Raw genomic sequence first — 230,686 nt, 5'->3', positions numbered from 1 at the left:
TTTTGGCGCTTGATTAATACCCTCGTCACACGCCCTGTTCGATGGCTCAATGAAGCATTAATTCATGTTACCTTGAAAAACATGTATCTGGCGACCGCATCCGGTCACTTGCTCGATATGTTTGCATGGGGTGTCAATTTAGCCAGAAAACCGGCTACCGAGGCTAAAGGGCTGATCCGTTTTTATCGTTCGGCAGAGGCAGGCGCTGTCACTGTGGCAGCGGGTACCCTCATTCAGACTGAACGCATTAACGGCACCATTTACCGGGTGAAAACAGTAGAAACAAAAACCATTGATACCGCCAGCGTGTTAGTGCCGGTTATCGCAGAAAGTGCGGGCGGGGCTTATAACCTTGCCCCTGGCTATTTCCGTATTTTGCCCGTCGCCATTACGGGCATTGATCGCGTTCAAAATGAAGACAATTGGCTATTAATACCGGGTGCCAATGCAGAGAATGACCAGGAATTACGTGATCGTTGCCGAAACCAATATAACCTGGTCGGTAATTATCACACCGATGCGGTTTATCGCGGCATGATTGCAAACGTTGTCGGCTTAAGTATTGAACGCATTTTCTTCTTGCATGATGCACCAAGAGGTGCAGGGACGGCCAATGCGTATTTGTTGTTAGACAGTGGGGTGACCAGTCTGCCGTTTATCGACAAAGTGAATGACTATATCAATGCGCAAGGTCATCACGGACACGGTGATGATATGCAGTGTTTCGCTATGCCAGAAACTCAGCACACATTGAAAATAACGCTGTTTGTGCAAAACCTAGAGAACTTCACCGCGGAAGCATTACAAAAGCTAAAGCACGACACCGGCAATTTAGTGCGGTGCGCATTTAGAGAAAACACCCAATACGCGGTTAAAAAGACCTGGCCCTATTCGCGTTTTTCGTTTTCAAACTTAGGTCGAGAGTTACACAAACACTTTAAGGTCATTGATTCTATTGAATTTAGCCTTACCGATATCGTGAGTACACTGAATGTACCACGCTTAACGTCACTGACGGTTGAGGTACGTAATGACCGAGTTTAACGAAAAACTCAAACGGCTAGAGCTGCCTTCGTGGATGAACAACGGTGAACCCGCCGCATTATTGCGCGCGACAAAGCGCTTTTGGCAATGGATTTACGATCGGATCACCTGGCCATTAACGCAATTAGATCCGGAAACCTGCACCGAGCCATTATTAAACTTGCTGGCTTATCAACGCGATATCCATCGATTTAACGGTGAACCGTTGAATTTATACCGAAAGCGGGTGAAGTATGCGTTTATTAATGCCAGGGATGCGGGAAGCGTGGCAGGGTTTATTGCTATATTTCAGCGCCTTGGCGTCGGTTATGTCGAAATAAACGAGCGTCAGCCCGATATTGATTGGGATGTGATTATCTTACGGGTCAGTGATGTGCAAATCGCCAATCATCCCGATTTGCTGTTAAACATCATTCGCCAATATGGGCGGACTTGTCGCCGCTATCGGTTTGAAGTGATGGCTGCGCATAAATTGAGGATGCCAGTCAGCTTTGTTGAAGCGGATTATGTGTGTTATCACGCGCCATTACCTCATCATTCAGCGTCAAGTCAAACCGTTGGCGCCTCATTAATGTAAAGGAACACCTTCATGGCCTCAGTCATTACGACGGCGTTTGAACATTGGAAAGCGGAAGAAGCGGCAAGTGGAAAACCGGTCTTGCTTGATGAATTTGTGTTTGCAAACATCCCAAACCTCGATCCCAATAACCCCATTGATCGAAACGAAACGTTACCGCCTATCCATCAGATTGTGCACCGTCAGGTCGTCAATAAAGCGGGTTTAGCGAGTGAAAATGCGGTCGCTTATAGCGTCACATTAGGGGCTGAGATCGGTGATTTTGATTTTAACTGGATTGGGTTACTGAATAAAACGTCTGGCACCGTCGCCATGATCACCCATGCGCCGCCACAGAAAAAATTAAAAACCCAAAACGGCCAGCAGGGCAATGTCTTGATCCGCTCGTTTTTGTTGGAATTCAAGGGCGCAGCCGAAGAAACCCAAATCAAAACACGGGCGGAGACATGGCAAATTGACTTTACCGCCCGTTTAGCGGGTATTGATGAAATGCAGCGTTTAATTAACATCGATAGCTACGGTGAAGCCGCTTTCTTTGATGAAGGCTTTGAAGTCATCCGAAACAGTGAACAATTTATCGTTAAAGAAGGTCTTGGCTATGTAGGTGGTTTACGGGGACAACTGGAAAAAAAATCGGTTTTAAATGAATTACGAAACACAAAAATTTATGCCGACTTTAGCTATCAAGGCAATATTGTCAGCCAGTGGCGTACCGTCATTAACATTACCGCTGCCCCCACCCTGAATAATTATGTGGATAATAGCGGCTTTGCCCATCATGTGTTTGCGATAGCCAGTATTGATGCCAACGGAAACGTGAAAGATTTACGGCCCAAAGGGGCACTGAGTCATCAATCGATGATAGCGTTTGAAACGCAATTCAAATTGGATTTAACCAAAAAGGTCGATAAGGTGAACATTTCAGGTGTCAAGGGCAATAATAATGACAAAGTGCCCAGCTTGAATTTATTCACAACAGAAGTGGACAAACTGCAATCTAAAGGCGACTACGCCACCAAAACAGAACTGCTACAAGGTCTTAATACCAAACTTAACAGTGCCGTTATTAAACAAGCGACGGGTCACTCAACAACCGATGTCATCAGCCAAAAAGTTTGTGACGAGCTCTTTGCCAAGAAAAATTCTTGGGAAAAATTCACCGCAGGTCAAATAGATATAAGGAGTAACGGTAATTATACCAGCTTGACCCTTATCAAAGGCGATGGTCAGAAACTTGGCTTTGAAACTGCCCCGGGCGATGCCTATTTCGTGTATAGAGATGCTAAAAACAACAATAAAGCTGTTGTCACTATTCCATCAAAGAAAGATGGAACTCTAGCATTAACTTCTGATGTTGAAGCAATCAACAATTATCCGGTCGGCGCGCCCATTCCCTGGCCACAAGCGACGCCCCCTAACGGTTATTTTGTCTGTGATGGCAATTACTTCGATAAAGCCAAGTATCCCCAATTAGCGTTAGCTTATCCTTCGGGGAAATTGCCCCTTTTGTACGGTGAATTTATTCGCGGGCTGGATTTAGGCAGAAAAGTTGACCCAGGCAGAACAGTATTAAGTAATCAAGGTGATGCTATTCGAAATATCACCGGACGCATTGGGTATGCCAGACACGGTGGGACAGAACCGCCAGTAGTTAATGGTGAAGGGGTATTTCGAAGAGACAGCAACCATAATGTGAACATTGCCAATGGACGCGGTGACGATTGGGGCAGCGTCATGTCTTTTAATGCTTCGCGGGTCGTTCCTACCGCAAACGAAAACCGACCGCGAAATGTCGCATTTTTATATATCGTAAGGGCTGCATAATGAAATACAGTGTAGACATAAAAACCACCGAAATTGGTGAAAACGGTTTTGCGAAAAACCGAGGCTGGATAAAAACGTTTATTTGCATGAAGGACGCACCCCATGAATATATCGGTGCGACAATGGAATTTTTGCATGATGGTCTCAGCGTGGGAGAATGTTCTTATACGGATGCGCCAGAAATACCGAATAGTGACGAAATCGCCATTATTCGGAGTCTTGATGGCAAACAGTGGCTATATGTTCCTGACCACCGAGGCAAAACGGTATTTGATACCACCACTCAATATGCCTATACCGTTGATTATCTCGGCGAAATAAAAACCGGCTTCACCTTGTTAGTGCCTAAGACGCAGTTTGATAAATGGGATGGCAAAAAATGGGTCACGGATAATCAGGCAGTGAAAGCCGCCCAAATCAATACAGCGAATGAGAAAAAGTTACAATTGATTAATGAAGCGGAACAAATCATCAATCCATTAGAGCGAAAAGTCAGGCTGGGGATGGGTAATGATATCGATGCGTCAACATTGCGCGAGTGGGAAATTTATAGTGTTAAACTCAATGATATCGACACCTCAATCGCACCGGATATTGATTGGCCAGAGAAACCGCAATGACAGAGCATCGTTGTTATTGGCGTAAACAAATCCTGAAAATGTCGCCGACCCTGTCGGAATTAACCTGCTCGATGGTGTCCGCTCACCCGTTTGTGTATGGATTAGGGCAAAAAACGGCAACAGGCAGTTATTTAAGCCCGCCCAATGCGATTCTACACCTGGCTAAGAAATTAAGGGGGGCTGAGGAAATCAACGTTGTTGTGATGATGGTCTGCGCTAAAACCCAAACTGAATTTATGGGGCTGTTGCAGGCGTTTTCGACCGTTTTCCCTTTGCCCGTTTTTTCACAGGTTGAACGCATGGCCAAAACCGCCCAATCACTGCAAATTACTAAAATGCAGTTACCGGCTTTACCTTTTGGCGGTTTACCAAAACCGCAAACATTATCAACATCCAGTAGCCGCGCCACAATAAACGCGCAATTGATAGCGCAGTCTAAAAATAACGCAGGGAGCACAAGCGGTATTGATACCATAAAATCGGCGTTGACCCGATTTAAAATCAACCGCGAAAGTGTTTTAAACGCGATTGATGGCAAAATCACCGAGCTACTTGGCCAATCGATGGTAATCTGGCGTTTTATCGGCACAGGGACGGGGGATTATTTAGCAGAACAACTGCAAAAAGACATCCCTGAACCGGATGCCATTTTTACATTAGCAACGCTATTCGCAGGGAGTGAACTGGCACCATTAAAGGAAATGCTACATGACCTCATCACACGACCCGAAACCGACAACCATTACTCTGGCGCTTGATGGCGAAGCCATCCCGTTAAAGAACATCAAAGTTAATCCGTCGGTACAATTTCAGGATAAAGACCAATCCGGTCAAACATCCAGTACGGCAGTGGCCGAGCAAGGTATCAAACCGAAAGAGCTGCGCGTTACGGGCGTGATTAACTTTACTGACCCGAAAGTGCTCACAAGGCTATTTGCTTTAGCGGAAGCCAAAGAAGAGGGTAAACTTAAACGCTACAGGGTGGCTAACCATACCGCCAAAGCGATTAATTTTCGTATCGCCACCTTTACCGGAAATATTGACGCATCGGAAATCGACGGGCAAATGGCCTGGCAAATCACCTTTACATTAAGAGAGCATTTATCGGTTTCTGAGAAAAAAGACGCTATCGCGGCAGGAAAAGTACAGGCCAAAAAGCAAACAGGCAACCCCAAAGCCCCTACCACCCCGTCAAAAGAAGAAAAAGATGAACTGAACTGGTTTGAACGAACGGTGTTAAAACCCATTGATGATTGGGGGAATCCATGAAACCGATTAGTCGTTGCTATTTATCGCATGATGAAGTGCACCTTGTTGATGCCAAAATCATGCTGGAGTTATCCGCTTGCGGACGGGGTTTTTTGACGGTAGAAACTAACACCGATTACACCGGTAAATTAGTACGATTTGACACCGGTTACACCAATTCGCTCTATCGCTATTTCATGGGCTATGTCGAACGCACTCAACCCACCGATAACGGTTTTCAAAAACTGTTCGTCCGTGAATTGGTGGGGCTATTTGATAAAATGTGGCCGTGTTCATTTCAGCACCCCACATTAAAAACAATTATCGATTATTTACAGGAAAATAGCGGACTGACGTTCATTCTACCCGAGGCAAAATATAGTCATACGCCAATCCCCCACTTCACACATAATGGGACTGGCTTTCAGTTACTCACTCATCTTGGGGCAGTGTTTAGCATTGATGATTATGTCTGGTATCAAATGCCCGACGGTAAAGTCTTTGTCGGCAGTTGGGCGGACTCCATGTTTAAAAATGACAATCATGAAGTCCCAGCGCCATTTTCAAAAAAACAGTCCGCAGGAAATAGCGCGACATTTCCATTAATCCCTGCTTTACGGGCTGGAACCGTGGTAAACGGTAAACGTGTTAACAAAATTCAGCTTGAAAATGAAGATATTACCCTGTACTGGACGACAATCAATCCGCTGACAGGTAAAGCAGAAGACAAAAGCCCAATACACAACCAGATTGATAAAGCGTACCCTGAATTATCAGCGGGTCTACATTTACCCCAATTCGCCCGAATTGAGTCACCGAGTGAATCCGTCAGCGCAGGGGATATATCCGACCCGTTCAGACCTAAATATGCGGTTGATGTGCAACTGCTCGATAGTGATGGTAACGGATCCGCCGCACCAACATACAAAGCCGTACCGTTACCTTTGCCCATGGCAGGTAGTGAAAGTGGTCTGTTCCAGTTCCCCCCCGAAGGAACCATAGTCGAAATTGCGTTTGAAGGGGGTAGGCCGGATAAGCCCTTTATTCGTCAAACCCTCAGCCAACATAATACCCTGCCGGATATACAACCTGGGGAGCAATTACAGCAGCAACGCCAAGAAGTTTTTCAGCGCGTGACGGTCGATGGTAGCTGGCATCGTGAAACAGACCAAAGCATTAATGAATGCTCTATGTTACGCACCATCAACGCGGATAAAGAACAGCGGACATTAGTTTCAAGGGAAACGACGGTACAAGCGACGGATACCTTGACCGTATTCGGTATGAGAAAACTATTAGCGGGTGCAATCCAACATTTGTCTGAGGGTGATTACGCAATAGCAACATCAAAAAACTATGTCGCCAGCATTGAAAAAGATATGACGGTTAATGTTGGACAAAACTCAACAATAGAAATTGGTCAAAAGCTCATAGAGAAAGTCGGACAGATTAAGCAAAGTATTGCCGGTGCACAACAACACATTATCGCGCCTGTGGTTTGGATAGGTAGTCAACAAATCAACGTTGCCCAATTGATGTTAGAGACATTAGCAGTCGTTAAAGAGCTTGCCGAGCTAACAGCCGCACACACTCATAACAACACGGGCGCACCCCTTAACGCATCATCAATCAAAAGCGCTGGCAGTAAGTCAGACAATTTAAAAGAGAAGTACTCGCCCGTTATTAGTCAGTAACGTTATCGTTCAGCTTTTGCCCACCCAGTGTGGGCTTTTTTATACTATCACCGATCATGCAAAACTGATCCACTCTACCAATTTAAGCGACACCACCCTCATAAAATGCCATAAAGGGAATGATGCATATTACCATGCATGGAGATCACCGAATAACATCCATCGAGATCAGTTAATAACATCGATGGAGATCAATTTTACTCCAGCAATATGGGTCACATTTACTTTGGTACTGACACCCCACGAAATAAAAGTTACTACCACGTAAAATCCGCTACACCGCACCCGCCTGCACAATTTGGATCTAAAAATTATTTCAGTTTTTAAGTGGGACAAAACCTATCGCCTGAACCCACCACGCCTAGAGTCTTTGATAAAACTTCAAACTGAAATGTGTGAAAAGATTTTCAGTAAATTACAGTTTTTAGATTACGAGTTGGATCGCATTAGAAAATCAATGCACTGAAATATAAAGAAAATTTCTATTTTACGTGGGTTTGATTGGATCGCAGAATTAGCTGTATAATTTTACAAAACCAGTAGTCAAGCTGATTGAGATAAAATAAAAAACTGAAATGAATTACAAAAATATTTGGAAAAATTAGAGTGACATATTTTTAAAAAAATATAATTAACTGTGACATGTCACTAAATAATTAGCGGTCAGTAAAAAACTCAGGGGACAAAAAGGGGGCAATGGCATCTAGAAACAAAAAAGCCACTTGCTAAAAAATGGCTTAATGTATTGATTTAACAGGTAAAATTTGGTGGCCCCTGCTGGATTTGAACCAGCGACCAAGCGATTATGAGTCGCCTGCTCTAACCACTGAGCCAAGGGGCCTAAGTGGGATGCATTATACGAGCTGTTTTTGCGCCGGTCTAGTCTTTATAAATCATATGCTTGTTTTATAAACAAAATCAACCAATTTAATGGTTTTCCGTGAGTAATTTGTTAATTAATTATTTCAGTTTAAATCGAAGGATAATAACTGAACAATAATAATTTATTGATAAATTTATATTCAAAAGTTAACAGCAAGTTATGAATAAAATATAAACTAACATATTATAATATTAGGAAATCTACAAAAACCTACTTATGAAATTTAACTATGGATAATAGATTATTATAATTAATATTAGATAATATCAAGAAAACAAACATGAATAATATAAAATTTCCGCTTCTTACTTTGATAACAAATAACCATCTTAATAAAGAACATAACTTAATTTATTTAACTAAATTAATATAAATTATTTTTTAAAATCATCATGTTGAATTTAAAGAAAACATTAGAAAAATTATATAGTATAAATTCAATATATCTGGTTATATATCAATACTAATAACATATTCAGTAATATTAAATATATTTATTGTGTTAACACTGTTAATCAAAATACGCCAATCGCGTTTATTTTAAATTCGACACTATTAGGGAAATAGAAAATATGGCATATATAAATATGGATACCAATCGTTGTTCAATGTTTGCTAATTACGCAATAAATAGCAATAGCATAGAAGGAAAAGTATTAGCGACATCTCCAAAAGGATTACTTGAACATATCATAAACTTTTTTACTTTAGGCGGCGTAGAAAGAAAATTATCTAAGCAATATGATAATTTAATGCAAACAATGACCAACGCGCTGGAAAAAAAAATTGCTAATTCAAATTGCTATCATATTCCTGAAGAAATCAAATTCAATTTTAACGGTTGTATGGTAACCACTAAACCCTCAGAATATCATTCAGATAAGCTATCTGTTTGCGTTGAAGGACCAACAGGAGAACATTTTACTTCAGAAATCGATAAGCATGCATTTAAAACGACCGCTACCGTAATGTTATTAAATAACCGGATTGATCCAAATATATACATCAAGAAAGGAAGGATTTATTTATTAAATACCGATCTATCCGCCAGAATTTTAGACGGAATTAATTTAGCGGGTGCTTATTTGTCGAATGTAAATTTCAATGGAACAGACTTATCCGCAGCTAATTTGCAAAACACAGATATTATCAATACAACATTTGATCATGCAAAATTAATAGAAGCAAATTTAAACGGCGCAAAAATTGAAAAAACAACATTCAATTATGCAAAATTAGATTCAGTATCGTTAGAAAGAGCCTCGATAGCTGGCGCTAATTTTGATCACGCAACACTTAATTGCGCAAAGCTGACTGACACAAAAATTATTAACTTACAACTATCTGACGGCGAAATTAAAACGAATACATTCAATCATGCAACATTAAATTCAGCATTGTTAGAAAGAGTCACCCTATTTGGCGCTAATTTTGATCATGCAACGCTTACTAACGCTAATCTAATCGATGCAACAATTCAAAACACAACATTTAATTATGCAAAATTAGATTCAGCATTGTTAGTAAGAGCCACCATAGCGGGTGCTAATTTTGATCACGCAACACTTATTAAAGCAAATTTAACTGAAGCTAAATTAGCTAAATTAAAAATGCCCAACGAAGAAATTAAAGTGACGACATTAAAGTTTGCCCGTTTAGATTCTGCATTGTTAAATAAGGCGAATCTATCCTCTATTCAGATGCAAGGAGCAACACTTATTAAAGCCGATTTACGTCAAGCAAATATTTTCAAATCTGACTGTGACAGTGTCAATTTCAGTAACGCTTTATTAAGCAAAGCAAACATAAAAGGGTCTTTTTTTCAAAAATCAATATTTACTAAAGCTGATTTAAGTCACACAAAAATAATTACCTCTGATTTATCTGATGCAAAACTGCAAAATACAAAATTAAATAACGCTGATTTTTCCAGTTCCTATTTCATATTATCAGATTTGACGGATGCCGATTTAAGCGGAGCAAAATTATTTTCAACAAATATGCAAGGCGTAAAATTGACAAATGCAAACCTTCACCAGGCAAATCTGAAATATGCAAATTTAAAAAATGCAGATCTAAGTAAAACCATTCTAATTGAAGCAAAGCTTAATAATGCCGAGCTAGTAGGCGCAGTCCTGGAAAAAGCAAACCTATCAGAAGCAGTACTTGACAATGCCAATTTAAGTTTTGCTAATTTATATCAAGCTAGCTTAAAAAATGCTCAATTAGCAAATACATGTTTAACTGGTGCTATCTTACAAGAGACAAATATCACTGATGCTAATTTAACAGAAGCAGATTTGACAGCGGGTATGTATTTACAAGGAATAGTTATTCCTAAAGAAAAATTATCTGAAGCAAGGCTAGCAGCGGCTATTTCATTACAAAAAATAAATATTGACGAACTCAAGATCACTAAAGAGAACATCACAGCAAACTTATCCCAAAAAACAGATGCGATTGAAGTATATTTAGCCGCAGCTATCTTATTACACAAAAGAGATAACCTTGATTTAAAAAACATAACGCTTACTAATGCCAATCTGATAAGAGCAAAATCAGCAGCCACTACTTTATTACAAAAAACAAATCCTACCGATATAAATTCAGCAGTAAGCTTATTACAACAAACAAATATCACTAAAACCGATTTAGCAAAAGCGATCTCATTACAAAAAACAAATCTCATAGATGCAATTTTAATAAACTCCAACTTACAAAAGGCAGATATTACCGATGCGGATTTAACCAACGCTAACTGTCAAAAAGCCAAATTCATTAATGCAACTTTAATAAACGCTATCTTAAAAAATGCCGATCTAACTGATGCAGATTTAACCAAGGCTAACTGTCAAAAAGCCAAGTTCAGTAAAGCAAATTTAACAAGAACAGATTTTACTGAGTCGAACCTACAGGATGTAAAGTTCTCTAAACATCATATAAAAAGAGAATTTCTGCAAGAAATAAATGTAGCAGTAGACAAGCTTGAAGCAAAAACAAACAAATTAAAAAACAAAATGAATAAAGTATTCCATTTAAACTAGGTAAATCATATGGTTATAAAACTCAATATATTGGCAATTATTAAATAAAATTTTGCTAGCTTATTGATTGTCACTGACGGTTTGTATGCAAACAGCAAAACTTATTATTCCGCTAGTGCGATTGCTTAAAAACAAAAAGCCCACACAAGCTGGGCTAAATAATCAACAGAGAGGATTTTATTGATCATAGATAGACTTTGCTGTTGTTAATTGTTTATTTAACTAAAAATAAATATTCCTCAATATCCTTTATTTAAATGTTAAAAATATTCAGCATTAACATTTAATTAAAAAATTTATCTTTTTAATCAAAATAACACATTGAGTTTTACATATACTTAATAAATAATTAAATTTTATATAAATTATTTTGCTATTTTATCTTTTACAAAAATTAATTAAATGACTAAATAACTTGATATGACAAACAAAAATATTGCTCTTTCTGTAAACCAAAATAAACACCAACAAATAATTAACGTTAATTAACAAAAAATAATAATATCCATCAAGATTGAGACATTAATCGTTAAAATTTAATTTTTTTATTTTAATCTACTATTAAGATCACATTTTTATATCAATTAACTTACTTTCATTTTTTTATTTTGCCAACCTAGGCTTATATTTTTTCATTAAATAAATTAAAAAGCATTTTATTCGTGAACAATCTCATAAAAATACAAATTACCATTAGATAAATATATCTGTTTTTATCTAAAGTTATATGCAGATTGAAACGATTCATCTTGTGTAAAATAAAACCTAAAAATAGCTTTGTTTTTTATTGTATAAAAACTGCAATCTTTCACTCATTTATGTGAATAGGAGAAAACATGTTTGATGTGTCTAAAAAAGATATTCATTTAGCACAATTTGCCGACCATAAACAGCAGGCCATCGCACAAGTTGCTCAAGCATTAATCAATGCTGGGTACGTTACGCCAGATTACCTTACCGGTATGCAAAAAAGGGAAAATCAAGCTTCAACTTATTTAGGCAATGGCATTGCCATTCCTCATGGCACGGTAGAAACGCGCCATAATGTATTACAGACAGGCGTTCAAGTATTTCAGTTTCCCCAAGGTGTAGATTGGGATGATGGCCAAAAAGCTTATATTGTCATCGGCATTGCCGCTAAATCCGAGGAACATTTAAGCTTATTACGACAACTGACACATATTCTAAGCGATGAGAATATTGCCAAGGAAATGGCAACCACCAAATCAATAGATTCAATATATAATATATTGCTAGCTAAAGAGTCGCTTGATGACTTTATTTTCAAAGCTTCTATGATTACGTTAGATGTTGATACCAACCATATTATGACACTCCAGGCACTAAATATTAATCACTTACAGGATGCAAATGCCATTAATAATGATTTCATCGTCGATGTGATTACAAATCCACCGCTCTATTTAGGTCAAGGGATCTGGCTTAGTGATAGTAAGAAAGGTAACCTAAAAACAGCCATGGCAATTGCGCGTCCTAAACAGCCTTTATCTTATCAAGATCATCAACTTTGCCTACTTATCACACTATCATGCAAAGATAATCGGGCTAATAATACCTTAAATCACTTAGCTAATTTATTGATCGATAAAAAAACAGCAAAATTGCTTCAAGCACCCGATCCGGTACAGATGGTTACTTTACTAACGACTAGCACAAACGAAGAAAAAGGGACGTTATCAGCAGAATTTACTTTAAATAATAAACATGGTTTACATGCACGCCCAAGTTCACAATTAGTTAATACAATAAAAAAATTTAACAGCAAAGTCACTATTACTAATTTGGATGGCAACGGAATTCCTGCCAATGGCCATAATATAATGAGTGTCATTGGATTAGTTGCTCGTCAAAATGATCGTATCCAATTTAAGATCAGTGGCCCTGACGCACAAGCAACCTTACATGCCATTGAGCAAGTGATTAACGCTAATATGGATGAAAAAATTGCATGAAAGGTAAAGTTGCAACCATTACATTAAATCCGGCATATGATTTAGTCGGCATGTTAGACAGTATTGAAAAAGGTGCTGTCAACTTAGTTAAAACCCATGGATTGTATCCGGCAGGTAAAGGCATTAATGTTGCTAATACATTAAAAAATCTAAATGTTAATGTCACTGTCGGTGGTTTTTTAGGTAAAGAAAATCTAAACGGTTTTCTTCACGACTTCAAAGAGCGCGGGATCACAAATCGTTTTCATGCCATCGAAGGTAGAACTCGAATTAACGTCAAATTGACTGAAAAAAATAGGGTGGTTAGTGATTTTAATTTTTCCGGCTTTGAAGTAAATAAACAGGATTGGCAACATTTTGCCAGAGATTCCCTTAGCTGGTTAAGTCAATTTGATATGGTATGTGTTAGTGGTAGTTTACCCAAGGGTATCGATTTAGATGATTTTACTAACTGGATGAAACGGCTACGTAATCAATGTATGTGCGTCATATTTGATAGTAGCCGAGATGCATTGATTGCCGGTTTAAAAGCCAACCCTTGGTTGGTGAAACCAAATCGACATGAATTAGAAAGCTGGATTGGCCACCCTTTACCTACCTATCAAGAAATCGCCAAAGCGGCTCAGCAATTACGTTCTCAAGGCATTGCTCACGTTGTCATTTCCTTAGGCGAAGAAGGTGCCATGTGGGTCAACGCATCCGGTGTTTGGTTAGCAACTCCACCAAAATGTCAGGTTGTAAGTACTGTTGGTGCCGGAGATGCCATGGTCGGAGGTTTAATCTATGGCTTATTGATGCGGCAAACCAGTGAACATACATTGCGCTTAGCAACAGCAATCAGTGCCATAACAGTCAGCCAAGGTAATGTTAGGAGCATGGATCGGCAACAACTGACAAAAATGATGAACCAAGTTGCTCTGATCCCATATCAAATATAAGGAATCTCTTGATGAAAACAATTGCTATTATTCATTCACCCCAAATGCCACCAAGAACCTATCTTGCTAAGCAAATATTATGTCAACAGATACAGCATCAATCTTTAAAATTAACGGATAATATTGCGGCAGCTGAATTGATTATTGTTATTGGTGAAAATATAGCAGATGAACACCAATTGACCGGTAAAAAAGTTTTCTTTACCGATGAAACACAGATAATACCTGCGCCAGAAAAAACTCTCTCTATGGCCGAAAATAAAGCGATTATTGTGGACAACGCTAATTTTATTAAGCCGAAGATCGCCAAAAAACAGCGTGTTTTAGCCGTGACCGCTTGTCCTACTGGTGTGGCACATACTTTTATGGCAGCAGAAGCTTTAGAAATTGAAGCTAAAAAACGAAGCTGGCAAATCAAAGTAGAAACGCGTGGTTCGGTGGGAACAGGCAATGAAATTACCTTAGAAGAGATCAATGATGCCGATTTTATTATTGCTGCCACTGATATAGAAGTTGATTTAGCGAAATTTGCCGGTAAACGGATTTACCACACCTCAACAAGCGCCGCCTTAAAAAGAACCGCGCAAGAGATGGATAATGCATTAGCTAAAGCTGAATATTATCAACCTAACAAAATAAAAAATAGCTCAGACAACTTAACTAAGAAAACAACAACTCAGGGCCTCTATCGTCATCTACTTACTGGTGTTTCTTACATGTTACCGATGGTAGTAGCCGGCGGCCTTTGTATCGCCCTCTCTTTTATGTTTGGTTTAGATGCAGCCGAGCAACCAGGCACATTAGCTGCAGCATTAATGCAAATTGGTAAACACTCTGCTTTAGCGCTCATGGTACCCATTTTATCTGGTTATATAGCTTACTCAATTGCTGACAGAACCGGCTTAACACCTGGATTAGTTGGTGGCATGCTAGCGGTTAGCACCAATGCCGGTTTTCTTGGTGGTATTATTGCTGGTTTTATGGCTGGCTATGTCGCCAAATTGCTCAATCAATACTTTCCATTACCTAAAAGTATGGAGTCCCTAAAACCTATCTTAATAGTGCCATTATGCGCCACATTAATTACTGGCTTAGTTATGATCTATATTATCGGTAATCCTGTTTCCTGGATAATGACCTCCCTTACAGAATGGCTAACCAATATTGGCACAACTAATGCCGTTATCTTAGGTATTATTTTAGGTGCAATGATGTGTACAGATATGGGAGGACCCGTTAACAAAGCCTCTTATGCGTTTGGTGTTGCTTTATTAAGTGCCCAAACTTATGGTCCTATGGCAGCCATTATGGCAGCGGGCATGGTACCCCCTTTAGCCATGGGACTTGCGACATTGTTTGCTCGTAACAAGTTTTCAACTAATGAACGTGAAGGCGGTAAAGCAGCGTTCATATTAGGTCTATGTTTTATTTCTGAAGGCGCCATTCCCTTTGCTGCCCGTGATCCGATGCGGGTATTACCCATCTGTATGCTTGGCGGAGCCATTACTGGTGCATTATCGATGTATTTTCATGTCACACTAATGGCACCTCATGGTGGACTATTTGTTATGTTGATTCCTGGAGCGGTACAACCGATTATTGCTTATCTGCTAGCGATTATGTGTGGAACTTTAATTAGTGCAATATTATATGCCTATTTAAAAAGAGCCGAAGTAGAAACTTCATTGAATAAAAAAATACTTAACTAATTATTTTGTCATTAACAAAAATGTATTGTTAATGACAAAAATAATCAGTAATCGATTTACAAACCTAAGCAGAGAGTATGGTAAAATCGAACTGATACACTAAGATTTGATGCCAATTAAAATTCACGCTTGCTTAAATAACTGTTCTGCTTGCTAGCTAAATAAAGATATTATTTATTTAATATATCGTTAACTAAAGCAATTGACCATTTCCCCAGCCATTAACTAACATATGCCTATCTTGGGCAAAATTTTTATTTACTCATAAACTACTGAATTTAAATTTAGTAAAGTTAATCCTGTTATAACAACAATTGAATAACTTTAATTTACGCTAATATAGATAGATTATATTATTATAATATTTTTTATTTTGTCAGAAATAACTCACTAAAGAGAAAATAACACAATGAAAACAGAAGAATTTATGACATATCTAAATGCATTTTGGTCAGAGATTAATTTACATCCAATATGGTTATTTACCATATTATTTAGCATCGCAATTAGCAAATCTACGGTTGTTTTATCTTCTTTTCTACCACCTGCATCCGTTATGTTATTAACGGGTATTACTGCCAGTTTGCCAAAACTAAATATTAGTTTAGTTTGGTTGGCGATTACTTTAGGTGCAACCATTGGTTCAATAATTTCCTACTATTTGGGTAATCAAATAACCCGTAGAAAATTATTTAGTCGTTTTTTTAGTCGTTATCAATCAACTATTGATAATGCCCATAACAAATTACAAAACCAAGGGATAACTGTGTTATTTACCTCTCGTTTTATTGCGGTATTAAGATACATGATCCCATTAGTTGCCGGCATGTTATTAATGAACCGAACTAAGGTCTATAGCGTCTGCTTATTATCAGCTGCTATTTGGGCAGCTGTATTTATTTTAATTGTTAAAGGCGCATTTTCAATTATCGCACCAGAAGCATTTATGTAATATAAATGGCGTTATTTAAAATAGTAAAAACAAAAAGTTAAGAACTTTTAAAATATTTCGATTAAAACCATCTAATTTTTATCTATTCATATTTCAAACAAGCATTTCTTTTACTTTATAATAAAATAAAGACAATATTTTCTTATTTTTGACTGTTAAAATTTGACTTTCTTAAATCTTAACTAAACAACTTCAAGAAAAAATTGTAATCAAAATAAGTAAATTTATAATCGCTGGCGTTCAACACTGTTGACGTGAAATACAATAAACGATCTCGTTATGGCGAGGCTACCTAACAAACAAAAGTTACTGCCGTACTTGCATGGAGACAGGCTTGTATTGGTAAAACAGGTATGATCGAATCAAGGTCTTACAAAAGTAACTTTCCGCTTGGAATACGTTGTTAGAAGCTAAAACCTAAACGTTGGGATCTACTTCCCACGTTAGTTCGCCCCGGTGAGAGATTTTAACACCTATAGGGGACTTTTATATGGCTTTACCTATCCAACAAAATACATTTAAACCTCGCTATCATGTTGACCAGGCAAACCCAACTGCCGCTTCATATATGACACAGAATTATATGACTTTACCAGAACATATTTCTGTTGCTGAAGCAAAAAAAGTTTTTCTGGAAAAACTTGAAGAAAATAGTATCACTAATCAAATTTTCATTACGACGAATGAAATATTAATCGGTATTTTATCAGTAAAATCGCTATTAAAGCACTCTACTGATAGTGATAGCATCAACCAACTGATGAAACCCAATTTTTTCTTTGTTGCCCCAGATGTTAAACGCACTGAATTAGCAAAATCATTGCATGACTGTGGTTTTGATCTGGTGCCAGTATTAGATAAAGGGGTATTAGTTGGTGCCCTTAGCGAACGAGAAATTGATCGTATATTGGAAGATGATGCAACCGAAGATGCTCAACTACAAGGTGGTAGTTTACCGTTAGATAAACCTTATCTTCAAACGAGTCCTTTTGCCCTGTGGAAAAAACGCAGTGTATGGTTACTTTTACTGTTTATTGCGGAAGCCTATACCAGCACGGTCATTAAATCATTTGAAGAGCAATTAGAGGCGGTCATTGCTTTAGCCTTCTTTATTCCACTTTTAGTGGGAACAGGCGGTAACAGTGGTACTCAGATTACGTCAACGATTGTGCGCTCAATGGCGATTGGAGAACTTTCCATCAGTCATTTATGGCTGATCTTGCGTAAAGAGATGTCAACTGCAGTGTTAATCGCCATCACTTTAGGGGCAGCGGGGATATTACGTGCCAGCTTTATGAATATTGGTTGGGATATTTGTATCGTTGTCAGTCTGTCACTGATCTGTATTACTCTATGGTCAGCCATTGTCTCCTCGGTCATTCCTCTACTACTTAAAAGGTATGGCATTGATCCGGCGGTAGTTTCAGCGCCATTTATCACAACGCTAGTTGATGGTACGGGTCTGATTATTTATTTCGAAATTGCCAAAGTTATTCTTAATATATAACAAACCACAGGCTCGGTCAGTTACCGAGCCTTTACGATTATTAAAGTCTGCCGATTAAAATTACCCTAAAAAATAAAGTCCAGTTATTCGCTAGCTTATTCCCGCATTGTGATTGCTTTTTTAAGCTATCGCTTTCTATTCATCAATATGCCACTAATTTAAAACGCTCATGCTGTAACGTAGATGCATTTTAATTTACTAGATTTGTATGATTTTAATCAAATACGATTTAAAAACCAACAAACCGGATAAAACTAAATTAAAGCTCAACAAAAAATAGAAAAGTTTGCTAGTTAGCAGCAACTCCGTTTGAATATCGATCCTGAAATTTTCCTGCATGCTTGAAATAAAATTTTCTATTAAGGGAAATATTTATGAAAAAAATTAACAGACAAACGCTGTCTTTCTTTACTTTTGGCTTAGCATTACTCACTATGATGGGTATTTTAGGGGTTGATACTTATTTGCCCTCGATTCCTGATATCGCAAAAGAATTTAATAAAAGTCTCTCATCAACCCAGCTTTCAATTATGGTTTATACCTTGGCAATCGGCTTAGGGCAATTAATCTTTGGTCCGCTTTCCGATGCCATCGGTCGCCGCAAAATTATGCTAACAGGTGCAACTATCTATGCAGCAGCAACATTCATGTTAACACAAACTGAAAGTTTACCAGCTTTCCTTGTTATTCGTGTTATTCAAGGATTAAGCATTTCAATCACCCTAGTCACCTCAGTCAGCGCGGTACGTGACGTTTCGCGAGGAACTATTGCCGCTTTACTCTATAGCATCATCATTACGATTGAAGGCTTTGTCCCGATTGCGTCACCATTAATTGGCGGTTTTATCAATGATTTATGGGGATGGCGCAGTATATTCGGTTTAATTTTTATCTACGTCTTGATTACCATTGTCTATGTCTTTTTTTCTTTTCCTGAAACGTTAACCGTAAAAAAACGGACAACTTTTTCTTGGCGCAAAACCAGCAATATATATCAACATATTGCCTGCCAACCTAAATTCTATTTCCCCTGTTTATCACTTGGTTTATCTTTTTCATTAATTTATTGTTATGTAACCGCGGCGCCATTTATTTTTATGATCAAATTTGGTGCTAGCGCCTCAATATTCGGTATCTACTCGGCTATTATCGGGCTTTTTTTATTGGCAGGCGCATTTTTATCCAGCAAATTGCTACGGAAATTTAGTGCCACAAAAATTTTATCCATTTGGCTAAGATCACTGCAAATATTAATAATTTTATTTATTCCTATATTTATCTACCAAAATAATACCATCACTTTCTTTGCATTCTTTGCCATCATTATGTTTACTGGTGGATTATTCGAATCTCTATATACCTATCTAACAATGAGTAGCCAAAAAAATAACCTGGGAGCAACCTCAGCGTTAATGGGTTCAGCTTCCTTAGTCATTCCTTCTATCATCGGTGGGATAGGTAGTTTCTTTATTGAAATGAATTTATATCTATGGATGGTTTATATTTTAATTTTAGTTACTAGCATGGCGTTAATGCTAACTAAATTTCAAAAATTATAAATTCGTTGATCAGTTGAGATAAACTCAACTGATCAATTCTGCATTCAACAATCAATGACAATATAAAGAAATAACCAGATCATATTTAACCAATCATACACTTACACTATCTGAGCCGATTGACGTATTTAAAATAGGCATTATAAAAATAATAGCCATCCTTAGCCAACATTCACCTTGCTCTCTTCATCAACCCGTCTGTTATTTATTAGATCCTATAAATAAATAGCAAAAGTTTTTTTATGAAAGTATTTAATCGTTATTTCCTATATTTTCATGTTTTAATTACATAAAGGATCGTGATAATGCCACCTATCGATTCAACGCCTTCACTATCTCCCAGGCTTTTGTCTATATTCGATCCTACTTGGCACCAAAAAACAGAGAACAAAAAGAGCGCCAGTGAAAAACAGGTGACGAGCAGCGAAACAACGCTAACCAATCCGATACAACAGAGCCCAGAAACAGCGCAAACTCCATTGTCAAATAGCGCCGCCAGAGATAACGATGGTATGGTAGCGGTTATTAATCAATCGTTTTATCAGCCTAAACCTATATTATCGCTCAACACTCATGATTTTAATAAACTCGTCTATGATGAACAGAATCAACGCTTACGTTCCTTATTAATTAAAGAGGGCTATCCACTCGACCAACATGATAACGCAACACAAACCCTTTCACTGGTAAACCCTGTCATTGATTATCTGACCCGCTATCAAGATGATAAAGAGAAGATAACTGCTCTTGTCAGGTTATTGTTACAGCCGTTAGGTGAATATGGTGCTAAGCAAGGAGAAAAAATCTCTTCTGCTCGGCAACAAGCCATCATTGCCAATTGGTTACAATACGCCCTATTCGGTATGTCAACGGAAGCCTGGCTGCTAAAACAGATCAGTGATATCCAATTACGGGAACATTCCCTTTTCCATCATGCTAATCTGCAACGTCGGTTATTCAATCAACTAAATAATCATCACACACCTAATAAATTGTCATCACAAGCCCGTATTTATTATCAACAACAGGTTATCAATCGCATTATACCAACCTTTATGCTGCAAACTGACGACGAGCAGCAACAAAAATTACTGTCCAAAATGATGATAAATCATCCAGAATGGGGCTATCTGCATGCCGGTTTAACATTACTCAATGAAAGCGGCGCTGAAATTAATACCATGAGCCTGGAAGACATTAGCAATAACGGTATGCTGCTGGCCGCACTTTTACAGGAACAACTTCTCCCGGCTAAGTATAATCAATACTTCAAATTACCCGCTCTAATCCATGACCAGTTAAATCGCGAAAATAGCGCGCTAGCGATACCGTTAGCCAAGGCATCCATTTATGACAGTTATTTTGATTATTTAAAGCAATCTGACCAAAATAACCCTTTTATCAAACTGCTTACTTTGTTACCGAATTGGCAATCGCGGCCAGAGCTTGCCCGCCAACAATTAAAAGAACATGATATTGATGAAGGTTGGTTAAATGACTATTTGTATAAAAATCGAGAGGTTGAATACAAAAACAGGCAAGGTGAGAAGCCATTATTACCCAATATTGATAAGGTGTTTGAATATCAAAACCAACAAATTGCTGAGCTTACCGCACAGATAGAAAAGCTCCTGCTCCCCCAGACCTTTAATTCTCTTAGCGAAGAAGAACAAATTTTTATGCAACAAGCTGACATTCAATTGGTGGCGGTTGAATTTAATGCCATTGATAGTTTGCGAGGTGTCCCGTTACTACCAGCGGCAAGACAAGGAATAAAGGATTCAGGTGGATTTGTGACTCGCGTGCCGGAATCGATTGATATGCTGAAGTGTACCTTTAACGGCAAAGAACGGGTGTATGCATTGACCACAGACCATGGCATAGGTAGTTATAAATTACATCGGGTTGACGACAATAAAGATGCTATTCTGGATCTGTTTTATCATGATAATCAAGTTCGCTATGATGATGACTATAAATTAAAAACCTCTTCCATTTTGACCCTAAAAACCGCTTCTGAAGAACCAAACATGCTGATCGACAAGCTTGTTAAGCGACGTGCGGAAAAATTATGCGAAAAACTGCATCAGGAAGGTTATAAAGAAACTACCCGGCAAAAAGTGGATGCTTTTTTCTTAAGCCTTATTCCGTTTTATTCGATGATCACAGAGGCGCAAAAGGGTAATAAAGAGAAGGCGCTACAAGCGGGTGCATTTGATCTACTCAGTTTTTTTCCGTTTTTTGGCAAAGGTGTGCAAGTAAGTAATCGGTTCAGTGTCGCACTGGGAGAAGCTGTTATTAATGGGGTAAGAACGGGACTAAAACAGGTGACTTTTCGGCAAGCATTACGTGAAAGTGGTAAACAGTTTGTCAAATTTGGTATTCCACACATCACAAATCGTTTACCTGCTAAAACTTACCTGGACTTAGGCGTGACTTTTTTACATGGTGTAGATCCAGGTTTTGAATTATTAACCTCAGGAGGAATAAAAGGGATTAATGCCTTAAAAAATGCCGCACAGCAGCTTCAACAGAAAGTTCACGGATTAACCCCATTAATTAAAGCACTGAAAAAAAAAGCGCAAGACTGGCCGGTTGAGTTGGCTAGCCCGTACAAAGTGGAGACAGCTTATCGTCCGGATTTGGGAAAAGAAGTTCAGGTAGTGCAGATCGGTAAACAGCGAGGTAAAGACATTTGGGTACAAATCAATCTGCAAACGAATACCCTTTATGGCCGCAAATATCTGCGCAATTCGGCCGGTGAGCTGGAATTAGCGCCAGTGTCAATACGTGAGCGGCTTTATCAATTAAAAACCCAAGGCATGGGTGGCAAAAGGGCTAATGAAGCCGCTAAAAACTGGTTATCTGAATCTAATACTTCTAGTTTCTATCAATCACAACAGCAAAAGCTGCAAGCATTAAGCAGACAACTGGCCAAAAGGCGGCCTGACATCAACCTTAATTTATCCGGTGAAGATTTAAGTTATCTGAATCTTACTCAAGTTTTTGGTGGCTACCATAACCTTGCTCAGGCTAATTTACAAGGTACCAATCTAAGTAATGCTAACCTGACAGATATCATCATGGTGGAGGCGAATCTAGCAAAAGCAATCATGAACCAGACTCAATTATTTAATGCAAATCTATTGATGGCTAACTTAAATGAAGCACTATTGATAGGCGCTAACTTAGCCAAGGCTAATTTATGCGACACCAATTTAGTCGATTCTGCCATGAATAACGCCAGGTTGGAAGGCGCTTATTTAAACAACAGTAACTTGACAAATAGTAATTTGACGGGTGCTAATTTAACGCAAGCATCGATATCAGGTGCAAATTTGACTAACGCCAATCTGAGCATGGTTGACTTAAGTGATGCAACTTTGGCGCATGCTAACCTGCAAGGTACAAATTTCACCAAAGCCAAGTTAATAAAAGCCTATTTGAATGATCTTACCCTGCGTGAGGCTATTTTCGATCAAGCCGATCTAACCGGAGCTAACCTAAAGGACACTGATGTTAGCAATGCCGATCTGAGTAACACTATCCTAAAAGAGCTAACAATCTATAACACTAATTTTGCGGGTGCTTCTTTAAATGATAGTTTCACTCTTCGCCTTCCTAATGAATGGGATGAGGATCAACTAGATCGGGTACTTAATCATTTTAATAACCAAAGCAGTCTGCTAATCAGTCTTAATAGCATTGATGACAGGTATCAGGAATTAAAAAATAAGTTGGCTTTACAGCTAATTCATTCTCTTGACCAGCCTGACATTAATCTCAACCATGTAACTTTACCGCTATTAGACATTCTTGGAAAACCATCTTTTACAACCAATAAAGAAATTAGCAATTTTGTCAATAAACTGATGGATAACTACCTGGCAAATCCCTCAACCCAATTAATTAATACGCTGAAAACACACCCGGCTCTCATCAATATTTTTCTCAATCATTTTAGCCATCACCCAGATCTGATGGCGTCAGCAAAATTTAATAGTAGTTTTATTCAAACGATCTTGGCCGCAAAAACTCAAACAGGTATTGATAATGTCACTACCACCATGGCTAACAAGCTTTATGAAAAATATTTACAACTACCAGAAATAAAGCAACAACTAGAATATGAACAAATTGAGGGAATATTTGGCGATTTTGCCGGTAAGGTAGATTGGTCAGATAGTAACGCACAAAACTATCTATTACTTTCTCCGACCAAGGCAGGTAGAACATTAGTGGTTGCTGAACATAATCTGTCAAAAATGCTAGATCCTGATCTGGAAACCAAGTGGAATAACATTTTTGTTTTTCAGCATGGCGAAAATTTAAGTTCTCAGCAATTCAGTCTAGATGAATGCTTCAACCAAGATTTCCCTCTATTTTCTAGTCATTTTACTTATAGTCAACACCAAGCAACCTTCAATAAGCTGCTTGAGACATTAAATTTAGACCAACAACTTAATGCGCTATTTTTTCAGGCACAAAAATCCAATACTTTTGCCACAAAGTTAATTGATGAGACTTCACAACAGAGATTAAAGGAGATATTTGCTCATGTGCTTGATCTTGAACACAGCTATAGCTTAAAAAATGACAATTATAACCAAATCATAAAACTATATGATTTGACAACCAGTAGCGAGCGCAATAAAGCTGAACACCTACTCTCTTTATCCGCCGTTTTTACCCGCTATTCATCCAGTGCTATTTTTGGTACCGAATTGGATTCGCCACTCATGCTCAGATATTATGCTTACGCTTTAATGGAAAAAGCCCACAAACTTGATCCCACTCTGATTACAGAAAATACCTTTAATGATTGGAAAGATCGATTACTTGGCTGCAACAATGCCTTTACTTGTACGGCCGCCTTATATAACCAGATGATTGATTACGCGACCGAACACTGCCATGATGTTTTGAAAAAAATTCAACCATCCGCTTGGCGCTAAATCATAAAAAACTTGATAATAGCCTAAAAAGAGCATTGCTAACGGTAACAAAAAAGATTAAATATTATGAAAAATTTAAATTTTTTATACGATCCGTTAATAATCATCTATAGTTAGGATCATATCAATGAAAGATAGATGTAAATAATATTGTCATCTAATCTAATAGGAGGTTATATGAAAAAATGCCTATCGCTGATTGTGTCATACTTATTGATGATAATCGCTTTCCTGTTAATATCATCAATCTCATTCTACTGCATGTTTTTATTCGACTGGCATGATAAAGCCACGGGTTATTTATACCTTATTGGCGCGGTAGTCGTATCGTTAATTCTGCTGTATTTGTCTGATAAAATTAAATGCATTACCCTTGCATGTCATCATAAGCATGAGCACATATAGCTTGTTGACACGCACTGTTTTTTCTATCTCTTTTATCTAGGCTAAATATTTTCAATATTATTGCATTAGAAAAAGAGGCAAGAAAAAACAGCAAAACTATTTTTCCAGTTCCAGGCAGTGAAATGCCGTTCCAGTTCGAGCGATTAATAACTCTCCCCAAGCAACGGGTTGTTCATCATGCAATAATCGAACCCGTGTTTCTAACGTCACCTTACCGGTCAAATTTTCAGCGGCGATCAGGGTATAAAGTTGTGCTAGTGGCAAATCAATGGTGGCCACCTGAGCTAAATAGGGTATTTGGTTAAACGTCACCGCTGATCGAATCTCTTTTATCCATAGTTGATTAACATCGGTTAATGTAACGATAGCTAATGGTTCATGCCACCATAATAATGCTTCGTTTTGCCGAATATCCACATCCCCCGCTAACCAATAACCATACTTGTGACGAATATTTTCGCAATCAGCAATAAAGCCGGCTAACAATTTAACCGTCACTTGCACAGATGGAGCGTCAAATGGTGACCAATTGGCGAAAGCCGCCTGCCATTTTTCCAACCCAATATTAACGACAACAAATTGACATTCGTCTACTGTAATCACAGGATAAATGCCCTTAGGCAAACGGTAATCAATCGGCTGTTGGCTCAATCTTGCATTAACTGTTTCACCAAGTAATGCAAACCAGGCGGCGCTAATACAAGGAAATAAATCTTCAGTAACCAGGCTTGGATCAGCGCTACCACTATAAGTTTGTAGCGCCTGCTGCCAATTAGGATTATCACACCAAATACCGACCGAATCCTCGGATAGCCACGACCACCACTGGCCATCTCCTTCAACATACGCAAGCTGAATGCGACAATTATCGTTTGCTAAACCGGTGCTTAACCATTGGTAAAGCATTCGCTGTTCATTGTGCGCCATCTTCTATCTCCAAAGATGCTAAAATATTTTTTTATTATATATCAATAAATTATATTTATTTTGTCACTATAATTCACTGTTCATTCACTATGAATTATACTTCAATCCATCCATTATTTCTATCATCCTGATATTTTGCTGTCATTTTCGCTGATTTATGGCCTAGTAATTTTTGAGCAAAATCACTGCCATTTTTCTCTGTATACAATCTTGCAGATAAACTTCTTATTTCATGAAATGATGGAGGTGTACCTTCCCATGTTAAATTTGTTTTGTCCCTTAATTTTGCAAATCCTTTTGATATTTTTTCTATTGAAACTTTCTTGCCAGCATCATTAATAATATATTCTGAATCGTTTTCGTTAATTTTTATTATGGCTGATAGCTTAATACCTATTATTTCAACGGTTAAAGGAATAGCTATTTTACTTCCTGTTTTTTGTTGAATAATCCATAACTTGTCATCATGAAGATCTTCGTACTTCATTTTTGATATATCAGACACTCTCTGACCTGTAACTAAAGCTAGCTTCATTGCTATTGTTAACCAATGTGCTTCATCATCTATTGATTCTAGAATTAAATTAAAATCATCTAAAGATAACCTTGTTCTTTGTACTTTAACTTTTGGTGACTTTGTAGGTAAAACAGGATTATTATTTATAATTCCTAAGCAATATGCTTCATTGAATATATCTTTTAATGTTATTCTGAAAATGCTTGCTGAGGAAGTTTTCCCGTCAATTATGTATGTATGAATAAAATCGGTGATCACTTTAGTAGAAATATTTTCTATTGGTGCGTCAAGAATTCCTTTTCTTATCGCTAATACTTTACTTTTATAATCTTTTAATGTTTTTTCTCTTAATCCCCTTGTTTTCAATATTTCTTCATATCTCTCTAAAAACTCATGGAAATAGACACTTCCTTGTCCATCTATCCTTTCTGTCAGTGGCTTAACTTTCTCTGCATTGAGCAATAACTGATTTGCACTAATAGCCTCGTTAATTGCATAGGCTTTGTTTCTACCCAAACCGTATTCCTTCCGTGTACGTGGGTCTCTATAGGAATAATACCCGTTTCTTTTGTATAGGTTAGGGGGCAAATCCCGATTTTTTATTTTTCTGATTCTGGTCATGACCTATCCTTTGCAGCAACATACTTTTATGACTAACCTGGTTAACGCCGTTAACTTTGATTGCATACTCTTCAACTAAATATTCCCTGCCATCTTTGATGGGTGGAGGCTGGATTAACCCATTTCTAACCCATCCCCTGACAGTGTCCATTCTTCTTGGCCTATCCCTCCTTGCATTCCATTCCGCTAAAGTAATCATGTTTATTTATCCTCATTCAAAAACTCACACTATTCTCAGGCGCTTCATTGCCCCATAGATCCCAGCCCTGCACTTTGTCACGAGCAAAAAGTTCGATACGTTTCACCTCACCGTAAAGTTTCTCTAATCGGTAATGGACTTCTATTGGTTTTTGGCTATGTTCACCGAGACAGGCGTAGATAACTTGTTTGATGGAAGCGTCCTTGCGTTCTAGTCCTTTTCCCTTGATGGCAATTAAACAATCTTCTGAATTACTGCGGGTGTAGTTACCGCCATTCATGCGTGTTTCAGCATTGAGTAATGTCAGAAAGTCATCAGCATCAGATAGCTCAGCTTTTGATAGCTTTGGAGATCCGCTCTTTGGCTAACTTATTGAGCTTGACCCAGGTAAATCCTTCATGGTTTTGACTTTAAATCCCCATGCTTCCGCCAACCGGATAGCTTCCAGCGCAAAGTTACCCGTATACCACATGCAGAGTACGGAGTTATCATTAACGATGGTTTCTATAGGTAGTCGAGTAAGGGAGTAAAGTCAGTGGTGTTGTAGTGATTGTGTGCTGCGCCGTTTGATGCTTTGTTTTGGTATTGCCAGGGTGGATCTGCGAGTATCAGGTCATACTTCACGTCATCTCCTAAACATACCCGCTTTTACTTTTATGCAAGTCGTCTATTTTTTCTAACACAGTGATTTTATTACCGCCATTTCCGGTTAATGTTCCGTTTTCTCCATCGGTATCAAATTGATATATCAATCCTTTGTTTGTTAATTTTTTCTCCTTCAATCTAATTATTTTCATCCTTTCACCATGATAAATAACCTGCATCCCTACTTTGACATGGTGTAACGTTGTTCGGTATTCATGGATGTTATTCATACAGTTACTCCCATTACCAATCAAATGATTACCATTCTGATCAAAATTTGATCAACTTCAGTTAATTATGATATATTCATGCCGTTGTGTGTTCGTAACCACAACATTTCCCTAATATTTCCCTAATATTGCCAGCCTTGCGCTGGTCTTTTTTTGAGTGATTCAGAAATACCAAATAGTGGTCAATCTCTAGTGAATACGTTGGCTATTAGCAAATAACGATTTCAGATTGATACCGTATACCTGTAGCCATGATTCAGCTGGCCATGACTTAACCTGACCATAACGAATATCAGGCACTTCGGTTGCTTCCACCTGGTTCTCACGGCACCATCTGCGAAGTGGGGCAAATTTGTATTCTTTCCCTGTGGCATTCTTTACAGCTGTGATGGTGGCATGTTTAACACTTTCTCCTAGTCGTTCTGTCAGTTCCCGATTTTTACGGGTAGCAACGCTGAGTTTACCCATTGCAGAAGCTTCACGAGTGCGGCTGATTTGTGATTTTGTTCTAATAGCTTCATCACGCTCACTGCTTATTTTTTCCACTTGCTCGGTATAGCTAATCAGCACTTTTCGTAATTGTGCAGGATTATCTAACCAGTCTGTTGTTGGGGTGACAGGAGCTAATTTTCCTGTTTTGTAATCCAGGAAGGTTTGATTAACCATCAATCTGAATCTTGGCGAAATCCTGCCAGCATACTCAATGGCTAACAGCTCATGAGCAAAGTGCCTGGATTTATGCCGCCTTTTGAACTTTGATTGCTTCTTGACCTAAGGCGGAATTCTGCCTTAGCTCTTCAATTAACTCTTTGGCTTGTTTTGTCTCAAGCCATGTTTTAGGGCGTTTAGCATCTTTGCCGCCACTGGCTTTATGTAACGCATTCAGGTTGAAACGACCATCTGAGTCTGTCGTGATTTCTACGCCAGCAATGATAGGGTGTCACCGATCATGCAAAACTGATCCACTAACGATCATCTAAAACTGATCCACTTGGTATTATTCGCACATTTTTGTACGGATAATTTATGTTAACCAAGGAGATATTTGTGGATATTCATGTTCGCTTTGCACAAGGACAAAGCCTTCGAAAAATTGCCAGTGAGTTGGGTATATCCCGTAACACCGTAAAACATCATTTACAACAACAGACAATGCCAACTTATGCTAAAAGAAGTCAACAACCGACTAAATTATCCCCCTTTAAACCTTATTTGCTTCAGCGAATTGAACTGGCTAAACCTGATTGGATCCCTGCAACAGTCTTATTTGATGAGGTAGTTGAAAACGGCTATCAAGGTGGTATTGCTCAATTACGCCGATTTGTTTGTCAATTTAAACCAAGCATTGTTCCCGAAGTAGTCGTCCGTTTTGAAACACAGCCAGGTCAACAAATGCAAATCGACTTCACCAGCATCCGGCGAGGTAAAAAATCGCTGAAAGCGTTTGTTGCAACGCTAGGCTATTCGCGTGCGAGTTATGTAAAGTTCTTTGATAATGAACGAGCAGAATCGTGGCAGCAAGGTTTAAGAGAAGCTTTCGACTACTTTGGTGGTGTACCACAGGAAGTATTGTGTGATAACGCAAAATCCCTCATCATCGAACGGGATGCTTATGCAGAAGGTGATCATAAATTACATGTCGAAATGCTTCAAATGTCGAAAGATTACGGGTTTAAATTGAAGGCTTGCAAGCCCTACAGGGCAAAAACGAAAGGGAAAGTAGAGCGCTTTAACCACTATTTAAAAAACAGCTTTATCGTGCCATTAAACACCGACCTTCGTGCTCATAATCTTGAACTGGATATTGAAATAGCTAATGCAAAAGTGGGTCCATGGTTACAACGCGTTGCCCATCAGCGAATTCATGGAACAACGTTAGAGAAGCCAGCAGATAGATTAGCTAAGGAAGTTAAGTCTCTTCTACCCTTACCAGCAAGGGTTTGCCAATCTATCCCACAGACTAATACGCTTAATATCCCTATCGTACCGCCCCTTGAATCTGTCAGTTTGCAACACTCAATCAGCGTATACGAAGCATTACTGGGAGGTGAACATGTTATTGCATGAACAAATTGAACACCTGTGTGAGTCATTGAAATTAAATTCTATTCCGACTCATTGGTCATCACTTGCCGAAAAATGCATTGCCCAAGACAAAAGCTACGGAGAGTTTTTACTGTCCCTGTTAAAATGTGAGCAACAACAACGAGATGAACGAACTCGTAATCTTTTGAGTCGGATGGCAGGATTCCCAGCACATAAAGAACTTAATACGTTCGATTTTGTAGTGGTCTAATAAAACTGTAGAGATTTATAGCTTATAATTAAGCAAAATCTTATAGGTATAAATATGACCCGAAAAGTAAAAGTAACCTTTAGCGGAAAGCAAAAACTGGAATATGCAAAACTCATGGTTGAAGGTGGATATAGCAATATCCAAGTTGAAAAAATATCCGGTGCGGGTAAATCTGCCGTATCACGATGGAAGCAACAATATCTTGCCGAGTTAAATGGGAATACGCCTGTAAAATCAAAAGCGTTAACACCCGAGCAACAGCGCATACAAGAATTAGAAGTTCAACTTAAGCGTGCTCAGAGGGATAATGACATATTAAAAAAAGCCGCGGCTTACTTCATCCTCGACAATCAAAACTCAAAATCGTGAAGCAACTGAAAATCATGTACCCCAATTTTACGGTCACTGAGTTATGCCATCTTTTTGAAGTAAGCAGCAGTAGTTTTTATTATGAAACGAAAATACCGACAGTTGAAAATGAAAGACTGTGTGGCGAAATCAAACGTATTTTTTATACATCGGGTCAAATTTATGGCAAAAGACGTATTCAAGCCGAGTTAAAGGGTTTAGGGCACCAAATTGGCACTTATAAAATATCGAACATCATGAAATTAAATCAATTAGTTGCAATTAGACCAACGAAAAAGCACTACTATCACTCATCGGGTAACGAACATCGATATGCCCCTAATTTGCTTAAACGACAATTTTCCCCTGAACAGCATAATCACTATTATGTCGGGGATATCACGTATATTAGACATCACTATGGGTGGAGCTATTTAGCCTGTGTGTTGGATTTAGCCACCAAAGAAATTATTGGTTATGCCTTATCAACAAAACCGGATTCGAAATTAGTGAAAGAAGCCTTAGATAACGCAATTGAACGGCAATTACCGGATACGACAAGTTTGATGTTCCATTCAGATCAAGGTTGCCAATATTCATCGGAGGAGTTTAGGGCGCACCTCTTTGAACGGAAAATAACTCAAAGCATGAGTCGGCGAGGTAATTGCCTCGATAATGCCGTGATGGAAAGATTTTTTAGGAGTTTAAAGACAGAAAGACTTAACCGTTTATCGTTTATGAATCATCAATCTGTTGTCTGTGAAGTTGAAAATTATATTCAGTTTTACAATTATTATCGACGCCATTCAACGATTGGTTATTTAACGCCACATCAAAAATATCATGAACTAAAAAATGCCGCTTAGATCTTCTACAGAATTTGTTGACCATTACACTTTACCACGGCAGCTGAACTGATGTTGCAACTCTCAACTGCCAAACGACAAAATAAGCTCAAACAATATCTATCACGTTCGGTGATGGCCCCGAAGTTGTTGATTATCGATGAGATTGGATACCTGCCGTTTGGGCGAGAAGAAGCAAACCTGTTTTTCAATGTGATTGCCAAGCGTTATGAGCATGGCAGTGTCATATTGACGAGTAACCTATCATTTGGGCAATGGCCAAGTGCTTTTGCTGATGACGCAACATTAACTGCCGCTATGCTTGATCGTTTACTTCATCATTCGCATGTACTGCAATTAAGCGGTGAAAGCTACCGATTGAAAGATAAGCGGCGCTCAGGAGCAATAACTGAGTAAAACAGTGGATCAATTTTGATTGATCGGATTTAGATAAAAAGTGGATCAGTTTTCGGTGATCGTTGACAATAGGGTAATGTTCATTTGTTAAATTTCGCATATAGTTATCCTTCAATATTAAAATTGATGAATGGGTATTAATTAAGTGGAATAGATTAGGGTGGGTAATGGACTTCTTGTTCTGTAACTATTTCTTCAATGTGTCGAGGAATACCCCCAAATAAACCATAAGAGCTGGCACTAGCATGATGCCAATAACCAGTAGCTCTTGTCCGCCTAATTGAATATTGCCTAATTCGCCACGTTTAAACCTGATTTGTGGGTCAATGACGGTATCGGCGTGCGCAATGTGACCAACTATCAGTTCGAAAGCAAAGGCGGCGCTGATAAACAATAATGTCGTGATTAATAGTTTGATGATGTTAAGTTTCATGGTTGAACCTTTTAAAATTGGCTTATTTCTTAACGCAAATCGCTTTGGCGTTGATATCCTTGAACGTTTCAAACTCACGCTCAAACTGTTTAGCGGCAAATTGACACATGTTCTCAGTGTCAAATTCCTGAGTATGAACACTTGCAAAGTTACTTGATGCGTAAGGGCTGGCGTACATGGCCAAGATTAAAATCCACATGGTAGGAACTCCTTGTCTAAAAAGGATTAAACTCATTATTTACTGGCGTATGGGTTGGTCTACGCTCGTCTCTATCTTTTAGAGTACGCAACAGGTTTTTAACTGCTTGAGCGGGTTTGTTTTCAACTTTTTCTAAAAGCGTTTGTCCAGTGTTTGCTACAAATGGCATACGGATATCAAAGCTGTAACTTTCATCGCCATTTTTCTTCGTTCTTAGAACTTTTTGCAAAACAAGTCCTACTTTTTTGCCATGGAATTCTGGCGCAACCAGGTTATTGTTGTGGACAACCGAGGTTACTCGCTGAATTCCAATACATCCCATCATGGCATTGACCATATTTTGACCGAAAGGGTTTACCGTGCCGTCATTTTTCTTACAACAAATACTTAGATAGTTAACTTTTCTGCCATCCTCCGATTCACCAGAGAATTCAATAAACTCAGCGCCTTTATCACTTTTGCTTAATTTTGCCTCTGCAATTGTGATCACATACGCGCCTGATTCATTAATGAACCCCCCTTGATAAGCAGCAAGGGCAGATTCTTCTGTATAAGTAAAAATAATGTTGTGATTCATACTTTATTTTCCTCTTGTTGTGATGTAATGCCATAATAGTTGCAGATGACTTTATCTATTTTATTTAAGTCATTTTCAATGAGTTGAGAATCAAACATTCCCATAGGGCTTTTGCAGCAATCACTGCCATTTGATTGAGTTGAAAAAGAGTAAGAGCCGTTTGATACATGTGTTCGTAAAACGATAGTAAAATATCCTTCGGGTACAAGCGTTGAATCAACTAATTTACCGACCGTTTTCATCCGAACGCTGCCGAAGTCATCGGTTTGAGTGTGAGACAGGATGTAAACCCGCCGATGCTCAGAACCCTCACCAGCAGCTCTAAACACATCCCAGGCATTCTTACCAATAGAAGTGAATTTGTCGTATCCTCGTTCATTACATTTAGCCATGAGTTCATTAACCATCACAGCCTGATAGTCATCAATAACAATAATTTCATGTGGAGCTTTTTTAAGAACGGCTACGATATTATCGGTTTGGTCAGTGCGATATATATTGCCATCAGGATTGTCGCTATTTCTTAATTTCCATTGTTTTGTGGGAAATGGCAGGCGTTTATTTATGCATTGAACGATTAACGTTTTACTTGCATCAAGATTTCTTAAACTAGTGCTTTTACCTGTTCCTGATTCACCTAGGATTAAAGTTGCTGTTCCCATTTTAATCACCCCTTATTTTTCCGCCTAATGGTCCATCTCTTAGTTCCTGACCAATAAAAGGATTGTATTCTTTATTTTTAGTATCTATCGTTTGGTGAGTATTTATCGATAACTGACTTATTAATTTTTCTAGCGCTTTTGCTTCTTTATCGTACATTTCCATTGCTTGACGTTTTTCTTTCATCGATGGCGATAAAGGTTCTTTTCCTTGCCTGATTGCGTCCATCTGTTGTATTGCATAGGCAATCGCGTCTTCTTTTGATAGGCATCTCCTTTTATCCGTTAGCCTCGGCATTTTCATGTAAAATCTCCTCGAAAATCCTGCCAGCTAACAGGGACGTTTAGGTGTCCAAGTACTTCACGTTGATGTTCATATTTGTTATGCTCCTTAAGCTCATTGCTTTTTCTTTGCACCTTGAGCAACTGAGTTAATTCAAATAAAGTCATGAGTTATTCCTATCTTGCTAACAGTAAAACGAGGCTTGCCAACGCGATGATTAGCACGGTGGGGATAATTTTTATGGTGTCTTTTCTGGCGAAGCTGTCACTATTTAAGACGTAGCGAAGCTCCTGCTGCTTAAGCTGGTTCATGTTTTTGGCTCTTAATTGATATTCAGATGTGATTAATTTGTAGAATACGGGCTTTATTCGTCCGATTTCTTTGATTGATATTTAAGTAGTGCCTGTGTTGCTCTGCGGTGTCGACGATGTGCGTTATAGAGTTCACGCTTTTTCTTCATTAACGCCCTATAGTGGGGCTTTGTATGCTCGATGACGCCTTCGTATTCTGGTTTTTCTGGGCTAAGTGAACCACAATGCGCTCTAGGGTCACCATTTTTGAGTAAATATTGGCGTATGGCAGAATGATAAATATCTTTCAGCGTCACGATGGCTTTTTCGCAAGCAAAAATATCTTTGGATGCCGCAATGATACGAGCAATAATAACGTCCTGATTCATCGTCATCTTAGGCCACCTGACTATATTTGTCGTGGGTGAATTCACCATTCCAGTCTTTCTTCATCGGTAGCTTACCTTTAAAGTATTGGTTATATAGCCATGTAGCCCCCTTTTTTAGCAGAACGATTTTGTAACACTGACGTTGCCCGTAATCGTTTGTCATGATGAAGGGGGATTCGGTTAGATACGTGTCTCTCGCATAGGAATGCACACGCCAGACATGAGCCTTGCTGATATCCTTTTCTGCATCGTAGAGAAAATGACGCGATTCGAGAAATAAATTAACCTGGTTAATGTTTACGCCATTAAGCTGCTTGCAAAACTGAACGGGTGTCATCCCAACCTGGAATAGATTTTTTAAGCAATCAATTTCTGTTTTTTGCTCTTTGTTAACTAATGACAAATGTTGAACTTTCTCTGCCATTTCAGCAGCAAGCCGTAGTGCATCAGGAAGCGTTTGTGGAATAACATGTGTAGCCGTTTTTGCCTGTCTCTCACATTCAATAAAATACTGTCTGGCCTGTTTGCCTTTTTCGTTGCGCTCAACCATTGATAACTCTTTCGCCATATCGAGGGAAATGTAGTAGTCGATTATAGTAGCGTTGTTGGCTTCCATTTTTTTGTGGAAGCGAATAAAGTCTTTATTTTCAACAAATCCATAATCTGAAATTCGCTTTTTTATCCATGTGGAAAAGTCTTGCTTACTTTCCAAAAACGCATGTAAATCACGGGCATTAACCGTTTGGATTAATGCGTCATTGATGTTTTTTGTTTCGATGTTGATTAAAATTGACATAAGGATATTCCTCAAAGTTAATTGATGAAAGATTTTGCAGATTGACCCCTAAACCCGTTATACTTACCAAAAAGGAGGATTTCCTATGGGTCAGGTTGCATTTGATACACTACAAGCATCGGAAGAGCTTCAAACGGCTGGACTTACTAGTCAGCAAGCTAAGGCTATTTCACTTGTTGTACGTAGATCGCATGAGGTTGCTGATGTAGCGACTAAACGCGATTTAGAAGACGTACGTAAAGATATGGTTGCTCGCTTTGAAAAAACCGAAGCTCAAATTGCTGATGTTCGTAAAGACTTATCTGCTGAGATTGCTGATGTTCGTAAAGACTTATCGGCTGAGATGAATTTGCGTTTCGAGAAAACTGATGGTCAAATAGCGTTGATTCGTAAAGATGTTGAAACTATTGCTACTGGACTACTTTTAAAACTTGGTGGTGTAATCGTTGTGACTATTAGTGCTGCAACGGCAATACTCAAATTCTTCTAATTCTTCAGTTGCAGGTTCAAATCCTGCACAGCCCGCCAATTTCACGGTATATCTTCATCAGTCTGTGATTCTCTTTCTTAAGACGATCATTTTCATTTGTTAAGCACTGTATGATTGTCTTAAAAGTGCGTACTTCTCTGTCATCATCATCACGAATATCAATACTGCTTAAGTATATTGAATCGCTCAAATCACGACTGCCATTAGTTACGCCAACCAGATTACCCATATTGGGATGTTTTGCTGTTACAATGCGTGGATTGTCCAGTCTCATTATGTATACTCCTTGTTAACATTTGCTGAAAAGTTAGGACGTGTGCCCAAGTGCCTCTTGGTGTCCGATTACAGTCATAACGGACGGGTTAACGCAATCAAACTATATTTAGCTATATAAATAGATAATTTATAGTGTGTTGACTGTCCCACGAGCGCAGAGCCGCATTCACACATCCTGAAATTGATTAATTGCCTGAATGGGAAAAAAGATTTTTTCTCCATTGTAGTTTAGTTCCATTAATTTAAGTTCGTACTTATTCTCAAGCATTAGCGGTAACTCCAAAATGTGATTTAGGTTTATTATTAAACCGTCTGGAAGTATACAAAGCTGCTATAGGCAAACAGCAGTTATTAAATGCGTCATAAACTTTAGTAGGACGAATTGATATTGCTTTTTCTACACGATTAATCACTTTTCTTTTTAGTGAAAGGACAGGGCGTTTAGTGTTTGTTGGTGTTTGTTGCTGAGAGGGTTTGCTTGGATTTAAGGCTGCTTTCAATGCCATATTAAGTGCTTTGTTATAGAGATAGGCTGCTTGTTTAGCTCTTCTCCGCTCCTGTCTCCGACGGCGAGCATTATCATAACCATGAAAGTTACACATATTACCTCCTGACAATGGGTTTTGGTGGTGTGTGCCGGAGGTATCCGGATTATATTTACAGTCATATTGGTAGTACCCTGGTGTTGGTTTTAACTTAATGACTGTATTTTGGTTATTTCACACACCCCAAAACCGACTGTTTGGGTGTTTTGTGGTTACGCTTTTTCAGCGAAAGAGTGTTAAAGAGCGGTACTGCTTAACTGTCGTCACTTGCCTTCATGTTCATACGCCTCAGGCTGGCTACTTAGCAACGTCTGGCAAAGTTTCAGATAACTCGTGGTATTGTCTGTCGTCTGCCTGTTGCAGTGAGTTGATGGGGTAATAATACAAGTGTTTCTTTATTAAAGCAAGTAAGTCTTGTTTAAAGGCAAGTTTAAGGTTGATTTTTGAGTTTAATTAACTGTTTTAAAATGGAATTTTATATGAAAAGAAATATTAAATGTGCCTTCAATGTGAAGGCTATGTGATGTGGAAAGTGATTGAGCTACTTTTACATAAACATTATAGATGCATTAAAAACTCTGCCTATAACCTTAACTGTATCTAGGTCAGCGATCTCATCTGGGTATTCAATGGAGTTAAAACTTCGTATAATTACTTTTTTTCCTGGTTGCCTTAATAAAATTTTTATTCTAAATAAGTCGTCTTGCTCAATAAAATAAATACCACCATCTACTATTGAATTATCGCAGCAATTAACAAATACTGTTGCTCCATTAGGTATTACTGGCTCCATGCTATTGCCGTGAACAGTAAATGCGTAAACACTTTTGGAAGGTATTCCATATCTGCGCAATGTTGATCGAGAATAACGGAGTTTAAAACCATTGTAATCCTTATTTTCGTTACATCCGCTACCTGCGGCTAACTCAATACTTTTATAAAAAGGGATTTCGACTTCATCATCTTCTAAAGGCGTTGATTCGTCCCATTCTGATATTTCCCGAAAATTCATTTTATTTTTTAAACGGCCATCTTTGTTTTTTTTCTCTCCAAACAAAAGCCAATTTACATTAATATCAAGTACATCAGCTATTTTCATTAATCTATTTTTTTTAGGTTCTGTGCTCGTTTCCCACTGTTGAACGGATTGAGGGGTAACACTGAGCTTTTCAGCCAGTTCAGCTTGAGTCATTTTTTTTGCAAGTCTTGCTTGCTTTATTCTTTCATGCATAGTTTTCATAGTCTAATTATACAAGCGTTACTTTTATTATTTCCAGCAAGTAAAACTTGCTTTTAAAAAGTAAATCTTGTATTTTACTTGTTGTTACGTAAGTACAAGGGTATAAATATGGAAGCATTGAAAGCGACCATTGAGAAAGCAGGTGGAGTTCCTGCATTGGCAAAATTGCTGAATATTAGCGATCAGGCCATTAGACAATGGACATATAAAGGATACATACCGCCTTCAAGGTACGCACAAATAAACAAATTGCTAGACATTCCTCTTGAAGATTTAGTGAAAAATAAAGAGGAATAAAAAAAACGCTCTTTAACAACCTGGCCTCCCTGAAATTGGGAGATTTATAAATTCCCAGCCCATCGGGAGGGATAACTATTATCTGAAACTTATGGAATTAAGTGTAGGATAAGATTGCTGCAAAGACTATCAAATCGTTATGCAATTCTTAATTTTGTGGCTCTTGTTTGTGATACAGCAAAGATTGATGTGTGAGGAAGTAAAGCAGCATTTTTATGCTTCACTGGTTTACTCTGACCATAACACTTACGGCGTGCATCACGAATAATAGCTAACTGATAGTCACTGGCTGTAGGATGAAATTCCTTAATGTGTTCGTAAGATTTATTCGGATTGAAACGTTTAGAACATACAGGGCATATAGCAGATGTTTTCTTCATAATATTTTTCCTTAACAAATTAGATGAATAAATAGTCCTGTTTGTGATGGAAAATGGGTTCTGCCACTTCGGTACATTGTCTCTAGAGAGATACGCCGTCCGCCCGTGCGTTAAAGTGCGCCGTTAACTTTTTTCAATCTCTGGCTGTTTGCCTTTGATACGAGAATAATTTGCGTAAAAAGCAAATGCGTAAAGCGCATTTTTAATCTCGACAAAAATTTTAATTCCATAAATTTTTATTTTATTGATTTTTAAGTTTTTTATTGAGATGTTGATGCGATAAAAGAATAAATAAGCCTATAACAATAGGCTATTAAGGGAAGAGATAGTAATCTAAGGAGCTCTGATACCGCGTTTTTTTAACATTTCATTAAAAATGAGTTCATAGTGAGTTTTTCTGTCTCTCATTTCTTTGATAAAGCGTTTAGCTTCTTCTTCAGGAAGGCTATCATACAGTTCAAGTAACTCTATTTGATCCGATTTGAGGTTACTATATTTTTGTTTGTTATTGCGTGAAGCATTATTGGTTTCACTACTATCTAGAAATAGATCAGCTACTTGCACCCCTAATGCTGAAGCAATTTTTAAAAGAGTATTTTCGCTATATCCTTGCTTGTTTCTTTCGAGACGAGAAATATTGCCTACATCGCTATTAATAGCTGTAGCCAATTGAAGAATGGTCATGCCTTTCTTTTTTCTAAGTTCTCTAATTCTAGTACCTACATTCATATTATAATTAAATATTCTTTTTGCGTTTTACACAAAGCGTTTTGCACATATTTGAAAGTTGAATTATTATGCGCATAACGCATCTAAAGGAGATCTTTATGCAGACACCATTACGAAAAATTAGAATTGAAAATGAATTAACAATTGTTCAAGTTGCAAACACTATAAACTGTGATGCAGGAAACTTGAGCCGATTAGAAAGAGGTACTCAATCTGCGTCTTTAGAATTAGCTGAGAAACTCGCGCGATTCTATAAAGGAAAAATTAGCGAAATACAAATTCTTTACCCACAAAGATTTATAAAAAATTAAATTCATTACCATAATCACCGAACGATGCGGTATACCATCGGGCGACCGGATAGCACTCTGCTAAATGGCTGAAGCGGCAAAACCCACTTAATCACTCACAATCTCACTCTATCTATTATTTTTTCACAAACCTCATAGAAATATTGAGGTAGGGAATTTTATTACTTAAGGATTATAACCATGGAATATTCAAATACTATCAAAATCACCTGCAAACCTGAGCATTTAGAGTCTTACTTCTACCAGAAGATGGCATCAGAAGGGGGGAATAACGGGTTTGCTAAATCACTCGGGATCCACCCCTCAACAGCGAGTCGGGATAAAACCAGAATATTTAAACTAGCCTGTCAGGTCGTCTCAGAATACGGCTTGCCTCGGCATGTGGTGAGTGTTTCTGGTTCACAGTCTCAAGAGGTTGTTATTACGAATATCTCAGGTGAAGAAATACGCAAGCTGATAGACATGCTGGAGCATTTGAGATTGCCAAAAAAAGAAGCTTCAGAGTTAAAAAACAATGAAGCTTTTGAGAATTGTAATGAGCTTTGTGTTTGATGAAGAAAGTTTAGTATTTCAAGGAGAAGGGAAACGGCAGTTTTCCCTTTTTTCTTTCAATTTCAGCGAGGTCATTATGCCAAAAAATCGCCGATTTTACCAGTCAAATATCCATAAAAACATTATTAGAGAGAGAGTCAATCGCTCTTTCACAGAGTTAGCCGCCAAGAAGCTAAAAGCTGCATTAGAAGATGCAAAGTTAAGGCTTAAACATCGTCAAAAATCCATTAGAGGTAATCAGTATGAGTAGAATAGCAACAAATTGGGTATGGAAAATTAATTTGAAAGCTTCTCAGAAGTTGTTATTACTTGCTCTTGCTGACAGAGCTGATGAACATCATTGTTGCTATCCCAGTATTCAAAGATTATCAAATGATACTGGATTAGATAGAAAAACTATTTGCCGACAAATAAACAAAATGATAGCTGAAGGGTTAATAATCGATACTGGAGAGCGAAAAGGAGTAACAAAACAAGTTAAAGTTTTACGATTAAATATAGAATTAGAACATACCCAAAAACGGAACAGTACCGAAATTGGTAACGATCCCAAAAACGGTACTTTGAAGGATCCCAAAAACGGTACTCAGAATCTATCAGTAGAACCTAACATAGAATCTAAAGATCTTAACACCCAAAACCCGATTGAAAAAAATACGATAAAAATATCTCGTTATGCGTTTGAAGGTGAAGTGATTCGACTCAACCAAAAAGATTTTGAACAATGGGCGTCGATATTTTCAGATATTGATTTATTGCAGGAATTGAAACGGTTTGATTTTGAATTCAGCAAAGAAAAACCTAAAAACTGGTTTTCAGCACTGAGCGCAAAACTGAATTATCAAAACGAGACGGCACGCAAACGGAAGCAACAAAGACAACCTGTAACCAATCAATCAACAATGACCATTGCTAAAAACGGCTTAGTATTTTTCTAGCCAAATCATCATGAAATCAATCATCAAATCAATACTCATCCGTGGGTACAACTACGGCTGGCTGAGCGCGGGCATTGTGCAATACGGGTTTGACAAATTCAATCTGAGGGAAGCATGATTAGCATTACGGAATTATCTGAGCGGTTGTGGCTTGATGTTGTCAGAGTGGCTAAATATCTCTTACCTGAAGGCAAAAAAGAGGGTCAGGAGTGGGTGGCTGGCTCTGTGCATGGTGAGCAGGGTAAAAGTTTGAAGGTTAATCTCTCTGGCAAAAAGGTTTGGTCAGATTTTGCTGAAGGGACAGGGGGTGATTTACTCGATTTGTGGGTTCAGGTCAGGGGCTGTAGTTTGCATCAGGCGATGGCCGAAGCAAAGCAGTTTCTAGGGATAGCGGATGAATCGGGTACATTTGAAGCAAAAAGGAAAAAACAGTTTAAACGTCCACAACCCGCATCACTGAAAAAAACCGTCCGTGAACCACAAGACTGTTACGAATATCTTCAATCACGAGGCATAGACCGCAAAACGGCGAAAGAATTTCAGGTCAGTGATGGGATTGTCTGGTCACCTGAAGATAACAGGGAATTACCCGCTATCGCGTTCCCTTACAAGCGAGATGGCGAGCTGATGCAGGTTAAACGTATTAGCACAGCAAGACCTGATGGGAAGAAAGTTATTTCAGTTGAAGCGGATTGTGAACCGTGTTTGTTCGGCTGGCAAGCGCTACCCAAAGCAACCCGTGCAGTCATATTGTGCGAGGGTGAAATTGACTGCATGAGTTATCACCAGTATGGCTTGAGTGCATTGTCGGTTCCTTTTGGTGGTGGCGGCGGAGCCAAACAACAGTGGATTGAATATGAATTTCACAACCTTGACCGCTTTACTGAAATCTGGTTGTCGATGGACAATGACGAAGTGGGACAACAGGCAGCCCTGGAAATTGCCCGTCGATTAGGAGAATATCGGTGTCGTTTAGTTAAACTGCCCCACAAGGACATCAACGAATGTTTACAGGCTGGTATGACGCAGCAGGAAATTGTACACTACCTTGAAACAGCAGCTTATTTTGACCCTGAAGAACTCTGTACAGCGCGAGATTTCTATCAGAGCACGCTTGATGCATTTTACGGCAAAGAGGAATATTTGTTCAAGACACCTTGGGAGTCATTAAATCGGCATTTCAGTTATCGTGAATCTGAGTTAACGCTACTTAATGGAGTCAATGGGCACGGTAAGAGTGAAATTTTAGGGCATGTTCTGTGTGAAGCAATGCGTCAGGGAATGAGAGCCTGTGTTGCTTCGTTTGAGTTAAAACCCGCAACGTTTTTAAAGCGTCTGACCCGTCAGGCGACATGTGCTAAATTACCCTCACAATTAGAAATTGAGTCCGCTTTTAAGTTTTATGATGATAGGCTCTGGTTATTTGGCTTAACAGGGACAGCGAAATCATCACGATTACTCGAAATATTTAAATATGCTAACCGCCGATATGGTATCAACCTGTTTATCATTGACAGCCTGATGAAGTGTGGGCTTGCCGATGATGATTACAACGGGCAAAAAGCCTTCATGGATGCACTATGTGATTTTAAAAACAAAACCTCATGCCACGTTATTTTAGTGACACACAGCCGTAAATCGGAAAGTGAGGAGAAACCCACAGGGAAAATGGACGTAAAAGGCTCAGGTTCAATCACCGACCTTGCCGATAACCTTTTCATTATTTGGCGAAATAAACGCAGAGAGCGAGCGCTACAGAAGCTAGAGGCCAGTCAACTATTAACTGAAAAAGAGCAGGAATATCTAAAAGAGCCCGCTTCCATATTGTGTTTAGAAAAACAGCGCAATGGTGAGGGGTGGGAAGGAAAAATCTCATTGTATCTGGATAAACAGGCGCATCAATTTTTAGCAGAAGAAAATACAAGCCCTTATAATTACATCGCCAACATGCCAAACAGTGACTATGACCAGGTTTGGATGAACAACAATGTATCTAGAGATTAAACTCAGATTTAACATCTTCAAATAATCAGGACACCCCCAATGAAATACCAAATCGAAGCAACCCTTGTTAAGGATGGCGGCGAACCTGTGCATTGGCAGCGCTTTAGCGACAAAGCACTATCAGAAAAAGATTGCCTGAAAATGTTATCCCAGCCGTCCATGTTCAAAATGCAATTTAGAGAGCTGGATTACTACTGGACTGTTGGCAGTGGCAAGGCTGGAAAATGTGACAAATTGCCAAAAGTGGTCATAGAAAATTTCACCTGTACTCCGCTAAATCCCACCAAATAAAAATCAAATAGGCAAAAATATGAACATGCAAAACATGGTGAATAACCGTGAAGTGCTTCTTTGTGCCCAAAGTGAGGACTTCGATATATTTAACCGCCGAAAAGCGGTTGTTTCAGGTAACTGGTCAGCCATTAACAACGGTGTCACCGATCATGCAAAACTGATCCACTAACGATCATCTAAAACTGATCCACTTGGTATTATTCGCACATTTTTGTACGGATAATTTATGTTAACCAAGGAGATATTTGTGGATATTCATGTTCGCTTTGCACAAGGACAAAGCCTTCGAAAAATTGCCAGTGAGTTGGGTATATCCCGTAACACCGTAAAACATCATTTACAACAACAGACAATGCCAACTTATGCTAAAAGAAGTCAACAACCGACTAAATTATCCCCCTTTAAACCTTATTTGCTTCAGCGAATTGAACTGGCTAAACCTGATTGGATCCCTGCAACAGTCTTATTTGATGAGGTAGTTGAAAACGGCTATCAAGGTGGTATTGCTCAATTACGCCGATTTGTTTGTCAATTTAAACCAAGCATTGTTCCCGAAGTAGTCGTCCGTTTTGAAACACAGCCAGGTCAACAAATGCAAATCGACTTCACCAGCATCCGGCGAGGTAAAAAATCGCTGAAAGCGTTTGTTGCAACGCTAGGCTATTCGCGTGCGAGTTATGTAAAGTTCTTTGATAATGAACGAGCAGAATCGTGGCAGCAAGGTTTAAGAGAAGCTTTCGACTACTTTGGTGGTGTACCACAGGAAGTATTGTGTGATAACGCAAAATCCCTCATCATCGAACGGGATGCTTATGCAGAAGGTGATCATAAATTACATGTCGAAATGCTTCAAATGTCGAAAGATTACGGGTTTAAATTGAAGGCTTGCAAGCCCTACAGGGCAAAAACGAAAGGGAAAGTAGAGCGCTTTAACCACTATTTAAAAAACAGCTTTATCGTGCCATTAAACACTGTAATGGTCAACAAATTCTGTAGAAGATCTAAGCGGCATTTTTTAGTTCATGATATTTTTGATGTGGCGTTAAATAACCAATCGTTGAATGGCGTCGATAATAATTGTAAAACTGAATATAATTTTCAACTTCACAGACAACAGATTGATGATTCATAAACGATAAACGGTTAAGTCTTTCTGTCTTTAAACTCCTAAAAAATCTTTCCATCACGGCATTATCGAGGCAATTACCTCGCCGACTCATGCTTTGAGTTATTTTCCGTTCAAAGAGGTGCGCCCTAAACTCCTCCGATGAATATTGGCAACCTTGATCTGAATGGAACATCAAACTTGTCGTATCCGGTAATTGCCGTTCAATTGCGTTATCTAAGGCTTCTTTCACTAATTTCGAATCCGGTTTTGTTGATAAGGCATAACCAATAATTTCTTTGGTGGCTAAATCCAACACACAGGCTAAATAGCTCCACCCATAGTGATGTCTAATATACGTGATATCCCCGACATAATAGTGATTATGCTGTTCAGGGGAAAATTGTCGTTTAAGCAAATTAGGGGCATATCGATGTTCGTTACCCGATGAGTGATAGTAGTGCTTTTTCGTTGGTCTAATTGCAACTAATTGATTTAATTTCATGATGTTCGATATTTTATAAGTGCCAATTTGGTGCCCTAAACCCTTTAACTCGGCTTGAATACGTCTTTTGCCATAAATTTGACCCGATGTATAAAAAATACGTTTGATTTCGCCACACAGTCTTTCATTTTCAACTGTCGGTATTTTCGTTTCATAATAAAAACTACTGCTGCTTACTTCAAAAAGATGGCATAACTCAGTGACCGTAAAATTGGGGTACATGATTTTCAGTTGCTTCACGATTTTGAGTTTTGATTGTCGAGGATGAAGTAAGCCGCGGCTTTTTTTAATATGTCATTATCCCTCTGAGCACGCTTAAGTTGAACTTCTAATTCTTGTATGCGCTGTTGCTCGGGTGTTAACGCTTTTGATTTTACAGGCGTATTCCCATTTAACTCGGCAAGATATTGTTGCTTCCATCGTGATACGGCAGATTTACCCGCACCGGATATTTTTTCAACTTGGATATTGCTATATCCACCTTCAACCATGAGTTTTGCATATTCCAGTTTTTGCTTTCCGCTAAAGGTTACTTTTACTTTTCGGGTCATATTTATACCTATAAGATTTTGCTTAATTATAAGCTATAAATCTCTACAGTTTTATTAGACCACTACATTATCCCTCTGAGCACGCTTAAGTTGAACTTCTAATTCTTGTATGCGCTGTTGCTCGGGTGTTAACGCTTTTGATTTTACAGGCGTATTCCCATTTAACTCGGCAAGATATTGTTGCTTCCATCGTGATACGGCAGATTTACCCGCACCGGATATTTTTTCAACTTGGATATTGCTATATCCACCTTCAACCATGAGTTTTGCATATTCCAGTTTTTGCTTTCCGCTAAAGGTTACTTTTACTTTTCGGGTCATATTTATACCTATAAGATTTTGCTTAATTATAAGCTATAAATCTCTACAGTTTTATTAGACCACTACACTTTCGAATGGGCGAAGAAATAGCCCACACATTTTAAACCACCATAACTATTCAACGCAGGGCATTGAAACCATGCCCCTATTTCTATTTTTGCCGGAGGGGAGATGAGAACGGTTAAGTCACTGGAATTAACAAAAGCACAATATGACTGGGTTAATGGTTGGCTTGAGTTATGGGGGGCTTGGGTAAGCTCAGGAGAGCTTGATAAATGGCAATTCAATATTATCTGGCGATTCATGCAAAAGGCGAAAGGGGAAGTGATACCTTCGAGGCCAATGTGTAACGATGATGAAGGATTGCTCATTTCTCAAGTGGTTGATGCTGTTATGCGTATTGATGAGAAAGCCTACCAAATTCTATTAAGTTATTACGTTTACGGAAAGTCAAAATTAAGCATAGCCACCTATTATCACAATATAGCGAAACCCAGAAGGATGATGACCAGAGCGGGGGGCAGGTGGAAAAAGCCATCACGCATAACATGCAGAAGGGAGATTAATGACATTCTCAATGCCAGCGTGTATTTAATACACAATCGGCTAATAACAGTCATGAAAAATCAAAAAATTGTTGATAAAATGATTAATTCTACCTAATTATGGCTTGACTTTAATGAGCAAATGAGCAACAATTTCAAGGTAAGCTGATACAGTTGTATAAAAAAATCATAAAGTCTCGCTTTTGCGGGGTTTTTCGTTTCTGCCACCATAATACTGACAAATTTAAAACACAAAAATAACACCCATTGAGGTGTTTTTTTTGTTTTTAGAGAGAAGTTATTAGCAACATCACGGAACGGGATAATTTATAACAATAATAACAAAGAGAAATTTTATGACTAAAACATTAAACCTTGAATTACACCCTTCTAGCGTTAAACCGGGTACTGAAGAATACCCCCGTCAATATATCATCGTTAATCGTTTTGATTATTACAATGTTGTGGTAGGCGCTTTTGACTCAGACGGCAAGTTTCTCTATTTCCAGGGTTGGGATAACGGCGATTATACCACTTTTAGACCAGGTGATTACGCTTACTGGGCGGTGTTACCTGCAAAAAAACCTGAATAAGCATTAAAAATAAGCCACCGCAATACTCACAAAAACAATCATCAAAACGGGTAAGGCGGTTGGCTTCCAGTTTAGTTGGTAAAAATAAGGTTAAAATATGGAAAATTTAGTTACTAAAACGGTGATAGGAACAGACGATAGAATACCTGTCAATGAATTAATGGAACTTGATCCAGAAAAATATAAAAAATCGTTGGCTGTCGCCTTGATCCAATTTCCTGGAGGGCGAGCGGGTACAGCGTGGAGAGTGAGTTCTAAAAACTTGATGCTCACAAATTTTCATGTTGTAGAAGGTCAAGAATTGAATCAGGCTAAGATAAATTTTTATTATGCAAAAAATAACGAAGACAATGAAAAAGTTTCAATCAAAGGGGAAAAGTTATTAATTCATGACCGTAAGCTCGATTTTGCTTTATTTACGCTTGACTCTAAAGCGTTCAAAACAGGCAAAATAGATAAATTTGGACATTTGGATATTGATCCAGTAGGGGCAAAAATAGGTCAAGAAATATATATACCCCAGTTTCCTAATAATTATAAAAATTATCCTTGCTGTCCAAAAGTGGTTTCAATTTATACAATGATTGACGATAATAAAATTCCAGCAACTATAGAAGCATTTAAGAAAGGTAAGCCGATTGTATATTATACCGCAGATACAGGTCCTGGCTCATCGGGATCCCCAATTATATCTGCTTCTACGAATAAAGTAGTCGCTATTAATAGTTCGCATTTAAATGATCGAAATCGTGGAATAAATATTAAACCCATTTGGAAAAAAATAAAAAGAATGATGGATTAAAATACATAGAACAATTTCCTCGATCATAAAACTGACAAATCAAGCATCAAAACAAGATACAAGGCGATAAGCCTCCCGTTAATTCAATACAACTAAAGCAATGGAACCCTCAATGGTAGGGTATATGCGTATGTCTGAAAAATACTCAACACCGGCTGCCTATCTGTGGGGCATCATGACCACCATCGGTGGAGTCATAACAACGATTTTTGATTTTTTAACCCTTGACCAGTGGGTTGCGGTGATGGGTATCGGCTGCACGATAGGGACATTTTTAATCAACGTGTACTACCGCAAAAAGGAGTACAAACTCAAAGAGCGTCAGTATGAAGATACCGAAAAAAATATTGATGGCAACAGGCGGTAGTGCATTGTTTTTAGCATCAAGCATGATAACCCATTTCGAAGGATTGAGACTTAAGCCCTATTTCGACGGAGGTGGTGTGCTTTCTGTTTGCTATGGTCATACAGGCAAGGATATTGCGCGTAATCGGACGTACACCAAAGAAGATTGCGACAATTGGCTTAATGACGATTTGAAAGTGGTTAAGCGTTATGTTGACCCGCTGGTTAAGGTCAATATCAATACATTGACTCAAGCAGCCCTTTACTCATTTGCTTATAACGTGGGCGTAGGAAATTTTGGGAAATCCACATTACTTAAAAAACTCAACGCCAATGACCAAACAGGCGCTTGTAATGAGATGAAACGATGGGTTCATGTTGATGGTAGAAAGTGGAAAGGGTTAATGACCCGTCGAGAAATAGAGAGCGTAATATGTTATGGCGACCTCACGCATTTGTCGTAGTGATTATTGTTGCATTAAACTTAGTAGTTTTTTGCATAAGTTCCCGTTATCAAACCGTCAAGCAAAACTACCAAACGCTAAAACAGCAATATCAGGCTCAACTCGAAGCCGTGAAATTGCAGCAGCAGAAGATAGATTCCTTGCAAAAAATTGATAGTCAACATACCGAGGAACTGAGTAATGCCAAAGCTGAAATTACCAAGCTGCATGATGCTGTTCGCGCTGGCACTAAGCGGTTGCGCGTCAACGCCGTGGGTCGTGCATCCAAAACCGCTATCCCCCAGAGCCGACATGATGAAGCCAGCCCACAACTTGGTGAGGCAGCTCGACAGGATTATTTCCGTCTCAGAGCGATGATAGTTGAGAACGAAAAGCAGACGGAGTATTTACAGCAGTACATTAAAACGCAGTGTCAATAAAACCATTTAACTCATTGTTTTTATTACAAGAGGTCAAATTGACCACCTAGGTCATTTCAGGACTAAGCCCACTTTTATTTACAACCACCGCAGGACAATTTTGTCCCGCGATTAATACTTGAACAAATTTTTTAAATTATTAGGGACTCCTTAGCGACAAGGAGTCCTCTTATTTCAACGCGCACTCACCGCGCATCCAAATAAACCCGAGACAATTCACAAAATAGACCTCAGAGAACGTCAGTCAATCATGATGCGTTCGGGGTCTGTTCGTTCTGTGTGAGCTGAGGTCTCTTTTTTGAAAGGTTAGCATCATGAAATATCCAAAAGTAAATATTTATGGCATTCCTGTTAGAGTTGATGAAGAAGGACGTTTTAGTCTCAATGATTTGCATGCGGCAGCAGTAATAAAAGGTGAAGCTACAGAGTCTCAAAAGCCAAGCAAATTTATGAGAAGTTCTCAGATTAAAAATTTTGTTCAAGTATTAATCGCGGGACAAAATTGTCCTGCGGTGGTTGTAAATAATGGTGGATGTTCCCATGGTGTATGGGGGCTAGAACTTGTTGCTATTAGGTATGCCGCATGGATAAAACCGGAATTTGAAATACAAGTTTATAATACATTTCGTCACATGGTGATGAATGGATTTGATGCGATGTATAGACTTAATCAACTTGATTTAACAATTAATTCAGAAAGCAAAGAGATTAGTCAATGCGCGAGTAAAATGGGAAGGTGGGGAGCTGGAGGAAGAAAAAGGTTATTAATGACAGCAAGAGAAAAAATGATTGAAGAAGTTCAGCCATTTTTACCAGGAGTAGAGTAATGAAGCATTCACTACTAACTCATGAATTCTTTTGCTGGCGAGTAGCCGAGGCTTATATGTATTACCTGATGGCAACGAATCGTCGCCCTGTCTACCGCTATGAGACGGGGGATATCGAAGTCAGTCGTCATTTTTTAATGCCTTTGCTTGATGGTTATCTTGGGGACAGAAAAACGACGGAATGGAGAGCTAAGTTTTATGTGAAATTGATGACACCATTCAGCGAAAAAGCAGATCCACGAGCAATAATTTGCGCTGGCAAAATTCCACAGTTAAACCGCCGTGGTATAAAGTATATGAACGCACTGCTTCATGAATTTGGCGATATGCTCTCGGATATTGGTGTTAAAGATAATAGTGGAATGCTTATTCTTCCACGAGAAAGAGAATGTACAAACCTATAATTTATCTCATTTGAATAACGTAGAGCGTTATCATGACCCCTGAACAATTCATCGAAACCAATGTCAAGGCCGAGTTAATGAAGCTCGGTTTTTCTAACTCTGTCGCCAGCTTAGCCACAAGTGAAGCTATCCGCTATTACCGCAAACAGCCAGCTAGTAAACGAGGCAAGATGCTAGAAGATTGTCTCAATCAGGCTAAACGATGGGCGAGATTGACAAAAACAAGATAATTATCAACTGAGGTAGATGTTATGACTCTCACAAACAAGCAGGAAGCCTTTTGTCGAGAGTACCTGATTGATTTGAATGCGACTCAGGCAGCAATTAGAGCCGGGTACAGTGAAAAAACAGCAAAAGATATCGCATGTCAAAACTTAGCAAAACTCAACATTCAAAAACGCATACAAACCCTCATGGAAGAACGTAAGAATCGCATTGAGGTTAATGCTGACTACGTGCTTAAGCGACTGGTTGAGATCGACCAAATGGATGTACTCGATATTCTGACCGATTCTGGCGATTTAAGACCGATCAAAGATTGGCCTAAAGTCTGGCGGACAACATTAAGCGGTTTAGATATTGCAGCCATACGAGTTGATGGCGCAGAAGCATTGCTCAAAAAAATAAAGTGGCCAGATAAAGTTAAAAACCTTGAGTTACTTGGCAAGCATGTCTCAGTACAGGCTTTTAGAGAACAAGTAAAAAATGAGCATGATGTGGTCGGAATGTTATCTAATCTTATGGACGAACTTTCACAAAAATAACTATGAAGCCACAACATTTAGCTTTATTGCGCGATAAGCTTTGGCGACTAAATCATCTTTATTGGATAACGGATAAAACCGGAAAACCAATTCGATTTGACATGACCCCTGAGCAGTTATTCTATTTTGAAGGAATGCATACCAGAAACATCATTCTAAAGGCGCGTCAGCTAGGGTTTACGACTGAAGTGTGTATTATTCAGCTTGATGCGGCGTTATTTGAATCTGCCAGGTGTGCATTAATTGCGCATACTCTTAATGATGCTAGGCGATTATTCAGAGAAAAAACCAAATACGCTTATGAGCGACTACCGGCTGAAATAAAAGCGGCTAACCCAGCCAGTAATGATTCAGCGGGTGAACTGGTATTCCATAAAGGGGGTTCACTTTACATTAGTACTTCATTTCGCGGTGGTACATTGCGTTATCTGCATGTTTCTGAATTTGGCAAGATTTGTGCAAAATATCCCGATAAGGCACGTGAAATTGTAACTGGTGCTTTTGAAGCGGTATCCAGTGATTGCTTTATCACTATAGAAAGCACGGGCGAGGGAAGATCTGGTTACTTTTATGATCATTGTCAGTCTGCTGAAAAAGCACAACTTCAAGTAAAAAAACTTTCACAGCTCGATTGGAAATTCTTTTTCTTCCCATGGTGGGAAAACAATAATTATGCAATTGATCCGGTGGAGCCCATTCCAAAGCGGCTAATTGATTATTTCACTGAGCTGTCCGGCAAACATGGCATTCGGTTAACTGTAGTGGTCTAATAAAACTGTAGAGATTTATAGCTTATAATTAAGCAAAATCTTATAGGTATAAATATGACCCGAAAAGTAAAAGTAACCTTTAGCGGAAAGCAAAAACTGGAATATGCAAAACTCATGGTTGAAGGTGGATATAGCAATATCCAAGTTGAAAAAATATCCGGTGCGGGTAAATCTGCCGTATCACGATGGAAGCAACAATATCTTGCCGAGTTAAATGGGAATACGCCTGTAAAATCAAAAGCGTTAACACCCGAGCAACAGCGCATACAAGAATTAGAAGTTCAACTTAAGCGTGCTCAGAGGGATAATGACATATTAAAAAAAGCCGCGGCTTACTTCATCCTCGACAATCAAAACTCAAAATCGTGAAGCAACTGAAAATCATGTACCCCAATTTTACGGTCACTGAGTTATGCCATCTTTTTGAAGTAAGCAGCAGTAGTTTTTATTATGAAACGAAAATACCGACAGTTGAAAATGAAAGACTGTGTGGCGAAATCAAACGTATTTTTTATACATCGGGTCAAATTTATGGCAAAAGACGTATTCAAGCCGAGTTAAAGGGTTTAGGGCACCAAATTGGCACTTATAAAATATCGAACATCATGAAATTAAATCAATTAGTTGCAATTAGACCAACGAAAAAGCACTACTATCACTCATCGGGTAACGAACATCGATATGCCCCTAATTTGCTTAAACGACAATTTTCCCCTGAACAGCATAATCACTATTATGTCGGGGATATCACGTATATTAGACATCACTATGGGTGGAGCTATTTAGCCTGTGTGTTGGATTTAGCCACCAAAGAAATTATTGGTTATGCCTTATCAACAAAACCGGATTCGAAATTAGTGAAAGAAGCCTTAGATAACGCAATTGAACGGCAATTACCGGATACGACAAGTTTGATGTTCCATTCAGATCAAGGTTGCCAATATTCATCGGAGGAGTTTAGGGCGCACCTCTTTGAACGGAAAATAACTCAAAGCATGAGTCGGCGAGGTAATTGCCTCGATAATGCCGTGATGGAAAGATTTTTTAGGAGTTTAAAGACAGAAAGACTTAACCGTTTATCGTTTATGAATCATCAATCTGTTGTCTGTGAAGTTGAAAATTATATTCAGTTTTACAATTATTATCGACGCCATTCAACGATTGGTTATTTAACGCCACATCAAAAATATCATGAACTAAAAAATGCCGCTTAGATCTTCTACAGAATTTGTTGACCATTACACTAGATGTTAGGGTAGAGATGCCGGTTGATTCAATCTGGAATCAGCAACAAGCTCAAAAAGAATAGCCCCATCATAGGGGCATCCTATTATTAGCAGCGTTGGAGGAAATGGGGCAATTCCGCTTTATGGCAGTTTGAAAGGACACCATTTAGCTATAACTGGTTATTATTTGTCAGCTAAGGTAGAAAATTAACGATAATATGTAAAAAGGAAGAAGTATGCAAAATAATCAAGATCAAGTTAATCAAAATGAGATTTTTCGGAAGATGGATGATTATGCAGAATACGTTGTCACTAATGGTGCTAGAGCTGAACTTAGTTCTCGCCAAATTGAAGAAATGATAATAGACGTAAGGAGGACTATAAATGATCGAGCTAGTTTCTTAGTAGACCGACATACTGCAATTGCTATTGAAGATACAATTCATGAAGCGTTATTATTTTCTCAGACATTTCGACAAGCAGTTGTTTTTAGTTTAAGAGAGGAAAGAAATAATCTAAATTTTTCGCATAATAGTGTTTTGCCTAATCTTTATTATATGAATTTATATGAACTTAGAGATAGACATAGAAGATTTCAGGATATTAGACCTGAAGAGATTACCCGCTCAACTGTTGATACTGTTCCTATAATAGGAATTAGCTCAAACAGCAATCTAACAGATAATATTTATCAGGACATTATAACTATTTCTGTTGCACCAAATTATTTGTCTGAACACTATCCAATTTGGCAATACACACTTATTCACGAAATAATTCACGCAATCACAAATGCCGGTGATCCGCCAGAAGGTGAGGAAAGAATAGGCCCAACGGATATACTAGCTTATCGTATTGCCTCAGAAATGGATTTACGTATACAACGATTTAATAATTATTACTCATTAGAGAGAATACGAGCAATATATGAACATGATTTTGCGTGTTTGTGTGAAACTATATATCGACATCATGAGCATCCAACTGAAGTAATAAATAGATTATTCGCTATCAATTTTTTTGTCGAGAATCGGCCTGAAGATTTAAACAATCATCCACCTCAATATTTTCGGTATTTATTACCTGATCATCTATTTTGTGATGATAATGATGTTCAACTAGGATCAGCTTTTTTTATGGGTGCTAGTGCTAGTCATTGCAAGAATAATCTTTTTGCAGCTAAATATGAAAATATTATCTTTAGCGAAAATCTTCCTTTAACACAATTTCATTTAGAAAAATATAATCTAGTGATTGCAGCTATGGCTGTAAATCGAGCAGAACAAGGAAGCGGGTTTTATAAGGAAGAATGTGAGTCATGGAAAGAATGGTATAAAAGTAAAGAATGGAGAAAGTATTTATTTGGAAAAGGGATTTTCGAACACGGAAAATATGAAGCTAAAGGATCTTTTATATACGGTCCCTATGGATTACTATTTGATGATGGTTCTTTTGCTGTAGGAGTGAAGGGTAAAGATATCGAAGAATATGGATACAATGATAACTGGACGACTTTATCTGGAAAAAACTGGTATCCATTAGAATATGCTGGCCAAATATATTTTGATAAAAATGGTAGACCAATCGCTATTGTGATGACCAATCCACCGATAGGATTGTTAGGTGACGGATGGTCATTTATCTATAATAAAGGAAAATGGGAATATGAATCGAAAGATGATTGGGATGAGCGTCGCTTTGCTGGACGCACTGAGTCACTTGACCCATATGCGCCGAGATTTTTGATTAAAAACATATAAACAATATCTAATGATATTAAGAGCCCCATTCATGGGGCATCCTATTAGCAGCGTTGGAGGAAATGGGTGAGTTCCGCTTTATGCCAGTTTGATAGTGCACCATTTAGCATTAGCTGGTTATCCTGTGTAGTCTGAGATAACAAAGTTTCTATCTCATCGATAACTTTGTCAGCATTTTCACGTTTGCGGATAATGCGTTTAATCGCTGTTTTTTCTGCATCAGCTATCACATCTTGAAGCTCTTCCGTGACATGCCAGATACGCTCACATTCAGAAGCGATAGAAGGGACTAGCCGAACTTCCATCGGATAAGGTGAGGGAATGCCTGTTACTTCTCTTAGTGCATACCAGATAGCATTATTCCATGCTTGTTTGAAACGAAAGTTTTGTGTCATAAGTGCAATGATACGGGCGAGATTTTGGGTATCTTTGCTGCTGAACTTTTCGTGAGCTTCTGTTTGGGGTTGGTATTTTGGTGCAGAATGTAGCTCTGCTTCCATGCGATTAAATTCAGCAATGTAGGCTTCTTTAAATGCAGCCGCTTTCTTGCCTGTAAATCCCATAACCAAGAATACGAAGCCGTCTTTGGTCATTTCGTAGTAAACGACTTCACGAGTTGCACCCTTAGCAAGTTGTACGTTTTTTATCATTCGCGAAAAGTTGCGAGTGATAAATTCTTCTGAGCATTCAAGCGATTCTACTTTTTGTACAACATGATGATGTTGTTTGCCAAAGTAATGAGCTACATCGTCAGTTGTAGTGATCGCTTTACCATTATGAATAGTAACTTTAGGGGTGATAGTGGATAATTGAAGTGTCATAAGACCTCCATTGATAATCTGAATTTACCACCACCTAGAGGTTTCGAATCTCGTTGGGTGGTGAACTGAACAGGGTTCGAAACTACCGCGATTATCAGACGGCCAGCTTTTCAGCTGCCCCATCCAGCCCACCATTGAAATGTAGCTAGATTACGACATTAAAAAACACGCTCGCGGCGTGTACATGTCGCGATAATCACAGCGGGGTTTCGAATCCCGACATCTGATTTTGCAGATGCAAGTAAACTATAGCGCATGATTTCTTCTTTCGTCAATGGGTATTTTATATTCGTAGTTAAACGCATGATTAAGGTTATTTGGGAGTTAAAAAAGAGGGTAAATTTAAACTGAGATTTCACTCAAAATTAGGTGAAATTGTAACTCACTAAAAGCAGTAAGTAATTGATTTATAGTGGGTGAAATCGCTTGTTTTTGCGTGTAAATACGTATATTAAATGAGCTGTATTTTTATAAGTAATTGATATACAAGCATTTTATTTTTATTTACCATCTTCTATCTCCAAAGAGAGTAAAAAACCCCGTTGTGCTAATGTTGTAGTTAAATTTTGCTTTACCCGAGCTAATACGCGATATTGAACAGAGTTAGCCGGTTTCAACTGTAAATGTACCGCCCCCTGTTTTTGCCAGCGCGCAATGATCACCATGCCCATCATCGGGCCATTTAATAATCGATAAGTTAAACGATTACCCTCACGTAATAGATATACATTATTTAATGTTGCTGAGCTATTGCGATAAGCCAGTGTCTCTGATACCGAAGACCAATCTGACACTGACGTAGTGTTATCAGGCTGTTGAGCTAGCAAAAAACGTTCAAAACGCTGTATTAATTCGGGATCAGCCTCCCGGCGGCGTTGAATATTAGGCACCCTACTCGCGGTGATAACATTACGCTCAATCATATTAGTCATTCATCACCTCTTTCAGTTTTTCTTGGTTTTTAATCATCAGCAGACGTTGTTTAGCCAGTTGCGCCTTTTGGCACTCTAATTCAACGATCGTCTCACGTAGTTGAGCGATACGCTCTTTTAGGGCTCGCTCTGCCAGATAAACTTCCCGCATAGATTGCTTAAACAATGCCAGTTGGTCACGGGAAATGGTTTCATTTGGCAATGAAGGCGTGGCTAAATCGTGCCACAGTTTCATCCGTTGCTGTTCCAACTCGGCAAGGGTTGCTTGTAGCGCTTGCTGCTCACGCTCAATTTGTTGCCATTGAGATTGCAAACTTATTTCTCGCTGCTGTCGTATTTGCAATAATCTTTTAATAACAACGCGCTCAATGGCAGAGAATTGATTTTTCATAGACCTTAAACCAATTGGTTAAGATTTTCTATCGTCTGGTAAAATGAAACCCATTCATCGCTATCCTGACGAAGAAATTGATTAATTGGGTGATTCTTTTCAATTGCTTCATCAGTATCTTTATCTTGCCCTGATTGATATTCACCAACACGAATTAATAGCTGAACATCTTGAAAAAGTGCTCGCAATTGGCGTAAGCGACGTGCATGTAAGCTATGGGTTTTACTAACAATGTTATCCATAACTCGACTCACACTGGCGTTCACATCGATGGCGGGAAAATGTCCTGCGGCAGCTAATTGGCGTGATAAAACTATGTGCCCATCTAAGATAGAACGAACCTCATCAGCGACAGGCTCATTCATATTATCACCTTCTACTAACACGGTATAAATAGCACTAATACTACCCACCTTAGCTGGGCCTGCCCGCTCTAATAAAGCAGCCATATGAACAAACACACTAGGCGGAAAGCCATTGGCAACCGGAGGTTCCCCTGCGGCTAAACCAATTTCCCGTGCTGCGCGCGCAAAACGAGTCAACGAATCCACCAGCAACAATACCTGTTTGCCTTGATCACGAAAATATTCAGCAATGGTGGTTGCCGTCAAAGAAGCTTTCATTCGCTCTAACGGCGGGCGATCCGAGGTGGCGACGACTAATATGGTTTTTTTTCTTGCGGTAGCAGGTAAATGATTATCGAGAAATTCACGCACTTCACGTCCACGTTCACCAACCAAAGCCAATACTACCACATCGGCTTCACAGCCCCGAGCTAACATACCGAGTAGCGTACTTTTGCCACCACCGGCGGCGGCAAAAATACCGATCCTTTGACCAACACCCAGCGTCAAAATACCATCTATCGCTTTGATACCCGTTGGCAAAACTTCGCTAATTAACTGACGTGTTAATGGATCTGGCGCCGCGTTATGATTACTACGCCATTCACCCGCGATCGGCATTTTTTCTAACGGCCGCCCTAAACCATCCACAATGCCACCTAATAAATGCTCGCCTACCCGCACGCGATGACCATGGCCCAAACGTTCTACACATGCGCCGGAGACTAATCCAATGGTAGAGTCAAACGGTGACAACCAAGCTTCTTGTGCTTTGATGGTAACAACCTCGGCCGCTAATCGATTATCAATCAGGCATAATTCACCTTGCTTAGCGCCTGGCAGTGTCACTTTAACTAAATTAGTCGAGACTTCCTGTACTTTACCAAGACATCGATAAGGAAGAATATCCGTCAACGGTTGAAATAGAGGAGTGGTCATCGCTTGAATGATTTTTGCTTTATCCAGTGAGTGCATCCAGTTTCTCCCCCATAATATCAACCTGAGCCAAGACTTTAATATTGGCATCTTCACCAATTTCTTGGAATGAAAGTACGGCGGTTGTTGCCAATGCAGGCTCGATAATTTTGCGTAAATAACGACGTACATCCAATGAAGTTAATACCACACAAGCGACCTGAGTGGGTAATTTTTGTTTTATGGCCGCAATAATCTGCTGCTCTTGGGCCGGCTCAAGGGCACAATAAGATCCTATCGCTGATTGACGGATAGATTCGCGAATACTATTTTCAATCCCATCACCCACTAACAACATAGGGATCCAGCCCTCTTCGCTAGTAAAGCGCCGGCGAATATGACGGCGAAGTGAAACGCGAACATACTCGGTCAACATTACGGTATCTTTTTCTTTTGAACCCCATTCAACCAGTGTTTCAAAAATGGTTCTTAAATCACGAATAGAAATTTGTTCTTCAACTAAACGTTGCAAAATATCAGTCACTTTACTAATTGGCAGTAAGCGCTGCAATTCTTTCACTAATTCGGCATAACGCATCTCCATCGCATCCATGAGATAACGCGTTTCCTGTACGCCTAAAAACTCTTTACCAAAGTGATAAATTACCTTTTCCACCAAATAGGTAACAATCTCTTCCCCCTTATAACCGGTGTTTGGTGACAATGAGGGAAGATCGCCTGCCAACCAATAAATGGTTTGATGATTAAAAATCAGTTGCTCTTGACGTACTTGAGGTAAATCTATTGGTTGCGTTAATAAAATTGCCGCTGGATCTATCTCTGTCTTAAAGACAGGTTCTTGATATAACAGTATTTGTAATGTGTTTGTCTCTTTTGTATCGACCTGTAACTGTATTTCAGGTAAAGGCAAGCCTAATTTTTCAAATAATTGCCAACGTAAATTTTGCAATTTGTCAGCTATCGTCTCAGTCATTATTTGTTGGCCAACAATAACTAACAGCGGTATTGTGCCTGGCGTCATCTCGCGCGATGCCTGCTCTGTTCCATTCTCTACAGAGGGATAAATCTGACCTGTGCCTTTTTTTACTTTTGCATTGCGCTTCATCCAATAAGAACAACCAAATAGCATTAAGGCTAATGAACCGAATACAAACCAAGGAAAACCAGGGATGATAGCGAAAACCAACAAAATACTAGCGGTCAATTGCAATGACATAGGTTGACTAAGTATCTGTTGTACTAAATCACCAGCCAGATTATTTTTTTTCTCGCCGGGTACCCGAGTAACAATTAATCCTGCGGTTATGGAAATAAGTAATGACGGGATCTGCGCAATTAAACCATCACCGACCGACAAAATGGCATAAGTATTCAGTGCTTCTGTCGCCGACATATTATGTTGGATTACCCCAATGGCAATCCCACCACAAATATTGGCTAAAATAACAATTACGCTAGCAATGGCATCACCTTTGACAAATTTCATCGCACCATCCATGGCACCATAAAGTTGGCTTTCCTTTTGTACCAATGCTCTTTGTCGTTTGGCTTCAGTTGCATCAATAATGCCTGCCCGCATATCACCATCAATACTCATCTGTCTGCCAGGCATGCCATCGAGAGAAAATCGGGCACTCACTTCGGCTACGCGTTCAGAGCCTTTAGTAATAACAATGAACTGTACAATAGTGATAATGGCAAAAATAATGATGCCAACGCCAAGATTACCGCCAACGACAAAATTACCAAAGGTGTACACGATCTCACCGGCATCATGTTGTAATAAGATTAGGCGGCTAGTACTGATAGTTAATGCTAAACGATACAGTGTGGTAATCAACAACATGGATGGAAAGGCAGAGAAGTCAAGCGGATCACGTATATAGATAGCCATCATAAATAAAATGATCGATAAGCCTAAGTTGATCGCGATTAATACGTCAATTAAAGTCGTTGGCAGCGGTAAAATCATCATGAATACTGACAACATTAACATGGCGCTAAGGATAATATCTTGACGTCCTGCAATTTGAGATAACCAACGAGTTATTGACATTATCAGGCAGCTCCTTTAGGTAACTGAGAAAGAAATTGACGCTGTCTTTGACACAAACGAAATAAAAAAAGACCATCACTCTCTTTTGGGCACCATGCACTCACATAAGCTCGGTGGCGAATAATAAATACTCGCTGCGGGATCCCCCAAAATCCCTCCGGTTGATTAATTTTTAATGCTTGTAGGAGATCAAAATCCCCCTCTTTTAACAACCAGCTGGTCATAAGAATACGCTCTTCAATAATTTCAATACGCAGACCAAAAGGTGGCCAGTGGCACTCAATTGCCGTTGAAATTTCGACTATCCGGTGATTGAACAAAGAAAAAAAATGTTCAAGATTACGAGCCAGTTGCAATTTCATCATCTTCCCTCTTTACTATTTACTATTTACTATTTACTATTTACTATTTACTATTTACTATTTACTATTTATTAAGCATGCTAGAGGAAGCTCTGGCTTCGTATCCGGTAAATACCTGAAATGACCTCACGGCAGGCAAAATGAATTTTGCGCCAACCCGGTTAAAATTAACGAAAAAATATTTATGGGCGCAATACAACGATTAATCCGCCAAAATTAGCTTAATTAAATCAATAAATTATGCTAATCTATAACGATTTCAGGCTGCAAGTTCATTTTTAGATAGCATTGACAAAATCAGGCGACAGCATGTTCAGTTTGGACAAGTGCCTTATCAATATCACCTAAACAGGCTGTTAACTCCTGACCATCGTTCTCTCGCCAATCGTTTAATTGTTGTGCCACCTTATTCACTAATTCAGCGCGCTCTTTTTGCTGTTTGATGTCTATTTTCTGCTGTTCTGTACGTCCCCAATTTTCTAGTTGTTGCATAAAAGATTGTGTCTGATCCTGCTTTGCCACCTGCTTAAGGGAAATATGTTTTTTAATATCGGCTACCTGAATATCTAAATGTTCAGCAACGGTTTTCCACTCATATTGTTTGTTAATAAATTGCTGTAACGCGTCTTGGATACGCTGTTCGGTCATTTTATCTTGCGCATATTCATATGCCTGACGAAAACCCAGGAAATCGCTATTTTTTAGTAAACTTAATCCACTATAGCCAAAGTAACCACCTACGGTCGCGGCTAACAATGCACCGATGCCTAATACGGCTAACCCTACTCCGCCTGTTCCTACAGTGAATATCAATGCAGCCGCCGCCACGGTGGCTGAAATAGCTGCTGTACCGGCAATTGCCGCGACACTAAATAATTTTGCTTTAACATCCATTTTCTGCCAAACATTAGTAGTATCTTGCCACCAACGGCGCAGAGTTCCGACTTTATTGGTTTCAAAACAATCGCGACCTAAGGTACCAATATCTTGCAGTAACTGGCGTTTTATCACATAACCGACTACCGAAGCCGCCCGTTGCTGAAAACTACCCTGTTCACGAATACCGAGCATCAGGGCGTTAACCATCACTTCGGTATTACGATGGTCGGATACCGTTGAGGCTATTTTCTGTTCCAGCCAAGTTTGGACAAAACCGCATATCATGCCGGTTGACCAACCAGCACCTAAAAGTGCTGCCACTGAGCTTATTAAACCACTATGAACGCCGCCTTTTATACCGGCGGCAAGATAAGGTAGTAAATGGGTAAAATGCAATAGTGCGATCATTTCCGGTGACATTGAGTATGATGGCTGTAAGGGAAGTAGCTCTCTGGTCCCCAGCAAAATATCTTTAACTTGATTTTCTACTGTCGCAGTTTGCCAAATCGAACTAACCGCAGTAGCAAGTTCAGCACCAAACCAACCACTATTGCCAGTAATAATTTGATAAGCATGGGTAATATTCTTGGCTAGCGCTTGTGACTCCATCGGATGTGCCATTACCCAATGATGCAAATCCCTAAAAGCCGCCAAAATTTCCTGTTTCTTGTCAGTATCCAGTTTCTTGTCAGTATCCAGCGATTTGATAAATAGGGATGGGCTAATTATTTGATATAGCGCTTGATAAGCTTCCCTTAAAGTTTGCATACCATTTTTAGCTAGTTGGTGCTGTAAAATTAAGGTTTTCAAATCAGGTCTAAATTCACCTAACCATCCTCCCCATTCACCAGTAATATTTTGCACCACCCAATGTTGCCATGCCTGCACATTATAGTAATCGCCCTGCTCTGGATAGCCCTCCATCTTATTTGCCTGTCGATCAAAACGAACTAGTAACAGCAAAGCAGCTTGATACTCATCATCTAGCTGGACCATATCTTGTTCAATTTTTTGTAATTGACTGTCATTTAAGGAGGATCCCTGTGCTGATAGTTCTGCAGTTCGACATTCTTTTTTCTTACTAAGATCATACATAGCTAAGTTAAGCTGCTGTAACAGAGGTAAAAATGCCAAATAACCTTGTTTATTGAGCTCCCTTACTTGCTGCAGAGTAATATCTTGCAATTTTTGCAATTGATCAACATATTGGTCATGTTGCTCATATTGCTGTTTTACACTTTGCCAAAATCTTACCGCATCCTGTAATAAACTTAAATGCTGCTTCTGCTCGCTAATTTGTTTCAGCTCTTCTGCAAAACGGCTGCGTACTTTGCCTATATTTAAGCTATCAGTCAGAGATTGTAATTCGTTATGATAAGCCGTTAATGCCGAGATCTTTTTAGTTAAAAAAGGCAAATACCGCTCAGGCGATGCCATTAACCGAGATGTTAACACTCGTTGTTCCACATCATAATGGAAATTGATGGCAGAATGGCTACTTTGCCTATCATACAATTCTTCAAAGCGATAGACCTTATCTTGTGCAGTGAGCACTTTTCTCGCCAAAACAACCCATTTTTCTTCGGTTGCTAATTGCTGAATATCCGCTTCACATCCCGGCTCTAACTCTAAATTATCGATATTTACCGCGCCATCAGCAATAACCGTTCTATCTTGCATGCTACAACGCTCACCACTAATGGCAATTAGCATTGCTGCTACATACTGTTCATGTAAGTAGCTCTCTTCTCCGGCCCTATTTAACCAATTGCTCAAAAGTGCTGCTTGGCTACGAACCTTACTCTGTTTGTCTTCAAATCCCAGGCGTTCTTTAAGAACCGATTTATTTTCTTTTACCTGGGTTAAACTTCTGGTTAGTATCTGAATTAATTGTTGATAAATACCTGAGTGAATTTTATCTTTTTCTTCTTTAAAAGGGATCGCAACCTCGCCAGCTAATGCAGGCCGTTCGCTAGCTAAAATAGCCACTAAGGTGGTCAGTTCAGAGGGTGAAGGTAATGGTAATTCAGCGTTCGCCCAAAATTCAGTTAATTGTGCTTGCCAGTCATTTATTGAGGATACCTGATCAAACATTTCAATCAGCTGATGACTGAGTAACAAAACCGATTCAGAGGCTACATTTCTAAGTTCTTCAGGCAAACTAACAAAACGGGCATTAATGATCTGTCGCTCTATAACCGTCTGCTGCCAGAATTCAGGTAACATTGCCAACTGTCCGGCCACTGCCGCAATGTGCTCTTTCTGTACTAAAACTTGCTCCAAAAATGAAGTCAGATGAACTTGTTGAGAGGAGGGAACGGTAAGGCAACATTGTTCAATGTCATCCAGTGCTTGCTGATAAAAATCAAGATAGCTTTTTAATTGGCTATAAAGATCGGAAAATTCATCACCCTGATAACGTAGATCAGTTAGAGCCAACAAACGTGCAGAGGCACTTTGATATTCATTTTTTTCAACGAGTTTATGATAGTCAGCAATAGCTTGTTGCACTTTTTGAATATTTTTATCTTCCCAATAAAACCAATTACCAAATCTAGGTATACTAGTCGGAATAGGTAACTGGGCTGGTCCACCTTGATTGACAAGTTCTTTTATCGCATTACTAAACTGAATCAGTGAAAAAATTTTATTATTAATATTTTCAGCTTGATGACTAGAGGCTGAATGTGCTTGACTCATTGCTAACAACATAGATTGTGGAATAAATTCTATTTTATGGGCAGCCAGTGGTGTTTTGGGTGATAAATCTAGCTTAGGTAGTGTTTGTTCAGTGGTAGCCAAACCATATCTTTCTGCTAATGAACGTAAGAACACGGTTAGTTTCTGTTGAACTGTTATATTAAGGCGTGCAACATAGGTCCGAATGGCATTTTCATTTTTCAGAAAAGGTAGTTTAGCTAATGTACTTAACACATGGTCATTAAAACTCATTTGAGCATGAACCAAACTTGAACTAGCTTGATCCTGTTGACCCGATATCAAACAAGGATTAGCCCACAAATTTTTTGAAAATCTATCCAATTCAATCGTCATATAACAACCTATATTGTTAGCTCCGGGCACTGACTAAACTCATGGTAAAGCGCTTCATAGCAAATTGTCGCGCGTTCAAACCAGACTAATAGTTCTTCACCACTGGCGGGAACCGGCCAATTCACCGCATATAATAAGGTTTGTTGCACTGAATCATAACCTACCGCACCATCATTATTTTCAACCAGTTGCATATTGTGGTGCATACAATTAATGAAGAGTAAATGTGCCTTTTGCGCATCAATCTGCCCCAAAAAACCATAAAATTGCCAATAAGTTCCTTTAGCATGGATAGACATCATCAATTGATTATCAAGTAATAAAGTGCACTGCTCACTCTCATCCCATACCAAAGGTAGGCCTAATAATTGACCAAAACGAGCAAGTACACTATCTTCTTTACGCATTTCTCCCCTCCTTTAAACAGCATACTTATCATTCCACTGTTCAAGCAGTTGCAACATGACTTCTAGAATATGCTCTTTTTGTTCTGGATCGCGATAACAAGCTTCACTCATGACCACCATAATTTCCCGCCATTTACGTAGAAAAATTAAATGTTGCAAGGTTGTTAATGGTAATTTTATTACCAATTGTGCTAATGCCTCAGGATAAATCCAACTTTGCTCTAATAATTCAATGCTAATTTCTGCAACAGTATCATTTGCTAAATTGAGTGTGCGCGACAAAGAAGCACAGTGTTCATTAAAAGCTAAAAACAGCCATAAGCGACGTAAATCGTCAATCGTAGTAACTAATTTAGTCATATCTAACTGTTCATGACTGACTAGCGGCTCTGATATTGCACGGATTAATAATTGAATAGTCCGTCGTCTATCTTTATGTTCTTGTAATAATTTAAACCAATGACTCAGCCCTTTTTCTCCACGGGCAGCATGCTGATAGAGTTGACGGTAAGCTTGCAAACGTGAAGTATCTATCGTCATACCTTGACTAGCCGCAATTAACGCTAGCTCAATATCTTCTTCCGCTAACAATGACATTAAAAACTGTTTAATTTTCGAACGTTCAGATAAGGCTAAGCTTGTCATACCCTGTAATATTGCTAACAAAAAAATTAGCTGTCCTTTATTTAGGGCCAACTGAGGAATTTGCTGTAAAATTTTATCGCCATCTTTAAAGGAGAGAAGTTGCTTAGCAATCTGCTCTATAGACCCGCGTTGCTTTTCGCCTAATTGCTGTAACAGTTTTTCGACGCCATTAAATAATGCACTTTGCTTTTTATTGGCATCGGCTATTTTTTTCATTATTTGGCTTAGCCCTAAGCTTAAACCTTCTAACGTTTCTTCCAGCGCTTCAGCACGGACTTCCGCTAATGCAATGCTGGCTTGCGTAGCCGTACTCTCCGCAGGTATAAAACTTGCTGTCTGCTTGCTATCTTGTAGAGATTGAAAATCGAGGTAATCAGCTTGATCAATTCGCATCACAAGTTCCTCTCAAGTGCGTTTTTTTCGTTGTAGGAACACAGGTTTCTAACAACCTTTCAAGGTGTTCATATAAATCAAAGCGTAATATCATACAACTTGAACTTAATTCTGCTTGCCAAGGTGCAAAATCAGCACGGATCCTAATTTGTATTTGCTCAGCAAATATTTTACACAACGCATCTGCTTGTTCTGGTGAAACACTTAGTACTAAACTTTGTTTAGTCGTTGCTTCACCTATCTGCTCTGTAAGCTGGTTAACAAGATTTTCACTAATATTTTGTTTTTGGCACCAGGCTTTAAGAACTAATTTTACTTGTTGACCGATCCGTTCCTGTAAAACGATAACTAGGTGTTTTTCCAATTCTGCCTGTTCAACCAGCCAAGTGATACTTTCGGCCACTATTTCTTGCCGTAATTGGGTGCGCCACGCTTTTTCTTGCTGCTTAACGGTTATTTCTGCTTTAGCAACAATCTGTTGTGCTTCCTGCAAAAGCACATCACACTCTTGCCGCACTTTAGCTGCATATTGCTTAATACGTTGTTTGGCTTTCTGCTCCCGTCTACATTCAGCTAAACCTTGCTGAATTTCATCAGGCGTAATTTCTAATGTTTGCTTTAAGAGTTCACACTCTTTAACTAACACTAAAAATCCATTCATAAGAAACGCTCCAAACGAAATAACCAGCGAACAGCCTGTTCAATCTGTTGTTGCGAACAGGGCATTTGCTCCTCTAATGGAGCAAAATACCAGGCTAAAAGCAGCGCAAAATCATGTCCTTGCCAATAATGAGAGAAAACATTTAAGGCATAAAGGTGCGCCTGCTCAAGGAACTCCTCAACTAACCAGGGTACTGCAACCCTGTGGCACTCTGTTGGCCATAAAGCGATTAATTGCTTTATCTGTTCCTGACTTAATAAGGTCGCTAAACGTGACCTATAAGCACTATCCCACAAATAGTCAGGAGAAGGATTACAAACTAATCCAACAACGGTGAATAAAAATGGCTTTTTGATTAATAACAACAACCAGGTCTGCATATTCTCCGGTATTTGACGGTATAAAGCAGGCTGAAAACCTAATCGATTAAGTATCAATTTATCTATGCGTCGTTTTAATTCATTACTTATTGGGTAGCGAGACTGCCATTCATTAAGTCCAAGCGATTGCCACCATTTAGCATGCATGATCTCGCCTGGATGGGATAATAAATAATTAAATCTCACTGCCAATTCAGTCATTAAGATTTATCCTTACGTCGTCCAAATATTACTGCTGCAAACACGACAATAAATATTCCGGTAAAAGTTAATAAGATTAACGTTTTATTGGCTACAATGTAATTTTGTAAATATTGCCATTGCTGATTAGTTTGCATTTTCTGTGGTTGATAACGGAATTCAGCCGGTTGCAAAAACAAACTAATTTTATCGGATTGCAAACCGGATATCGCATTCTTAATTAAATTGCGAATTTGTGCTTCAACCCCATTCATATTGACTTCTGGTGAATATTTAATGTAAACCGCTACCGACTTTTCGGCCGTAGTATTATCAATATTACTCTCACTATTGTCCGCCTGAGCAATTGAGACTCGTGCACTAATAACACCATCCATACTTGATAGGGTACGCTCTAGCTGTTGTTCTTTAAGATAACGCATTTTTGCTTCTTCTTGAGCAGGAGAAGATACTAATTGACCTGCTGGAAAAAGATCCTCAATACCGACATATTGCGTTTTGGGATAACCATTTTGCCTAAGTATTTCCACCGCATCGATGAACTTATCTTTTTCGATTTGCAATGTCACTTTGCCGGTTTTGCCATCAATTTCAGAATTAACATCAATGTGATTTAACATCAATAACGCAACCATTTGATTAGCTTCATCTTGAGGCAAATTTCGGTATAATTCGACCTTACAGCCGGTCAGGAACAACACCAATAATAAACATAAATACTTTAAGTATTTCATTGCATTGTCACTAATTTATTGATCGATTGAGCAAGACTTCCTGCCGTTTTAGCTGCCATGTCCACTTCAAGAACGGCTTTCACTATCATTGCTTGTCCTTGAACGGCTTGGGTCGGTGACAGCGCTTGAGCCGTCGGCTCGACGGTTGATGGAAGAACTGTCCCTAATGCCGCCGTTTGTCCTTGACCGTGTTGCATTAATTGATTGAATTTTTCAACTAACTGGGTATCAGGATTAACCGCTTCTGCCGTCTGGCTCTTCATCAAATTGATGGGGGCTACTGCTTTAATGTCCATTTTCATCTCCCGCTAATAAAGTAGAAATTTGCGATTGATTGACCATGTCAGCAGGCGAGGAAAATAAACAACGCAATCCTTCAGCTTGATTACTTTTCATACCTGTTAATGAACGTAGCGCGGCACTGTTTTCACCTAAAGCAAAGTAGACTAAACTGCTACATAGCGCACGCGTATCTTCGTCAGCAATCAATTCAGGAAACGCGGCTAACATGGCATAAGCCTGTTTTATTAATCCATGGTTGGCAGCAGCAAGCGCAATCTCTACCAATAATTGTTTATCTTCTTTTTTCATATTTTGGCAATAATCCCTTGTATCATGTCTTTAACCACTTTGATCAAAGCGCTTTCGTAACCGATAAAATTGGAATATTGCTGTACCGCAAACTGCATCTGTAACATCTGAGCAGGATTACTCGGATCAGCGTTGGCAATTTTACTTTTAATATCACCAGCAGCATTAGCAGATAATTGCGATAATTGGTTGATGATAGCATTGAAATCCATAATTTTACCCTAACGTCAAATTAAGCATTGTTTGCCAGACTTTAGCCATTTCGTTTTTGAAATATCAATAAAAATGGCAGTAGATACTTATTAACCAACGATATAAACAATGCTATTTCACTTGATCAAAACACTTAACGATATATCAGTACTTAAACTTTTGTTAAAACCAAAAGACCTAGACAGCCCTATCCCTGATTAATATTTCGAGTGTGTTATTGTTATTTAATGATTTATTTCTGTATTATTGCTTTCTTTCCTATTACATAGTTTGGTGGTTAATAATCATTTTTTATATCCGGTATTCACCTGAAATAAGAAAAAACAAACGAGTTATTATGTAGAATTAAATTTAATAGCGGGAATATTAATAAATAGATATAACTAAACTGAATATAATAGCTAAATTAGATCTAACGAATGAGATTTATCATTAGATGATAAAAAATAAATTGGTATTTAAATATAGACAGCAAAGATTAATATATTTATTAAACTAAAAAACAAGGATATCTTTGGAAAAAATTAACGGGTTGCAACGGAACCAGTTAATTTTTATGGTTAATAGATTATCTGTTTAATGAGCAATATGTAATCTAAATATTATAATATAATAATTCTTAACTATTATTCTCTAAACAATAATAACATCTACCCGCAGTTTATTTTACAGAAAGAACTTTTTTCTTTAACCAATCAACTTCATTCTCCAATTGACGCTTTTTTTGCTCTAGATTGGCCAACTCTGACTGATATTGTTGCTCTCTGTGTTCTCTGTGTTGCAGTGCAAGTCCATCGTGCATGTCCTTCAATTTGCTTATCTTTTGCTGCTGTTGTGCATGTTGTTCCTGTAACAGATTTTTTCTCTCAACCGCGTTCCCCAAAGCCACAGATGCTGTCCTTGAGGTAAATGCATCAACACTGTTACTCACCATTTTAGTGGCTGAAAAAGTGCTACTCAATGCACCCAATGTTGCTGTTGTGGTGGTACTGCCTGAACATAATGTACCGACAACTAAGCCTGAGCGTAAAAAAGCAGAGGTATACTTAGCCCAGTTTTCAGCGCTGTCATCTGTCATACCTGCTCTATTAAACAGCCGATAGACACCATTAGCTATAGCATCCGATCCTAACTTCAATCCTTCACCACCCTTAGCTGTACTATGCCAATTAGCGTAAGCACACCCAGCATCAGCGACCGCCAGACCAAATGTAATACTTGAACCAACGAGTAAAGGCATTGCTGCGCCGGCAGTAACTAGGGTAGCTGCTATCGAAAGCCCTAAGCCAACGCCTGCGATCGCCACATTTAATAGTTCTTTAAAAAATGAACGCTTGGCAATTTCAACACCTTGCTGCTTAGCTTCATCATAGTATTGTTTAGACTGGTTAATTTGCTGTTCAATTACCGGTTTTAAATCCAGGGGTTTACTTGCCTCAGCCTCTCCTTTTGCTACCGGCAGATCTAACCACTGAGTCACATTATTTGCTTGGGTAAGAGGTACCTGGTTAATATTGAACTGCCGCGTACTAGCCGATGATTTGATGGGTGATTGAGCAAGATCCAGGTAAGCTAGTGCTGCTCCACCAGGAGCAATAGTATTATCATATGGCATAAAAACCTCCTATTAGTTATGAAAGTCACTATAGAATTTCATCTAATAATGCCTGTGCAAGTCTACGTATATCAGGTTGTACTGGTGCAATAAAACTCTGCTCGATTGATGTCTGTAATGCATCAATAGCTTCGCTCGTTTGCTCGATTGCCAGATAGCATTGAGCGATACGAAAAGTCACTCCGGCATCTCTCGCATCAAGTAAACTGGCATAGCCATAAAACACTAATGCATACTGATATTGTTCTAGTGCGTGTAATGTAGAAGCCAATCCGATAAGATATTTTCGTTCGCAAGGCTGATACATTACCAAATAAGTAAAAGCAGTTAATGCCGGCGATAATTGCAGTTGCTGATAGGCATCTACCGCTTGTTGGTAAGTCGCATTTAATATCTCACTTGAGATGTTTTGTTGCAGTTGTGTTTGCGGTTGTGTCAATGCCTGTTCAATAATGGCAATTAATTGCGCTAGCGAAACCTCCTGATTGATATTTGCTATAATCATCTTGGGCCATAGCCTCACTTAATTAAAACCGCTCAACAGCCTATTTTGAGCGGTGGTTTTTTCCTTAACCGTTTAACTATGCTATTTATTAGTTAAAATTTACTTATTTACTACTGCTGAGCTAATACGCGTGTATAAGTCAACTAAATCTTTGACGATGGAGCGCATTTGTTCGGATAGTTGACAAGCCTTATCCCATGAGTCTTTAATGTTTTTTGCGTAGCTCTGTGCATTGGTCGCCTGGAAATCACCTTCGACTTTTTCCAATTCGGCTTTTTTTGTCTTTTCAGCAGAGCTCAACTGGCCAATCCCTTCCAAACTTTTACCACTAGCTTGTCCCAAATGAGTGGCGATTTCATCAAATTGTTTAGATAAAGGAGCGCTTAGTAAGCCAACCACACCAGATAAAATTTGACATGCACCAGTTGATATTGCCGCACTACAAGCATCTTCGATCCCTTGGCGTTTTTTATCGAGTGATGCAGTTTGTATATTCCAGCCTAATTCTTGTTGCTTTTGATTAAACTCCTGCAAAATATTGCGCAGTTTCTTTAATACTTCAGCTAACTTAATAATCAATTCATTGATCTGAGCAATAGCATCCATATTACTAACGTCATAAAGCCCACTATTCCCCAAATCATCATATTTATTGACTGAAGCTGAATTGGTGGACATTAATTGAATATCACTCATAACTGCCTCCTACTAAAATTATCTGCACAGTGGGTAACTACCCATTTCTTCGCGCGTTTTACACTATTGTGCTTACTCACGCTGCTTGCTAGGATGCTTTTATGTTGTTGTTTTATTGATCATTAAATTTCACTATCAGCGATACTAGCCCAATATCAACAGCGATTATATATTTATGATCAACGTCAATTAGCCGCTGGATTTCGCTTTTTCATCATCAATTTTTGGCCAATAATGGCTAAATCTGAATTAGAATAGCATTATCAAGTCATGCCAATTATCAAAATCCAGCTGTTTAATTGCTAACTTATAGTTAGTAATTGCTAATTGAAATAACCACAGCATAAAAGTTTGCCAGGACTAAACTGTTGCACTGTCAACGATCACCGAAAACTGATCCACTTTTTATCTAAATCCGATCAATCAAAATTGATCCACTGTTTTACTCAGTTATTGCTCCTGAGCGCCGCTTATCTTTCAATCGGTAGCTTTCACCGCTTAATTGCAGTACATGCGAATGATGAAGTAAACGATCAAGCATAGCGGCAGTTAATGTTGCGTCATCAGCAAAAGCACTTGGCCATTGCCCAAATGATAGGTTACTCGTCAATATGACACTGCCATGCTCATAACGCTTGGCAATCACATTGAAAAACAGGTTTGCTTCTTCTCGCCCAAACGGCAGGTATCCAATCTCATCGATAATCAACAACTTCGGGGCCATCACCGAACGTGATAGATATTGTTTGAGCTTATTTTGTCGTTTGGCAGTTGAGAGTTGCAACATCAGTTCAGCTGCCGTGGTAAAGCGGGTTTTCTTCTTGGCCTGTACTGCTTTTAATCCTAACCCATAGCTAAATGCGTTTTGCCTACACCGCTTGGGCCAAGCAACACGACATTTTCATTACGTTCAATAAACGTTAATGCGCTTAATTCCTGTATGTGTTGTTTGTGGATCCCCGTTGCACACTTAAAATCGAACGTATTAAGTTCTTTATGTGCTGGGAATCCTGCCATCCGACTCAAAAGATTACGAGTTCGTTCATCTCGTTGTTGTTGCTCACATTTTAACAGGGACAGTAAAACTCTCCGTAGCTTTTGTCTTGGGCAATGCATTTTCGGCAAGTGATGACCAATGAGTCGGAATAGAATTTAATTTCAATGACTCACACAGGTGTTCAATTTGTTCATGCAATAACATGTTCACCTCCCAGTACGCTTCGTATACGCTGATTGAGTGTTGCAAACTGACAGATTCAAGGGCGGTACGATAGGGATATTAAGCGTATTAGTCTGTGGATAGATTGGCAAACCCTTGCTGGTAAGGGTAGAAGAGACTTAACTTCCTTAGCTAATCTATCTGCTGGCTTCTCTAACGTTGTTCCATGAATTCGCTGATGGGCAACGCGTTGTAAATCCATGGACCCACTTTTGCATTAGCTATTTCAATATCCAGTTCAAGATTATGAGCACGAAGGTCGGTGTTTAATGGCACGATAAAGCTGTTTTTAAATAGTGGTTAAAGCGCTCTACTTTCCCTTTCGTTTTGCCCTGTAGGCTTGCAAGCCTTCAATTTAAACCCGTAATCTTCGACATTTGAAGCATTTCGACATGTAATTTATGATCACCTTCTGCATAAGCATCCCGTTCGATGATGAGGGATTTTGCGTTATCACACAATACTTCCTGTGGTACACCACCAAAGTAGTCGAAAGCTTCTCTTAAACCTTGCTGCCACGATTCTGCTCGTTCATTATCAAAGAACTTTACATAACTCGCACGCGAATAGCCTATAGCGTTGCAACAAACGCTTTCAGCGATTTTTTACCTCGCCGGATGCTGGTGAAGTCGATTTGCATTTGTTGACCTGGCTGTGTTTCAAAACGGACGACTACTTCGGGAACAATGCTTGGTTTAAATTGACAAACAAATCGGCGTAATTGAGCAATACCACCTTGATAGCCGTTTTCAACTACCTCATCAAATAAGACTGTTGCAGGATCCAATCAGGTTTAGCCAGTTCAATTCGCTGAAGCAAATAAGGTTTAAAGGGGATAATTTAGTCGGTTGTTGACTTCTTTTAGCATAAGTTGGCATTGTCTGTTGTTGTAAATGATGTTTTACGGTGTTACGGGATATACCCAACTCACTGGCAATTTTTCGAAGGCTTTGTCCTTGTGCAAAGCGAACATGAATATCCACAAATATCTCCTTGGTTAACATAAATTATCCGTACAAAAATGTGCGAATAATACCAAGTGGATCAGTTTTAGATGATCGTTAGTGGATCAGTTTTGCATGATCGGTGACATTGAAGAAAAAAATGGTTGTTTATCATTTGATTTTTATCTTTTTATTTTTTCCTATTTATTATTCCTATGCGAATCCGGCGATTTTACTTGCTCGTACGGCTATTGGTGCGGGTTTAGCCAGAATAATAGCGACGAGAGCTTCTGCTATTGCTGCTAATGATGCCGTGTATTTATCCTTAGTGAGTAATACAAGCCGTTCTATTTCAAGTTCACTGTTGAAACGTATTTCATCAAAGATAAGTGATAAATCAATTTATAAGTCCGTTGGAGGGGCGTTGAGCTGGGCTGGCGTGGGTTATAGCATTGGGACTATAAATGAAAATGCTTTTGTTTCTGATGAAATTAAAGTCGCTACGAGTGGTAAGAAAAGAGATGATGGTCGGTATGATGTTTTTATAAATGGAAAAAACTATATTTCAGATTTTGAGCCATCTCCAGATAATCCCTTTTTTATAACAATAAATACAACAGAAAATGGTGATGTCATTATTTCGGATTCATTAAATAACTCTTATCCATTTTATACTTATTTTAATAAGAAAATCATACAGGGTTATGATTGGGCAAGTGTTGCTTTGTCTTATTTTTATCAATATAAAAATTCAAATCAAAAAAAAGTTTGTGGATTAGCTGGAGTCGCTTGTAGTGTTGATTCGCCTAGCGTAAAGCGTATTAATAAAGATATGGGTTTTGTGACATTAGAATACGTGGGTGTCTATACTGAATCTCGGGGTTTTTATAAAAAAGGCGAGGTGGGAAAATTTGAGACTAATGTTCATGTTCATACTAATAGTGGTTTCAAAGGTATTCCAAAAGAACCTGAAAAACAGCCTAATCAAGTTAAAGAATCTTTTTTAAAAAAATTAAACGAGGTTTCGATAGATATTGATGAATTAACAAAATTTTATAATGATATATTTATGGAAGCTTCTTTATCTACGGATTATCAAGGCGTTCCCTATAGCTCAAGTAATGCAATTTCTAAGGAAGAAGTCACTTCCAGTAATCCTGAATTATCTAATCTTAAAAAAAGTGAATGGTTTAAACCTGCACAACTTAATTCTCATTCACCTATTCAGGTGATGCCATCATATTCCAATAATAATGAATCAGGTGATTTATCCGGCAATAATGTGGATTTTAAAGAGAATGATATTAAATATCCTGACTTAAAAATGCCAACGGCGGAACAGATATTACAGCCTTATAAGTCGTTTTTTCCCTTCTTGCAAAATTTTAGTTTACCGTCCCGTAATGTTCAGTGTCCGGTCTGGAGTGTTCCATTTTATGGCAAAGATTACAAAATTGACTCACATTGTCCGTTGATTGAACAAAACAGGGGAGTTATTGGAACCATATTTGCGTTGGTTTGGGCATTTATCGCATTGCGGAAATTATTAAGTGCATAGGTGATATATGGGACGATTATTTATTACGTTATTCAGTGGTGCATTTGAGTTTGTTTTTAAAGGAATTGTGCCTAAGTTTTTTTTGTTTTTTGCGTTGTTTTATATTACGACAGAGTTTATTCCTATTGTTATAGACGTGTTTTTGCTTAAATCGACAAATTTAGCGGAGCTTTTTGCTGCTTTGCCTGATGCGATTTGGTATTTCCTAAATTTATTACAGTTTCCATTTGGCGTGCCATTGGTGATATCAGCAATGGTGACGCGCTTTATTATCCGTAGATTGCCGATAATCGGGTAAGGGGATTCGTATGCCAATTACTGCTTATGTCGGCGTTCCTCGCTCCGGCAAGTCTTACGAGGTGGTGAAATCGGTTATTGTTCCTGCGATTGCGTCCGGTCGTCGTGTTGTTTCTAATATTTACGGGCTGAATGAGCAAAAAATAAAAGATTATTGCCTGAAACAAAATAAAAAATTGATGCATGAAAAATTAGGCTTATTGGTTCACGTTGAGAATGGTCAGTGTCTTGATGAAGATTTTTTACCGTCGATGGAAAATCAGTCTACCTTTTGTCAGGCTGGCGATTTGGTGGTGATTGATGAAGTTTGGCGGGTATGGGGCAGCGATAAAGATATTCCTAAAAATCATCGTTCGTTTATTGCTGAACATGGTCATTTTATCAATAAAAAGACGGGTATTATGTCTGATTTGGTGGTGATTAATCAGACGGTAACGGATATTCCCCGTTTTATTAAAGCCCGTATTGAAACAACCTATCGGATGCAAAAGCATGTTTCTCTGGGATTAAGTAATCGCTATCGGGTTGATGTGTTTCAAGGCGTTAAAATCACCAAATCGAATCGGATGAATTATTATCAGGAAAAATACGATAAGGCGATTTTTGAGCTTTATAAATCGGTTGAGGGAAATAATCCTAATACCTTAAAGACGGATAAACGGCAGTCTATTTTTTCATCAACAAAAGTGTTGATGTTAATGGTGCTTGTGCCTTTGGCTATTCTGGTTTCTCTTTATTTCGTTTATCAGTACTTCAATCAGTATTTAAATCCTGAAAAGCCGAAACATGCGCAATCTGTTAATTCTGTTTCTCAAAGTTCTAATCCAGTAGCTAGTTTTTCCATCCGTTCGTCTAAAGTGGTTTTATCGTCAAAATGGCGTATTACAGGGGAACTGCTCAGAGAAGGGAAAGCGTATGTCATTCTAGCGGATAAACAAGGGCAGTTACGTCTTGAGCCACGGAGTCAGTTTCAGTTTAACGGACGTCTTTTACAGGGAGAAATTGATGGGCAGTTAGTGAATTATTATTCAGGAGGTGGACAGTGAATAAAGCATTATGGGGGGGGGTATTTTTCTTTATTTTTTCTGTTGACGCAAAGAATGTTGATTTTAAGCTTGAAGCGGTTCCATTACCTAAAGCGATTTCGCTGATTTATGATGAAGTTTTGCAAAAGCCTTATATGCTTGACCCTAATTTAGCGAATGATTTGAGTTTAATGAGTTTTCATGCTACGGAAAAGCAGGATTTTAATCAGTTTATTATTCGTTATTTTGAGAATATGAATATTCGTGTTTATGAAAAACAAGGGGTGGTTTATCTGGTTAAGGTTAAGCCACCTGAACCTAAAGTAATCAAACAGAGTTTTGTTTATAATCCGATACACCGTGATGTTGACTATCTTCAGGGTTTTTTAAAGTCCGAAGGGGAGATTGCGGCTAATGGTGATAAATTGGTTTTTTACGGTACGAAAGAGGAGATTGTACGCGTTCAGCGTGTGTTGAGTTCTGTCGATACACCTTCACGTGAACTGGTTGTGACTGGTTATGTGTTTGAGGTTCAGGATATTGAAAAAGAAGGCAGTGGAATTAATTTATTAGCTAAATTATTGTCAGGAAAACTGGGCATTAATATTGGCATAAAACAAAATTATGAGAATTTTATTACGATTAATACGGGCAATCTGGATGCGATGATTGAATTATTTCGCACTGATAGCCGTTTTCATGTGGTGAGTAGTCCAACATTACGGGTTAAATCCGGTTCAAAAGGAAATTTTAGTGTAGGCTCTGATGTCCCTGTTTTATCCAGTGTGACTTATCAGGATGGTCGTCCTGTTCAGTCTGTTGAATACCGTTCAAGTGGGGTGATATTCGATATTCAGCCAACGATAAAAAGTCAGGCAATTGATTTAAAAATTCAGCAGCAATTATCTAACTTTGTGAAAACGGATACAGGCGTTAATCAATCTCCTACGTTGATTAAACGGGATATTGTCACTGATGTCACTGTAAAAAGTGGTGATGTGATTGTGCTTGGGGGTTTAGCAGAGAATAAGCTGGAAGAAGGGGGAACGGGTTTTAGTTTTTTGCCTAAAGGTTTTTTATCGGGTAAGTCTACGTCAAGGACTAAAACAGATATTGTCGTTTTATTACAGGTGAAAGTGATTTAAGTTTTCCGTTCATAAAAATCGTCCCCCGCAGCTGAGCGAGGAGGCAGATTTTTATGAACGGAGAACGAAGGTTGTCACGGGTAATAATCGTTATAATCTGTTCAGTTTTAAAATGTTGTTTGTTAAGCGTTACGCTGTTTTTTAGCGCTGTATAGCCAGACGTCCATCTGACTATACAGCTATCACATAAACCTAATAGGAGGTCTATATGACTGTGTTCGATCCTACTCAATATCCAGAGTTACGCAATCTTTTTCCTGAATTAACGCCAGTGCAGTTTGAAACGGCATTGTTATTTGCTTTTGGCATTCCACAAAAAGAAATCTCAGTGTTGCGTTCAGTGGCGTATAAAGTGGTGAGACAGACGATAACAGAATCCAGAATGAAATTTGAGCCAGCGTCATTGACGGGATTATTAACGGTATTTCATGTTCGTTTAGTGTTATTTGCTTTGTATGATTGCCAGCAACGCATTCGTAAGACATAAAAAAGGCTGTCAATCTAGGTGCGTTAAACGCACCTAGGGTATTTTATTCGATGAGATAATATCGATTCGGTATTAGGTCATAACTTCTAAAATCAATCATGAAATACCGCCACTTCTGATTTTGAGTCGCATCACACTAACATCAGGGAAACCCGCTACTTTATGGCGGGCTTTTTTTATGTTTTAAAATGTCCGTCAGGACATGGAAGGCGGCAGATTGAAATCACAAAGATAACTGAATGGAAAACCGCCGAAGCCAGGGGGGACTAATCGAGTAGCAGGAAACCCTGCGCTTGCGCCTCCTGCCAAGCCTGTTTTTTTGCAATGTCAATTGTTAGTATTAGTGTTTGAGTGAAGATACTGAGTAAAAACAATGATGAAATACTTATTGGTGTTGACCTTGAGTTCATTAGTTCTGGTTGGGTGTAAAAATGGTTTTTCAAAATACACACTAGAAGAAAAAAAAGCGATTATAAAAAAGCATGATAGAGAATGGCGAAAGCGACAAATTTGCGAGCGTAGATATAGAGAGAAACCTTCATTATTACTAGATTGTGTCAGTGATATAGATGATCCCGATTTTGAACATATGTATTAAGGTTCGCACAATATTTAGATATTATGTTAATTAATGGTTGATACTATGCAAAGATTAACGGTTTTTCTATGATTTGATTCATAAACTGGCAAAAATAAATAGTTATTTAGTACGGAGTGATCTTTTTTCTTCTAACGTTTTATTTTTTTAGCGGAAACTAATGAGATGCTGTAATTCTTATCAGAGTCAGGTAGCATATATTTATTTACCGCTTTTTATCAAAATTGATTAGTCACGTTTATTAGGGATACCAGTGTCTACTGCGGAAATTATCAATATTACATCCCCGGCTCGGCAAGTGTTGCAGCAGATTTTTGGTTATCAGCAATTTCGGCCAGGCCAAGAACAAATTATTAATACTATACTTACCAAGCAAGATTGTTTGGTCGTCATGCCAACCGGGGGAGGAAAATCTCTCTGTTATCAAATACCCGCTTTAATTTTGCCCGGCTTAACAATAGTAGTTTCCCCCCTAATTTCATTAATGAAAGATCAAGTTGATCAGCTTTCTCAGTATGGTATCGAAGCCAGTTATCTTAATTCAAGCCAAACTGGGCAACAGCAAAAGCAGGTCATTGAGTATTGTCGACAAGGCAAAATAAAATTACTTTATATTGCTCCAGAACGATTGGTTATGGATAATTTTCTTGATCGATTGCCAAAATTAAATCCGGTTTTATTGGCTGTCGATGAAGCCCATTGTATTTCACAGTGGGGACATGATTTTCGTCCTGAATATCGAGCATTAGGGCAATTGCGGCGTCGCTTTTCGCAGTTACCGGTTATTGCCTTAACCGCCACTGCGGATCAAACAACGCGTAATGATATTATTCACGGTCTTGAACTGTGTGAACCACTTGTCCATATTAGCAGCTTCGATCGACCTAATATTCGTTATACTTTAGTAGAAAAATATAAGCCTCTTGATCAACTTTGGTTTTTTATTAAAGGACAAAAAGGTAACAGTGGTATTGTTTATTGCAATAGTCGCAGTAAAGCGGAAGAGACAGCTGAGCGATTGCATAAACGCGGTTTAAGTGCGGCGGCTTATCATGCTGGTCTTGATAATACACAACGCGCCAAAGTACAAGATGCTTTTCAAAAAGATGACTTGCAAGTGGTGGTAGCAACGGTGGCATTTGGTATGGGAATTAATAAATCTAATGTCCGTTTTGTCGTCCATTTTGATATTGCCCGTAATATAGAATCTTATTATCAAGAAACGGGGAGAGCTGGGCGTGATGGCTTAGCTGCAGAGGCAATCTTATTTTATGATCCTGCTGATTTATCCTGGTTGCGTCGTTGTTTAGCGGAAAAGCCTGCCGGACAATTGCAAGAAATTGAACGTCATAAATTGAATGCGATGAGCGCTTTTGCCGAGGCGCAAACCTGTCGCCGGCTAGTATTGTTAAATTATTTTGGTGAAAATCGGCAGCAGCCTTGTGGTAACTGCGATATTTGTTTAGATCCACCGAAACGGTATGATGGCCTAATTGATGCTCAGAAAGTACTTTCTTGTATTTATCGAACAGGGCAGCGTTTTGGTATCGGCTATATTGTTGACATTTTGCGCGGTGCGAATCATCAACGTATTCGTGAATTTGGCCATGATAAGTTGCCAGTTTATGGCTTAGGTAAAGAACAGAGTCATGAGCATTGGGTGAGTGTGTGTCGGCAACTTATTCATATGGGGTTAGTGAGCCAAAATATTGCCCATTTTTCAGCATTACAATTAACAGAAGCGGCTCGACCGATATTGCGTGGCCAGGTGCCATTACAGCTGGCTGTTGCTAGAGTCTTATCGAAAAAAAGCCGTAATCAGCAAAATAAAAACTACCAAAGTCATTATGATAAAAAATTATTTGCTAAATTACGTCAATTGCGAAAAGTTATTGCGAATGAAGAAAATATTCCACCTTTTGTTGTTTTTAACGATGCCACTTTAATAGAGATGGCGGAGCGATATCCTGTCCAGCCGAATGAATTACTATTGATTAATGGTGTAGGCCAAAGAAAATTAGCGCGATTTGGAGAAGCATTCATGACATTGATTCGTGATCATCTGGCTGGTTTTGAATGAATTGAGGAGCAATTATGACGCCTGACATGCTAAAAGCGAGTTGGCTGACGCGTGAATCTCAGTTTTTAGCTTTTGCTAATGGTCCGCTTTTAGATTTTTGGAAAATGCGTGATGAAGCAGAATTTATTGGCGTCGATAATATTCCTATTCGTTATGTAAAAATTTGCTCCGCTCAGCATGATAAAGCGATTGTCATTTTGCCCGGACGCAGTGAAAGTTATGTAAAATATCCTGAAGTTGCTTATGATTTTTATCATCTTGGTTATGATATTTTTATCATAGATCATCGTGGACAAGGTCGATCGGGAAGAATGTTGGCCGATCCTCAAAAGGGACATGTCGAAAAATTTACTGATTATATTGATGATTTTGAATCTTTTATCACCCTTGAGATTAAGCCGCGATACTATTCACGTCGTTATGCACTCTCCCATTCAATGGGAGGGGCTATTCTCGGTGGCTATCTGTTAAGTGATAGTCTGATTTTTAATGCCGCAGTTTTATGTGCTCCGATGCTGGGCATTAATTTACCGGTCTCACGTTGGTTGGCAAATTTTATCATTCAGTGTGCTGAGGCGAGCGCTAATACCCGTGATGATTATGCAGTATCAACCGGTAAATGGCAGCCATTACCCTATATTATTAACATATTGACTCATAGTTATGAACGTTATCGGCGTTATTTACGTTATTATGCTGATTATCCTGAATTACGTATTGGAGGTCCAACTTATCATTGGATCGGAGAAAGTCTGCAGTTTTGTACTAGTTTAATTGAAAAAGCGGGAGAAATTGAGGTTCCGCTTATGCTATTACAAGCGAGTGAAGATAAGGTTGTTAGTAATCGGGATATTCAGAAATTTTGTCTCGCTCGACAAAAAATGCAGATGGGAAGAGGGGAAAAGCTACCTTTAATTATAGAAGGGGCAGACCACGAAATATTATTTGAAAATGATGTGTTACGTGCTATGGCACTTAATGCAATTTGTGATTTTTTTGATCAACATTGATTAACCAAGGAAAAACAATGACGTATTCTGTTGTTGCTTCAGATTTAGATGGTACTTTACTATCTCCTGACCACACTTTACCGCTATATACAAAAGAAACGTTAAAATTATTAGCAGAAAAAAATATTCATTTCATTTTTGCTACGGGTCGCCACTATATTGATGTTGATCAGATCCGTAATGGGTTAGGTATTAATGCTTATATGATCACATCTAATGGTGCTAGGGTACATAATACTAATGGCGAGCTTATCTTAAAGCATAATCTTGATCCTAATATTGTTCATGAGCTCTGTCTAATGGAGTTTGATAATCCAAATATTCTGACAAACTATTATTCTAGCAATAATTGGTTAATTAATCGGGAGAGCCCAGAACAAAAAGCATTTTTTAAAGAGTCTGTTTTTCACTATCAACTTTTTGAGCGTGATAATTTTTCTACGACCGATGTGAGCAAAGTCTATTTTACTTGTGAAGATCATCAGCAATTATTGCTATTACAGGAACAAATAAGCAATCGTTGGGGCAATCGTATCAACGTTAGTTTTTCATTACCAAGTTGTTTAGAAGTTATGAATGGTAGTGTTTCCAAAGGAAATGCATTAAAACAGGTAGCCAATTTATTAGGCTATACTTTGCAGGATTGTATCGCTTTTGGTGATGGAATGAATGATTATGAAATGTTAACGATGGCGGGAAAAGGCTGCATAATGAAAAACTCACATCAATTATTGCGAGATAATTTACCCGATATGGAAATAATTGGTTCTAATGAAGAAGAAGCGGTTTCTTATTATTTGCGTCGACTTTATAGTGGTATTTAAATATTTGCTGCAGATAAAAACCATCTAAATTGAGGTTACGAAAATTCACTTTAGAAAACAACAAAATAATTTATTATTAATTTGCTAAAGTGATTTTGTTTTTTAATTATATCAACAAGTCAATTAATAATGAATTTTTAAAATTTATTATGACTTATATTTATATTATGGAAAATAAATTGCTTAAATCTATTTTTGATTTTTATAGTGCGAAATAAAGGGATACTAAGATTAACTATTATCTTAGTATAATTTTTGAAGCGTTAGTTATAAAAAGGAGCTGGCGATATGAGAAAATTAATTCTGGTATTTACGCTAGGAATATTGAGTTATGGTTCTTTGGTCTCTGCTGATATAACAAATACAAAATCTAATGTAATAACGCAATTACAGCAATTAGCTGAACAAGGTAATGATAAAGCTCAGTATGAATTGGGGGAAAAATATTTTCGTGGACAAGGAATTTCTCAAGATTTCAAACAGTCCGTTGTTTGGTATTTGAAATCGGCTGAATTAGGTAATGCAGATGCGCAGTTTAGGCTCGCTACCATGTATGTTAATGGTTTTGGTGTTAGGCGTAATTATGATCAGGCAATAGAATGGTACCAGAGGGCAGCAATCCAACAACATGTTCGTGCGCAAAGCAATATGGCTACTATGTATGCTCATGGATTAGGTGTGAAACGAAATTTACCGGAAGCAGCATATTGGTTTGAGCAAGCATCAAAAGGGGGTTATGCATTGGCACAATTTAATTTGGGATTAATGTATAGTATTGGCAACGGTGTGATAAAAGATTACAAAAAAGCCGTCTATTGGTTCAAGCACGCCGCAAAACAGGGATATGCTAAAGCTCAGGATCGTTTAGGTGTTATGTATGCAGAGGGACATGGTGTTAATAAAGATAATAAAAAGGCCTATGCATGGTTAGCTACCGCCGCTTGTAATGGTAATAAAGAAAGTCAAAAATTTCATGATAAGATCGGAAAATTGTTTTCTGTTAAAGAAATGAAGGCAGCAGAGGCATTAGCTGAACGTTATATTAAAAAGTATCCCACCCCAATTGATTAAAAATTAATTACTAGATTAAATCCATTATATATTAAAAATAATATTATATTTATTTTAAAAATAAATATGATATATTTTGTTTAAATTTTATGCGAGTTATCCCTATTATTTAATGGCGAAAGTTCATTGCACTTTATAATTCTCCTGCTTTTCTTGCTAGGTTGCGCCCGGATCTATTTTTTGTTGCACTTTTTAATAGGTTATTACTGGCTATATCAATTCGAGCTTGAAAGGGAGGAAACGGTAGCGTGATCCCATGCTGCGCAAAACCGATTAATATATTTTGATGAACTTCATGTCGGGCTGGCATCCTATGCCCCATTTCTGCCGCGTAGATACGTAATTCAAAGATTTGAATGCCTTGTTGTAAATCAACCAGATATACCTCAGGTGCCGGGTTAGTTAAAATCATCGGTGTTTTCTCAGCAGCATTCAGTAAGATCCGACTGATCTCGGCACTATCTATATCAGCGGGTGCTGGAATGGTTAAAACAATACGCGTGATGGTATCGGATAACGACCAGTTAATGAATTGTTCGGTAATAAATGCCTTATTAGGAACAATAATTTCTTTGCGATCCCAATCTGTCAAGGTTGTTGCCCTAGTATTGATTTTGGTAATGCTACCTGTTAAGTCACGGATAGTGACGGTATCGCCAATACGAATTGGTTTCTCAAATAAGATCATTAAACCTGAGATGATATTGGTAAAGATTTCTTGGAGACCAAAACCTAGTCCAACACCCATGGCAGCAATTAACCATTGTAGTTTTGACCACTCAATCCCAAGCATCGAAAATGCAACTAAGCTACCTATAAGCGCAATAGTATATTTAGTCAAAGTAGTGATTGCATAACCTGTTCCGGGAGTTAAATCAAGGTGTTGTAACAGGGCGAGTTCCAATAATGCCGGCAAATTTCTAATTAGTTGTGCAGTAATTATAATAATAAGAATAGTAATAAAGAGAGAGCTGAGGGTAATAGGTTGAATGGTATCTACACCATTTATCGTGGTAGTTACATTCCAAAGCCGGACATTTTCCAGAAAAGAGAATGCTGAATGTAGCTCAGACCAAATTAAAATCAGTGAGACTAACGCTATCATGGTAAGAATAGAACGCACTAGACCTAAAGACTGGGCACTGATTGTATCTAAGTCAATTGTACTTTCTTCGATATCGACTAAGGCTTCGCCGCTACTATTAATATTACTATTATTGTCACCTTCATCTTTTGCCCGTTGAGCGAGAATGTCAGCGCGCCGTTGTTTTGCTCTTTCAAAAGCAATTTTACGCCGTTGGATAGACATCCAGCGGCGGATAATGTGATAAATAATCAGTAAAAAAAACCAGATTGCAACAGAGGTTTCTAGCCTGGCTAAAAGCTCTTCGGATGTTGAAAGATAACCCAAGAGTGCTGCAACAGCAGAAAAAATTGGCGCTATGATAAGTAATAACCACAATAAATTGCTAATTGCATTCTCGCCTGAGCCGTGGCGATCTAAATAAAGGGGTACGCCAACCCTTTTGAGGTTATGTGTAATTAGACTTAGCGCAATACACAATAATAAGAAGCAAAGTCTACCTAAGCTTGGAGCAAATTCACGGTCATTGTAATATTCAAACGTAATCAAGGCCATCATCAACGGCACTATGACAAAAACTGATAGTTGATAATAACGCATTGCTCTTTTTACGTTTTCTTCTGACCAACCAAAATGAGAAATAAACAATCCATTTGGCAGTGCAAAAGTGGCACTAATCATAAAAACCCATAAAACCGGTGTTGTCGCTCTCACACCTGAGCCAATAGCTGTGGCCATTGGGAATTGCCAGGCGCTTTGTAGGCCGTAACCAATCGCTGACCATAAAATAGGTAAAGGAAGTGCAATCAGAATAGACCAAAATACGGTTCGTAAGGTTAGCGCAAAGCGATCCTGGGTTACTTTACCGATCCGTGTACTGGCACGAAGAAGAAAATTATTGTAATGCTGATGGGTACTAATGCTAAAGATGACGATAGCAACAGCAGCGAGCAGGTATAACAAGCTATCCTGGCTGGCGAAGATAACGCTAATTGCTCCACTAAGTTGAGATAGCGTATCTAACGATAGTAAGCGAGTCAGATCTTTTACTATTGTAATTGGATAGTTGAGATTTATAGGATCGGTATCCGCGATCCAGAACATATAACGATGGGTCGCATCTTTGATATCTGTTAATGCATCTGTTAACTGGGTTGCTGCAACGTTTAGCTTGGTTAATTCCAATATTTCACTGTCATAACCAGAAATTATTGAGCTTAATAATTCTTTCCGAGTTTGGACGAGTGACTCATAAATTTGCGTTTGTTCTGCCGTGAAATTTTTTGTTTCGGCTTGCTTTTCCTCAGCCTCTTTATTGTTGGGGTTGAGATTTTCCAACATATCTTGGTACTTAAGGCGATCAATACGCTTGTTGACAATTTCTCTGTCAATTTGCTGATTTTTTGGAATTTCTGGCAAATGGTATAACTGTGCGCGTAATGCTTCACCCAAAGTCGTTGAACCACTTAACCATTGGGCTTGCTCGCGAATTGTGCCAAGTGCTTGACGAACGGTTAGTATATCACTGGAAGTCTGGCGTTGCCTTTGTTCAATATCATTTATTCTGTATGCTTGTTCATTAAGCCGTTGTGATAATTTACGGTTTAGTTGCAATTGCTCTGTTAAAAATTTAGGCAGTTCCCCGCCTTGAGCAGCAAGCATTTCAGTGTGTTTAAGTGCCAATTGTGCTTTCTGTTGGCGCTGAAAGTTTAGATGATTTCGTAGTTGTTGAAGCTCTTGATCAATTTGCTGATAACGTTTTTTAAAAAGCTCAATGCGTAAGCGTGCAATTTCTTGGCGATTATTGGCTGAAAGCTGGGCTATTTCTAGTTCATTGGTTTTTGACTTTCTTGCCGTGACTTCTGTTTGCGCTAAATTATATTGTGCTTCGGCTAAAGGAGAAACCGGAACAGGCAGGGATTCCAGTCTTACTATAGCGTCAGAAAGCAGGCGGCGAGCATCTAATAATTGTTGAGGTAATGTTACAAGAGAGTCGCTAATTTCACGATTTCTATCCTGTTCTCGCTGAATTTGTCTGCCTTGCTCAAGTAATTGACTACTAGCCTGAACAATACGTTGCTCTAGTTCCAGAATAGTTATATTGGTTGGTATAGTAACTGTTTTATTACTCTCAATAAGAAATTGTTGTTGTAATTCCTTTATGATTTTGGGGAAATCATCAATCGCTTCTTGATAAGCGCGGGTTTTTTTTTCTGATTCTTGCGCCTCAGATAACCAATTAAGCGCAACTTGTAATGCCTGAATAATTTCTGCATTTTTGGCGTTTTTATTTGCTTCAAGTTGTTTAATCTCTTTTTTAATCTGTATTTCATCAAGATTAATCGCTGCAAATACAGGTATCGTGATGAATAAGAGACTAAATAGTATGCAGACTATCAGGCGCACAATAGGATTCCTCAGATAAATTATTCAGTTCCATCTATTAAATTATGTGGACTAGTATGTTCCCCAGTATTTGCATAAATTGATTCTGCTAATAATTCACCTACTCGCGTGACGGTTCCTGGCTCTAATGCAGAATTAAGCTTAATATGGTTAAATTCAAACAAATTGATAACGGTTGAACCCAGTTTGAATTTTCCCATTTCTTCGCCTTTTTTCAGATAAACGGCTCCTGTTTTATCTTTTTCTGGATAAGTCCAGCGTTTGATAATCCCTTCACGTTCATTATTGACGCAGCCACACCAGCAGGTATCTATGCTGCCGACAATTGTTGCACCTATTAGAATTTGTGCCATTTTGCCAATCGACGTGTCAAAAATACAGATTAGACGTTCATTACGAGCAAAAAGATTGGGAACGTTTGTTGCAGTCAGTTGGTTAACGGAAAAGAGATCACCAGGAACATAAATCATTTCAGTTAGTAAACCGTCACAAGGCATATGGACCCGATGATAATCACGTGGAGATAAGTAAGTAGTTACAAACGCCCCATTACGAAATTTATCAGCCAGTATATAATTACCGGCTAATAATGCCGCTAAACTATAAGAATGGCCTTTAGCTTGTAAGATCTGCTCATCTACAATTAATCCTAATTGGCTTATGACCCCATCGGCAGGTAGAGCAAGTTGGTTGCTGCCGACAACAATAGGACGAATATTTTCTTTTAATGGGCGAGTAAAAAATTCATTAAAGGTAGAATAAGCTGAAAATTCGCTTTCTTTTGCTTCCGTCATATCAACTTTATAAAATTTGGCAAAAAGCTTAATCATTAACTGAGTAAATCCAGCCGCTTTTTGATCTGCAAGCCAACCAGCTAAATGTGTTAGCCCTTGTTTTGGTAGTAGATATTGTAGCTTGATCTTTATTTTTTCCAGCACATTAACCTCTAGTCTGATTCTAATGTTATTGGGTTGTAATCAAAAAAAGATAGTCATTGTACCTATGCTTTTCATGAATTCCAGAGTTATATTTATAACTATTTATTATCTATAAAAGGTCTACGTGGTTTTATTTGTTCCATGCTTGCTAAAATACGATGATAATTTTCAAAACGTGATTTTGCTATTTTTCCAGCGGTTACTGCTTGTAGTAAAGCACATCCAGGATCATCTAAATGCTTACAATCACGAAATTTACAGTATCCCAAGTATTGCCTAAATTCGACAAAGCCTTTAGTTATTTGTTCCTTTGTCAGATGCCATAAGCCAAATTCACGGATACCTGGTGAATCAATAAGATCGCCTCCTTTGGCGAAATGGTAAAGGCGCGCAGTTGTGGTTGTATGTTGACCTAATCCTGAATTATCAGATACTTGGTTGGTTAAAATTTTTTCTTCATTATTAGGTAGTAAGTTATTTATCAAACTAGACTTACCAACACCTGATTGTCCAACAAAAATAGATATTTTTCCTATAAGGGTCTTAATAAGCGTATCAATTCCTTCATTAGTACGGCTAGACACCTCCAAAACTTCATAACCAATATTATGATAAAGTTTTATTACTTTACTTATCTCTTTCCTGTTCTCTATATTGAGTAGGTCAATTTTATTTAAAATAATAATTGGTGCAACATTAAGTGTTTCGCAGGCAACTAAATAACGATCAATAATATTTAATGATAATTGAGGTAAGATTGCTGAAACAATGATCGCTTGGTCGATATTAGCCGCGATCGGTCTGAGTCCGTCATAGTAATCGGGGCGAGTTAAGAGAGAGGTCCGTTCATAGACTGCTTCAATGACACCGTTAACTTTTATATTAGATTGCTGATATAGCGCAGGACGCCAAATAACCCGATCACCTGTGACTAATGAATGGATTGTTCGACGAATATTGCAGCGTTGAATGTCACCTTCATTTGTCTCGATATCTGCATGCTGACCAAAACGGCTAATAACTAATCCTTCCTGAGGAATGCCAAGCTGATTATCATCAATATCTTGCTGAGATTGTTTTTTTAGCTTAGTTTGATGGTTTACATCTATTCGGCGTTGTTGGCCTTTAGTAAATTTCTTTTTAGCCACCTGACCTCACTAGTTTTATTGGTTTATTAATTGAGTTCATTATCAAGCGTTATCGTAGTTGTGCTTTTAAGAAGCTATCATACACTAAGTATTGCATGCTATCAGTTTAGAATGGAACCTAGGATATAACATGGTAAATCGTGAGAACAATTTAATTTGGATAGATTTGGAAATGACGGGATTAGATCCGCAACAGGATCGCATTATTGAGATTGCAACCATCGTCACGGATTCCAATCTGACAATTTTATCCGAAGGGCCAGTGATCGCCATTCATCAATCGGAGCAACAGTTATCACTTATGGATGAGTGGAATATTAAAACTCATACTGAAAGTGGACTGATTGATAGAGTTAAATCTAGTCAATATGATGAAAAAAAAGCAGAGTTAGCCACAATAGCATTTTTAGAAAAGTGGGTGCCTATTGGCGTTTCACCTATTTGTGGTAATAGTGTTGCTCAAGACCGTCGTTTTTTATTCAAATATATGCCTGAGTTGGAAAAATACTTTCATTATCGTTATTTAGATGTTAGTACCTTAAAAGAGCTGGCTCGGCGTTGGAAGCCTGATATATTACCCGGTTTTACAAAAAAAAATACCCATAAGGCTTTAGAAGATATAAGGGAATCTATTGCAGAATTAGATTATTATCGCCAACACTTTATCAACCTTTAAGTCGTGTTATTATCATGCTGATTATGAGCTATTTGCTGCTTTAATCAGCATTTAGACTGAAAATAGATTTTTTATGGCAAAAGTACTTGTCTGTTTGGCAATTTTTCGTATAATTCGCAACCCATAGTGATTGGTAATATTGTTGTTATAAATATGCGGGAATAGCTCAGTTGGTAGAGCACGACCTTGCCAAGGTCGGGGTCGCGAGTTCGAGTCTCGTTTCCCGCTCCAAGTTCTCTTTTTATCATAATTAACATAAAAATCTGTGATATAATTTGTTGTTTTTTTTACTTGTTTTTCATTCTTTCAGCTTGTTAGCCACTCAGAATTTAGTGACTATTTATATCTATTTTGTTGGTGAATTTTTATTTTTCTGTTTGGATTGTATTTAATGATAAGAATAAAATTTTTTATTGCACTCTGATAAAAACCGTCTATTTTTAAATAGGAGATTAGCTACTGAAAGAAGTCACAGTCTTGCTTCATAGTCAACAATTATATAGCTAGTCGAGAAAAATTTATTTGAAAAATCGGGCACATAGGACTTGCAAATCGTATCTGCTAGGCATAGAATTCCACTCCCCCAATTTTGAAGTAGGTGTTACGGCATATACTTTATCAGTGAAGTGAACCATGTGGTGTCATTCTTGGCAGGGAAATTGTTTTAGTACTTAAAATGTATTTTAGGTGAATTGATGTTGTTATCTACATTAATCTTAGAAATTTTATGGCTAAAGTTGCTACATTTTCTCAGTTAAAATGTTTTAATAACTGATTCATTTACAATTGAATTTTGGTTATAGCACATCGTGTGTCTTTTGCTTTGTTGCACAGAGTTATCCACAGAAAAATACATTTTTTTATCGCTATCACTATTGATACTTTTCTTCATGAATTTCATTTAACCTATTGAAAACATTTTAAAAAATATTTATATTTTTTGATGATTGATTATATAATAATTTTTTTATGATCAATGCATTTTTATTTTATACACAAGTAAAATTGAAGTATCTAACTCTTGAAAATATTGATGTTAGTCAATAGATATTGTTCGCAAGACGCTATTATTATTTGGGTAAGGTTTTATTTATAATAGAAGTATTATTTTATTGATATATTTCAAGGTGTAACTAGGTAGCGCAATATAATATTTTTTAGTTAGCGGGCATTTATCTATGTTTCGATATAATATAGCGCCTCTTTAGTCATGTAAAAAAGCTTCTCTTAACCAAATAATTTTAATTGTTTAAGACAAAATTATTTCATGGTTTTATTTGATGAAGTCTGTTTTATGATTATTTGCAATATTTTAGATGATAAACGATAATTATTTGATATTAAAGAAAAATTTAATGGCTTTGTTTTTATATAAATTTGTTCAGATCAAATGATACAATATTGATAAAAGTAACTAACTAAAAAAAATTAATTAGTTAAATCATAAGCATATGATGTAAGTTTTATTGGCAAAAATAACATTAAATATCGCTATAATATTCGGTAAGTAATAGTATTTTGTGATATATTTTATGAGTTAAACTATTAAATAAAAAATTACAAAAAATGGCAATATTTTTATGAAAGAACTTATATTATTGCTTGCTAATGAAAAAGCAACAATAGCTTTAGGGCATCGTTTAGCTCATCTTTGTAAGCAACGTTTTATTCTTTATTTATATGGCGATTTGGGCGCAGGGAAAACGACTTTTAGTCGCGGTTTTTTGCAAGGATTAGGTTACCAAGGACATGTAAAAAGTCCAACTTACACGTTAGTTGAATCGTATTTATTAGTTCCTAATCCCGTTTACCATTTTGATTTATATCGTTTAACTGATCCTGAAGAGCTTGAATTTATGGGTATCCGTGATTATTTTGATTGGCAGGCCATATGTTTAGTGGAATGGCCAAAGAAAGGTGAAGGAATATTACCATCCGCTGATCTCGAACTCTATCTATCATATGACAATAATGGAAGACAAGCACGTTTTGTCGCGTTATCAACATATGGGGAAATGTTATTAGAAAAATTGTCGTAATAGGAATACTAATCATGATGACGACTTCGATGATTAATATAATAAAAAGATGGCAAATTCATGTATTTCTTTTATTAATGACAATGATATTACTTAACAACTTATTGTTGTCTAGTGCACAGGCTGCTACTTTATTCAATATTCACGTCAATGATAATTTATCCGAAGCAAAAGTCATTTTACGCTTTGCTGGAGGTAATCCAGAGTACCACTTTTTTCCACTCCATGAACCTGAGCGTTTAGTTATCGATTTTCGTCAATCTGATCCGGTAGCTGGATTACCAATGAAGTTTATAAATAATAATTTAGTTCAAGGGGTTCGTACTAGTCAGCCACCGAATAGTCAGTATCAACGTATTGTTATAGAACTGGCAAATGCAGTGACAGCAAGTGCGGTGGTTAAACAAATAAATCAGCATTATCAAATAGTTTTTACATTAAAGAATAGTCGTGCTGGCGCGTCACAGTCTCAGATATTTCAGCCAGCAAATGAAGTAACCAATAAATCGCTAGCAATTAATTCAAAAACAGAGAAAAAGTTAGTCAATTACTCTCCGACCCCCGTAATATATAAAAATTTACCTAAAGGAACCCGGCAAGTTGTCGTGGCAATTGATGCTGGGCATGGTGGTAAAGATCCAGGTGCAATTGGGCAAAATGGTCATCGAGAAAAAAATATAACAATGAGTATCGCGCGTAAATTAGAAAACTATTTAAAGACAGATCCGATGTTTAAGCCCGTGATGACTCGCAATGGCGATTATTTTATTTCTGTAGCGGGTCGTTCAGAAGTGGCGCGACAAAAAGCAGCTGATATGCTCGTTTCAATTCATGCTGATGCAGCACCTAATAATCGTGCTCGAGGTGCTTCTGTTTGGGTTCTTTCCAATCGAAGAGCGAATAGTGAATTGGGTAATTGGCTTGAACAACATGAGAAGCAATCTGAATTATTAGGTGGTGCAGGTGATGCGTTAGCTAATGGCTCAGATCCATATCTTAGCCAAGCTGTTTTAGACTTGCAATTTGGCAATTCCCAGCGTGTAGGTTATGCTGTTGCGGTAAAAGTACTGAGAGAATTAAATAAAATTGGTAATATCCATAAATATGATCCGGAACATGCTAGTCTTGGTGTACTCCGTTCTCCTGACATTCCCTCTATTCTTGTGGAAACCGGTTTTATTAGTAATATTTCTGAAGAACGTCTTTTAGTTTCCGATGATTATCAGGAACGTTTGGCGATAGCTATTCATCAAGGTTTACGCAATTATTTTACCCAGCACCCCCTACAAGCAGCGCCAAAATGATGGAATACGACAGAGGTCATTATGTCAGCAATACAAATTCTTTCTCCTCAGTTAGCTAATCAAATTGCTGCAGGTGAAGTTGTTGAACGTCCATCATCGGTTGTGAAAGAGTTAGTCGAAAATAGTCTTGATGCTGGCGCCAGTCGTATTGATATAGAAATTGAGCGTGGTGGTGCAAAGCTTATCCGTATCCATGATAATGGTAGTGGTATTGCCAAAGAAGATTTAACCTTAGCGTTAGAGCGACACGCTACCAGCAAAATAGCTACGCTAGAAGATCTCGCCGCTATTAAGAGTATGGGATTTAGAGGAGAAGCGCTAGCTAGTATTAGTTCAGTTTCTCGTTTAATACTAACTTCACGCGTCGAGACACAAACAGAAGCCTGGCAAGCTTATGCTGAAGGGCGTGAGATGAATGTTACGCTAAAACCTGCTGCTCACCCAATAGGAACAACAGTTGAAGTTCTTGATCTGTTTTATAATACTCCAGCTCGACGTAAATTTTTACGTACAGAGAAGACCGAATTTAGCCATATTGATGAGGTGGTACGTAGAATCGCTTTAGCGCGTTTCGATGTTGCAATCAACTTGCATCATAATGGTAAATTAGTTCGCCAGTATCGTGCGACAAAGAGTGAAGAGCAATATGAACGACGTCTGGCTGCAATTTGTGGCAGCACTTTTATACAAAATGCGCTGAAATTAGGTTGGCAACATGGTGATTTAGCAATTAAAGGTTGGATAACTAATCCCGATTTAGGTAAGACTGTTGAAATTCAATACTGTTATGTTAATGGCCGCATGATGCGTGATCGATTAATTAATCATGCCATTCGCCAGGCCTATGCTGATCGTCAGCCAGATGAGCAGCAAGCTGCTTATGTTCTTTATTTAACGATTGATCCTAGTCAGGTTGATGTTAATGTTCATCCAGCTAAACAGGAAGTCCGTTTTCACCAAGCAAGATTGGTGCATGATTTTATCTATCAGGGTGTGAACACGCTACTAAGCCAACAACAAAAACAATTTAATCAAGTGACTATTGATTTAAAACAAGAAAGTCATCCTGTTTTAGGATTGCAAAATAGGTTAGCTGCGGGTGAAAATTTTTTTGCCTCAGATAATCCAAAACAGGATTTAGTTGTTGAAGAGCAAAAAGCGCAAGTAATAACAGAATTAAGGGCGTGTAACCAAATTTCGCCATCTGAAACGACATCATTTTCTTGCTACAATAATGGAAAAATAACCCAAAAAACTTATAACAAAAAACAGGGTGAGCTTTATCAGCAATTGATGCAAAATGAAGCATGTGAACAAGAAAAAATCCCACTTTTTCCAGAGCGGAAACCCATAAAAACTGAAAAATTAGCAGTAAAATCGGTATTTGTTGAAAAAAATGATAAAAATTATACATTTGGTAAAATACTAACAATTTACTCTAAAAATTTCGCATTTATTGAATCATCATTTGGAATAGGTTTGTTATCATTAGCGGAAGCTGAGCGATATTTGAAACGAAGTCAATTAATTCCTACTGATAAAGGATTAAAATCTCAGCCGTTACTTATACCAATAAAACTCGCATTAACAGAAAAGGAAATTGAAACTTTTTATCGAGTAAAGGTATTATTAAGTACATTAGGTTTTGATATCAATATTTCTCATAATAAAGCAACAATTAGTGCTGTATCTTGTCCCTTGAGATCGCAAAATTTGGCTGAATTATTTCCAAAACTGTTGAAATATCTTGCTCAAAATACTTCTTGTCAGGTGAAGGAATTAGTTGTTTGGTTAGCAGATTATTTAGTGAATGAAAAACAAGTGTGGACGGTTGCACAAGGGGTACAGTTACTAGCGGATCTTGAGCGGGCTCACCCTGAATTAGTTAAAGAACCACCGAAAACATTACTACAACTAATTGATTTTGAATCGGTGATAACGGCTTTAACTCATGAGTAAAAAAATTTTTCAACCTAAACCGCAAGCGATTTTTATAATGGGGCCTACGGCGTCGGGAAAGACAGCATTGGCAATGGCATTGTGTCAAAAATTACCCGTTGAAATAATTAGTGTAGATTCTGCATTAATTTATCGAGATATGAATATAGGAACAGCGAAACCAACACTGGAAGAGCAACAAATTGCGCCACACCGATTGATTGACATTTTGGATCCGTCACAGTCTTATTCTGTGGCAGACTTTCGTCGTGATGCTTTAGCAGAAATGGAAAAAATAGTCGCTTCAGGTCGTATTCCCTTACTCGTTGGAGGGACTATGCTATATTTTAAAGCGTTACTAGATGGGTTGTCACCCTTACCTTCAGCCGATGTTACAATTCGGGCAGAAATTGAATTGCAAGCGAAGCAATCGGGTTGGGGGGCAATTCATAAACGTTTACAAGAGGTTGATCCTATATCGGCAGCTAGAATCCATCCTAATGATCCGCAACGATTGTCTCGTGCCTTGGAGGTTTTTTTAGTTTCTGGAAAGAGCCTGACAGAATTGACTGAAATTGTAGAAGCAGAATTACCATATAATGTGTTACAGTTTGCGATTTCACCGCAAGATCGTAAAATTCTTCATCAACGTATCGAGATGCGTTTTCTACAAATGTTGAATGCGGGTTTTGAGGATGAAGTTAGCGCTCTTTATGCTAGGGGGGATCTCCATCAAGATCTACCTGCTATTCGTTCTGTTGGTTATCGTCAGATGTGGTCATATTTGTCTGGTGAAATCAACTATGATGAAATGGTTTATCGTGGTATATGTGCAACACGTCAATTGGCTAAACGTCAAATTACATGGTTAAAAGGATGGAAAAACGTGCATAGACTCGATAGCGATGATATTAAGGGAGCACTTAACACAATATTGCATCTTATTAGTGCATAGGTTTGCTATTTATGTACAATTGGTGGTAAAGGCACAATTTTTTGAGTAGTTAATTTTTTCGAACCATAAAGGTTCTTAGTTAAAAACAACAAAATAAGGAAAATAGAGAATGGCTAAGGGGCAATCTTTGCAAGATCCGTTCCTAAACGCGTTACGTCGTGAAAGGGTTCCGGTTTCCATTTATTTGGTCAATGGCATCAAATTACAAGGTCAAATCGAATCATTTGATCAATTTGTTATTTTACTGAAAAACACAGTAAGCCAAATGGTATATAAGCATGCTATTTCTACTGTAGTACCTTCTCGTCCTGTATCTCACCATAGTAATCAAGGGGGTAATACAGGCCTAGGTAATTACAATACAGGCAATGTGGCAGTTCCACAGGATAGTGATGCGACTGAATAATACAGTTAATTATTTGAACAAAAAAATACAGATAAAGGGAACTTTATCTGTATTTTGCCTGTTTGATATTTTTTAAGTCTAAGGAGTTGTGCTTTTGTTTGATAGACATGAAGGTGGGGAATTAGCTGTTCTTGTGCATGTTTTTTTCGCAAATGAAAAAGATACTGAAAACCTCATTGAATTTGAATCATTAGTCATCTCTGCGGGCATTAAGCCAGTACAGATAATCACAGGTAATCGCAAATCACCCCAGGCTAAATATTTTGTTGGCGAGGGTAAAGCGGAAGAAATCGCGGCAGCCGTTAAAGTTAGTAATGCCGATGTGGTTCTTTTTGACCATACTTTAAGCCCTGCACAGGAAAGAAATCTTGAGCGATTATGTCAGTGTCGAGTTATTGATCGTACGGGTTTAATTTTAGATATATTTGCACAGCGCGCTCGAACCCATGAAGGTAAACTACAAGTTGAATTAGCTCAGTTAAGGCATATTTCTACCCGTTTGGTACGTGGTTGGACTCATCTTGAGCGACAAAAAGGCGGGATCGGCCTGCGTGGACCTGGTGAAACTCAACTTGAAACGGATCGTCGATTGATCCGAGGTAAAATTCGGCAAATCCTTTCTCGATTGGCAAAGGTTGAAAAGCAGAGAGAGCAGGGTAGACAAGCTAGAACTAAAGCGGGTATTCCCACCATATCATTGGTAGGTTACACTAATGCAGGCAAGTCTAGTCTGTTTAATCAAATGACAAAGTCTGAAGTATATGCTGCAGATCAATTATTTGCGACGTTAGATCCTACATTACGGCGTATTGATATAGATGATGTTGGAGCGATAGTATTGGCCGATACTGTCGGTTTTATTCGTCATCTTCCTCATGATCTTGTTGCGGCATTTAAAGCAACATTGCAGGAAACACGTGAAGCCAGTTTATTATTACATGTTGTCGATGCTGTGGATAACCGTATGGAAGAAAATATCCAAGCAGTTGAAAGTGTATTAGAAGAAATTGAGGCTAATGAAATTCCAGCACTGTTAGTCATGAATAAAATTGACATGTTGAATGGATTTATCCCCCGTATTGATCGAGATGAGAATAATGTCCCTATTCGGGTCTGGCTTTCAGCCCAAACCGGCGAAGGAATTCCATTATTATTACAGGCGCTAACAGAACGTCTTTCTGGTGAAATTGCACATTATGAATTGCGTTTACCGCCAGAAGCGGGTCGTTTACGCAGTCGGTTTTATCAACTTCAGGCAATCGAGTATGAAGAAATGGATATAGATGGCAGTATCATGCTTGCAGTGAAGCTGCCTATTGTTGACTGGCAAAGACTTTGTAAGCAAGAACAACCTTTGCTTGAGTACATTGTTAAGTCAACACATTGAATGTGGTCAATAAATTGAATAAATTAAGAGTAAATATTTTACTCTTAGCCCAGAAAAACCAATCATAACGAATGGAGCTATAACATGGCGTGGAATCAGCCCGGTAATAACGGACAGGACCGCGACCCGTGGGGAAGCAGCAATAGCGGCAACTCCAGTGGTAATAAAGGTAATCGGAAAAAAGGGACAACTGATCTTGATGATCTGTTCCGCAAGTTAAGTCGCAAACTTGGTGGTTTAGGTGGGAATAATAAAGATAGAAATGGTTCGAGTAATCCAAATGGCATCAATATAAACGGTCGTTTTATCGCAATTATTATGGCAGCAATTGTTATTATTTGGGCTGCAAGTGGTTTTTATACGATAAAAGAGAGTGATCGTGGCGTGGTATTTCGTTTTGGTAAATATAGCCATACTGTTGAACCAGGTTTAAATTGGAAGCCGAATTTTATTGAAAAAGTCATTCCGGTTAATGTGGAAACCATACGTGAACAAGCGACTAGTGGTATGATGTTAACTTCGGATGAAAATGTTATTCAAGTAGAAATGAATGTCCAGTATCGAGTAACAGATCCTGCTCAATATTTATTTAATGTTACTAACCCCGATAACAGTTTACGTCAGGCAATAGATAGCGCAGTACGTGGAATTATTGGTCAATCAGCAATGGAACAGGTGCTGACGACGAAACGTGCTTTTATCCGTGATGAAACACAAAAAGAGTTAGAAAATACGATAAGACCTTATAATATGGGTATAACGATATTAGATGTTAACTTCCAAGCTGCTCGTCCACCGGAAGCGGTTAAAGCGGCATTTGATGATGTTATTGCAGCACGAGAAGAAGAGCAGAAGACTATTCGTGAAGCGCAAGCTTATCGTAATGAAGTCCTACCATTAGCAAAAGGGAATGCGCAGAAATTGATTGAAGAAGCGACCGCTTATAAGTCAAGTGTGGTTTTCAAGGCTGAAGGTGAAGTAGCCAGTTTTGCCAAAATGTTGCCGGAATATAGAGCGGCTCCTCAAATTACTCGAGAACGTTTATATATTGAGACGATGGAGCGGGTACTAGGTAATACGCGTAAGGTCATTGTTAACGACAAGAGCAATAGTATGTTAGTGTTGCCGTTAGAACAAATTCTACGCAATGGAAGCAAAAATAATGCCGCAGATGTACAAAAAATAACGCCACCAAAAGTTATTCAGCAATCGGATATTTCTACTGAATCGCCTTACTCGTATAGCTATGGTACGCGGGATAATGCTCGGGGCAGTAATTCAGCTCGTGTAGGGAGACAATAATCATGCGTAAATCAGTGATTGTTATTATTGTTGCTGCATTAGTTGTGTTGTATATATCAATTTTCACAGTTCAACAGACAGAGAGAGGCATCATTCTACGCTTTGGTAAGGTTGTACGTGATGGTGACAATAAACCTATTATTTATGAGCCAGGTTTGAATCTCAAAATACCATTTATTGAAACGGTAAAAATGTTGGATGCTCGTATTCAGACATTGGATGTTCAGGCAGATCGCTATCTGACTAGAGAAAATAAAGATTTAATGGTTGATTCTTATTTAAAATGGCGAATTACTGATTTTAGTCGTTACTATGTTGCGACCGGTGGCGGTAATCCTTATCAAGCTGAAACCTTACTAAAACGTAAATTTAGTGATCGCCTGCGTTCAGAATTTGGCCGTTTAAATGTGAAAGATATTATTACCGATTCTCGCGGACGCTTAACCGTCGATGTACGTGATGCACTTAATAAAGGTTCAGATACTGAAGCGACAAAAGAGGCTGATCAGGCTATTGCCTCGGCAGCAGCCCGTTTTGATAAAGAGATAAAAGGTAATTTGCCAGTTGTGAATCCAAACAGCATGGCGGCATTAGGGATTGAAGTTGTCGATGTGCGTATCAAACGTATTGAATTGCCAAGTGAAGTTTCGGAAGCGATATATCAGCGTATGCGTGCTGAACGAGAGGCTGTAGCGCGTCAGCATCGTTCACAAGGTCAAGAAGAAGCAGTGAAGATCCGTGCTGCAGCAGATAAAACTGTGACTGAAACATTGGCAGAAGCGGAGCGCACTGCGTTGAGATTACGTGGTGAAGGCGATGCGATGGCGACTAAGCTATTTGCTGATGCATTTAATCAATATCCTGATTTCTATGCTTTTATCCGTAGTTTGCGGGCATACGAGAAGAGTTTTAGTAAAAATGGTGATGATGTGATGGTATTAAGCCCAGATACAGATTTTTTCCGTTATATGCGAGCACCAACTAAACAAAGAGCGGTACAGTGATTATTTAAAAGATAAGCAAAATGATTGCTAAATGACTCTGGATAAGCCCGCATTAGGCGGGCTTTAATCTGTTAAGATTGTGATGAAAAGAGGTATTGGTGTTATAAAAATTGCTGGCAGCTAATGTTTGAAATGGTAGAATTCTTTTTTAAGCAATCGAGTGAATTTTGAAATGGGTAAAAACGTTGTCGTATTAGGTACTCAGTGGGGTGACGAAGGTAAAGGCAAAATCGTCGATTTACTAACTGAACGCGCTAAGTATGTTGTTCGTTATCAAGGTGGCCATAATGCTGGTCATACTCTTGTGGTAAATGGTGAAAAAACTGTACTCCATCTTATCCCATCGGGTATTCTGCGTGAAAATGTCATAAGCGTCATTGGCAATGGTGTCGTGTTAGCACCTGATGCATTAATGGATGAAATGAAAAAATTGGAAGCGCGCGGCGTGCCAGTGCGTGAACGTCTCAAAATTTCAGCAGCTTGTCCATTAATCTTGCCCTACCATGTTGCTTTAGATAACGCGCGTGAAAAAGCGCGCGGCGCGAAAGCGATAGGCACGACCGGCCGGGGCATTGGACCGGCTTATGAAGATAAAGTTGCTCGCCGTGGAATACGCGTTGGTGATCTGTTTAATAAAAAAACGTTTCCAGTCAAACTTAAAGAAATTGTTGATTACCATAATTTTCAATTAGTGAATTATTATAAAGCGCCTGCAATTGATTACCAAAAAACATTAGATGATATTATGGTTATTGCCGATATTTTGACGGCGATGACCGTTGATGTTGCTGATTTGTTGTATAAAGCGCATCAAAAAGGCGAATTAGTGATGTATGAAGGGGCACAGGGAACATTGCTGGATATTGATCATGGAACCTATCCCTATGTGACTTCATCAAACACAACGGCGGGTGGTGTTGCTACTGGCTCTGGCTTAGGTCCATGCTATATTGATTATGTTTTAGGAATATTGAAAGCTTATTCTACCCGTGTTGGTGGAGGGCCTTTCCCAACCGAGTTATCCGATGAAACGGGCGAATATCTGCGTGAAAAAGGGCAGGAATTTGGTGCAACAACCGGTCGTTGCCGCCGTACTGGCTGGTTAGATATTGTTGCTATTAACCGAGCTGTTCAAATCAATTCACTTTCTGGTTTCTGTTTAACTAAATTAGATGTATTAGATGGTTTGGATGAAGTCAAACTTTGTATTGCTTATCGCAAACCAGATGGGACTGAATTGACAATAACACCATTAGCGGCAGAGGAATGGGAAGGTTTAGAGCCGATATATGAAACGTTACCAGGCTGGAGTGAAAGTACTTTTGGGGTAAAAGAACATAATCAATTACCTAAAGCAGCAATTGATTATATTAAACGGATTGAGGAATTAACTGGCATCCCGATAGATATTATTTCGACCGGGCCTGATCGGGCTGAAACAATGATATTACAAGATCCTTTTGATGCATAATTTTACCCCTAAATAATATCGCTTAATGAGTGACGCCTGAACATTCAGGCGTTATTTTTATATCGATTAATTCATGTTACCGAATTTACTGAGCAATTTTGCTCAATAGAGTGAAAATTTACATAATAGATATAACCAAATGAATTAATGTCAAAAAAGTGTCCTTCCATTTTTGTTTTATAACCAGAGGTTGATGTGCAGTTAACAAGTTTTACAGATTATGGCTTAAGAGCATTGATTTATATGGCGTCATTACCTAAGGATAAAATGACTAATATTACTGAAGTCACTAATGTTTACGGTGTCTCACGTAACCATATGGTAAAAATTATTAATCAATTAAGCCGAGTTGGACTTGTTGCTGCGGTGAGAGGGAAAAATGGGGGTATTTATTTAGGCAAGCCAGCTGATCAGATCCGGATCGGTGAGGTTGTTCGTCTGTTAGAGCCCCTGGCATTAGTCAATTGCGGTAGCGATTACTGCCATATTACCTCTGCTTGTCGATTAAAACAGATATTAAATCAAGCGATTGATCATTTTTTAAATGAATTAGATAAATATACACTGGCTGATCTAATAAAAAATAACGAGCCACTGTATAAGTTACTGTTAAAATAAACAATAGACCTAATATATTTGTAGGTATATTAATCGATATAGTTGCGGAGGTGGGTGATGGCAAAAGATCCATATAAAGACCGAGAGGCTGAGAAATATCATTCACCAATTGCAAGTCGTGAATATATCTTAGAGGTATTAGCAAAATTTACTACACCTGTGAGTCGACAGGAAATCGCCCGAATATTAAAGTTAACCAAAGAAGAAGAGTTAGAGGCCTTGCGTCGCCGTTTACGTGCTATGGAACGTGATGGACAATTGGTATTTACTCGTCGTCAATGTTATGCCTTACCTGAGCGCCTTGATTTACTCAAAGGTTCTGTTATTGGTCATCGTGATGGTTTTGGTTTTTTACGCGTAGAAGGGCAGAAAGAAGATTTTTACCTTTCTTTGGAAGAAATGAGAAAAGCGCTGCATGGTGATGTTGTGCTTGCTCAACCATTGGGCAAAGATCGGCGTGGACGTACAGAAGTTCGCATTGTTCGAGTGCTTGTTCCACGCAATAATCATATTGTAGGACGTTATTTTTTAGAATCAGGCATGGGATATGTAGTTCCTGATGATAGTCGACTATCTTTTGACATTTTGATCCCTAGAGAACAGGTTAACGGTGCCAGGATGGGAAATGTGGTTGTCGTTGAGATGATAACCCGGCCAGCACGCCATATTCAAGCAGTAGGCAATATTGTTGAAGTATTAGGCGAAAGCATGGGTACTAACATGGCGGTAGAGATTGCATTAAGAACCTATGAAATCCCTTATCATTGGCCGCCACAAGTTGAAAAACAAGTTGCTGATTTATCCGAACAGATCCCTGCGTCAGCAAAAAAAGGGCGAGTAGATTTATGTCATCTACCTTTAGTCACGATTGATGGTGAAGATGCCCGGGATTTTGATGATGCAGTTTATTGTATGCCGAAAGAAGACGGTGGTTGGTGCTTGTGGGTCGCAATTGCAGATGTTAGTTATTATGTACGACCACAAACGGCTTTGGATAGTGAAGCGGTTAGTCGGGGAAACTCAGTCTATTTTCCATCACGGGTGATCCCCATGTTGCCTGAAATTCTTTCTAATGGATTATGTTCATTAAACCCTGAAGTCGAAAGACTATGCATGGTATGTGAGATGCAGTTATCGGCGGGGGGGCAAATTACTTCATCTAAATTCTATGAAGCCGTAATGCGTTCTCATGCCAGATTGACTTATACCAAAGTCTGGAAAATTTTACAGGGTGATGAACAATTACGTCAACATTATCAAGAGCTAGTGCCACATCTAGAACAACTTCATCGATTATATCAAGCGTTAGATAGCGCGCGCGTGAAACGAGGGGCTATCTCCTTTGAATCTGAAGAAGCAAAATTTATTTTTAATGCAGAAAAACGCATTGAGCGGATAGAGCCGGTTGAACGTAATGATGCGCATAAATTAATTGAAGAATGTATGATTTTAGCCAATATCGCTGCTGCACGTTTTGTTGAGCGGAATAAAGAACCTAGCTTGTATCGTGTCCATGATAGGCCTAAACAAGAGAGTATTGTAAACTTACGAACGGTATTTAGTGAATTGGGCTTAACATTACCAGGAGGAATGAAACCACAGCCGGCTGATTATGCTAAAATCATGGACGAAGTCGCTGAACGTCCGGATCATGAATTGCTGCAAACAATGATTTTGCGTTCAATGAAACAGGCTATTTATGATCCTGAAAATAGAGGACATTTTGGCTTAGCATTGAAATCTTATGCCCATTTCACTTCACCAATTCGTCGTTATCCTGATTTAGCCCTACATCGTTCGATTAAATATCTTTTATCTACACAACATGGAAACAATCAACATCGCTCGACGCCAACCGGTGGTTGGCATGCTGATACCCATGAAATGTTGCAATTAGGTGAACATTGTTCAATGACAGAACGGCGTGCTGATGAAGCAACGAGAGATGTTGCTGATTGGTTGAAATGTGATTTTATGCAAGATCACGTTGGCAATGTGTTTACTGGCATTATTACCAGTGTCACCGGTTTTGGTTTTTTTGTCCGTTTAAAAGATCTTTTTATTGATGGTTTGGTGCATATCTCTTCACTGAATAATGATTACTATCGCTACGATAATGTAGGACAACGACTTATTGGTGAGTCTTCGGGCATGGTTTATCGCCTTGGTGATGAAGTTGAAATTAGCGTTGAAGCGGTACATATGGATGAACGCAAGATCGATTTCGCGTTGATATCAACTTTACGCAAGGCAAAAAATCCAGGTAAGACAACAAAAGAAAAAGCCAAAAAGCAATTTAAAAAAGCAATTTCAACTAATGGCCAGCTAGATCACAGCCAAGACAAAAATTTTGAATCTAATAGTGCATTTGTTAAACCTAATAAGAAAGGCAGCAAGAACGCTAAAAAAGCAGATAAGAAAGGGAAAAAGGTTTCTGATAAGAGCACAAAAATTGCTGCAAAATTGAAAGCAAAAAAGGTGCGTAAAAAAGCACAAAAAAAATCTTAGTTATTTTTATTAATGATTTTTTTTATTGGCCATGGTTGACTATCTTTAAGCGTTATTTAAGTAATTGATAAATTTATGAGTGAAATTATTTATGGTATTCATGCAGTGCGTGCACTGTTGGAACGCGATCCTTTGCGTTTAAAACAAGTTTATATACTCAAAGGGCGTGAAGATAAACGTTTATTGCCGATTATTCATCAGCTTGAAAAATTGGGGATTATCATCCAGTTAGCTAATCGTCAATGGATGGATAGGCAGACAGAAAACGCTGTTCATCAAGGTATTATTGCCGAGGTAAAGCCTGGGCGACAATATCAAGAGAGTGATTTAGATATTATTATTTCTCAGGTGCCATCACCCTTTTTGCTTATATTAGATGGTATTACCGATCCACATAACTTAGGTGCTTGTTTACGTAGTGCAGAAGCCGCCGGTATTGATGCGGTTATTGTGCCAAAGGATAAATCTGCTCAGCTTAATGCTACCGCTAAGAAAGTTGCCTGTGGCGCAGCAGAGAGTGTGCCATTAATTCGGGTTACCAATCTTGCGCGGACGTTACGTCAATTGCAGCAGCATATCTGGATTGTTGGTACCGCAGGTGAAGCCAATCATACGTTATATGAGAGTAAATTAACCGGGGCTATTGCATTGGTGATGGGCGCAGAAGGTGAAGGTATGCGTCGATTAACAAGGGAACATTGCGATGAACTGATTAGTATTCCAATGGCAGGAGTGGTTTCGTCTCTAAATGTTTCTGTTGCGACGGGTGTTTGTTTGTTTGAAGCAGTACGTCAACGGCGTAGTCAGTGAGAAAAACGCCAGATCATTGATAATCTTGGCAGATTACCGGCCTCAATTCAATATGCGACAAGTGATGATTTAATCTAATACTTGAGTTTTAACTAAAGGATAGGTATAGTTACGCGTCAATTTTTCAGCCGCAATTAAATAAGTTCCTTGCCTCCATGGGATGCGGTTGACCCTGACAGGAGGCTGATTAATCCGTAAGGAGCAAAACTCATGCGTCATTACGAAATCGTTTTTATGGTTCACCCGGACCAGAGCGAGCAAGTTGCAGGTATGATTGAGCGTTATAGTGGTTCTATTACCGAAGCGCAAGGTCAAATCCATCGCTTGGAAGACTGGGGTCGTCGTCAATTGGCTTATCCAATCAATAAATTGCACAAAGCACACTATGTTCTGATGAATGTTGAAGCGCCGCAAGAAGTGATTGATGAGTTAGAAACAAACTTCCGCTTCAATGATGCCGTTGTCCGCAGCATGATTATGCGTGTTAAGCATGCGGTTACTGAAGCTTCTCCAATGGTTAAAGCCAAAGACGATCGTCGCAGTCGTGATTTGGTTGATGAAGACCTGGAAGGAATTGAGGGAGCTGAGGATTCTGAAGAGTAATTTTGGTTGTGAATACTAATCGATTGGTGTTGTCAGGCAAAATCTGTAATGCACCGATAAGAAAAGTCAGTCCAGCTGGAGTTCCTCACTGTCAGTTTGTGCTCGAACATCGTTCACAGCAGCAGGAGGCCGGTTTTGATCGGCAAGTATGGTGTAGAATAACCATTATCGCCAGCGGACAAAAATTACAACAGTTTACTCACAGTATAACGGTCGGTAGTCGGATCACTGTTATAGGTTTCATTAGCAGCCATCAGGGCGCTAATGGCTTGAATAAACTAGTGCTTCATGCCGAGCAGATTGAATTGATAGATTCTGGAGACTAGCCAAATGGCACGTTATTTCCGTCGTCGTAAGTTCTGCCGTTTCACAGCGGAAGGCGTTCAAGAGATTGATTATAAAGATATCGCAACGCTAAAAAACTATATCACTGAAAGTGGTAAAATTGTACCAAGTCGTATTACTGGTACTCGTGCAAAATACCAGCGTCAGCTCGCTCGTGCGATCAAGCGCGCGCGTTACCTGTCTCTGTTGCCATATACTGATCGTCATCAGTAATTGGTATAGTCCATTAACGACTTAAAGAGGATAAGGTAATGGAAATTATTCTACTGGATAAAGTAGCAAACCTGGGTAGCCTGGGTGATCAAGTTGATGTTAAAGCGGGTTATGCGCGTAACTTTTTAGTTCCACAGGGAAAAGCTGTTCCTGCAACTAAAAAGAATGTTGAATTTTTTGAAGCACGCCGTGCCGAATTAGAAGCTAAATTAGCCGACGTTCTGGCTGTCGCGAAAGGGCGCGCTGAGAAAATTAATTCATTAGCAACAGTAACCATCGCTTCTAAAGCTGGTGATGAAGGTAAACTGTTTGGTTCGATCGGGACTCGTGATATTGCTCAGGCAGTCACAGCTGCCGGTGTCGAGGTTGCGAAAAGCGAAGTTCGCTTACCAAATGGTGTATTGCGTACTGTTGGTGAACACGAAGTTCATTTCCAAGTGCATAGTGATGTATTTGCAAAACTGAATGTGAATATTATTGCTGAATAATTGCTTTTTGAATTATTAGGCACAAATAAAAACACCAGCCAATGCTGGTGTTTTTATTTCTATTTTTGCGGGCTAAATCATCGTCGCTATCAATCAATTGTATAAAGTTAACAACTTTACTTTAGTATATCTACTACAGTTAAGGGAATTTCTGGTTGGTAGTCGATAATTTTAATGCATGAAATTGCCACTATTCATCAATTACCATTTATAAATATTATTTTAGGAATAAAGTCTATTTTTCAAATTAAAGTCCGACATGTCGGTTTTTAGTATTATAAAATTAATGAATTGATATAAAATTATAATATTATTTTTGACTAAATTTATTTTATACGGTTATTTACCGGTTTATTTGTGACTGTTATTCTTTATTATTTAATAAATAGGTGCTGTTATGACAGATCAGGCATTTGATTCAATTGAAACTCAGGCAAGTTATGGCATTGGTCTTCAAGTTGGTCAACAGCTTTTAGAATCAGGCCTGGAAGGCATTCAGCCAGAAGCTTTACTTGCTGGCTTATGTGATGCATTACATAGTAAAACGCCAGTTGTCCCTATTCAAGCTTTGCACAGAGCATTACGTGAGATCCATGAACGTGCGGATGCGCAGCGGCGTAAATTCCAGCAAGCGTCGGCAGTGGAAGGACAACAGTTTCTGGATAACAACCAGCAACGTGAAGAAGTCAATACGACAGAATCAGGATTACAATTTAGTATATTAAAACAAGGTGAAGGACCGATCCCGGCTAAAGCAGATCGGGTTCGTGTTCATTATACTGGTCGATTAATCGATGGTACGATTTTTGATTGTTCAAGGGAACGAGAACAACCAGCTGAATTTCCTGTGAATGGTGTTATTCCTGGCTGGATTGAAGCGTTCACATTGATGCCTACCGGATCAAAGTGGGAACTTTATATTCCGCATAATTTGGCTTATGGTGAACGTGGTGCTGGCGCCGCTATTCCGCCTTTTAGCACGCTAATTTTTGAAGTGGAATTACTCGAGATTATATAATTAAGTTTTACTTTTCAGCGAATTAGTTGATTTATGAATAAGCTAATTCAATAAATAATTTATGCCGTTTTCCGAGATATATTATGCTTGAGCAAATATGTGATTTGGCAAAAGAAGCGGGTAGAGCAATTATGACTATCTATGAAAGTGGCCAACAGCTTTCTGTTAAGCACAAAAAAGATAGCTCACCGGTGACTGAAGCCGATCTGATTGCTCACCAAATTATTAAAACTGGATTGGCAAGTATAACACCGCACATTCCACTACTCTCTGAAGAAGCACCGCCGGCTTGGCAAGAGCGTTGTCATTGGGAGTGCTACTGGTTAGTGGATCCACTTGACGGAACTAAAGAGTTTATTCAAAGGAATGGCGAATTTACCGTTAACATTGCTTTAATCAAATCGGGTTCCCCTGTTATGGGAATTATTTATGCGCCAGCAAAAAATGCGCTTTTTGCTAGTGAGCATGGGATGGCATGGAAAATAGTGGATGGTGTAAAACAATCACTTCATGTTGCTAATGGTTATCCCCCGCTAATTGTCATTAGCCGCTCTTATCAGGATAAAGAATTGGCCGATTATTTAGCGCAATTGGGACAGCATGAAGTCATGGTGATCGGCTCTTCATTAAAATTCTGCCTCATCGCTGAAGGTAAAGCACAGCTTTATCCGCGATTTGGGCCCACTCATATCTGGGATACTGCCGCAGGCCATGCTATCGCCTAGGCGGCAGGTGCTAAAGTGACAGATTGGTATGGTAGAACCCTAGACTATTCCCCTAGAGAGTCATTTATTAATCCGGGATTTAGAGTATCAATATTCTGATGGTTTAATTAATTATTTTTTAATTGTGTTTCAATCAGTTTGATAACTTTGTTTGTCTCTTCAGATGTTAGTGCGCCATCTTTAGCAAATAATACATTACCATTTTTATTTAATACGATGATGGTCGAGCTCTTGGGTTTTAGCTGCCAAGTTTTTTTAACTACACCATTATTATCAACAATGATTTGAGAAAACGGGAATTCTCGTTTGCTGTCTTCAATACTACTGCGGACAAAAAAACCGGTTCCCAGGATAGTATCATCAGTATTTATTATTGTCGTTGTCTGATATTTTTGCTGATCAAATTTCTGTTGTTTAATTGCCTCTATTAATGGCTCATTGAGCTCTTTAGCGGAAAGACGCCCGGCAATATGTAGGATTGTCCTTACTTTGCCAGCAAGTCCTTTGCTGCTCCAATCTTGATAAATCAGCTTACCATTTTCGTTCAACAGCAGTTCACCTCGATCGGTAACAGTTACAGCAGGTACTGGCTTATTGATTTCAAATGTAGCAGTTAAAGCAGAGATAGGGAGAGTTAATAAAATTACTATTGCTATGATCTTTTTTAACATAGTGCTCCTCGTTAATTTTTTCTAAACTGGTTATTGATGATTGTCATTGTTTATTAGCATAGTCAATCTTAAATATAATGTCTTTACTACAGAGAGCAGCTCTAGCACATACAGCCAAAGTTGTTAAGACATCAAATGAAAAATATTGTAATAATTATTCAAAACTATATAACCAGTTATCATGTTATGTAAAATCGTTAAATCTTATTGGAAAAGGAGAACTAAAGCTTGTAACGAGAGTCTATGACTATAAAATGTGTCATGAATCACATTTTTGTGACTTCAAGATCAACAAAGGGGAGGAAAAAGTTGAATGAAGATTTTTCACCGTTATAACCCACTGAAGATTGCGCGTTACGTTAAGATATTATTTCGTGGTCGATTGTATATTAAAGATATGGGAGTATTTGAATTTGACAAAGGAAAGATATTACCCCCTAGAATTAAAGATAAGCGGCATTTCAACATAATGAATGAAATCAATAAAGAAGTGCTTATCCTCCAGACAGAAATAGGTTAACTCGTCTGATAAGTGGTGCGCCACATCCTCGGTGGCGCAAATAAAATATTAATTAATCATGACATAACGGTTTTAATACCTAAGTTTTGCTTCAGACCAGATTAGCAAAAAATATTTTACCATTCCTCATTCTACTCGCTTCATGTTAGATTGGATGTATACCAACCGCATTTTATTTTGTGGCTGGCGTTTGATAATTTGGTTTTGGCTATGCAAACAGCAATGTTTCGATTGCGATAAAGATTGTAATTTTGAAGAAAATTAAATTTATATGTACATTTTTGTTAAAAGATTGAAGTAGTATAGATAACTTATCAGCTTATCAACACTAGTTGATGGGACATATCAATCTCAAAGCAGAGAAAGGTTTTCTCCTATGCAAAAAACTGTGTTAGCACTACTTATTAGTCTGTCTGCTCTGACAGCTTCCTCTTTTGCTGTTGCCAAAGGCGTTACTTACGGCGAACAAAAAATCACGCTAACTGATTCCATTTCTCCGGGTAATGATTTTTATCAGTATGTTAATCAGGATTGGATAAACCATGCAAAAATCCCAGCTGGAATGTCACGCATTAATTCCTTTGTTGAGTTATATCTCAAAACAGAAAAACAGCTGCAAGCACTGATAAATAAACTTGAAGTTCAACCGGAAAGTGAGCTTAATCATAATCAACGCAATATCCGTAATCTTTATCGCAGCTATTTGAATGAAACGGCGGTTGAAAAAGCAGGTTTAATGCCGGTACAAAACGCGCTTAATAATATAAAGCAGGCAAAAACTCATGCTGATATTACTAATCTAATGGCAAAACCAGGTTATATGCCATTTATTTCCTATTGGGTTGGATGCAAAAGCACCTGATATTTATGTTCTTTATCTAGGACAAGGGGGTTTAGGCTTATAATAGAAACTACTATCTGGATAAGACTAAACAGATGGAGACTATCCGTCAGGATTATGTCGCTTATATTGCCACTATTTTACAATTAGCTGGAGAAAAAGAAACGCAATTAAAGGCTAAGCAAATTTTTGCGTTAGAAAAATCGTTGGCAAAAGTTCATTGGACACCAGAATCTGCACGTGACACGTTGAAAAATTATCATCCAATGTCGCTTAGCCAATTGAACAAGTTTACGCCAGATTATCAATGGCAAGGTTTTATTCAACAATGGAAACTTTCTGATGAACAACTTGCCAAAGTTATCGTAGAAAATGACAGTGCAGTTCAGCAACTGGCAAAAATATTGGCTAATACCCCGGTATCTACCTTACAAGACTACTTACTTTTCCATTATCTGAGTAGTAAAGCCAATTACTTGAATGAAGCTTTTTCTGATGCTCGATTTAATTTTTATTCAAGCTAATTAAATGGTATTAAACAACAGCGTTCACGTAAAGAACGGGCATTAGAAATTGTTAATAAACTACAAGGGGAGCCATTGGGGCAACTTTATGTTGCAACTTATTTTGATCCTGAGGCTAAAAATAAGATCCAAAATTTGGTGAGCTATGTCAAAGGGACTTTTAAAACTCGTTTGCAAAATAATGACTGGATGGATAAACAAACCCGCCAGGAAGCACTAAATAAGCTTAACCAATTTACAGTTAAAATTGGTTACCCTGAAAAATGGCATGATTTTAGTACCCTGCACTTGCAACCAGATACATTATTCGACAATTATCTGCAAGTACAAAACTGGCTCTATCAAGATAATATGAGCAGGATCGGTGAAAAAGTCAGGAAGTGGGAATGGGGGATGACGCCACAAACAATTAATGCTTACTATAATCCCGTTCAGAATGAAATTGTTTTCCCGGCTGCTATTTTGCAAGCGCCATTTTTTGACCAAAATGTTGATCCTGCTTATAACTATGGTGCCATTGGAGCGGTGATCGGGCATGAAATGGGACATGGCTTTGACGATCAAGGTCGCCTTTATGACGGAACTGGGCAATTAAGAAACTGGTGGTCAGCGGCTTCACAGCGGCATTTTAAAGAAAAAACCGCCAAACTTATTAAGCAGTATAATGGGTTTAAAATTGATGGTTTAACGGTTAACGGTAAACTCACTCTAGGTGAAAATATTGGTGATCTCGGTGGGTTAAATATTGCCCTCAATGCTTATAAGCAATTTTCTAAAGAACATTATCCAAATGGTGAACCGCCGATTATTGATGGAATGACGGGGTTACAACGCTTCTTTATTGCCTGGGCGAGAACGTGGCGGGAGTTAGCGAATAAAGAGTCCGAGCGTAATAAAATTATGACTGATCCCCATAGTCCGAATCCCTATCGTGCCAATGGCGTGGTACGTAATATGGATGATTGGTATGCAGCCTTTAAGGTAGAAAAAGAGCATAAGCTTTATCTGGCACCTAAAGAGAGAATCCGTATCTGGTAGACTTTAATATCAGGCTCTAAAGCATAGAGCCTGATAAACTTGCTGCTTTTGGGTAATAACATTATTAAGCACTTCATTTGTATAATCGCAAACATAAATGATATGCGATATTCAACTATAAGGTGAATTAATAATGGATAAATCAATCACCGTTGCCTGTGTACAGGCAGCTCCGGTATTTATGGATTTGGAAGGAACTATCGATAAAACTATCGATTTAATAAAAGAAGCGGCATGTAAAGGGGCGGAATTGATCGCTTTTCCGGAAAATTGGCTACCGGGTTATCCCTGGTTTCTTTGGTTGGACTCACCTGCCGCATTAACCCCACTAGTTTATCAATATTATCAAAATTCTTTAGTATTAGGCAGTGAACAAGCAAAGCATATCGCTTCGGTTGCTAGAGAGAATAATATTTGGCTGCTATTGGGTCTGAGTGAAAGAGATCATGGTACGCTTTATATGGCTCAATGGCTTATCAGTAATACGGGAGAAACGATCGGTGTGCGGCGAAAACTTAAACCAACCCATGTTGAGCGCACTCTATTTGGTGAAAGTGATGGTTCATCGCTAAAAACATTTACCACTCAGTTAGGCGTGATTGGGGCATTGTGTTGTTGGGAACACATTCAACCGTTAACGCGATATGTTATGTATGCTCAGCATGAGCAAATTCATATTGCGGCTTGGCCTAGTTTTAGCCTTTATCGCGATGCAACCGCAGCTTTGAGTCCGGAAGTTAATCTCGCGCTTTCACGATCCTATGCAGCAGAAGGGCAATGTTTTGTTATTGCGCCGTGTGCCATTGTGTCAGAGCAGATGATTGAACAGTTATGTACTGATGAGACTAAGCGGAATTTGTTAAAAGCAGGTGGGGGTCATGCGCGTATATTTGGTCCAGATGGCCGTGAGTTAACAACCCCTCTGGCAGAAAATGAGGAAGGACTACTCTTGGCCACGCTCGAACCTGCCGCAATTACCTATGCCAAAGCAATCGCTGATCCGGTCGGCCATTATTCACGTCCAGACGTGACTTGCTTACTATTTAACCCTACGGCTAACCTTCCATTAGCAACTAAAACGGCTTCTTTTATTGCCCTAACAGATACAAAACAGATTGTATCGCCAGGTAGTGAAGAAGTTCAGGCTAATTAAAATATTCAGACTTTTATTTGAATAGATGTAATGATTAACCCTAATATATCCACTTGACCGCATTTAGCTGTTCTAGCAATAATATAATTACCAAATTTTGGGGTTACTTGGTAATTATTTTTCAGCCTATCCTCTATTTATATCCCTTTCTTAAATTTTTATGAAAAGAAAATTTTTTGCATTTCGTTTTTTCGAAAGAAAGTTGCTATTTTTAATAAGGTATTTGGTGCATAAATTTTGGCTTAACGGTTTAAAAATAAATAACCAATAGTGCTATTAGTTAAAAATGTTTTAGCCATGCTATTAGCGACCGTAATTGCGCCAAAATAGAGAGTGAAAGATTGCATTATTTATCATTAATATCTTGTATATCTTGTTTAATTTAACCAAAATGAGTGAGTTTTTATCGTTATTTTCCATTAGGAGTTGGCGTGCCAAGATATTCTTTGCTTTGTTTTCTTTGTATGTCGATGGTAGTCCCTGTTGCCAATGGTGCCAATCTTCGTTTAAAAGTTGAGGGTTTGACAGGAGAACTTGAAAAAAACGTTCGTATTCAGCTCTCAAGTATCACTCAGGATGAAATTGCCACTGATGGCCGTTTTCGCGTGAGGGTTGATAAAGCAATTCGTTTAGGATTAAGGCCGTTAGGTTATTATGAACCCACTATTGAATTTTCTTATCAAGAATTTCAACCACCGTCTCGACCTGTTTTAACAGCGAAAGTTGATCCTGGAAAACCTGTTCATGTTGCAGATGTTAAGATAACTCTAAAGGGTGAGGCTAAATATGATAAAGACTATGCGGTAATGATAGCCCGCAATACACCCCCCAAAGGAATTATTCTTAATCATGGCGATTATGAAGATTTGAAACAGGGCTTTAGTCGTTTGGCAGTCCGTAAAGGTTATTTTGATGCAGAAATGGAAAAAAGTCAGTTAGGTGTCTCATTAGCTCATCGAGCTTCTTACTGGATATTTGATTTCAATAGTGGTGAGCGTTATCGTTTCGGCGCTATCAAATATGAAGGCGCACAAATTCGCGAAGATTATTTAAATAATATTGTTCCTTTTAAACAAGGAGACTATTACGCTTCTGAGCAATTAGCTGAATTCAATCAACGGTTAGTCAATACGGGTTGGTTCAATTCCGCCATTGTTACACCTGATATTAATAAAGCACGAGAGAAAGGCACGCATATTCTGCCAATGGATGCAGTATTAACGCCCCGTGCGCGTAATCATGTTGAATTAGGTGGGGGTTATTCCACCGATGTAGGTCCTCGAGTCAAAGCGACTTGGAATAAACCTTGGATTAATTCCAGAGGACAGAGCTTTACTTCCAGCCTTAGTCTTTCGCAACCTGAACAAATTATTGATGCAAGCTATAAAATTCCACTCAAAAAGAGTCCCTTAGAACAATATTATGCCGTTCAGGCCGGCTTCAAACGTACTGACCTAAATGATACTCAGTCTGATACGACAACCCTAAATTTATTAAGGAATTGGGATTATTATCAAGGTTGGCAATATGGTGTTAATTTGCGCTGGAGTCTCAGCCATTTTACTCAGGCAAATGTAACCAATACGACTATGCTGTTGTATCCTGGCGTCAGTCTCAGCCGCATGCGACAACGAGGTGGCGCTATGCCCTATTGGGGGGATAGCCAGCGATATACTATTGATATTTCTAATACTATCTGGGGTTCAGATATCGATTTTATTGTATTACAAGCGCAAAATGTGTGGATAAGAACACCCTGGAAAGGGCATCGTTTCGTTGTAAGAGGCCATCTGGGGTGGATAGAAGCTAATCGATTTGACAAAGTCCCTCCCGATCTGCGTTTTTTTGCTGGTGGTGATCGCAGTATTAGAGGTTATGGCTATCAAAAAATTTCCCCCACCAATAGCCAAGGAAAATTGACCGGTGCTGCCAAATTAGCCGTCGGCTCACTGGAATATCAATATAATGTGACGGGCAACTGGTGGGGTGCCATATTTGTTGATGGTGGTGAGGCGGTCAATGATTTTAATAAGAATGATTTTAAAGTCGGTGCTGGTGTTGGTATTCGCTGGGTTTCACCTGTTGGGCCAATTAAACTGGATATTGCCGCGCCGGTCGGTGATCCTGATCATAGCAAAGTACAATTTTATATTGGGTTAGGTGCTGAGCTATGAAATGGATAAAACGTATTAGTCTAGCTCTATTGTTTTTGTTATTAATATTATTAACGATGATTGGTTGGATAGTTACCACGCAATCAGGCTTACATTTTGTCCTTAACACCGCGGTACGTTGGTTGCCAGGATTAGAAATTGCGACCATTTCTGGTGGCTGGAATGATTTGAATTTGCAAGGAGTTCGTTATCAAACCAAGGGTATTAATGTTGATGTTGATAAATTTAATCTTTCACTCCAAGTTAACTGTTTAAAACGCTTTCAATTGTGCGTTAATAATATTTCAACTGAAGGCGTCAATGTTAAGATTGATAGCAAAGCCTTTCCATCTGCCAAAGAGCAAGCCAGCTCAAAACCTTTAACTAAATTGTCGACGCCTTATCCTATTTTTTTAAATCAGTTAATCCTAAAAAATATCAGCATCCAGCTTGATAACACCCAGGTTTCACTGGCTGAATTAACCATGGCAGCGGATTGGCAAGCTAATCTATTGACAATTAAACCAACGACAATTAATGGATTAGTAATTAATTTGCCAAAAACCTCAGCGGCAGAAAATAAAGCGACAGAAAAAATAGTGACAAAAACCCCTAATGAGGTAGCAGATAAAACACCGGCTGAAACATTAAAAGCCCTGTTTGCTAAGCCCTTATTGGCTAAATTACCTGAAGTCGTGTTGCCTATTGATATTAATATTGAGCAGATTCAAGGAATAAACTGGCATTTAACTGGTGATACTAAAGTAGTGATTGATAATTTAACATTAATGGCTAACGTACAAAATCAGCAGATAGCTATTAAGCAATTTGCTGTTGTGGCGCCTGAAGGCAAGATTACTCTCACCGGTGATGCTAATTTGGCTCAGCAGTGGCCGGTCAATATAACCGCTCAAGCTGTATCTTATCTGGATGATCTTAAAGGCCAACAAGTTGATTTGAAACTAAAAGGGGCTTTATTACAACAGCTTAAATTAATGTTAAGTTTAACGGGCCCCATCAAGGCTAATTTGATCGCAGAAGTAGCCTTATCACAGGCAGGATTGCCAATTCAATTAACCTTAGAAAGTCAGCAACTTAATTGGCCACTGCAAGGCGCGCCAGAATATCGTTTAAAAGATCTGCGTTTACGTATGAATGGTAAGGTGATGGGTTATGATCTGTCATTGCGCACCAATATTGATGGACGGAATGTGCCTCCGACCTTATTAACGCTTGATGCTAAAGGGAATGAAGAACAGTTTCGGTTAACGAGTTTGCGATTGAATGCATTGCAGGGAAAAACAGAATTAATCGGTATTATTGATTGGCGTAAAGCAATAAGTTGGAATGGATTATTAACTATATCTGATATTAATACCGCAAAACAGTGGCCACAATGGCCAGCTAAATTACAGGGTAAAATCGTCACGACAGGTAGTGTTCATGGGGGTAGCTGGCAATTAACAGTCCCTGAAATTAGCTTGGATGGTAATGTAAAAGGTAATTTATTACGCACCCGCGGACAGATAAGCGGCAATGCCGCAGGTCAATGGAACATTCCGGTGTTCAATGTTTTACTCGGCCGCAATAAATTCGCTATTAATGGACATGTTAATGACAAATGGCAACTGGATGGAATAGTTGATGCACCTGGTCTCGATGGTGTATTACCTGGTTTAGCGGGTGTCATAAAGGGACAATTAAAATTACGAGGTGATTTAATGTCACCACAATTAATGGTTGATCTCGCAGCCCGCAAGGTTAAATGGCAAAATGATTTAGCTATCGATAAAGCAATTATTCAAGGTGATATCCGTTCTGATAAACAGATCCATGGTCAGTTAACCGTTGCTATTCATCAGTTGAAACAGGCCGATTTAGTTGTGCACAATTTCAACCTAGATGCTAAAGGTAATGAACAACAGCATAGCGTTAAAATGAATATCGATGGAAAACCGATTTCAGGTCATTTAATACTGAAAGGCCGTTTTGATCGACAGAAAGGATTATGGCAAGGCGTGTTAGATAATACATTATTTAACACACCGATCGGTGAATGGCAATTAAGTCGGCCAGTAGTGATTGAGTATGCTAATCAACAACAGGAAGTCACGCTGTCCCCGCATTGCTGGTTAAATGCTAAAGGGCGTTTGTGTCTGTCTAAAACGGCTAAAATTGGTAAATCAGGTAATGCAGATATTCTACTACAGCAGTTTGATTTAGCGCTGCTTAAACCCTTTTTGCCCACTGAAACTCAGCTCACCGGCAGTTTTGATGGGGATGCCAAAGTGAGTTGGTATGCGGATGGTCGTTCGCCCCAGGCAAAAGTAAATTTGCTTGGTAATAGTGTGAAAATTAAGCAATTAATTGAAGGATCATTGTTACCAGTTGAATTTCAAACGCTAACATTAAATGCAGACATCAGTAATGGTAAGGCGGCATTACAGTGGTTAATACAAATTAACAATAATGGTAAATTTTCAGGCAATATACGGATTGACGATCCGGAACAAAGTCGTAAATTATCAGGTAGGGTTAATATTGAAAATATTACATTAGCATTAATTCGTCCAGTGCTAAGTAAAGGTGAAAGTTTAGATGGCAATTTGAATGCCAATTTAAGTTTAGCTGGCAATATGAAGCAGCCACTATTAAATGGTGATTTGGCACTTTCTAATGTGGCAGCAAAAGGACACTGGTTTCCATTTGATATCAATCAGGCTTTCCTCAAACTGAATTTTATGGGAACTCATTCTCAATTAACAGGACGTATTAATACACCAGAAGGTTATTTAAAGTTAACCGGAGAGGCGGATTGGCCTAATATTAAAGCTTGGCAAGCGAGAGTTTCTGCCACCGGTAACAAACTGCGAATAACCTTACCGCCAATGGTTCGTATTGATGTGGAGCCGGATATTGTTTTTGAAGCTACACCTAATTTATTAAGTCTCAATGGTAATGTAAATATTCCCTGGGCACGTATTACGGTACAAGAATTGCCGGAATCAGCAGTTGGCGTTTCATCAGATGAAGTGATGTTAGACGCAAATTTACAGCCAATAGAGAAAAAAGGTATATCAATACCAATCTTAACCAATCTACAGATTAAAATTGGCAATGATGTTCGTTTGGATGCATTTGGTTTAAAAGCTCGATTAACAGGAATATTAAAAGTTATCCAAGATAAACAAGGATTGGGTTTAAATGGCCAGATTAATATTCCTGAAGGGCGATTTCATGCATATGGGCAAGATCTTATTGTACGTAAAGGACAAATTTTATTTTCTGGCCCCGTTGATCAGCCATTCTTAAATGTAGAAGCGATCCGCAATCCAGAGAGTACCCATGATAATGTGATTGCGGGTGTAAGAGTTACAGGCTTGGCTGATAAGCCAAAAGCAACAATTTTCTCTGAGCCAGTTAAATCGCAGGAAGAAGCGCTGTCTTATTTGCTTAGAGGTGAAGGGTTAGATAGTAGTGGTGCAGATAGTACCCATATGGCTGCTTTGCTGATTAGTATGGGAGTTTCCAAAAGTGGAAAATTATTGGGAAGTATTGGTGAAACATTTGGTGTTTCCGACTTAGCATTAGATACTCAGGGAGTTGGTGACAAATCTCAAGTTGTAGTGAGCGGTAAGATAACTAATGATTTGCAAGTTAAATATGGTGTAGGAATATTTAATTCTCTTGCTACATTAACGCTACGCTATCGTTTGATGCCAAAATTGTATCTAGAAGCTGTGTCTGGTGTTGATCAGGCACTAGATTTGCTTTATCAGTTTGAGTTTTAATTATGCGTATAATTGTTTATGGTAGTTTAAGACGTAAACAGGGAAATCATCATTGGATGACCTATGCTCAGCTATTAGGAGAGTATAGGTTGGAAGGTTATGAGATTTATGACTTAGGTTATTACCCTGCAGTAATACGTGGTGAAGGGACGATAGAATGTGAAGTTTATCGTATTACACCATCGATTTTGACTGAGCTTGATGAATTAAAAAGGAATTCCCAAGATTATGAAAGAGAGTTGATATCTACACCTTATGGTAATGCATGGATTTATCTTTATAAACTTCCGGTAGATGGTTTACGGCGAATTGAAAGTGGTGATTGGCTAAAACGTGATGGAAAAAGCAAATAAATTTTTCTAACCAAATCCCCATTTATTGATAATAAAGGGGATCTGGTTAAATCGCTATGATGGTTATTTTTTAGCTGCGCGTTCAAAAGAAGAAAGAATTTCGGCTTTTGCCGCATCAACATTTTCCCACCCTTCCACTTTTACCCATTTGCCTTGTTCTAAATCTTTATAGTGTTCAAAGAAATGTTTAATTTGCGCGCGTAATAATTCAGGTAAATCGTTAATATCTTTAATATGATCATATTCTTTAGTTAATTTAGAATGAGGCACAGCAACTAATTTTGCATCTTCACCGGATTCATCGGTCATTTTTAATACACCGATTGGGCGACAACGGATTACTGCTCCTGGTTGTAGCGGATATGGTGTCGGAACTAAAACATCAACCGGATCGCCATCTAGTGAGAGAGTATGATTGATATAACCATAATTACAGGGATAAAACATAGCAGTCGACATAAAACGATCGACAAAGATGGTGCCAGAATTTTTATCTACTTCATATTTTATCGGATCAGCATTCGCTGGAATTTCTATAATGACATAGATATCTTCAGGCAGTTCTTTCCCCGCCGGTACGTTATTTAGGCTCATAAAAAATGTCCTTTATTTAAAACTAAAATTGAGTAGCGGCTATTATAGCCGTAAACGAAAGAAAAACTCACTATCAGATAGGATCTTATTATAAAAATAATCTTAACAATAAAGGCCGGATCGATTGCCTTTATTGGTTGATAGGGCGTTATTCATTAACTGAAAACTCAAACATAAAGCTTTCGGCTTTCTCTACCATAGATTTTGTTCCAACGAAGAAAGGTACACGTTGATGCAGTTGTTCTGGAACAATATCTAAAATCCGATTAGTACCATCGCTTGCTTTACCTCCCGCCTGTTCGGCTAAAAAAGCGATTGGATTACATTCATATAGCAAACGTAATTTACCTTTAGGATGGCTTGCGGTACTTGGATAAATATAAATACCACCTTTTAGTAAATTTCGATGAAAATCTGCCACCAGAGAGCCAATATAACGGGTGGTATAAGGGCGAAACGTAGCGGGATCTTGTTCCTGGCAATATTTTATATATTTTTTTACCCCTAATGGAAATTTACTATAATTTCCTTCATTGATTGAATACATATTACCTTGGGTCGGAAACATTACTTTTTCGTGAGATAGACAGAAGACGCCCAGAGAAGGATCATAGGTAAAGGCATGCACGCCATAACCGGTTGTATATACCAGCATGGTTGAAGAGCCATACACAACGTAGCCGGCAGCGACTTGTTGATGGCCTGGTTGTAAAAAATCTACTTTAGTAACCGGTTGCCCAATCGGTGTAATACGGCGATAAATAGAGAAAATAGTTCCAACGGAAACATTTACATCGATATTTGATGAACCGTCTAAAGGATCCATTAACACAACATACTTGGCATTTTCTGCTCGATCACCATCAAAAATAACAATTTCGTCTTCTTCTTCTTCTTCAGAGGCGATACCAGCAACCTCTCCTCTTGCTTTCAAAGCAGCTTTTAATTTTTCATTCGCGTATAGGTCAAGTTTCATTTGAACTTCGCCTTGAACATTAGAGGCACCACTTGCGCCTAAAATATCCACCAAACCGGCTTTGTTAATATCGCGGTGAATGATTTTTGCACCTAATTTAATTGCTGACAATAATGCAGTAAGTTCACCAGTAGCATGAGGAAAATCATGTTGTTTTTCAACGATAAATTCGTCTAATGTTTTCATGACCAAGGTCCTGAGTCAAATTTTATAGAAGTTTTTTAAGGAATTGTGTTCCTTGTGTGCGTGCAGTTTAGCCAAATTAGGCCAAGATTAATAGTTGGATTATTTTTGTTAATTAAGATAGCAATTCATTTCATATTATCGCGCTAATCAGCGCGATAACTTTGACGTTTATAACTCTTGTTCAAATAAATTTAAGATGGCTTCATAAAGTCGTTTGGTGGTAAATCCCAGAGTTGGGGTAGAAAAAATAGTATCATCGCCAGCGATGCTACCTAAAATTCCTTCTGAAGTTCCTAAAGAATCCAATAAACGAGCAATGAGTTGCGCAGCGCCAGGACTAGTACGAATAACCACAATTGATTCATTGTAATTAACATCTAATACCAAATTTTTTAGCGGGCTAGTTGTTGTAGGAACTACCAGTTCAGCGGGTAGGCAATAAACCATTTCCATTTTAGCATTACGGTTACGCACCGCGCCAAACTTAGTCAGCATTCTAGAAATTTTTGATTGGTTTATATTTTCAAAGCCTTGCTCTTGAAGTGCTATAACAATCTCACTTTGTGAACTAAATTTTTCTTCTTTGAGCAGAGCTTTAAAAGCTTTCACGAGATCTTCTTGTTTAGAAGAAGCATACATAAATCACCTTTTTCAAGACGTTAAGTAGAGCGATATTATGTATAAAGGTGAATTTTTATGCAACAAGCAGTCTAGTTATAGTGCTATGAAAATAATAAAAATAGCAATAATAAAAATTATTTGTTAGTTATTTGTCTACTTTGTGGAAATTGACGATAAATCTTTGTTTAAAAAATAATGTTAATTGTAAAAAAACCTTGTGTCTATACCTTATGCTGCTACCTAAGCAATATTAAAAAAGTGTTCCTTATCGCATTAGTTGATAAAGATTTTATTTAAAATAAAAGAAAAAATTTACAAGACTCATCTATTAACAACAATTAGTCGTAATTAATAGACTGCCATATGAATAACGTATGTAATAGATTGAAAGTTTTAAGCCATTTCGAAGTGTCATCATATAAAGGAGTATCAGCATGAAATTAGCTATTCTTGGGGCAGCAGGTGGTATCGGTCAAGCACTTGCACTTCTTCTTAAAAACCAGCTTCCATCAGGCTCAGAGCTTTCACTTTATGATATTGCTCCTGTGACTCCTGGTGTTGCTAAAGACTTAAGCCATATTCCAACAGATGTAAAGGTCATTGGCTTTGCTGGTGAAGATCCGACACCTGCACTTGACGGTGCCGATGTAGTATTAATTTCGGCAGGTGTTGCCAGGAAACCGGGAATGGATCGCTCAGATTTGTTTAATATCAATGCCGGTATCGTGCGTAATCTGATAGAAAAAGTGGCTCATAGCTGTCCTAAGGCGTTAATTGGTATTATTACTAATCCGGTTAATACCACCGTTCCGATAGCTGCAGAAGTATTAAAAAAAGCTGGCGTGTATGATAGAAATCGACTATTTGGGGTAACAACCTTAGATATTATCCGTTCTAACACTTTTGTTGCTGAATTAAAAGGTAAAAAACCGCAAGAAATTGAAGTGACGGTTATTGGAGGCCATTCAGGCGTAACGATTCTACCGTTACTCTCTCAAATTCCAACGGTTAACTTTACTGAACAGGAAGCCGAGGAGCTAACTAAACGTATTCAAAATGCGGGTACTGAAGTTGTTGAAGCAAAAGCGGGTGGCGGATCAGCGACACTTTCCATGGGACAAGCAGCAGCACGGTTTGGTTTATCATTAATTCAAGCATTAAATGGTAAAGAAAATATAATTGAGTGCGCTTATGTAGAAAGTGATGGTGAATATGCGCGATTTTTTGCTCAGCCAATACGTTTAGGTAAAAATGGTATTGAAGAAAGATTACCTATTAATATTATGAATACACATGAAAAAAATAAATTGGAAAATATGTTAGAGACACTCAATAAAGATATTAAATTAGGCGAAGATTTTATTAATAAATAATATTATTAACTTCATTAAATAATAAACCGCAGATATGAGTCTGCGGTTTTTTTATAATTTATTCGTTATTTTTATTAGTAGGCTGACGAATATTTCGTTCTAATAATTCTCCTGTATTGAAATCGTAATAACGGCTAGGCCATATTTCAGAGGGATGAAGGTTTAAAAAGTTTGCAATTATCCATTCTCCTTTTGGCCAGGGCCGAGATAAAGCATTGGCTAGGGTAGAAGAGCTTAAACCTGCCTGTCTTGATATAGCTGCTAATGTTGTTCCGCGTTTTCTTAGCGCTGCAATAATATCCGCAGGATGCCAATCAGATTTCTGTGAAATCATTTTTAATCCTTTTTCTATTAAATATATTGCTGTGTTAGTGGTATAAATAACAGATAGTTCTCACATGTATTTCGAACTAGAACTTGTTATTAGAAATAAAATAACATTTTTTTTCTTTAATAGTTTCTTATTTTTTTCTTAAAAATCTCTTTTTTGAACTTGATTGCAAAAAATAGAGAAATTTTACAGATATTTTAGGAAATATAGTGAGGTTTTCTTCAATTTATTAGGAGTGTAAATAATTAATTCTAGTTATATTAATTCAGTATAATAGAATGACAAAAATAAAAATCTTTAATTCATATTAATTCCTTAGAATTAATAGTTATAAAATAATTTGTCCGATATTAATAGAAAAAAAATTAGTTAATAATGATAGTAAAAAGGAGAACAATATTTGCAAAACATAAAAAAAGAAATACCCCTGCGATTTTATTCAATGATTTTTCTATGTTTAAGAAATTTGGAGGGTTTTAAAAAGAAAAAAATAATCAAGAAAGCCACCATTTTTAACGATTAGATTTGCAGAATTAGGTTATGTATTAATACCAAAAGTGATGCGAGAAAATTATGAAAAAAGAATGGTATACCGCGAAAGAACTCGCTGGATTGGTTGGTTTGCCTTCATCACCACAAGGTATCAACCTAATGGCTCGCAGGGAAGGTTGGGAGCAACGTCGAAAACGTGGAGTCCAAGGCAAAGCTGTTGAATATCATGTTAGTAGTCTGCCTGAAGATGTATTTAATGTATTATCACTAAATGATAACTCTATTGATTATCGAGGCAAAGGGAAACGACAAGATGCTTTTTTAATTTGGGTTGAAGCTTATAAACAATTAACAAAAAAAGAGCGTGAAAAAATTATTAAATTTATTTTACGGGAAGGATTGGAAAAGTTAATTGGTTATATCAATTGTTGTGAAGTGATATTAGTGGAAGAAGATCACTCTGGAACAGGATGAGCTGTTCCAGAGAAGTTTTATTACGAGAGGCGTTGAACGGAAATGCAAGCCAAGCTGATCAGAGCATCTTTATAAGATGTATCAGGTAAGATATCGAGAGCTTTAATCGCTTTATCGGCTTCCTCTCTAGCTCGGTCGCGGGTATATTCAAGAGAGCCACAGCGTTTCATGGTAATTAATATAGCACTAAGTAAATGGCGCCCATTACCTTTTTCTATTGAGTTACGAATAAGTGCGGATTCTTCTGCGGTGCCTTTTTTCATTGCATGAAGTAGAGGTAGTGTTAACTTTCCCTCATCTAAATCATCGCCGATATTTTTGCCAATAGTAGTACTATCCGCGTCATAATCCAAAAGATCATCAATCAGTTGGAAGGCAGTACCAAGATAACGACCATAATCTCGCAAGGCTTGCTGCTGGGTTTCATTAGCGCCTGATACGATCGCTGATGCATGTGTCGCTGCTTCAAATAGGCGTGCAGTTTTACTATATATTATTTGCATATAGGTACTTTCGGTGATGTCTGGATTATTACAATTGATTAATTGTGAAACTTCACCTTCTGCGATGACATTTGTTGCATCAGACATCAGTTTTAAAATAGGCATAGAATCAAGCTCTGTCATCATTTGAAATGAGCGGGTGTAAATGAAGTCTCCTACTAATACACTGGCAGCATTACCGAAAACAGCATTTGCAGTTTTTTTACCGCGCCTCAGGGTCGACTCATCAACAACATCATCATGTAGTAACGTTGCGGTATGAATAAATTCAATCAATGCTGCTACATTAATATGCTTTTTTCCTTCATAACCTAGTGCTCTTCCAACCAGAATAGCAATCATGGGCCGAATTTTTTTTCCGCCACCACTAATAATATAGTGACCTAGTTGATTAATGAGGTGGACATCTGAATTCAATTGATTCAAGATTGCTTTATTAACCGCTTCCATATCTTTTGCAGTTAGATTGATAATTGATTCTAAATTCATTTTATAAATTCTTTTATCAATTTGATTTTACCTAAACATAATATTTAGTCGTGTGGTCTTGTGCTGTTAATCTGTCACAGATTGTACTGTAAAATTAATTACAAATGAACGGCTACGGAATAAATACACTTTATAAAGTAGATTTTTTATTATTAGATTGAATTCTAGGCTTGTCTTCTGATGCTTTTTTGCGTAGAATTCGCGCCCTATTGTGAATATTTATAAAATGCACTCTGAAATCAAATATGCTAAGGGAGTGTGTTAAGCGGAGTTTATATGTACGCGGTTTTCCAAAGTGGTGGTAAACAACACCGAGTCAGCGAAGGCCAAACAGTTCGCCTGGAAAAGCTAGACATTGCGACAGGTGAAACTGTTGAGTTCGATCAAGTATTGATGATCGCCGACGGTGATGATATTAAAATCGGTGCTCCTGTCGTTGAAGGCATCAAAGTTAAAGCTGAAGTTATTGCGCATGGTCGCGGTGAGAAAATTAAAATTGTTAAATTTCGTCGCCGTAAACATAGCCGTAAACAACAGGGCCACCGTCAGTGGTTTACTGATGTTAAGATCACTGGTATTGCTTAAGAATTAGGAGAGCAGATTAATGGCACATAAAAAGGCTGGCGGCTCAACGCGTAATGGTCGCGATTCCGAAGCAAAACGCCTAGGTGTAAAACGTTTTGGTGGTGAGTCTGTGTTAGCAGGTAGCATTATTGTTCGTCAGCGTGGTACTAAATTCCATGCTGGTAGTAATGTTGGTTGTGGTCGCGATCATACCCTATTTGCATTGGCTGACGGAAAAGTTAAATTTGAAATTAAAGGACCAAAAAATCGTAAATATGTCAGTATCGAAGCTGAATAAGTTTTTTTGATCTTTAAATAGAGTTTAAAAAAGCCCTGCAAATTTGCAGGGCTTTTTATATTACCTTATGTGATACCATCTCTGGGTAAAACTACCATCTAGCGTATAATGTCTAGTATGCGGAGAAAAGATAATGAAATTTGTTGATGAAGCCAAAATATTAGTTATAGCTGGCGATGGTGGCAATGGCTGCGTTAGCTTCCGCCGTGAAAAATATATCCCTAAGGGCGGGCCTGATGGTGGAGATGGAGGAGATGGTGGAGATGTTTATCTGTTGGCTGATGAAAATCTTAATACGTTAATTGATTATCGGTTTGAAACCATCTTCCGAGCTGAACGGGGTCAGAATGGCCAAAGTCGTGATTGTACAGGTAAACGTGGTCAAGATAACACCATTAAAGTCCCGATTGGCACGCGGATACGTGATTTTTCAACCAGTGAAATCGTGGGTGATATGACTCGTCACGGGCAGCGTTTAATGGTTGCGAAAGGTGGATTTCATGGTTTAGGGAATACTCGATTTAAATCATCAGTCAACCGTGCTCCCCGTCAAAAAACCATGGGAACGAAAGGCGAAACAAGAGAATTGCTACTTGAATTGATGTTACTTGCTGATGTAGGCATGCTAGGTATGCCAAATGCAGGTAAATCGACTTTCATTCGCTCAGTTTCTGCAGCAAAACCTAAAGTTGCTGATTATCCATTTACTACTTTGGTACCGAGTTTGGGTGTAGTACGTATGGATAGTGAGCAAAGCTTTGTTATTGCAGATATTCCCGGTTTAATTGCGGGAGCAGCAGAAGGTGCTGGTCTTGGCATTCGTTTCTTAAAGCATTTAGAACGCTGCACGATACTTCTGCATCTTATTGATATTTGCCCTATTGATGGTTCTGATCCGGTTGAGAATGTCAAAATAATTGATGCTGAACTGGAAAAATATAGTGAAAAGTTATCTCAAAAACCGCGGTGGTTAGTGTTTAACAAAGTTGATCTTTTGACTACTGAAGAGGCAAATGATCGTGCAAAAGCTATTATTGAAACTTTAAAATGGCAAGATAAGTATTATCAGATTTCTGCGGTAAATCAGCTAGGCGTTAAAGCACTTTGTTGGGATATTATGACATTTATGCAAGCCCATCCGCAAAATATATCGCAAGATAATAGTACCGGAGCAGATAAAGCTGAATTTATGTGGGATGATTATCATAAAGAGCAACTATTTGATAATAAAACGGATATAGATGATGACGATTGGGATGAAGACGATGAAGAGGGAATCGACTTCATTTATAAACGTTAATTAATACGAATTATTTTTAGCGGGTATCGAGTAGATACCCTTTTGTTTTTTTAGTTATTACGATAAAGATCTTTGTAGAGATGGCCCTCAAAACGGACAAGTGGAATACGGCGACTATTATATTGTGCAGGTGGTAAGCTATAAGCTGAAATAAACTGTACGAAAGCGATACGTTGACCACTTTGTGTAGTAATGAAGCCGACGAGATTATATACTCCTTGCAAAGCACCGGTTTTAGCTGAGACCTTACCATTAACGCCGGCGTTGTCTAAGCCGCCACGATAACGTAGCGTGCCGTCATGGCCAGCTAAGGGTAACATAGCAATAAAGTTTAGTTGACCATCATGTTTAGCAATATATTGCAAAATAGACATCATAGCTGCTGGTGTAATTAAATTGTGACGAGATAGCCCTGAACCATCTACCATAATTGTATTAGCTAAGTTAATATTGGCTTTTTGTTTTAAAATCTGGCGGATAGCATCGGAGCCAGAAGACCAGGTGCCCGGGACACCATAATATTCACGGCCTATGGTTCTAAAGATCGCATCAGCTATCATATTGTCAGATTTTTTTAACATTATTGTTAGCAAATGATGTAATGGCTTAGATTTTGTTGTGGCCAAAATATTTCCTGCCATGGTAGGCAAGTGGCGCCGTTTAATATGCCCGGTGATCGCTATCTTGGCATCTGTCAGGCTATTTTTTATTATGGCTCCTGCATAGCTTGCGCCATTTTGAATGGCAAATGCTAATGGTAACGGTTCAGTGCGTTGAATTAAGCAACCAGTTAGTATATAACGGTTTAGTTCTCCTGGTATAACATCTAATGTACAATAACGTGCATCAGTAGAACCTTTTGCGAGCGTAATAACTTGGCTGAACATATTAATAGGATAAAAAGGGGCAGTATGGACATAAGCAATATCGCCAGGTTTCTGGCCACTTTGTAAAGTGACTGAGAAACAGTTTTTATCGATAATAGCGGCGCTTGGTGGCGCACTAAAACATTGTGTCATATCATTCCATACCCACCCAGGAGCCTTATCTTGGCCAGCGAAGACTGATATATCAATAATTAAATCGCCATCAACTTGTTCAATGCCTAGCTGCTTTAATTCAGCTACCATACTGCGAATTTGTTGGCGGGTTAAGGTTGGATCGCCCGTGAAGCGTACAACCAAATCACCTTTTAAACGATGACCGATAATTTTTCCTTCAGTTTCAAAATGGGTGACAAATTGATAATCGCTTCCTAACTGAAGCAATGCGGCTAATGCGGTAATAATTTTTTGAGTACTTGCAGGCAAAGCCATTTGTTGGCTATGGTAATCAATCAATGGAGTATCACTCCCCACCTTTTGCGCGATAAAAGCGAGATTTGTGCCTGCAGGCAGATAATTAATGTAAGTTTCAATTGGTGCTGATAGCGCCTGATTGAATATGAAAAGTAGGTTAAATAACCAATATGATCTTCCCATTTTTTTAAAAAAAGCCATAAGTGCGGTATATAAAAGTAGACATAATACACATACTAAAGTGTAATGCAGAAAAAAGTAAACGGTGACCTAGCATTAAGTGTGAGTTAGAATGGTTAATTAAATGATAGAATAATAAAGTTGCAAATTAATAGTTAACAAGGTTTAACCCTTTTTTGTTTGCCTAGAATGTTGTTTTGTCAGAAGTGCTAATTTGCTTTAATGATAGAAAAATCAGGAAGATATTTAATTTTTTATTTAGGAAAGAATCAGAGGCATTTATTAATGAAACAGATTCCAATGACGGTACGTGGCGCAGAAAAGTTGCGTAAAGAGTTAGAATTTTTAAAGAATATCCGCCGTCCTGAAATTATTGCTGCTATTGCAGAAGCTCGTGAACATGGTGATTTGAAAGAAAATGCAGAATATCATGCAGCGCGTGAGCAGCAAGGGTTTTGCGAAGGGCGTATCCAAGAAATTGAGGCTAAATTGTCTCATGCGCAAGTTATTGATGTAACAAAAATGAAAAATGAAGGTCGTGTAATATTTGGTGCGACAGTCACGGTATTCAATGTAACGACAAATGAAGATCAGATTTATCGTATTGTGGGTGATGATGAAGCTGATATCAAAGAAAATCTCATTTCTGTTAATTCACCAATAGCTCGAGGGTTGATCGGTAAGACTATGGATGATGTGGCAGTCATCACTACCCCTGGCGGTGAAGTTGAATATGAAATTTTGAAAGTGGAATATATTTGATTTTCCTTTTATCTTAAAGCGTTATATTCTTGAGTTAATTTTAAAATAAAAGTAAAAGAGGCCAATATGGCCTTTTTTATCCTGAAATGAGATGGCATTTTTGTATAAATGTAAAAGACTTATTTAGGTAAAATGATCTTGTGTGTATCAGAAGGACGATAGAGTATCAAGATTTTACCAATAATTTGCACATTGGTAGCATCGGTTTCTCTAACAATAGCGTTTGCTATCAAATTTTTGGTATCTCGATCTTCACTCGCTATTTTGATTTTGATAAGTTCATGATATGACAGGGATTGTTCGATTTCAGCTAAAACACCTTCAGTTAAACCATTGTTACCTATCATTACAACAGGGTTTAGATGATGAGCAAGGCTTTTTAGATATTGTATTTGCTTTTTATTAAGAGTCATTGTTTTTTGCTTTAGTGGGATTGAAAACGGTACATTCTACCGCCATCTTTTAGTTATCACCATAAATTCTATAATTTTGGTATATCGAAAATGGCAAAGATAGATGTTATTTTATAAGTATAGTTGGAAAAACAATGGCTAATAAAAAGCGTTCAGCAAGCTCTAGTCGTTGGCTGCAGGAACATTTTAGCGATAAATACGTTCTTCAAGCACAAAAAAAAGGGTTTCGCTCACGTGCATGGTTTAAATTGGATGAGATCCAGCAGAGTGATAAAATATTTAAACCTGGTATGACCGTTGTTGATTTAGGTGCAGCGCCTGGAGGTTGGTCTCAATATGCAGTAAGTAAAGTTGGCCTGACGGGGCGGCTTATTGCATGTGATTTATTACTAATGGATCCCATCGTTGGTGTTGATTTCTTGCAAGGAGATTTTCGAGATGAGCAGATATTAAAGGCATTGCTTGAACGCGTTGGTGATAAAAAAGTCCAGGTTGTTATGTCGGATATGGCGCCCAATATGAGTGGGACACCTGCAGTCGATATTCCCCGCTCCATGTATCTGGTTGAGCTAGCATTGGATATGTGTCGTGATGTACTGGCTACCGGCGGAAGTTTTATTGTTAAAGTATTTCAGGGAGAAGGCTTTGATGAATATCTGAGGGAAATTCGCTCTCTATTTTTGAAAGTTAAAATTCGTAAACCAGATGCTTCGCGGTCACGTTCACGTGAAGTGTACATTGTAGCGACAGGACGAAAAATATAGTACCCTGTACGTTATTTATTTAACATAGTTGTAATGAAGAGGTTCATCCCTTGAGTGACATGGCGAAAAACCTGATTCTCTGGGTAGTCATTGCGGTAGTCCTGATGTCTCTATTCCAGAGTTTTGGTCCTAGCGATTCAAATAGTCGCAGGGTGGATTATTCTACCTTTATGAATGAGTTAACTCAGGATCAGATACGTGAAGTGCGGATTTCTGATCGTGAAATTAGTGTTAAGAAAACGGATAACAGTCGTTATACGACTTATATTCCAGTAAGAGAAGATCCAAGATTGTTGGATACTTTGCTTGAAAGGCATGTCACCGTCATTGGTGAACCACCTCAAGAGCAAAGTTTCTTAGCAACTATTTTCATTTCTTGGTTCCCAATGTTATTACTGATTGGGGTTTGGATCTTTTTTATGCGTCAGATGCAGGGAGGAGGTGGCAAAGGTGCTATGTCCTTTGGTAAGAGTAAGGCTCGCATGCTGACAGAAGATCAAATTAAAACCACTTTTGCTGATGTTGCCGGTTGTGATGAAGCAAAAGAAGAAGTGGGTGAGTTAGTTGAATATCTGCGTGAACCTGGACGTTTTCAAAAATTAGGTGGTAAAATTCCTAAGGGTATTTTGATGGTAGGACCACCGGGAACAGGTAAAACCTTATTGGCAAAAGCGATTGCTGGCGAAGCAAAGGTACCCTTTTTTACTATCTCCGGTTCAGATTTCGTCGAAATGTTCGTTGGTGTTGGTGCTTCTCGCGTTCGTGATATGTTTGAGCAAGCCAAGAAAGCAGCGCCTTGTATCATCTTTATTGACGAAATAGATGCTGTTGGTCGTCAACGTGGTGCAGGTTTGGGTGGAGGACACGATGAACGTGAACAGACTCTTAACCAAATGCTGGTAGAGATGGATGGATTTGAAGGTAATGAAGGTATTATCGTTATTGCTGCTACCAACCGTCCCGATGTGTTAGATCCGGCATTATTGCGTCCTGGACGTTTTGATCGGCAAGTTGTTGTCGGTCTACCTGATGTACGTGGTCGTGAACAGATTTTGAAAGTTCATATGCGCCGTGTACCGTTAGATCCTAGTGTTGATGCTTCAGTATTGGCACGAGGTACACCTGGTTTTTCTGGTGCTGATTTAGCTAATTTAGTTAATGAAGCCGCCCTTTTTGCGGCGCGCGGAAATAAGCGTGTTGTCACTATGGTGGAATTCGAAAAGGCAAAAGACAAGATCATGATGGGTGCTGAACGTCGCTCTATGGTCATGACAGAAGAACAAAAAGAATCTACTGCTTATCATGAGGCCGGTCATGCAATTATAGGACGTATTGTTCCAGAGCATGATCCTGTTCACAAAGTGACAATTATCCCGCGTGGTCGTGCGTTAGGTGTTACATTCTTCTTGCCAGAAGGTGATCAAATTAGTGCGAGTCGGCAAAAGCTAGAAAGTCAAATTTCTACCCTTTATGGTGGTAGGTTAGCGGAAGAAATTATTTACGGTTCAGAAAAGGTATCTACTGGCGCGTCAAACGATATTAAAGTAGCAACTAATCTTGCTCGTAACATGGTAACGCAATGGGGTTTTTCTGAGAAATTAGGACCATTGCTCTATGCCGAGGAAGAAGGTGAGGTTTTCCTAGGCCGTTCGGTTGCTAAAGCTAATCATATGTCAGACGAAACTGCGCGAGCAATTGATGAAGAGATCAAGGTAATTATTGATCGTAATTATAAACGAGCTCGTCAGATTTTGAATGATCATATGGATATTCTGCATGCGATGAAGGATGCATTAATGAAATATGAAACCATTGATGCACCTCAAATTGATGATTTAATGAACCGCCGTCCAGTCAGAAAACCAGCTGGCTGGGATGATAATGATAGTAGTAATTCTACTGCAACATCCTCATCACAAGGAGAGTCAGAAAAGAATATTTCTGCCTCTCAGGGTGAAGATAGTGTGGATGGAAATGATAATGGTAGTAACACAGAGAATCGTTAATGCACATTGTTTCTCTATGTGAAATGAATAAATAATTGAAACCCCAGGATAGCCTGGGGTTTTGTTTGGTTGAGTAAGGTGATTATGAAAATTACTGCCCGAAAAATAGAGCTTGATCTTAATCGTCCTATTGTCATGGGAATATTAAATGTTACTCCAGACTCTTTTTCTGATGGTGGTATATACAATCGTTACGACTATGCGCTCAAGCATGCAGCTAGTATGGTTGACCATGGCGCGACAATTATCGATATTGGTGGTGAATCGACCCGTCCGGGTGCTAGTGAAGTTAGTTTACAGCAAGAACTTGACCGGGTTATCCCAATAATTGAAGCCGTAACTGAACGTTTTGATGTTTGGGTTTCTGTTGATACATCTAAAGCTGTTGTCATGGCAGAGGCAGCCAGAGCAGGTGCGCATATTATTAATGATGTTCGGTCGTTACATGAGCCGGGTGCATTAGAAGCCGCAGCTGAAACAGGGTTACCTATCTGTATTATGCATATGTTAGGTCAACCTAAGACAATGCAACAAACACCTGATTATAAAAATGTGGTTGCAGAAGTAAAACAGTATTTATCCGATGAAATTGACCGCTGTGAAGCGGCGGGCATTGCGAAAAGTCGTTTGATTATTGATCCAGGTTTCGGTTTTGGTAAAAATTTGGCGCATAATTATCAATTATTAGCAAAATTGAATGAATTTCATGCTCTAGGAGTGCCGCTACTAGTTGGTATGTCGCGTAAAACTATGATCGGTGAATTATTAGATGTACCACTAGAGGAACGGCTTATTGGCGGTATCGCATGCGCTGTTATCGCAGCTATGCAGGGAGCACAGATTATTCGTGCGCATGATGTGAAAGAAACTGTACAGGCTATGAAGATTGTTCAAGCAACCCTTTCAGTAAAGGAAACAGATGATTATGAGTAAGCGCAAATATTTTGGCACCGATGGTATTCGTGGCAAAGTAGGAGAAAACCCAATTACCCCTGATTTTGTTTTGAAATTGGGTTGGGCAGCGGGTAAAGTTTTAGCGCGGCATGGTTCTCGTAAAATAATCATAGGTAAAGATACACGCATTTCAGGTTATATGTTGGAGTCATCTTTAGAAGCGGGTCTTGCAGCAGCTGGATTATCTGCTGCATTTACAGGTCCTATGCCCACGCCAGCAATTGCTTATTTAACACGCACATACCGTGCTGAGGCGGGTATAGTCATTTCTGCTTCTCATAACCCCTATTATGATAATGGTATTAAATTCTTTTCGATTGATGGAACTAAGTTACCTGATGACGTAGAAGAAGCAATAGAAGCTGAGATGGAGAAACCGCTTACTTGTGTAGAATCTGCCGAATTAGGACGAGCGAGTCGTATTGTTGATGCAGCCGGGCGTTATATAGAGTATTGCAAAGGGACGTTCCCCAGTGACCAAAGTCTAAGTGGATTAAAAATAGTTTTAGATTGTGCTAATGGTGCAACATATCACATAGCACCGAATGTTTTAACTGAGCTTGGTGCTGAAGTCGTCACAATTGGCTGTGAACCAAACGGTTTGAATATTAATCAGGACTGTGGGGCGACTGACGTTGCGCTGCTGCAAAAACATGTTGTAGCAGAAAAAGCAGATATTGGCCTTGCGTTTGATGGTGATGGTGATCGGCTAATAATGGTTGATCATCGGGGCAATAGGATAGATGGCGATCAAATTATTTATATTATTGCTCGGGATGCACTTCGACAAGGTCAATTGCATGGTGGTGTTGTTGGCACTTTAATGAGTAATATGGGATTAGAATTAGCCTTGCAACAGTTGGATATACCTTTTATCCGGGCAAAAGTCGGCGATCGCTATGTTCTGGAAAAATTACAAGAACAAGGATGGCGACTTGGTGCTGAAAATTCAGGCCACATTATTTTGTTAGATAAAACAACTACAGGTGATGGTATCATCGCTGGTTTACAAGTTCTAAGTGCGATGATACGTAATAAGACGAGCCTTTATGATCTTTGCCGAGAGGTAAAATTGATGCCTCAGGTATTGGTAAATGTGCGTTTTTCCGGTACCCATAATCCATTGGTTACAGAAGATGTTTTAAATGTGGTAAATCAAGTGGAAAATGACCTAGCAGGTAGAGGGCGGGTTCTATTGCGTAAATCAGGTACCGAGCCTTTAATTCGTATTATGGTGGAAGGGGAGAATGAAAAACAGGTGACTGCAATGGCTAATCGAATTGCTGAAGTGGTCAAGCAAGCAAAATAGATCATAATATTTTTAGAAAAAATCATATGGTTGTATAAGTATTGTGTTATTTTTCACCAGTTGTCTTCAGGTAACGATTTTTGTTGTTTTTTTCTACAAACAGGACAATGAGATAAAAATAATCTTGCTTGTCAGCTAAGCTTTAGTTAGTATTCAAAACCGCTCCTTAAAGTAACGACGTAAGGAGCAAACTGCAGTAGATAGGTTTTTCCAAACTTTATTGTCAAATAGGTAGTTAGCTATGTACATAACCCTTTTGGTTATCTTTTTATTAGTCTCAATTGCGCTGATTGGTATGGTCATGTTGCAACAAGGGAAAGGTGCTGATATGGGGGCTTCATTCGGTGCAGGCGCTTCTGCAACATTATTTGGTTCATCAGGATCAGGTAATTTTATGACGCGGATGACGGCTATCTTTGCAACATTGTTCTTTATTATCAGTTTAATTTTAGGGAATTTGACCTCCAATAAAAGTGTGACTGGGAGCAAATGGGAAAACATTGGTGAACCGGTTAAAGTTGAAAAACCAGCTGGAGTGCCTACAGCCCCTGCAGTACCAACAAGTGATATCCCTCATTAATTAAACAACAGTTCGTTTAGTGAGGCGGTTTTGTGAAAAAATTGTCTTACTGGTGTGCCGAGGTGGTGAAATTGGTATACACGCTACCTTGAGGTGGTAGTGCCTACAAAACGGGCGTACGGGTTCAAGTCCCGTCCTCGGCACCATTTTAAAAGATAACTTGCGTTTCGCATATTATCAGCGTAAAATTTGCAAAGTTTTTCGAACGCGGGATGGAGCAGCTTGGTAGCTCGTCGGGCTCATAACCCGAAGGTCGTCGGTTCAAATCCGGCTCCCGCAACCACGTCTTAGCATGCGATCTATCTCAGGCGTTTTATTGGATTATTTTCGTTTGGAAGAGTGCTGAGTCAGGGGTTAAACCTACTGGCAGTGTATAGGGTCCAGTTGCATAAAGCCCCGGTTTTCGGGGTTTTTTGTTATTTAAAACAGAATTACTGGGCTTTTAGCCCTTTTTTTATGTCTGGGGGTGGGGTTTGTCCACGTTAGAGCAAAAATTAACATCGATGATTTCAGTGCCGGTAGAAGCGTTAGGTTTTGAATTTGTTGGGCTGGAATTTATTCGAGCACGTGTTTCGACATTACGCGTTTATATTGATAATGAAAATGGTGTTACTGTTGATGATTGTGCCGATGTTAGCCACCAGGTCAGCGCAGTACTGGATGTTGAAGATCCGATCTCAGTGCTCTATAACCTGGAGATATCTTCACCAGGGCTTGAGCGTCCACTCTTTACTGTTGCACACTATCAGCGTTTTATTGGTAAAGAAGTGAATTTAATATTAAGAATAGCAATGCAGAACCGTCGTAAATGGCAAGGTATAATTAAGGCTGTTAATGACGAAATGATTACGGTTACTGTGGATGGCAAGGACGAAGTGTTTGCACTAAAAAACATCCAGAAAGCTAACCTGGTACCCCACTTTTAATAAAGTTCAATGAGGCAACTAGGATGAATAAAGAAATTCTGGCTGTTGTGGAAGCGGTTTCTAATGAAAAATCTCTTCCTCGCGAAAAAATCTTTGAGGCGCTTGAAACCGCATTAGCAACAGCTACTAAGAAAAAATATGAACAAGAGATTGATGTTCGCGTTAATATTGATCGTAAAACGGGAGATTTTGATACCTTTCGGCGGTGGTTGGTAGTTGAAGAAGTGACGCAGCCAACACGTGAAATTACGTTAGATGCGGCAAAATTTGAAGACTCAGAGATTAAATTAGGCGATTATGTAGAGGATCAAATAGAGTCTGTAACGTTTGACCGCATTACCACTCAAACTGCAAAACAGGTTATTGTTCAAAAGGTACGTGAAGCTGAAAGAGCGATGGTGGTCGAACAATTTCGTGAGCAGCAAGGTGAAATCATTACCGGAGTGGTAAAAAAAGTAAATCGTGAAAATATTACCTTAGATTTAGGAAATAATGCTGAAGCGGTAATTTTGCGAGAAGATATGTTACCACGTGAAAACTTTCGTCCAGGTGACCGTGTGCGTGGTGTATTGTATGATGTACGTCCAGAAGCTCGTGGGGCGCAGCTATTTGTTAGCCGTTCTCGTCCTGAAATGTTAGTAGAATTATTTCGCATAGAAGTACCTGAAATTGGTGAAGAAATTATTGAAATTAAAGCTGCTGCGCGTGATCCAGGATCGCGGACAAAAATTGCCGTAAAAACGAATGATAAACGCATTGATCCAGTAGGCGCTTGTGTTGGAATGCGTGGCGCAAGGGTGCAAGCAGTATCAAGCGAACTTGGCGGTGAGCGTATTGATATTGTTTTGTGGGATGATAATCCTGCACAATTTGTGATTAATGCGATGGCGCCAGCTGATGTTGCTTCTATTGTCGTTGATGAAGATAAATGTACGATGGATGTTGCCGTTGAAAGTAGTAATTTGGCTCAGGCAATTGGTCGTAATGGGCAAAATGTTCGCTTAGCTTCTCAGTTACTAAAAAAGCATCGTGGAGATGACAGATGGGAATTGAATGTCATGACTGCGGAAGAACTTGAAGCTAAACATCAAGCAGAGGCACATGCATCTATTAATTCTTTTGTGAAGCATCTTGATATTGATGAAGAATTCGCTACTGCTCTCGTTGAAGAAGGTTTTTCTACATTAGAAGAATTAGCTTATGTACCAATCAACGAACTATTAGAAATTGAAGGTCTTGATGAGACAACGATTGAAGTTTTGCGTGAAAGAGCGAAAGCGGCGCTGACGACATTAGAACTGGCTCAAAAAGAGAGTATGGGGGATAATCAGCGAACTGAGGATCTGTTAAATCTACCAGGTATGAATCATGCTTTAGCAATGAACCTAGCTGCTCATGGTATTTGTACATTGGAAGATCTTGCCGAGCAGGGGATCGACGATCTGAGAGATATTGAAGAAGGGCTGAATGATGAACAGGCTGGTGAAATTATTATGGCTGCGCGCAATATTTGCTGGTTTGGCAACGATCCAAAATAATTTGTAGCAGGAAGGAACAGAATGGCAGATGAAACTGTAAAATCATTGGCAGCAGAGATTCAAACTTCAGTTGAACGCCTGGTACAGCAGTTTGCTGATGCCGGAATAAAGAAAACTGAAAATGATGCTGTTACTCAAAATGAGAAAGAAACTTTACTTGCATACTTAAATCGTGAAGATGGGACCATAGGTAACCAGACTGGCAAATTAACACTCCAGCGAAAAACTCGCAGCACACTAAGTGTTCCTAGTACAGGCGGAAAAAGTAAATCAGTCAATATTGAAGTCCGTAAAAAGCGCACATATGTTGACCGCGATGCATTGGAAAAGGCAAAAGCTGAAGAGCAAGTGAAGCAAGAAGCGGAAGAGCAAGCAAAGCGCGAAGCAGAAAAAAAAGCAAAACGTGAAGCCGAAGAGAAAAAAGCGAAACGTGAAACAGCTGAAAAAGCCAAGCGCGAAGCAGCGGAAAAAGAGAAAGTGAAACAAAGTAAAAATAATCAAAAAACAGCTAAATCGAATCAAGATTCGGCTGCTTATACTGAAAAACAGCGTCGCGAAGCTGAAGCAGCAGAGCTTAAGCGTAAAGCTGAAGAAGAGATGCGACGTAAGGTTGAAGCTGAAGCCAAACGAGTTGCTGAAGAAGCGCGCCGGATGGCAGAGGAAAACTCCAATCGTTGGAGTAGTAGTGATGAAGTGGAAGATAATGTAGATTATCATACTACGACTTCTCGTCATGCTCGTGAAGCAGAAGACGAAAATGATGCCCAAGAAGAAGGGCGTCGCGCCCGAAATCGAGGCGGGAAGGCTACTCGGCAGAAAAAAAATAATAAACATTCTGAGAAAGCTGATCGCGAAGAAGAGCGAGCGGTTGGTCGTACGAATAAAACCAAAGGTAAACAGAAAAAAACCAGTTCTTTACAGCAAAGTTTTACAAAACCGGTTGCGGTGATTAATCGTGATGTTGTTATTGGTGAAACTATCTCGGTTGCTGAATTAGCGAATAAGATGGCAGTCAAAGGCTCCCAAGTTGTTAAGACTATGATGAAAATGGGCGCGATGGTAACCATTAATCAGGTTGTTGATCAAGAAACAGCACAACTTGTGGCAGAAGAGATGGGGCATAAAGTCATTTTGCGTCGTGAAAATGAGCTGGAAGAAGCGATTTTAAGTGATCGTGATACCGGTGAAGCAATCGCAGAACCACGAGCGCCAGTTGTCACGATCATGGGACATGTTGACCATGGTAAAACTTCATTACTTGACTATATTCGTTCGACTAAAGTGGCATCAGGTGAAGCCGGTGGGATCACACAGCACATAGGTGCTTATCATGTTGAAACAGATAAAGGCATGATTACCTTCTTAGATACACCAGGACATGCTGCATTTACTTCAATGCGTGCTCGTGGTGCTAAAGCAACCGATATTGTTGTTTTGGTCGTTGCGGCGGATGATGGTGTTATGCCTCAGACGATAGAAGCTATTCAGCATGCCAAGGCTGCTAATGTGCCCGTTGTCGTTGCAGTTAATAAAATTGATAAACACGAAGCTGATCCTGATCGCGTTAAAAATGAACTATCGCAATATGGTATTGTGGCTGAAGAGTGGGGTGGTGAAAACCAATTTATCAATGTATCTGCCAAAAAAGGGACAGGTATTGATGAATTATTAGAAGCTATCTTATTGCAAGCTGAAGTATTAGAACTGAAAGCGGTTCGTACTGGTATGGCAAGTGGTGTTGTCATCGAGTCCTATTTGGATAAAGGTCGTGGTTCGGTTGCGACTATTTTAGTTCAGGAAGGCACTCTTAATAAAGGTGACATTGTACTATGTGGTTTTGAGTATGGCCGTATTCGTGCAATGCGTAATGAATTAGGCGAAGATATTCAGTCTGCTGGGCCATCAATTCCAGTTGAAATTCTGGGGTTATCAAATGTACCTTCAGCAGGTGATGAAGCAACGGTTGTCCGTGATGAAAAGAAAGCGCGTGAGGTTGCACTTTATCGTCAAGGTAAATTCCGGGAAGTGAAATTGGCGCGCCAGCAGAAGTCAAAACTTGAGAACATGTTTGCTGACATGGAAGATGGTAAGATTTCTGAGTTAAATATTGTATTAAAAACCGATGTACAAGGTAGCTGTGAAGCCATTATTGATTCGTTGCAAAAACTGTCAACTGATGAAGTGAAAGTAAAAATTATTGGTTCAGGTGTTGGCGGTATTACAGAAACGGATGTCACATTGGCTGCTGCTTCTAATGCAATTATTATTGGCTTTAATGTTCGCGCCGATGCAGCGGCAAGACGTATTGTCGAAAGTGAAAATTTGGATCTGCGCTATTACTCCGTTATTTATAGTCTTATCGATGAGATCAAACAGGCGATGAGTGGTATGTTGGCGCCTGAATATAAACAGCAAATTATCGGATTAGCAGAAGTGCGTGATGTTTTTAAATCACCTAAATTTGGTGCAATTGCTGGTTGTATGGTTGTTGAAGGTATAATCAAGCGTAATAATCCTATCCGTGTATTACGGGATAATGTGGTTATTTATGAAGGTGAATTGGAATCACTACGTCGCTTTAAAGATGATGTTAACGAAGTACGCAATGGTATGGAATGTGGTATAGGTGTGAAGAATTACAATGATGTCCGTGTTGGTGATATGATAGAAGTATTTGAAGTCATTGAAGTGAAACGTTCTATTGATAATTAATACCTCTTTTACTGTTGCTTATTAAAAGGCCATAACATCAGTTATGGCCTTTTAACTAAAGAATTATAGATAACCTTTTAAATCTTACATATTGGTTATCGATTGTGACGGTGGTATTAATTCTATGATGAGAAATAATATTTAACAGTTATTATTTATTTTATATAAAAATCAAAATGATATAACTATTAAATTTTATTTTTCTAATATATATCATAATAATGAATGGTTATTATATTTTTAGATTTACCCCTGTGAGGAGATATCATAATGGCAAGAGAGTTTGGTCGTGCTCAGCGTGTTGCTCAGGAAATACAAAAAGAGATCGCCATTATTCTGCATCGAGAAATTAAAGATCCACGAGTTAAAATGGCGACTGTTTCAGGAGTGGAAGTTTCTCGTGATCTGGCTTATGCCAAAGTGTTTGTGACTTTTTTAAACATAACAGATCAAGAAAATGAAACAGAAATGGTTAAAAATGGTATCAAAGTATTGAATGGCGATATGGCGAAACATATTCGTTCTTTGCTGGGTAAAGCAATGCGTTTACGTATCGTTCCTGAATTAACTTTTTTTTATGATAACTCTTTGGTTGAAGGTATGCGTATGTCTAATTTAGTTAGCAACGTGATCCGTGATGATGAAAAGCGCCGTCATACTGCCAAAGATAAAGAGAGGAAGTGATGAGGCGTCGTCCTGGTCGTGAAGTTCACGGGGTGTTGTTATTAGATAAACCCGCAGAAGTTTCATCTAATGATGCTTTGCAAAAAGTACGTCGTTTATTTAATGCTAAAAAAGCAGGTCATACCGGCGCACTTGATCCTTTGGCAACCGGCATGTTACCGATTTGTCTGGGTGAGGCAACAAAGTTTTCTCAATTTTTACTTGATTCGGATAAACGCTATCGTGTTGTTGCTCGTTTAGGACAGCGCACTGATACTTCAGATGCGCATGGCAAAATAATTTGTCAACGTCCGATCGAAATAACCCAGCGGCAACTGGATAAGGCATTAGATAAATTTCGTGGTAATTTAATCCAAGTACCGTCTATGTATTCTGCGCTTAAATATCAGGGTAAACCACTTTACGAATATGCCCGTCAAGGTATTACTATTGAACGTGAAGGCCGCCCGATTACTGTTTATGATTTACAATTTGAGCGTTGGCAAGAGAATGAACTGGAATTAATGATTCATTGTTCAAAAGGGACTTATATACGGACTATTATTGATGATTTAGGTGAATTGTTGGGTTGTGGTGCTCATGTGATTTATCTAAGGCGCTTACAGGTAGCTACTTATCCCAGTGAACGTATGGTAACGTTAGAGCAACTATATACGCTTAAGCAGCAAGTTGAATTAGGGACAACTTCCCTGGAGGAACAATTAGATCCTTTATTATTACCTATGGATACAGCGGTTAGTCATTTTCCGGTAGTCAATATTTCATCGATTGTTGCAACCTATTTTAAACAAGGGCAAGCAGTTGTTGCTAATCATTGTTTTTCAGAAGGTAATAAAGTTCGCGTAACAGAAGGTGATATTCATAAATTTATTGGTATTGCTGAGATAGATGAACAAAATAGGATAGCCCCTCGTCGTTTAGTCATGGAAAGTGTCTGATAGGATTTAGATGTTATCTTGCGTTATGATTGATTGAAGCGTAAAATAGGTGAGCATTTGTTCGGGAAGGCTGAATTAGAGATCGGCTTTCCTTATGTTTAATGGAAAATTTGGAGTTATTTTATGTCTCTAAGTACTGAAGCAAAAGCGCAAATTATTGCAGACTATGGTCGTGATAAAAATGATACGGGTTCTAGTGAAGTTCAAGTTGCTCTATTGACTGCGCAAATCAATCATTTACAAGATCACTTTGCAGAGCATAAGAAAGATCACCATAGCCGCCGCGGCTTGTTGCGAATGGTTGCTCAGCGCCGTAAACAATTGAATTATCTGAAGCGTACAGATGTTGCTCGTTATACCGGACTTATTGAGCGCTTAGGATTACGTCGCTGATTAGTTGGTTTCAAAAGAAAAGGGGCCTGAGGCCCCTTTTCTGCTAGAAAGCGTAAAAAATTTTTAGAATTGGTTTACACTTACAAAATAATTTTAGGAAATAGATTTTTGCCAATTTATTTCTAAAGAAAGTGAGCTTCTTTAGCTACAGCCGGTTCGCGCGGCTAATGAGAATGCTGATATTCACAAGATAAATAAAATATTCAGTATTGTCATTAGTCGTGAGGATGTAGCAAGAAGGGAAATATTGATGTTGTTATATAAATAATCAGCTATTAAAAGGGTATTATTTTGCTTAATCCTATTGTTCGTAAATTTCAATATGGCCAACATACCGTCACTATCGAAACGGGTATGATGGCGCGTCAAGCGACTGCTGCGGTTATGGTTAATATGGATGATACCGCCGTATTTGTCACTGTTGTTGGGCAGAAAAAAGTGAAAGAAGGGCAGGATTTCTTTCCACTAACCGTTAACTATCAAGAACGATCTTATGCTGCCGGTCGAATTCCCGGTAGCTTTTTTCGTCGCGAAGGTCGTCCTGGTGAAGGTGAAACACTGATTGCTCGGCTAATTGATCGTCCACTCCGTCCCTTGTTTCCAGAGGGATTTTTCAATGAAATACAAATTATTGCTACGGTTGTCTCCATTAATCCACAAGTGAATCCAGATATTGTTGCTATGATTGGAGCATCTGCTGCATTATCTATATCAGGTATTCCCTTTAATGGTCCAATTGGTGCAGCGCGTGTTGGTTATATTGATGACCAGTATGTTTTAAATCCCACCGTTGATGAATTGAAAAGCAGCCGCTTAGATTTAGTTGTCGCAGGCACGTCAAGTGCGGTACTAATGGTAGAGTCTGAGGCTGATCTATTGACGGAAGAGCAGATGCTTGGTGCGGTTGTTTTTGGTCACGAACAGCAACAAATCGTGATTGAGAATATTAATGCCTTGGCAGCGGAAACGAATAAAGAAAAATGGGATTGGCAGCCAGAAGCGATTAATGAAGAATTACATAGTCGTATCGCTGAATTAGCTGAACAGCGTTTGGGTGATGCTTACCGTATTACTGAAAAACAAGAACGTTATACTAATGTTGATGCAATTAAAGAAGATGTCACTAATACACTTTTGGCAGAAAATGAATCTTTAGATGTTGCGGAAATAAACGACATTCTTTCCGGTTTAGAGAAAAAAGTTGTCCGTACGCGAGTGTTAAAAGGTGAACCGCGGATTGATGGTCGAGAAAAAGACATGGTACGTGCCCTTGATGTACGTACTGGCGTATTACCTCGTACCCATGGTTCAGCGTTATTTACGCGCGGAGAAACTCAGGCGTTGGTCACGGCCACCCTCGGTACTGAACGTGATGCACAAGTTATTGATGAGCTTATGGGTGAGTATACCGATCGTTTCCTATTCCATTATAATTTTCCTCCTTATTCAGTGGGTGAAACAGGCATGGTCGGTTCGCCAAAACGTCGTGAAATTGGTCATGGACGTTTGGCTAAGCGTGGAGTATTGGCGGTTATGCCGAACCAATCAGAGTTTCCTTATACTGTACGTGTAGTATCTGAAATTACCGAATCTAATGGCTCTTCTTCAATGGCTTCCGTTTGCGGGGCATCACTAGCATTAATGGATGCTGGTGTTCCAATTAAGGCAGCGGTGGCTGGTATTGCAATGGGGTTAGTGAAAGAAAACGATGATTATGTTGTGCTTTCCGATATCTTGGGTGATGAAGATCATTTAGGCGATATGGATTTTAAAGTTGCAGGTAGTCGTGAAGGTATTAGTGCTCTGCAAATGGATATTAAAATTGAGGGCATAACGCGTGAAATTATGCAAGTTGCATTAAATCAGGCAAAAGGGGCTCGTTTACACATTTTAACTATTATGGAAGAAGCGATTAATCGCCCCCGTGAAGAGATTTCTGAGTTTGCACCACGAATTCATACTATCCACATTAATCCTGACAAGATCAAAGATGTGATAGGAAAAGGTGGTTCTGTCATTAGAGCATTAACTGAAGAGACCGGTACTACCATTGAAATTGATGATGATGGTACCGTAAAAATTGCTGCAACCGATAGTTCTAAAGCAGAAGCGGCTATTCGTCGTATTGAAGATATTACCGCAGAAGTGGAAGTTGGTCGTGTCTATCAGGGTAAAGTCACACGTATTGTTGATTTTGGTGCTTTTGTTGCCATTGGTGGTGGCAAAGAAGGGTTAGTGCATATCTCTCAGATAGCAGAAAAACGTGTTGAAAAAGTTACTGATTACTTACAGTTAGGTCAGGAAGTGCCGGTTAAAGTATTGGAAATTGATCGGCAGGGTCGTATTCGCCTTAGTATTAAAGAGGCGGTGTCTGCTGAAAAACCGGCTGAAACGGAAACACAGATTTCTGCAGAATAATTTGACGTAAGGCTCGATGTCCTGTAAAAAGAGCACCTACTCAGTTTTTTAAAAGCTGAGTCTCCGGTAGTTGTGGGGATTGACGGGATATATTGATTAGTTTCTGTCTTTGGGAGAAGGAAATGAATTCTTTTCTGCGCTGGCTTTATACTGCTGCTATTGTTTTTGTTGTCGGTTGCAGCAGTGGAAACTGGCGTAAAAATGAAGTCTTTGCTATCCCATTGCAACCCACATTACAACAAGAAGTAATATTGGCTCGTATGGAACAGATCCTTGCGAGCCTGTCATTGTCCGATGATGAATATGCACAGCTTTTATATGAACGCGGTGTATTGTATGATAGTCTCGGATTGAGGGCGTTAGCGCGCAATGATTTTACTATGGCGCTAGCTATACGTCCTGATATTCCGGAAGTTTTTAATTTCCTTGGGATATATTTTACACAGGCAGGCAACTTTGATGCTGCCTATGAAGCGTTTGATTCTGTTTTAGAGCTTGATCCAACTTACAATTTCGCGCGCATGAATCGGGGTATTGCACTGTATTATGGTGGGAGATATCGATTGGCGCAGGGTGATCTGCTGGCGTATTATCGACAAGATCCAAATGATCCTTTCCGCAGCTTATGGCTATATTTAGTGGAGAAAGAGATAGAACCCAAAATGGCACTAGCCAATTTGTTATCTCGTTATAACCAAGCGGAAAAAGGGCAATGGGGCTGGAATGCAGTTGAATTCTATTTAGGCAAAATCAGTGAAAAAACATTGATGATTCGTCTGAAAGAAAATTCAACAGATAACACTTCGCTCGCTGAGCATCTTAGTGAAACTAACTTCTATTTAGGTAAACATTACCTAAGTCTGGGGGATAAGGATAGCGCTATAGCGTTATTCAAGCTTACGGTAGCTAGCAATGCACATAGCTTTGTTGAGCACCGCTATGCTCTGTTGGAACTGGCTTTGTTAGGTCAGGCACAAGACGACCTTTCAGAATCAGGCTAACAGTAGCGACGAACATATCATCACTGCTTTTTTTAAGTCTTCATCGATTGTGATGAGGGCTTGTTGTTCGTTTAATAACATAATTTGAGCCAGTTCACATTTTAAATGAAAATGACCGAAATTTTTTTCGCAGAGTTATGTAAACTGGCCGCCATAATGAATGAGGCACTTTTACATGACTAATGAGACTGAAATCTCTTTTGCTGATTTAGGTTTATCAACACCAATTCTTTCTGCACTAAATGACCTTGGTTATGAAAAACCATCGCCAATCCAGCAGCAATGTATCCCCTATTTATTAGACGGATGTGACGTATTAGGTATGGCACAAACCGGTAGTGGTAAAACAGCAGCTTTTAGTTTACCGCTATTACATAATATCGATATCACATTAAAAGCCCCGCAAATCTTAGTGCTGGCACCAACGCGTGAGTTAGCCGTACAAGTTGCGGAAGCCATGGGTGAATTTTCCAAACACATGCGTTCAGTTAATGTGGTGGCACTCTATGGTGGGCAGCGTTACGATTCGCAGTTACGCGCACTAAGACAAGGTCCACAAATTGTAGTGGGAACACCGGGTCGCTTATTAGATCACTTGAAACGAGGGACATTAAATTTATCCCATTTACGTGGTTTGGTTCTTGATGAAGCGGATGAAATGTTACGTATGGGGTTCATTGAAGACGTTGAAAATATCATGAGCCAGATCCCAAGCGAGCATCAAACGGCGCTGTTTTCTGCCACCATGCCGGAAGCGATCCGTCGTATTACCCGTCGCTTTATGAAATCTCCAAAAGAGATCAGCATTCAATCCAGTGTGACGACGCGCCCAGACATTACCCAAAGTTACTGGTCTGTCTATGGTATGCGTAAAAATGAAGCATTGGTTCGTTTTTTGGAAGCAGAAGATTTTGATGCGGCAATTATTTTTGTGCGCACTAAAAATGCCACATTAGAGGTTGCTGAAGCGCTTGAACGTAGTGGCTATAACAGTTCAGCGCTAAATGGCGATATGAATCAAGCGCTACGTGAGCAAACATTAGAGCGTTTGAAAGATGGTCGCCTTGATATATTAATTGCCACTGATGTGGCAGCACGTGGTCTAGATGTTGAACGTATTAGTTTAGTTGTCAATTATGACATACCGATGGATGCTGAGTCTTATGTGCATCGAATTGGTCGTACTGGTCGGGCAGGCCGAGCTGGGCGCGCTATTTTGTTTGTGGATAATCGTGAACGTCGACTATTACGCAATATTGAACGTACCATGAAGCAGCCAATTACCGAAGTTGAATTACCTAGTGCGGCGGTTTTAAGTGAGCGTCGCCAGGCTAAGTTTGCTGAAAATATTCAAAAGCAATTAGAAAGCGGTGATTTAGAGAAATATCGTGCCTTACTGACTAAATTAGTTGCTAATGATGAACTGGATATGGAAACTTTAGCTTCTGCGCTATTAAAAATGGCGCAAGGTGATCGGCCGTTAATATTGCCACCTGATCCTGTGCGTCGTGCAAAGCGTGAATTTAATTCGCGTGATGAGCGTCGTCGCAATAATAGTAATGGTGCTTCGGAGCGTAGTCCGCGTCGTGAGCGTCGTGATGTTGGTGATATGGAATTGTATCGTATTGAAGTTGGTCGTGATGATGGCGTAGAAGTTCGCCACATTGTCGGTGCAATTGCTAACGAAGCGGATATTAGTAGTCGCTATATTGGTAATATTAAGTTGTTTGCCTCGCACTCAACGATAGAGTTACCAAAAGGAATGCCAAATGAATTACTTAATCATTTGACACGTACACGTATTTTGAACAAACCAATGCAAATGCAATTGTTAGGTGAAGCACAACCGTTTGAACGTCGTGGTAATGGACAACGCAATGGTGGTGAATTACGTGAGCGAGGACGTCGCTTTGGTAATGAACGTCGTAGTGAGCGTGAACAGTTCCGTGGACGTAATGAAGGACATAATAACGCTGGATTACGTCGTCGTAGTAATCACAATATCTAATGTAATAAGATTAATATCTTATTTGACGGCAAAAGCTGAATTCAATTGAATTCAGCTTTTTATTTATTAAAACGACATTAACCGAATCAACATAATCCTAACGCCTCTTTAAAGGCTTTTAGATAGCGACGGCTGATTGGAATAGGTTGGTCATTACTTAATACTAATTTTGCCTAACTATTTTCAGCAAAAGTGTCGTGGTCAAGAAAAAGCGGACACTTTTTTGAAAGAGTTTTACTAAGTATCCAGGCGATAATTAAATAAACACACATTTGTTGGAGTAATAATATTAATAAATCAAAGACATACATAGTTAATCCAGTAAAAAACACATTTGATAGTATCGCATAACTGCATGAGCGAGACTAAAATTGAATGGTTACTAGTCAAAATATGCTTAGGATAAAGATTAGATTGTGCTGTAGTAAAGGTATATCGTCTGTTTTATGCAATTTAGCGCACGAATTTATTAACGACTTACAATTTAAAAGCGCATACTAAATTGTTTGTTAATTGCAAGCGGTATAATTGCATATAAAATAGTTAAGGTGTATTAAAGTTAATATGAAAAGAAGAATATCATTTTTAGTGCTACTGATGCTGATCGTTATTGCGATTGCGGTGTTACTTTATACACAAAATAAGCACCTGTTATTACAAGGGGAAGTGGACGCGCCTGAAGTTATCGTGACCTCTAAAGCAAGGGGACGCGTAATTGAACGTCATATTGAACGCGGTGACATGGTAAAGAAAGGCCAATTATTGATCACTTTGGAAAGCCCAGAATTGCAAGCGCAACTAGCGGCATTGAGTGCAGTACGTGATCAAGCTAAAGCGCAGCTAGATTTATCCTTAAACGGTACTCGCGAAGAGACCATACGCAATGTTCAAGCGGCATTAAAACAGGCCCAATCTCAGTATACCAATGCGAATAACGAATATATTAGATTGAATAATTTATCCGGTAAAGGCTATGTTTCGGCTAATGAGTTAGATAAAGCACGCCGGGCCAAAGATGTTGCTTTTCAGCAGGTAAATAGTGCTCAGGCGCAATTAGATGAAGCTAAAAATGGTGATCGCATTGAATTGCGGAATAAATATGCTGCGGCATTACGACAAACCGAGCAGCAAATGATTGAGTTACAGGTGCAAGTTGATGATTTACTTGTTAAAGCTCCGGTTGATGGTGAAGTTGGTCCCATACCGGCTGAAGTTGGCGAATTATTTAATGCCAATAGCCCATTGCTAACACTTGTTCGTTTACCGCAGGCCTATTTTATCTATAATTCACGCGAAGATATTATGGCTCATGTACGTAAAGGCGATAAGGTATCGATACGTGTTCCTGCTTTGCAAGACAAAATTATTACAGCGGAAATACGCTATATTGCCCCGATGGGAGACTATGCAACTAAACGCGCAACACGGGCAACAGGAGATTTTGATTTAAGAACGTTTGAAGTACGCCTTTATCCACTAGAGCCTATTGATGGACTGCGTCCTGGTATGAGCGCACTGTGGGCTTGGGATAAATAGGTGTTTTTATGACCATAAAAGTGATATGGCCTAACTTTAGGTTTGCTTTTAATCAAGAAATGCAGATTGCTGTTCGTAGCCCGATTCTACATTGGCTCAGTTGGATATTTCCATTACTGCTGTTTATATTAGTAAGCGCTAACTTTTCTGAAGGAACCTTGTTAAATCTTCCTGTTTCAGTCGTTGATCATGATCATAGTCAACTGTCAAAAAAGTTAATTCGTCATTTAAATGCAGCGCCACATGCTGATATTAAAGCAATTGATGGTTCACTTAATACTTCGTTATTACGTTTAGGCAGCGCTAAAGATTATGCTTTACTCTATATTCCTTATCATTTTGAAAAGGATGTTCTTACCGGTCGGCAACCGACGGTCAGAATGTATTATAATGCTTTATTTTATGCCTCTGGTAGTTATGCTATTCAAGATTTTAGCGGGGTAGTTGCTGAATTGAATGCGCAATACCGTCCGATATTAGCTTCATCGATGGGGCGCAACATACCTCCCTTGGCTAGAGTTACCCTCTCTTATGATAGTTTGTTTAACCCTAGTGGAAACTATATCTATTATCAGCAATTTGCCGCTACCATTCATATGTTACAACTGTTTGTTATCACTTGTACTATTTATGTTATGTCGCGTGGAACAGCATTATTAACCAACAAAACATTTATCAGTGCATTATTCGGCAAACTGGCACCTTACACTCTGTTTTTTACCACATTATTATTAATTGAAATTGCTGCACTCTCTTTTTTCTTTGATGCTAGGGTTGCAGGTAACCCATTTTACCTTTTTTTGGTGGGCTTTTTTTATGTAACGGCTGCTCAAAGTATTGGTATGCTGCTGTTTGTTTTTACCAAAAATATTTTTACAGCTTATAGTTTGATCGGCATGTTAGTTAGTATTGCACTGGCTTTTTCCGGTTTTACGATGCCAATAATGGCAATGGCTTGGCCCGCACAGATAGTGGCAAATATTCAACCGCTTACCCATGCATTAAATGTGATGTTTGATATTTTTCTGCGAGAAGTTTCTTTGCTACGTGTCATACAAGTCTGTTTAATATTGCTACTTTATCCTGTTATCTGTGCTCTTTTGATCCGTAATCGCCTGTTAACAAGGCTAAGGATGCAGGAGGCATTTTGATAAAACAATATTTGTTAACCTTTTATCGGGTATTACTTGGCATGTTGGCAAAGCCGATGTGGTTATTGCTGTTGGTTTCATTATCAATAATGAGTTTGGTTTACATTCGGCCAGTATTGTGGGGTTTGCCGGTAGCGATTATTAATCAAGATCATAGTTCTGCTAGCCGTTTACTCATGGATCGATTGGATACGATACCGAAAATAAAATTATATAGTTATGATAATTTGGCCAGAGCAAGGGCTGATATGCGTGAACGAAAATTGTTTGCCATTATTCTTATTCCGATCGATTTTGAAAAAAGTTTACTAAATGGTAAAAATATTACCGTACCGGTTTATGGTGATGGTACTAATCGACTTGCCAGTGGACAAATACAACAAGAAATTTCCTCCGCTTATCTTCAGTTATTAAACGAATATAATACTCAACGGCTAAGAAATGCAGGGTTTACTGATCAACAGGCTAGTACATTATTAACACCCATTAAAGGAATAACAGACCCTTTATTCAATCCAGGACCGAGTTTCGCTGCGATTGTTTTTCCAGGTTTATTGGTCATGTTATTACAACACTCACTGTTAGTCGCTTGTGTGAAAGCCTATATTGACGTTCACAAAATGGCAAACGACAAAGTCTCTACCGCTATTTATCTAGGTGCATGGTCAGCGTTGCTACCTATTTGGTTATTCCTGTCGGCCATTTTTTTTGCGCTCTGGCCTTGGGTATTAGGTTACCGACAAGAAGCGCCACTTTATCAGCTTTTGATCGTCACTTTACCGTTCTTATTAGCGGTTTTGGGGTTAGGTAAGTTTGTTGCCGAATTTTTACGTAGTGTCGAAATGATATATCTGACACTGGCTTTTCTAACCACGCCGGTATTTTATATTTCAGGTGCTATTTGGCCATTACAAGCTATGCCCGATTGGGTAAGAATGGTGGCTTATTCTTTACCTTCAACGTGGGCAATAAAAGCGATAGCGGGTATCAACCAACTTGATTTAAGTTTATCTGACGTGGGTATTGATATCGTGATGATGCTAATGTTAGGCACAATTTATGCTTTGCTGGGCACATTGATCAATATGCTACGTAGTGGTGAACTGCGCCAGTTCAGCCACCATGTGCGAAGTCTATTGAAAAGAAAAAAACGTTCTTAAATTTTTATGGTATAAGCGATAAACCGGCTGCACGTCGCCAATAACCGTTGCAATTTAAATCATTAGTTAATGTGAGAGGATACTTACCTTGTTGATTGGCTCTAAATTGTTCCAAAATGGTGAGTGAAGCTAGATTTTCGGCAGAGATGCGGACAATATCGACTAATCCGGCCATTGAAGTTTGTTCATTGCCGAGATTATAACAGTAGCCACTTTGTGCCTGAATGCCATTAAGGGTAAAGAGTAATTGATTTTCCTGGGAAAAAACTTTTCTGCCCTGGGGATATTTTTCACAACATGTCTCACAGTTATCTTTATGGCGATTTTCTGAGCGGGCAGTAAAACAGCGAGCTGACAGGGCCAGGGGTAAATGCCCATAGCCAAACACTTCAACTTCAAACTTGTGGCGAAATCCTAGCTGTTCACATTGATAAAGCAGATCTTGTAACCAATCACGAGAAAGTTCAATTGGTAAGCACCAGCGTATCATGCCTTGGCGATAGAGTAGTTGTAATGCATAAGCATTGTAGCAATTGAGTCCATATCCTGCCATAAAAGGTATTTTTTGCTCAATAAGCTGATTAACGACACCAAAATCGTGCGCTTCCACTAAAAATTCACCATTGTCGACCAATTTAGCGATTTGTCTAAGTTCGGCCGCGTTTTGCAATAAAGACAAGCTAGAGATTACTACTTGTTTACCATGTAAAGTGATTTCTTTTGCCAGTTCAAGCCAGTCAGCTACTTGCATTTGCCGACGTTTACTACAAACCGTTTCACCAAGATAAATAATATCCGCACTACTATTAATCGCATTTTGATAAAACTGAATTAATGTTTCTTTTGACCAATAATAAAGTACCGAACCTAAGGAATATTTTATTTTTTCGCCTTATCCTACTGCCATCTACGATGATAAGCACCTAATGTAGTCTGTTTGCCTTCAGAGAGATTTTCCAAGACATTCATCCAGTTTTGGTTGGTGATGAATTTTTTAGGATCCTTTTTGCAATGATCAATCGCTTGTCGCCAGATATGGGTAACATCGCCAACATAAGTTGGGCTTCGTTGGCGGCCTTCAATTTTGATAGCGGCAATATCTGCCAGCATTAGTTCTGGTAACAATTCCAGTGTATTTAGGCTGGTAGGCTCTTCTAAGACATGATATTTTTTTCCATTAAGACAGTATCTTCCTTTACAAAGGGTTGGATAACTCGCATTTTCATTATTTGAATAGCAATCGATTAAAATATTATTTAAACGTGACTCCAAACCTTGATCGGTTTGTTGCCAGCGTACAAATCTGGCTGGTGAACAAGCACCTACGGTATTGGGTGATTCTCCTGTCAGGTAAGAAGAAAGATAACAGCGTCCTTCTGCCATGATACACAGGCTGCCAAAAGCAAAAACTTCCAATGCGACAGGGCTGGTTTGGGCTAATTGTTTGACTTGATGTAATGATAGAACACGAGGAAGAACGATTCGTTGGACAGAGAAATTACGGTGATAAAATTGAATCGCCGCAATATTTGTCACTGAAGCTTGAACAGACACATGACGTTCAATGTGGGGATATTTATTGGCAGCATATTCTAAGATAGCCAGATCAGCCAGGATTAAGGCATCAACACCGATTTCCGCTGCCATATCAACGGCGGATAGCCAGCGATTAAAACCGTTTGGATGAGCAAAAGTATTGATCGCAACATGTAATTTACAAGCATGAGCATATTTGACGGCTTCAACCAATTTTTTTTCGCTAAAATTTAAACCAGCAAAATGACGTGCATTAGTGTCGTCTTTAAAACCGATATAGACTGCATCAGCGCCATTGTCGACAGCTATTTTTAAGGCAGGTAGATTGCCTGCCGGACATAATAATTCCATAGGTAATCCTAGCGTATAGTTAGATGTCTATCGATTGTAGTCAAGGTGTAATATTGTTGTTTTGACTTAAACCAGATTATTTTCTTTTGTGAATTGATTTTGCTAGATGGAGCATAAAATTGAATGGGGATTAATTGATTGTTGGTTAAATTTTGATGTGGATTCAAAGATATTAATTAATAATTTGGCAGAATGTATAATTATAATTAATGCTTAAAAATATATATATCATAAAAGTGTAAGAGGAATTTGGATCGTGTTAAAGAAAATTCGTCAGCAGATTATCCAACAAGGACCGAAATTGATGCGTTTACCATTAAAAGTTACGCCTTTTATCATAGAGCGTCAAATTCTGGAGCAATTACTGAGCTGGCAATTTCAGCAGGCACTAAACGATGGTGAACTGGATTTTTTGCACAATAAATGGCTAAAAGTTGAGGTACTGGATGTGCAACTTGTTTGGTACATTAGCTTGCAGGCAGGTAAAATTATCGTCAGTAAAGATCAACAAGCCGATGTCAGTTTTTGTAGTGGGGCGAATGATTTAGTTTTAATCGCTGCGCGGAAAGAAGATCCTGATACCTTATTTTTCCAACGTCGGTTACACATCGAAGGCGATACAGAGCTTGATGGTTAGGAAATTGAATCGCTTTTAAAGTGAGTAGCAAAAGCCATCCCTTATTGCAAAAAGGAGATGGGGATCGATTTATTGTGTTTAGTGCCAGTTAACATTTCCTCAGAGAGTGTAATTTCTAACCTGATTTCCTTATTTTAGACACATTGATCCTGCGTTTAGCTGCGTAACCATCGCTTTTTCTCCAGGTTATGCAGTCTTTCTGACAACAATTCCGTTGCTTTTTTACCCATTTGCGCCCCGGTGAAAAGCAGCCTGTCGCCACACAGAATACATTTGTACGGATCGGTACGCAGAAATCCTTTCATCAGCACAGAAAAACCTGGGTTCTCCGGTTTTTTACGTGCCGTCATCTCAAGTGCCTTATACACTTTCGGCAATAGTTTTCCCCGTTTACGATTCGACAAAAAACCAGAGTAACGCACCATTGTCACCGATCATGCAAAACTGATCCACTAACGATCATCTAAAACTGATCCACTTGGTATTATTCGCACATTTTTGTACGGATAATTTATGTTAACCAAGGAGATATTTGTGGATATTCATGTTCGCTTTGCACAAGGACAAAGCCTTCGAAAAATTGCCAGTGAGTTGGGTATATCCCGTAACACCGTAAAACATCATTTACAACAACAGACAATGCCAACTTATGCTAAAAGAAGTCAACAACCGACTAAATTATCCCCCTTTAAACCTTATTTGCTTCAGCGAATTGAACTGGCTAAACCTGATTGGATCCCTGCAACAGTCTTATTTGATGAGGTAGTTGAAAACGGCTATCAAGGTGGTATTGCTCAATTACGCCGATTTGTTTGTCAATTTAAACCAAGCATTGTTCCCGAAGTAGTCGTCCGTTTTGAAACACAGCCAGGTCAACAAATGCAAATCGACTTCACCAGCATCCGGCGAGGTAAAAAATCGCTGAAAGCGTTTGTTGCAACGCTAGGCTATTCGCGTGCGAGTTATGTAAAGTTCTTTGATAATGAACGAGCAGAATCGTGGCAGCAAGGTTTAAGAGAAGCTTTCGACTACTTTGGTGGTGTACCACAGGAAGTATTGTGTGATAACGCAAAATCCCTCATCATCGAACGGGATGCTTATGCAGAAGGTGATCATAAATTACATGTCGAAATGCTTCAAATGTCGAAAGATTACGGGTTTAAATTGAAGGCTTGCAAGCCCTACAGGGCAAAAACGAAAGGGAAAGTAGAGCGCTTTAACCACTATTTAAAAAACAGCTTTATCGTGCCATTAAACACCGACCTTCGTGCTCATAATCTTGAACTGGATATTGAAATAGCTAATGCAAAAGTGGGTCCATGGTTACAACGCGTTGCCCATCAGCGAATTCATGGAACAACGTTAGAGAAGCCAGCAGATAGATTAGCTAAGGAAGTTAAGTCTCTTCTACCCTTACCAGCAAGGGTTTGCCAATCTATCCCTGTAATGGTCAACAAATTCTGTAGAAGATCTAAGCGGCATTTTTTAGTTCATGATATTTTTGATGTGGCGTTAAATAACCAATCGTTGAATGGCGTCGATAATAATTGTAAAACTGAATATAATTTTCAACTTCACAGACAACAGATTGATGATTCATAAACGATAAACGGTTAAGTCTTTCTGTCTTTAAACTCCTAAAAAATCTTTCCATCACGGCATTATCGAGGCAATTACCTCGCCGACTCATGCTTTGAGTTATTTTCCGTTCAAAGAGGTGCGCCCTAAACTCCTCCGATGAATATTGGCAACCTTGATCTGAATGGAACATCAAACTTGTCGTATCCGGTAATTGCCGTTCAATTGCGTTATCTAAGGCTTCTTTCACTAATTTCGAATCCGGTTTTGTTGATAAGGCATAACCAATAATTTCTTTGGTGGCTAAATCCAACACACAGGCTAAATAGCTCCACCCATAGTGATGTCTAATATACGTGATATCCCCGACATAATAGTGATTATGCTGTTCAGGGGAAAATTGTCGTTTAAGCAAATTAGGGGCATATCGATGTTCGTTACCCGATGAGTGATAGTAGTGCTTTTTCGTTGGTCTAATTGCAACTAATTGATTTAATTTCATGATGTTCGATATTTTATAAGTGCCAATTTGGTGCCCTAAACCCTTTAACTCGGCTTGAATACGTCTTTTGCCATAAATTTGACCCGATGTATAAAAAATACGTTTGATTTCGCCACACAGTCTTTCATTTTCAACTGTCGGTATTTTCGTTTCATAATAAAAACTACTGCTGCTTACTTCAAAAAGATGGCATAACTCAGTGACCGTAAAATTGGGGTACATGATTTTCAGTTGCTTCACGATTTTGAGTTTTGATTGTCGAGGATGAAGTAAGCCGCGGCTTTTTTTAATATGTCATTATCCCTCTGAGCACGCTTAAGTTGAACTTCTAATTCTTGTATGCGCTGTTGCTCGGGTGTTAACGCTTTTGATTTTACAGGCGTATTCCCATTTAACTCGGCAAGATATTGTTGCTTCCATCGTGATACGGCAGATTTACCCGCACCGGATATTTTTTCAACTTGGATATTGCTATATCCACCTTCAACCATGAGTTTTGCATATTCCAGTTTTTGCTTTCCGCTAAAGGTTACTTTTACTTTTCGGGTCATATTTATACCTATAAGATTTTGCTTAATTATAAGCTATAAATCTCTACAGTTTTATTAGACCACTACAAATGTGAGCAACAACAACGAGATGAACGAACTCGTAATCTTTTGAGTCGGATGGCAGGATTCCCAGCACATAAAGAACTTAATACGTTCGATTTTAAGTTTGCAACGGGGATCCCCAAACAACACATACAGGAATTAAGCGCATTAACGTTTATTGAACGTAATGAAAATGTCGTGTTGCTTGGCCCAAGCGGTGTAGGCAAAACGCATTTAGCTATTGGGTTAGGATTAAAAGCAGTACAGGCCAAGAAGAAAACCCGCTTTACCACGGCAGCTGAACTGATGTTGCAACTCTCAACTGCCAAACGACAAAATAAGCTCAAACAATATCTATCACGTTCGGTGATGGCCCCGAAGTTGTTGATTATCGATGAGATTGGATACCTGCCGTTTGGGCGAGAAGAAGCAAACCTGTTTTTCAATGTGATTGCCAAGCGTTATGAGCATGGCAGTGTCATATTGACGAGTAACCTATCATTTGGGCAATGGCCAAGTGCTTTTGCTGATGACGCAACATTAACTGCCGCTATGCTTGATCGTTTACTTCATCATTCGCATGTACTGCAATTAAGCGGTGAAAGCTACCGATTGAAAGATAAGCGGCGCTCAGGAGCAATAACTGAGTAAAACAGTGGATCAATTTTGATTGATCGGATTTAGATAAAAAGTGGATCAGTTTTCGGTGATCGTTGACACCATTTTAAAATGCCTGGCCGGAATATGGCTTATATAGCGTCTAATCATCTCTTCCTGCGGCAGAGTCTGCTGCCGATGCTGGCCAGTTCGGTGGTCATGGTAGTGATGAACAACGGCACCCCCTCGGTAATGCCGCAGTTTTGACGCAGATACCGGTGGGCGTTTAAGGTAGCGACCGAGGTACTTAACACTATGCCATGCCCCTTTCGTTTTTTTAGCAAAGTGCACTTTCCAATAACGTCCGTACTGCGCCCTCAAGTAACGCCGCCAATGTTTTTTGTCACGGATATGGCCAAGACCGGGAAGAAGGCCAGGGTTAATTAAATCATAACTGTGACGCAGTAGTCGGATAACAGCCCCTCGCCAGATTTCTTCGACATCCTTTTTTTTGAAAAACAGCTTTCGCCATACACTATGTTTACTATCCAAACCCCCTCGAGTGACGGAAACATGAACATGCGGATGTTGATTGAGTTGCCGGCCATAAGTATGCAAGGCACAGAAAATACCAATTTCGATACCCTGTTTGCGAGCCAACTGCAGCATAGCTCGAGTGGCTGCCCGAAACAGAGCATTAAGTAGCGGCCAGTTATTGTTAAAAAAAGGCCAAAGGAGATGTGGCATGGTGAAAGTAATGTGTTGCCAGTCGCAGTCGGGTAAAATATGAACCTGCTGTGCTAACCACTGCTCGGTGGCTTTAAAGCCACATGAACTGCAGGCTTTTGACTTACAGCTTTGGCAGAAAAAACGGCTGTGAGAACAATCAGACGAAGCGCAACAATAGCGCCGGACACCCATGGCACAAGTGCCGCAGGCAAGCATGCGCTCCACAGATAAACTCGTCCACGAACTAACGCTATCGCCGTATTTTTCGAGGAATTTATTCCAACCGTCATCAATGGTGAAAAGTAGTTTAGCAGGACGAGGGATATACATCTGACTCAATTACCTTATGGGCATCTTGCCAAAGAAACAGAAATTGTCAGATTCGTCAGCCCAGTTATCGGTGTGTTTATCCCAGGGTTCAAAGGAAACAGGGATTATTCCTAGCTCCGTATAGGTGATGAATTCATCGGCAGGCAGACTTTCAGTTATTACCCCCTCAGTGTAGTCGTATCCAGCGTCATCGGCTTGGTCTTGGCGTTGTTCAAAACTCCTGATAATCGTGACTAGCGGCGGGTAATACTGCGTGTCGAGAAAAAATTGGGGGCCGAGTCGGACGCAGTGGCGTATGGCTTCTTTTAGGGTGTCATAAAAAAATTCAGGCGGTCTGTCATCATCATTTTCGGGTGGGAGAGAGATCATAAAACGTTTCGGATAAACAGGCGCTGTGGCACGTGAAGTGACGGGCAGCCTGCCTGATTTAACCGGTTTACGCTTTCTGGGAGATTTATTGCGAGCCATCGAGATGAATCCCTGAAAAAAATTAACCTACTGCAGAGTATAAAACAGTACTCAACTCATTAACATCCCCGAAGCAGCACCGCTGCGCCGCTCACGCGTAGCGTGCTACGTTCGTCTATATGTAAAAAATCTATTGGGTGCCTTTGAATTAGAGACCATGCCTGCCATTTTACGCTTTGGTTTATTGCAATTCGCTGATTTGATTAAACTAGTCCAAAATGAAAATATTGATTATAAAGAGCGTGCATTATCATGCTAATTCGCGTTGAAATTCCTGTTGATGCGCCAGGCATTGATCAATTATTACGCCAATCATTTCCCACCGGTGCTGAGGCTGATTTAGTGCAAAAATTGCGTCAGGACGGTTTATTTGTATTGGAAATGGTGGCGACTGATGATAAAGGACAAATTATTGGTTATATCGGCTTTACCTTAGTCGATGTCAACGGTGATAAGGAATGTCAATGGGTGGGATTAGCACCATTAGCTGTTGCTAGCGCTTATCAGCGACAAGGTATTGGCGCAAAATTGGTTTATGACGGCTTAGATAGTCTAAACGAATTTGGTTATAAAGCGGTAGTGGTGGTTGGTGATCCGAATTATTACCGTCGTTTTGGTTTTACGCTGGCTCAGCAGCATGGACTTACATGTAAATGGTCTGGAATGGAAGCCTATTTTCAAGTTTATGCGTTAGAGAATGGTAATTTAGCCGATTATGCAGGACGAGTTAATTTTTCATCTTATTTTGATGATTGCTAATTTAGCAAGATAGCCAGCCAGATCTAAAGGTTGGTCTGCGACAAGTTGCTCTTTTTGTACTTTGGACAATTGTTTTATTTGATATTCTAACGACAATGCGTCTGAATGGCTATCTAGTTGGCATTGGTATACTAATAAAAGAGGCGATTTACCTCTTAACGCTTTAGCGCCTTTGCCTAAATGATGTTGTTGCAAGCGGCGCGCGATATCCGTGCTGATGCCAGTATAAAGCGCATTTTGTCCATTTCTGATCAGATAAATTGACCAAGGCTTTTTCGTCATATTATGTTGATTCAATTAGATTTTTAGTTAATTTAACAGAAAAAATAAGTTATTTTTCTATACCGATTTTGTCGTGACAATAAGTCCTATAAGGTGTGTAAACGCTATTTTAACCAAGTTAAAACAATTATTTTTATATGTTATTCATTTTTTTTGAAAGACAGCAACAAAAAAAACTAATCCAAAATTTTAACTAGTGCCTATACTATGATCTATATCACAGGAATAACCAATAATATTTCTGAATGATAATAATCAATTAAGGAGTTTATGATGAAAAAATTACCAGTTGCTTTAATTTTGGTTTTAGGTGCGTTGTCATTTGGTGCAATGGCTGATCAGGCAAAAGAAGTAGTAGAATTCCCTGCTCAACAACCAATGGGAATTGTCTCTGTAGTTACGGGAGAAACGCCTACTAGTGCCGTTGAACAGTTAGCTGAAAAAGCTGCCAAAGAAGGGGCAACTAGTTATCATGTTACCTTTTTAGCTTATACACAAAATAAAGTACAAGCTAATGCTAGAATCTATGGTAACAGTCAAGTTACTGCGCCAGTTTATAGATAATTGGTAGTATAAATTATCGGATGATGGCAGCTTTGATTTTTGATAAAAACACGCTGAAGAATTATTTTTCAGCGTGTTTTTACTTAAGGAGAGAGATTATCCACTATGTTTGCTGCTCAACCCTCATTGGCTATTATGCAACAATACCTTTCACGTCAGCATGTTTTTTCGCTATTTACCTCTTTTCAATCCGATAGTTGGCCGGCCATCTGTTTTTATACTTTTAACGCCCAAACGATGTCGTTATATTTTCTGACCGAAACCACTACTCGCCATGGCCAATTGATGCTTAAAAACCCGATTGTCGCTGGCACTATTTGTTGTCAAAGCAAAGCAGTAGCCAAGATCCAAGGGATACAATTTACTGGTAAAGTCCATTCCCTGACTGGCAAACAAGAACAGCAAGCTCGGCAAAATTATCATCGGCGCTTTCCGGTCGCTATGGCGGCCAGTATCCCTATCTGGCAATTATCTTTACAACAGATCAAAATGGTCAATAATAAGCTAGGTTTTGGCACCAAACTGATTTGGCATCGTGACAGTTAAGCTAATTTATGGATCACTTGGTTATGACTACCTCGCCATAATAGATTGGGTTCATGAAGCGCTTGAATAAATTTCCCATCAACTATTACATCAAGATAGTTAACGACGGCGCGTTGATTGGCGGTTAATTGGTCAAGGGTATAACCGGTCCACAGCCAAATATCTTTATCGGGGCATTCAAGTTTGATGCGTTTAACCAACTGTAAAATTGCTGCTACATTTTGTGGATGCAACGGGTCGCCGCCAGAAAGGGAAAGTCCCTGACGGACGATCCTTTGGTCTTGTAGATCAGTGATAATTTGATTTTCTATTACTTGGGTAAACGGTTTACCAGAGTCAATTTTCCAGGTGCTTTTATTGTAACAACCTTTACATTGATGGAGACAACCCGCGACAAATAACGTACAACGTGTTCCTGTGCCATTAACCACATCAACCGGGTAATATCGATGATAATTCATAATGTTATCCAAGTTGACCATTTTTCATATGTTTAACGCGTCGTTTAACTTCTTCTTGTTTACCGCTATTGAAGGGTCTGGCATCGGGGCTGCCCAGATAACCACAAACACGGCGAATAACCGAAACGCGGGTTGGATCATGATTATCGCAAGATGGGCAGACAAATCCTTTACTGGTACAAGCGAATTCGCCGGCAAACCCACATTCATAACATTCGTCAATTGGGGTATTGGTACCATAATAGGGGATATGATGATAGCTATAATCCCAGACATCTTCTAATGCTTTCAAGTTATGTTGTAAATTTGGATATTCACCGTAGCAGATAAAGCCACCACTTGCTAAAGCCGGGTAAGGTGCTTCAAAGTCAATTTTATCGTAAGGATTGACCTGTTTTTCAACATCCAGATGAAAACTATTGGTATAGTATCCTTTATCAGTAACACCCTCGATTAAGCCAAATTCAGCCACATCTAAGCGACAAAATCGGTCACATAAATTTTCACTGGGAGTACTATATAAGCTAAATCCATAACCAGTCTCAGCTTTCCAGCGATCTGTCGCTGTACGCAGTTGTTTAATGATCTGATAGGCTTTTTGCCGCAGAGTCTCATCATCAAAAACGTGTTTTTGCGTGCCATAAAGTGCATTGATTGTTTCATGCAGACCGATATAACCTAAAGAAATCGATGCACGACCACGTTTAAATATTTCAGCAATATTGTCTTCCGCTTGTAAACGAACGCCACAGGCACCCTCCATATAGAGAATAGGGGCGACACGCGCTTTGACATTTTCTAGTCTGGCGATACGCGTCATCAGCGCTTTTTTGGTAATTGCCAATCTGCTATCTAGGATTTGGTAAAATTGCTGTTCGTTACTTTTAGCCTCAATGGCTATTCGAGGCAAGTTAATACTGATCACACCAAGATTATTACGTCCTTCATGGATAGCTTGCCCTTGCTCTTCATAAACGCCTAAAAAACTACGACAACCCATTGGTGTTTTGAAGGAGCCTGTAACATTGACCACTTGATCATAGTTAAGAATATCTGGGTACATCCGTTTACTGGCACACTCTAGTGCCAGTTGTTTAATATCGTAATTTGGATCGCCGTATTGGTGATTGATCCCCTTACGGATAGCAAAAACTAATTTTGGAAATACCGCGGTTTTACGATTTTTACCGAGTCCAGCTAAACGATTTTGTAAGATCGATTTTTGGATCAATCGCGACTCTTTTGAAGTTCCTAAGCCAAAGCCAAAAGTAACAAAAGGGGTTTGTCCATTTGCGGTGTGCAGTGTGTTGACTTCATATTCCAGTGATTGAAAAGCGTCATAACACTCTTTTTCTGTTCTGCTCTCAGCGTAGTCCAATTGGTCGGCAATTTGCCATTCTTTGGCAATTTTTAAGTGTTTTTTATAGCTCGCTTCAACAAATGGCGCCAGTACTTCATCGATACGATTAATGGTTGTACCGCCATAAATATGACTGGCCACTTGGGCAATAATTTGTGCCGTCACGGCGGTAGCGGTTGAAATCGATTTTGGTGGCTCGATTTCAGCATTACCCATTTTAAAACCTTTGGTTAACATCCCTTGCAAATCGATTAGCATACAGTTAAACATTGGAAAAAAAGGTGAGTAATCAAGATCATGATAGTGAATTTCACCACGTTCATGTGCGATAACAACATCACGCGGTAAAATATGTTGTTTTGCATAATGCTTAGCAACAATGCCGGCTAATAAATCGCGTTGAGTGGGAATAACCTTACTGTCTTTATTTGCATTCTCATTGAGTAATGAAACATTACTTTGCTCAATCAAGCCGCGAATTTCGTGAGTGAGGCGACTACGTTGTTCTCTGGCAATATCCCGTTCATGGCGATATGCAATGTAATTTCTGGCCAGATCTTTATAACGACCGGCCATCAGTTGATTTTCAACCGCATCTTGGATTTCATGAATATCAACGGTTTGGCGGTTGCCTAATTGTTGTTCGACGACTGAGGCGACAACTGCACAATATTGATCATCGCAAATCCCAGTGGCTGCACGCATGACGGCTTCTTTGATCCGATTTTTATCAAAAAGAACCTGACAACCATCGCGTTTAATAACTACTGTTTTCACAATAGGCTCCTCCAATAGTTATCCACAATTTAATCACAATAAATAATGCAGTATTAATTTGTGGATAGACCTGTCTATAAATTCTATATATAGTGCTTTACTATATATTAAAGCACAATATATAGTATCTGAGGTTTATTTAGCAGGACTTTTATTGATCTAAAACAAAGAAATTGGATGTTGTTTGTTTTTTAGCTAAATGTTAATAACAACAGCGAGGTTTACGTAGCTAATTATTTAAAAATCTTTATAGAAAAAGTTTCTATAAAGATTTTCGTTAAGTAAATGGTTAACTCCCTAGCAATCACTAAGTTTCATTAGCCATAATACCAAAGTGAGTGAAATTTATTTGCGAATAGCTATCGCTTCAATTTCTATGCAAACATCTTTGGGTAAGCGAGCAACTTCGACGCAAGAACGAGCAGGATAAGGCGCATTATGTTTGTTAAAAAAAGCTTCATAAGTCGCATTTACACTCGCAAAATCATTCAGATCTTTAACAAAAACGGTAGTTTTAACAATATTAGCTACATTGAGCCCTGCTTTTTCTACAATAGCCTGAATGTTTTCCAGAGATTGCGTTGTTTGAGCAATTATGTCCGCCGCTATTTCACCGGTTTTCGGATCAACTGGAATTTGGCCGGATGTAATAATTATGTTGCCAAGATCAACACCTTGTACATAAGGGCCGATAGCTGCTGGCGCGTTTTCAGTTTTAATTTCGTAGGACATAAGTTGTTCTTTACCTTGTAGTCTAAAAGTTGATCATCAATTTACTAGCACCACTATCTTAGTGGTCGACATGAATGGGTGTTATATAATACCGCATTACATATTATTAATTACCGCATGTCGATCAAAGGTTTTTTCACAATATTTGCATGTCAGAATGACTTCATTATGCAGCTGTTTAACGTTAAAACTGCTACTAACGGGCTCATTATGGCTAATGCAATTACTGTTAGGGCAGATCAAAACCGCATCAATTTGTTCAGGTAAACTAATTGATAGTTTTTTTTCCACTTTATAGTCTTTAATACAATTAACAGTTGCATGGGGAGCATACATAGCCAGTTCGTTTGCTTGTTCAGGTGTGAGAAAGGTATTTTCAATTTTAATCAAATCTTTTTTACCTAAGTGATTAGAAGGTAAATTTAAACCAATAGTAATACGCTGATCCGTTTGCGTTAATTTAAACAGTGAAAGTAACTTAAAACCCATTTGGGCAGGAATATGGTCGATAACAGTGCCACAGCTAATTGCTTCCACTTGTAATTTGTGGTTATTTGCCATAATAGAATGCCTCAGAAATTAATAGTTTTGTTTAGTATCAACGCTAAAAGTGCTTGTCGTGCATAGATACCATTACCCGCTTGCTGAAAATAGTAAGCATGAGATGTTTTATCAACATCAGTGGTAATTTCATCAATACGTGGTAAAGGATGTAAAACTTTCATGCCAGGTTTAGCGCTGGTTAGTTCATGACTGGTTAAAATAAATTGGGCTTTAACATTGGCATATTCCGAAGGATCTAAACGCTCTTTTTGCACTCGTGTTATATACAGAATGTCCAGTTTTGGCAACGCCGCTTCTATGTTGTCATGTAAGCTATAAGTTATCCCTTTTTCTTCTAACAGATGTAGGATATGGGCTGGCATGGCTAAAGCTTCCGGCGCAATAAAATAGAAATGATTATTGTCAAATTTCGATAATGCTTGGGTTAATGAATGAACGGTTCGGCCATATTTCAGATCGCCAACCATCGCAATATGTAAATTATTTAAACTGCCTTGGCTCTCTTGAATGGTGAACAGATCGAGTAGTGTCTGTGTAGGATGTTGATTGGCTCCATCACCGGCGTTGATGACCGGGATTTTACCTGCAAACTGAGCTGCTAAACGTGATGCGCCTTCTTGTGGATGGCGGATAACAATGGCATCAACATATTGGCTAATAACCGATATCGTATCTGCCAGGGTTTCGCCTTTTTTTCCTAACGAAGTATTATTGCTATCGGAAAACCCCACCACAGAAGCCCCTAAGCGGTGAATAGCGGTTTCGAAAGAAAGGCGTGTACGGGTGGAGGCTTCAAAGAAACAACTGGCAATCACTTTATGTTTTAGTAGCTCCGGTTGGGGGTAATGTTTTAGTGACCTAGCAACTTCAAGTACAGCGAGTAGATCTTCACGTTTTAAATCATTTATCGAGATTATGTCTCGAAGATACAACGGATTAACCATCGTGTTGTTCCTCCTTTCTTTATGCCATGTCTAATTGTTATGCCAAAAAAAAGCCCCTCATTGAGGGGCTTGAATAAATAGGGTTGGCCGAGGAGGAAATGCAATAACTAAATAGCCCATTGGCAGCAATGCATATATTAATTCTTTTAAGCATTGGTTATGCATTTTTTCTCCCACAAAAATTTTGGCGCATTATACGCCGCTCTGTCAGTATAGCAAGTGATCGCGGAAAGAAAATTGATAAAATTTTTTAAAAATATAATGCATTGAATTCAGATGAAATTTTTTGCAGCCAAACAAAATAATTTTTGCTAATCGTATTGAGGCATATTTTGGCAAAATTAGCTAATAATGCTTAGTTGTTAATAATTTGGTTTATGGCTTGTTTTCGGTTATTTATTCATCAGAAACAATTTTATTAATCAACCTTTTTTTGGAGATATTCACTCAAATAATTATAAACAGGTTACTATTGATTAAACATAACTCTGTAATTTTATTCATTTTTTTATATTTAAGTCATATTCAAAGCATGATCATAAAAAATCCAAATCAATCCGGATATAAATTTCTTTGTTGTAATAGTAGCTCTCCTTCGTTGGCTATGGGAGAATGCAAAAGTTACTGTCATATTAATACAGAGGGAGCGCGACATGGTTAATAAAAAAGTACTAGGAGAGCAGCAGGAAGATACCCGTTTGGATGTTGAAAATGTAGCGACGGATAGCAGTGATCCTAATGTGTTTTATGAAATAGAGCATTACCTTTCAGCTGAAGAGTTGATGTCGTTTAAAAAAGCCTTATCAGAACAGCAAATTTCCACAGAAAATTTGTTACTAGAAAAAAAAGCAGTCGCAGAGCAGCGAGCAGAAACACATTCAATTATTGAAGAATTATTGGAAGATGGTAGTGATCCGAATGCTCTGTATGAAATAGAACATCACTTTTCGGCCAAAGATTTTAAATTATTGGAAAAAGCGGCAATAGTGGCATTTAAATTAGGTTATGAAGTACACGATGCTGAAGAGCTAGAAATTGAAGATGGTACGGTATTGATGTGTTGTGATGTCTATCGGGATAGTGCGCTTGATGCAGAATTAATTAATAAGCAAGTTGTGCAATTGATGGTGTTAACGGAAAAAATTGGCATTAACTACGATGGTTGGGGGACATTCTTTGAAGACCCTAATTATGATGATGCGGAAGAAAAGCCCGTAGAACCTAAGGCATTACATTAGAATCATATTTTTAGAATGAAAAGAACCGCGATTATCAATCAGTTGATAAAGCGGATTAAGCTGAGTAAATACTGGTTAGAGTAAGTTTGTGAGTCAACAGCACTGCTGCACAAAATAGCAGTGCTGTTGCTTATTCAAAGTGAGCTAATAGTGACTTTTTGATTAGTCAGTTTTTGTTTTGCTGCTAAATGAACCGCTAGGCGTTCACGCTCTTTTTCAACAACAGCAGCAGGTGCTCGGCTGACAAAGCTATCATTAGCTAATTTGTTTTCAATTGCTGCTATCTCTTTGGTCAATTTATGCAGCTCTTTATCTAGCCGCGCTAATTCGGCATCTTTATCGACTAAATCTGCCATTGGGATCAACACTTCAGCGCCATCTATCAGTTTAGTCACAGCAAGGGGGGTTGGTTGCAGTTCATCCAAAACAGTAATAGCGCTAAGACGAGCCATCGCTTGAATAAAATTCAGATTTTCTGTCACACGTCGTTTTGTTGCATGGTTAGTGCCGCGTAATAGCAGATCTAATGACTTAGCGGGTGAAATATTCATTTCTGCCCGAATGTTTCGTATAGCGATAATGAGTTCTTTGATCCATTCCAAATCATGGCGTGCTGCTTCATCAACCTTGTCGGCTGCAAAGATTGGAAAAGGCTGTAACATGATGGTGTCTTGTTGGATGCCCTTAACCACTTTCACCCGTTGCCAAATGGTCTCGGTAATAAATGGAATAATAGGATGTGCCAGTCGTAATAAGCTTTCCAGTATTTCAATCAAGGTATAACGTGTTGCACGAATTTCTGCTTCATTTCCCTTATGAATCGCGGGTTTAGACAGTTCTAAATACCAATCGCAAAATTGGTTCCAGGTAAATTCATACAAAATATTGGCGGCGATATCAAAGCGATAAGAATCCAGTGCTTCACGGTACAGTTTTACCGTTTGGTTAAATTCTGCCATGATCCAGCGATCAGCCAGCGAAAAAATCATTTCTCCACCCTGCTGACCACAATCTTGTCCTTCAGTATTCATCAAGACATAACGACTCGCATTCCACAGTTTATTACAGAAATTGCGGTAACCAGTCAGGCGTTTCATATCCCAATTGATGTCTCGCCCGGTCGATGCTAATGCTGCCAGCGTAAAGCGTAAAGCGTCGGTACCATGCGCTTTAATGCCCTGTGGATATTCTTTGCGCGTACGTTTAGCAATTTTTTCGGCTAAATGGGGCTGCATCATATTGCCCGTCCGTTTCGTCACTAGATCCTCCAAGGAGATACCATCGATCATATCAAGCGGATCGATGACATTGCCTTTGGATTTTGATATTTTTTGCCCTTCTTCATCACGGATCAGGCCTGTCATATAGACGGTTTTAAAAGGAATTTGCCCTTGACCATTTTCATCTTTGATGAAATACATTGTCAGCATGATCATGCGGGCTATCCAGAAAAAGATAATATCAAAACCACTGACCAACACATCTGTTGGATGGAACGTTTTTAACGCTTCGCTATTTTCTGGCCAACCTAATGTTGAGAAGGTCCAAAGACCAGAAGAGAACCAAGTATCTAATACATCTTCATCCTGATGTAAACTAATATCAGCGCTGAGATTGTTCTCTCGACGCACTTCGTCTTCGTCATGACCGACATAGACATTACCGGATTCATCATACCAAGCGGGTATTCTATGCCCCCACCATAATTGGCGTGAAATACACCAATCTTGGATATCCTGCATCCAGGAAAAATACATATTTTCATACTGTTTAGGAACAAACTGAATACGACCCTCTTTTACCGCAGCAATGGCTTGTTTTGCTAATGGTAGGGTACGAACATACCATTGATCAGTCAGCATTGGCTCAATAACAACGCCGCCACGATCGCCATAAGGAACGGTAAGTTGATGCGGTTTTATGGCGACTAATAATCCGAGTTTTTCTAATTCGTTTACTATCGCTTTACGGGCAGCAAAACGTTCCATTCCCTGGTAGGATGCAGGGATTGTCGCTGTATAAATCGTGCTAGGGTTGCCGGTGCTGTCGAATACTTCAGCTTGTTGACGGATATGTCCATTGAAATCGAAAATATTGATCATGGGCAACTGGTGACGTTTACCCACTTCATAGTCGTTAAAATCGTGCGCTGGTGTGATCTTCACACAGCCAGTGCCTTTTTCCATATCGGCGTGTTCATCACCGACGATAGGAATACGACGATTAACTAAGGGTAATAAAATTTGTTTGCCAATTAAATTCTTATAGCGTGGATCGGCGGGATTAACCGCCACACCCGTATCACCAAGCATGGTTTCAGGTCGAGTAGTTGCAACAACTAGGTAATCTTGGCCTTCTGTGGTTTTTACACCATCAGCAAGGGGATAACGTAAATGCCACATAAAACCGTTAACTTCTCGATTTTCAACTTCTAAATCGGAAATAGCGGTATGCAGTTTAGGATCCCAGTTGACTAATCGTTTACCGCGATAAATAAGATCATCTTGATAGAGTCGGATAAATGCTTCTTTTACTGCTTTGGAGAGACCTTTATCCATCGTAAAGCGTTCACGTTGCCAATCAACAGAATCACCCAATCGTCGCATTTGCTGAGAAATATTACCGCCTGATTCGGCTTTCCATTGCCAAATTTTTTCAATAAACGCTTCTCTGCCATAATCGTGGCGAGTTTTATTCTCTTCAGCGCTAATTTTGCGCTCAACAACCATCTGAGTGGCGATCCCCGCGTGATCTGTGCCGCTTTGCCAAAGCGTGTTTTTTCCTTGCATGCGCTGGTAGCGAATTAAGGTGTCCATGATTGTTTGCTGAAAAGCATGCCCCATATGCAGGTTACCGGTCACATTTGGTGGAGGGATCACGATACAAAAACTCTGTTTGCTGTTATCACCGTGCGGTGCAAAATAGCCATTCTTTTCCCAGTGTGCATATAAAGGTTGTTCAATTGCCGCTGGCTGATAAGTTTTGTCGAGCGATGGCTCAGACTGAGTTTGATTTGCGGGTTTCTTTTCCATCTTGCTTCGTTATTTATTAAGTTGTTGGTGGTGCTGCCATGATCAAATTAAACCCCATGTTGCGATAAGTTTTGTATCGTTCACGCGCCAACTGTTTCAAATGTTCATCAGTAGGTACAAAGTCTATCACTTCATGGAATGTTGTGGCAAAGTCTGCAAATGTTGATTGTAGATTTATCAATATATCTCTTGCTGAGCTACCCCGTTTTGTTGGCCAACAAAGCTCAACAGGTGCGCCATAGCGAGGGCCTTCACCGGCTAAATTATGTGGGACAAATTGATAAGGTTCTCTTTGCCAAAGTATTTCATCCAATTTTTCGGCTTGTATTTGATCCTCACAAGCAATTAAAACACGTTTACCCATCCGCCAGTTTTCTGCTGCTAGCTGACAGGCTAACCATTCATGACTTTCAAGTTCTGCTTGTGAAGATAGCTGCTCTATTAAATAGAAAGTTGCTTTTTTCATCGCATTACGGTTATGGGAAAAGGGTATTGCTTACAATACCCTATTATTAAATTCACTGGTGCGATTTTTCGTCACAGTTTATATAAGCACGATTTAACAGAAATTGAGCAAGTAATGCTACAGGGCGGCCTGTTGCTCCTTTTGTTTTTCCAGATTGCCAAGCTGTTCCTGCAATATCTAAATGTGCCCAGTGATATTTAGTGGCAAAACGCTCTAGGAAACAGCCAGCGGTAATTGCACCACCCGAACGGCCTCCTATATTCGCAAGATCAGCAAAGTTTGATTCTAACTGCTCATAGAATTCTTCTGCCAGAGGTAGTTGCCATGCTTTATCGCCTGTTTGCTTAGCGGCGCTAAGTAATTCATGGGCTAAAGGATTATGATTTGACATTAATCCACTATAATGATTACCAAGTGCAATAATACAGGCTCCGGTTAAAGTTGCAACATCAATTACCACATCAGGATCAAAACGTTCTATATAAGTTAGTGTGTCACAAAGAACTAATCTTCCTTCCGCATCGGTATTGAGGACTTCTACTGTCTGTCCTGACATGGTAGTTAAAATATCACCGGGTCGATAAGCTTTACCGCTCGGCATATTTTCACAACCCGCTAATACGGCAATAACGTTAATCGGCAGTTTTAGTTCAGCAACAAAGCGCATAACGCCATAAACAGTTGCGGCTCCGCACATATCATATTTCATTTCATCCATGCCATCGGATGGTTTAATAGAAATCCCGCCAGAGTCAAAAGTTAATCCTTTACCGACTAACACAATCGGTTTAGCCGCTGGATCGGTGCTTCCTTTGTATTCCATAATCGACATTAGCGATTCATTTTGTGAGCCTTGGCCAACGGCTAAATAAGCATTCATTGCCAGCTCTTTCATCTGCTCTTCGCCAATTACTTTGGTGGTAAGATTTTGATAATTGTCAGCTAACTGACGAGCTTGTGAAGCTAAATAGGCAGCATTGCAAATATTGGGCGGCATATTAGCCAGATCTTTTGCTGACTTAATGCCTATTGAGACAGCAAGGCCGTGTGAAATAGCGCGCTCGCCATTGGCTAAATCACGGCGTGTTGGGACATTAAAGACGATTTTACGTAAGGGTCGTCGTGGCTCGCTCTTATTACTTTTGAGTTGATTAAATACATATAACGTTTCTTTGGCGGTTTCCACTGCTTGGCGAACTTTCCAATAATTATTGCGGCTTTTTACATGCAATTCTGTTAGAAAGCACACAGCTTCCATTGAGCCGGTTTCATTTAAGGTATTAATTGTTTTTTGGATAATCTGTTTATATTGACGCTCATCGAGTTCACGTTCTTTACCGCATCCAACTAACAGAATACGTTCAGATAATATATTAGGAACATGGTGCAGTAATAGCGTTTGGCCAACTTTACCTTCCAGTTCTCCGCGGCGTAGTAAGGCACTGATATAGCCGTCACTGATAGTATCCAGTTGTTCGGCTATAGGGGATAAGCGGCGAGGTTCAAATACCCCAACAATAATACAGGCGCTACGCTGTTTCTCTGGGCTACCGCTTTTTACACTAAACTCCATGCATTCTCCTGAATTTTAAAGACAAAGATTGATACTATCGCTAAAATTAACGAACAGTATAAATTTACCTTATGAAATAGCTGCTTTATGTTAAACTAACCCAATGGTTTACGGATAGTAATAGATAACGATTTAGCATATTCTGTTTGGTGTTCCAATAGTTAATGCTACATTTATCATCATGATACATTGTAACGATTAAGAAAACCAAAATATTGTACGTAACTGTAACTATACGATGAAGTTAGCTATTTTGCTGCAAAAAACAAGTTTTCCACAGGTGTAATTAGTGTGATTATAATTCGATATTTAGTTAAGGAAACGCTGAAAAGTCAAGTTGCAATACTTTTTATCCTGATTTTAATTTTTTTTAGTCAAAAAACAATCAATATATTAAGTTCAGCGGTTCAGGGAAATATTCCTTCCGATTTAGTTTTTCCTCTGTTGGGGCTTGGTATCCCTGAAATGGCACAATTGATTTTGCCATTAAGTCTGTTTCTTGGACTGTTAATGACTTACAGTAAACTCTATATCGATAGTGAAATTACTGTTATGCATGCCTGTGGCTTGGGTAAAAAGGTATTAGTAATAGCGGCCTTAATTCTGGCATTATTTACCGCTCTGATTGCGGCAGTCAATGTAGCATGGATGTTACCCTGGTCAGCAAAATATCAAGAACAAGCTTTAGCGGATGCGCAAGCCAATCCTGGTTTAACTCATATGGTTGAGGGGCGATTCAAAACAACCAAGGATCAAAATATTGTTCTTTATATCAGTGAGGTAAAAGGCAAGAATTTTACTGATGTCTTTATGGCGCAATTACGTCCGGTTAATAATCAACGCCCTTCGGTAGTGATTGCCGAAAGTGGCCGTATCCGCGAGGATCAAAACGGTAATCAAATTGTGGTATTAGACAAAGGAACCCGCTACGAAGGCACTGCGTTATTACGCGATTTTCGCATAACGGATTTTAAGGATTATCAGGCGGTGATCGATCATAAAGAAACGGCAGCTACAGGCGATAAAATCGAGCAAAAGGATATGTTGCAATTGTGGCATGCCACAGATGCTGAATCAAAAGCGGAATTTCACTGGCGTTTAACATTGGTGGTGGCAGTACTGATTATGGCCTTGATGGTTGTGCCATTGAGTGAAGTTAACCCCAGGCAGGGTCGAGTGTTAAGTATGTTACCGGCCATGTTGCTTTATTTAATTTTCTTTCTATTACAAAGTACTTTGCACTCCAATGCAGAAAAAGGTGAAATTGATCCTACGATAACAATGTGGTTAGTTAATGCGGCTTTTCTGCTATTAGCGCTTATATTGAATATTTGGGATACCGTTTGGATGCGTCGGCTACGTGCTAAGTTCTATCAAGGAGCCGCCTAATGTTTGGTGTATTAGATAAATATATTGGGCGTACTATTCTCTCTTCAATCCTAATGACCCTTTTTATGTTGATTTCATTATCGGGCATTATTAAATTTGTTGAGCAATTAAGAAAAGTGGGTGATGGTGAGTATACCACCTGGAGTGCAGGGATTTTTACTTTATTAACCGTTCCCAGAGATATTGAAGTCTTTTTTCCAATGGCGGCACTGTTAGGCGCATTACTTGGTTTGGGAACTCTAGCAACCCGTAGTGAATTGGTGGTGATGCAGGCTGCTGGTTTTTCTCGCCTACAGGTTGCGATGTCAGTGATGAAGACTGCGATCCCTTTAGTGATCCTAACGATGGTTATTGGGGAATGGGTTGCTCCTGCAGCAGAGCAGTGGGCGCGTAACTATCGGGCGGAAAAAATTGTTGGTCGATCGTTAATGGTAACAGATCGTGGTTTATGGGCTAAAGATGGTAATGATTTTATTCATATTCAGCGTGTTATCGGTAAAAATGAAATAAAAGAAGTTTCCATCTATCAATTTGATGCACAGAAGAAACTGCAAGCGGTTATTTTTGCTGCTTCAGGCCGCTATAACACTGATACTCATCAATGGCAATTGTCACAAGTAGATAAGTCATTGATTAACAATGAAAAGGATATTACTGGCTCACAGAGTTTATTGATGGATTGGAAAATCAATCTAAACCCAGAAAAATTGGGCGTGGTTTCTCTGGAACCGGATTCGCTACCAATACGAGGTCTTTATAAATACGTTAAATATCTTAAGGAGAGTGGGCAAGAAGCGTCAGTCTATCAATTAAGTATGTGGAAGAAAATTCTATCACCGCTTTCTGTCGCCGTCATGATGTTAATGGCCCTATCATTTATTTTTGGGCCGCTGCGAAGTGTGGCAATGGGGGTAAGAGTATTGATCGGTATTTCTGGCGGATTTATTTTTTATCTGCTCAATGAGGGTTTTGGTAATTTAGGTTTAGTCTATGGTGTTCCGCCAATAATCGCTGCAATGTTACCCAGTGTACTATTTCTTGGATTTAGCATTTTATTATTAATGCGGCGTCAATAATGCGCTTTTACAGTATGGTTAGCTCTATTATTAATCCGTTACCATGCTGATAAAAAAATTTATTGCCTATTATTTGGCTTAACCATGATCAGGGCTTTCTAGCAGTTTTTTAACCAGATTTACCGCAAAATCTTGTTTGGTTGGCTGAAAAGTATCATTATTGTGGTTGATGGTAAGTGCCGCGGTTAAATCATTGATTCCTTGGGTTAAGCGACTAAATTTACTGCCTTTTTTGCGTGAAATCACCGCAAAGATACCGATACGTTGTTGTGGGATCATGGTCATATAGGTATTAAAACCCCCACCGCCACCGGTTTTTTGATAAATGCCGGGAATGCCATCTCGTGGATTCATATAAACCCATCCAAGGCCAATACCATCGGCATGCCCAGCGACGTCCATCCCTTTTATGTCGGTAAGCATATCGCGAGCAAAATAGATCGCTTGTTCACGTTGAGCGGTTGTTTTACTAACTTGGGGATGGGTTGACAGAAATTGTTGCATCCATCTTTGCATATCAGCTGGTGTAGAATAAACACCTCCACTGCCGGCGGCAGCTAACGTACTAATACATGGACTGGATTTATAACCGACCATTAGGCGAGAACATTGATGGGTAGTTGGGGTAAAAGTTGTATCATACATTTCGCTTGGTAGGGTTATTTTTTCGGCAAAAAGTTGTTTATAAGATTTTCCTGCTGCTTTTGCCAAAGCATCTGCTAGTAGATCATAAGCCAGATTAGAATAGGCGGCTTTCGTTCCAGGTAAACACTTCATTTTTGCTTTTTTCAACCATGCCCAACGATTTGTCTGGGTTGGCCAAACAAATACCGTTCGCCCGATTTTACCGCCAGGTTGTTCCCTGGGTAAACCGCTGGTATGACTAGCCAGGTGATATAAGCGAATTGGTTCTTTGCCATTATAAATAGGGATATGAGTACCGAAATAGCTATAGTTTTGTAGTGGATCAGTAATGCGTAATTTTTTATCCGCTTCTAATTTGATCATCACTTCACTGGTCATTAATTTTGTTAATGAAGCAATGCGGATCAATGAATCAGGGCCAGGGGTTTTTCGGCTACCTGGAGCCGTTTCACCATAATAACGGGTGACTATCTGATCATTGTCGATAACCACGATTGCCATCCCTTGTGGATTTGTTTCAGTAAAAATTTGGCTAGCAAAACGATCGACTAAATCAGTCGTTTTTTCAGTAGTGGGTTGATGACGATTTAGAATTTCCAACGCTGTTGGCGAAGATGATGCCGTTTTGGCTGATGGAAATTTTGTTACTGTTGTCGATGACGAGCAACTAGTGAGTGAAATAAATAGAGTAAAGGCTGAAAAGAATTTTAGGCAAAATAGTTGCATTCTTAATAAACCAATATGAATAAATTTTTATAAATAATCGCCTGATAAATGTTCAATTTTCATTAAAGCCTTTGCCAGGCACCTAAATAAAAACCTAATTATGTTATCGATGCTTTACGTTCTATATACTATAACACTCTAATTATAGAGAAATTATGAATATAAGCTACAAAACTATTCTCTGATGTTCTATTACTAGCATAATAATCTGAAAAATAGATCGCATAAAAGAGTAGTCATAAAATACTACTCTTTATTATTCAAATGAGGATGAACCTGGGATTAACGTAAAAAGCTTTTGGCGCTATCTTGCATAGCATTGATGGTACTACTTAAAATTTTAACGAAGTTATCATAGTTAGTATTGTGGCCGTATTGTAACGTTGTGACAACTCATCTAGCATGGCTTGATAATCTTTTTTAGTCGTATCAATCGCGGTATTGATTAGATTGAAACGCGCCTGGGAAATCTCAAGATTATCTGTGGTTGGTTGTTGCAAATTTTCCACTACTTGAATAACACGCGCTAATGGTTTGGGATCAATTTTTATTTTAATTATAATACCTTGCGTTAAACTTTCTGCATTGATTTGAGATAAATCGGGCGCTTCCATTAAAGTGCCGGTAACTTTTTGTTCAAAAGATTGGCGATAGCTTTGCATCAGTGCCAAAGCTTGCGCTTCGGTATAACGCACACCGCTATTATCGCCAACTTTTTGATAATCACCTTCCGCTAGTTTGATAAATTTAATTTCTTGTTGATAAATGATCCCCGTCGGTTCTTGCGATAATTTAGTGTGTAATTGTTGTAAATCCTCCAGCATTTTCTGTTGCTTAAGAGTAATAAAGTTATCTTTTGAGCTTTCACTGACGTAATTACTGACATCAGAAAGTGAGCCGCTAATCTCCTGAAATTTTTCCATACTATTTTTAAATATATCGCGGTAACAGTGCAGATAACTCTTATTGGCATCGCTAATAGTCTGTTTAATATCATTAAACATTACCATTAATGAATTATAATTATTTTCTGTTAATGTTTGCTGCTGTTGTGTAAGTTGTTCTGCTGTAGGTAATAACGCATTACGTGACTGATAATAGCTTTTGCTAATAGGAGGGGGATTTTTATCATATAATAGTCGAGCTAGGTTAGTTTGGCCGCGATCTGTTAGTGCCTTACCTTGTTCTACTAATGCTTCACCTTGTTTTATTAGTGCCTGATCTTTAGTTATTCTTCCATATATTATATTTTGCGTTCCCTTTTCTGTCTCTTTATTGCCATTTTTTATATCGTTGAGTGCACTTTGTGTGGCAAAAAGATACGCTTTTTGTTTGTTTTGTAATGCATCATTTTGGTTATTATCGCTAAGATCATATTCGATTGTCTCAGACAGTAAAATAGTTAATTCTGTTGGTAAGATAGGTGTAATATTATTATTTAATGAAATATTAGCATCGATAACTGGATGACTAGAGTCATTATGTTTTATCTCAGTAGAACATGCAGCAGAGTGTGGTGTTGAATTTGTTGAAATTACCATAAAAATTTCGTCTAGTTATTGTTCATTGAATACGTGCTAACGTTAAGCTCTAATATTACCTGAGATGGTGGATACGGTTTGTTGGCTATATTCGATCATCTTATTGAGAATTTGTATCATTTTATTCTTTACCTCTTCATTGATATTTTCTTCCCGTTGATGGGTTTCGCCGGTGGTATTATTAATTTGTTGCTCAGTTTCTAAAATACGCTGGTTACCTTGTTCTTTAATTTGTCCAGCAGCTAAGGGCTGCTGAGTCATTTGGCTGATTGGGTTTGATAAGTTACTGACGGCATTTCCGGCTATCAGTGAGCTATTTTGTGGACTGCCAATTATGTTGTTGGTGGTTTGTGACAGTCCTTTAAGACTGATCCCTGCGCCGGCAACTGTCATTCCCAGACTTAAAGAGCTACCGGCGATAGCACTTGTCAATAATGAGCCGGCTTCTGTGTATTTACTGTCTTTGACTTTTTCGCTGGATTGTAATGTGGTAATTTTAAGTTTATCGCCACTTTCACGGCTTTTAGCATTAAGTTCTCTTAATGTTGTTGATATTTTATTAAGTAGCGCTAGTAATTGCACATCACTAGTACCTAATAAATTCATCACTATAGGCGGTGATTTTTCTAAACGATCGATTAACGCCTCGGAATCTTTTTCCACTGTTGGTGGTGTGAGTAGCGGTAAATTAGTTTGATTGATTTGTTCTTTGGTCGTTTGTTCAATCTGCTGTTGTGCTGTTTTGCTAGCCAAGATCTGAGATGCTATTTTGTCAGATGTTGAGTTAGGTTCTGTAATGTTTTTGACATCCAATTGAGTTATTGGCGAAACAGAATGTTTAGTGATTGAAGGAGTAATAGTTGTCATGATTAAGTCCTTTTTATGCCATGGTGTTTAAGTTATGAGTAATATATTTACCGGTATGTAGGCTTTGGCTGCCCATTTCGCCAATTTTGCGCATTAACTCAGCCACAGTTTCCATTTCCTGGGCAAAGTTATCCATCACTTGGTTAAGCAGTTTATCCAGTTGAGCCATTATTTGGTTAATGACCGTTAAATCGCCTAACCGTTTGATAACATCAGCTTCTAAATTTGCAGCATGGAGATTTAAACCGGCACTAGTATTAGCATTAACCACAGAAAGACCGATTAAGCTTTTTTGTACCATTGAGGCATTGATATATGGAGCCAATTTATTTTTCATGCTACTGATTAATGTATTATTGATCGTTTTGTCCAGTAAGTTATTGAATGCTTGTTTGATAGCAATAGCAATCATTTTGCTGGTATCGTTGCCGACGATGCGTGCTAAGTTACTCAATAGATTATTGATCATCTTGTCCAATAATTGATTTAGAGCACGTTTAAGCTTGTCCGCGATAATTTTACCAATCATTTTACCCGCCACACTGGCTAATTTTGCTGTGCCAATGGCGGCAGCAACCATTGTCACTGCAACAATAATCGTGGCGACAATGTCGGTTATCTCTTTGGCCTGTTTTTTCAATTCGACGATTTCACTTTCTGATGCTCCATTTAACTTAGCTTCACTAACCGCGATTTGGCATAGAAAGTCAGAGATCGATTCTGCCATTTTCATCATCGCTTCACCGACTGGCGCTAATGCTTTATTCATAAAAGAGCCACCACCGGCTGCCTGACAAATGGTATCCGCGGCCAATAAGGCGATCCCGACTGCGGCTAAAGCCAGACTGGCACCACCAGTAAAAGCAGCGGCCACTACACCAACCGCTGCAATTAACCAGGAAAAAATTTGGCTACCAATCGCCATCCATTTACGCGCTTCTTCTGCTTTACGGATTTTTTCATCGATATCCTGTGCGCGTTTTTCTGCCTGGATTTCAGTCATGCGTTGCATTTCTTGCAAAATTTCTCGTTGGCTACTCATGCTCTCCAGTGTGAGTGAACCAAGCAATTCACGCATTTTGGCCATCAGATAAGTAAGTTTAGCGCTGCCTTGCAGATGCTGCGATTCCAGTTCGATTAATGTTTTAAAGGTGGCTAGCTTTAAACTGAAAATACTTTTTTCTGCTTGATTAAGTTGATTATTAATATCGTTATTATATTTAAGGCTGGTTAGTCGTTTACGCTGAGCTTCTGTATCACGCACTAGACTTTTATAAGCACCTTGGGCGTAAGAGATTGAGCTTAATGTTCGCTTGTAATCATTCATCGAATGACGCACAGCGTTATACCATTCTGTATGGATAATACCATTATCACGCCATTCCTTATCGGTTTGACTGGTGCTATCACTAAAGATAGGTTTTAGGCGATTATGTTCAATGCCTTGGCAAAATTGTTTAATGGCAAGTTTTTTTTGGTTAAGTTCATCAACAGATAATTTGGCATTAGTTAAATCTAACTTCAGCCATGGAAACTCTTCCTCTAAGAGTTTGCTCATCTGTTGCCGATCAGTGAGGCGATTTTTTCCTGCAATAGCTTGCCTAAGCCTGCCACTGAGACCCTGATTTGCAAATAGATTGGCCAGTGCATTGGCACCGTCTTCGGTTTGTTCATGTAGCCCGTTGGCGACACGTAACCAACTGTCAATAAAATCATCTCGATGCTGGTTGAGCTTTTTTTCAACTTCCAGATAGATTTGTTCAACTTTTTTGGCTTGTTGAATCTGATGATTCAACTGGGCTTGAATTTTCCATTGGGTAAGATTTTCGCGTAGATTTTTAATCTCATTTTTACCGATCAATTGTTGATATTGTTTCATTAATAACAGTAATTGGGCATTATTATCTACGCTAGATAAAGAATTATCTGTGGGTGGAGTAAGGATCGGTATATTTGTATCAGATTGATTTTGACTGGCCGTTTTTTTTGTTCGTTTTCAATTACACTATTGACTAGTTGGATGATATTTTTTTGTAGCGCGGTTAATTGGTTGACCAGATTATTATCCGCGCTTATGTCTTGCTTTACAGCAGTAAAAGGGTGTGCTTTGTTAGCTGTTAATCGGTTAATTTCTACCATCTTTAGGTCATCCTTGATTATCGTCATTTGATGGAGAGGTTGTTAAGAGTTCAAGATAGGCTTGCGCTCTATTCTTTAATTCTTGCTCGCTGCTATGTTGATAGACTTTCTGAAAGCAGTATTTAGCTTTCTCTTTTTCACCGATAATAAGATTACATTGTCCACCGTAGAACATCGGGCGGTAGTCATTATCCCCATGTATATAAGCCAGCGCGTAGAGATCAAGCGCTGTTTCATACTGTTTTTGTAGCTGTTTAACCGCTCCTAATCCCATAATGTAATCGCTATTATTAAAATCATATAAGCAGAGAAAACGAAAAAAGGTTTCAGCTTCTTCCAATTTACCTTGTTGATAAAAATCATATGCAAAGCGGTAAACACCATCCATCAGTTCAGCGGGTATGCCTTCTAAATCCTTTAAGCTGGTACCTTGCTGCAGGGCTTCTGTCACCAGTTCAGTATACTCATCTAATTGAGCATCGGTGTTATTATCATTTCGGTTGGTCGTATTTTGCTGTTCCATAGCATCTTCTCGCTTTATTTATAACAGAGTAAAGGAATTTAAGCGGTTTAACTTGCAAAAATCCGCCAAGTTAACAAAAGTATTAAAGTTTTTGCTCACTGTTTTCTGTCTCTATTGGTGAATTTTCCAGTATGGCGGCCATTTCAACCTGCTTTAACCAAATAAAAATATCAATCACATCAAGTAAATCTTGTTTTACTACGGTTTCGTATAATCGGTAGCGGTGATAAATTTGGCGTGCCAATTTGATGTTACGCACAATTGGGATACCTATCTGTTTGGCATAGGCTTGTACCGCTAGTGCATATTGGTTCGCCATGCGAACCGCTACTAGTGGTAATATGCTGTTATCAGGATCAAAATAGATACCAATGGCAATATGAGTCGGATTGGCTAATATCATTGATGATTGTGCTATTGCTTGTTTAGTTTCTGCGTTGAGTAGTTCTTGATGAGCACCGCGACGAGCCGATTTTATTTCTGGATTACCTTCGTTTTCTTTGTATTCCCGTTTTACCTCGTGCTTTTCCATTTTCATCTCGCTGTGATGGAGAAAATATTCACACAGGGCGTCTAGAAACAAAATAGGGAGTGAAAATAGCAGAAAAAATAAGACAAATTTCAGCGTTAAAATACGCCAATCATAAATAATATGCCAAATCGTTTTTCGTTGAGTGAATAATAGTGTCGATTGGTATGATTGAATAAAAAAATAGCAGCTACTGATAAAAATAGCTAAAAATAGTAATGCCTTGAACAGGTTTTTGAGAGCTCGTTTATCCACGAGACGTTTTATTCCTTGCACGATATCCAGTTTTTTAAAATCTAACTTGATAGCCTCGGTTGCCAGGATAAATTTTGACTGAATCAGTGATGGAATAATGGCCGCTAATGCACTGATAAATATCACTGGTAGGACAATCGATAAAAATAAAGAAATTAATGCATTGATAAAACTTTGTGGGTTAATATTGTGAGGATTTAATAAAATATGTTGATAAAAATAAATAAATTGATCTAATTCGAGATAGAACCCTAATACACAGGTGCCAGCAAAGTAGGCAAAACCGGAGACTAAATCTTTGCTTTTAAAGGATTGACCTTTTTTAGCTGAATCACGTAATTTTTTGGCTGTTGGTTTTTCTGTTTTTTCTGCCATCAGTTACCCACTATAATTATTGCTGAAATTGAAGGCGGGAGCACTGAAATAAATGCTTGAGGTAGCGTCGTATTGAACAGAATAAATAGTAGGCCAAAAGCAACGATACTTTTAAGTGTCAATGATAAAGAGAATGCATTTAATTGCGGGCAAAATAGTGAATAAACGCCCAAGCCGATTTCTAGCATGAACAGTGCGATTAATAACGGTGCTGATAGGGTTATTGCTAACATAATGAAACGAGTTAACCATTTCCCTAAGGCGAATAAATCAACATAATTAATTGGGCAACCGATAGGCAGTTGTTGATAACTTTCAATTATTGTCGCGACAAATTCGATCATGCCGCCTTGATTGAGAAACCACCCAACACAGAACATATTGATTAATGACGCGAGTGAAGAAGATTCAGATCCAGTGGTTGGATCAAGCATATCACCAATACTGGCTCCCCTTTGGTTATCAATAAATTCACCTATCGCTGAGGCTAGCCAAAAAGGTGTAGCCATCAAGATGCCCATAGTTAAACCAATAAAGAGTTCAACAGCGGATAACGCAATGAATTGGCTGGTTGATTGCCATGTTGGCATGACTATCAATGGTGATAAACAAAGGGTAAGTAATAAAATGATAATTCCTTTTAAGGATAAATTGGTTAGTATGCGATCACTTAAAAAAGGCAACATAAAGAATAGTGGTGCCAGACGGGCAAAAATTAGTAAATAATTGAGTAATGAATTTTGTAGCGCTAAATAAAGTTTCATCATTGCGGTCAGATCCCAGCGCTGAAACCAAGATTAAACATTTCAGTTGCATAAGCGATAACTTTTTCCGTCAACCAACCCGCTTACATTAATAAGCAGATAAAAACGGCCACCAGTTTTAAACCGAAAGGTAATGTTTGCTCCTGGATCTGGGTAACAGTTTGTAATAACCCAATAATCAAGCCAATAGCGGTAGCGACCAGCACAGGTAATAATGACAGGATCAGGATCAAATAAAGCCCTTTACTCATTGCATAACTCATATCCATATTATTTGACTGCCATTAAGTCTAAGTATTGCGAAATTAGCCCTTTTGATAATAAAGACCAACCATCCATGGCAACAAATAACACCAGTTTAATGGGTACCGATAAGGTAATTGGGCTCATCATCATCATGCCTAAAGCGAGTAGAATACTTGATACAACTAAGTCAATGACCACAAAAGGTAAGTAAAGATAAAAGCCGATAATAAATGCGCTTTTGATTTCACTCAGGGCATAGGCGGCTAGTAGAGGAATAAGAGAGCCATTTTCCATTGAGTTATCAATTTGATTTTCTGGTTGGGGAACACGTTCTTGCGCGGCGACAAAAAAATTAACGAGTTCTGGATCGGCGTATTTATGTAGATATTGGCGATAGTCCTGTAAACTCTCATCTAAAAATTGATCAAGTAGTATGGGATCAGTAAAACCATGCGGATTTTCCGTTTGATAATTAACACTATAGAGATAAAAATTTTTGGCTAATGGCGCCATGATAAACAGTGACAAAATTAAAGCAATCGCATTTAACACCATATTGGATGGCACTTGCTGTACACCTATGGCATTCCTGACCATGACAAATACAATGGAAAACTTTAAATAACAGGTTCCTGCTGCAATCAAAAAGGGAAGCAACGTGGCAATTGACAGCAGAATGATGATAGAAACAGGATTATCTGTCATGGTAGTTAGCCTTCTTGCTCGGTTGACAATAGTGTGTGTAATTCAACAGCAAGTTGTTCACCGACCTGAATCAATTCGCCTTTGGCAAAAATTTGACCGTTAATTTCCAAAGCGATTGCACAATGAGCATCACTATTAAGTCTAAGTTGTGTGCCTGTTTGCCAGGATTTTATCGTATTTAAACTAAAGGTCTGCCGTTGTAAGATAAAATTTACTTTCAACGCTAGCTGGTTTAAATCAAAAATAGCAGTAGAGGATTCAGGGCTAGCATTATGATCATCCTGATCAGAAGTAACGGGTTGTTCTAACATAATATTTCCTTGAGGTTGCCAGGTGTAGTGAAATAGCGGTAACGTTTCGACGCTAAGATAGGTTAGGGATTGTTGCAGTAATAAAATATCGCCCGTTTGTAAAGTGCGAAAAAGTTGCTGTTTTAGTCGACTATAACCAATAGAAAATCTAACCTGTAAGGGTAAGTTGGCATAGCCGTTCTCCTTTAACGGTGCAGTACCATTGGTATCAACAATCAATATCTGGCCTAATGAGCTCGTTATTCTAATGGCATCAATCGGTTGTTGCAGGCAGTCAAACTGGGTGACTTGAATTTGAAATTCACCTAATTGCGGAATTGAGATAGTGGTAAGTTGTTCTTGTAACAATTCAATTAGATAGCTGGCCGGAATAGAAAGCCAGGGCAGTGGCGCTAACATCGTTAAGTATTGGCTGAGTGCGATCTCAATCGGTAAATAAACGGTTAACTGTAATTTCGGTTGTTGTAACAGTAAGACGAAGCAGTAGCTATCAGTAATAATCTCTTCACCGGGATAATGCGCTGAAAGTGCGATAAATGCGGGTTTTTTATCTGCATACCTGCTGGTTCTAAGTGATAATTTGCCCTTCATGATGATTCATCACCTGATTCATCACTGTTATTGAGTGTGATATTGAGCGTGTCAAATAAGGATACTGCCGATGGAGATGCTCTTTCGTTTAAATGGCGTTGAAGTATCGACATAACATGGCTATTTGATGCCATAAGTTGAAGATGGTGATTAGTAATCCGATAAATATCAACGTGATGAGTACCTTGCCATTGAGTGAATGTGTAACGTAATTCAGCTTCAGGCAATGAATGGTTAAATGGCATAGCGGTTGTTGCTGTTTTGGCCGGAAGCTCTGCCGTTGTGTTATTTTGATAGCTGGCTGCCGTTGGCAGGGTTGGCCAGCTAGCAAAAGGAGATGAACTGTCGCTATTAGCTAAGTTGTTACTATTATCGGTAACTGATTGGCAATTTTCTTGCCCTGCAAGTTCTATGTTATTTAACTCATTTATAATCGTTGGCGATAAGTCGTCTTCTTTTACCGTTTGATGACTAGTACTTTTCAAATGAGTATCACCCGCGGTTAAAAATGATTTAGCAACGGTCTCTTCCTCGATTAGTACAAGTCTATTGTTATCATGATGTTTGGCGGCGGTGGTCAGTTTAATTTTTACACTAATTGGTTGGTTTTCCTCGGTATCGCTAATTAGAGTCTGTTTTTCTATCGCTCGCTGATTAATCGGATAGCTTTTTTGATCGGTATCGACGGTTATCGAATGAGGCTGGCAGCTTGAGCGAAAGAAATTTGTTGTTTCAATGTTGCTGAAAGGTAGGTTAATAGGAATCACTAACTCAGTGGCAGGCAACTCTTGTTGTTCTTGTTGTTGATCATAAACCGTTATTTCAGTTGGTAGCGCGCTAACAAGAATGGATTGTAATAAGGTTAATCTTTCATCAATTGCTTTTGATAAATAGGTATTATTTATCTGTTCATTATGGCAATCCGATGAAGAAAAGCGAGTGCATGGATTATCTGGTAAATAAGATGAACTACTAATAATCTGTTGGGGTTGATGAGTATCAATATTAACCATAAATTGCTAATTCCTGTAATTGTATCTCTTCTCGCGAAGCGATTTTTAAGCGATGGCATTTTTTTGCCTGCTGATAGCAATGCTTTAATTTTTTCTCTTTTTTTATCAAGTTGAATTGTTGCTGTTGAAGCAAATTTTTTTGTTGATCCAGTTGGGTTATATTCTGTTCTATTAATGCTATTTCTGCCTGTACTTGATTCGTTTGTGCTTTCACTATCGCTTGCTTCCTTTTACTGTCAAACAAGCCGTTATAGGCTAATTGCCCGACAGGCTCTAATGTTTTGGCTTGTTCGATTAGTTGTGTAAATAAAAAACAAGCTTGTTGATGTCGATGCTGTTCATTAGTTATTTCTCTATTAATTTTGGCGATGGCTGACGCTAATCGAGTTTGTTTTTGTTGTAGTAATTTGATTGGAGTTTCAAATTTACGCCACGATGTCATAAAGCTCCTTAACCGATTGAGAAAACGAACAAGATTGATGCCATGATTGTTGCAAAAACTGTTCGATGGCACTTTTCTTCTTGATAACTTGGTCATGATCATCATTTTCTCCAGTACGATACTCCCCCAATTCTTGTAAGAGTTTTAATGATGCTAACTGGGTAAGACAATGCTGAAAGTTTCGTGCAGCTGTTTGCTGTTGTTGCTCAGTAATTTGTTGAAACAGACGACTGGTACTGCGCAAAATGTCGATAGCCGGGTAATGACCTTGTGCTGCTAACTGTTGCGAAAGGTAAATATGGCCATCGAGAATAGAACGTATTTCATCGCCAATCGCATCGGGTTCTTCTTCATTTTCCAATAAAATGGTATAAAAAGCGGTTAATGCGCTTTTTTGGGTATTACCAGGCCGCTCGAGTAATGTGGGGAGTTGTTCAAAAACCGAAGCGGGGAAACCTTTGCGAACAGGCAGCTCACCCGAAGCTAAGGCAACATCACGTAAAGCACGGCAATAGCGGGTAATTGAATCGATAAACAGAATGACATGTTTATTTTGATCACGAAAATATTCTGCTACGGTGGTAGCCACTAAAGCGGCATTACAGCGATCAACAGCAGGTTGATCTGAGGTTGAACTAATAAGAATTGTTTGACTACCACGAGGTGAGCGTTTTAATTCATCAACAAATTCAGTAACTTCTCGGCCTCTTTCACCAATCAACGCGATAACGAAGATATCAGCTTGCGCATAATTAATTAGCATATTCATTAATATGGTTTTGCCACAACCCGCGGCAGCAAAGATGCCTAATCGTTGTCCTACACCGCAGGTTAATAGCCCATCAATCGCGCGAATACCGGTGGCAAAATAGTTAGTGATAGGTTTTCTGCTTAAGAAATCTGGCGCGTTGGTATTAACTGAGCGTCGACAGCGAGTAGCATTCGATGCTATTGGTGGCGCAAAGCGTAAGATGGGGTGACCTGCAACATCTAACATGGTTCCTAATAACGTTTCATTTAATTGAATGGAGAGTGTATGGCCTGTTGGCTCAATGGCTGTCGTTAAAGAAAGTCCAAGGGAAGAACCCATTAAGCTAAGTAATGCTTGTTGGTGGTGAAAACCGATCACTTGCGTTTGCCCGATCGTTTGCGGACTGCCAGGATAGGGTTTTAATAAGCAAATTTCGCCGATAAAAACTTTTCTTAATGGCGCCTCAATAATGTTTCCCTGAATGCGTACCGGGTAGGCAGCGGGGTAAAAGGGCATAAAGTTGATGTTCATTGCCAGTTAACCAATCAATAATTTGTTGATATTGAGCATATATTGAAAAAAATTGTCGATGGCTTCGGCAAATTGCGTCGGATCTTCTAGCGCTGTGGTTGAGAAGTTTGCTCGTAATTCAAGTATATTTTCATCATTGAGAAAATAAGCGGGTTGTCCTGGATAAAAAAAAGGCAAATGGTTACTAATAATGCATGCTAATAAGGGTTCACTGAGTTGTCGAATAACATTGAACTCTACATATCCCAGGTTAGCCCATATGATAGGTAAGTCATTTACCATAGCGATATGAATATCAGGTAACTCTTCTAATTCAAGCGTGATAGTAGAATGATTATTGAGTTGATGCCCTTGAGGAAATAAATCCGGTTTTCCCATTGTTTTGATTGCATCGGTGACAAGTGAAGCAAGATCCATTTGCATAATTCTGTCCTTGAGTTGATTAAATTGTTTTTATGATATTGACCTCAGTTCCTTCGGTGATCTCGGCAAAAGAGAGCACATTGAGACCAGGATAATGGGTTGCTAAAATTTTTGTTATAAAACGACGTACATCGACTGAGCAGAGTAAAACTATCTTAGGGGTAGTATAATTCTCTTTAATTGCGACTAATAACCTATCTTGTACCAGATCCAATTGAGCAGGTTCGAGATTTAAAAAAGAGCCAGCCGAAGTTTGTCGTATTCCTTGACGAATAATTTCTTCCAGTTCTGCTGAAACGATTAGCACATGCAATTTTTGTTGAAAGATAAAACTAGCTGTAATGTAACGTGCTAAAAGTGTTCGAACTTGTTCAACTAACATAATCGGATCTTTTTCTTTAGGCCCCCATTGCACTAGCCCACCTAAAATTATCTTAATATTACGAATCGATATCTGTTCTTGTAGTAGTCGTTGTAATACTTCGGTAATACGTTGGATCGATACATGGCGATAACACTCTTTCAATAATTCAGGATATTTCCTTTCTAATTGATCTAATAAATCTTTCGTTTCTTGAATACCAAAAAATTCGCTGATATTACGAGTTATCACCTGACTGAAGTAACAGTAAAACTCGCTGATATCACTGGCAAACAGATAGCCTAGCGGTTCTAATTTATTTTTCTCTTCTTGCTGTACCCAGTAGTAGATTTCGCCTTGTTTCTGAGTTGTTTGGTTTTTAAGTCCCAACTGACCAAACTCATTGGTTTTATTAAGCACGCGATAACTTTGAAAAATAATATGAAACTCTGCGCTTTTAACTTCATTGACTAAAATAATGACTTTATAGGGCTCTAATTCGGCAGAATAATTAATAATAAAGTCAGGTAATAACAAGCCATATTGGATTAAGATTTGATTTTTTAACCACTGGGTTAATTGATTATTTTCAATATAATCTTTATGTTGCTCAGAGATTGAAATAATCAATGGCACCGCTTCATGATAAGAAATATCCCCATTAGATTGAGACTGAACATTATTTTCTCTATTATTAATACTACTATGTTGACTAATAATTTTTTTCTGATTTTTAGTTATTTTTTTATTAGCTAAGGTTTTTCTTAAATAGGAGGCGCTGATTAATATTGATAGCAATATAAATATCAGTGTTGGAAAACTAGGTAAAAAACCCATAATAAACGTTAAAACCGCGGTAATAATTAAAGAAAAATCATGGGAAAACAGCTCCTTGATAATATTTTGACCCAAATTTTTCTGCGTTCCTCCCACTCTAGTGACAATAAAACCGGCACTGATTGAGATCAGTAAAGCCGGGATCTGGGCGACTAATCCGTCACCGATGGTTAGCATGGTATAAGTTGTCAATGCTTCACTAAAACTAAAGCCCATCTGTACCATACCAACAGAAATACCGCCTAAAAAGTTGACAAAAATAATCACAATGCCAGCAATAGCATCTCCCTTAATAAATTTCATGGCACCATCAAAGGCGCCGTATAATTGACTTTCTTGTTCAAGCTCAATGCGGCGGTGCTTGACACCCTCATTGTCAATAATGCCAGATTTTAAATCAGCGTCGATGCTCATCTGTTTACCCGGCATGGCATCAAGCGAAAAACGGGCAGCAACTTCGGCTACTCGTTCAGAGCCTTTGGTGATTACAATAAATTGCACTACGGTTACGATAGCAAAAATCACCAATCCCACGACTAAGTTGTCACCAATCACAAATTGACCAAAGGAAGTAATAATGTCGCCAGCATCGGCATCGAGCAAAATCAGACGGCTAGTGCTAATAGATAGTGCCAGTCGAAATAAGGTAGTAATCAACAACAGAGCGGGGAAACTAGTGAAATGAATGATCTTGGTAATGTAGAAAGAACTCATTAATACTAATAGTGAAATGACAATATTTAAGCCGATCAGCAGATCAACAATATAAGTCGGCAGTGGTAATATTAGCATGGCAATCACTAAGATCATGATACCAAGTACGATAAGTTCAGGCTTGTTTCTAATTTGCAACAAAACTGATTGCAACATATTGCGTTCCCTGCTGTGAAAATTAAAGATGACTTAAGCTTTTTTCTTTTTGATAAAGTAAATCAAGTAATGCAAGTAATTGTGATAGCGTTCTTTCTCTGATGTCAGGGCTTAAATAGATTTCTATGGTTATCGATTTAAATGCAGCCATGAGTTGTTGCAGTAATAAAATATGTTGATTGATAACAATGGTTAGTTGTTTATTAGCAATAATATCTCGGATGATAACCATCATTGCTTCCGGATCACTTAATCCCTTAATAAAAATAGCTAACCAGCTAATTTGAGCATCTGGCTGGATTAAAAAAGGTAGATTAGAGCAGTAAGCGAAAAAGATTTTGTCAGCAGAAGAGAGTTGTTTGATCCGGCCTAAAGTGGATAGATAGACAGCAAATTCGGGCATAAAAGCGCAACTAGGCGACAATGCTTGCATATCACAGAGTAACGACTGCAAAACAAAATCAATAATTAAAAAACGTTTATCATAGCCGTATTGATTAACCCACTCCTCATAAAACCATAGCGGTTCAATATCTTGGCTAATGAAATCGCGGTATAACTGGCGAAGTTGCATCGCACTTAATGCGGTTTGATAGCTAAATTGTTTAGCTTTTAACGCAATATTGATACCTGCTCGGGTTGCTTTTGCTCGTTGATGAGTACCTTGACAAAGTGCCTGAATCTCGGCTTCAATCTCGATGGCCAATGAGGCAGAAAAGTAGCGCCGGCGTAACAGCTCTTTTAGCACTGAGACAAAGTCACTATCATCAGGAAAAAACTGGCGCAGTAAGGCTAAAATATCAGCTAATTTATTATTTTGATTGTTTAATAATTTGATCGCTGCAGCCAGTTTTCTATCTGCATTATCTTCCAAAATACGGCTATTTATTTCGCTACTATCCTGTTGCTTCTTTTGTAGATCTTGGCGGCGATTAAATTGACTCATGGCCATTGACATATCATCCATAATATCTAATAGCTGGTGGTGGTGATTGACGACCATTGCCGTAGGTTTGGTTGTTTCAATGTCAGATGAGTGTTGCGTCTTTGGTTGCTGGCGTAACAAAACTGATGAGCTAATTTTATTGATGTCTACTATTTTTATTACCTATTCTCATCATTGATATAAGTATAAAGCGGGTCAATAGCCGCCTGGGTTTGAGCATCAACCGGCTTAAATGGATTTTTTCCTAGTGAGTCATTCAACAGATTTTTTCCCTTAACCAATCTGGGCTGCAGCATAAAAATACGCACCATTTTTTTATTGGTTGTACTGCTAAAGCGAAATAATCCACCTATCCATGGGATATCGCCAAGTAATGGGATCTTACTCTCACTGGAATCAATATCTTCTCTAGTGTAACCACCAATCAGCAAACTATCGCCTTGGGCAACACGAGCCACTGTACTGATATTGGTGCGATTAATGACAGGCAACGCATCAATTTTTTCTGTTTCACCGCTGTTGGTTTTTTTTTCAGCGCCATCTTCCAAATTGATAACCATCTCAATTTCATCGCCGGTAGGTGAAAGGCGAGGGACGACACTTATCATGGTGCCAAATGTGGCAGACTCTAACGTGGCAATACGCTCGCCACGTACTTGAGCGTAGAAGGTAGTGCTATTATCAAAGATCGCAGGTGTATTTTCTTGCGTTAGGATTATAGGACGGGAAACCATATGGGCACTTCCTTCCATACTCATTGCCCGTATTTTGGCTAAAAAATGTATCCCGGCTGCTGCACTAATATCGCTGGTATTAAGTAAAAAGTTACCATCTTTAGAGTGATAACTGCTTTGCCAATCAATACCTAGCCGATCGGCTTCGTGTTTAGCAATATCGATGATCCACAATGACAGCTCAACTTGCCGTTTCGGTTGATCAAGACGCTGGATCATTTCATTGATCAATTGAATACCTTGAATACTGCCCTTGGCTAATAGACTATTAGAACCGGGTAAAGGTATTAATTCGATCGATTCTTTGCCAACACGAGTAACAAAGGAGGGTTCTGGTTCATATTGTTCGTCAATGTTTGCGGTTTTTTTGTCCGTTTGACTTGCTGTTTGCGTGTTGGATTGAAAAAGTTGTTGTAGAACGCTACTGATGCCAGGTAAGACTAATTTTTCTCCCCGGATAGCGTAGCTTCTATCGTTGACAAAGGTATTTTTTAAAGCAAAGATGTGAACATAATCATTATCAAAGCGCTTTTCTTCAATAATATCCTGTTTTAATTGTTGTGCTTCTTGATCCAGATATTCTGCCGCAGCTTGAACCAATTTCATATAAATTGGCGGCCCAGAGACATAAAAGGTTTTATTATTGCTACCTCCGCGTAAGGGATAACGTGGATCGTAAAGCCTAATGGCATGTAAATACTCTTTTACGCGCTTAAAATCGATCTTTTTCAGATTAAGCATCTGTTGTTTCATTTCACTTCCATCGTAAATATAAATGACATTACCATCATTAAAATAGATAAATGCCATGCGACGTACGAAGGTATCAAAAGCGGTTTTAGGTGATGAAACATCAAATCGACCTGAAATTCGCTTCTTTTTGACTGCTGAACTGAGAATAAAAGGTTTATTCAATTTATCGGATAATACGTCAAAAAATTGTTCAACCCGACTATCAACCGCAATAAATAGATCATTATCCTGTTCAATGTGCTCTTTGAGTAAAACATCGTCTTTTAAATTTGAAAATGTCGTTGCTTGATTAGGAAAAACAATCAATAAAAAACAACATGAAACGATGGCCTGCAATAACGGGCTAATCTTCATAGAATGACTTCCTTATCAATCTAAATGACTTAGGTGTGGCACCAAAAATAACTTTTATCTCTTTTGATAGATGTGAAGCGGAACTAAAACCGTAATCCAGAGCTATATTGGTTAGGGGTTTATTTTTTAGAATTATTGATAAGATTGCTGAAGTCGCTCGCCATGAACGTAACTGTTTTTTACCACAGAGACCTAAATATTGATGACAAAGGCGCCTAAAATGGGTCTCTGAAACGCCATACTTCAGGCGAATTTCCGTTATATTATTAACATTTTGTTTCATTTGATTAAGTAGGTGACGGGTTATCCAATAGCATTCATGATTTCTCATCGCTTCAATTAACGGCTGCAATTGAGTCTTATAAGGGGTTAGCAGTGAATTGATGAGTAAAGTTTGAATATCCTTTCCTGCGCAAGCATCGAGAATATACATGTGATTTTTAGTAATTACTGATTGATTAGAATAATTGGGAAGATTGTGATTAGCTAAAGCATAATCGATGTAAGCAACCAATTTTATACAAGAAAAAATATCTGCTTTTTCTATTGTCCAGTGATTATGGATAGGTTTTATTGTTGAAACCTGTTCCAGGGATAAAAATATTTGTTTATCCGTTAAATGATAATATTGATTCTGTTTGTCTTTTACAATCCCAAATGAATTATTAGGAATATATAAAAATAAAAAATATTTAATGTTTATATTATTAATATCTATTTTATTTTTAGGTATAAAATAGTTCATATATTCCTTCCCTGATAAATCTAATTTATAATATAAGTAAGTTTTATAATATGATGTTTAACTTGTTAGCTTTAAATTTTTTGTTAAAATGATACACTACTCTTCATAAGAAAAAAAATATAAATATATAAATAAAAAAATCAAATTTAGTCTTTGATGTATTTTTTTTATTTATAATTTTTCAAGATAAATAATGATAAAGGTATATTAAATATTTTAATAATTTCAATATAGATAAATTACATGAATATAAATGATAACTATGTGATTCGTTTTTTTACTGGGAAACTCAGTGGTATGCTCTTTTCGTTAATACCCGGCCACTATCAAATTATTGTTGGCAATGAATAAAGTATTCGACAATGGTCAGAACAACATAATAATAAAAACGATAACGATTTTATACAACTTTATGTACCCACTAATCAGCAAAATAAGTTGATTATTATTGATGTTAATTTGCCTAATCTAGATAACCAACGGGATAGTTTTTGCTATAGTATAAATGAACAAAATATGCCGGCTAAGTCATTTGAAGCTAAATTCAATTACCCAACTTTCTGGCAAAAAATACCACTATTTGCGATAAAAAAAGTTGATGAAAAATGGTGTGATGAGTGTGAGGATTTGTCGTGTTTAATTGAGAAATCCCATAAATCAAATAAAAATTACTTGATAAAAATAGCAACCACTTTTTTATTGCTTGTCTTATTTTTATTCTGTTATTATGTATTCTCTTATGAGGTCAATATTAATAAAAAATCTTTATTTTCTAGAGGAGTAATTAATCACTCACAATCATTTAATTGTGATCAATTTTTGAATAAAATAAATAATATAAAAAAATTGTTGATGAAATTAATAATTTAATCCCTAATACGGAACATTTTTATTTCCATATAGTAAATTATAATAGTGTTTCATTTATTTATCAGAATAAAAAAACTAAAGAAATGATTAAACAATTATTGAATAAATATCAGCCATGTCAATTTAATGTGAATGCTATTTTATTATCTGATTTAATTAATTATGTGGATAATGAAATTTCAAATAGAGTAAAAAGTTATAAATTATGGTTATCTGAGAAAGGATTAGTTATTCAATTGGGTGAAGTGCTTACGGAAGACGCAATTTATCAATTGAAATCGCAATTAAAACCTTATCAAACTCAACTGGGAAAAAATTTTTTCCAATTTCTATTACCTGAAGAGCAGGAAACTCAAGTAGAAAAAACGCAACTTAAAAGTACCAAGGGATATATTTTTGTTCAGCCGGAACACCGATACTTTCCCGCTGGATAATTATTAACATTATTGGAAAGGAGATCCTTTTATGTCAATCAAGAATAGTACCATTGGAGAGATACTTATCAAGACTGGAACGAAATCTAGTGAATATCAAACAGATATTAACAATGCGGTTGAAAGATTGAAGAAAGATCCATCCAATTCAGCAGATTTGGCCGAATTTCAGGCAGCGATGGCAGGATACAGTATTTTACTGAACTACATATCAACGACCATTAAGACACACAAAGAGAATGCACAGACTATATTGGGTAATATGCGTTAAGGATAAATGATGAATATCAATAGCATAAGTAATATTTCTGCCATGACTGAATCTGTTGACGGAGAATCGATGACGTTACAACAAGTCATCAGTAAGGCATATCGTCAACACCATCAGGTTGAACAGCAAGTTGCTGATACATTACAAATAGACGATCTCTCTTCACTGCTTGCTATACAGCAAACTACACATGATTATCAGCTGGAAATGTCATTGTTGAGTACCTTAGCACGTAAGGCATTAACAACCGTTGAAACGGTTATAAAGGCGCAATAACCGTGACAACACTCTTTCGCCATATGCGCTTTTTTATCACGCTATCTCTTCTCATTTTGCTTTTATCTGGTTGTCATGATGAAGCATTACTGAATTCGTTGACCATTACACAGGCAAATGAAGTACTGGCAGTTTTGCAAAAACATCACATAACGGTCAGCAAAAGTGCACAGGGAAAAGGGCTCTATAAAATTAATGTGGCGAAAGAGGATTTGCCTGCTGCGGTACAGTTATTACAAGAATATCAATTACCTTCGCCAGAACGGCTTGAGATTTCCCAATTATTCCCTGCTGATGCCTTAGTTAACTCACCACAAATTGAAAAAGCCAGGTTAATTTCAGGTATTGAACAGCGGCTTGAACAATCTTTGATGGCACTGGACAAAATAGCTGATGCGCGTGTCCATCTTAGTTACCCTATTGCAGCTAATAACCGTAGTCAGGCACCGATGAAAGCCTCAGTTATCGTATTTTATCATGATGAAAACCAAGATATTGATGAATTAAAATTGGGAATAAAAGCATTTATTAAAAATGCGATCAGTGAATTGGAGCCGCAATATATTACGGTGTTCTTAATTCATAAAATATCACCAACAATTCCTTCTTATACTGAAAAAAATGTCTCTGGCGGATCATATTATTTATATGTTCTATTACTCTTTATCATAATAATAGTGGGTGGTTTGATCTATTGGGGCATTAAACGTAGGTCAGCAACCTCAGCTCAACAATAATGAAACAACAAACTTTTAATTTGATAAAAACAATAATGTATCAACCAGCCAGTTCTATTCATCACTCATTTGGTTACCCACCCTATGATAAGTTAACGATGGCGGAAAAACGGATCTATGATCAACAGGTAATGGTGCGCTTTCAATTGCCAACCGCGCTCGATTTTGAACTTGATGATAACTTACATGCACAGTTATATATTAATTATTGGTCGAGGCTACCCATCGCTGCTTTGTATTTAGGTGGTTTATATCAATCGCCACAGCTGATGATCGCCAATCAACTCACACAATTGCCAGAACAATTTAGTCAATTTTTATCCTGGGCCAGATTGCTGTTACCGCCACAAAAAAAACAAATTGTCCCGTTAATCGCCACTTCTTATTCACAAGATGAACTAACTAAGTGTGGTATGTGGGCAATAATACCATTAATTGAAAAATGCTCCTTGGCATTAACTGCCCGCTTTAGTCTACTGTTTAATAAAAATTATCCACAGTGCCAAGCCAATACTGTTTTACCAGTTAATTATTCATTATTAAAAGCAACGCTTAATTATGTTACCTACACGACCTGAAAAATTATTGACTCAAGCGATTGATAATGTCTTGATCCGCGCTAAGTTCAAACAGAGCCATGATTATCATGAGCGACTGATCAACCAGGCCAAAAAACAGGCGAAGAAAATAATTATTGCCGCGCAGACAGAAAAAGAAAAAATATTTAACCAGGCCAAAATTCACGGTTATTGCCAAGGTATCAACCAGACATCTACTGCGTTAGCCTTATTTATTCAGGCATACCAAGACCTAAATCACACCCTCTATAACGATATAATTAAACAGATAGAGCAAACATTAATTCAATTTCTATTAACCGAACCGGTGATTGAACAACTGCTGCTTAATCTAATGGCTAAAATTGACCTACAACAGCAAAGCAAAATTTATCTACCGGAAAAACTGGCAACCGCATTCTCTGAACGCTGGTCAGACAAATTTAGCAACCTAAAACTCACTAGCCACAAAGAAAACGGCATAGTGCTAGAAATGGGTAATGAAATTCTCTACTTCTCGCCGGAAAAAAGTGTTACCGAAATGATGAAAAACATCATCGCCGATCAACAGATCGCCGCCAGCAACCAGCAGCAAATAGATTGCATCACTGAATTGCAAGAAAACTTAGCCAAAACGCTACAACAACAGTTTGAAGACTATCTGACAGCCAGCGAGCAAAGCTTGCCCAAAACAGATAGATGATGGCTTTTTAAGCACTTAACGCCATCGGCGAACAATAACAGTTGCGCCTGACGAGATGACAAGTATAATAGCGCCGTTTTCCACAATTCTCCCTCCATGCCGAAGTGGCGAAATTGGTAGACGCAGTTGATTCAAAATCAACCGCCTTCGGGTGTGCCGGTTCGAGTCCGGCCTTCGGCACCATCGGAACATCAATAGAGGTCAACGGACGTCTTTTTTTGTGCCTGAAATCCAGTATCCGCAAGGCTTTCCTCGCTTTTTCACTCAACCTAAGTCAACCTGATTCAATCTACATCAACTTACTGATGTGGGTACAACTGCGGGTATATCCCGGTTCGATAATGTTTGTACCCATACAGAACCCTTGAAAGGATACTCATCATGGCTCTGAGTGATGTGAAGGTTCGTAAGGCAAAGCCTGAAGCAAAAGCTTATAAGCTGACGGATGGTGACGGCATGGTTTTGCTTGTTCACCCGAACGGTTCGAAATATTGGCGGCTGCGTTATCGCTTCGGCGGCAAAGAAAAGATGCTTGCTTTAGGGAAATACCCTGAAGTGTCGTTGGCGGATGCCCGGGCACGTCGTGATGACGCCCGTAAGCTGTTAGCTAACGGCGTCGATCCCAGTGAGAATAAGAAAGCCGTCAAAGTAGAGCAGGAACAAGAGGTGTAGTGGTCTAATAAAACTGTAGAGATTTATAGCTTATAATTAAGCAAAATCTTATAGGTATAAATATGACCCGAAAAGTAAAAGTAACCTTTAGCGGAAAGCAAAAACTGGAATATGCAAAACTCATGGTTGAAGGTGGATATAGCAATATCCAAGTTGAAAAAATATCCGGTGCGGGTAAATCTGCCGTATCACGATGGAAGCAACAATATCTTGCCGAGTTAAATGGGAATACGCCTGTAAAATCAAAAGCGTTAACACCCGAGCAACAGCGCATACAAGAATTAGAAGTTCAACTTAAGCGTGCTCAGAGGGATAATGACATATTAAAAAAAGCCGCGGCTTACTTCATCCTCGACAATTAAAACTCAAAATCGTGAAGCAACTGAAAATCATGTACCCCAATTTTACGGTCACTGAGTTATGCCATCTTTTTGAAGTAAGCAGCAGTAGTTTTTATTATGAAACGAAAATACCGACAGTTGAAAATGAAAGACTGTGTGGCGAAATCAAACGTATTTTTTATACATCGGGTCAAATTTATGGCAAAAGACGTATTCAAGCCGAGTTAAAGGGTTTAGGGCACCAAATTGGCACTTATAAAATATCGAACATCATGAAATTAAATCAATTAGTTGCAATTAGACCAACGAAAAAGCACTACTATCACTCATCGGGTAACGAACATCGATATGCCCCTAATTTGCTTAAACGACAATTTTCCCCTGAACAGCATAATCACTATTATGTCGGGGATATCACGTATATTAGACATCACTATGGGTGGAGCTATTTAGCCTGTGTGTTGGATTTAGCCACCAAAGAAATTATTGGTTATGCCTTATCAACAAAACCGGATTCGAAATTAGTGAAAGAAGCCTTAGATAACGCAATTGAACGGCAATTACCGGATACGACAAGTTTGATGTTCCATTCAGATCAAGGTTGCCAATATTCATCGGAGGAGTTTAGGGCGCACCTCTTTGAACGGAAAATAACTCAAAGCATGAGTCGGCGAGGTAATTGCCTCGATAATGCCGTGATGGAAAGATTTTTTAGGAGTTTAAAGACAGAAAGACTTAACCGTTTATCGTTTATGAATCATCAATCTGTTGTCTGTGAAGTTGAAAATTATATTCAGTTTTACAATTATTATCGACGCCATTCAACGATTGGTTATTTAACGCCACATCAAAAATATCATGAACTAAAAAATGCCGCTTAGATCTTCTACAGAATTTGTTGACCATTACAAATATTGAAGGCCGGATATAACGAACGATGGAAATAACAACTGTTCCTTTAGGTAGTAAAGTTGCAGCAGAATTATCAATTCCAGATTGAGTAACCATCTGTTCAGCTGAAACAACAGGAAAAGATGCTGTTTCAGTTGAGCTAAGCCAGGGTATATTTGCATTTTCCCAGTAACTGTCAACTTTAGTTGATGGTGTGCCACCTAGTTCAATTTTTGTGACAGACCCAACCCTAGAAATCCCCCATCCTTCAGGTATTTCCCGTTTCAGAATTGAGTTATATACCATCTTCCCACCAGAGGTTTTATATGGTTTTCCATTAGCATCCGGGAAATCAAACTGCACAAACCAGTAGTCGTAAAGCGTTTTTGCCATTGCTTCCAGTTCGGTGTTGATGTGGTTGTTTAGATCGATTTTTTTGTCAATTAAAGAAAATATTTTTGATATTTTCTTTTGCTCAAAAATATCCTCAGGTAAAACAATTGGTAATGTTTTTATTATTCCCAAGTTAATAAGCGGAACTGTGCTTCCTGTATTTCTATCAACGATAGTCTTATATATCCAAGGGCTGGCTAGCCAGTAATATACATAGTTAGGGTCTGCTTTCTCAGGATCGATTCTTAATCTTAATTGCTTATTAGAAATTACATATCTATCATATTTTGAAGATTGCGGGATCATACCAACTTGACCGATAGTGCCCGCAGCAGTAAATAAAATATCACCTCTAATTGCATCAGCTTTCAATTCATTCGCTTTTTCTTCAGATAGAAATACAAAGCCTTCATCATTAAATTTTTTGAAATCGGTCGTCAGGTTATTCCCTCTGATAACAGGAACTCCAACATCCTGGAAAAAGCGCTGACCAATATTGCTACCAAATGGACCAGATATAATAGATCTGCCAGGTGCAGCAAGTTCATTGAGTTTCACAGTACGTAGTTTATTCATACTTCAACCCCGCCAACTGCTTCTTAATCTCCACTTCCAGCTCACGGGACTGACTGAACAAACTCTCCAGATTATCGGTAAACCCTTTCATTTTCTCGGCAAACTGTTCTGGTGTAATATCGACATACTCAATTTTGACATCAAAATACTGCCCGGCGCTGACCGAGTAATTTTTGGCCGCGATTTCATCGTAAGAAACCACCACGGAGAAATCGTCTTCGTTCCACTTGTTATTAAACACTTGGCAGATGTGCTTTTCTTCTTCGTCTGTTAGCACCGTTTTCTGGTTTTTACCGTCTTTAACCTTCTGACCTAAATTTGAAGCGTCGATCAGCACTACTTTCTCTTTGTTATTGCTGTCAATAAACAGGATAGAGACGTTGGTGCCGGTGGTAGCAAAAATATTGGATGGCATAGAAACGACACCGGCCAGCATTTTGTTTTTAACTAGATGTTCTCGAATGCCTTTGTCAATGCCAGACTGGGCGGTAATAAAGCCGGTCGGTACTACTACCGCCGCTTTACCGTTTGGTTTCAGTGACCAGATAATGTGTTGCAGGAATAGCTGATAAATCTCCATTTTGTCCCTGGCTTTGGCTTTAATTTTCGGTATCCCAGCAAAAAAACGTTGTTGGTTTTCTTTCGTATCCAGGTCGTTGCGAAAATCGCTGAAATCCATCTTAAATGGTGGGTTAGATACAATATAGTCAAAGCGTTTCAGCTGCCGACCCTCTTTATGATAGGGGTGCAGTATAGTATTGCCTTGAATGACGTTTGGAATGGAGTGAACCAAATTGTTAAGGATCAGGTTTAGGTGCAGCAGGCTAGAGGATTTTTGTGAGATATCCTGGGTAAAAATGCTGCAACGTTCTTCCCCGATGGCATGCGCTACGTTCATTAAAAGGGTGCCGGAACCGGCAGATGGGTCGTAGCAACTAACGTCACGCACTTTACCCTGCTGTTCTTTTGGCACTAGGATCTCGGCCATAATATGCGCCACGGCGTGCGGCGTGTAGTATTCGGCGTATTTGCCGCCAGAGTTGCTGTTGTAGTCTTTGATCAGGTATTCAAAGATGGTGGCGTAGAAATCGAATTTCTGATTAAAAATACGCTCGAAACTGAATTCTACCAATTTGTTAATGATTGCTCGGCAGAAATCGTCGCGTTTCGATTCGTCGGCGATATACTGGCTAAGGCGATCAAATAGCACCACTTTTGCACCGCCGTCAGTTTTGACTGCGAAGACTTCGTTATTGGTGATAGCAATATCCATCAGGGTATCGTCAAAAGTTTTGGCGAAATCTGCGGTGTTTTGTTGGCTAAACAGCGAGCGAATAAAATGGTGTGGCTTCAGATGAGCGGTATCAGCGCTCATTTTTTGCTGTAGTTTGTCCAGTTGCTCCTCGTTCATTTGGCTAAGGGCAGTTTCCCTGCTTTCTGCGCTGGCGATAGATTTATCAGCCTTTTTGGCTTCAAAAGCAAACTTATCGTTCAGAAATTTGTACAGAAATGTCTGCGTAATAATTTTGAATTCATTACCATCATTTTCAAGGCCGTAGTTAGCGCAGATACTTTTCAGGCTGTCTATCAGCTCTTTGGTTTTGTTTCTAAATTCCAATTCTACCACGTACGTGCTCCGGTATTAAATTCGTTCAGGTACTCTGTGACAATCAGGCGATTGATCTCCTTTGCCATTTGAGCCGACAGTTTTATATGGTGCTCATCTTCAAAGTGGGCGATCACACATGACACCATTTGTCGTTCAAGGTAACCTTCGTTGTTTAAAATATTACTGTTATTCAGCACTTTATTATCCGCATCTAGTTTAACACTCAGCAGTGCTTGGTAGATTTTACGCTCAGGCTCACTGGGGCGTCCATGTTCTCGCAACCGTTTATGGGTGCGCGCATATTTGACGTCGCCCCGGTATTTGTCGCGCAGCAGATTGTTCCGTCGGTTCAGCTCTTTGATGCGGCCATGAATTTTATTCAGTATACCAATATTCGCAACCATTTCGTTTTGAGTAATTTCGCTGAGTTTCTTTTTCTTGAATAGACGCTCTAGTTCTTCTTTTAAAGTAATAAATTGTGGATCCTGCTGATCAAAATTGTTGGCTAAGGCTTCACGAGTCCGGCGCAGAGTATCTTTCAGTTGGTCGGCCAGCACCAGTTCTTCTTCACCGATTTTGTGAAATTCAAAAATAACTTCTTCTAGAGCCTGATTGAGAAGTCCAGAAATATCTACACCTTGTTCCAAATCTGCTTTCAGATTGAGTAAATCCAGGCGGTGGCAGGCTTCGCGATATAGGACGTTTAGTTTGTTGAAATCTAGTTGCTGAAGTAACTCAATATTGCCTTGCAGCCGAATTAGGTTGTAGAGGCTTCTGGCATCAGCTAGCGTATTTTTTAACGTCAGCATGGTTTGCCGATCTTCAATCTGACTTATCTGATCGGTAAAAATTTCAGCATTCAGGATATCAAATTGGAACAGGACGTCTTTGATCTGTTCAATTTCCTGCTTAATCTCTTCTTGAGACTTAAACAGCCGGGAGTAATGTTCCATCTCATCACCCAACTCGGACTGAAGCTCTTCAAAGTAGGCTTTATTGGTTGCGTCAAATTCCTGACGAATGTCGGCGAAATCTACTACATAACCGTAGCGGAAATCTTTATAAGTACGGTTAACTCGAGTCAACGCCTGTAACAGGTTATGTCTACGGATCACGCGTCCCAAATAGAGCTTTTTCAGGCGCTTGGCATCGAATCCGGTTAGCAGCATGTTATAAACAAACAGCAGATCGATATTACCCGCCTTAAAATTTTCCATCCACTCTTTACGTTGTTGCTTTGTTCCCACATCATGTAGGATCAAGGCGGCACTTTTGATGTCTTGCTTTTTACTCTTTGTTGAAAGGTAGAGCGTTTCAGGTTCAGCGGCGTGAGCAATGGGGAACTCCTCATCTGTTTTTGTCGTTGTTTCAGCATATTGCGCATTGAAGAGCGCAAACATCTTTTTGCCTGTTCTGAACTGTCACAGATCACCATACCACCAATAGTATCATCATTTAAGGCTCCCCGACTTTTGGCAAAGTCAGTGATGATGTAATCTAACATGGGTTTGACGAAACTGGAGTGGGCATAAATAAGTTTACGATCGACGTCACCCATCTGGATTTCAACGTCTTTTAATGCTTGTTGCAGGACGATCCTATAATTGGTGGCGATCTCTTCACGGATCAAGCGTAATGTATAGCCATCCGCGATAGAGGCATTGTAGTAATATTTGTGGATATAATTGCCGAACAGATCGCGCGAGTTGTAGTCAGTTCCCAGCAATGGTGTGCCCGTTAGGCCGATTTTGATGGCATCGGTATCTGACTGACTTAAGTTAGCCAGAAAACTACCTGCGGGGTTATAACTGCGATGAACCTCATCTAGAAAGTAGACTCGTTGAATGTTGAGATCATAATCTTTGCTCGCAACCACATCCGATTCATGCTGAAATTTTTGAATGTTGACAACGGTTATTTCCGCTTTACCCTGGTGATTGTGGATCACTTGAGTGGTTTTAATATCCTGGGAGAAGGCGCTCCGTGAGTTGATGAGGTGAACTGTTAAGCCCCGGGCAGTAAACTCCCGCTGTGCCTGTTGTAGTAAATCCAGCCGATCGACAATGAAATAAAATTTAGCGATCACCTGCTTTTTTTGAAAATAGTCGGTCAGGAAATGCACACTATAGTAGGCAAGTGCTGTTTTTCCGCTGCCTTGAGTGTGCCAGATAATCCCTTTTTTAACCTTCTCATTCAGTTTGCGCTCTATCGCTTTGGTTGCGAATAATTGCGGGTAACGCATGATGTGCTTCTGTATTCCATCTGGTTCTACAACATACGCCAGTGCATAACGTAGGATAAATGCCAACCTTGTTCAGCAAGGAGGTACAGATACGATTTGTTGGCCGGTTATGATCTTTGTTAGTTTGAAATTCCGGGCTGGTACGGATCACCTCAAGGTTATTATCTTTCAGTACCGCTAGTTCATCACTGTCCATTAATGGTTTTAATAATGCGGTAAGGTTAAAGAGTTCCTCTTCCCGAAAGTAATTGAACTCTAGTTTGTGGTATGAACTACTGGCATAAAAAGCACCTTGAATTAGCTCAGGATCGCTATCATCATACTCCATGTTATTGGAGAAAATCATAAACTGAGTAATGTTGGCAAAACGCTTGAATTTCGGATTTTGAAAACGCTCATTAATACGATTTCGTTCTGCAAGAATACCTTCTCGATTATTAGGCTTTTTAACTTCAATAAACACTAACGGCATGCCATTAATCAGCAGGGTGATATCAGGACGAAACTCTTCATCACCATTTTCATAAGTGAGTTCAGTGACAACATGGAAGCTATTGTTATTAAAATTTTCGAAGTCAATTAATTTTACATTAGAACGATCAGTGAGTTTTTCGAAAAATGCACGTCCTAAATCTTCATTATCAAGCAGCAGGGTCACATCTTTAAGAAGACGCGCGATATCATCAGGATTTGTATTGGTGTTAATTCTTGCAATGGAAGTTTTAAAGATTTCCGGAAAAATGTTAGTTACTTTATCCCAGCTCTGTCCTTTTAGTGAAAGATAGCTGTAACCTAGCCTTGTTAAGTGAAGAATTGTAGGGATCTTTACTCGGGTATCTTCGGTAAATTTGCTGATATTTTTATTCATTATCATTGCCTTGATACCCTCTCCAAGAACTCGTTTAATCCGTAATCAAACAGTATGCAAAGCTTATCAAGCGCATTAACAGCAAATGTCTGAGACTTCGCTTCGTACATTAGCGTGGTAGTATTACAGCTAACATCTATCTTACGGATAACATCTAAAATACGCATTTTATGCTTACCCTTTAAACGGGCTAATTGGCAGCGGCTCATGGCGTTTTACCATATCATCAGTTTTATCGAAATATGTTACCTTTTTTCGTGATAGGAATCGAATAGTTAGCTTAATATGATATTTTCTCATATTAACTTAAATTTTTGTGTTGGCTATAAAGTAGATGTATAGTTGAGCAGCAAATTCTTTATTTAACTTTGTCGTCATCTAAACAACACATAATCAGCCATAACCTAAGTTAATCCATAGTTTTATGGTTTATCTTATAATCAACCATATCACCAGCTGTTCTTTAGTTTTCATTTTCAACCGATTAAGCCAATCATCTAACAGAAAGCTTAGCATCAAATTATACCAATATAGCCATATTTGTTTGGGAGATAACTCAGGGTTATTGAATTGATTAAATCGGCTAATCAGTTTGTTGATAAAGGCGTGTTGGCCAAGATGAATACACTCGCCAGGCAAGATTAATCGCTACATATTTAGTTTTCAATATTGCTCAAATAAAACTTAACTTAAAATCTATAGAGACGACAAAGCTTAGAAATAAACTGAAAAATCAACTACTGCTGGAGGATTATATTTACGTGCAAACCTAAAATTAAAACCTAACCCACTTACCTATACAACCTGATCAAAAAGAGATCAAATCATTAAGATTGATTGAGTAGTGCTATTTTTTAGTAATCAAAAAGCTAACTTTTATTTAATCATGCGAGATAAAAAATCAAGATATTAGAGCAGTTTTTTTGTATCAAATTATTTAGTACTGTTATTTAACCAATCAAATTGTTAGATAAGCAGTGTTATAGATATCGTAAAGATGAATATCCAGAAATTTCTTTTTGCCATGGTTATTATAAATATGATGTTATTAATAAATATTTATAAATTAAAATAAATAAATTATATTTAATTTGATTAGAGAAAATAAATAATAAATATAAGTTATAATAAAGATTGATTTTTAATCTTTATTATTTTTGTTTTTTGTGGTAACGAATTTAATAGGTAGGCTATTTTTTATAATATAAATAGAAAATTTAAATAGCCAAAAGCAATAATATGCATTTTAGCTATTAATTTATAAATAATTATATTAATTTTATTATGTTTTTATGCTCTACATATACTACAGTGTAAAAATATGAAAGCGATACAAGAGAACACTTTTAGATGATTATAAATAAGGCATATAGCTTGGTTTTTTATCCGTTAAATATTTTAATGATTTTCTTATCTCTTTTTGCATAGTTAAATCTATTTCATAACAGAGAGTATCCTCTGCTTTTTCCGAAGCGTTGGCAATAACTCTTCCTCTTGGGTCAATAATTCGACTACCACCGAATAGATTAATATCACCTTTATTTCCCCATCGATTGACTGCTACTAAATGCGTGGTATTTTCTAGTGCGCGACAAGGTGTGTTTATATACCAAATATCTTTATCTTGTTTTGACCAAGCTGATGGCATAAATAAAATATCTGCCTGTTTAGTTGCCAGAATTCTGGCAACTTCGGGAAATCCTGCATCGTAACAAATCATTATGCCAATACGACAGATACCAATATCAAAAACCGGCAAGCTATCACCGGGTGTAAACCATCGCTTTTCATTATCAAATAGATGCATTTTTCGATATACAGCTAACCAGTTTTCTCTATTGGGTATCCAAATACCGGCAGAATTATAAATTTTACCGGTTGTATCATCTCGCTCTATAAAACCGCAAATAATGACTAAATTAAGTTTGCTGGATAATTGGCTAAATAGCTTATCTGTCTGTTCATTTTCCGTTTCACTCAGTGAATAATATTGCTCACCGAGTAATGATGGTGAATATCCAGTAGTCGCTAATTCAGGAAAACAAATAATTTGCCCATCATTTTCCTTGGCTCGATAGCAATAATTTTCTAAACATTGTAAATTTTTTTCCTTGTCACCTAAAATTGCGTCCGTCTGAGCTATTGAAACCTTGATCATTTTTTATCTCTCTGGGTATTTTATTGAAAAATCGCTTTAAAATAGATAAGCAGAAATATATCACAGCAGAGATAAATATCGAATTAACTGATGGGATTCCCATAGTCATAGTCATTCCGGCAATAGAGCCTAAAGCCCAAGCGATGAGAGAGGTGTAATTTATCAATGGTGTCGCAGCATTATTTGGCAGCTTGCCTTCTTCACGCGTCGAATCAAGCAAATCTCTATTAGTACGCAGGATATAGTAGTCAGTGAGCATAATTCCCGCTATTGGTGGGAAAATAACGCCAGCTATTATTAAGAATTCAACAAAATTGTCTAAGATACCGATAACGGTAAAGAAAGTGCCTATACTGCCAGCGATTAGCGTTAATGTAACATAATTGATTTTTTTACCGGTTATAGATTCAATTACATTGCTCATGCTAAGAGAGACACAATAAAGATTAATATCATTTATTTTGATCACCGCTAGGATGGTACAAATTACGCCGATCCAGCCTGCATTTTGTATAAGGATATTAACCACATCATCGGTACCCATCGCTTTAGCGATCAAGATAGAGACGCCATTAACAATAAATTCACCAACAATAATGGAAATTGTTAACATCCAAAAAACATCTTTTGAAGTCTGACAATATCGGCTAATGTCAGGGGTTGTTAACATTGCCACAATACAGCCACCGGCGACCATGGTTGCCCCAGCGCTTAAGGTCATCGTGTCCTTCTCTGCTGGAATAATATTGATTAATGCTTGAATGTCCATTGCCGTTAATGTATTAAATGTTACCCAAATCATAACCGCAAAAAATAAAGGTACCGCTATTTTGGCGGTTAGGCTTAATCCTTTGAATCCAAAAGCAACTAATACGGTAATAAATAGGCCTGAAATGGTGGCACACCAACCGAAATCAAGCTTGCCATTTAATGCATATTCTAATGCTTTGGCACAAACGCCATTTTGTACACCGAACCAGCCGAGCGAACTTATTGCAATAGCAAATCCAATCATGGCAGAGCCTATTCGGCCAAAGCCACACCATCTTGACAACATACTGGTCGGTAATCCTTCCCGACATCCGATAAGTCCCAATCCTAGGCCTATAAACTCAAGAATTAAGCTACCCAGTAGCGTTGCTAACATTGCCTGCCAAAATGTCATTGCATGGCCTAATGTTGCACCCAGGATAAACTGCGAGAGTGAGGTATTGGCGCCGATACGAATTAAAACAACAGAAAATAAATCAGAGCGTGCTAAAGGTGGAATCCTTTCAAGTGAGTGTTCTTTGTCCATATCTATATTTCTCTATATTATTTAGTTAAATAAATAGCTGCGGGGTCTGAGGAATCGCATCGGTATTTTATTATGAATATTTTTATTAATACAATATTCTATAAGTTGTTCCCGAAAGCTAATCCCCAATTTTTGGTAGATAGATTGTAATTTGTTGTTAACGGTATGATAACTAACACAAAGTATTTTAGAAATTTCTTTTGGGTTAAATGAATGTGCGACAAGAAACATAACTTCAAATTCTTTTTTGGTAAATTTAGTTTCAATGTGACAATCTGTTGCTGTTGTATCATTAATTTTACCAAAATTTTTAAATATCCTAAAAGGGAGTAATTCCATTTTTCTTGAATGAAATATAACGCCAACACACTCTCCGTCAATAATAAACGGGAATTTTTCACAAACGTAAGGTTGTAATAACGAATCTTCGCCATAAGGATAAATATCAATCGAAACAATATTTCTTTTTTGTTTCAAGGTTTCAAAATCATGGGCTTGAAAATATTCTGAGAATTCAGAAATGGCATGGGGTATTTCGCTATCTGTTTTGCCGTATAAGTCAAAATTTGTCGGTAAGTTAAATAACCGATAGTTTTGTGGATTACTATAAAAATGAATAGATTGGTCGCCGTCAAAAACTTTTATTCCCCACGGATCACTATTGTTTTCAAACATAGCAATCAGCTGAGGTGATATTTTCACATCCATTATTTCCTCCCGCCGATAGGACTCAATAATACTCATGAATTACCTATAAATAATCTATTTATTCCTTGTAGGATAGCGTCTTAATATAAATAAATTCTGGACATAATGGAAATTTTTCTAATAAATTATTTGTTTGTTATTGCAGCAAATTGATATAACATTTTGTTTTTATTGATTTATTTTTTTAATAAAACAGTTAATCTAGCATTAGGCAGATTAATGAATTTATCTGAATAATCAAAATAATCCATTGCTTAAATTTCAGCCATATAAATACCTATCTAATAAGCAATATGAATAAAAAAATAATGCGATCGCCGATTAAAAAATAGCAATAAAAAGTCACTATCTATTACCTTTAGCAAGATCAGACGACTATAAAATTTAGTTTTTTATTATCTGCAATACCGATGGAAATAAAATATTAACTAAAATCTGATAAAAAATATTAACAAGCACTCATGATAAGTGAGCAGTGAATTAGTATTCTGCCCATGTCTGCTTAATAAAATAATGGCTAATTGCGTAAATAAGAAATAACGTTATTTGTGATATAGCGGGGGGGTATTTACATTTATTACATAAAACTGAATAAAAACTCCAGATAAAATAAATATGATGCAATTATTTTAGCGGTTGATACCAATAGGCAACAAAAAAATAGCTTAATGAAAAATAATTATATGGTAGCAAGGTAAACTGGGCTAGCGGTTGGTTTTTTCTAATTTTAAGTTAGGTTTGTTTCATGCCACAGTCAAATGTTAGGGGCGCATTGGAATATTGCTTGATTTTTTAATCTTAACATTTTAAGTCAGTCAGGATAAGGTTAGATAACTGACTTATTCAAAATAATCGGTATCTATTTTTGGTAATTTTATAATTCTGGAACTTACGCCAATTTCATTATCTATCATCAGATTTACTAAACGGTTACCATCAACAAGTACCATTCCTGCAACCGATTTTGCAAAGTTTACAGCGTGCGTCGTGAATGAGGATGTTGTAATAAATATGCCTCTTTTGGCTTTTTGCTCCGCTAGAGCACCATAGAAGGTTTGTAAATCAGGCCTACCAACAGTAGATTGCCAGCGTTTAGCTTGCACATAGATTTTTTCTAATCCAAGTTTATCTAATGAAATGATTCCATCAATGCCACCATCCCCGCTATTACCAACGCGCTGTAAATCCTCACGATTAGCGCCATAACCGAGTTGGTGGAGAATGTCGAGAACAATGATTTCAAAGCGGTTAGGAGAGACTTGTAGGAGGTTATTGAGTAGTTCTTCAGCAACAGCATGACGAATTTCTTGATAGGCATCATCAAGTCGATCATCAGGGCTGCTGGTTTCATAAGCAGTAATCTTTGTTGATGGAGGAATATTAGTATTTAGTGGCGTAATATCTGTATTGTTTTTAAGGGAAATATCGACGAAATCAAAAGTAATATGATCAATCAGTTTTTTATCTAAAGGAGAGGGGTGTTGCACAGCCCATTGAAAACCTTTGTCGGTTAAACACCATTTTCCGCGAGATAGACTTTGAGAAAGTCCGGCTCTTTTCAGACGATCGTGTGCCCATCCGGCTCGGTTTTTATAAATGAGTTGACCACTGGCGATAAATTTAGCACGTTGTTCATCGTTTAGCCCCAGAAAATCAGCAGCGTATTCGTGTACTTCTTTTGCCGGTAGCCCGTTTGGATACTTTTGTAGAACTCTCAATACCGGCTCAATGAATTTGTCATAAGTAGGTACTGACATAGGATCCTCTTAACTAACATGTCCAATAGAAATAGCTGATAATCGATAGTAAGTTGTCTAATTTTACTATTTGCCCACTAAAGTAAATTATGATTGGCGGTGGTTGCTTTCAATTACCAAATGAGCATTTCATGGCTAGCAAAGTCAGCTAAAGCATAGCTCTACTTTTTCATCTTATTTATAAGTCGCCGAGCACGTTATTTTACCCTGCTAAAGGTAAGCTAACCAGTAAAATAGATCAATTTCTCTCATCATATAGCCGTAAAAATAACCGTAATGGCTATTATTAATACGGCCAGCAAGGAAGGTATTTTTTGCCAAGAGGGGAATTAATCACAGCAGCATCCAAAAAACGGTGAGCCAAGCTCACCGTTTTACAATTATGCCAGCATAAAATCGCTTTCTTTGACAACGCCATAGATATCCAGCGCAAAATCGGGAGTGTCATCATTGTCAGCATTTAACTCCAGGTGACTTAAGTTAAATTCCTTATCATAAGTCAATTGCATTTCGCCGATTTTTTGCGGCAGGTGGTCGACCAAATGGGGGAGAATACGGTAATGGTCAGCATTAAGCAATATAATGCCAGACAGATCAATTTTATCAATGCCGGTTTCAAAATCCATGATTACATCTGGATTGCTAAAAGGCGAATCTTCGATGCTGGCAAAAACAAAGATATCTTTGTCGCTACTATTGCTAATTTTTGACGCTTTTTTGTCATTGTAATAATAGAAACTATTATTACCCCCACTATAATTATCAATAATCGGGTTAGCATTGTCTGGTTGCCAAAAGAATGTTGCTGGTTGTTTACAGTAACCATAGTTGTTGTTATTGCAATAACCTTGTTGATTAGGGTAGGCGGCATTATAAAACATATTGTTGCCGTAATATTGCCAAGGCGAGTTATAGCTATAAGTAAAGCCATTGAACATTGGTGCTGAATAATATGATGAAAGATAACCATTATTGTTGCACGATGGCTTTGTCCAAGGACAGTAAGAATTTCCGTTGTATTCTGCCCATGGTGAGGTTGTCCAGCAAGGATTGGTGACGTCATTATCATAAGAATCGTCTAGCGGCACTTGATCATCAATCGGATCGTCCACTTCGTTAGTTAGTGAGTCATCAGTTAGTGAGCCATCTGTTTTTTTGTTGGGCGCGATAGCATTACCATTGCCACCCCATAACATATCTCTGCCTTTGCCGCCATAGATGATATCGTCACCCTTACCCCCTTCAAGGATATTGTCAGCATCGTTGCCGACAATCACGTCATTACCCAAACCGCCTATCGCATTTTCAATCGTAGTGTGCTGCGCGATGGAAACATTGGCTTTTAAGCCACCAACATCGGAAAAAGAACCTTCATTTAAGTTAATGCGTTGATTTTGAGAATATTTGGAAAAATCTAGGGTGTCGTTACCGCCGCCATCCCAGACACAAAAAATCGCTTTCTGGTTTCTGTCGGTGAGGGTATAAAAATCTCTATCGGTGTTGGAGTTAAATCCGTAAACGTTATTGTCAGTTCGAGTGGTAGTATTGGCGCCATGAATTTTTTGGATGGCGGCAATATCATGCAGTAGTGGCGCAGCAGAGTAATGAAAGTGGTTGTCACCGCCGGTTTCAGCTTCCGACCAATAACTCATGACACTGAATTGACGTGAGTCTTCCTTATATTGAGCATTGTATTGATAACCGCCATTCATAGAATTATAGTCACCGGGATGGGGTAATCCTAATGCGTGTCCTACTTCATGAATATAAGTGCTACGGCCATACTCTCCTAGCGTGGGGTGTTTTAGGTTGGAAGTACTATTGCTGTTGCACCAGACGGTATTTTTGATATTGGTATCGAAACTATTAGTAGCCTAATTCCAATGGGAGGATGTGTTGATCTGGGTATGGGCTTGCTCAGACACGTAACCATCATAATAACCAAAGTCGATCATGGCCTTTTCCCTCGAATCGACTTTAACCAGTTTTATATTAGCCACATCTTCCCAGGCTTGTAAGGCAAGTTTGGCCTGTTTTTGCTGATATGGGGTTAGGCCTTTTGGGTTATAGACACCTTGATATGATCCTGGCGAATGTTTTTGCCAATTGGTAAAAGTGTAAGTAATCGTTAACGGTTCACTGTTTGTATGTTTTTTTGCCCATTCTTGATTATAAGCGTCTCTTGAGAGATGTTCTGCCGCTTTATCGATATCGTAAGATGGTTTGTTGTTGTAAATTAATTGAGCATTATTTTTTTGATAATTAAGTAAATTTTTAACGCTGTTCCACCCTTTATTTTTTCCATATAAGAAATTATCCATAATTCTAACTGTCTCCAATTTATAAATTAAAAACTATTAATTTTTGATTGCTCCCTTTCGTGCTTATGAGGTTTCTTATTTTATAATTATTGCTATTGATAAGCCGTAATCTGGAACCCTTTTGCTTTCTGTTTGTAGATTTGAATGGTTAAAAATTGTTATTAAAATGCGCTCTTAATAGCTTAAATACGGGCAACCTATTGGACGATTAAGCCACCGTTAGCGAATAAAAACTTATCATCAAATTGTTTCTATTTTTAGATTAAAATAATATCTTTTTTATCCTATTGATTAACAAAATAACCAAGCTGGTCAGACCTTATTTTATTTTATTAATCAATGGCTTATAACAATAATATACGCACATTTAGAGTGTGGTTATCGCTGCCAGGCTTGTGAAATGGTCAGTTTGAACAAAAATTGACACATAAAGTGACTGCAGATTTGATTTTAATATGGATAATAATCTGTAATATTGTTGCGATAACAAAGTCCTTCAGCCAGCGAGAAGATTTTTCCGAATCTGCCAGAAGATTCGGAAAAAAAATTAAATCGCTAAGCCACCATAGTAAAAAATGACCAATAGCAGGGTTAGGATCAGGGTGCTGGTATTGAGCCGATGCCATTCTTTGGCAAAAATACGGCCGATAACCAGCGTCATAAAGCCAAACATGAGCCCCGTTGCGATATTGCAAGTGAAAACAATAAAAACCGCGCATACTAAGCCAGACATGGTGTCAACAAAATCGTTGCCGTTGAGTTTTGACACATTCTGTAGCATCAGCAAGCCAATATACATTAGCGCTGGCGCGGTGGCGTAATGAGGAATTAACCGTGATAGCGGCGCTAAAAATATCATCAATAAAAAAAGCATACCAACCATCACGGCGGTTAAGCCGGTTTTGCCGCCAGCGGCTGTGCCTGTGGTTGATTCTAGATATACCGCAGCGGGGGATGTGCCCATTAAGCCAGCAAAAATCGCACTTAGCGAATCAACAGTAAATGCTTTTCCGCCATTGATAACTTTATCATCTTTATCCAGTAAGTTGGCTTGACTGGCTACTGCGCGTAGGGTGCCGGTCGCATCAAATATGGCGGTGATAATAAGTGCTAATGCATAGGGTAACATTTGCGGCTGTAAGGCAGCACCAATGTTCAGACTAAAAGTTAGTGATTGTCCACTATTATCTGTCAGTTTGGGTAGGGCAAATAAGCCTTGAAATTGGATGTTGGGATCAAATATCAGTCCGACAATAGAGATGCCAACAATTACCAATAAAATGCTGCCTGGTATGCGGTGTTTTTCTAGACCAAAAATAATAGCCAGGCCTACTAGTGACATAATGGCAGGGAATGAGGTAAAAGCGCCAAGGGCAACGGGTAATCCAGTTTGCGGATTTTTGCTAATTAATCCAACGCCATTAGCGGCAATAAGGAGAATAAACAGTCCGATGCCGATAGCGGTACCATGAGCAATCCCTTGCGGTAAATTGCGTAATATCCAGGTATGGATGCCGGCGATTGAGATAATGGCAAGAAAAACCCCCATGACGAAAACAATGCCAAGTACAATTGGAATACTAATTTGTTGTCCTAGTACCAGACTGAAAGCGGTAAACGCGCACATTGAAGTGGTGCAGCCTATCGCCATCGGTAAGTTTGCCCATAGCCCCATCCATAATGAACCAAGACCGGCAACTAAACAGACGACAGTGAAGGTGGTGTCAGGTGGAAAACCCGCCTGGCTCAACATGTTTGGAATAACAATTACCGAATAAACCATGGCTAGAAAAGTGGTGATGCCCGCTAAAATTTCCTGGCGAACATTGCTGTTACGTTCAGTAATTTTGAAAAATGTTGCCAGCGCTGTTGTCGTCTGTGTTTCGCTTGGTGCCTCTGGTAAATTGGTAGACATAGTGATGACCTCTTATAGTGATTAGCTGAAAGGCGATGAGTTTGCGAGTGAACAATTTAATGTGTCGTTTAGCCGCGTTAGGCAGTTTTTAGTCATCCCGTTGCGAGTTTGAGCAAATAGGCGCAGGATGGAGGTGTTATTAATCGGATCGCATGAGTGGTGAAGGCGTTTGAGTCATTTAGGTTATTTTTATCCATCGTAGCAGACCTATTTTTTATAGTGACAATCTGAGCTGATTTTGCTGCTGGCTGGTGAGCAAAAAATGACCATATTCGCTTGCTACGGTTATTTGTCAGCTAAGTGAAGCGGATTAAAATAGTTAATTGATTGTTGTAGGGTGAGTGAGAGGCTGTTTGAGCAGCCTCAATCAATTACAATTTTCCTAAGGCAGTTAATATTTTCTCTGGCGTAAATGGCCAATCCCGTAACCAAATATGACAGGCATCATGGATCGCAGTGGCGATAGCCGGTGCGGCGCCATTAACGCCAATTTCCGAGATAGATTTGGCACCAAACGGCCCAACCGGGTCGTCACTGGGAACCAGAAAAGCGCCAAAGTCCGCCGGAATATCACCGATTTTTGGTGCGCCGTAGCTGCGGAGATCACGCGTTAGAGGAATACCTTGGCTATCATATTGGATCTCTTCGGTTAGGCTGTGACCGATGGCGCGTAATGTTGCACCATAAATTTGACCAAGCGCTAAATCCGGGTTAATCGGGGTGCCACAATCGAGCAGGGCGTAGAATTTGTTAAGCCGAATTTGGCCAGTGCGTAGATTGACTGCGACTTCGGCAAAATTGGCACCAAATGGAAAGGCAAAATCATTGGTGACATAGCTAGCGGTTGCTACCAGTACACCAAATCCAGTGCCAGTTTCCGCTTGATGGGCGATTTGGCCATAACTGATTTGACCCTGTTTACCACGGATGATACCTGGATAAGTCAGAGAAACATCTTCTTTGGGTTCGTTGAGTAATTGAGCACCGTAAAAAAGTATTTTTTCGCGTAAATTTTCCGCCGCTTTTTTGGCCGCATTACCTGAGAAGCAGGTACCGGATGAGGCATAAGCGCCTTTATCAAACAGAGCGTGATCGGTATCGCCAGAGATGACATGGATTTCGTTCAGCGGGCAGCATAATACTTCGGCACACAGTTTTGCCAGCACGGTATCTAAACCGGTACCAATATCGGCACCGCCAGAATGGACAATAAAAGTGCCGTCAGATTCTAGCTTGATCATGCAATTTGCCTGATCAATTTCCGGAATACCTGATTTTTGCATAATAATGGCCACACCTTTACCGATCCGCCAATCGTCGGCAACGGGTTTCGGCCCATGCCAGTCAATTAATTGGCGTCCTTTAGCCAGGATCGGTGCTAAGGCACAACTGGCGGCAGTTGGGGCGTTGGTGGGTGTTTTTCCTTCGCCGATGGCACCGAGGATCTTCAACTCTTGACCTTCTTGTACCCGATTAAGTTCAATCATATCCAGTTGATCAATACCTAATTTTTCCGCCAATTCAGCCATCGCCATTGTGAGCGCATAATTACCTTTTGGCGCACCATAGCCTTGATAAGCACCGGCCGGGCAGATATTACTGTAGTAAGTGGTGACTTGAAAATTAACATTGTCGCAGGGGTAGAGAGGCAGTGATAGCGCCGGGCCATTACTGGGTACGGTTAGCGCATGATTGCCATAGGGGCCCGTATTAGCGCGGAAATTCATGTCAATCGCGGTAAGTTTTCCCTCTTTGGTGGCACCCAGTTTAACGGTTACCTTCGCCACGTGGCGTGAGGTATTGGCAATAAACTCTTCTTCACGGCTATAACGGAAGTAGACTGGTCTGCCCGTTACGCAGGTCGCCCAAGCACAAACTTCTTCTAACAATATATCTTGTTTGGAACCAAAGCCGCCCCCGACGCGTTCTTTAATGACATGGACTTTATGCTGTTTTAGCCCGACGATACGTGCAACTTGGCGGCGTAGGTGCCAGGGGACTTGGGTTGAGGCATGGATCACTAAGCGATCACCGTCCATATAGCTATAGCAAATGTGTGGCTCGGCAGGGCATTGCTGTACCTGTTTAGATTGATAGGTACGTTCGATAATCATATCGGCTTTAGCAAAACCATCAGCAATATCACCGATGCTACCATGAATACTGGCCGCAATATTGTTGACCGGGCGGGCACCGATCGGGAAGTTGATAAACATCTGCTCGCCACGTTTTATGGCGTGTTGATTTTGTTGTGCCAGATCAGCGGGAGCGCCGTTGATATAGACAACCGGTTCATCGTGGACAATTGGGGCATCTTCTGCCATCGCTTCGTCAATCGACATGACCGGTTTTAATACGTCATATTCCACGTCGATAAGTTTTAACGCCGCTAAGGCAATCTCCTCATTTTCTGCCACGACGGCAGCTACCCGATCGCCAACATGGCGTAGTTTTTTGCCAAACATGCGGCGATCAAGGGGAGAGGGTTCCGGCGCACTTTGTCCGCCAGGAGTGTAGTAGATATCTGGACAGTTAAGGTAGGTAATGACATGGATTACGCCAGGTAAGACTTCGGCTTTGCTGACATTAAGTTGACTGATGACAGCATGGGCATGCGGGCTGCGTAGCATTTTTATTACACAGGCGTTGTGGGCAATGCGATCTTCGACGTAGCAGGGTTTAGCTTGCACCATTTTGGCCGCGTCTGTTTTAGGATGGATTTTGCCGATTAGGGCCAAATCGTCGCGGAAAATAGGGGCAACGGTTATCTGGTGAGCAGGATCGAGCAGCCGGTTTTTGGCTAAATCGACGACCGTATAAAACTGTTGGTAACCGGCATCGCGACTGAATAAACCAGGTAGTGCGTCATCGATCTGTTCACGATCAGGATCAGCGATGCGATTTAGCAAATCAGTGATAATCAAGGCCGCAGCGGGATCATTGTAGCCAGATTGCACAATGCCGACATCGATCATGGCTTGCTGCACAATACTCAATTGATCCCAACTAGCCAGTGATTCCGCAGTCATAATGGTGGCGTTATCCAGTTGAGCAGCGATCAGTAGGGAAGCATTATGAATGGTATGATTAAACAAGATAGCATCAGAGCCAGCAAAGCCAAATCCATCATCACTATTACGGACTGAATGCATGCCAAGATTGAAAAGTAGTTGCTGAACATTGTCACCTGCTCTGCATTCCAATTCTTTGGGGCAGCCATTTAGCGTGAAACGAACCCTCATTTGCTTCTCTCCTCTTTTTGCCGGCAATCGGTCAACAGATCAGCTATTAAAATACCAGCAATGTAACGTTGGTATGCTGCACTTCCTAACAAGTTATCGACTGGCCGTATGGCATTACTGACCGCTTTCTCCAGCTCTTCTCCTTGCAATGCTAATGATTCGATAGCAGGCAACCGGCGCGCTTTTTCACCGACACCATCTAGGGCAATGCGGTATTGTTGCTTATCAGTGATAGCCACTGCTGCCGTAATCACTGACCAGCCGGCGGCTGAGTGACTGATTTTGCGGGTGGCGCAATGGCGAAAAGGTTTTTTGATAATAATTTCACTTAACAGTCGATCATCGGGGGTGGCCAAATAATCTTCCAGACTTAAAATTTGCCCATCGGCACAGACTACTTCTGTATCTAACACCAGTAAAACCGGAAGTAGTAACGACTCTGTTTGTTGAGCGGCGATCTCGCCGCCCATCGTAGATTGGTTGCGTAGATGGCGAGAGTAGATAAACCCTAACGCATTATACAGTGCTTGAGGAATAGAGGGCATATCGCGTAATTGCTGTAGCTTCGTTAATACGCCAATACGTAATGTGCCGTTATCCCAATCAACATTATTCATCGGCAAATTTTGTAGCGAAATGGCTATTTTGCGTTCAGTTTTAGTCGGGGTGGCATTTAATTTGCTGCCACCCGCAAACCAGACCGCCTGATGTTGAAAACGGCGTTTAAGATCCATTGCCTGTTCAATGGTGGTTGGTCGGAAAAATTGCTCAATCATAATCCACCTGTTAATCGCTATTTTTTGTTGTGTTAGGTTTTTATTGCAGTGTGTCCATGCGCTGCCACAATTTAGCGGCAACTTTTCTGGCTTCAGCGTAAATAGGTTGATGGTCGAAAGTAAATTGTCGATTTTCATACACCATAACCCCGTCAATCATTACACTATCAACACTGGCTGAACTTAAGCCAAAGGCCAGATGTCCTGGGATATTTTCTGCTTGCAGTGGTGTTGGTGCTGCATAATCGCAAATTGTTAAGTCAGCTTTATAACCACTTTCTAGCCGGCCAAATTGGGCATTAAAGTTGCGTGCCAGTAAGGTATTGCCACTCCATAGATAGCGAGTAAAACTATCTGGCCATAGTTTTCCGCCGGCATCGCGATGTTTAAAAAAGGCAAATTTCAACTCTTCAAACATATCTGAACCGATGCCATCTGTGCCTAAAGCGACATTATGATAATTAGCTAATTGCGCGTTATAGCCGACATGATTATTCATATTAGAGCGGGCGTTATGCACCAGAAAAGCATCGTTTTGGTTGAGGATCTGAATATCGTTGGGCGACAAATAGAGCCCGTGAGCAATTAAGGTTTTGTGATCGATAAGATCGTATTCAGCTAAACGGAGTAAGGGATCTTTACCGTACTTATCATGGCTATGGGAGACATCATAGTGATCTTCTGCCACATGAATGTGCAAACCGCGTTGGGTTTCTTTGATGGCGCTTTGTAATAGACCCAGTCCGTCATTGGATACGGTAAAAGGAGCATGAGCACCAATGTGGGCTTCTACCAGATAAGGCTCTTTGCCTTTCGTGCTATCAATATATTTGGCAAAGTTAATATTTTCTTCAATGCCAGCCTCAAGTTCAGCTAGGCCACCATTGCGATCAGTGGTTTCAAAGCAGGTCATGCCGCGTAATCCGGCTTTTAAAAAAGCGTTACGTAAAGTGTGTAGCGAGCCATGAATAAAATTGGGTGAGGCGTGATGATCGATAACGGCAGTACAGCCACTTTTAATTGCTTCCAGTGCGGAAATCAAGCCACTATAGTAAAGTGCTTCTTCATCCAGCGCTCTGTCCAGTCGCCACCATAGATTTTTTAAAGTAGAAATAAAATCTGGGCAAGAAGGGATTTGCGCTAGAGTGCCACGGGATAAGCCAGAATAGAAATGATTATGAGCGCAGACAATACCAGGCATAACAATGCGGCCATGCATCGATTTAATTTTTGCTGCGGGAAAACGGGCAGTCAAATTGGAGCCGATAGCCAGAATTTCGCTATCCTTAATGGCAATATCAATATTTTCTCTTATTCGGGCAGGCTCAAATTCTATCGCGGTGGCATTTTTTAAAATTAACATGATCAGGCCTCCACATCAGTTAATAGATATTGATGATGTTTGTGTACATGGCTAATGATTTGACACATGTTGTGCAGTTCAGGCGGTATTTTCTGAAATTGGCTGTCGTTATTGATGCGTAATAGCCAGGTTTGGCTATTGAGTCGGACAGAAATCCGATCGCCTTCGGCCCAGAAACCAGGATTTGTACTGTTGATGAAGTCCTCTTCCAGGCTAAAGATAGTCACCTTGTCTCGGTATGGTTTGCCTTGCCAGGGACAGAATTGCGCACAATTACCACACTCATTGCACATGGCATCTAAATGCAGCGTTTGGTAGCGATTTTGAAAGCCAGGTATAGCAATCGAAACATTGGCGCGATTTGGGCAGACATCAACACATTTACTGCAAATATAATTACATTCCAGACAGCGATTGGCTTCCTGTTCAACGAAAGTTTCACTATCTTGTTGGTCAACCAGGGTGACGGCAATTTGACCTTTACGCTGATAAAGATGTTGCGGATCAACGTTACTCCAGTATTTATTACCATGATGGCTATAAATATTTTCCCGTCGCAAAATGGTATTGTAGTGGTCTAATAAAACTGTAGAGATTTATAGCTTATAATTAAGCAAAATCTTATAGGTATAAATATGACCCGAAAAGTAAAAGTAACCTTTAGCGGAAAGCAAAAACTGGAATATGCAAAACTCATGGTTGAAGGTGGATATAGCAATATCCAAGTTGAAAAAATATCCGGTGCGGGTAAATCTGCCGTATCACGATGGAAGCAACAATATCTTGCCGAGTTAAATGGGAATACGCCTGTAAAATCAAAAGCGTTAACACCCGAGCAACAGCGCATACAAGAATTAGAAGTTCAACTTAAGCGTGCTCAGAGGGATAATGACATATTAAAAAAAGCCGCGGCTTACTTCATCCTCGACAATCAAAACTCAAAATCGTGAAGCAACTGAAAATCATGTACCCCAATTTTACGGTCACTGAGTTATGCCATCTTTTTGAAGTAAGCAGCAGTAGTTTTTATTATGAAACGAAAATACCGACAGTTGAAAATGAAAGACTGTGTGGCGAAATCAAACGTATTTTTTATACATCGGGTCAAATTTATGGCAAAAGACGTATTCAAGCCGAGTTAAAGGGTTTAGGGCACCAAATTGGCACTTATAAAATATCGAACATCATGAAATTAAATCAATTAGTTGCAATTAGACCAACGAAAAAGCACTACTATCACTCATCGGGTAACGAACATCGATATGCCCCTAATTTGCTTAAACGACAATTTTCCCCTGAACAGCATAATCACTATTATGTCGGGGATATCACGTATATTAGACATCACTATGGGTGGAGCTATTTAGCCTGTGTGTTGGATTTAGCCACCAAAGAAATTATTGGTTATGCCTTATCAACAAAACCGGATTCGAAATTAGTGAAAGAAGCCTTAGATAACGCAATTGAACGGCAATTACCGGATACGACAAGTTTGATGTTCCATTCAGATCAAGGTTGCCAATATTCATCGGAGGAGTTTAGGGCGCACCTCTTTGAACGGAAAATAACTCAAAGCATGAGTCGGCGAGGTAATTGCCTCGATAATGCCGTGATGGAAAGATTTTTTAGGAGTTTAAAGACAGAAAGACTTAACCGTTTATCGTTTATGAATCATCAATCTGTTGTCTGTGAAGTTGAAAATTATATTCAGTTTTACAATTATTATCGACGCCATTCAACGATTGGTTATTTAACGCCACATCAAAAATATCATGAACTAAAAAATGCCGCTTAGATCTTCTACAGAATTTGTTGACCATTACACCCAGATAGATCCAGTTTGTCCCAGGTAGATCCACATTTATCGCACGTTTCCCTTTTAAATATCTCACGTCCTATCATACGTCATCGAAAAATTGTAGTGGTACGTGGTCACATATTATTGACAGAATTTGACCACGAACCTGATATTGAGTTGATTGAAGTTGAAAATATGGATAAGGCCATTGAAATGGTATTAGCGGGCGCGGCAGATGCGGCGTTAGATAATTTTGTGAGTGCAAACTATCTTCAGTCAAGTCGTTATGGTGATTCTATTTTAATCAACTCCCTCAATAGAGATTTATTACATGCCCGCTATGCAGTAGTTGCTGATTATGCACCCTTAGTTAATATTTTGAATAAAGCGATTGATGCGTTATCGCCAAAAGATCTGCGTTATTTACATCAGAAATGGTTATCACCGGTCACTTTTTTCACCTCTTATAGTGTATTACGTCTCTCTTCTTGGATAATTCTTTGGGGTAGTTTGTTATCCATGATCTCAATTACTTCAATATTTTGGGGTAGTTGGTTAACACGTCAGATCAGAAAGCGTAAAGCGGCAAAAAACGCGTTACAGAACTCATTAGCTTATTGGGAAACGTTGTTCAATACGATCCCTGCTCCAATGTTTGTCTGTGATCCTATCATGAATATTACGGCTGCCAATCCATGGTTTTTACATGAGATGGGGGATTTGCCACGTCAAAGGATCATTGGTCATTCGCTATTTTCACAAGGTTTTTTTCGACCCGATGACGAAGTAGAAATATTTACTCAATTTCTTAGTTGCTTATCCGGTGCGCCCGCCTATTTTTCTGATTGTTCAATTTCTATTCAAGGGCAAATGCGAGAAGTCTATTTATGGTTAGAGCATTACCGTGATGCAGAAGGCATTGTGCAGGGTATAATTGGTGGTTGGTTTGATATTACTGAGCGAAAATTATTGGCGCGAGAATTACGAACAGAACGTGATAAGGCGAAACGAGCGAGTAATGAAAAATCAGCTTTTTTAGCGCATATTAGCCATGAGATCCGCACGGCATTATATGTCATTATTGGTATATTGGAATTAGAGGTCAGACAATTACCGGAAAATGTACCTTTACATACCGCCAGTCGAGCTGCAAACTCTTTACTGGGTGTGATCGGTGATGTTTTGGATTTCACGCGTATTGAATCTGGCACGGTGACATTGAATTTACAGCCGGTTGCATTGTATGCCTTGTTGGAACAGTGTGCCGAACCTTTTTGTGCCATTGCTCAGGATAAAGGATTAGGTTTCACGCTTGAATTAACGATTCCCAAGCAAAATTATTATCTACTTGATGCCACCCGTATTACTCAAGTGATCAATAATTTGCTCAGTAATGCAGTTAAATTCACTGATGAAGGTTTCATTGCGTTAAGGGCAGGGCTACAACGCGTAGCGAACAGTGAAACCGAAATGCTCTCCTTATATGTGCAAGATACCGGTTGTGGTATCCCAGAACATATGTATAGTGAAATTTTACAGCCTTATGTCCAAGTGGAAGCGGATTCAAGGGGAACAGGTTTAGGATTACCAATATCAATCCAATTAATGGCGCTGATGGATGGAACGCTTACGTTACAAGCGGCTCCGGGTGGTGGCACGTTGGCACATATGGATTTACCGTTAAAACAGAGTGAGCTACAAGAAGAAGAAGCTTCTCCTACCCGAATTATCCAACCAGAATCACTCAATATCTTATTAGTTGATGATCTACCAGCCAATCTGCAAGTGCTATCTCTACAATTGGCTGCTTCTAAACACTGGGTAACCCTTGCTGAAGGTGCAGAGCAAGCATTAACGCTGATGGAAGAAAATTATTTTGATATGGTATTAACGGATTGTCAGATGCCAGGGATGAATGGTTATGAATTAACAAGGGTATTAAGAACATCATCAGCGCAACGTAATTTGCCGCCCCAAGTTATTTTGGGGTGTACCGCTAATGCATTTAGTTCAGAATTATCACTGTGCCTGGCTGCTGGTATGGATGGTGTACTGGTTAAACCATTAACACAAGATCACTTATTATCGGAAATTGCTCGATATTATCAGCTAGTTAATTCACAAAATGAACTCAGTTTTGATGGTATTAGTGCCTTAGCTAGTGGTGATAAACAGAAAGAATATCAATTATTACAAGCAATTTTGGAAGGAATAGAACAGGATCTGGCGACACTGCATAATTTAAGATCGACGGCGATAGATGAGGAAGCACTTTCACTACATGTGCATCGGATGAAAGGCGTATTTGCTTTATTATGCTATCAGCCTGCTTTACGCGTTTGCTGGCGGATTGAAAAAGGAGGATTTTGTGCTGATAGCCAAACCTTAGAAACGCTATTTTACTATACTGACACTTTTCGGGTGGCGGTTAATGGGCGTTTAAATGAGCATAATGATCTAGCCAAAACCAATACAATAGCATTATCAGAAAATAGTATGATATAGCGGAATAATAGCAGGAATTTGTTGATCACAGAGGGTGTATTAATCTATTTCATAATATTATAGTGTATATAACGATTAAATTGATAAGAAAGGGGGAATATTAACTTTCCCCCTGGCTATTATGTCTGTTAATCTCAATTAATTCGCATTTTTGTCTAGGCTGTAGCATAGAGACTGGCGAGTTATTTAATCTGCTACAGGGTTTCCTTTGCATGGCTTATTATTTTCGATGTGATATTTCATCTAGCATCGAGTTGGAATATAAACCAATTTAAAAATCGCCAATAAGTTTTTGGATTAACCTACCAGGTTTATATCCTTACTTATTTAGACGTTCACTAGCAATAGCGATAATTAAGAGATAATTCCCCATATTTTCAATTTTTGGCACCATAATCGATGTTCAGGTGAAAGCAATTTTAAAGGATCAAATGGATAAGGCTTTGGTGTTGCTTGCAGAAATAATTGTCGCACCATTGCGTGTAACCAAGCGGCCGCCGCAACATCTTCGAAGCCTTTTATTTTTTGCAAACGTAAAACTAAATTATGCAATTTTCCAAGTTTTACTTCATAACTCAATATCTCTTTTTGTTGCTGCTCATACCACTCAGGAAAAATGAATTTAGTTAATCGAGTAAATATATTTTTAGGTGGACGGCTTGCTTCTATAAGAGCATCTTTAATAATGGCAGTTGCATTTTTATTAGTTAATAATGGTAATGTTCTCTCTAATGGTGTCGGTAATAGTTCCAGATTATGAATAATTATTCCTTGTAATTTTCTATTATAGCTATGTAATTTTTTTAAATAGCTTTTTAGTTCATTAATATTTTGCTTTTCTATTATCGCTTCTAATTTAATATTTTCTACTTTTTTTATCTCTACTACCTTTTGTAAATGTATTTGATGATACATATTAGCCAGCTCTTCTGATAATGCAGCTAAGTTGGTCAAGTGTTGAAAATTTGCATACTGTAGCGTGATTTCAGCTTTCAGTTTTGCTGTTTCTGCGACTGGGTTATTATTTGAAACGTTTATTTGACTAGTTAATGTGTCATTGATAATAAATGTTTCAGTTTGTTCAGATAATTTTAATTTATTTTTCTTAAAAACAGATTGTTCTAATTGTGAAAATCCCTTAAATGCATTATTTGTATCAATCGTGATTACGTTAATGTTATGAATATATTTATTACATTTTTTATAAACATTAATTTTCCCTTTGTATTTTAATGACTTTTCTTTAGTTGCTTTAACTGCATTAAGCCTGGAGTCATTGATTGATAAGGGATTATTTGGTGTTGAAAGAATAAATGACATTATAATTTCCCTAGGTATAATTTATTTTTCTTAATAAACAACTTTGCTCCATGATATAGCAAAGTGAAGTTAGCAGTTGAATTTATACAGTTATATCCAGTAAACTACTGAGATTTTATAAAATTTTATTTCAAAGATAAAACAGAGAAATAGAGAAAAATTTTGTCGAAAGAGGTTAATTAATTGTTTGCATTAAATATTGATATTCTTTACTTCATTTTTATAATGATAAAGCCGTTTTAGGAAAATAACCCTATTTTTATATAACTAGTCTACGTTATAGAATAGTGCTTTGCTCAAGAAAACTAAATGCTTGTTTTTAAAGAATAGCAAAGCAATAAAAATTGACTACAAGCTTATAAAAAATTATTTTAAAATAAGTTGCAAATTATTTTTTATGGAAAATGAATTTTATATTTATGTTAAAAATATATTTAAAATATGTTTTTTATTATTTTATAAAATATATTTGGACTTTGTTGGTGATAACCAGTATGTTGTTTAACAAATTTATGAAAAATATATATCATTTTAAATAAATTACAGTAAATAATTATCATTTATTGAGACAAAGAGTTTTCAAAATTTTTATAAAACAGTTATTTTTTCTTTAACTGTTCTCAGGTATTTACCGGATATTTTCGCTTCATCGTACCATGGATACTCTATTTCTATAGAGTCAGTGGAGGTATTATGTCGTTATTTAATAATCCGATGCAATTAATTGTAGTGCTTTTTTGTTTATCCATAATGCCTTTGTTTGCAGTAATGGGAACTTCGTTTTTAAAAATTTCGATTGTTTTATCAATGTTACGCAATGCGTTAGGCATACAGCAAATTCCGCCTAATATGGCTATTTATGGTTTGGCATTAATATTAACTTTATTTACTATGGCACCCGTTGGTTTTGCAATTCGTGATAATATTAAAGCCCAGCCGATTGATTGGAATTCGGTTAATTCAATGGAACAAATTGATTCCTCCGTTATTACGCCATATAGAGATTTTTTGAAAAAAAATACCAGCGAAGAACAAATTAAATTTTTTACCCAAATAGGCTATAAAATTTGGCCTAAACAATATCAAACTTCATTATCTCCTAACTCTTTATTAGTCATGGTTCCTGCATTTACCATGAGTCAACTCATAGCCGCATTTAAAATTGGTTTTTTAATTTATCTCCCGTTTGTTGCGATCGATCTTATCGTTTCTAATGTTTTATTAGCAATGGGGATGATGATGGTCTCCCCAATGACAATCGCGCTTCCCTTTAAATTATTAATTTTTATTTTAATGGGTGGCTGGGACAAACTTATCGGTCAATTGATGGTGTCTTTTTCATGAATGAGTCCACCATAATTCATTTTACTTCGGAGTTGTTATGGATTGTGCTGCTGCTTTCATTACCAATTGTCATAGTAGCATCCATCACTGGGTTATTGGTGAGTATATTGCAAGCCCTCACACAAATCCAAGACCAGACATTGCAGTTTCTAATTAAATTAGTCGCTGTATGTATTACCTTGGCGGTAAGTTATCACTGGATGGGAAGTGCACTACTTAACTACGCTATTTTATCTTTTGATCAAATAGGTAAATAAGAGGATTAGATGAATAGCCTAATGCAAATGGTGCCTTGGTTGGCATTAAGCATGATGCGGCCCCTTGGAATGTTACTATTATTGCCGCTGTTTAAAGGGGGAGCAATGGGAAGTAGTTTGATTCGTAACAGCTTGGTATTAGTGTTTGCTTTGCCCATTGCGCCGATAATTAAAACCATGCCAATCGATTTCACTCATCAAACTGTAATAGAGTTAGTGTTTCTATACAGTGAAGAGTTACTTATTGGATTAGTGCTTGGTTTTTGCGCCGCCATTCCCTTTTGGGCTATTGATATGGCGGGATTTATTATCGATACCTTGCGCGGTGCCTCGATGTCAACCATCTTAAATCCTTTAATGGGATTACAATCTTCAATTTTTGGCATGTTATTTACCCAAATATTGAGTGTTCTATTTTTAGTTTCTGGTGGTTTCAATGCGTTACTTACTGCGCTTTATCATTCCTACAATGTGTTACCGCCAAATGCACCATTATCATTTAATGCTTCACTGTTGCTATTCATACAGCAACAGTGGCATATGATGTTAGAACTCTGTATGAGTTTTGCTATGCCTGCCATGGTGGTGATGATTTTAGTTGATGTTGCATTAGGATTGATTAATCGTTCGGTAGAGCAGCTTAATGTGTTTTTCCTCTCTATGCCAATTAAAAGCGTATTAGTTGTGTTTCTTCTTCTGGTTAGTATGTATTTTGCATTTAATCACTATTTTATAAAAATCCAACTATTTGAAAAACACGTTTCAACTTTATTCCAACTTTGGCGGGGATGATATTAATGGCTGAAAAAACGGAAAAGCCTACACAAAAGCGGATGAATGAGGCGCGTAAAAAAGGACAAGTCATTAAAAGTAATGAGATAGTGACAGTATTAAAAATGGCTGTCATTCTCGGTTATTTAATTGTTGA

At 38.7% G+C, this 230,686-nt stretch carries 212 protein-coding genes, 5 tRNA genes, 20 pseudogenes and 1 riboswitch (2 of these 238 running past the window's edge); of the genes and pseudogenes, 131 read left to right on the top strand and 106 right to left on the bottom strand.

Annotation, left to right across the window (positions count from 1 at the left end; translation table 11 throughout):
- The 7 genes in view from ArsFIN_RS02415 to ArsFIN_RS02385 are tightly spaced (at most 12 nt apart) and all read left to right on the top strand, a layout consistent with a single transcriptional unit that may run on beyond the window.
- Positions 1-1,044: the 3' portion of a baseplate J/gp47 family protein gene (locus ArsFIN_RS02415; protein ID WP_026821521.1), read on the top strand. Its footprint begins 147 nt before the window's first position; only the last 1,044 of its 1,191 coding nucleotides appear in the window; its start codon lies beyond the left edge, outside the window; the stop codon is at positions 1,042-1,044.
- Entirely contained in the window at positions 1,031-1,621 is a 591-nt protein-coding gene (locus tag ArsFIN_RS02410) for a phage tail protein (protein WP_026821520.1), read from the top strand. Before ArsFIN_RS02415 ends, ArsFIN_RS02410 begins: the two co-directional genes overlap by 14 nt.
- A gap of 12 nt (positions 1,622-1,633) precedes the next feature.
- Positions 1,634-3,445 (top strand): phage tail-collar fiber domain-containing protein, encoded by a 1,812-nt coding sequence (locus tag ArsFIN_RS02405; protein WP_051296900.1) that lies wholly within the window; start codon positions 1,634-1,636, stop codon positions 3,443-3,445.
- On the top strand, positions 3,445-4,065 hold the full coding sequence (locus tag ArsFIN_RS02400; RefSeq protein WP_034249146.1) for a tail fiber assembly protein: 621 nt from the start codon (positions 3,445-3,447) through the stop codon (positions 4,063-4,065). The genes ArsFIN_RS02405 and ArsFIN_RS02400 overlap by 1 nt, the downstream gene beginning before the upstream one ends.
- Entirely contained in the window at positions 4,062-4,823 is a 762-nt protein-coding gene (locus ArsFIN_RS02395; RefSeq protein ID WP_071846836.1) for a hypothetical protein, read from the top strand. Before ArsFIN_RS02400 ends, ArsFIN_RS02395 begins: the two co-directional genes overlap by 4 nt.
- Positions 4,774-5,334, top strand: coding sequence for a baseplate complex protein (locus ArsFIN_RS02390; RefSeq protein WP_026821516.1), 561 nt, complete (start codon positions 4,774-4,776; stop codon positions 5,332-5,334). Before ArsFIN_RS02395 ends, ArsFIN_RS02390 begins: the two co-directional genes overlap by 50 nt.
- A complete protein-coding gene (locus ArsFIN_RS02385; RefSeq protein ID WP_026821515.1) occupies positions 5,331-7,007 on the top strand; it encodes a hypothetical protein in 1,677 nt (558 codons plus the stop codon). Before ArsFIN_RS02390 ends, ArsFIN_RS02385 begins: the two co-directional genes overlap by 4 nt.
- A 765-nt stretch (positions 7,008-7,772) precedes the next feature.
- Here ArsFIN_RS02385 and ArsFIN_RS02380 read toward each other — a convergent pair.
- A tRNA-Ile gene (locus tag ArsFIN_RS02380) sits at positions 7,773-7,848 on the bottom strand.
- A gap of 629 nt (positions 7,849-8,477) precedes the next feature.
- On the opposite strand from ArsFIN_RS02380, the gene ArsFIN_RS02375 reads away from it, so the two are divergent.
- The 8 genes from ArsFIN_RS02375 to ArsFIN_RS02340 all read left to right on the top strand — a co-directional run bounded on the left by ArsFIN_RS02375 (position 8,478) and on the right by ArsFIN_RS02340 (position 24,527).
- Positions 8,478-10,934, top strand: a complete 2,457-nt coding sequence (locus tag ArsFIN_RS02375) for a pentapeptide repeat-containing protein (RefSeq protein ID WP_162143400.1) — start codon at positions 8,478-8,480, stop codon at positions 10,932-10,934.
- Positions 10,935-11,770: 836 nt separating this feature from the next.
- Positions 11,771-12,907: a fused PTS fructose transporter subunit IIA/HPr protein gene (gene fruB, locus ArsFIN_RS02370; RefSeq protein ID WP_026821513.1), complete on the top strand. Its 1,137-nt coding sequence runs from the start codon at positions 11,771-11,773 to the stop codon at positions 12,905-12,907.
- Positions 12,904-13,845 carry a 1-phosphofructokinase gene (gene fruK, locus ArsFIN_RS02365; RefSeq protein WP_026821512.1) on the top strand — a complete coding sequence of 314 codons (942 nt, stop codon included), beginning with the start codon at positions 12,904-12,906 and terminating at the stop codon, positions 13,843-13,845. The genes fruB and fruK overlap by 4 nt, the downstream gene beginning before the upstream one ends.
- Before the next feature lie 11 nt (positions 13,846-13,856).
- A complete protein-coding gene (gene fruA, locus ArsFIN_RS02360) occupies positions 13,857-15,554 on the top strand; it encodes a PTS fructose transporter subunit IIBC (RefSeq protein WP_026821511.1) in 1,698 nt (565 codons plus the stop codon).
- 427 nt (positions 15,555-15,981) lie between these two features.
- Positions 15,982-16,506, top strand: coding sequence for a DedA family protein (locus tag ArsFIN_RS02355; protein ID WP_026821510.1), 525 nt, complete (start codon positions 15,982-15,984; stop codon positions 16,504-16,506).
- 266 nt (positions 16,507-16,772) lie between these two features.
- A riboswitch (M-box (ykoK) riboswitch) is annotated at positions 16,773-16,942 on the top strand.
- Positions 16,943-17,074: 132 nt separating this feature from the next.
- Complete coding sequence (locus ArsFIN_RS02350; RefSeq protein WP_338023349.1) at positions 17,075-18,013, top strand: magnesium transporter; 939 nt, start codon at positions 17,075-17,077, stop codon at positions 18,011-18,013.
- A gap of 374 nt (positions 18,014-18,387) precedes the next feature.
- Positions 18,388-19,572, top strand: a complete 1,185-nt coding sequence (locus tag ArsFIN_RS02345; RefSeq protein ID WP_026821508.1) for an MFS transporter — start codon at positions 18,388-18,390, stop codon at positions 19,570-19,572.
- A 305-nt stretch (positions 19,573-19,877) separates the two neighbouring features.
- Positions 19,878-24,527: a pentapeptide repeat-containing protein gene (locus ArsFIN_RS02340; protein ID WP_026821507.1), complete on the top strand. Its 4,650-nt coding sequence runs from the start codon at positions 19,878-19,880 to the stop codon at positions 24,525-24,527.
- 501 nt (positions 24,528-25,028) lie between these two features.
- On the opposite strand, the gene ArsFIN_RS02335 is transcribed toward ArsFIN_RS02340, so the two are convergent.
- The 7 genes and pseudogenes from ArsFIN_RS02335 to ArsFIN_RS27120 all read right to left on the bottom strand — a co-directional run bounded on the left by ArsFIN_RS02335 (position 25,029) and on the right by ArsFIN_RS27120 (position 28,957).
- Positions 25,029-25,859, bottom strand: a complete 831-nt coding sequence (locus ArsFIN_RS02335) for a hypothetical protein (protein WP_026821506.1) — start codon at positions 25,857-25,859, stop codon at positions 25,029-25,031.
- A 94-nt stretch (positions 25,860-25,953) separates the two neighbouring features.
- Positions 25,954-26,997, bottom strand: a complete 1,044-nt coding sequence (locus tag ArsFIN_RS02330; RefSeq protein WP_135677446.1) for a tyrosine-type recombinase/integrase — start codon at positions 26,995-26,997, stop codon at positions 25,954-25,956.
- Positions 26,954-27,196 carry an excisionase gene (locus tag ArsFIN_RS02325; RefSeq protein WP_026823455.1) on the bottom strand — a complete coding sequence of 81 codons (243 nt, stop codon included), beginning with the start codon at positions 27,194-27,196 and terminating at the stop codon, positions 26,954-26,956. Before ArsFIN_RS02325 ends, ArsFIN_RS02330 begins: the two co-directional genes overlap by 44 nt.
- A 16-nt stretch (positions 27,197-27,212) precedes the next feature.
- Positions 27,213-27,820, bottom strand: a pseudogene (locus tag ArsFIN_RS02320) (MT-A70 family methyltransferase).
- Between the two features lie 8 nt (positions 27,821-27,828).
- Entirely contained in the window at positions 27,829-28,071 is a 243-nt protein-coding gene (locus tag ArsFIN_RS02315) for a hypothetical protein (RefSeq protein WP_135677445.1), read from the bottom strand.
- Between the two features lie 189 nt (positions 28,072-28,260).
- Positions 28,261-28,737 carry a hypothetical protein gene (locus ArsFIN_RS27125; protein ID WP_338023317.1) on the bottom strand — a complete coding sequence of 159 codons (477 nt, stop codon included), beginning with the start codon at positions 28,735-28,737 and terminating at the stop codon, positions 28,261-28,263.
- 70 nt (positions 28,738-28,807) lie between these two features.
- The gene (locus tag ArsFIN_RS27120; protein ID WP_246067412.1) at positions 28,808-28,957 is read right to left on the bottom strand and encodes a KilA-N domain-containing protein; all 150 of its coding nucleotides are present in this window, start codon (positions 28,955-28,957) and stop codon (positions 28,808-28,810) included.
- A gap of 140 nt (positions 28,958-29,097) precedes the next feature.
- Here ArsFIN_RS27120 and istA (ArsFIN_RS02300) point away from each other — a divergent pair, with 140 nt between their 5' ends.
- From istA (ArsFIN_RS02300) to ArsFIN_RS02285, 4 genes and pseudogenes are all read left to right on the top strand, one after another.
- On the top strand, positions 29,098-30,138 hold the full coding sequence (gene istA, locus ArsFIN_RS02300; protein WP_135677417.1) for an IS21 family transposase: 1,041 nt from the start codon (positions 29,098-29,100) through the stop codon (positions 30,136-30,138).
- A complete protein-coding gene (locus ArsFIN_RS02295) occupies positions 30,125-30,367 on the top strand; it encodes an ATP-binding protein (RefSeq protein ID WP_246067319.1) in 243 nt (80 codons plus the stop codon). Before istA (ArsFIN_RS02300) ends, ArsFIN_RS02295 begins: the two co-directional genes overlap by 14 nt.
- Before the next feature lie 54 nt (positions 30,368-30,421).
- Positions 30,422-31,581 (top strand): IS3 family transposase gene (locus ArsFIN_RS02290; RefSeq protein WP_135677411.1). Its coding sequence is split into 2 segments (ribosomal slippage): positions 30,422-30,701 and positions 30,701-31,581, totalling 1,161 coding nucleotides; the frame shifts between segments, so codons are not numbered across the junction.
- Between the two features lie 30 nt (positions 31,582-31,611).
- Positions 31,612-31,977, top strand: a pseudogene (locus tag ArsFIN_RS02285) (ATP-binding protein); the annotation flags it as partial.
- A gap of 187 nt (positions 31,978-32,164) precedes the next feature.
- Here the strand turns inward: ArsFIN_RS02285 and ArsFIN_RS02280 are convergent.
- The 8 genes from ArsFIN_RS02280 to ArsFIN_RS26925 all read right to left on the bottom strand — a co-directional run bounded on the left by ArsFIN_RS02280 (position 32,165) and on the right by ArsFIN_RS26925 (position 35,603).
- Positions 32,165-32,410: a hypothetical protein gene (locus ArsFIN_RS02280; RefSeq protein ID WP_034250100.1), complete on the bottom strand. Its 246-nt coding sequence runs from the start codon at positions 32,408-32,410 to the stop codon at positions 32,165-32,167.
- Between the two features lie 22 nt (positions 32,411-32,432).
- Complete coding sequence (locus tag ArsFIN_RS26165; protein ID WP_167876650.1) at positions 32,433-32,609, bottom strand: hypothetical protein; 177 nt, start codon at positions 32,607-32,609, stop codon at positions 32,433-32,435.
- A 16-nt stretch (positions 32,610-32,625) separates the two neighbouring features.
- A complete protein-coding gene (locus ArsFIN_RS02275; protein ID WP_135677444.1) occupies positions 32,626-33,186 on the bottom strand; it encodes a DUF669 domain-containing protein in 561 nt (186 codons plus the stop codon).
- A complete protein-coding gene (locus ArsFIN_RS02270; RefSeq protein WP_135677443.1) occupies positions 33,183-33,848 on the bottom strand; it encodes an ATP-binding protein in 666 nt (221 codons plus the stop codon). Before ArsFIN_RS02270 ends, ArsFIN_RS02275 begins: the two co-directional genes overlap by 4 nt.
- Before the next feature lies 1 nt (position 33,849).
- The gene (locus tag ArsFIN_RS02265) at positions 33,850-34,149 is read right to left on the bottom strand and encodes a hypothetical protein (protein ID WP_135677442.1); all 300 of its coding nucleotides are present in this window, start codon (positions 34,147-34,149) and stop codon (positions 33,850-33,852) included.
- The gene (locus tag ArsFIN_RS26160; protein WP_167876649.1) at positions 34,146-34,295 is read right to left on the bottom strand and encodes a hypothetical protein; all 150 of its coding nucleotides are present in this window, start codon (positions 34,293-34,295) and stop codon (positions 34,146-34,148) included. The genes ArsFIN_RS02265 and ArsFIN_RS26160 overlap by 4 nt, the downstream gene beginning before the upstream one ends.
- Positions 34,296-34,492: 197 nt before the next feature.
- Positions 34,493-34,813, bottom strand: a complete 321-nt coding sequence (locus tag ArsFIN_RS02260) for a hypothetical protein (RefSeq protein ID WP_135677441.1) — start codon at positions 34,811-34,813, stop codon at positions 34,493-34,495.
- Position 34,814: 1 nt separating this feature from the next.
- Positions 34,815-35,603, bottom strand: a complete 789-nt coding sequence (locus ArsFIN_RS26925; protein WP_210409095.1) for an antA/AntB antirepressor family protein — start codon at positions 35,601-35,603, stop codon at positions 34,815-34,817.
- Positions 35,604-35,688: 85 nt separating this feature from the next.
- Here ArsFIN_RS26925 and ArsFIN_RS02245 point away from each other — a divergent pair, with 85 nt between their 5' ends.
- Positions 35,689-36,093 (top strand): hypothetical protein, encoded by a 405-nt coding sequence (locus ArsFIN_RS02245; RefSeq protein ID WP_135677440.1) that lies wholly within the window; start codon positions 35,689-35,691, stop codon positions 36,091-36,093.
- Between the two features lie 16 nt (positions 36,094-36,109).
- On the opposite strand, the gene ArsFIN_RS02240 is transcribed toward ArsFIN_RS02245, so the two are convergent.
- From ArsFIN_RS02240 to ArsFIN_RS02230, 3 genes are all read right to left on the bottom strand, one after another.
- The gene (locus tag ArsFIN_RS02240) at positions 36,110-36,367 is read right to left on the bottom strand and encodes a hypothetical protein (RefSeq protein WP_135677439.1); all 258 of its coding nucleotides are present in this window, start codon (positions 36,365-36,367) and stop codon (positions 36,110-36,112) included.
- A gap of 262 nt (positions 36,368-36,629) precedes the next feature.
- A complete protein-coding gene (locus ArsFIN_RS02235; RefSeq protein ID WP_135677438.1) occupies positions 36,630-36,971 on the bottom strand; it encodes a hypothetical protein in 342 nt (113 codons plus the stop codon).
- Between the two features lie 490 nt (positions 36,972-37,461).
- Positions 37,462-38,154, bottom strand: a complete 693-nt coding sequence (locus ArsFIN_RS02230) for an XRE family transcriptional regulator (protein WP_026823841.1) — start codon at positions 38,152-38,154, stop codon at positions 37,462-37,464.
- Positions 38,155-38,262: 108 nt separating this feature from the next.
- Here ArsFIN_RS02230 and ArsFIN_RS02225 point away from each other — a divergent pair, with 108 nt between their 5' ends.
- A complete protein-coding gene (locus ArsFIN_RS02225; RefSeq protein ID WP_026823840.1) occupies positions 38,263-38,451 on the top strand; it encodes a Cro/CI family transcriptional regulator in 189 nt (62 codons plus the stop codon).
- A gap of 137 nt (positions 38,452-38,588) precedes the next feature.
- Here ArsFIN_RS02225 and ArsFIN_RS02220 read toward each other — a convergent pair whose 3' ends face one another.
- On the bottom strand, positions 38,589-38,831 hold the full coding sequence (locus tag ArsFIN_RS02220; RefSeq protein WP_026823839.1) for a hypothetical protein: 243 nt from the start codon (positions 38,829-38,831) through the stop codon (positions 38,589-38,591).
- A gap of 333 nt (positions 38,832-39,164) precedes the next feature.
- Complete coding sequence (locus ArsFIN_RS02215) at positions 39,165-39,560, bottom strand: helix-turn-helix domain-containing protein (RefSeq protein WP_051297149.1); 396 nt, start codon at positions 39,558-39,560, stop codon at positions 39,165-39,167.
- Positions 39,561-39,658: 98 nt separating this feature from the next.
- Between ArsFIN_RS02215 and ArsFIN_RS02210 the strand changes: the two genes are divergently transcribed.
- The 8 genes and pseudogenes from ArsFIN_RS02210 to istA (ArsFIN_RS02180) form a co-directional block, all read left to right on the top strand.
- Positions 39,659-39,871 (top strand): helix-turn-helix domain-containing protein, encoded by a 213-nt coding sequence (locus tag ArsFIN_RS02210; protein WP_026823838.1) that lies wholly within the window; start codon positions 39,659-39,661, stop codon positions 39,869-39,871.
- 180 nt (positions 39,872-40,051) lie between these two features.
- Entirely contained in the window at positions 40,052-40,423 is a 372-nt protein-coding gene (locus ArsFIN_RS02205; RefSeq protein ID WP_026823837.1) for a hypothetical protein, read from the top strand.
- Complete coding sequence (locus ArsFIN_RS02200; protein WP_034250169.1) at positions 40,407-40,673, top strand: hypothetical protein; 267 nt, start codon at positions 40,407-40,409, stop codon at positions 40,671-40,673. The genes ArsFIN_RS02205 and ArsFIN_RS02200 overlap by 17 nt, the downstream gene beginning before the upstream one ends.
- Positions 40,666-41,361, top strand: a complete 696-nt coding sequence (locus tag ArsFIN_RS02195; RefSeq protein ID WP_051297148.1) for a helix-turn-helix domain-containing protein — start codon at positions 40,666-40,668, stop codon at positions 41,359-41,361. Before ArsFIN_RS02200 ends, ArsFIN_RS02195 begins: the two co-directional genes overlap by 8 nt.
- Positions 41,362-41,475: 114 nt before the next feature.
- Positions 41,476-43,365 carry a toprim domain-containing protein gene (locus ArsFIN_RS02190; protein WP_407062009.1) on the top strand — a complete coding sequence of 630 codons (1,890 nt, stop codon included), beginning with the start codon at positions 41,476-41,478 and terminating at the stop codon, positions 43,363-43,365.
- A 39-nt stretch (positions 43,366-43,404) separates the two neighbouring features.
- Positions 43,405-43,656: a DUF1187 family protein gene (locus tag ArsFIN_RS02185; RefSeq protein ID WP_135677436.1), complete on the top strand. Its 252-nt coding sequence runs from the start codon at positions 43,405-43,407 to the stop codon at positions 43,654-43,656.
- Between the two features lie 19 nt (positions 43,657-43,675).
- Entirely contained in the window at positions 43,676-43,828 is a 153-nt protein-coding gene (locus tag ArsFIN_RS26155) for a hypothetical protein (protein ID WP_167876648.1), read from the top strand.
- A 57-nt stretch (positions 43,829-43,885) separates the two neighbouring features.
- Positions 43,886-44,563, top strand: a pseudogene (gene istA, locus ArsFIN_RS02180) (IS21 family transposase); the annotation flags it as partial.
- Positions 44,564-44,660: 97 nt separating this feature from the next.
- On the opposite strand, the gene ArsFIN_RS02175 reads toward istA (ArsFIN_RS02180), so the two are convergent.
- Together ArsFIN_RS02175 and ArsFIN_RS02170 are read right to left on the bottom strand one after the other, a co-directional pair.
- Positions 44,661-45,820 (bottom strand): IS3 family transposase gene (locus tag ArsFIN_RS02175; protein WP_135677411.1). Its coding sequence is split into 2 segments (ribosomal slippage): positions 44,661-45,541 and positions 45,541-45,820, totalling 1,161 coding nucleotides; the frame shifts between segments, so codons are not numbered across the junction.
- A 57-nt stretch (positions 45,821-45,877) separates the two neighbouring features.
- Positions 45,878-46,141: pseudogene (locus tag ArsFIN_RS02170) on the bottom strand (transposase); the annotation flags it as partial.
- 171 nt (positions 46,142-46,312) lie between these two features.
- Here ArsFIN_RS02170 and ArsFIN_RS02165 point away from each other — a divergent pair.
- From ArsFIN_RS02165 to ArsFIN_RS02105, 13 genes and pseudogenes are all read left to right on the top strand, one after another.
- Positions 46,313-46,804: an antiterminator Q family protein gene (locus tag ArsFIN_RS02165; RefSeq protein ID WP_135677434.1), complete on the top strand. Its 492-nt coding sequence runs from the start codon at positions 46,313-46,315 to the stop codon at positions 46,802-46,804.
- Positions 46,805-47,042: 238 nt separating this feature from the next.
- A complete protein-coding gene (locus tag ArsFIN_RS02160) occupies positions 47,043-47,279 on the top strand; it encodes a hypothetical protein (RefSeq protein ID WP_135677433.1) in 237 nt (78 codons plus the stop codon).
- A 97-nt stretch (positions 47,280-47,376) separates the two neighbouring features.
- Positions 47,377-48,081 carry a trypsin-like serine peptidase gene (locus ArsFIN_RS02155; protein ID WP_026824199.1) on the top strand — a complete coding sequence of 235 codons (705 nt, stop codon included), beginning with the start codon at positions 47,377-47,379 and terminating at the stop codon, positions 48,079-48,081.
- Positions 48,082-48,205: 124 nt separating this feature from the next.
- Positions 48,206-48,448, top strand: a complete 243-nt coding sequence (locus tag ArsFIN_RS02150; RefSeq protein ID WP_135677432.1) for a phage holin family protein — start codon at positions 48,206-48,208, stop codon at positions 48,446-48,448.
- Positions 48,408-48,890: a lysozyme gene (locus tag ArsFIN_RS02145; RefSeq protein WP_135677431.1), complete on the top strand. Its 483-nt coding sequence runs from the start codon at positions 48,408-48,410 to the stop codon at positions 48,888-48,890. The genes ArsFIN_RS02150 and ArsFIN_RS02145 overlap by 41 nt, the downstream gene beginning before the upstream one ends.
- The gene (locus tag ArsFIN_RS02140; protein WP_135677430.1) at positions 48,860-49,309 is read left to right on the top strand and encodes a lysis protein; all 450 of its coding nucleotides are present in this window, start codon (positions 48,860-48,862) and stop codon (positions 49,307-49,309) included. The genes ArsFIN_RS02145 and ArsFIN_RS02140 overlap by 31 nt, the downstream gene beginning before the upstream one ends.
- A gap of 314 nt (positions 49,310-49,623) precedes the next feature.
- Positions 49,624-50,136, top strand: a complete 513-nt coding sequence (locus ArsFIN_RS02135) for a KilA-N domain-containing protein (RefSeq protein WP_135677429.1) — start codon at positions 49,624-49,626, stop codon at positions 50,134-50,136.
- Positions 50,136-50,540: a hypothetical protein gene (locus tag ArsFIN_RS02130; protein WP_135677428.1), complete on the top strand. Its 405-nt coding sequence runs from the start codon at positions 50,136-50,138 to the stop codon at positions 50,538-50,540. The genes ArsFIN_RS02135 and ArsFIN_RS02130 overlap by 1 nt, the downstream gene beginning before the upstream one ends.
- Before the next feature lie 32 nt (positions 50,541-50,572).
- Positions 50,573-50,770: a hypothetical protein gene (locus ArsFIN_RS02125; protein ID WP_135677427.1), complete on the top strand. Its 198-nt coding sequence runs from the start codon at positions 50,573-50,575 to the stop codon at positions 50,768-50,770.
- A gap of 21 nt (positions 50,771-50,791) precedes the next feature.
- The gene (locus ArsFIN_RS02120) at positions 50,792-51,304 is read left to right on the top strand and encodes a terminase small subunit (protein ID WP_135677426.1); all 513 of its coding nucleotides are present in this window, start codon (positions 50,792-50,794) and stop codon (positions 51,302-51,304) included.
- A 2-nt stretch (positions 51,305-51,306) separates the two neighbouring features.
- Positions 51,307-52,053, top strand: a pseudogene (locus tag ArsFIN_RS02115) (terminase); the annotation flags it as partial.
- A gap of 75 nt (positions 52,054-52,128) precedes the next feature.
- Positions 52,129-53,288 (top strand): IS3 family transposase gene (locus ArsFIN_RS02110; RefSeq protein ID WP_135677411.1). Its coding sequence is split into 2 segments (ribosomal slippage): positions 52,129-52,408 and positions 52,408-53,288, totalling 1,161 coding nucleotides; the frame shifts between segments, so codons are not numbered across the junction.
- A 248-nt stretch (positions 53,289-53,536) separates the two neighbouring features.
- Complete coding sequence (locus tag ArsFIN_RS02105; protein ID WP_051297188.1) at positions 53,537-55,060, top strand: M85 family metallopeptidase; 1,524 nt, start codon at positions 53,537-53,539, stop codon at positions 55,058-55,060.
- 44 nt (positions 55,061-55,104) lie between these two features.
- Here the strand turns inward: ArsFIN_RS02105 and ArsFIN_RS02100 are convergent, their stop codons facing one another.
- The 20 genes and pseudogenes from ArsFIN_RS02100 to istA (ArsFIN_RS26920) form a co-directional block, all read right to left on the bottom strand.
- Positions 55,105-55,881, bottom strand: coding sequence for a Rha family transcriptional regulator (locus ArsFIN_RS02100; RefSeq protein WP_135677425.1), 777 nt, complete (start codon positions 55,879-55,881; stop codon positions 55,105-55,107).
- Between the two features lie 500 nt (positions 55,882-56,381).
- On the bottom strand, positions 56,382-56,813 hold the full coding sequence (locus ArsFIN_RS02095; RefSeq protein ID WP_026823428.1) for a hypothetical protein: 432 nt from the start codon (positions 56,811-56,813) through the stop codon (positions 56,382-56,384).
- Complete coding sequence (locus ArsFIN_RS02090; protein WP_026823427.1) at positions 56,806-57,204, bottom strand: hypothetical protein; 399 nt, start codon at positions 57,202-57,204, stop codon at positions 56,806-56,808. The genes ArsFIN_RS02095 and ArsFIN_RS02090 overlap by 8 nt, the downstream gene beginning before the upstream one ends.
- Positions 57,205-57,209: 5 nt before the next feature.
- Entirely contained in the window at positions 57,210-58,523 is a 1,314-nt protein-coding gene (locus ArsFIN_RS02085) for a FliI/YscN family ATPase (RefSeq protein ID WP_026823426.1), read from the bottom strand.
- Positions 58,507-60,540: an EscV/YscV/HrcV family type III secretion system export apparatus protein gene (locus ArsFIN_RS02080; protein WP_026823425.1), complete on the bottom strand. Its 2,034-nt coding sequence runs from the start codon at positions 60,538-60,540 to the stop codon at positions 58,507-58,509. The genes ArsFIN_RS02085 and ArsFIN_RS02080 overlap by 17 nt, the downstream gene beginning before the upstream one ends.
- A gap of 2 nt (positions 60,541-60,542) precedes the next feature.
- Positions 60,543-60,902 carry a hypothetical protein gene (locus tag ArsFIN_RS02075; RefSeq protein WP_026823424.1) on the bottom strand — a complete coding sequence of 120 codons (360 nt, stop codon included), beginning with the start codon at positions 60,900-60,902 and terminating at the stop codon, positions 60,543-60,545.
- 297 nt (positions 60,903-61,199) lie between these two features.
- Positions 61,200-64,835, bottom strand: coding sequence for a type III secretion system effector BopA family protein (locus ArsFIN_RS02070; RefSeq protein WP_026823423.1), 3,636 nt, complete (start codon positions 64,833-64,835; stop codon positions 61,200-61,202).
- A gap of 8 nt (positions 64,836-64,843) precedes the next feature.
- Positions 64,844-65,242 (bottom strand): CesT family type III secretion system chaperone, encoded by a 399-nt coding sequence (locus ArsFIN_RS02065; protein ID WP_051297088.1) that lies wholly within the window; start codon positions 65,240-65,242, stop codon positions 64,844-64,846.
- Between the two features lie 12 nt (positions 65,243-65,254).
- Positions 65,255-66,280 (bottom strand): HrpJ domain-containing protein, encoded by a 1,026-nt coding sequence (locus tag ArsFIN_RS02060; protein ID WP_051297087.1) that lies wholly within the window; start codon positions 66,278-66,280, stop codon positions 65,255-65,257.
- Positions 66,270-66,941: a hypothetical protein gene (locus ArsFIN_RS02055; protein WP_026823421.1), complete on the bottom strand. Its 672-nt coding sequence runs from the start codon at positions 66,939-66,941 to the stop codon at positions 66,270-66,272. The genes ArsFIN_RS02060 and ArsFIN_RS02055 overlap by 11 nt, the downstream gene beginning before the upstream one ends.
- Positions 66,938-67,468, bottom strand: a complete 531-nt coding sequence (locus tag ArsFIN_RS02050) for a type III secretion system domain-containing protein (RefSeq protein ID WP_167876647.1) — start codon at positions 67,466-67,468, stop codon at positions 66,938-66,940. Before ArsFIN_RS02050 ends, ArsFIN_RS02055 begins: the two co-directional genes overlap by 4 nt.
- A 53-nt stretch (positions 67,469-67,521) precedes the next feature.
- Positions 67,522-68,256: a type III secretion system inner membrane ring lipoprotein SctJ gene (gene sctJ / locus ArsFIN_RS02045; protein WP_026823420.1), complete on the bottom strand. Its 735-nt coding sequence runs from the start codon at positions 68,254-68,256 to the stop codon at positions 67,522-67,524.
- On the bottom strand, positions 68,253-68,519 hold the full coding sequence (gene sctI / locus ArsFIN_RS02040) for a type III secretion system inner rod subunit SctI (protein ID WP_246067411.1): 267 nt from the start codon (positions 68,517-68,519) through the stop codon (positions 68,253-68,255). Before sctI (ArsFIN_RS02040) ends, sctJ (ArsFIN_RS02045) begins: the two co-directional genes overlap by 4 nt.
- A 22-nt stretch (positions 68,520-68,541) precedes the next feature.
- Positions 68,542-68,847: an EscG/YscG/SsaH family type III secretion system needle protein co-chaperone gene (locus tag ArsFIN_RS02035; RefSeq protein WP_026823418.1), complete on the bottom strand. Its 306-nt coding sequence runs from the start codon at positions 68,845-68,847 to the stop codon at positions 68,542-68,544.
- Positions 68,844-69,059, bottom strand: a complete 216-nt coding sequence (sctF, locus tag ArsFIN_RS02030) for a type III secretion system needle filament subunit SctF (protein ID WP_026823417.1) — start codon at positions 69,057-69,059, stop codon at positions 68,844-68,846. Before sctF ends, ArsFIN_RS02035 begins: the two co-directional genes overlap by 4 nt.
- Before the next feature lie 662 nt (positions 69,060-69,721).
- Positions 69,722-70,675, bottom strand: a complete 954-nt coding sequence (locus ArsFIN_RS02025) for a hypothetical protein (protein WP_051297085.1) — start codon at positions 70,673-70,675, stop codon at positions 69,722-69,724.
- 28 nt (positions 70,676-70,703) lie between these two features.
- Positions 70,704-71,180, bottom strand: a complete 477-nt coding sequence (locus ArsFIN_RS02020) for a hypothetical protein (protein ID WP_026823416.1) — start codon at positions 71,178-71,180, stop codon at positions 70,704-70,706.
- A gap of 99 nt (positions 71,181-71,279) precedes the next feature.
- Positions 71,280-71,876, bottom strand: coding sequence for a type III secretion system translocon protein SseD (gene sseD, locus ArsFIN_RS02015; RefSeq protein WP_026823415.1), 597 nt, complete (start codon positions 71,874-71,876; stop codon positions 71,280-71,282).
- A 442-nt stretch (positions 71,877-72,318) separates the two neighbouring features.
- Positions 72,319-73,077, bottom strand: a pseudogene (gene istB, locus ArsFIN_RS26150) (IS21-like element helper ATPase IstB).
- A pseudogene (istA, locus tag ArsFIN_RS26920) lies at positions 73,075-74,099 on the bottom strand (IS21 family transposase); the annotation flags it as partial. The pseudogenes istA (ArsFIN_RS26920) and istB (ArsFIN_RS26150), both read right to left, overlap by 3 nt.
- Before the next feature lie 82 nt (positions 74,100-74,181).
- Here istA (ArsFIN_RS26920) and ArsFIN_RS02005 point away from each other — a divergent pair.
- The 10 genes from ArsFIN_RS02005 (at position 74,182) to ArsFIN_RS01960 (ending at position 84,134) form a co-directional block, all read left to right on the top strand.
- A complete protein-coding gene (locus tag ArsFIN_RS02005; RefSeq protein ID WP_135677424.1) occupies positions 74,182-75,597 on the top strand; it encodes a hypothetical protein in 1,416 nt (471 codons plus the stop codon).
- 7 nt (positions 75,598-75,604) lie between these two features.
- Positions 75,605-75,895, top strand: a complete 291-nt coding sequence (locus tag ArsFIN_RS02000) for a DUF2523 family protein (RefSeq protein ID WP_026821880.1) — start codon at positions 75,605-75,607, stop codon at positions 75,893-75,895.
- 10 nt (positions 75,896-75,905) lie between these two features.
- A complete protein-coding gene (locus ArsFIN_RS01995; RefSeq protein WP_026821879.1) occupies positions 75,906-76,940 on the top strand; it encodes a zonular occludens toxin family protein in 1,035 nt (344 codons plus the stop codon).
- Positions 76,937-78,064: a type II secretion system protein GspD gene (locus ArsFIN_RS01990; protein WP_026821878.1), complete on the top strand. Its 1,128-nt coding sequence runs from the start codon at positions 76,937-76,939 to the stop codon at positions 78,062-78,064. Before ArsFIN_RS01995 ends, ArsFIN_RS01990 begins: the two co-directional genes overlap by 4 nt.
- Positions 78,065-78,272: 208 nt before the next feature.
- Positions 78,273-78,551 carry a hypothetical protein gene (locus ArsFIN_RS01985; RefSeq protein ID WP_026821877.1) on the top strand — a complete coding sequence of 93 codons (279 nt, stop codon included), beginning with the start codon at positions 78,273-78,275 and terminating at the stop codon, positions 78,549-78,551.
- A gap of 400 nt (positions 78,552-78,951) precedes the next feature.
- Complete coding sequence (locus tag ArsFIN_RS01980; protein WP_135677423.1) at positions 78,952-79,149, top strand: hypothetical protein; 198 nt, start codon at positions 78,952-78,954, stop codon at positions 79,147-79,149.
- A 253-nt stretch (positions 79,150-79,402) separates the two neighbouring features.
- Positions 79,403-81,229 (top strand): ATP-dependent DNA helicase RecQ, encoded by a 1,827-nt coding sequence (gene recQ, locus ArsFIN_RS01975; protein WP_026821875.1) that lies wholly within the window; start codon positions 79,403-79,405, stop codon positions 81,227-81,229.
- A 14-nt stretch (positions 81,230-81,243) separates the two neighbouring features.
- Complete coding sequence (gene pldB, locus ArsFIN_RS01970; protein ID WP_026821874.1) at positions 81,244-82,239, top strand: lysophospholipase L2; 996 nt, start codon at positions 81,244-81,246, stop codon at positions 82,237-82,239.
- Positions 82,240-82,256: 17 nt separating this feature from the next.
- Complete coding sequence (gene yigL / locus ArsFIN_RS01965) at positions 82,257-83,063, top strand: sugar/pyridoxal phosphate phosphatase YigL (protein WP_026821873.1); 807 nt, start codon at positions 82,257-82,259, stop codon at positions 83,061-83,063.
- Between the two features lie 288 nt (positions 83,064-83,351).
- A complete protein-coding gene (locus ArsFIN_RS01960; RefSeq protein ID WP_026821872.1) occupies positions 83,352-84,134 on the top strand; it encodes a tetratricopeptide repeat protein in 783 nt (260 codons plus the stop codon).
- Between the two features lie 133 nt (positions 84,135-84,267).
- Here ArsFIN_RS01960 and mscM read toward each other — a convergent pair whose 3' ends face one another.
- From mscM to rsgA, 3 genes are all read right to left on the bottom strand, one after another.
- Positions 84,268-87,624, bottom strand: a complete 3,357-nt coding sequence (mscM, locus tag ArsFIN_RS01955; RefSeq protein WP_026821871.1) for a miniconductance mechanosensitive channel MscM — start codon at positions 87,622-87,624, stop codon at positions 84,268-84,270.
- Positions 87,625-87,644: 20 nt separating this feature from the next.
- A complete protein-coding gene (gene asd, locus ArsFIN_RS01950) occupies positions 87,645-88,562 on the bottom strand; it encodes an archaetidylserine decarboxylase (protein WP_210409093.1) in 918 nt (305 codons plus the stop codon).
- A 98-nt stretch (positions 88,563-88,660) separates the two neighbouring features.
- The gene (rsgA, locus tag ArsFIN_RS01945; protein ID WP_026821869.1) at positions 88,661-89,710 is read right to left on the bottom strand and encodes a small ribosomal subunit biogenesis GTPase RsgA; all 1,050 of its coding nucleotides are present in this window, start codon (positions 89,708-89,710) and stop codon (positions 88,661-88,663) included.
- Positions 89,711-89,840: 130 nt separating this feature from the next.
- On the opposite strand from rsgA, the gene orn reads away from it, so the two are divergent.
- From orn to cysQ, 20 genes and pseudogenes are all read left to right on the top strand, one after another.
- Positions 89,841-90,386, top strand: coding sequence for an oligoribonuclease (orn, locus tag ArsFIN_RS01940; RefSeq protein ID WP_026821868.1), 546 nt, complete (start codon positions 89,841-89,843; stop codon positions 90,384-90,386).
- A gap of 155 nt (positions 90,387-90,541) precedes the next feature.
- Positions 90,542-90,617: transfer RNA gene (locus ArsFIN_RS01935), tRNA-Gly, on the top strand.
- A gap of 1,349 nt (positions 90,618-91,966) precedes the next feature.
- Positions 91,967-92,425: a tRNA (adenosine(37)-N6)-threonylcarbamoyltransferase complex ATPase subunit type 1 TsaE gene (gene tsaE / locus ArsFIN_RS01930; protein WP_026821867.1), complete on the top strand. Its 459-nt coding sequence runs from the start codon at positions 91,967-91,969 to the stop codon at positions 92,423-92,425.
- 14 nt (positions 92,426-92,439) lie between these two features.
- The gene (locus ArsFIN_RS01925) at positions 92,440-93,729 is read left to right on the top strand and encodes an N-acetylmuramoyl-L-alanine amidase (RefSeq protein WP_026821866.1); all 1,290 of its coding nucleotides are present in this window, start codon (positions 92,440-92,442) and stop codon (positions 93,727-93,729) included.
- Between the two features lie 21 nt (positions 93,730-93,750).
- Complete coding sequence (gene mutL, locus ArsFIN_RS01920) at positions 93,751-95,688, top strand: DNA mismatch repair endonuclease MutL (RefSeq protein ID WP_034249235.1); 1,938 nt, start codon at positions 93,751-93,753, stop codon at positions 95,686-95,688.
- Complete coding sequence (gene miaA, locus ArsFIN_RS01915) at positions 95,681-96,622, top strand: tRNA (adenosine(37)-N6)-dimethylallyltransferase MiaA (RefSeq protein ID WP_026821864.1); 942 nt, start codon at positions 95,681-95,683, stop codon at positions 96,620-96,622. The genes mutL and miaA overlap by 8 nt, the downstream gene beginning before the upstream one ends.
- 109 nt (positions 96,623-96,731) lie before the next feature.
- Positions 96,732-97,028 carry an RNA chaperone Hfq gene (gene hfq, locus ArsFIN_RS01910; RefSeq protein ID WP_026821863.1) on the top strand — a complete coding sequence of 99 codons (297 nt, stop codon included), beginning with the start codon at positions 96,732-96,734 and terminating at the stop codon, positions 97,026-97,028.
- A gap of 94 nt (positions 97,029-97,122) precedes the next feature.
- A complete protein-coding gene (hflX, locus tag ArsFIN_RS01905; protein WP_026821862.1) occupies positions 97,123-98,415 on the top strand; it encodes a ribosome rescue GTPase HflX in 1,293 nt (430 codons plus the stop codon).
- 84 nt (positions 98,416-98,499) lie between these two features.
- Positions 98,500-99,717, top strand: a complete 1,218-nt coding sequence (gene hflK, locus ArsFIN_RS01900; RefSeq protein WP_026821861.1) for an FtsH protease activity modulator HflK — start codon at positions 98,500-98,502, stop codon at positions 99,715-99,717.
- Positions 99,718-99,719: 2 nt separating this feature from the next.
- Positions 99,720-100,721 (top strand): protease modulator HflC, encoded by a 1,002-nt coding sequence (gene hflC / locus ArsFIN_RS01895; RefSeq protein WP_026821860.1) that lies wholly within the window; start codon positions 99,720-99,722, stop codon positions 100,719-100,721.
- A gap of 172 nt (positions 100,722-100,893) precedes the next feature.
- On the top strand, positions 100,894-102,192 hold the full coding sequence (locus ArsFIN_RS01890; RefSeq protein ID WP_026821859.1) for an adenylosuccinate synthase: 1,299 nt from the start codon (positions 100,894-100,896) through the stop codon (positions 102,190-102,192).
- Between the two features lie 195 nt (positions 102,193-102,387).
- Entirely contained in the window at positions 102,388-102,810 is a 423-nt protein-coding gene (gene nsrR, locus ArsFIN_RS01885; protein WP_026821858.1) for a nitric oxide-sensing transcriptional repressor NsrR, read from the top strand.
- 57 nt (positions 102,811-102,867) lie between these two features.
- Positions 102,868-105,318, top strand: coding sequence for a ribonuclease R (rnr, locus tag ArsFIN_RS01880; RefSeq protein WP_026821857.1), 2,451 nt, complete (start codon positions 102,868-102,870; stop codon positions 105,316-105,318).
- A gap of 75 nt (positions 105,319-105,393) precedes the next feature.
- Positions 105,394-106,128, top strand: a complete 735-nt coding sequence (rlmB, locus tag ArsFIN_RS01875) for a 23S rRNA (guanosine(2251)-2'-O)-methyltransferase RlmB (protein WP_026821856.1) — start codon at positions 105,394-105,396, stop codon at positions 106,126-106,128.
- A gap of 210 nt (positions 106,129-106,338) precedes the next feature.
- Positions 106,339-106,731, top strand: coding sequence for a 30S ribosomal protein S6 (rpsF, locus tag ArsFIN_RS01870; protein ID WP_026821855.1), 393 nt, complete (start codon positions 106,339-106,341; stop codon positions 106,729-106,731).
- Positions 106,732-106,739: 8 nt separating this feature from the next.
- The gene (gene priB / locus ArsFIN_RS01865) at positions 106,740-107,057 is read left to right on the top strand and encodes a primosomal replication protein N (RefSeq protein WP_026821854.1); all 318 of its coding nucleotides are present in this window, start codon (positions 106,740-106,742) and stop codon (positions 107,055-107,057) included.
- A 4-nt stretch (positions 107,058-107,061) separates the two neighbouring features.
- Positions 107,062-107,289: a 30S ribosomal protein S18 gene (rpsR, locus tag ArsFIN_RS01860; protein WP_000135199.1), complete on the top strand. Its 228-nt coding sequence runs from the start codon at positions 107,062-107,064 to the stop codon at positions 107,287-107,289.
- A gap of 38 nt (positions 107,290-107,327) precedes the next feature.
- A complete protein-coding gene (gene rplI, locus ArsFIN_RS01855; RefSeq protein ID WP_026821853.1) occupies positions 107,328-107,777 on the top strand; it encodes a 50S ribosomal protein L9 in 450 nt (149 codons plus the stop codon).
- A gap of 397 nt (positions 107,778-108,174) precedes the next feature.
- Complete coding sequence (locus ArsFIN_RS01850) at positions 108,175-108,795, top strand: FKBP-type peptidyl-prolyl cis-trans isomerase (RefSeq protein ID WP_026821852.1); 621 nt, start codon at positions 108,175-108,177, stop codon at positions 108,793-108,795.
- An 83-nt stretch (positions 108,796-108,878) separates the two neighbouring features.
- A pseudogene (gene cysQ, locus ArsFIN_RS01845) lies at positions 108,879-109,619 on the top strand (3'(2'),5'-bisphosphate nucleotidase CysQ).
- 8 nt (positions 109,620-109,627) lie between these two features.
- Here the strand turns inward: cysQ and ArsFIN_RS01840 are convergent.
- On the bottom strand, positions 109,628-110,191 hold the full coding sequence (locus ArsFIN_RS01840) for a YtfJ family protein (RefSeq protein ID WP_026821851.1): 564 nt from the start codon (positions 110,189-110,191) through the stop codon (positions 109,628-109,630).
- 313 nt (positions 110,192-110,504) lie between these two features.
- On the opposite strand from ArsFIN_RS01840, the gene ArsFIN_RS01835 reads away from it, so the two are divergent.
- The 8 genes and pseudogenes from ArsFIN_RS01835 (at position 110,505) to ArsFIN_RS01810 (ending at position 120,564) form a co-directional block, all read left to right on the top strand.
- Complete coding sequence (locus ArsFIN_RS01835; protein WP_026821849.1) at positions 110,505-110,711, top strand: DUF1107 domain-containing protein; 207 nt, start codon at positions 110,505-110,507, stop codon at positions 110,709-110,711.
- A gap of 376 nt (positions 110,712-111,087) precedes the next feature.
- Positions 111,088-111,573: a M13 family metallopeptidase gene (locus tag ArsFIN_RS28100; RefSeq protein WP_276324654.1), complete on the top strand. Its 486-nt coding sequence runs from the start codon at positions 111,088-111,090 to the stop codon at positions 111,571-111,573.
- A gap of 74 nt (positions 111,574-111,647) precedes the next feature.
- Positions 111,648-112,274: pseudogene (locus ArsFIN_RS28095) on the top strand (M13 family metallopeptidase); the annotation flags it as partial.
- Positions 112,266-113,114, top strand: coding sequence for a M13 family metallopeptidase (locus ArsFIN_RS27110; protein ID WP_338023348.1), 849 nt, complete (start codon positions 112,266-112,268; stop codon positions 113,112-113,114). The pseudogene ArsFIN_RS28095 and the gene ArsFIN_RS27110, both read left to right, overlap by 9 nt.
- A gap of 133 nt (positions 113,115-113,247) precedes the next feature.
- Entirely contained in the window at positions 113,248-114,267 is a 1,020-nt protein-coding gene (locus ArsFIN_RS01825) for a carbon-nitrogen hydrolase family protein (protein ID WP_081700610.1), read from the top strand.
- A gap of 431 nt (positions 114,268-114,698) precedes the next feature.
- Positions 114,699-116,441 carry an autotransporter assembly complex protein TamA gene (gene tamA / locus ArsFIN_RS01820; RefSeq protein ID WP_026821848.1) on the top strand — a complete coding sequence of 581 codons (1,743 nt, stop codon included), beginning with the start codon at positions 114,699-114,701 and terminating at the stop codon, positions 116,439-116,441.
- Entirely contained in the window at positions 116,438-120,211 is a 3,774-nt protein-coding gene (gene tamB, locus ArsFIN_RS01815; protein ID WP_026821847.1) for an autotransporter assembly complex protein TamB, read from the top strand. The genes tamA and tamB overlap by 4 nt, the downstream gene beginning before the upstream one ends.
- A gap of 2 nt (positions 120,212-120,213) precedes the next feature.
- Entirely contained in the window at positions 120,214-120,564 is a 351-nt protein-coding gene (locus tag ArsFIN_RS01810; protein ID WP_026821846.1) for a gamma-glutamylcyclotransferase family protein, read from the top strand.
- 63 nt (positions 120,565-120,627) lie between these two features.
- Here the strand turns inward: ArsFIN_RS01810 and ppa are convergent, their stop codons facing one another.
- From ppa to argR, 3 genes are all read right to left on the bottom strand, one after another.
- Positions 120,628-121,158 (bottom strand): inorganic diphosphatase, encoded by a 531-nt coding sequence (gene ppa, locus ArsFIN_RS01805; RefSeq protein ID WP_026821845.1) that lies wholly within the window; start codon positions 121,156-121,158, stop codon positions 120,628-120,630.
- 148 nt (positions 121,159-121,306) lie between these two features.
- Positions 121,307-122,320 (bottom strand): class 1 fructose-bisphosphatase, encoded by a 1,014-nt coding sequence (gene fbp / locus ArsFIN_RS01800; protein WP_026821844.1) that lies wholly within the window; start codon positions 122,318-122,320, stop codon positions 121,307-121,309.
- Between the two features lie 168 nt (positions 122,321-122,488).
- A complete protein-coding gene (gene argR, locus ArsFIN_RS01795) occupies positions 122,489-122,959 on the bottom strand; it encodes a transcriptional regulator ArgR (RefSeq protein ID WP_026821843.1) in 471 nt (156 codons plus the stop codon).
- 416 nt (positions 122,960-123,375) lie between these two features.
- Here argR and mdh point away from each other — a divergent pair, with 416 nt between their 5' ends.
- Entirely contained in the window at positions 123,376-124,314 is a 939-nt protein-coding gene (gene mdh / locus ArsFIN_RS01790; RefSeq protein WP_026821842.1) for a malate dehydrogenase, read from the top strand.
- Between the two features lie 58 nt (positions 124,315-124,372).
- On the opposite strand, the gene ArsFIN_RS01785 is transcribed toward mdh, so the two are convergent.
- On the bottom strand, positions 124,373-124,648 hold the full coding sequence (locus ArsFIN_RS01785; RefSeq protein WP_026821841.1) for a helix-turn-helix domain-containing protein: 276 nt from the start codon (positions 124,646-124,648) through the stop codon (positions 124,373-124,375).
- Positions 124,649-125,218: 570 nt separating this feature from the next.
- Here ArsFIN_RS01785 and ArsFIN_RS01780 point away from each other — a divergent pair.
- Positions 125,219-125,611 carry a DNA-binding protein gene (locus ArsFIN_RS01780; protein ID WP_026821840.1) on the top strand — a complete coding sequence of 131 codons (393 nt, stop codon included), beginning with the start codon at positions 125,219-125,221 and terminating at the stop codon, positions 125,609-125,611.
- Between the two features lie 20 nt (positions 125,612-125,631).
- Here ArsFIN_RS01780 and ispB read toward each other — a convergent pair whose 3' ends face one another.
- Positions 125,632-126,603: an octaprenyl diphosphate synthase gene (gene ispB / locus ArsFIN_RS01775; RefSeq protein ID WP_026821839.1), complete on the bottom strand. Its 972-nt coding sequence runs from the start codon at positions 126,601-126,603 to the stop codon at positions 125,632-125,634.
- 276 nt (positions 126,604-126,879) lie between these two features.
- On the opposite strand from ispB, the gene rplU reads away from it, so the two are divergent.
- The 3 genes from rplU (at position 126,880) to cgtA (ending at position 128,765) form a co-directional block, all read left to right on the top strand.
- Complete coding sequence (gene rplU / locus ArsFIN_RS01770; protein WP_026821838.1) at positions 126,880-127,188, top strand: 50S ribosomal protein L21; 309 nt, start codon at positions 126,880-126,882, stop codon at positions 127,186-127,188.
- 19 nt (positions 127,189-127,207) lie between these two features.
- Entirely contained in the window at positions 127,208-127,465 is a 258-nt protein-coding gene (rpmA, locus tag ArsFIN_RS01765; protein ID WP_026821837.1) for a 50S ribosomal protein L27, read from the top strand.
- A 133-nt stretch (positions 127,466-127,598) separates the two neighbouring features.
- A complete protein-coding gene (cgtA, locus tag ArsFIN_RS01760; protein ID WP_026821836.1) occupies positions 127,599-128,765 on the top strand; it encodes an Obg family GTPase CgtA in 1,167 nt (388 codons plus the stop codon).
- 50 nt (positions 128,766-128,815) lie between these two features.
- On the opposite strand, the gene dacB is transcribed toward cgtA, so the two are convergent.
- Complete coding sequence (gene dacB / locus ArsFIN_RS01755; protein ID WP_034249240.1) at positions 128,816-130,246, bottom strand: serine-type D-Ala-D-Ala carboxypeptidase; 1,431 nt, start codon at positions 130,244-130,246, stop codon at positions 128,816-128,818.
- Positions 130,247-130,528: 282 nt separating this feature from the next.
- Between dacB and greA the strand changes: the two genes are divergently transcribed.
- Complete coding sequence (gene greA / locus ArsFIN_RS01750) at positions 130,529-131,005, top strand: transcription elongation factor GreA (RefSeq protein ID WP_026821834.1); 477 nt, start codon at positions 130,529-130,531, stop codon at positions 131,003-131,005.
- 119 nt (positions 131,006-131,124) lie between these two features.
- On the opposite strand, the gene yhbY is transcribed toward greA, so the two are convergent.
- Positions 131,125-131,418 carry a ribosome assembly RNA-binding protein YhbY gene (gene yhbY / locus ArsFIN_RS01745; RefSeq protein ID WP_026821833.1) on the bottom strand — a complete coding sequence of 98 codons (294 nt, stop codon included), beginning with the start codon at positions 131,416-131,418 and terminating at the stop codon, positions 131,125-131,127.
- A 134-nt stretch (positions 131,419-131,552) separates the two neighbouring features.
- Between yhbY and rlmE the strand changes: the two genes are divergently transcribed.
- The 17 genes from rlmE to ArsFIN_RS01660 all read left to right on the top strand — a co-directional run bounded on the left by rlmE (position 131,553) and on the right by ArsFIN_RS01660 (position 149,649).
- Positions 131,553-132,182, top strand: coding sequence for a 23S rRNA (uridine(2552)-2'-O)-methyltransferase RlmE (rlmE, locus tag ArsFIN_RS01740; RefSeq protein WP_026821832.1), 630 nt, complete (start codon positions 131,553-131,555; stop codon positions 132,180-132,182).
- A gap of 59 nt (positions 132,183-132,241) precedes the next feature.
- Entirely contained in the window at positions 132,242-134,188 is a 1,947-nt protein-coding gene (gene ftsH / locus ArsFIN_RS01735) for an ATP-dependent zinc metalloprotease FtsH (RefSeq protein ID WP_246067318.1), read from the top strand.
- An 84-nt stretch (positions 134,189-134,272) separates the two neighbouring features.
- On the top strand, positions 134,273-135,121 hold the full coding sequence (gene folP / locus ArsFIN_RS01730; protein ID WP_026821831.1) for a dihydropteroate synthase: 849 nt from the start codon (positions 134,273-134,275) through the stop codon (positions 135,119-135,121).
- The gene (gene glmM / locus ArsFIN_RS01725; RefSeq protein WP_026821830.1) at positions 135,114-136,451 is read left to right on the top strand and encodes a phosphoglucosamine mutase; all 1,338 of its coding nucleotides are present in this window, start codon (positions 135,114-135,116) and stop codon (positions 136,449-136,451) included. The genes folP and glmM overlap by 8 nt, the downstream gene beginning before the upstream one ends.
- A gap of 241 nt (positions 136,452-136,692) precedes the next feature.
- Positions 136,693-137,031 carry a preprotein translocase subunit SecG gene (gene secG, locus ArsFIN_RS01720; RefSeq protein WP_026821829.1) on the top strand — a complete coding sequence of 113 codons (339 nt, stop codon included), beginning with the start codon at positions 136,693-136,695 and terminating at the stop codon, positions 137,029-137,031.
- Between the two features lie 56 nt (positions 137,032-137,087).
- Positions 137,088-137,177 (top strand) — tRNA-Leu (locus tag ArsFIN_RS01715).
- Between the two features lie 60 nt (positions 137,178-137,237).
- Positions 137,238-137,314: transfer RNA gene (locus ArsFIN_RS01710), tRNA-Met, on the top strand.
- Positions 137,315-137,504: 190 nt separating this feature from the next.
- Positions 137,505-137,957, top strand: coding sequence for a ribosome maturation factor RimP (gene rimP / locus ArsFIN_RS01705; protein WP_026821828.1), 453 nt, complete (start codon positions 137,505-137,507; stop codon positions 137,955-137,957).
- 23 nt (positions 137,958-137,980) lie between these two features.
- Positions 137,981-139,495, top strand: coding sequence for a transcription termination factor NusA (gene nusA / locus ArsFIN_RS01700; protein ID WP_026821827.1), 1,515 nt, complete (start codon positions 137,981-137,983; stop codon positions 139,493-139,495).
- Between the two features lie 21 nt (positions 139,496-139,516).
- Positions 139,517-142,207: a translation initiation factor IF-2 gene (infB, locus tag ArsFIN_RS01695; RefSeq protein WP_026821826.1), complete on the top strand. Its 2,691-nt coding sequence runs from the start codon at positions 139,517-139,519 to the stop codon at positions 142,205-142,207.
- A gap of 270 nt (positions 142,208-142,477) precedes the next feature.
- Positions 142,478-142,891, top strand: a complete 414-nt coding sequence (gene rbfA / locus ArsFIN_RS01690; RefSeq protein WP_026821825.1) for a 30S ribosome-binding factor RbfA — start codon at positions 142,478-142,480, stop codon at positions 142,889-142,891.
- Positions 142,888-143,829 (top strand): tRNA pseudouridine(55) synthase TruB, encoded by a 942-nt coding sequence (truB, locus tag ArsFIN_RS01685; RefSeq protein WP_026821824.1) that lies wholly within the window; start codon positions 142,888-142,890, stop codon positions 143,827-143,829. The genes rbfA and truB overlap by 4 nt, the downstream gene beginning before the upstream one ends.
- 123 nt (positions 143,830-143,952) lie before the next feature.
- On the top strand, positions 143,953-144,222 hold the full coding sequence (rpsO, locus tag ArsFIN_RS01680; protein WP_026821823.1) for a 30S ribosomal protein S15: 270 nt from the start codon (positions 143,953-143,955) through the stop codon (positions 144,220-144,222).
- Between the two features lie 291 nt (positions 144,223-144,513).
- Positions 144,514-146,640, top strand: a complete 2,127-nt coding sequence (gene pnp, locus ArsFIN_RS01675) for a polyribonucleotide nucleotidyltransferase (protein WP_026821822.1) — start codon at positions 144,514-144,516, stop codon at positions 146,638-146,640.
- A 122-nt stretch (positions 146,641-146,762) separates the two neighbouring features.
- Positions 146,763-147,641, top strand: a complete 879-nt coding sequence (nlpI, locus tag ArsFIN_RS01670) for a lipoprotein NlpI (protein WP_026821821.1) — start codon at positions 146,763-146,765, stop codon at positions 147,639-147,641.
- 105 nt (positions 147,642-147,746) lie between these two features.
- Positions 147,747-147,824, top strand: a complete 78-nt coding sequence (gene yrbN / locus ArsFIN_RS28695; protein ID WP_135678145.1) for a protein YrbN — start codon at positions 147,747-147,749, stop codon at positions 147,822-147,824.
- Positions 147,817-149,649 (top strand): DEAD/DEAH family ATP-dependent RNA helicase, encoded by a 1,833-nt coding sequence (locus tag ArsFIN_RS01660; protein WP_026821820.1) that lies wholly within the window; start codon positions 147,817-147,819, stop codon positions 149,647-149,649. Before yrbN ends, ArsFIN_RS01660 begins: the two co-directional genes overlap by 8 nt.
- Before the next feature lie 86 nt (positions 149,650-149,735).
- Here the strand turns inward: ArsFIN_RS01660 and ArsFIN_RS28690 are convergent, their stop codons facing one another.
- Complete coding sequence (locus ArsFIN_RS28690) at positions 149,736-149,786, bottom strand: hypothetical protein (protein ID WP_407062032.1); 51 nt, start codon at positions 149,784-149,786, stop codon at positions 149,736-149,738.
- Between the two features lie 427 nt (positions 149,787-150,213).
- Here ArsFIN_RS28690 and ArsFIN_RS01650 point away from each other — a divergent pair, with 427 nt between their 5' ends.
- The 3 genes from ArsFIN_RS01650 to ArsFIN_RS01640 are packed head-to-tail and all read left to right on the top strand — an operon-like array spanning position 150,214 to position 153,496.
- Entirely contained in the window at positions 150,214-151,185 is a 972-nt protein-coding gene (locus ArsFIN_RS01650; RefSeq protein WP_026821819.1) for an HlyD family secretion protein, read from the top strand.
- An 8-nt stretch (positions 151,186-151,193) separates the two neighbouring features.
- Positions 151,194-152,336 (top strand): ABC transporter permease, encoded by a 1,143-nt coding sequence (locus ArsFIN_RS01645; RefSeq protein WP_026821818.1) that lies wholly within the window; start codon positions 151,194-151,196, stop codon positions 152,334-152,336.
- A complete protein-coding gene (locus tag ArsFIN_RS01640; RefSeq protein WP_026821817.1) occupies positions 152,336-153,496 on the top strand; it encodes an ABC transporter permease in 1,161 nt (386 codons plus the stop codon). Before ArsFIN_RS01645 ends, ArsFIN_RS01640 begins: the two co-directional genes overlap by 1 nt.
- Before the next feature lie 4 nt (positions 153,497-153,500).
- Here the strand turns inward: ArsFIN_RS01640 and ArsFIN_RS01635 are convergent, their stop codons facing one another.
- Both ArsFIN_RS01635 and ubiU read right to left on the bottom strand, forming a co-directional pair.
- Positions 153,501-154,379, bottom strand: coding sequence for a U32 family peptidase (locus tag ArsFIN_RS01635; protein WP_026821816.1), 879 nt, complete (start codon positions 154,377-154,379; stop codon positions 153,501-153,503).
- 14 nt (positions 154,380-154,393) lie between these two features.
- The gene (gene ubiU / locus ArsFIN_RS01630) at positions 154,394-155,383 is read right to left on the bottom strand and encodes a ubiquinone anaerobic biosynthesis protein UbiU (protein ID WP_026821815.1); all 990 of its coding nucleotides are present in this window, start codon (positions 155,381-155,383) and stop codon (positions 154,394-154,396) included.
- Between the two features lie 256 nt (positions 155,384-155,639).
- Here ubiU and ubiT point away from each other — a divergent pair.
- Positions 155,640-156,011: pseudogene (ubiT, locus tag ArsFIN_RS01625) on the top strand (ubiquinone anaerobic biosynthesis accessory factor UbiT); the annotation flags it as partial.
- A gap of 164 nt (positions 156,012-156,175) precedes the next feature.
- Here ubiT and ArsFIN_RS01620 read toward each other — a convergent pair.
- Positions 156,176-156,445 (bottom strand): annotated as a pseudogene (locus ArsFIN_RS01620) (IS91 family transposase); the annotation flags it as partial.
- 88 nt (positions 156,446-156,533) lie between these two features.
- Between ArsFIN_RS01620 and istA (ArsFIN_RS01615) the strand changes: the two are divergent.
- Positions 156,534-157,520, top strand: a pseudogene (gene istA, locus ArsFIN_RS01615) (IS21 family transposase); the annotation flags it as partial.
- On the opposite strand, the gene ArsFIN_RS01610 reads toward istA (ArsFIN_RS01615), so the two are convergent.
- Positions 157,492-158,651 (bottom strand): IS3 family transposase gene (locus tag ArsFIN_RS01610; protein WP_135677411.1). Its coding sequence is split into 2 segments (ribosomal slippage): positions 157,492-158,372 and positions 158,372-158,651, totalling 1,161 coding nucleotides; the frame shifts between segments, so codons are not numbered across the junction. The pseudogene istA (ArsFIN_RS01615) and the gene ArsFIN_RS01610 sit on opposite strands and share 29 nt — an antisense overlap.
- 72 nt (positions 158,652-158,723) lie before the next feature.
- Here ArsFIN_RS01610 and istB (ArsFIN_RS01605) point away from each other — a divergent pair.
- Positions 158,724-159,344: pseudogene (istB, locus tag ArsFIN_RS01605) on the top strand (IS21-like element helper ATPase IstB); the annotation flags it as partial.
- Positions 159,345-159,410: 66 nt separating this feature from the next.
- Here the strand turns inward: istB (ArsFIN_RS01605) and ArsFIN_RS01600 are convergent.
- Positions 159,411-160,349 (bottom strand): annotated as a pseudogene (locus tag ArsFIN_RS01600) (IS91 family transposase); the annotation flags it as partial.
- Positions 160,350-160,358: 9 nt separating this feature from the next.
- A complete protein-coding gene (locus tag ArsFIN_RS01595) occupies positions 160,359-160,817 on the bottom strand; it encodes a hypothetical protein (protein ID WP_135677422.1) in 459 nt (152 codons plus the stop codon).
- 252 nt (positions 160,818-161,069) lie between these two features.
- On the opposite strand from ArsFIN_RS01595, the gene ArsFIN_RS01590 reads away from it, so the two are divergent.
- Positions 161,070-161,576, top strand: coding sequence for a GNAT family N-acetyltransferase (locus ArsFIN_RS01590; RefSeq protein WP_026822600.1), 507 nt, complete (start codon positions 161,070-161,072; stop codon positions 161,574-161,576).
- On the opposite strand, the gene ArsFIN_RS01585 is transcribed toward ArsFIN_RS01590, so the two are convergent.
- Positions 161,553-161,858: a GIY-YIG nuclease family protein gene (locus tag ArsFIN_RS01585; protein ID WP_026822601.1), complete on the bottom strand. Its 306-nt coding sequence runs from the start codon at positions 161,856-161,858 to the stop codon at positions 161,553-161,555. The two genes, ArsFIN_RS01590 and ArsFIN_RS01585, sit on opposite strands and share 24 nt — an antisense overlap.
- 270 nt (positions 161,859-162,128) lie before the next feature.
- Here ArsFIN_RS01585 and ArsFIN_RS01580 point away from each other — a divergent pair, with 270 nt between their 5' ends.
- Positions 162,129-162,422: a YdgH/BhsA/McbA family protein gene (locus ArsFIN_RS01580; protein ID WP_081700641.1), complete on the top strand. Its 294-nt coding sequence runs from the start codon at positions 162,129-162,131 to the stop codon at positions 162,420-162,422.
- Between the two features lie 105 nt (positions 162,423-162,527).
- Positions 162,528-162,968 (top strand): YhbP family protein, encoded by a 441-nt coding sequence (locus ArsFIN_RS01575; RefSeq protein ID WP_026822603.1) that lies wholly within the window; start codon positions 162,528-162,530, stop codon positions 162,966-162,968.
- On the opposite strand, the gene nrdG is transcribed toward ArsFIN_RS01575, so the two are convergent.
- The 5 genes from nrdG to pyrB form a co-directional block, all read right to left on the bottom strand.
- Positions 162,965-163,429 (bottom strand): anaerobic ribonucleoside-triphosphate reductase-activating protein, encoded by a 465-nt coding sequence (nrdG, locus tag ArsFIN_RS01570; protein ID WP_026822604.1) that lies wholly within the window; start codon positions 163,427-163,429, stop codon positions 162,965-162,967. The genes ArsFIN_RS01575 and nrdG overlap by 4 nt on opposite strands.
- 4 nt (positions 163,430-163,433) lie before the next feature.
- On the bottom strand, positions 163,434-165,566 hold the full coding sequence (gene nrdD / locus ArsFIN_RS01565) for an anaerobic ribonucleoside-triphosphate reductase (RefSeq protein ID WP_026822605.1): 2,133 nt from the start codon (positions 165,564-165,566) through the stop codon (positions 163,434-163,436).
- A 345-nt stretch (positions 165,567-165,911) separates the two neighbouring features.
- Entirely contained in the window at positions 165,912-166,298 is a 387-nt protein-coding gene (locus ArsFIN_RS01560; RefSeq protein ID WP_026822606.1) for a RidA family protein, read from the bottom strand.
- A 96-nt stretch (positions 166,299-166,394) separates the two neighbouring features.
- Positions 166,395-166,859, bottom strand: a complete 465-nt coding sequence (gene pyrI, locus ArsFIN_RS01555; protein ID WP_026822607.1) for an aspartate carbamoyltransferase regulatory subunit — start codon at positions 166,857-166,859, stop codon at positions 166,395-166,397.
- A gap of 11 nt (positions 166,860-166,870) precedes the next feature.
- On the bottom strand, positions 166,871-167,806 hold the full coding sequence (pyrB, locus tag ArsFIN_RS01550; RefSeq protein ID WP_026822608.1) for an aspartate carbamoyltransferase: 936 nt from the start codon (positions 167,804-167,806) through the stop codon (positions 166,871-166,873).
- Between the two features lie 782 nt (positions 167,807-168,588).
- Here pyrB and rraB point away from each other — a divergent pair.
- Complete coding sequence (gene rraB / locus ArsFIN_RS01545; RefSeq protein ID WP_051296995.1) at positions 168,589-169,044, top strand: ribonuclease E inhibitor RraB; 456 nt, start codon at positions 168,589-168,591, stop codon at positions 169,042-169,044.
- A 134-nt stretch (positions 169,045-169,178) separates the two neighbouring features.
- Here rraB and ArsFIN_RS01540 read toward each other — a convergent pair whose 3' ends face one another.
- The 3 genes from ArsFIN_RS01540 to pepA are packed head-to-tail and all read right to left on the bottom strand — an operon-like array spanning position 169,179 to position 174,115.
- Entirely contained in the window at positions 169,179-172,076 is a 2,898-nt protein-coding gene (locus ArsFIN_RS01540) for a valine--tRNA ligase (RefSeq protein WP_034249507.1), read from the bottom strand.
- 16 nt (positions 172,077-172,092) lie between these two features.
- Entirely contained in the window at positions 172,093-172,542 is a 450-nt protein-coding gene (locus ArsFIN_RS01535) for a DNA polymerase III subunit chi (protein ID WP_026822611.1), read from the bottom strand.
- A gap of 52 nt (positions 172,543-172,594) precedes the next feature.
- Positions 172,595-174,115, bottom strand: a complete 1,521-nt coding sequence (gene pepA, locus ArsFIN_RS01530; protein WP_026822612.1) for a leucyl aminopeptidase — start codon at positions 174,113-174,115, stop codon at positions 172,595-172,597.
- A 291-nt stretch (positions 174,116-174,406) separates the two neighbouring features.
- On the opposite strand from pepA, the gene lptF reads away from it, so the two are divergent.
- Together lptF and lptG are read left to right on the top strand one after the other, a co-directional pair.
- Positions 174,407-175,504, top strand: coding sequence for an LPS export ABC transporter permease LptF (gene lptF, locus ArsFIN_RS01525; RefSeq protein WP_026822613.1), 1,098 nt, complete (start codon positions 174,407-174,409; stop codon positions 175,502-175,504).
- Positions 175,504-176,580 (top strand): LPS export ABC transporter permease LptG, encoded by a 1,077-nt coding sequence (lptG, locus tag ArsFIN_RS01520; protein ID WP_026822614.1) that lies wholly within the window; start codon positions 175,504-175,506, stop codon positions 176,578-176,580. Before lptF ends, lptG begins: the two co-directional genes overlap by 1 nt.
- A gap of 78 nt (positions 176,581-176,658) precedes the next feature.
- Here lptG and ampH read toward each other — a convergent pair whose 3' ends face one another.
- The 20 genes and pseudogenes from ampH to ArsFIN_RS01420 form a co-directional block, all read right to left on the bottom strand.
- A complete protein-coding gene (gene ampH / locus ArsFIN_RS01515; protein WP_071846862.1) occupies positions 176,659-177,951 on the bottom strand; it encodes a D-alanyl-D-alanine-carboxypeptidase/endopeptidase AmpH in 1,293 nt (430 codons plus the stop codon).
- 282 nt (positions 177,952-178,233) lie between these two features.
- Positions 178,234-178,290: a hypothetical protein gene (locus ArsFIN_RS28685; RefSeq protein ID WP_407062031.1), complete on the bottom strand. Its 57-nt coding sequence runs from the start codon at positions 178,288-178,290 to the stop codon at positions 178,234-178,236.
- Positions 178,284-179,492, bottom strand: a complete 1,209-nt coding sequence (locus tag ArsFIN_RS01505) for a hypothetical protein (RefSeq protein WP_026822615.1) — start codon at positions 179,490-179,492, stop codon at positions 178,284-178,286. Before ArsFIN_RS01505 ends, ArsFIN_RS28685 begins: the two co-directional genes overlap by 7 nt.
- Before the next feature lie 42 nt (positions 179,493-179,534).
- Complete coding sequence (locus ArsFIN_RS01500) at positions 179,535-180,359, bottom strand: hypothetical protein (protein ID WP_026822616.1); 825 nt, start codon at positions 180,357-180,359, stop codon at positions 179,535-179,537.
- A gap of 13 nt (positions 180,360-180,372) precedes the next feature.
- Positions 180,373-182,238, bottom strand: coding sequence for a type III secretion system translocon subunit SctE (sctE, locus tag ArsFIN_RS01495; RefSeq protein ID WP_026822617.1), 1,866 nt, complete (start codon positions 182,236-182,238; stop codon positions 180,373-180,375).
- Between the two features lie 26 nt (positions 182,239-182,264).
- Positions 182,265-182,498, bottom strand: coding sequence for a hypothetical protein (locus ArsFIN_RS01490; RefSeq protein ID WP_026822618.1), 234 nt, complete (start codon positions 182,496-182,498; stop codon positions 182,265-182,267).
- A 7-nt stretch (positions 182,499-182,505) separates the two neighbouring features.
- A complete protein-coding gene (locus ArsFIN_RS01485) occupies positions 182,506-183,021 on the bottom strand; it encodes a SycD/LcrH family type III secretion system chaperone (RefSeq protein ID WP_034249510.1) in 516 nt (171 codons plus the stop codon).
- An 82-nt stretch (positions 183,022-183,103) separates the two neighbouring features.
- A complete protein-coding gene (locus tag ArsFIN_RS01480; RefSeq protein WP_026822619.1) occupies positions 183,104-184,180 on the bottom strand; it encodes an EscU/YscU/HrcU family type III secretion system export apparatus switch protein in 1,077 nt (358 codons plus the stop codon).
- The gene (sctT, locus tag ArsFIN_RS01475; protein ID WP_034249513.1) at positions 184,180-184,947 is read right to left on the bottom strand and encodes a type III secretion system export apparatus subunit SctT; all 768 of its coding nucleotides are present in this window, start codon (positions 184,945-184,947) and stop codon (positions 184,180-184,182) included. The genes ArsFIN_RS01480 and sctT (ArsFIN_RS01475) overlap by 1 nt, the downstream gene beginning before the upstream one ends.
- A gap of 5 nt (positions 184,948-184,952) precedes the next feature.
- Positions 184,953-185,213, bottom strand: a pseudogene (sctS, locus tag ArsFIN_RS01470) (type III secretion system export apparatus subunit SctS).
- Between the two features lies 1 nt (position 185,214).
- Positions 185,215-185,895, bottom strand: coding sequence for an EscR/YscR/HrcR family type III secretion system export apparatus protein (locus tag ArsFIN_RS01465; protein ID WP_026822621.1), 681 nt, complete (start codon positions 185,893-185,895; stop codon positions 185,215-185,217).
- Between the two features lie 5 nt (positions 185,896-185,900).
- Entirely contained in the window at positions 185,901-186,797 is an 897-nt protein-coding gene (locus tag ArsFIN_RS01460; protein WP_026822622.1) for a FliM/FliN family flagellar motor switch protein, read from the bottom strand.
- Positions 186,794-187,810, bottom strand: a complete 1,017-nt coding sequence (locus ArsFIN_RS01455) for a SpaN/EivJ family type III secretion system needle length determinant (RefSeq protein WP_026822623.1) — start codon at positions 187,808-187,810, stop codon at positions 186,794-186,796. The genes ArsFIN_RS01460 and ArsFIN_RS01455 overlap by 4 nt, the downstream gene beginning before the upstream one ends.
- Entirely contained in the window at positions 187,803-188,252 is a 450-nt protein-coding gene (locus tag ArsFIN_RS01450) for a hypothetical protein (protein ID WP_026822624.1), read from the bottom strand. Before ArsFIN_RS01450 ends, ArsFIN_RS01455 begins: the two co-directional genes overlap by 8 nt.
- Entirely contained in the window at positions 188,236-189,534 is a 1,299-nt protein-coding gene (sctN, locus tag ArsFIN_RS01445; protein ID WP_026822625.1) for a type III secretion system ATPase SctN, read from the bottom strand. Before sctN ends, ArsFIN_RS01450 begins: the two co-directional genes overlap by 17 nt.
- A 6-nt stretch (positions 189,535-189,540) precedes the next feature.
- Positions 189,541-189,957 carry an InvB/SpaK family type III secretion system chaperone gene (locus tag ArsFIN_RS01440; protein ID WP_026822626.1) on the bottom strand — a complete coding sequence of 139 codons (417 nt, stop codon included), beginning with the start codon at positions 189,955-189,957 and terminating at the stop codon, positions 189,541-189,543.
- A 19-nt stretch (positions 189,958-189,976) separates the two neighbouring features.
- Positions 189,977-192,025, bottom strand: coding sequence for an EscV/YscV/HrcV family type III secretion system export apparatus protein (locus tag ArsFIN_RS01435; RefSeq protein WP_026822627.1), 2,049 nt, complete (start codon positions 192,023-192,025; stop codon positions 189,977-189,979).
- Between the two features lie 22 nt (positions 192,026-192,047).
- Positions 192,048-193,091: a type III secretion system gatekeeper subunit SctW gene (gene sctW, locus ArsFIN_RS01430; RefSeq protein ID WP_051296991.1), complete on the bottom strand. Its 1,044-nt coding sequence runs from the start codon at positions 193,089-193,091 to the stop codon at positions 192,048-192,050.
- A 38-nt stretch (positions 193,092-193,129) separates the two neighbouring features.
- Complete coding sequence (sctC, locus tag ArsFIN_RS01425) at positions 193,130-194,812, bottom strand: type III secretion system outer membrane ring subunit SctC (RefSeq protein WP_051296992.1); 1,683 nt, start codon at positions 194,810-194,812, stop codon at positions 193,130-193,132.
- Positions 194,802-195,557, bottom strand: a complete 756-nt coding sequence (locus tag ArsFIN_RS01420) for a helix-turn-helix domain-containing protein (protein WP_051296993.1) — start codon at positions 195,555-195,557, stop codon at positions 194,802-194,804. The genes sctC and ArsFIN_RS01420 overlap by 11 nt, the downstream gene beginning before the upstream one ends.
- A 438-nt stretch (positions 195,558-195,995) precedes the next feature.
- Here ArsFIN_RS01420 and ArsFIN_RS01415 point away from each other — a divergent pair, with 438 nt between their 5' ends.
- The 10 genes and pseudogenes from ArsFIN_RS01415 (at position 195,996) to ArsFIN_RS27100 (ending at position 201,299) form a co-directional block, all read left to right on the top strand.
- Positions 195,996-196,427, top strand: a complete 432-nt coding sequence (locus tag ArsFIN_RS01415) for a hypothetical protein (protein WP_026822628.1) — start codon at positions 195,996-195,998, stop codon at positions 196,425-196,427.
- Positions 196,428-196,510: 83 nt separating this feature from the next.
- Positions 196,511-196,861: a hypothetical protein gene (locus tag ArsFIN_RS01410; protein ID WP_026822629.1), complete on the top strand. Its 351-nt coding sequence runs from the start codon at positions 196,511-196,513 to the stop codon at positions 196,859-196,861.
- Between the two features lie 31 nt (positions 196,862-196,892).
- On the top strand, positions 196,893-197,132 hold the full coding sequence (locus tag ArsFIN_RS01405) for an EscF/YscF/HrpA family type III secretion system needle major subunit (protein WP_034249518.1): 240 nt from the start codon (positions 196,893-196,895) through the stop codon (positions 197,130-197,132).
- Between the two features lie 9 nt (positions 197,133-197,141).
- Positions 197,142-197,408, top strand: coding sequence for a type III secretion system inner rod subunit SctI (gene sctI, locus ArsFIN_RS01400; protein ID WP_026822630.1), 267 nt, complete (start codon positions 197,142-197,144; stop codon positions 197,406-197,408).
- A 2-nt stretch (positions 197,409-197,410) separates the two neighbouring features.
- Positions 197,411-198,145, top strand: a complete 735-nt coding sequence (gene sctJ, locus ArsFIN_RS01395; RefSeq protein ID WP_051296994.1) for a type III secretion system inner membrane ring lipoprotein SctJ — start codon at positions 197,411-197,413, stop codon at positions 198,143-198,145.
- Positions 198,145-198,723 carry a hypothetical protein gene (locus ArsFIN_RS01390; RefSeq protein ID WP_026822631.1) on the top strand — a complete coding sequence of 193 codons (579 nt, stop codon included), beginning with the start codon at positions 198,145-198,147 and terminating at the stop codon, positions 198,721-198,723. The genes sctJ (ArsFIN_RS01395) and ArsFIN_RS01390 overlap by 1 nt, the downstream gene beginning before the upstream one ends.
- Positions 198,704-199,405: a hypothetical protein gene (locus ArsFIN_RS01385; RefSeq protein WP_026822632.1), complete on the top strand. Its 702-nt coding sequence runs from the start codon at positions 198,704-198,706 to the stop codon at positions 199,403-199,405. Before ArsFIN_RS01390 ends, ArsFIN_RS01385 begins: the two co-directional genes overlap by 20 nt.
- 98 nt (positions 199,406-199,503) lie before the next feature.
- Positions 199,504-199,588 (top strand) — tRNA-Leu (locus ArsFIN_RS01380).
- 198 nt (positions 199,589-199,786) lie between these two features.
- Positions 199,787-200,071 (top strand): annotated as a pseudogene (locus tag ArsFIN_RS01375) (Arm DNA-binding domain-containing protein); the annotation flags it as partial.
- A 68-nt stretch (positions 200,072-200,139) separates the two neighbouring features.
- A protein-coding gene (locus tag ArsFIN_RS27100; protein WP_135677420.1) for an IS3 family transposase occupies positions 200,140-201,299 on the top strand; the annotation gives its coding sequence in 2 pieces (ribosomal slippage) (positions 200,140-200,419 and positions 200,419-201,299; 1,161 coding nt in all).
- Between the two features lie 112 nt (positions 201,300-201,411).
- On the opposite strand, the pseudogene ArsFIN_RS26910 reads toward ArsFIN_RS27100, so the two are convergent.
- From ArsFIN_RS26910 to ArsFIN_RS01295, 15 genes and pseudogenes are all read right to left on the bottom strand, one after another.
- Positions 201,412-202,278: pseudogene (locus ArsFIN_RS26910) on the bottom strand (restriction endonuclease subunit S); the annotation flags it as partial.
- Positions 202,271-203,905 carry an HsdM family class I SAM-dependent methyltransferase gene (locus ArsFIN_RS01360; RefSeq protein WP_026823224.1) on the bottom strand — a complete coding sequence of 545 codons (1,635 nt, stop codon included), beginning with the start codon at positions 203,903-203,905 and terminating at the stop codon, positions 202,271-202,273. The pseudogene ArsFIN_RS26910 and the gene ArsFIN_RS01360, both read right to left, overlap by 8 nt.
- Positions 203,899-206,997 (bottom strand): annotated as a pseudogene (locus tag ArsFIN_RS28680) (type I restriction endonuclease subunit R). Before ArsFIN_RS28680 ends, ArsFIN_RS01360 begins: the two are co-directional and overlap by 7 nt.
- Before the next feature lie 2 nt (positions 206,998-206,999).
- Positions 207,000-207,206 (bottom strand): helix-turn-helix domain-containing protein, encoded by a 207-nt coding sequence (locus ArsFIN_RS01350; protein ID WP_026823223.1) that lies wholly within the window; start codon positions 207,204-207,206, stop codon positions 207,000-207,002.
- Between the two features lie 1,145 nt (positions 207,207-208,351).
- On the bottom strand, positions 208,352-209,155 hold the full coding sequence (locus tag ArsFIN_RS01345) for a nitrilase-related carbon-nitrogen hydrolase (RefSeq protein WP_026823222.1): 804 nt from the start codon (positions 209,153-209,155) through the stop codon (positions 208,352-208,354).
- Positions 209,112-210,452 (bottom strand): purine-cytosine permease family protein, encoded by a 1,341-nt coding sequence (locus ArsFIN_RS01340; RefSeq protein WP_051297058.1) that lies wholly within the window; start codon positions 210,450-210,452, stop codon positions 209,112-209,114. Before ArsFIN_RS01340 ends, ArsFIN_RS01345 begins: the two co-directional genes overlap by 44 nt.
- Before the next feature lie 21 nt (positions 210,453-210,473).
- Positions 210,474-211,196 carry a PAS and helix-turn-helix domain-containing protein gene (locus ArsFIN_RS01335; protein WP_081700671.1) on the bottom strand — a complete coding sequence of 241 codons (723 nt, stop codon included), beginning with the start codon at positions 211,194-211,196 and terminating at the stop codon, positions 210,474-210,476.
- A gap of 803 nt (positions 211,197-211,999) precedes the next feature.
- On the bottom strand, positions 212,000-212,917 hold the full coding sequence (locus ArsFIN_RS01330; RefSeq protein ID WP_026823221.1) for a restriction endonuclease: 918 nt from the start codon (positions 212,915-212,917) through the stop codon (positions 212,000-212,002).
- Between the two features lie 380 nt (positions 212,918-213,297).
- A pseudogene (locus ArsFIN_RS01325) lies at positions 213,298-214,689 on the bottom strand (M10 family metallopeptidase C-terminal domain-containing protein); the annotation flags it as partial.
- Between the two features lie 102 nt (positions 214,690-214,791).
- Entirely contained in the window at positions 214,792-215,238 is a 447-nt protein-coding gene (locus ArsFIN_RS01320) for a zinc metalloprotease (RefSeq protein ID WP_051297055.1), read from the bottom strand.
- 547 nt (positions 215,239-215,785) lie between these two features.
- A complete protein-coding gene (locus ArsFIN_RS01315) occupies positions 215,786-217,153 on the bottom strand; it encodes an NCS2 family permease (protein ID WP_026823220.1) in 1,368 nt (455 codons plus the stop codon).
- 371 nt (positions 217,154-217,524) lie between these two features.
- Positions 217,525-220,395: a molybdopterin-dependent oxidoreductase Mo/Fe-S-binding subunit gene (locus ArsFIN_RS01310; protein ID WP_026823219.1), complete on the bottom strand. Its 2,871-nt coding sequence runs from the start codon at positions 220,393-220,395 to the stop codon at positions 217,525-217,527.
- Positions 220,392-221,171, bottom strand: coding sequence for a molybdopterin-dependent oxidoreductase FAD-binding subunit (gene ygfM, locus ArsFIN_RS01305; RefSeq protein WP_026823218.1), 780 nt, complete (start codon positions 221,169-221,171; stop codon positions 220,392-220,394). The genes ArsFIN_RS01310 and ygfM overlap by 4 nt, the downstream gene beginning before the upstream one ends.
- Positions 221,172-221,211: 40 nt before the next feature.
- Entirely contained in the window at positions 221,212-222,534 is a 1,323-nt protein-coding gene (ssnA, locus tag ArsFIN_RS01300) for a putative aminohydrolase SsnA (RefSeq protein WP_026823217.1), read from the bottom strand.
- Positions 222,535-222,536: 2 nt separating this feature from the next.
- A pseudogene (locus tag ArsFIN_RS01295) lies at positions 222,537-223,103 on the bottom strand (putative selenate reductase subunit YgfK); the annotation flags it as partial.
- A gap of 66 nt (positions 223,104-223,169) precedes the next feature.
- Here ArsFIN_RS01295 and ArsFIN_RS01290 point away from each other — a divergent pair.
- Together ArsFIN_RS01290 and ArsFIN_RS01285 are read left to right on the top strand one after the other, a co-directional pair.
- Positions 223,170-224,329, top strand: a protein-coding gene (locus tag ArsFIN_RS01290; protein WP_135677411.1) for an IS3 family transposase whose coding sequence is annotated in 2 segments (ribosomal slippage) — positions 223,170-223,449 and positions 223,449-224,329 — 1,161 coding nt in all. Because the reading frame shifts where the segments join, the coding sequence is not laid out codon by codon here.
- Positions 224,330-224,374: 45 nt separating this feature from the next.
- Positions 224,375-226,837 (top strand): response regulator, encoded by a 2,463-nt coding sequence (locus tag ArsFIN_RS01285; RefSeq protein ID WP_051297071.1) that lies wholly within the window; start codon positions 224,375-224,377, stop codon positions 226,835-226,837.
- Positions 226,838-227,191: 354 nt separating this feature from the next.
- On the opposite strand, the gene ArsFIN_RS01280 is transcribed toward ArsFIN_RS01285, so the two are convergent.
- Complete coding sequence (locus tag ArsFIN_RS01280; RefSeq protein ID WP_026823353.1) at positions 227,192-228,157, bottom strand: hypothetical protein; 966 nt, start codon at positions 228,155-228,157, stop codon at positions 227,192-227,194.
- Between the two features lie 693 nt (positions 228,158-228,850).
- Here ArsFIN_RS01280 and sctR point away from each other — a divergent pair.
- The 4 genes in view from sctR to ArsFIN_RS01260 are tightly spaced (at most 9 nt apart) and all read left to right on the top strand, a layout consistent with a single transcriptional unit that may run on beyond the window.
- Positions 228,851-229,501 (top strand): type III secretion system export apparatus subunit SctR, encoded by a 651-nt coding sequence (gene sctR / locus ArsFIN_RS01275; protein WP_026823354.1) that lies wholly within the window; start codon positions 228,851-228,853, stop codon positions 229,499-229,501.
- Entirely contained in the window at positions 229,498-229,758 is a 261-nt protein-coding gene (locus ArsFIN_RS01270) for an EscS/YscS/HrcS family type III secretion system export apparatus protein (RefSeq protein ID WP_026823355.1), read from the top strand. Before sctR ends, ArsFIN_RS01270 begins: the two co-directional genes overlap by 4 nt.
- Positions 229,759-229,767: 9 nt before the next feature.
- Positions 229,768-230,550, top strand: a complete 783-nt coding sequence (gene sctT, locus ArsFIN_RS01265; protein WP_026823356.1) for a type III secretion system export apparatus subunit SctT — start codon at positions 229,768-229,770, stop codon at positions 230,548-230,550.
- A gap of 5 nt (positions 230,551-230,555) precedes the next feature.
- Positions 230,556-230,686 carry the start of an EscU/YscU/HrcU family type III secretion system export apparatus switch protein gene (locus ArsFIN_RS01260; protein WP_026823357.1) on the top strand. Its footprint extends 919 nt past the window's final position, so 131 of the gene's 1,050 nt are visible here — the first part of the coding sequence; it begins with the start codon at positions 230,556-230,558; its stop codon lies off the right edge, out of view.

Origin of the sequence: Arsenophonus nasoniae (assembly GCF_004768525.1) — a bacterium.
Lineage (GTDB): Bacteria > Pseudomonadota > Gammaproteobacteria > Enterobacterales > Enterobacteriaceae > Arsenophonus > Arsenophonus nasoniae.
Note: the sequence above shows the minus strand (reverse complement) of the source record. Positions and strands in the feature narration are given on the sequence as shown.

What these genes read in the sequence shown, in the direction of transcription:
- ArsFIN_RS02410 (WP_026821520.1), top strand. Translation starts at nt 1,031, where the DNA reads ATGACCGAGTTTAACGAAAAACTCAAACGGCTAGAGCTGCCTTCGTGG.
- ArsFIN_RS02405 (WP_051296900.1), top strand. Translation starts at nt 1,634, where the DNA reads ATGGCCTCAGTCATTACGACGGCGTTTGAACATTGGAAAGCGGAAGAA.
- ArsFIN_RS02400 (WP_034249146.1), top strand. Translation starts at nt 3,445, where the DNA reads ATGAAATACAGTGTAGACATAAAAACCACCGAAATTGGTGAAAACGGT.
- ArsFIN_RS02395 (WP_071846836.1), top strand. Translation starts at nt 4,062, where the DNA reads ATGACAGAGCATCGTTGTTATTGGCGTAAACAAATCCTGAAAATGTCG.
- ArsFIN_RS02390 (WP_026821516.1), top strand. Translation starts at nt 4,774, where the DNA reads ATGACCTCATCACACGACCCGAAACCGACAACCATTACTCTGGCGCTT.
- ArsFIN_RS02385 (WP_026821515.1), top strand. Translation starts at nt 5,331, where the DNA reads ATGAAACCGATTAGTCGTTGCTATTTATCGCATGATGAAGTGCACCTT.
- ArsFIN_RS02375 (WP_162143400.1), top strand. Translation starts at nt 8,478, where the DNA reads ATGGATACCAATCGTTGTTCAATGTTTGCTAATTACGCAATAAATAGC.
- fruB (WP_026821513.1), top strand. Translation starts at nt 11,771, where the DNA reads ATGTTTGATGTGTCTAAAAAAGATATTCATTTAGCACAATTTGCCGAC.
- fruK (WP_026821512.1), top strand. Translation starts at nt 12,904, where the DNA reads ATGAAAGGTAAAGTTGCAACCATTACATTAAATCCGGCATATGATTTA.
- fruA (WP_026821511.1), top strand. Translation starts at nt 13,857, where the DNA reads ATGAAAACAATTGCTATTATTCATTCACCCCAAATGCCACCAAGAACC.
- ArsFIN_RS02355 (WP_026821510.1), top strand. Translation starts at nt 15,982, where the DNA reads ATGACATATCTAAATGCATTTTGGTCAGAGATTAATTTACATCCAATA.
- ArsFIN_RS02350 (WP_338023349.1), top strand. Translation starts at nt 17,075, where the DNA reads ATGACACAGAATTATATGACTTTACCAGAACATATTTCTGTTGCTGAA.
- ArsFIN_RS02345 (WP_026821508.1), top strand. Translation starts at nt 18,388, where the DNA reads ATGAAAAAAATTAACAGACAAACGCTGTCTTTCTTTACTTTTGGCTTA.
- ArsFIN_RS02340 (WP_026821507.1), top strand. Translation starts at nt 19,878, where the DNA reads ATGCCACCTATCGATTCAACGCCTTCACTATCTCCCAGGCTTTTGTCT.
- ArsFIN_RS02335 (WP_026821506.1), bottom strand. Translation starts at nt 25,859, where the DNA reads ATGGCGCACAATGAACAGCGAATGCTTTACCAATGGTTAAGCACCGGT.
- ArsFIN_RS02330 (WP_135677446.1), bottom strand. Translation starts at nt 26,997, where the DNA reads ATGACCAGAATCAGAAAAATAAAAAATCGGGATTTGCCCCCTAACCTA.
- ArsFIN_RS02325 (WP_026823455.1), bottom strand. Translation starts at nt 27,196, where the DNA reads ATGATTACTTTAGCGGAATGGAATGCAAGGAGGGATAGGCCAAGAAGA.
- ArsFIN_RS02315 (WP_135677445.1), bottom strand. Translation starts at nt 28,071, where the DNA reads ATGAATAACATCCATGAATACCGAACAACGTTACACCATGTCAAAGTA.
- ArsFIN_RS27125 (WP_338023317.1), bottom strand. Translation starts at nt 28,737, where the DNA reads ATGGTTAATCAAACCTTCCTGGATTACAAAACAGGAAAATTAGCTCCT.
- istA (WP_135677417.1), top strand. Translation starts at nt 29,098, where the DNA reads ATGTTAACCAAGGAGATATTTGTGGATATTCATGTTCGCTTTGCACAA.
- ArsFIN_RS02295 (WP_246067319.1), top strand. Translation starts at nt 30,125, where the DNA reads ATGTTATTGCATGAACAAATTGAACACCTGTGTGAGTCATTGAAATTA.
- ArsFIN_RS02280 (WP_034250100.1), bottom strand. Translation starts at nt 32,410, where the DNA reads ATGAAACTTAACATCATCAAACTATTAATCACGACATTATTGTTTATC.
- ArsFIN_RS26165 (WP_167876650.1), bottom strand. Translation starts at nt 32,609, where the DNA reads ATGTGGATTTTAATCTTGGCCATGTACGCCAGCCCTTACGCATCAAGT.
- ArsFIN_RS02275 (WP_135677444.1), bottom strand. Translation starts at nt 33,186, where the DNA reads ATGAATCACAACATTATTTTTACTTATACAGAAGAATCTGCCCTTGCT.
- ArsFIN_RS02270 (WP_135677443.1), bottom strand. Translation starts at nt 33,848, where the DNA reads ATGGGAACAGCAACTTTAATCCTAGGTGAATCAGGAACAGGTAAAAGC.
- ArsFIN_RS02265 (WP_135677442.1), bottom strand. Translation starts at nt 34,149, where the DNA reads ATGAAAATGCCGAGGCTAACGGATAAAAGGAGATGCCTATCAAAAGAA.
- ArsFIN_RS26160 (WP_167876649.1), bottom strand. Translation starts at nt 34,295, where the DNA reads ATGACTTTATTTGAATTAACTCAGTTGCTCAAGGTGCAAAGAAAAAGC.
- ArsFIN_RS02260 (WP_135677441.1), bottom strand. Translation starts at nt 34,813, where the DNA reads ATGACGATGAATCAGGACGTTATTATTGCTCGTATCATTGCGGCATCC.
- ArsFIN_RS26925 (WP_210409095.1), bottom strand. Translation starts at nt 35,603, where the DNA reads ATGTCAATTTTAATCAACATCGAAACAAAAAACATCAATGACGCATTA.
- ArsFIN_RS02245 (WP_135677440.1), top strand. Translation starts at nt 35,689, where the DNA reads ATGGGTCAGGTTGCATTTGATACACTACAAGCATCGGAAGAGCTTCAA.
- ArsFIN_RS02240 (WP_135677439.1), bottom strand. Translation starts at nt 36,367, where the DNA reads ATGAGACTGGACAATCCACGCATTGTAACAGCAAAACATCCCAATATG.
- ArsFIN_RS02235 (WP_135677438.1), bottom strand. Translation starts at nt 36,971, where the DNA reads ATGTGTAACTTTCATGGTTATGATAATGCTCGCCGTCGGAGACAGGAG.
- ArsFIN_RS02230 (WP_026823841.1), bottom strand. Translation starts at nt 38,154, where the DNA reads ATGAAAACTATGCATGAAAGAATAAAGCAAGCAAGACTTGCAAAAAAA.
- ArsFIN_RS02225 (WP_026823840.1), top strand. Translation starts at nt 38,263, where the DNA reads ATGGAAGCATTGAAAGCGACCATTGAGAAAGCAGGTGGAGTTCCTGCA.
- ArsFIN_RS02220 (WP_026823839.1), bottom strand. Translation starts at nt 38,831, where the DNA reads ATGAAGAAAACATCTGCTATATGCCCTGTATGTTCTAAACGTTTCAAT.
- ArsFIN_RS02215 (WP_051297149.1), bottom strand. Translation starts at nt 39,560, where the DNA reads ATGAATGTAGGTACTAGAATTAGAGAACTTAGAAAAAAGAAAGGCATG.
- ArsFIN_RS02210 (WP_026823838.1), top strand. Translation starts at nt 39,659, where the DNA reads ATGCAGACACCATTACGAAAAATTAGAATTGAAAATGAATTAACAATT.
- ArsFIN_RS02205 (WP_026823837.1), top strand. Translation starts at nt 40,052, where the DNA reads ATGGAATATTCAAATACTATCAAAATCACCTGCAAACCTGAGCATTTA.
- ArsFIN_RS02200 (WP_034250169.1), top strand. Translation starts at nt 40,407, where the DNA reads ATGAGCTTTGTGTTTGATGAAGAAAGTTTAGTATTTCAAGGAGAAGGG.
- ArsFIN_RS02195 (WP_051297148.1), top strand. Translation starts at nt 40,666, where the DNA reads ATGAGTAGAATAGCAACAAATTGGGTATGGAAAATTAATTTGAAAGCT.
- ArsFIN_RS02190 (WP_407062009.1), top strand. Translation starts at nt 41,476, where the DNA reads ATGATTAGCATTACGGAATTATCTGAGCGGTTGTGGCTTGATGTTGTC.
- ArsFIN_RS02185 (WP_135677436.1), top strand. Translation starts at nt 43,405, where the DNA reads ATGAAATACCAAATCGAAGCAACCCTTGTTAAGGATGGCGGCGAACCT.
- ArsFIN_RS26155 (WP_167876648.1), top strand. Translation starts at nt 43,676, where the DNA reads ATGAACATGCAAAACATGGTGAATAACCGTGAAGTGCTTCTTTGTGCC.
- ArsFIN_RS02165 (WP_135677434.1), top strand. Translation starts at nt 46,313, where the DNA reads ATGAGAACGGTTAAGTCACTGGAATTAACAAAAGCACAATATGACTGG.
- ArsFIN_RS02160 (WP_135677433.1), top strand. Translation starts at nt 47,043, where the DNA reads ATGACTAAAACATTAAACCTTGAATTACACCCTTCTAGCGTTAAACCG.
- ArsFIN_RS02155 (WP_026824199.1), top strand. Translation starts at nt 47,377, where the DNA reads ATGGAAAATTTAGTTACTAAAACGGTGATAGGAACAGACGATAGAATA.
- ArsFIN_RS02150 (WP_135677432.1), top strand. Translation starts at nt 48,206, where the DNA reads ATGCGTATGTCTGAAAAATACTCAACACCGGCTGCCTATCTGTGGGGC.
- ArsFIN_RS02145 (WP_135677431.1), top strand. Translation starts at nt 48,408, where the DNA reads ATGAAGATACCGAAAAAAATATTGATGGCAACAGGCGGTAGTGCATTG.
- ArsFIN_RS02140 (WP_135677430.1), top strand. Translation starts at nt 48,860, where the DNA reads ATGTTATGGCGACCTCACGCATTTGTCGTAGTGATTATTGTTGCATTA.
- ArsFIN_RS02135 (WP_135677429.1), top strand. Translation starts at nt 49,624, where the DNA reads ATGAAATATCCAAAAGTAAATATTTATGGCATTCCTGTTAGAGTTGAT.
- ArsFIN_RS02130 (WP_135677428.1), top strand. Translation starts at nt 50,136, where the DNA reads ATGAAGCATTCACTACTAACTCATGAATTCTTTTGCTGGCGAGTAGCC.
- ArsFIN_RS02125 (WP_135677427.1), top strand. Translation starts at nt 50,573, where the DNA reads ATGACCCCTGAACAATTCATCGAAACCAATGTCAAGGCCGAGTTAATG.
- ArsFIN_RS02120 (WP_135677426.1), top strand. Translation starts at nt 50,792, where the DNA reads ATGACTCTCACAAACAAGCAGGAAGCCTTTTGTCGAGAGTACCTGATT.
- ArsFIN_RS02105 (WP_051297188.1), top strand. Translation starts at nt 53,537, where the DNA reads ATGCAAAATAATCAAGATCAAGTTAATCAAAATGAGATTTTTCGGAAG.
- ArsFIN_RS02100 (WP_135677425.1), bottom strand. Translation starts at nt 55,881, where the DNA reads ATGACACTTCAATTATCCACTATCACCCCTAAAGTTACTATTCATAAT.
- ArsFIN_RS02095 (WP_026823428.1), bottom strand. Translation starts at nt 56,813, where the DNA reads ATGACTAATATGATTGAGCGTAATGTTATCACCGCGAGTAGGGTGCCT.
- ArsFIN_RS02090 (WP_026823427.1), bottom strand. Translation starts at nt 57,204, where the DNA reads ATGAAAAATCAATTCTCTGCCATTGAGCGCGTTGTTATTAAAAGATTA.
- ArsFIN_RS02085 (WP_026823426.1), bottom strand. Translation starts at nt 58,523, where the DNA reads ATGCACTCACTGGATAAAGCAAAAATCATTCAAGCGATGACCACTCCT.
- ArsFIN_RS02080 (WP_026823425.1), bottom strand. Translation starts at nt 60,540, where the DNA reads ATGTCAATAACTCGTTGGTTATCTCAAATTGCAGGACGTCAAGATATT.
- ArsFIN_RS02075 (WP_026823424.1), bottom strand. Translation starts at nt 60,902, where the DNA reads ATGAAATTGCAACTGGCTCGTAATCTTGAACATTTTTTTTCTTTGTTC.
- ArsFIN_RS02070 (WP_026823423.1), bottom strand. Translation starts at nt 64,835, where the DNA reads ATGACGATTGAATTGGATAGATTTTCAAAAAATTTGTGGGCTAATCCT.
- ArsFIN_RS02065 (WP_051297088.1), bottom strand. Translation starts at nt 65,242, where the DNA reads ATGCGTAAAGAAGATAGTGTACTTGCTCGTTTTGGTCAATTATTAGGC.
- ArsFIN_RS02060 (WP_051297087.1), bottom strand. Translation starts at nt 66,280, where the DNA reads ATGCGAATTGATCAAGCTGATTACCTCGATTTTCAATCTCTACAAGAT.
- ArsFIN_RS02055 (WP_026823421.1), bottom strand. Translation starts at nt 66,941, where the DNA reads ATGAATGGATTTTTAGTGTTAGTTAAAGAGTGTGAACTCTTAAAGCAA.
- ArsFIN_RS02050 (WP_167876647.1), bottom strand. Translation starts at nt 67,468, where the DNA reads ATGCATGCTAAATGGTGGCAATCGCTTGGACTTAATGAATGGCAGTCT.
- sctJ (WP_026823420.1), bottom strand. Translation starts at nt 68,256, where the DNA reads ATGAAATACTTAAAGTATTTATGTTTATTATTGGTGTTGTTCCTGACC.
- sctI (WP_246067411.1), bottom strand. Translation starts at nt 68,519, where the DNA reads ATGAAGAGCCAGACGGCAGAAGCGGTTAATCCTGATACCCAGTTAGTT.
- ArsFIN_RS02035 (WP_026823418.1), bottom strand. Translation starts at nt 68,847, where the DNA reads ATGAAAAAAGAAGATAAACAATTATTGGTAGAGATTGCGCTTGCTGCT.
- sctF (WP_026823417.1), bottom strand. Translation starts at nt 69,059, where the DNA reads ATGGATTTCAATGCTATCATCAACCAATTATCGCAATTATCTGCTAAT.
- ArsFIN_RS02025 (WP_051297085.1), bottom strand. Translation starts at nt 70,675, where the DNA reads ATGCCATATGATAATACTATTGCTCCTGGTGGAGCAGCACTAGCTTAC.
- ArsFIN_RS02020 (WP_026823416.1), bottom strand. Translation starts at nt 71,180, where the DNA reads ATGATTATAGCAAATATCAATCAGGAGGTTTCGCTAGCGCAATTAATT.
- sseD (WP_026823415.1), bottom strand. Translation starts at nt 71,876, where the DNA reads ATGAGTGATATTCAATTAATGTCCACCAATTCAGCTTCAGTCAATAAA.
- ArsFIN_RS02000 (WP_026821880.1), top strand. Translation starts at nt 75,605, where the DNA reads ATGGGACGATTATTTATTACGTTATTCAGTGGTGCATTTGAGTTTGTT.
- ArsFIN_RS01995 (WP_026821879.1), top strand. Translation starts at nt 75,906, where the DNA reads ATGCCAATTACTGCTTATGTCGGCGTTCCTCGCTCCGGCAAGTCTTAC.
- ArsFIN_RS01985 (WP_026821877.1), top strand. Translation starts at nt 78,273, where the DNA reads ATGACTGTGTTCGATCCTACTCAATATCCAGAGTTACGCAATCTTTTT.
- pldB (WP_026821874.1), top strand. Translation starts at nt 81,244, where the DNA reads ATGACGCCTGACATGCTAAAAGCGAGTTGGCTGACGCGTGAATCTCAG.
- yigL (WP_026821873.1), top strand. Translation starts at nt 82,257, where the DNA reads ATGACGTATTCTGTTGTTGCTTCAGATTTAGATGGTACTTTACTATCT.
- ArsFIN_RS01960 (WP_026821872.1), top strand. Translation starts at nt 83,352, where the DNA reads ATGAGAAAATTAATTCTGGTATTTACGCTAGGAATATTGAGTTATGGT.
- orn (WP_026821868.1), top strand. Translation starts at nt 89,841, where the DNA reads ATGGTAAATCGTGAGAACAATTTAATTTGGATAGATTTGGAAATGACG.
- tsaE (WP_026821867.1), top strand. Translation starts at nt 91,967, where the DNA reads ATGAAAGAACTTATATTATTGCTTGCTAATGAAAAAGCAACAATAGCT.
- ArsFIN_RS01925 (WP_026821866.1), top strand. Translation starts at nt 92,440, where the DNA reads ATGATGACGACTTCGATGATTAATATAATAAAAAGATGGCAAATTCAT.
- mutL (WP_034249235.1), top strand. Translation starts at nt 93,751, where the DNA reads ATGTCAGCAATACAAATTCTTTCTCCTCAGTTAGCTAATCAAATTGCT.
- miaA (WP_026821864.1), top strand. Translation starts at nt 95,681, where the DNA reads ATGAGTAAAAAAATTTTTCAACCTAAACCGCAAGCGATTTTTATAATG.
- hfq (WP_026821863.1), top strand. Translation starts at nt 96,732, where the DNA reads ATGGCTAAGGGGCAATCTTTGCAAGATCCGTTCCTAAACGCGTTACGT.
- hflK (WP_026821861.1), top strand. Translation starts at nt 98,500, where the DNA reads ATGGCGTGGAATCAGCCCGGTAATAACGGACAGGACCGCGACCCGTGG.
- hflC (WP_026821860.1), top strand. Translation starts at nt 99,720, where the DNA reads ATGCGTAAATCAGTGATTGTTATTATTGTTGCTGCATTAGTTGTGTTG.
- ArsFIN_RS01890 (WP_026821859.1), top strand. Translation starts at nt 100,894, where the DNA reads ATGGGTAAAAACGTTGTCGTATTAGGTACTCAGTGGGGTGACGAAGGT.
- rnr (WP_026821857.1), top strand. Translation starts at nt 102,868, where the DNA reads ATGGCAAAAGATCCATATAAAGACCGAGAGGCTGAGAAATATCATTCA.
- rlmB (WP_026821856.1), top strand. Translation starts at nt 105,394, where the DNA reads ATGAGTGAAATTATTTATGGTATTCATGCAGTGCGTGCACTGTTGGAA.
- rpsF (WP_026821855.1), top strand. Translation starts at nt 106,339, where the DNA reads ATGCGTCATTACGAAATCGTTTTTATGGTTCACCCGGACCAGAGCGAG.
- rpsR (WP_000135199.1), top strand. Translation starts at nt 107,062, where the DNA reads ATGGCACGTTATTTCCGTCGTCGTAAGTTCTGCCGTTTCACAGCGGAA.
- rplI (WP_026821853.1), top strand. Translation starts at nt 107,328, where the DNA reads ATGGAAATTATTCTACTGGATAAAGTAGCAAACCTGGGTAGCCTGGGT.
- ArsFIN_RS01850 (WP_026821852.1), top strand. Translation starts at nt 108,175, where the DNA reads ATGACAGATCAGGCATTTGATTCAATTGAAACTCAGGCAAGTTATGGC.
- ArsFIN_RS01840 (WP_026821851.1), bottom strand. Translation starts at nt 110,191, where the DNA reads ATGTTAAAAAAGATCATAGCAATAGTAATTTTATTAACTCTCCCTATC.
- ArsFIN_RS01835 (WP_026821849.1), top strand. Translation starts at nt 110,505, where the DNA reads ATGAAGATTTTTCACCGTTATAACCCACTGAAGATTGCGCGTTACGTT.
- ArsFIN_RS28100 (WP_276324654.1), top strand. Translation starts at nt 111,088, where the DNA reads ATGCAAAAAACTGTGTTAGCACTACTTATTAGTCTGTCTGCTCTGACA.
- ArsFIN_RS27110 (WP_338023348.1), top strand. Translation starts at nt 112,266, where the DNA reads ATGGATAAACAAACCCGCCAGGAAGCACTAAATAAGCTTAACCAATTT.
- ArsFIN_RS01825 (WP_081700610.1), top strand. Translation starts at nt 113,248, where the DNA reads ATGGATAAATCAATCACCGTTGCCTGTGTACAGGCAGCTCCGGTATTT.
- tamB (WP_026821847.1), top strand. Translation starts at nt 116,438, where the DNA reads ATGAAATGGATAAAACGTATTAGTCTAGCTCTATTGTTTTTGTTATTA.
- ArsFIN_RS01810 (WP_026821846.1), top strand. Translation starts at nt 120,214, where the DNA reads ATGCGTATAATTGTTTATGGTAGTTTAAGACGTAAACAGGGAAATCAT.
- ppa (WP_026821845.1), bottom strand. Translation starts at nt 121,158, where the DNA reads ATGAGCCTAAATAACGTACCGGCGGGGAAAGAACTGCCTGAAGATATC.
- fbp (WP_026821844.1), bottom strand. Translation starts at nt 122,320, where the DNA reads ATGAAAACATTAGACGAATTTATCGTTGAAAAACAACATGATTTTCCT.
- argR (WP_026821843.1), bottom strand. Translation starts at nt 122,959, where the DNA reads ATGTATGCTTCTTCTAAACAAGAAGATCTCGTGAAAGCTTTTAAAGCT.
- mdh (WP_026821842.1), top strand. Translation starts at nt 123,376, where the DNA reads ATGAAATTAGCTATTCTTGGGGCAGCAGGTGGTATCGGTCAAGCACTT.
- ArsFIN_RS01785 (WP_026821841.1), bottom strand. Translation starts at nt 124,648, where the DNA reads ATGATTTCACAGAAATCTGATTGGCATCCTGCGGATATTATTGCAGCG.
- ArsFIN_RS01780 (WP_026821840.1), top strand. Translation starts at nt 125,219, where the DNA reads ATGAAAAAAGAATGGTATACCGCGAAAGAACTCGCTGGATTGGTTGGT.
- ispB (WP_026821839.1), bottom strand. Translation starts at nt 126,603, where the DNA reads ATGAATTTAGAATCAATTATCAATCTAACTGCAAAAGATATGGAAGCG.
- rplU (WP_026821838.1), top strand. Translation starts at nt 126,880, where the DNA reads ATGTACGCGGTTTTCCAAAGTGGTGGTAAACAACACCGAGTCAGCGAA.
- rpmA (WP_026821837.1), top strand. Translation starts at nt 127,208, where the DNA reads ATGGCACATAAAAAGGCTGGCGGCTCAACGCGTAATGGTCGCGATTCC.
- cgtA (WP_026821836.1), top strand. Translation starts at nt 127,599, where the DNA reads ATGAAATTTGTTGATGAAGCCAAAATATTAGTTATAGCTGGCGATGGT.
- dacB (WP_034249240.1), bottom strand. Translation starts at nt 130,246, where the DNA reads ATGGGAAGATCATATTGGTTATTTAACCTACTTTTCATATTCAATCAG.
- greA (WP_026821834.1), top strand. Translation starts at nt 130,529, where the DNA reads ATGAAACAGATTCCAATGACGGTACGTGGCGCAGAAAAGTTGCGTAAA.
- yhbY (WP_026821833.1), bottom strand. Translation starts at nt 131,418, where the DNA reads ATGACTCTTAATAAAAAGCAAATACAATATCTAAAAAGCCTTGCTCAT.
- rlmE (WP_026821832.1), top strand. Translation starts at nt 131,553, where the DNA reads ATGGCTAATAAAAAGCGTTCAGCAAGCTCTAGTCGTTGGCTGCAGGAA.
- ftsH (WP_246067318.1), top strand. Translation starts at nt 132,242, where the DNA reads ATGGCGAAAAACCTGATTCTCTGGGTAGTCATTGCGGTAGTCCTGATG.
- folP (WP_026821831.1), top strand. Translation starts at nt 134,273, where the DNA reads ATGAAAATTACTGCCCGAAAAATAGAGCTTGATCTTAATCGTCCTATT.
- glmM (WP_026821830.1), top strand. Translation starts at nt 135,114, where the DNA reads ATGAGTAAGCGCAAATATTTTGGCACCGATGGTATTCGTGGCAAAGTA.
- secG (WP_026821829.1), top strand. Translation starts at nt 136,693, where the DNA reads ATGTACATAACCCTTTTGGTTATCTTTTTATTAGTCTCAATTGCGCTG.
- nusA (WP_026821827.1), top strand. Translation starts at nt 137,981, where the DNA reads ATGAATAAAGAAATTCTGGCTGTTGTGGAAGCGGTTTCTAATGAAAAA.
- infB (WP_026821826.1), top strand. Translation starts at nt 139,517, where the DNA reads ATGGCAGATGAAACTGTAAAATCATTGGCAGCAGAGATTCAAACTTCA.
- rbfA (WP_026821825.1), top strand. Translation starts at nt 142,478, where the DNA reads ATGGCAAGAGAGTTTGGTCGTGCTCAGCGTGTTGCTCAGGAAATACAA.
- rpsO (WP_026821823.1), top strand. Translation starts at nt 143,953, where the DNA reads ATGTCTCTAAGTACTGAAGCAAAAGCGCAAATTATTGCAGACTATGGT.
- nlpI (WP_026821821.1), top strand. Translation starts at nt 146,763, where the DNA reads ATGAATTCTTTTCTGCGCTGGCTTTATACTGCTGCTATTGTTTTTGTT.
- yrbN (WP_135678145.1), top strand. Translation starts at nt 147,747, where the DNA reads ATGAAAATGACCGAAATTTTTTTCGCAGAGTTATGTAAACTGGCCGCC.
- ArsFIN_RS01660 (WP_026821820.1), top strand. Translation starts at nt 147,817, where the DNA reads ATGACTAATGAGACTGAAATCTCTTTTGCTGATTTAGGTTTATCAACA.
- ArsFIN_RS01650 (WP_026821819.1), top strand. Translation starts at nt 150,214, where the DNA reads ATGAAAAGAAGAATATCATTTTTAGTGCTACTGATGCTGATCGTTATT.
- ArsFIN_RS01645 (WP_026821818.1), top strand. Translation starts at nt 151,194, where the DNA reads ATGACCATAAAAGTGATATGGCCTAACTTTAGGTTTGCTTTTAATCAA.
- ubiU (WP_026821815.1), bottom strand. Translation starts at nt 155,383, where the DNA reads ATGGAATTATTATGTCCGGCAGGCAATCTACCTGCCTTAAAAATAGCT.
- ArsFIN_RS01595 (WP_135677422.1), bottom strand. Translation starts at nt 160,817, where the DNA reads ATGGCTCGCAATAAATCTCCCAGAAAGCGTAAACCGGTTAAATCAGGC.
- ArsFIN_RS01590 (WP_026822600.1), top strand. Translation starts at nt 161,070, where the DNA reads ATGCTAATTCGCGTTGAAATTCCTGTTGATGCGCCAGGCATTGATCAA.
- ArsFIN_RS01585 (WP_026822601.1), bottom strand. Translation starts at nt 161,858, where the DNA reads ATGACGAAAAAGCCTTGGTCAATTTATCTGATCAGAAATGGACAAAAT.
- ArsFIN_RS01580 (WP_081700641.1), top strand. Translation starts at nt 162,129, where the DNA reads ATGATGAAAAAATTACCAGTTGCTTTAATTTTGGTTTTAGGTGCGTTG.
- ArsFIN_RS01575 (WP_026822603.1), top strand. Translation starts at nt 162,528, where the DNA reads ATGTTTGCTGCTCAACCCTCATTGGCTATTATGCAACAATACCTTTCA.
- nrdG (WP_026822604.1), bottom strand. Translation starts at nt 163,429, where the DNA reads ATGAATTATCATCGATATTACCCGGTTGATGTGGTTAATGGCACAGGA.
- ArsFIN_RS01560 (WP_026822606.1), bottom strand. Translation starts at nt 166,298, where the DNA reads ATGTCCTACGAAATTAAAACTGAAAACGCGCCAGCAGCTATCGGCCCT.
- pyrI (WP_026822607.1), bottom strand. Translation starts at nt 166,859, where the DNA reads ATGGCAAATAACCACAAATTACAAGTGGAAGCAATTAGCTGTGGCACT.
- pyrB (WP_026822608.1), bottom strand. Translation starts at nt 167,806, where the DNA reads ATGGTTAATCCGTTGTATCTTCGAGACATAATCTCGATAAATGATTTA.
- rraB (WP_051296995.1), top strand. Translation starts at nt 168,589, where the DNA reads ATGTCGTTTAAAAAAGCCTTATCAGAACAGCAAATTTCCACAGAAAAT.
- ArsFIN_RS01540 (WP_034249507.1), bottom strand. Translation starts at nt 172,076, where the DNA reads ATGGAAAAGAAACCCGCAAATCAAACTCAGTCTGAGCCATCGCTCGAC.
- ArsFIN_RS01535 (WP_026822611.1), bottom strand. Translation starts at nt 172,542, where the DNA reads ATGAAAAAAGCAACTTTCTATTTAATAGAGCAGCTATCTTCACAAGCA.
- pepA (WP_026822612.1), bottom strand. Translation starts at nt 174,115, where the DNA reads ATGGAGTTTAGTGTAAAAAGCGGTAGCCCAGAGAAACAGCGTAGCGCC.
- lptG (WP_026822614.1), top strand. Translation starts at nt 175,504, where the DNA reads ATGTTTGGTGTATTAGATAAATATATTGGGCGTACTATTCTCTCTTCA.
- ampH (WP_071846862.1), bottom strand. Translation starts at nt 177,951, where the DNA reads ATGCAACTATTTTGCCTAAAATTCTTTTCAGCCTTTACTCTATTTATT.
- ArsFIN_RS01505 (WP_026822615.1), bottom strand. Translation starts at nt 179,492, where the DNA reads ATGGTAATTTCAACAAATTCAACACCACACTCTGCTGCATGTTCTACT.
- ArsFIN_RS01500 (WP_026822616.1), bottom strand. Translation starts at nt 180,359, where the DNA reads ATGACAACTATTACTCCTTCAATCACTAAACATTCTGTTTCGCCAATA.
- sctE (WP_026822617.1), bottom strand. Translation starts at nt 182,238, where the DNA reads ATGAAACAATATCAACAATTGATCGGTAAAAATGAGATTAAAAATCTA.
- ArsFIN_RS01490 (WP_026822618.1), bottom strand. Translation starts at nt 182,498, where the DNA reads ATGGTAGAAATTAACCGATTAACAGCTAACAAAGCACACCCTTTTACT.
- ArsFIN_RS01485 (WP_034249510.1), bottom strand. Translation starts at nt 183,021, where the DNA reads ATGGAACAGCAAAATACGACCAACCGAAATGATAATAACACCGATGCT.
- ArsFIN_RS01480 (WP_026822619.1), bottom strand. Translation starts at nt 184,180, where the DNA reads ATGGCAGAAAAAACAGAAAAACCAACAGCCAAAAAATTACGTGATTCA.
- sctT (WP_034249513.1), bottom strand. Translation starts at nt 184,947, where the DNA reads ATGATGAAACTTTATTTAGCGCTACAAAATTCATTACTCAATTATTTA.
- ArsFIN_RS01465 (WP_026822621.1), bottom strand. Translation starts at nt 185,895, where the DNA reads ATGACAGATAATCCTGTTTCTATCATCATTCTGCTGTCAATTGCCACG.
- ArsFIN_RS01460 (WP_026822622.1), bottom strand. Translation starts at nt 186,797, where the DNA reads ATGAAGGGCAAATTATCACTTAGAACCAGCAGGTATGCAGATAAAAAA.
- ArsFIN_RS01455 (WP_026822623.1), bottom strand. Translation starts at nt 187,810, where the DNA reads ATGGTTAATATTGATACTCATCAACCCCAACAGATTATTAGTAGTTCA.
- ArsFIN_RS01450 (WP_026822624.1), bottom strand. Translation starts at nt 188,252, where the DNA reads ATGACATCGTGGCGTAAATTTGAAACTCCAATCAAATTACTACAACAA.
- sctN (WP_026822625.1), bottom strand. Translation starts at nt 189,534, where the DNA reads ATGAACATCAACTTTATGCCCTTTTACCCCGCTGCCTACCCGGTACGC.
- ArsFIN_RS01440 (WP_026822626.1), bottom strand. Translation starts at nt 189,957, where the DNA reads ATGCAAATGGATCTTGCTTCACTTGTCACCGATGCAATCAAAACAATG.
- ArsFIN_RS01435 (WP_026822627.1), bottom strand. Translation starts at nt 192,025, where the DNA reads ATGTTGCAATCAGTTTTGTTGCAAATTAGAAACAAGCCTGAACTTATC.
- sctC (WP_051296992.1), bottom strand. Translation starts at nt 194,812, where the DNA reads ATGAAGATTAGCCCGTTATTGCAGGCCATCGTTTCATGTTGTTTTTTA.
- ArsFIN_RS01420 (WP_051296993.1), bottom strand. Translation starts at nt 195,557, where the DNA reads ATGAACTATTTTATACCTAAAAATAAAATAGATATTAATAATATAAAC.
- ArsFIN_RS01410 (WP_026822629.1), top strand. Translation starts at nt 196,511, where the DNA reads ATGATTAAACAATTATTGAATAAATATCAGCCATGTCAATTTAATGTG.
- ArsFIN_RS01405 (WP_034249518.1), top strand. Translation starts at nt 196,893, where the DNA reads ATGTCAATCAAGAATAGTACCATTGGAGAGATACTTATCAAGACTGGA.
- sctI (WP_026822630.1), top strand. Translation starts at nt 197,142, where the DNA reads ATGAATATCAATAGCATAAGTAATATTTCTGCCATGACTGAATCTGTT.
- ArsFIN_RS01390 (WP_026822631.1), top strand. Translation starts at nt 198,145, where the DNA reads ATGAAACAACAAACTTTTAATTTGATAAAAACAATAATGTATCAACCA.
- ArsFIN_RS01385 (WP_026822632.1), top strand. Translation starts at nt 198,704, where the DNA reads ATGTTACCTACACGACCTGAAAAATTATTGACTCAAGCGATTGATAAT.
- ArsFIN_RS01350 (WP_026823223.1), bottom strand. Translation starts at nt 207,206, where the DNA reads ATGAGCCGCTGCCAATTAGCCCGTTTAAAGGGTAAGCATAAAATGCGT.
- ArsFIN_RS01345 (WP_026823222.1), bottom strand. Translation starts at nt 209,155, where the DNA reads ATGATCAAGGTTTCAATAGCTCAGACGGACGCAATTTTAGGTGACAAG.
- ArsFIN_RS01340 (WP_051297058.1), bottom strand. Translation starts at nt 210,452, where the DNA reads ATGGACAAAGAACACTCACTTGAAAGGATTCCACCTTTAGCACGCTCT.
- ArsFIN_RS01335 (WP_081700671.1), bottom strand. Translation starts at nt 211,196, where the DNA reads ATGAGTATTATTGAGTCCTATCGGCGGGAGGAAATAATGGATGTGAAA.
- ArsFIN_RS01330 (WP_026823221.1), bottom strand. Translation starts at nt 212,917, where the DNA reads ATGTCAGTACCTACTTATGACAAATTCATTGAGCCGGTATTGAGAGTT.
- ArsFIN_RS01320 (WP_051297055.1), bottom strand. Translation starts at nt 215,238, where the DNA reads ATGGATAATTTCTTATATGGAAAAAATAAAGGGTGGAACAGCGTTAAA.
- ArsFIN_RS01315 (WP_026823220.1), bottom strand. Translation starts at nt 217,153, where the DNA reads ATGTCTACCAATTTACCAGAGGCACCAAGCGAAACACAGACGACAACA.
- ArsFIN_RS01310 (WP_026823219.1), bottom strand. Translation starts at nt 220,395, where the DNA reads ATGAGGGTTCGTTTCACGCTAAATGGCTGCCCCAAAGAATTGGAATGC.
- ygfM (WP_026823218.1), bottom strand. Translation starts at nt 221,171, where the DNA reads ATGATTGAGCAATTTTTCCGACCAACCACCATTGAACAGGCAATGGAT.
- ssnA (WP_026823217.1), bottom strand. Translation starts at nt 222,534, where the DNA reads ATGTTAATTTTAAAAAATGCCACCGCGATAGAATTTGAGCCTGCCCGA.
- ArsFIN_RS01280 (WP_026823353.1), bottom strand. Translation starts at nt 228,157, where the DNA reads ATGTCATTTATTCTTTCAACACCAAATAATCCCTTATCAATCAATGAC.
- sctR (WP_026823354.1), top strand. Translation starts at nt 228,851, where the DNA reads ATGTCGTTATTTAATAATCCGATGCAATTAATTGTAGTGCTTTTTTGT.
- ArsFIN_RS01270 (WP_026823355.1), top strand. Translation starts at nt 229,498, where the DNA reads ATGAATGAGTCCACCATAATTCATTTTACTTCGGAGTTGTTATGGATT.
- sctT (WP_026823356.1), top strand. Translation starts at nt 229,768, where the DNA reads ATGAATAGCCTAATGCAAATGGTGCCTTGGTTGGCATTAAGCATGATG.